Here is a 202,164-nt window from a genome sequence, read left to right on the forward strand (position 1 = left end):
CTTGTTAACGAAGTTAACAGCAGTTGGATACAAATGGAGATTTCGATTCACGGGCCTCCGTCAGTCATTGGAAGTACTTTGCCGGCACCATCCCGCCGGAATCGGGCCTGCCTGCCTCTTACCCTCCGCCGACTCTTCCCGTGGATCGCTATCGAATACCCGGATTCGCTATCAATTGAATAGCGGAAGTTATAGTATCCATAAGCTCCTCGAAGCTTTGGGATGAAAACGACAGAGCACTCCGGCGACAGCGATCGGCTGTAATCTTGCTGTAAGCTGCCGGCATTCCCCCTGTGCCCCTTGCTCTGAGGAGATCTCTATGCTGATAGGCGTGCCCGCCGAGACACTGGCAGGCGAAACCCGCGTGGCTGTTACACCTGAGACGGTGAAGAAACTTGTCGCCTCAGGGCACACCGTACGGGTGCAGTCGGGGGCAGGCGTCGCGGCCAGCGTCACCGACGGCGCCTATCAGGCCGCAGGTGCGGAGATCACCGACCAATCGGGTGCCTTCTCCGCCGACATGGTGCTCAAGGTGCGCACCCCGACCGAATCGGAAACCGCGCTGCTGAAGTCCGGGGCCGTGGTCATCGGCATGCTCAATCCCTTCGACGCGGCCGGCTTGCAGCGCCTGGCCGCAGCCGGCGTCACCGGCTTCGCGCTCGAAGCCGCGCCGCGCACCACGCGCGCCCAGAGCATGGACGTGCTCAGCTCCCAAGCCAACATCGCAGGCTACAAGGCCGTGATGATCGCGGCCGACAAGTACCAGCGCTTCTTCCCCATGCTCATGACGGCGGCCGGCACGGTGAAGGCCGCGCGCGTGGTCATCCTGGGCGTGGGCGTGGCGGGCCTGCAGGCCATTGCCACGGCCAAGCGCCTGGGCGCCGTCATCGAGGCGTCCGATGTGCGCCCGAGCGTCAAGGAGCAGATCGAGTCGCTGGGCGGCAAGTTCATCGACGTGCCCTACGAGACGCAGGAAGAGAAAGACGCGGCCGAAGGTGTCGGCGGCTACGCCCGCCCGATGCCCGCGAGCTGGCTCACCCGCCAGCAGGCCGAGGTCGCCAAGCGCGTGGCGCTGGCCGACGTGGTCATCAGCACCGCGCTCATCCCGGGGCGCGCCGCGCCGACGCTCATCACCGAGGACATGGTCAAGTCGATGAAGCCGGGCTCGGTGATCGTCGACATCGCTGCCGGCAAGGGCCCAGTCAATCCCGATGGTGGCATCGGCGGCAACTGCCCGCTGTCGGAGGCCGACAAGACCGTCGTGAAGCACGGCGTGACCATCGTGGGCGAGACCAACCTCGCCGCGCTCGTGGCGGCCGACGCCTCGGCGCTGTACGCACGCAATGTGCTCGACTTCCTCAAGCTCATCGTCACCAAGGAGGGCGCGCTGAAGATCGACCTCGAGGACGACATCGTCGCCGCCTGCCGCGTCACGCACGACGGCCAGGTCACGAAGAAGTAACGCAACAAGCAACGCCGTCGAGGAGAAGAACATGGACATCGTCTCTCACACAGTCATCAACCTGATCATCTTCGTGCTGGCCATCTACGTGGGCTACCACGTCGTGTGGACCGTCACGCCCGCGCTGCATACGCCGCTGATGGCCGTGACCAACGCCATCTCGGCCATCGTGATCGTGGGCGCCATGCTGGCGGCCGCGCTCACCGACACGCCGCTGGGCAAGACCATGGGCGTGCTGGCCGTGGCGCTGGCCGCGGTGAACGTCTTCGGCGGCTTCCTCGTCACGCGGCGGATGCTGGAGATGTTCAAGAAGAAAGAAAAGAAGGCCGCCCCCGCAGCCAACGCCGAGGGAGCCGCCAAGTGAGCATGAACCTCGTCACGCTGCTGTACCTCGTTGCCAGCATCTGCTTCATCCAGGCCCTGAAGGGCCTGAGCCATCCCACCACCTCGATCCGCGGCAACATCTTCGGCATGACCGGCATGGCGATCGCCGTGCTGACCACGGGCGCGCTGATCTACAAGCTGGCCAGCGGCAACCTGAACGGCCTGGCCTACGTGCTGGTCGCGCTGGTCGTCGGCGGCGGCCTGGGCGCCTACATGGCCAACAAGGTCGAGATGACCAAGATGCCCGAGCTGGTCGCCTTCATGCACAGCATGATCGGCCTGGCGGCGGTGTTCATCGCGGTGGCCGCGGTGGCCGAGCCGCACGCCTTCGGCATCGCGCTCAAGGACGACCCGATCCCGAGCGGCAACCGGCTCGAGCTGTTCCTGGGGGCGGCCATCGGCGCCATCACCTTCAGCGGCTCGGTCATTGCCTTCGGCAAGCTCTCGGGCAAGTACAAGTTCCGCCTGTTCCAGGGCGCGCCGGTGCAGTTCGCGGGGCAGCACATGCTCAACCTCGTGCTGGGCCTGGCGACCATCGGCCTGGGGCTGGTGTTCGTGTTCACCGAAAGCTGGCCGGCCTTCTTCGCGATGCTGGCGCTGGCCTTCGTGATGGGCGTGCTCATCATCATCCCGATCGGCGGCGCCGACATGCCGGTGGTGGTGTCGATGCTCAACAGCTACTCGGGCTGGGCGGCCGCGGGCATCGGCTTCAGCCTGAACAACGCGATGCTGATCGTGGCCGGTTCGCTGGTGGGGTCCTCGGGCGCGATCCTGAGCTACATCATGTGCAAGGCCATGAACCGCTCGTTCTTCAACGTGATCCTGGGCGGCTTCGGCGGCGACGCGGCCGCGGCCACGGGCGGCGCGAAGGAGCAGCGCCCCGTGAAGAGCGGCAGCGCCGACGACGCGGCCTTCGTGCTCGGCAACGCCGAGACGGTGGTGATCGTGCCGGGCTACGGCCTCGCGGTGGCCCGCGCCCAGCATGCGGTGAAGGAGCTCGCGCAGAAGCTCGTCGAGAAGGGCATCACCGTGAAGTACGCCATCCACCCGGTGGCGGGCCGCATGCCCGGCCACATGAACGTGCTGCTGGCGGAGGCCGAGGTGCCCTACGACCAGGTGTTCGAGATGGAGGACATCAACGGCGAGTTCGGCCAGGCCGACGTGGCGATCATCCTGGGCGCCAACGACGTGGTGAACCCGGCCGCGCACACCAAGGGCAGCCCGATCTACGGCATGCCGATCCTGGAGGCCTACAAGGCCAAGACCGTCATCGTCAACAAGCGCTCCATGGCCGCGGGCTACGCCGGCCTGGACAACGAGCTCTTCTACATGGACAAGACCATGATGGTCTTTGGCGATGCCAAAAAAGTAGTGGAAGATATGGGCAAGGCCATCGAATAGGCCGAAGGTCCCCGTCCGCGCAGTGGACGAGCTCTTCGCGGCGCCACTTCGTGCGCCGTTTTCGTTTTCAACAGTCCGACTCCCGGAGGAGACAAATCCAATGACCGATCGTCCCTGGCTCAGCAGCTATCCGCAGGGCGTGCCTGCCGATATCGATGCCTCGCAGTACCCCTCGCTGGTCGCGCTCATGGAAGAGAGCTTCACGAAGTACGCGGACCGCACGGCCTACAGCTTCATGGGCAAGGACATCAGCTATGCCGAGACCGACAGGCAGAGCAAGTCCTTCGCGGGCTACCTGCAGGGGCTGGGCCTGGCCAAGGGCGACCGCGTCGCGGTCATGATGCCCAACTGCCCGCAGTACCCGATCGCGGTGGCTGGCATCCTGCGCGCCGGGCTGATCCTGGTCAACGTGAACCCGCTGTACACGCCGCGCGAGCTCGAGCACCAGCTCAAGGACTCGGGCGCGAAGGCGATCGTCATCATGGAGAACTTCGGCACCACGCTGCAGCAGTGCATCGCGAGCACGCCGGTCAAGCACATCGTGCTGGCTTCCATGGGCGACCGCCTCGGCTTCCTGAAGGGCGCCCTCGTCAACTACGTGGTGCGCAACGTCAAGAAGATGGTGCCCGCGTTCAGCCTGCCGGGCGCGGTGCGCTTCAACGATGCGCTCGACAAGGGCGCGGGCGCCTCGCTCAAGCCAGTGGCCATCGGCCCCGACGACGTGGCGGTGCTGCAGTACACCGGCGGCACCACCGGCGTGTCGAAGGGCGCGGTGCTGCTGCATCGCAACGTGATCGCCAACGTGCTGCAGTCCGAGGCCTGGAACGAGCCGGTCATGAACAAGGTGCCGGCCAACGAGCAGCCCACGGGCGTGTGCGCGCTGCCGCTCTATCACATCTTCGCGTTCACGGTCGGCATGATGCTGAGCATGCGCACGGGCGGCAAGCTGATCCTGATCCCGAATCCGCGCGACATCCCCGGCGTGCTGAAGGAGCTGTCGAAGCACACGATCCACAGCTTCCCGGCCGTCAACACGCTGTTCAACGGCCTGGCGAACCATCCCGACTTCAACACCGTCAACTGGAAGAACCTGAAGGTCTCGGTGGGCGGCGGCATGGCGGTGCAGGCTGCGGTGGCGAAGCTCTGGCTCGAGAAGACCGGCTGCCCGATCTGCGAGGGCTACGGCCTTTCCGAGACCTCGCCCTCGGCCACCTGCAACCCGACCAACAGCACCGCCTACACCGGCACCATCGGCCTGCCGCTGCCGAGCACCTGGCTCAAGCTGCTCGACGATGAAGGCAACGAGGTGCCCGCCGGCGAGCGTGGCGAGATCGCCATCAAGGGCCCGCAGGTGATGGCGGGCTACTGGCAGCGCCCCGACGAGACCGCCAAGGTCATGACGGCCGACGGCTACTTCAAGAGCGGCGACATCGGCGTGGTCGACGAGCGCGGCTACTTCAAGGTGGTCGACCGCAAGAAGGACATGATCCTGGTGTCGGGCTTCAACGTGTACCCGAACGAGGTCGAGGACGTGGTCGCACTCATTCCGGGCGTGCTCGAATGCGCAGCGGTCGGCGTGCCCGACGACAAGACCGGTGAAGCAGTGAAGCTCGTCATCGTCAAGAAAGACCCTTCGCTCACGGAGGCTCAGGTGCGCGAATACTGCAGAGCAAACCTTACGGGTTACAAGCAGCCGCGCATCGTAGAGTTTCGTACCGACATGCCGAAGACGCCGGTCGGCAAGATCCTTCGCCGCGAGCTGCGCGACGCCAAGAAGTAAGCGCGCAGGCACGCGCTGAAGTAAGGGTTCGGCCCGGGTGGGGCCAAGGCATCGATCTTGCATATTCGCGGGTCGATGCTCAGGTTTGTCTTTACCCGTTTGAGTCTGTTGGTGCCGACCTTCTTCGGCATGACACTGCTCGCCTTCTTCCTCATCCGGCTGGTGCCGGGCGACCCCATCGAGACCATGGCCGGCGAGCGCGGGATCGACCCCGCGCGCCATGCCGAGCTGCGCACCGCCTATGGCTTCGACAAGCCGGTGATCGTGCAGTACGGCATCTACATCGCCCGCGTTCTGCACGGCGATCTCGGCAAGTCGCTCATCACGCAGGACACGGTGATGAGCGAGTTCCTCTCGCTCTTTCCGGCCACCGTCGAACTCGCGGTGTGCGCCATCCTTTTCGCGCTGCTGCTGGGGCTTCCGGCCGGCATCCTCGCGGCGGTGCGGCGCAACTCCATCTTCGACCACGGCGTGATGGCCACCTCGCTCACCGGCTACTCGATGCCGATCTTCTGGTGGGGGCTGCTGCTGATCCTGTTCTTCTCGGTGCAGCTCGGATGGACGCCCGTGTCGGGCCGCATCGCCGTGCAGTACTACGTCGAGCCCGACACCGGCTTCCTGCTGATCGACGCGCTGCGCGCCGGCGACACCGACGCCTTCTGGTCGGCGCTGCACCACCTGATCCTGCCGGCCGTGGTGCTGGGCACCGTGCCGCTCGCGGTGATCGCGCGCATGACGCGCTCGGCCATGCTCGAAGTGCTGGGCGAGGACTACATCCGCACCGCGCGCGCCAAGGGGCTTTCGCGTTTTCGCGTGGTGGGGCTGCATGCACTGCGCAACGCGCTCATTCCGGTCGTGACCGTCGTCGGGCTGCAGGTGGGCGCGCTGTTCACGGGCGCCATCCTCACCGAGACCATCTTCTCGTGGCCGGGTGTCGGCAAGTGGCTCATCGAAGCGATCGGCCGGCGCGACTACCCGGTGCTGCAGGGCGGCATGCTGCTGCTCGGCGGCATCGTGATGCTGGTGAATCTTCTCGTCGACGTGGCTTACGGCGTCATCAACCCGCGGATCAGGCGCTGAGCTCATGGCGACCACGACACAAACCGTTTCGACCCATGGCGTGAAGAGCGCCGCACCCCCCGGCCCCTGGCGCGAATTCTGGACGGCCTTCTCGGCCAACCGGGGCGCGGTCATCGGGCTCGCCACCATCGTCGTGCTGCTGCTGGTCGCGCTGTTCGCGCCGTGGATCGCACCGCACGCGCCGAACGAAACCAACAGCGCCGTCTTCCTCCAGCCGCCGGCGTGGCAGCAGGGCGGTTCCATGAGCTACCTGCTGGGCACCGACGCCATCGGCCGCGACATTCTTTCGCGGCTCATGTACGGCGCGCGCCTGTCGCTTTCGATCGGCGTCGCGGTGGTGGCGCTGTCGGTGGTCGTGGGCGTGGTGCTGGGGCTCGTTGCGGGCTTCTTCCGCGGGGTGATCGAGATCGCGATCATGCGGCTGATGGACATCGTGCTCACGCTGCCGAGCCTGCTGCTGGCCATCGTGATCGTCGCGATCCTCGGGCCGGGGCTCATCAACGCGATGCTCGCGGTGGCCATCGTGGTGCTGCCGCACTATGTGCGCATCACGCGCGCTGCTGTCATCGCCGAGGTCTCGCGCGATTACGTCACTGCCGCGCGTGTTAGCGGCGCAAGCACGCTGCGGCTGATGTTCCGCGAGGTGCTGCCCAACTGCGCCGCGCCGCTGATCGTGCAGGCCTCGCTCGGCATCTCCACCGCCATCCTCGACGCGGCGGCGCTCGGCTTCCTCGGCCTCGGCGCGCAGCCGCCGTCGCCCGAATGGGGAACCATGCTGGCCGACGCGCGCGAGTTTGTGCTGCGCGCGTGGTGGGTCGTCACCTTTCCCGGCATGGCGATCCTTGCGGCCGTGCTCGCATTCAATCTTCTGGGCGATGGGCTGCGCGATGCCCTCGACCCCAAGCTCAAGCGCTAAAGCAAAGGAAAAAAAGATGCCTTTGCTGGACATCAAGGACCTCCACGTCGAGTTCCCTACGCAGGGCGGCGTGCTGCACGCGGTCGACGGCGTGAGCTTCAGCCTCGAGGAAGGCGAGGTGCTCGGCATCGTCGGCGAATCGGGCTCGGGCAAGAGCGTCACGATGATGGCGCTGATGGGGCTCGTCGGCTTCCCGGGGCGCGTGCGCGCGGAGCACATGCGCTTCGCGGGCAACGACCTGCTCGGCATTTCCGACAAGGCGCGCCGCGCGCTGGTCGGCAAGGAGGTCGCGATGATCTTCCAGGAGCCGACCACCAGCCTCAACCCCTGCTTCACCATCGGCTTCCAGCTGATGGAGACGCTGCGGCTGCACCTGAAGCTCGACAAGCGCGAAGCGAAGAAGCGCGCGACCGAGCTGCTGGAGCAGGTGGGCATTCCGGCCGCCTCGTCGCGCCTGGGCAGCTATCCGCACCAGCTCTCGGGCGGCATGAACCAGCGCGTGATGATCGCGATGGCCATCGCCTGCAACCCGCGCCTGCTGATCGCCGACGAGCCGACCACGGCGCTCGACGTGACTATCCAGGCGCAGATCCTCGACCTGCTGCGCGACCTGCAGAAGGAGCGCGGCATGGCGCTGGTGCTCATCACGCACAACATGGGCGTGGTCAGCGAAATGGCGCAGCGCATCGCCGTGATGTATGCGGGCCAGGTGATGGAGCACCAGCGCGTCGACCGGCTCTTCGCGCAGCCGCAGCATCCCTACACCGAGGCGCTGCTGGCGGCGCTGCCCGAGCGCGCCGCGCCGGAGGGGCGCCTGGCGACCATCAGCGGCGTGGTGCCCGGCGTGCACGACCGGCCCGAGGGCTGCCTGTTCGCGCCGCGCTGCAGCTACGTCACCGAGCGTGCCTGCCAGGTGCGCCCGGCGCTGCGCGAGTCGCACGGCGCCGAGGTGCGCTGCCACTTCCCCCTCGGCGACCCGGACCGGGCCCGAGCCATCGCGAGCGATCCGCCGAAGCACCGGACGGTGGAGGTCGCGGCATGAGCGAGGCATCCACCGAAGTGGTGGTCGAGGCGAAGAACCTTCAGCGCACCTACGACATCCGCCGCGGGTTGTTCCGCGCGCCCTCGCAGCTGCGCGCCGTAGGCGACATCTCCTTTCGCATCGAGCGCGGCCGCACGCTGGCGGTGGTGGGCGAATCGGGCTGCGGCAAGTCGACGCTGGCGCGGATGGTCGCGCTGATCGAGAAGCCGACTGCGGGCCAGCTCACGCTGGTCGGCGCGGACGCGGTGAGCCCGCCGGCGGAGCGCAAGCGCGAGTTGCGCCAAGCCGTGCAGCTGGTTTTTCAGAATCCCTACGGCTCGCTCAACCCACGCAAGAAGATCGCGACGGTGCTCGAAGACCCGCTGGCCATCAACACCAGCATCGGCAAGCAGGAACGCGCGGCCAAGGCGCGCGACATGCTCGCGCGCGTGGGCCTGCGGCCCGAGTACGTCAACCGCTATCCGCACATGTTCTCGGGCGGCCAGCGCCAGCGCATCGCCATCGCCCGCGCGCTGATGCTGAGCCCGCGCCTGCTGGTGGCCGACGAGCCGGTGTCGGCGCTCGACGTGTCGATCCAGGCGCAGGTGCTGAACCTGCTGGCCGACCTGCAGGCCGAGCTGGGCCTGGCGTATCTCTTCATCTCGCACGACCTGGGCGTGGTGCGGCACATCGCGCACGACGTGCTCGTGATGTATCTCGGCCATGCGGTAGAGCAGGGGCCGAAGTCGCGCATCTTCGCGCGGCCGCTGCATCCGTACACGCAGGCGCTGCTGGCGTCCACGCCGGGGCTCAGCAGCCAGCGCATCGTGCTCAAGGGCGAGCTGCCGTCGCCGCTGAATCCGCCATCGGGCTGCGTGTTCAGCACGCGCTGCCCGCACGTGGAGCCGCGCTGCCGCGAAGAGCGGCCGCTGCCACGCATGCTCGACGAGCGGCTGGTGGCCTGTCACTTTTCGGAGAAGTTCCTTGAAGGTGCACCGCTCGTGCGAGCCGATGTTCCCTCCGCCGCCCCTGTCGCGACGGCGGCGAATCCGTAGTGTTCCCCCAGTTCCCGTTCCCGCAGTTCTTTCAACCGTGAATCAAGGAGTCCACATGAAGACCCAGCCCACCGTTTCGCGCCGCTCAAAAAGCCTGGCGCTCCTGGCACCGACAGCGCTTGCAGCCCTTACCCTGGCCTGCGGCGCGGTGTCCGCCAAGACGCTGGTGTATTGCTCGGAAGGCAGCCCCGAGAATTTCTATCCGGGCATGAACACCACCGGCACCTCGTTCGACGTGACCACGCAGGTCTACAACACCATCGTCGAGTTCGAGCGCGGCGGCACCAAGGTCGTGCCCGGCCTCGCCGAGAAGTGGGACATCTCGGCCGACGGCACGGTCTATACCTTCCACCTGCGCAAGGGCGTGAAGTGGCACACCACGAGCAAGAGCTTCAAGCCCACGCGCGACTTCAATGCCGACGACTTCATCTTCATGCTCGAGCGGCAGTGGAAGGAGAGCGATCCCTTCTTCAAGGTCACGAGCCAGAACCACTCCTACTTCAACGACATGGGCATGCCCAAGCTGCTGAAGACGGTGGACCGCATCGATGACTACACCGTGAAGATCGTGCTGAACCAGCCCGAGGCTCCGTTCCTAGCGAACCTGGCGATGCAGTACGCGGGCATCCAGTCGAAGGAATACGCCATCGCGATGCTGAAGGCCGGCACGCCCGAGAAGGTGGACCAGGACCCGATCGGCACCGGCCCGTTCTACCTCGTGCAGTACCAGAAGGACGCGATCATCCGCTTCAAGGCCTTCCCGCAGTACTGGGGCGGCAAGGCGAAGATCGACGACCTCGTGTTCGCGATCACGCCCGACGCCTCGGTGCGCTGGGCCAAGCTGCAAAAGGGCGAGTGCCACGTCATGCCGTACCCGAACCCTGCCGACCTCGACGCGATCCGCAAGGACCCGAACGTGCAACTGCTGGAGCAGCCCGGCCTGAACGTGGGCTACCTCTCGTACAACACGACGAAGAAGCCCTTCGACGACGTGCGCGTGCGCAAGGCCATCAACATGGCGATCAACAAGAAGGCCATCATCGACGGCGTGTACCTGTCGACCGGCGTGGCCGCGAAGAACCCCATTCCGCCGACCATGTGGTCCTACAACGACGCGGTGAAGGACGACCCGTACGACCCCGAGGCCGCCAAGAAGCTGCTGGCGCAGGCCGGCTTCCCCGATGGCTTCTCGACCGACCTGTGGGCCATGCCGGTGCAGCGCCCGTACAACCCGAACGCCAAGCGCATCGCCGAGCTGATGCAGGCCGACCTCGCCAAGATCAACGTCAAGGCCGAGATCAAGAGCTTCGAGTGGGGCGAGTACCGCAAGCGCCTGCAGGCCGGCGAGCACCAGATGGGCATGCTGGGCTGGACCGGCGACAACGGCGATCCGGACAACTTCCTCTACACGCTGCTGGGCTGCGCCTCGGCCAAGTCGGCCAGCGGCAGCAACATCTCGAAGTTCTGCTACCAGCCGTACGAAGACCTCGTGGTGAAGGCCAAGAGCGCCACCAAGCAGGCTGATCGCGACGCGCTCTACAAGAAGGCGCAGGTCATCTTCAAGGAACAGGCGCCGTGGTTCACCATCGCGCATGCGGTGCAGCTCAAGCCGGTGCGCAAAGAGGTCGTCGACTTCAAGCTGAGCCCGTTCGGCCGCCATACTTTCTACGGTGTGGATATCAAGCAGTAAGCCGGACGTGAGTGTCGCGCCCATCGCGATCGTTGCGGCGATGCACGAGGAGCTGGGCGCGCTCCTCGCGCTGATGCCTGACGAGCAGCGCGTGCGCGTCGCGGGCCGCGACTTCTGGGTGGGCCATCTGCATGGCCGGCCGGTGGTCGCGGTGCTGTCGCGCATCGGCAAGGTCGCGGCGGCGATCACGGCCACGGTGCTGCTGGAGCGCTTCGGCGCGCGGGCCATCGTGTTCATCGGCGTCGCGGGCGGACTGGCACCGGGCGTGAACGTGGGCGACGTGGTGGTCGCGACGCAGCTGCTGCAGCACGACCTGGACGCCTCGCCGATCTTTCCGAAGTACGAAGTGCCGCTGATGGGGCTGTCGCGCTTCGCCGTCGACGCTGCCATGTCCGATGCGCTGGCGGCCGTTGCCGAAGAGACGCTGCGCGATCCGTTGGCCCTGGTGGGGCAGGAGGCTGTCGACGAGTTCGGCCTTCGTTCGCCGAAGGTGCATCGCGGCCTGCTGGTGAGCGGCGACCGCTTCGTCTCGACCACCGCCGAGAGCGCGGCGCTGCAGCGCGCCTTGCCCGATGCGCTCGCGGTGGAGATGGAAGGCGCCTCGGTCGCGCAGGTGTGCCACGACTACGGCGTGCCCTTCGCGGCGATGCGCACGATCTCCGACCGGGCCGACGATGCCGCGCACGGCGATTTCTCGCGCTTCGTCGTTTCGGTCGCGAGCCGCTACAGCCTCGCGCTCGTCGATGCGTGGCTGGCTTCGCTGCCGGCGGAACTCGGCTGAATTCAGCCGAGAGAAGGCGTGCGGCGGCGCGGGATGTCGCGCAGCAGCGGCGGGATCGACAGCGCCAGCAGCAGCGCCGCCAGCGGCACCACGCAGACGAAGCCCACGTACTTGAAGCCCAGCGCGCCCACCGCGCCGCCGAGCACGAACATGCCGACCAGCCCGCCCGCGCGGCGCATGCGGCCGCGGTCGTGGCGCACGGGCAGGATCGGCGCCGGTGCCGACTTCGGGCGGCGGTTCCAGTAGAGCATCTTGCCGATCTCGATGCCCATGTCGGTGATGTTGCCGGTCATGTGCGTGGTGCGGATGCTGCCGCCCGATGTCTTGGACGCCACCGCGTTCTGCAGCCCCATGATGAAGGACAGCAGCAGCACGGTGAGCGGCACCGCGAAGGGCGTCGCCCAGGTCAGCGTGATGGCGCCCATGAGCCCGAACGGGAACATCAGCGCCGCCTCCAGCATCAGCGGCAGGGCGTACACCCCGTGCATGCGGTGCTGGCGGCCCCAGTTCACTAGCACCGCGCAGACGGCGGCGCCGCTCAGGAAGGCCAGGATCGCGCCCAGCGCATTCAGCAGCAGCTTGACGTTGCCCAGCACCATGCCGTCGGCCAGCTGCGAGGCGAAGCCCGTCATGTGCGAGGTGTACATGTGCAGGACGAGGAAGCCGCCCGCGTTGATTGCGCCGGCATTGAAGGCCAGCAGCAGGCCCAGCGCGATGTTGGTCGACGGCGCGCGGTGGCGGTTGGTGAGGAAGCGGATTCTGCGCACTGTGGCTCTCCGGGTCAGCGCTTGCTGCCGGCCACTCTAGCACCGGCCGCGCGGCGCTTCTTCTCTTCTTCCTACTTCAGCCAGCCGCGCCGACGGAAGTACCACATCGGCACCAGCGCGCTCGCCGCCATCAGCACGATGGCATAGGGGTAGCCCATGGCCCAGTCGAGCTCGGGCATGAACTTGAAGTTCATGCCGTAGATGCTGGCGATCAGCGTCGGCGGCAGCAGCGCCACGCTGGCCACCGAGAAGATCTTGATGGTCTTGTTCTGGTTGATGTTGATGAAACCGACGGTCGCATCCATCAGGAAGTTGATCTTGTCGAAGAGGAAGGCCGTGTGGTTGTCCAGCGACTCGATGTCGCGCAGGATCTGGCGCGCTTCCTCGAACTGCTCGGCGTTGAGCATCTTGCTGCGCATCATGAAGCTGACGGCGCGGCGCGTGTCCATCACGTTGCGGCGGATGCGCCCGTTCAGGTCTTCCTGCCGCGCGATGGCGCCGAGCACCTCGCCAGCCAGCTCGTCGCTGACGTTGCCTGACAGCACCTTCTTGCTGGCGGCCTCGAGCTCGTCGTAGATGTTCTCCAGCGAGTCGGCCGAGTATTCGGCGTCGGCGTCGAAGAGCTTGAGCATGACTTCCTTGGCGTCCTCGATCAGCCCCGGTGCGCGGCGCGCGCGCATGCGCAGCAGGCGGAACACGGGCACGTCCTCGTCGTGGATCGAGAACAGCACGCCGCGGCTGCGCAGGTCGGTGTTGTGCTGGTTGAGGATGAAGGCGACGCGCACGGTGCGCGGGGCCTCGTCGTCGTCGATCAGGAAGTCGGAGCGGATGTGCAGCTCGCCGTTGTCTTCCTCGTAGAAGCGCGCCGACTCCTCGATGTCCTCGTCCATCGCGTCTTCGGGAATGGACAGGCCGTAGTACTGCTTGATCCAGCGCTTTTCCTCGAGCGTGGGCGATTCGAGGTCGACCCAGATCGGCTGGAACTTGGAGAGCTCTTCGAGGGCCTCGATCTCTTCCTGGACGAGGCGGCCGTTGGCGAGCGTGAAGATGTTGAGCATGGGGCTCACTCCCGGGATTGACTGACTGGACGATGGGCGAGGGAGGGGGCGCTTTCAATTCCCCGGCCCGACGCGCGCGGCAAGCGCGAAAGAAACGTCAGCGAAAGGGAGTTGAAAGCTGCCGAGACGGGGCGGTTTCCATTGGAAAAATCTCCGGGTTGCAGCGAGGCGCGATTATGTCACCGGCCACATGTAGCCAGGGTGGCCGGACTGGACGGGCATACAGTAAAGTCGTGCGCCATGCAGACCACTGCGCTCCCCGTTTTTCCAGCCGTGCCGAAGACCCAGGCCGAACGCCTGGCCGATGCGCTCGCCTCGCTCAACGAGGCGCAGCGCGCTGCGGTCGAGCACGGCGTGAGCGCCGCCACCGCCGGGCGCGACGAGCGGCCGCTGCTGGTCATCGCGGGCGCCGGCTCGGGCAAGACCAGCACGCTGGCGCACCGCGTCGCAACCCTCATCGCCGGCGGGGTCGATCCGCAGCGCCTGCTGCTGCTGACCTTCTCGCGCCGCGCCGCGCAGGAAATGGAGCGCCGCGCCGGCCGGGTGCTGGCGCAGGTGCTCGGGCTGAAGTCGGAGGCGCCGCCCGCGCTGCCATGGGCCGGCACCTTCCATGGCATCGGCGCGAGGCTGCTGCGCGAGTACGCGCCGCAGATCGGGCTGGACGAGAACTTCACCATCCACGACCGCGGCGACGCCGAAGACCTCATGGGACTGGTGCGCCACGAGCTGGGGCTTTCCTCCACCGTCAACCGCTTTCCGCGCAAGGGCACCTGCCTGTCGATCTATTCGCGCTGCGTGAACACCCGCGCGCCGCTGGCCGACGTGCTGAAGGAAGCCTTTCCCTGGTGCGGCGAGTGGGAGGCCGAGCTGAAGAAGCTGTTCGGCGCGTACGTCGAGGCCAAGCAGCGGCAGAACCTGCTCGACTACGACGACCTGCTGCTCTACTGGGCCGAGATGGCGGCCGAGCCCGCGCTGGCCGCGCACATCGGCGCGCGCTTCGACCATGTGCTGGTCGACGAATACCAGGACACCAACCTGCTGCAGGCCTCGATCCTGCTGGCGCTCAAGCCCGACGGGCGCGGCGTGACGGTGGTGGGGGACGACGCGCAGTCGATCTATTCCTTCCGCGGCGCCACGGTGCGCAACATCCTCGACTTTCCCTCGCAGTTCACGCAGGCCGCGCGCGTGGTCACGCTGGAGCGCAACTACCGCTCGACGCAGCCGATCCTCGACGTGTCGAACCGCGTCATCGCGCAGGCCGCCGAGCGGCATGCCAAGACGCTGTGGACCGACAAGCCCTCGGCCGGCAAACCGCTGCTGGTGCTCGTGCCCGACGAGGCCGGGCAGGCGCGCTGGGTGGCCGACAAGGTGCTGGCGCACCGCGAGGGCGGGCTGGCGCTGAAGTCGCAGGCGGTGCTGTTTCGCACCTCTTCCCACAGCGCGGCGCTCGAACTCGAGCTGGCGCGTCGCAACATCCCGTTCGTGAAGTTCGGCGGGCTCAAGTTCCTGGAGGCCTCGCACGTGAAGGACCTGCTCGCGGTGCTGCGTTTTGCGCAGAACCCGCGCGGGCGCATGGCGGGGTTCCGCGTGACGCAGCTGATACCGGGCATCGGCCCCGCCACCAGCGCACGCCTGCTCGACGCGATGGAGCAGGCCGCCGACCCGGCCGCGGCCGTGCGCGACTTCGTGCCGCCTTCGGCCGCCCGCGCGCAATGGGCCGACTTCGTCGAAGTCTATGCCGCCCTGCGCGCGCCGGGACTCAAGTGGCCCGCCGACGTCGAACTGGCGATGGACTGGTACCTGCCGCACCTGGAGCGCCTGTACGAGGACACCTCCGGCGTGCGGCGCGCCGACGTGGAGCAGCTCGCGCGCCTCGCGGCAGGGTATGCCTCGCGCGAACGTTTTCTTACCGAACTCACGCTCGATCCGCCCGAAGCCACCAGCGACCGCCCGGGGCCGCCGCTGCTCGACGAGGACTACCTGATCCTCTCCACCATCCATTCGGCCAAGGGTCAGGAATGGAATTCGGTGCACGTGCTCAACGTGGTCGACGGCTGCCTGCCGGCCGACGTGGCCCAGAGCGCGCATGAGCTGGAAGAGGAGCGGCGCCTGCTCTACGTGGCAATGACCCGGGCGCGCGACCACCTTCATCTGCTGGTGCCGCAGCGCTTCCACATCACGCAGCAGGCGGCGCGGGGCGACCGGCACCTGTATGCCAACCGCACGCGCTTCATCGCCGATGCCGACCTGGAGGGCTTCGAGCAGCAGACCTGGCCGCCCCCGCCGGAGCGGCCGCCGGCGGTGCCGCCGCCCAGTTCGGTGATCGACCTGCGCAACAGGATGCGGGCCGCGTGGCGCTGAGTTGGGGGCGGCATGGGCAGGCCCTTGTGCCGGCATGGTCACCGGCTCGCCGGCACTGAAACACTTGTTTCCAAATCGCGGCATCGCCAGTCCCGCGCGTGCCCGCAGCTATCGATTCGCTAGCGTGTGAAAAGCTGCTCGCGAGGCGGCAAAACCCCGGGCAACTCAGGTATTGCAATACCGTGACAGCTTGGGCATAGTGAATCGACCTTCCCCTCTTTCTCACCTCTTCCCACCCCCTCTTTTCTTCTTTCTCAAGACCCCCAGAGAGAACTCCCGTTTCGTTTCGCCGGCCAAGCCGCATTCCGCGGGGCGGCCATTTCCCCAACCGTCAATTCCAGGAGGTCATTCATGAATTTGACGATCAGCGGTCATCACCTCGACGTCACACCTGCCTTGCGCACCTACGTCACGAGCAAGCTGGACCGGGTCATCCGACATTTCGACCAGGTGGTCGATGTGAAGGTGATCCTCACGGTGGAAAAGCAGAAGGAAAAGGAACGCCGTCAAAGGGCGGAATGCAACATCCACGTCAAGGGCAATGACATGTTCGCGGAGTCGAGCCACGCTGATCTCTACGCTGCGGTCGATGAACTGGTCGACAAGCTCGACCGCCAGGTGGTGCGCCACAAGGACCGCCTGCAGGACCACCATCACGCTGCGCCCAAGCGCGTGATGTAGGAGCCCCCGGGCTCGCATCGAAGGCCGCCTGCGGGGCGGCCTTTTCTTTTCCGACTGTTGCACTAGGGTTTTTGGCAGGCGTCCAGAGAGGAGCGCGAGGCCTTCAGGCAACGTGTAGACAGAAAGTAAATAGGGGGACTGGGGGTTTTTACCAAGCGGGTGCATAATCGCCCCCGCTCTGCACCCACCATGAATCGACTCGCGTCCATCCTGCCGCCCGCTCAAGTGCTTGTGAGCGTTGACGCTACCAGCAAGAAACGTGCTTTCGAAGAAGCCGGCCTGCTGTTCGAAAGCCTTCACGGTCTGGGCCGTGCCCTCATCACCGACAGCCTGTTCGCGCGCGAGCGCCTCGGCTCCACCGGCCTGGGCCACGGCGTCGCCATTCCGCATGGCCGCATCAAGGGCCTCAAGTCGCCGATGGCCGCTGTGTTCCAGCTGGCCAACCCGATCGGCTTCGACGCCCCCGACGAGCAACCCGTCGCATTGCTGATCTTCCTGCTGGTGCCCGAAGCGGCCACGCAGAAGCATCTCGAAATCCTCTCCGAAATCGCCGAGCTGCTGAGCGACGCCAGCCTGCGCGAGCAGATCAAGTCCAGCACCGACGCCACGGCCCTGCACGACCTGATCGCCGGCTGGCAATCCACGCAGGTCGCCTGAGCGCATGCGTTGGCGCGCGCGGCTGCTGATAAGCTGCGCGGCTCCTTCTTCCCTCATTCCACCGCAAAGCCGGCGCCTGCGCGCCGCCTTCTGAACGCATGAAGCCGACCGTCATCAGCGCCGATGCCATGTTCGAGGAGTTCCGTGGCTCGCTCCGCTGGGAATGGCTCGCCGGGCTGGGAGCGTCGGAGCGCCAGTTCGATCCCGAGGTCATCAGCCGCGCGCAGTCGGCCGCCGACCTGGTCGGCTACCTCAACTACATCCACCCGTACCGCGTGCAGATCCTCGGCGCCCGCGAGGTGGCCTACCTCACGCGCGGCAGCGAGGAAGACTGCGCGCGGCGCATCGCCCGCATCGTCACGCTGGAGCCGCCGATGCTGGTGCTGGCCGACGGCCAGGCCGCGCCCGACGAGCTGCTGTCGATCTGCGAGCGCGCGCAGCTGCCGCTCTTCGCGACGCGCGAGTCGTCGGCCTTCGTGATCGACCTGCTGCGCGCCTACCTGTCCAAGCACTTCGCCGAGCGCACCTCGATGCACGGCGTGTTCATGGACATCCTGGGCATGGGCGTGATGATCACGGGCGAGTCGGGCCTGGGCAAGAGCGAGCTGGGGCTTGAGTTGATCTCGCGCGGCAACGGCCTCGTGGCCGACGATGCGGTCGACCTCTACCGCATCAACCAGAACACCATCGAGGGCCGCTGCCCCGACCTGCTGCTGAACCTGCTGGAAGTGCGCGGCATCGGCCTGCTGGACATCCGCGCGATCTTCGGCGAGACGGCGGTGCGCCGGAAGATGCGGCTCAAGCTCATCGTGCACCTGGTGCGGCGCGACAGCTTCGAGCGCGACTACGAGCGCATGCCCTCGGCGCCGCTCACGCAGGACGTGCTGGGCATTCCGGTGCGCAAGGTCATCATCCAGGTGGTGGCCGGGCGCAACATCGCCGTGCTGGTGGAGGCCGCGGTGCGAAATTCGATCCTGCAGCTGCGCGGCATCGACACGTATGCCGACTTCGTGGCGCGGCACCACAAGGCGATGGAAAACTCCCGCGACGGGGATTGATCGGTTCGCCGGATGCGGCCGCCGCCGGGGCCGCATTTCCTGCTTCGGTATGTATCAGCGCTTCTTGGCGCAGTCTCCACACAAACCGTAAAGCGACATGGCGTGATCCTGCAGGATCCAGCCCTTGTCCTTGGCGATCATCTGCTGGCGGCGCTCGATCTCGGCGTCGTAGAACTCCTCGACCTTGCCGCACGAGGTGCAGATCAGGTGGTCGTGGTGGGTGCCTTCGTTCAGCTCGTAGACCGCCTTGCCGCTCTCGAAGTGACTGCGCTCCAGGATGCCGGCCTGTTCGAACTGGGTGAGCACCCGGTAGACGGTGGCCAGGCCGATGTCGGAGTGTTCGTTGAGCAGCACGCGGAACACGTCTTCCGCCGTCATGTGCCGCTGGCTGCCGGTCTGGAAGATCTCCAGGATCTTCAGGCGGGGCAGGGTGGCCTTGAGGCCGGTGTTCTTGAGTTCGTCGATGTTGGCCATGTTGGTTCCTGCGCCCCTGGCGGGGCCGCGGCGAAAGGCCCCGAAAAGGCCAGCCGCTACAATGGCCGATCATATCGCTACCCCCTTTTCCTCCCATGCCTGCCAACTTCCAACGCCGGCCCTGGCTGCTGGCTGTCGCCGTCGCGGCAACGCTCGGCCTCGGTGCCTGCAGCGGTTTCACCGAACGCACGCGTGGCGCGCTGGCCGCCGTAACCCCCTACAAAGTCGAGGTGGTTCAGGGCAATTTCGTGTCGAAGGAACAGGTCGCGGCGCTCAAGCCGGGCATGTCCCGCCAGCAGGTGCGTGAAATCCTCGGGACCTCGCTGCTGAACGACGTGTTCCATGCCAACCGCTGGGACTACGTCTTCACCATCCGCCGCCAGGGCGTCGAGCCGCAGGAGCGCCGCCTGACGGTGTACTTCAACGGCGAGATCATGGACCGCTTCGAGGGCGACGAGATGCCCAGCGAGGAAGAATTCGTCGCCACGCTCGATACCCGCAAGAAATCCGGCAAGGTGCCCGCGCTCGAAGCCTCGGAAGACGAGCTCAAGAAATACGCGCCCAAGGACGACGAGAAGAAAGCCGGTGCCTCCAAGGACGCGACGTCGGCTTCCCTGCCGCCGCTGCCGGCCGCCTACCCCCCGCTCGAAGCCGCGCGCTGAGCGCGCAGGAGCATCGGCGGCTGCGGGCGGCGCCCGCCAGTCGGGCGGCGTCCGTTCCGTGTCCATGCATGCCATTGGCCGTTTCGAAATTCCCGAAGACTGAACCAGCGTGACCGAATCCACCTCCACCCCCTCCGCCAATTCCGCCTCCGCGCCGCGCCGCGTCGCCATCGCCGGGGCTTCGGGCCGCATGGGCCACATGCTGATCGAGGCCGTGCGCAACGCGCCCGACCTGCGCCTGGCCGGCGCCCTCGACATCGCCGGCAGCCCGGCCCTTGGCACCGATGCCGGCGCCTTCCTGGGCTTCGACAGCGGCGTGTCCATCGTGTCCGACCTGCGCGCCGGCCTGAAGGACGCGCAGGTGCTCATCGACTTCACCCGCCCCGAAGGCACGCTCGCGCACCTCGCGGTCTGCCGCGAACTGGGCGTGCAGGCCGTCATCGGCACCACCGGCTTCAGCGACGCGCAGAAGGCCGAGATCGCCGAGATCGCCAAGGACATCGCGATCATGATGGCGCCCAACATGAGCGTGGGCGTCAACGTCACCTTCAAGCTGCTCGAGATGGCGGCCAAGGCCATGGCGACGGGCTACGACATCGAGATCATCGAGGCGCACCACCGCCACAAGGTCGACGCGCCCTCGGGCACCGCGCTCAAGATGGGCGAGGTCATCGCCGACGCGCTGGGCCGCGACCTCAAGGACTGCGCGGTGTACGCCCGCGAAGGCATCACCGGCGAGCGCGACCCGTCCACCATCGGCTTCTCGGCCATCCGCGGCGGCGACATCGTGGGTGACCACACCGTGCTGTTCGCCGGCACCGGCGAGCGCATCGAGATCACCCACAAGTCGTCGAGCCGCGTCACCTACGCGCAGGGCAGCCTGCGCGCGGTGCGCTTCCTGGCCGGGCAGCGCGCGGGCCTGTTCGACATGTACGACGTGCTCGGTCTTCGCTGACCGCGCGGCACCCACCAAGGACCGCCGATGAGCGTGCTCGAACTGCTGGCCCACGGTGACGGCGTCAGCCGTTCGGTGGCCGCGCTGCTGCTCGCGATGTCGATCGCGAGCTGGGTCATCATCCTCTGGAAGGCGTGGCTGCTGCGCGGCGGCACACGCGACGTGCTGCGCAGCATCGCGGCGTTCTGGCAGTCGTCCACGCTGGCCGACGCCGAGCAGAAGCTCAAGGCCTTCGACCGCGCGACGCTGGTGTCGCCCGCCGTCTCGGCCATCCGGGGCGTCGCCGCGGGCGAGCCGGCCGGCACGCTGGGCGCCACGGTCGACCCCAACCAGCGCCTCACGCGCGTGCTGCGCGACGCCCTGCACGGTGCGCTGCGCCGGCTGCAGGCGGGGCAGATCCTGCTGGCCACCGTCGGCGCCACCGCGCCCTTCGTCGGGCTGCTGGGCACGGTCTGGGGCATCTATGGCGCGCTAACGGGCATTGCCGGCCAGACCGGCGGCTTCACCATCGACAAGGTGGCGGGCCCGGTGGGCGAGGCGCTCATCATGACGGCCTTCGGCCTGGCCGTGGCCATCCCGGCCGTGCTGGCCTACAACGTCTTCGGCCGCGTCATCGGCCGCATCGAAGCCGAGCTAGAAGGCTTCGCGCACGACCTGCTGGGCAGCTTCGCCGCCCCGCCTGCTCCCGTCGCGCCGCCGCCCGCGCGGCCGATGCCGGTCTGAGGACCCGGAACGGCAATCATGGCCTTCGGTCGCACATCACTGGGCAGCGCCACCGGCGGCGGCGGGCGTGCCATGGGTGCGGGCGCGCAGCGGCCGCTGTCCGACATCAACGTCACGCCGCTGGTCGACGTGATGCTGGTGCTGCTGGTGATCTTTATCATCACCGCGCCGCTGATGGCCAGCTCGATCAAGCTCGACCTGCCGCAAACCGATGCCGGCCAGCCCAACGACGCGCCCAAGTTCGTGAGCCTGTCGGTCGACGCCTCGGGCAAGGTCTTCCTCAACGACAAGGCCGTGACCGACGAGGAACTGGCGCAGCAGCTCGGGAAGGCCGCCGCCGACAGCAAGGACACCGAGGTGCAGCTGCGTGCGGACCAGACGGTGCCTTACGGCAAGGTGGTGGCGCTGATGGGCATCGCGAACAAGGCGGGGCTGAGCCGCATCGGGTTCGTGACGGAAGCACCTGCCGCTCCCTCGAATTCGTCCGAGCGGCGCTGAGCTTTCTTTCTCCCGTTCCGTTCGGGCGTCCGCCCTGGCACTAGTCAGCCTCCCGCAAGGGTGCGCGTCATATTTTTCGCCGTCGACCTGAGTCGATGCCAACAAATATGAGGGAGGTTGCGCGATGGATGGAGGAGTCACACGTCTCTTGCGGGCTTGGCCCGGCCTTGGGCAACGAGGTGGCATCGCTCTGCGGGTGATCATGCCCATCCTTCTGCTTGGCATGCTGGCAGGCTGCACGACGCCTTACGGTCCGAGGGGCCTAGCCGGCGGATACGTGGATACGCGCATTGCCGATGACACCTATCTCGTGGAATTCCACGGCAACGGAAAGACCTCGGGCGACATGGTCTGGCGCTACTGGATCTACCGTTGTGCTGAACTGACCCGACAGCGCGGCTATTCGCTGTTTGCGCTGGCATCGAAAAACGCGGCAGCCGTACCGCCGGCTGGCGGTGCGCTGAAGCTCATGTCGCTCGAACCCGACGAGAGCGACTCGCCTCCGCTGCCGAGTCCGTTCAAGGGTGGAGGTGGCGGCGGTACCCATACCGTGTATGTCCCGAGCTACTCGGGAGGCGGAGGAACTATCACGACGTGGCATTCGAGCGCCACCATCCGGATGTTCCGCGACGTGAGTGAAGCCGGTGCGGCCTACGCTCTTCGGGCCGACGCTGTCATCACGCTCCTCAAACCCTATGTCTTGAGCCAGGGGCGCAGCGATGCTCCGTCCCGCGAAGAGCTGATTCGGCGCACCGGCGCCAGCCCGCAGCCTGAAACCGCGGTTTCCGCGCAGCGCCGCGAGCCGGTTCAGATGAAGGACCTTGACGGCCTCATTCGTTCACCGGAATGACTGGTTCTATGCAGAAGTGGCAAGGCCTGCTGCGGCGCGCAGCCCCATGCGGCTTCAGCCTTCTTTGTGCGATGCCGATGGTGTCGCACGCGATGTCCGCCGAGGAGCTGTTTCGCCGAATGGCGCCTTCGGTCTGGGTCATCCGGCCGATTGATGCGCAAGGCAAATCGCTGGGTACTGGCAGCGGCGTGGTGATCGACCAGGGGCGCCTCGTCACCAACTGCCATGTGCTTGCGAAAGCGGCGTCCATCCTCGTGAAGCACGAGAACGTGACATTCCAGGCGACGTTGGAGTTTCCGGACACGGAGCGCGACCTGTGCTCGATCAAGGTGGCGAACTTCACGGCACCGGCTGTGCAGATCGCACCGGTCGAAACGCTGCGCGTGGGGCAAAAAATCTACACCATCGGCACGCCGTACGGCCTGGAGCAGACGCTCAGCGACGGCCTTGTTTCCGCGCTTCGCCGAGGGCCCAGCGAAACGATCGAGTACATACAGATATCGGCGCCCACTTCACCCGGTTCGAGCGGGGGCGGGCTCTTCGACGAGCAGGGCCGACTGGTGGGTATTACCACTTCGGGCATGACAGGCACGGCCCAGAACCTGAACTTCGCCCGGCCGGCTCAATGGATTCTCGACCTGCCTGAACGTGGGCGGCTCGCACTGGCCGCTTACAAGAAGCCCGAGGTCGCGGCCGGCGTGCCGTCCGCGTCTTCCCCTGCCACTGTTGTTGCATCCGGACCGGCGGCGGGTCGCGTTCCCTATCTGAGCGAGTCGCGGCAACTTGCCTTCCGGGACTTCCTGGGGCAGCCCATCCCCCGGGCTTTCGCCGTTTCCCTGGATGGTCACTATGGCGCTGCCTGGAATGACAAGGGAAGGTCGACGCAGGCAGAGCTGTCAGAGCGCGCACTCGCCAATTGCAGGAAGTTCGCGTCGGCCGAGTGCCGCCTCTACATGGTCGGCGACCAGATCGTCTGGCACGAATAGGCTACCCCAGCACCACTGGCTTCGTATGCCAGATCTCGTGCGCGTACTGCGCGATCGTCCTGTCCGACGAGAACACCCCCATCCCCGCCACGTTGAGGATCGCCTTGCGCGTCCACGCGTCCGAGTCGCGGTAGAGCGCGTCGACCTCCGCCTGCTTCGCCACGTAGCTCGCGTAGTCGGCCAGCAGCAGGTAGTGGTCGCCCCAGTTCACCAGCGCGTCGTAGATGCCCTGGTAGCGCGACGGTTCGCCCGGGGAGAAGGCGCCGTCGCGGATCGCGTCCAGCACGCGCTTGAGCTCGGCGTTCTCCTCGTAGATCTCGCGCGGCTGGTAGCCGCGCGCGCGGATGTCGGCCACCTCGGGCGTGGTGTTGCCGAAGATGAAGATGTTCTCGGGCTCCACGCTCTCGCGCATTTCCACGTTCGCGCCGTCCAGCGTGCCTATGGTGAGGGCGCCGTTGAGCGCGAACTTCATGTTGCCGGTGCCCGACGCTTCCGTGCCCGCCGTGGAAATCTGCTCCGACAGGTCGGCCGCCGGCATGATGATCTCCGCCAGGCTCACGCTGTAGTTCGGCAGGAACACCACCTTCAGCAGCTTGCCCACGCGCGTATCGGCGTTGATGGTGGCCGCCACGTCGTTGATGAGCCTGATGACCAGCTTGGCCATCGCATAGGCCGACGCCGCCTTGCCCGCGAACACCACCACGCGCGGCACCATGTCGATGGCCGTGCCTGCGGCCTGCGCGTCGAGGATGCGGTGGTAGCGCGTCACCACGTGCAGCACGTTGAGCAGCTGCCGCTTGTATTCGTGGATGCGCTTGACCTGCACGTCGAACATCGCGTCCGTGTCGATGTCGATCTTCAGGTGCTGCTCCACCCAGTTGGCCAGCCGCAGCTTGTTCTCGCGCTTGGCGTGGCGGAAGGCGCGCACGAAGGCCGGCTGCGCGGCCATGGGCTTGAGCGCCTCCAGCTGCGAGAGGTCGCGCCGCCAGCCCTTGCCGATGCGCTGGTCGAGCAGCGCTGCCAGCGGCGGGTTGGCCTGCGCCAGCCAGCGCCTGGGCGTGACGCCGTTGGTCTTGTTGTTGAAGCGCTCGGGAAAGATCTTCGCGAAGTCCGAGAAGATCGACTGCTTCATCAGCTCCGAATGCAGCCCCGACACGCCGTTGACCGAATGGCTCGCGAGCACCGCCACATAGGCCATGCGCACGCGCCGTTCGCCGGCCTCGTCGACCAGCGAGAGGCGGCGCATCAGCTCCACGTCGTTGCCCACCTTCTGCGTGACCGTGGCAAGGAACTTCGCGTTGATGTCGTAGATGATCTGCAGGTGCCTCGGCAGGATGCGCCCCAGCATCTCCACCGGCCAGGTCTCCAGCGCCTCGTGCATCAGCGTGTGGTTGGTGTAGCTGAACACCTTCTGCGTGTGCGCCCAGGCCACGTCCCACGCGAGGCCGTGCTCGTCGAGCAGGAGGCGCATGAGCTCGGGCACTGCCAGCACGGGGTGCGTGTCGTTCAGGTGGATGCTGACCTTCTCGGAGAGCTGGTCGAAGGTCTTGTGGTTGCGCAGGTAGCGGCGCAGCAGGTCCTGCACGCTGGCGCTGCAGAAGAAGTACTCCTGGTGCAGGCGCAGCTCGCGGCCCGAGGGCGTGGAGTCGTCGGGGTAGAGCACGCGCGAGACGTTCTCCGAGTGGTTCTTGCTCTCCACCGCCTGCATGTAGTTGCCGCGGTTGAAGGCCGAGAGGTCGATTTCCTCCGTGGCGCGCGCCGACCACAGCCGCAGCGTGTTGGTGGCCTGCGTGCCGTAGCCGGGGATGATGGTGTCGTAGGCCACCGCCAGCACGTCGTGCGTGTCGACCCAGTCGGCCGCGCCGCTCGGCACGTTGGCGCCCTCGCGCTTCTGCACGTGGCCGCCGAAGCGCACGCGGTAGTTCACCTCGGGCCGCTGGAACTCCCACGGGTTGCCGCGCGTGAGCCAGTAGTCGGGCGTCTCCACCTGCTGGCCGTCGACGATGCGCTGGCGGAACATGCCGTACTCGTAGCGGATGCCGTAGCCCATGCCCGGCACGCCCAGCGTGGCCATCGAATCGAGGAAGCAGGCCGCCAGCCGCCCCAGGCCGCCGTTGCCCAGCGCCGCATCGGGCTCGCGCTCGGACAAGGCCGCCATGTCCACGCCGAAGTCGGCCAGCGCCTCGCGCACGGTGTCGTACAGGTCCACCGCCAGCAGCGCATTGGTGAAGGTGCGCCCGATCAGGAACTCCATCGACAGGTAGTAGACGCGCTTGAGGTCCTGCGCGTAGTTGGCGCGCGTGGTCATCATCCAGCGCTCGACCAGCTGGTCGCGCACCGCCTGCGAGGTGGCGTTGAGCCAGTCGTCCTGGCTGGCCGCGACCGGGTCCTTGCCGACCGCGTAGATCAGCTTGTTGGCCACGGCGCGCTTGAAGGCCGCGACGTCGCGGTCGGGGTGGTCGTAGGCGAAGTCTTTGATCGTCATGGGAACGCTCCCGGGTTGTTCATCTATTGCTGGATGCTCTGGCGGTAGACATCGATGTACTGCGCCGCCGCCGTGGCCCAGTCGGCCGGACGGCGCATGGCGTTGCCGCGCACGCGGCGCCAGTCGGGCGCGCGCTCGTGGAGGGCGAAGGCGCGGCGCACGGCGCGTTCGTAGTCGGCCACCTCGAAGCGGTCGAACACGAAGCCGGTGGCCTCGCCGCTGGCCAGGTCTTCCAGCGAGCTGTCGACCACCGTGTCGGCCAGCCCGCCCACGCGCCGCACCAGCGGCAGGGCGCCGTACTTGAGGCCGTACATCTGCGTGAGGCCGCAGGGCTCGAAGAGCGAGGGCACCAGCGTCACGTCGCCGGCGCCGAACATCTGGTGGGCCAGCGCCTCGTTGTAGCCGATGGTCACGGCCACCGACTGCGGCGCGGCCGCCGCGCGCTGGCGGAAGGCTTCCTCCAGCCAGGCCTCGCCGCTGCCCAGCAGCGCGAGCTGGCCGCCCTGGGCGAGCAGCGCGTCGAGCCCGCCGAGCACCAGGTGCAAGCCCTTCTGCTCGGTGAGCCGGCTCACGACGATGAAGAGCGGCGCGTCCGGCCGTTCGGCCAGGCCCAGCTGGTGCTGCAGCACCGACTTGCATCGTGCCTTGCCGGCCATGTGGCGGCCTTCGGGCGTGTGGTAGCCCTGGATCAGCGCCGTGTCCGTGGCGGGGTTCCAGACCTTGTCGTCGACCGCGTTGAGGATGCCGCTCAAGACCGCGCTGCGCTGGCGCAGCAGGCCGTCGAGCCCGCAGCCCTGCTCGGGCGTCTGGATCTCCAGCGCGTAGGTCGGGCTCACCGTGGTGAGCCGGTCGGCGAAGTACAGGCCGCCCTTCATGAACGAGACCTGGCCGTGGTACTCGAGGCCGTTCATCTGGAACGCGGCGCCCGGCAGGCCCAGCTCCGGAAAGTGCCACGGCGCGAAGATGCCCTGGTAGGCCAGGTTGTGCACGGTGAAGACGCTGCCCACGCGCGGGCCTCCGGCCTGCCGCGCGAAGTGCAGGTAGGCCGGCGCGAGCGCGGCGTGCCAGTCGTGCGCATGCACCACCTCGGGCTGCCACTGCGGATCGAGCCCCTGCGCCAGCTGCGCCGCCGCCCAGCCGAGCAGCGCGAAGCGGCGGTGGTTGTCGCCGTAGGGCTGGCGCGAGATGTCCTCGTAGGGGTTTCCGGGCCGGCCGTAGAGTGCCGGCGCGTCGATCACGTAGGCCGGGATGCCCGGCGTGCCGTCGATGTCGATGTGCCCGAGCCGCAAGCCGAAGCCTTCGCCCCAGGGGGCGGTGAAGGCGGCCACCGGCGCGAGGTCGCGAACGCCGGCCACGATGGCCGGAAAGCCCGGCAGCAGCACGCGCGCGTCCTGCCCTTCGGCAATGAGCGCCAGGGGCAGGGCGCCGGCGATGTCCGCCAGGCCGCCGGTCTTGAGGAGGGGAAAGAGTTCTGCGCTGACCTGGAGGATTCGCATCGTAGGGGGATCAGGCTGCAGCCAACCGTTTGAGCATCTCGCGGGTGACCAGGACGACGCCGTTCTCGGTCCGTTCGAAGCGCGCGGCATCCGCCTCGGCGTCTTCGCCGATCACCATGTCCTCCGGTATGACGCAGGCGCGGTCGATCACCACGCGGTTCAGCCGCGCGCCGCGGCCGACTTCCACGTCGGGCAGCAGCACGGCCTCGTTGATCTCGCAGAAGGAATGCACGCGCACGCCCGAGAACAGCACCGAGCTGCTCACCTTAGAGCCCGACACGATGCAGCCGCCCGAGACGATGGTGTTGACCGTCATGCCGTGCTGGCCGTTGCGGTCGAGCACGAACTTGGCCGGCGGCAGCTGCCGCTGGTAGGTCCAGATGGGCCAGTCCGTGTCATAGATGTCGAGTTCCGGGGTGATGGAGGCCAGGTCGAGGTTGGCTGCCCAGAATGCATCAATCGTGCCCACGTCGCGCCAGTAGGTCTTGGCCTCGGGTCCGCGCGAGGCCCGCGTGACGCACGACATGCCGAACGGGTGGGCCAGCGCACGGCCCTGGGCCACGGCGCGGGGAATGATGTCCTTGCCGAAGTCGTGGCTCGAATTCGGATTGGCGTTGTCTTCCTCCAGCAGCTGGTAGAGGTACTCGGAGTCGAACACGTAGATGCCCATGCTCGCCAGTGCGATGTCGGGCTTGCCGGGCATGGCGGGCGGGTCGGCGGGCTTCTCGAGGAAGTCGGTGATCTGGCGGCCGTCGTCCACGGCCATCACGCCGAAGGCCGTGGCCTCCATGCGCGGCACCTCGATGCAGCCGACCGTGCAGCCCAGGCCGTGCTCGGCGTGGTCCTTCACCATCAGCGAGTAGTCCATCTTGTAGATGTGGTCGCCGGCCAGCACCACCACGTAGTCGTGCTTGGTGGATCGGGTCTGGATGATGTCCAGGTTCTGGAACACCGCGTCGGCCGTGCCGCGATACCAGTGCTCGTCGCCCACGCGCTGCTGGGCGGGCAGCACGTCGACCATCTCGTTGAGCTCCGCGCGCAGGAAGCTCCAGCCGCGCTGCAGGTGGCGCATGAGCGAGTGCGACTTGTACTGCGTGACCACCGCCATGCGCCGGATGCCCGAATTCAGGCAGTTGGACAGCGCGAAATCGATGATGCGGAACTTGCCGCCGAAGTACACCGCCGGCTTGGCGCGCCGGTCGGTCAGCTGCTTGAGGCGGGAGCCGCGCCCGCCGGCCAGCACCAGCGCGATGGTGCGGCGCACCAGTTGATGGGCCTGCAGCTCCTGCTGTTGTGGGGGCTGCGGTAGTTGCTGCGCTTGCGGTGTGGGGTTGTCCATCCTGAAGTCTCCGTTCGTTGGTATGTTGGCTGGCCGGAATGCGCCGTCGGATACGCCGTCAGATTTACGCCGTCAGAGTTTCTGCATCGAGACTAGCACCGCGCCGTGCGGCTGGCTTCTACGTTCTTGCAATCCCGATGCTCGAGAAAGGCACCTGCAGCGCATCGGCCAGCGCCTGGCCCTCCGCGTTGTCCGGATCGCTTTCGGGATCGCTGGACAGGCAAAGGCGCCACGCGCTCGCCGGCAGCGTGAACGCCACGGCTTCGGGGCCCGCGTTCACCATCACCAGCCATGAGCTTCCATCGCCGCCTTTTTCTTCTTCTGCATGGCAGAAGTGGATTGCAAGGGCCGTGCCCGTGCTCCAGTCGGCGGGCGTCATCGGCTCGCCGTCGGGGCGCAGCCAGCGGATGCCGGGGGAGCCTCCGGGCGGCGGCTCGGCCGGCCACCAGCGCGTGCTGCGCAGGGCGGGGGCCTCGCGGCGCAGCGCGGCGAGGCGCGCGATGAAGGCGCTCATGCGCGCCGCGTCGCCGCCGGGCGCGGAGGTGCCGATCCACGCGAGCCAGGTGGTCTCGTTGTCCTGGCAGTAGGCGTTGTTGTTGCCCTGCTGGCTGTGGCCCAGCTCGTCGCCGGCCAGCAGCATCGGCGTGCCCTGCGACAGCATCAGCGTGGCGAGCAGCGCGCGCCGCAGGCGGGTGCGCAGCGCCAGCACCGCGGGGTCGTCGCTCGGGCCCTCGACGCCGCAGTTGTTGCTGAGGTTGTGGCCGTGGCCGTCGCGGTTGTCCTCGCCGTTGGCGAGGTTGTGGCGCTCGTCGTAGCTCACCAGGTCGCGCAGCGTGAAGCCGTCGTGCGCGGTGATGAAGTTGACGCTCGCCGTCGGCGCGCGGCCATGGTGCGCGAACTCGGTGCTGGAGGCCGTGAAGCGATGCGCGAAGTCGCCCAGGCCGGCGCGGTCGTCGGCATGCGCCTGCCGCAGCCAGAAGCCGCGCTGCGTGTCGCGGTAGCGGTCGTTCCATTCGAGCCAGCCGGGCGGGAACCCGCCGAGGCGGTAGCCGCCGGGGCCGATGTCCCAGGGCTCGGCGATCAGCAGGGTGCGCGACAGCACCGGGTCTTGCGCGATGGCGGCGAAGAAGGGCGCGCGCGGATCGAAGCCGCGCTGCGCGTCGGCGCGCCCGAGGACAGGGGCGAGATCGAAGCGGAAGCCGTCGACGCCCATCTCGCAGGCCCAGAAGCGCAGGCTGTCCATCACCAGCTGCAGCACGCGCGGTTCGCCGAGGTTCAGGCAGTTGCCGGTGCCGGCCCAGTTCTCGTAGAGCGAGCGGTCGTCTTCGCGCAGGTGGTAGTAGAGCGCGTTGTCGATGCCGCGCATCGACAGCGTCGGGCCGAGCTCGTCGCTCTCGGCGCTGTGGTTGTAGACCACGTCGATCACCAGCTCCATGCCGCGCGCGTGGATCGCGTCGGCCATCGCGCGGAACTCGCCCGCGGGCGTGGTGCCGGGGCGGCCGCTCCAGTAGCGCGCCTCGGGCGCGAACCAGCCGATGGTGTTGTAGCCCCAGTAGTTGCTCAGGCCCATACGCAGCAGGCGGGGCTCGTCGGCGCGGTGCTGCACGGGCATGAGGCTCAGGGTGGTGACGCCCAGGCGCTGGAGGTGGTCGAGCACGGCGGGCTCGGCGAGGCCGGCGTAGGTGCCGCGCAGCGGTGCGGGGACTGCGGGGGTGAGCTTGGTCTGGCCCTTGACGTGGAGTTCGTAGAGGACGCGGTCGCCTGGGGCGATGCGGGCGTGGCCTGCGGTTGCCGGGGTGGGAGGGTTTGCCACCCGGGCCTTGAGGGCGACTGCTGCGTTGTCTCGGGGGTCTCTTTTTTCCGGGTTCGCGGGGTCGTGGCCGAGGAAGAGGTCGCTGCCGTCGTAGGTGCCTGTGATTTCGCGGGCGTAGGGGTCGAGGAGGAGCTTCGATGGATTGAAGCGGTGGCCTGTTTTCGGATTCCAGGGGCCGTGGACTCGGTAGGCGTAGATGAGGCCTGGCTTGCCGCTGGGGAGGTGGGCGTGCCAGATGCCGTCTGTTTGTTCTTTCAGGCTCAGGCGTTGTTGTTCGTTTTTGCCTGTGGTGTCGAAGATGCACAGGTCCACGGCTTCTGCCGTCGGAGCTGCGAGAGCGAAGTTGACGCCTTGTTGTGACGCGGTTGCGCCTAGGGGGTAGGGCTTGCCTGGGCTCAGCATCTTGTTTGTTCTTTGTGAGGTTTGCTTCCCGAGGCCGGGACTCGCCCCGGCAGGCGACCTACTTTTCTTTGCTTCGCCAAAGAAACGTAGGCAAAAGAAAGGCGACCCTACTGTCTGCGACCCCTTCGCTGCGCTACGGGGCAACCTGCGGTGCTCGCGTTTCGCGGGGTCTCGCAGAACTCGCTTCGCTCAAACAGCTGCGAGCCCTTATCCGCGAAACGCTGCGCTCCTCGGCGCAGCCAGAGGGGAGGGGGAACGGGCGGGCCATCGCTGCGCTCGGCCACCAAGGCACGGCAGGCGCTTCGCGCCTGCCGTGCTTGGAATGAGACGGTGGGATGTTGGGGCCGTGAGGTCGTTGGACCTGTGTGCGATAACAGGTGCGCGTTGCTGAGGACGAGAGCATGTGAACAAGTTGGTGACCCACATCCTCGGCCGAGCGAAGCGAAGGCCAGTCCAGGCTGTTCAAGAAGCCGAGCGAAGCGATGGCGCGGGGCGCTCCCTTCTGGCTGCGCCGAGGAGCGCAGACGTAGGAGGGATAAGGGCCGCAGCTGTTTGAGCGCAACGCAGTGGAGCGAGTTCTGCGGACCCCCTCCTACGTCGAGCACCGCAGGTTGCCCGTAGCGAAGCGAAGGGACGCAGACAGTAGGGTCGCCTTTCTTTTGCCTACGTTTCTTTGGCGAAGCAAAGAAAAGTAGGTCGGCCGCCGGGCCGAGACCCGGCCTCGGGAAACAAACCAAACAAACCCTCAAACCAGCACCCACATCAAGGTACCCAACGGAGGCAAATCGATCAAAACCGAATCCGCCTTTCCATGCCAGGCAACAGGAGAGCTTTCAACAACCCCGTTCCCCACACCACTACCCCCATAAACCACCCCATCCGTATTGATGACCTCCCGGTAGGACCCGGCAGAAGGCACCCCCAACCGATACCCCCGCCGAGGCACAGGCGTGAAGTTGCAAACCACAACAACAAACGCCCCATCGCGAGCCCGCCGCACAAACGCAAACACCGACTGATCCGAGTCGTCATGCACAACCCACTCGAACCCCCGCCCCTCATGGTCGAGCTCATGCAGCGCCGGAAAGTGCCGATAAACGTTGTTCAGATCCCGCACCAGCCGTCGAACCCCCTGGTGCGACGCATGCTCCAGCAGATGCCAATCCAGGCTGCGATCCGCATTCCACTCCGCGTACTGCGCGAACTCGCCACCCATGAACAGCAGCTTCTTCCCCGGATAGGCCCAGAGGTACCCATACAGGTTGCGCAACCCCGCGAACTTCTGCCACTCGTCGCCGGGCATGCGCCCGATCATCGAGCCCTTGCCGTGCACCACCTCGTCGTGCGACAGCGGCAGCACGAAGTTCTCGCTGTGCGCGTACATCAGGCCGAAAGTGATCTGCCGGTGGTGATGCTTGCGGTAGACCGGATCGGTGCCGGCATACGCCAGCGTGTCGTTCATCCAGCCCATGTTCCACTTGTAGTGGAAGCCCAGGCCGCCGTCCTCGGGCGGCCGGGTCACGCCGGGAAAGCTGGTCGATTCCTCCGCGATGGTCACGGCGCCGGGCCGCTCGACGCCGACCACGCGGTTCATGCGGCGCAGGAATTCGATGGCCTCCAGGTTCTCGCGGCCGCCGAGTGCGTTGGGAATCCATTCGCCCGACTTGCGGCTGTAGTCGCGATACAGCATCGACGCCACCGCATCGACGCGCAGGCCGTCGACGCCGTAGCGCTCCAGCCAGTACAGCGCATTGCCGACGAGGTAGTTGCGGACCTCCGTGCGCGCGTAGTTGAAGATCAGCGTCTGCCAGTCGTTGTGGAAGCCCTCGCGAGGATCGGCGTATTCGTACAGCGCGGTGCCGTCGAATCGGCCCAGGCCGTGCGAATCGGTGGGGAAGTGCGCGGGCACCCAGTCGAGGATCACGCCCAGCCCGGCCGCGTGCGCGGCCTCGACGAAATGTCGGAAGTCGCCCGGCGTACCGAAGCGCGAGGTGGGCGCGTAGAGGCCGATGGGCTGGTAGCCCCACGAGCCGTCGAAGGGGTGCTCGCTCACGGGCAGCAGCTCGATGTGCGTGAAGCCCATGTCGCGCGCGTACGGCACGAGGGTGTCGGCCAGCTCGCGGTAGTCCAGCCACTCGTGTCCGTTCTTCCGGCGCCAGGAGCCCAGGTGCACCTCGTAGATGCAGATGGGCGCGTCGCGTCCGTTCGCGGCGGAGCGGCCCTCGGGCATCTTCACGGGCGCGGGCAGGGGCTGCACCACGCAGGCGGTGTCGGGACGCAGCTGCGCCGAGAAGGCGAAGGGGTCGGCCTTGCGCAGCACCTCGCCCTGCGCCGACAGGACCTCGAACTCGTAGCTGTCGCCCACGGACACGTGCGGCGCGAAGATCTCCCACACGCCGCACTCGCGGCGCAGCCGCATCATGTGGCGCCGGCCGTCCCAGTTATTGAAGCTGCCGACGACCGACACGCGCCTCGCGTTCGGCGCCCAGACCGCGAAGGCCACGCCCTTCACGCCGTCGATCTCGCGCAGGTGCGCGCCCAGCCGCTCCCACGGACGCAGGTGCGTGCCCTCGGCCAGCAGCCACACGTCGGTCTCGCCCAGCACGAACGGAAAGCGGTAGGGGTCTTCGAGCCGCGAGGTGTGGGTGTCCCAGTCGACCTGGAAGGAATAGCCCATGCGCGCCTCGGCGGCCGGCACGAGGCCGCTGAAGAGGTCGGATTCGGGATGGCGCGTGAGTATCGACAGCGGCCAGCCGGTGCGCGAATGCACCACCGCCACGTGCTGCGCGCCGGGCAGCAGAGCGCGCACGACCAGGCCCTCGGGCGTCTCGTGCGGGCCGAGCACGGCGAATGGGTCGCCGTGCTCGGCGTGCATCAGCGCGTGGATTTCGGACTCTGGCAGCGGTTTGAGGGGCATGGTGGTCGGGGCTCGGCTTCAACCTTCCCCGGCAGGCGCGCCGAAGAAGACGCCATATGGCGCCAATTGCAGCATGCGCTTTCCGTCTGAGGTGTGGATGACGGAGGTCGCCGCCAGCGGCTGTCCGACAAGAGGCGCCGGTCCGTCCGGTAACGGCATCGACACGGGCTCGCCGTCGAAGTTGAAGATCGCCTGCAGCGAGGAAGCGCCGTCGCCGTGCCGCTCGAAGTGGAGCAGCTGCGGCGCCGGCGCGTCGAAGAAGCGGATGGCGCCGGTGCGCAGCAGCGGCTGGGTGCGCCGCCAGTGCAGCAGGGTGCGGCTGAAGGCGAGCATCGAGTCGGGGTCGGTGGCCTGGCGCTCGATGGCCAGCGGCAGGTGCGGGCCGTACACCGGCAGCCAGGGCGTGCCGGTGGTGAAGCCGCCGTGGGGTGCTTCAGGCGTCCACGGCATCGGCGTGCGGCAGCCGTCGCGGCCCTTGAACTCGGGCCAGAAGGCGCGGCCGTACGGGTCCTGCAGCAGTTCGAAGGGCACCTCGGCCTCGGGCAGGCCCAGTTCCTCGCCCTGGTAGATGCTGGCGCTGCCGCGCAGCGAGAGCAGCAGCGCAAGCCAGAGCCGGTCGCGCCGGGTGTCGGGCGCGCCGCCGCCGCTCCAGCGGGTGGCGACGCGCGGCACGTCGTGGTTCGACACCGCCCAGCAGCCCCAGCCGCTCGTGTGCGCGAGCGCGCTGTCGAGCGCCTCGACCTGGTGGCGCAGGTGCGCGGGGCTGTGGCCGGCCGTCAGCAGGCTGAAGCTGTAGGCCAGGTGCAGGCGCTTGCCGAGCTCGGTGTACTGGGCCATGACTGGCGGCGCGTTCTCGTCGCCGACTTCGCCCAGTGCCACCGCGCCGTACTCGTCGAGCAGCCGGCGCAGCCCTTCGAGGAACGCCAGGTTCTCGTGCTGGCTCTTGTCGTACAGGTGCTGCTGCATCGCGTACGGGTTGTCGGCACGCACCGTGCTGACCTCGCCGATCGAGGCCAGCGAGGCTGGCGGGTTGTCGCGCAGCAGCGCGTCGTGGAACTGGTGGTTGCAGGCGTCGAAGCGGAAGCCGTCCACCCCGCGCTCGCACCAGAAGCGCACCTCGCCCAGCAGCGCCTCCTGCACCTCGGGGCAATGGAAGTTCAGGTCGGGCTGCTCGGCCAGGAAGCTGTGCAGGTAGTACTGGCGCCGGCGCGAGTCCCACTGCCAGGCCGAGCCGCCGAAGACCGACAGCCAGTTGTTCGGCGGCGTGCCGTCGGGCTTGGGGTCGGCCCAGACGTACCAGTCGGCCTTGGGGTTGTCGCGCGAAGACCGGCTTTCGGCGAACCAGGCGTGCTGGTCGGAGGTGTGCGAGAGCACCTGGTCGATGACCAGCTTCAGGCCCAGTTCGTGCATCCGCGCCAGCATGGCGTCGAAGTCGGCCAGCGTGCCGAAGAGCGGATCGACCGCGCGGTAGTCGGACACGTCGTAGCCGAAGTCCTTCATCGGCGAGCGGAAGAAGGGCGAGACCCAGATCGCATCGACACCGAGGCTGGCCACGTGCTCCAGCCGGGACGTGATGCCCGGCAGGTCGCCGATGCCGTCGCCGTCGCTGTCCATGAAGCTGCGCGGGTAGATCTGGTAGATCACCGCGCCGCGCCACCATTCGCTGTTGCTGCCGTCGGTTTTGCTGCTGGCCATGCGGGGTCCCTGTGGTCTGAAATCATTGTGGCATGCGAAATCCGGGCCAGTGGGGCCGGTGGAACCGGTGACGCGGCCATGCGGGGCGGCGCAGCAGGGCGTGGGGCTTCGCGAAGCTTTCTACACTGGACGCCGTTCCCGGTTTTCAAAATGACGATTCCAGATCCCGTTCCCCCATCTTCATCCCTGGCCGCGCTCGAGGCCCGGCTCGCCCAGGACCTCGCCTACCTCGGCTGGCCCGCACGCAGCTGGATGCCGCCGCGGCAGGCCGCCGACGGCGACACCATGATCGACGTGGCCATCGTCGGCGGCGGGCAGGCCGGCCTGGCCGCCTGGGTGGCGCTGGCGCAGCTGGGCATCCGCGCCGTGATCTTCGACCGCTCCCCCGCCGGCAGCGAAGGCCCCTGGGCCACCACGGCCCGCATGGAGACGCTGCGCTCGCCCAAGGAACTCACCGGTCCCGCGCTGGGCCTGCCCGCGCTCACCTTCCGCGCCTGGTTCGAGGCCCAGTTCGGGCTGGAGGCGTGGACCGCAATGGACAAGATCCCGCGCCTGCAGTGGATGGACTACCTCGTCTGGTACCGCCGCGTGATGAACGTGGACGTGCGCAACGGCATGGCCGTGACCGCCGTGCAGCCGCTGCCCGACGCGACCGGCGTGCGCCTCGAACTGCGCTCGAGCGATGGCGAACGCAGCAGCGTGCTGGCGCGCCGTCTGGTGCTGGCCACCGGGCGCGACGGCCTCGGCGGTCCGGCGGTGCCGGCCTTCGTGAACGCCCTGCCGCGCTCGAAGTGGGCCCATTCCTCCGACGAGATGGACTACGGCAAGCTCAAGGGCCTGCGCGTGGGCGTGATCGGCGCGGGCTCCTCGGCCATGGACAGCGCGGCCACCGCGCTCGAAGCCGGCGCTCACAGCGTCGAACTGCTGATCCGCCGCGCCGACCTGCCGCGCGTCAACAAGGGCAAGGGCGCGGGCGTGCCCGGCCTCACGCAGGGGCACTACGACCTGCCCGACGAGCTCAAGTGGCGCATCCGGCACTACATCAACGTGCTGAACGTGCCGCCGCCGCACGGCAGCACGCTGCGGGTGTCGCGCCATCCCAATGCCTTCTTCAACTTCGGCTGCCCGGTGCTGTCGGTCGAGCCGAGGGGCGAGGGGATGGTGGTGTCGACGCCCAAAGGCGATTTCGAATTCGACTTCCTGATCGTCTCCACCGGCTTCAAGGTCGACTGGCCGAACCGCCCCGAGTTCGCCGCCATCGCGCCCCACGTGCGCACCTGGAAGGACCGCTTCACGCCCGCCCCCGGCGACGAAGACCAGGAACTGTCCGACTCGCCCGATCTCGGCCCCGCCTTCGAATTCAAGGAGCGCTCGCCCGGCGAATGCCCGGGGCTCGCGCGCATCCACTGCTTCTGCTATCCGGCGGCGCTGTCGCACGGCACGGTTTCGGGCGATATCCCGGCCATCAGCGACGGCGCCAGGCGGCTGGCCGGCGGCATCGCGAGCCTGTTCTACCGCGAGGACTTCGACCAGCACTGGGCCTACCTGCAGGAGTTCGCAGAGCCGGAGCTCTTCGGCGACGAATGGACGCCCGCACTGCCGCCCAAAGAAAGAAATGGAGAAGAAACCGAACCATGACAAGCACTACCGATGTGATCGATGCCGTCGTCCCCCTGGCGCCGGACCAGCCCACCTGGACGCTGCGCCGCCAGCGCGAGAAGGTGCTGGCCGCGACGCAGGGCAGCTACGACGCGATGTTTTCCCCTTCCGTCGAGGGCATCTCGGTGACCGAGCGGCTGTTCGTGGCGCTGCACGCCTGCCGCGTCTCGAAGGCCGGCAGCCTGGCCGAGCACTACCGCGACCGGCTCGTGGCCGAAGGCGCCGATGCGACCGCGGTCGCGGCGGTCGATGCTGGCAAGCCCGTGGCCGGCGCGCGCCTGCAGGCCATGCTGGCCTTCACCGGAAAGCTGATCGAGCGTCCCATCGAAGGCGATGAGGCCGCCGTGCAGTCGCTGGCCGAAAGCGGCCTGTCGACGCCGGCCATCGTGGCGATGAGCCAGCTGATCGCTTTTCTGTCGTACCAGATCCGCGTCGCCGCGGGGCTGAAGGCGCTGGCCGCGCTGGAGGCGACGGCATGAGCGCCGCGCCGGGCCGCCCCAAGCAAGCTCGCACCGCAGTGCGAAGCACGAAGGTATTCCAATGAACACACCGATCCGCATCAAGGGCTTCACCAACGAAGTGCTCAAGTGGAAGCCGTGGCTCGACACGGTGGACGTCGACACCGCCACGCCCGAGCAGCTCGCGGCGCTGGACGAGATGAGCCCGCAGGCGCGCACCTCGCCCTACTTCCTGGTGCTGGCGCACCAGCCCGAGATCCTGCTGCAGCGCTCCATCGCCTTCAACGCGATCATGTTCGCGCCGGGCGGCATGCCGCGCGCCGAGCGCGAGCTGGGCGCCACGGTGGAGTCGCGCGTCAACGGCTGCGTGTACTGCGCCTCGGTGCATGCGCAGCGCTTCGAGCAGCTGGCCAAGCGCAACGACGTGATTTCGCAGGTGTTCGAGGAGCCCGAGGGCGCCGGCACCACGGATCGCGAGAAGGCCATCGTCGAGTTCTCGATCCGCCTGGGCGCCGAGCCCGACAAGGTCTCGGCCGACGACGTGCGCAAGCTCAAGGACGTGGGGCTGGGCGAGCTGGAGATCCTCGACCTGATCCACTCGGTGGCCATCTTCGCCTGGGCCAACCGGCTGATGCTCAACCTCGGGGAGCCGGTGTTCCCCGAGGCTGAGGCTTCATAGGCGGGCGAGCAGGCCCGCGACGGTTTCGCGGGTCAGGCCCAGCGGCTCGATCAGGTCGTTCTCGCGGCGGTAGTTGATGTCGTTGACCAGCGAGGCTGCGTCCACGATGGTCCGCGTGGCCGGCGTCGGCACGCCGGCGATGGCGCCCAGCGCCTCGACGAAGGCCAGGCCGTAGGGCATGTCCTCGCTCACATAGCGCGTGTCCGTCTGCGTGGGACCGGGCGGGCCGCCGCGCTTGGCGTGCAGTTCGGCGGCGATGTCGGCGAGCTTCTCGGACGTGGTGCCGAAGGAGCGCGCGAAGTGCGCCTCGATGGGGCCGAGCTCGATGCCGAAGGCGGCTGCCACGGCGCGGCGCTCGGCATCGAGCGCCTCGATCGCGCGCGACACGCCGGGCGTCATGCAGTGGTACTGCGGCCAGTTCTCGGCGCGCTCGATGCGCGTCCAGTTGAAGACCGCGAGCGGCCCGTGCGACTGCGGGTTGACGTTGGCCAGGGCGCTGGCGAGTGCGCTGCCCTGCGCCGAGAAACCTTCGCCGAAGAGATCGGTGCACAGCGCGACAGCTTCGTCGATCCGGGCGCCGGGCAGCGCGGAGACGCCGACCGCCTTGCGCCGCGTCATCACGCGGACCTGCGTGGCGGAGTCGCGGCGCGCCGTCAGCACGGTGGTGCCGAAGCTGGCGACGGTGAGCCGCTGCAAACCCGCGCGCACCGCGGCCTCGTGCAGGTAGAGCGAGGACAGCGAGGCCATCGAGCTGACGATGACCGTCTGGCCATCGCGCAGGAAGGGCAGCAGCGCGTCAATCACGCGCCTGTGGCCGTTGACCGGCAGGGCGATCAGCAGCACGTCGGAGGCGGCGCAGAGCCCGGCTGCGTCGTCGGCGACCTCGACGCTCACCGAAAACGACTCGATGCCGCCGGCCTCCAGCGGCTGCGTGCGCAGTGCATCCGCGCCCCGGCCGCCCGGCGACCAGATCGTGACGCCATGGCCCGCCCGCCGCAGCCATGCCGCGCTGGCCAGCGCGATCGCTCCGGCGCCGGCGATGCCGACGCGATGCCGCTTCGCCGCGACCGTCACAGGCGCATCCCCATTCGTGAACACCGTGGAACCGGCTTTGCCGGGCCACCGGTGTTGCCCCCGGCGAGGGGGTTGGCGAAGCGACACGAAGTGCGCGAAGCCTGGGGGAGAGCCAAGCTATTCAACCTTGATCCCACCCTGTTTGATGACCTTGGCCCAGCGCTGGCTGTCTTCTGTGACGACTTTGCCCAGCGCAGTCGCGCCCCCGCAGGTGTTGACCGCACCCAACTGGGCGAAGCGCTGCTTCGTCTCCGGCAGGTTGCACACCTCGACCAGCGCCGCGGAAAGCTTCTCGACGCTCGCCGCCGGCATGCGCGCGGGCGCCATCACGCCGACCCAGACCGGCACTTCCATGCCCGGCAGGCCCGTCGCCTCGCCGATGGTCGGGGCCGAGCCCATGCTCGGCAGCGCGGCGCGCGAGAAGGTACCCAGCACGCGGGCCTTGCCGCTGGCGACCATCGGCTCGATCGAGGCCACGCTGGTCACGATGGTCGCCACCTGGCCGCCGAGCAGGTCGGTGAGGGCCGGCGCGGCGCCGCGGTAGGGCACGTGCAGCAGGTTCACGCCGCTGGCCTGGGCCAGCAGCGCACCGGTCAGGTGCGAGACGGTGCCGTTGCCGGTCGAGGCGTAGGTCACCTGGCCGGGCCTGGCCTTGGCGTCGCGCAGCACGTCGGCCACCGTCTTGTAGGGGCTTTCGGCGCGCACCGAGAGTGTCATGGGGGTGTCGGCCACCAGGGCGACCGGCACCAGCTCGTGGACCGGGTCGTAGGGCAGCTTGGCCTGGAGGTGGGGCGCGATGGTTACCGCACCGCCCGTGGCCAGCAGCACCGTGGCCCCGTCGGTCGCCTTGGCCACCGCGTCGGCGGCCACGATGCCGCCGGCGCCGGCCTTGTTGTCGATGATGACCGGCTGGCCGAGCTTGTCGGTGAGCTTGGCGCCCAGGTAGCGGGCGATGACGTCCTGCGCGCCGCCGGTGGCGAAGGGCACGACGATGCGCAGGGGCTTGTCGTTCTGCTGGGCCCAGACGGAGGTGGCGGCAAGGCCGGCGGCGGCCGCGAAGGCCAGGGCGAGGTGTTTGAGGCGCAGTTTCATGTTGCTCTAGGGGGCGCGGAAAGCCTGCCGGGCGGCAGGCGTTACCCGCGCAACACGCAGGTTACGTGCCCCGAGTCTAGAGTCTGCGGGCCGGGGCCTTGCCCGGGCGCGATAATCCCGCGTTCCCGGCCGCCTTGCGCCGGGCTCTTGCCGAACCGCCATGAATCCCAGCTACAAACCCAGCGACGTCGAGTCCGCTGCCCAGGCGCAATGGAGCGCCGCCGATGCCTACCGCGTCACCGAGGACGCGAGCCGCAAGAAGTACTACGCCTGCTCGATGCTGCCGTACCCCAGCGGCAAGCTGCACATGGGCCACGTGCGCAACTACACGATCAACGACATGCTCACGCGCTACCTGCGCATGAGCGGCTACAACGTGCTGATGCCCATGGGCTGGGACGCCTTCGGCCTGCCGGCCGAGAACGCGGCGCTGAAGAACGGCGTGCCGCCGGCCAAGTGGACCTACGAGAACATCGCCTACATGAAGGGCCAGCTCCAGGCCATGGGCCTGGCCATCGACTGGAGCCGCGAGATCGCCACCTGCGACCCCAGCTACTACAAGTGGAACCAGTGGCTGTTCCTGAAGATGCTCGAAAAGGGTATTGCCTATCGCAAGACCCAGGTCGTCAACTGGGACCCGGTCGACCAGACCGTGCTGGCCAACGAGCAGGTGATCGACGGCAAGGGCTGGCGCACCGGCGCCACGGTCGAGCGCCGCGAGATCCCGGGCTACTACCTGAAGATCAGCGACTACGCCGAGGAACTGCTCGAGCACACCCAGCACAAGCTGCCGGGCTGGCCCGAGCGCGTCAAGCTGATGCAGGAGAACTGGATCGGCAAGAGCGAGGGCGTGCGCTTCGCCTTCACGCACGACATCAAGGGTGCTGACGGCAAGCTGATCCAGGACGGCCGCATGTACGTGTTCACCACGCGTGCCGACACCATCATGGGCGTGACCTTCTGCGCGGTGGCGCCCGAGCACCCGCTGGCCGCGCACGCCGCCACGCTCGACCCCAAGGTCGCGGCCTTCATCGAGGAGTGCAAGAGCGGCGGAACCACCGAGGCCGAGCTGGCCACGCAGGAGAAGAAGGGCGTGCCCACCGGCCTGACGGTGACGCACCCCATCACCGAGGAGCAGGTGCCGGTGTGGGTCGGCAACTACGTGCTGATCAGCTACGGCGACGGCGCCGTGATGGGCGTGCCTGCTCATGACGAGCGCGATTTCGCCTTCGCCAACAAGTACGGCATCGAGATCATCCAGGTGGTGCTGGTCGACGACGAGCCGCACTTCGACTATCACAAGTGGCAGGACTGGTACGCCGACAAGCAGCGCGGCGTGACCATCAACTCCGACAACTTCAGCGGCATGAGCTACAAGGAGGCAGTGGCCGCCGTGGCGCACGCGCTGGGCCAGAAGGGCCTGGGCGAGCTGCAGACCACCTGGCGCCTGCGCGACTGGGGCGTGAGCCGCCAGCGCTACTGGGGCACGCCGATCCCGATCATCCATTGCGAAGAGCACGGCGCGGTGCCCGTCCCGGAGAAGGACCTGCCGGTGGTGCTGCCCACCGACTGCGTGCCCGACGGCTCGGGCAACCCGCTGCACAAGCACGAAGGCTTCCATGCCGGTGTGGTCTGCCCCGTGTGCGGCAAGCCCGCGCGGCGCGAGACCGACACGATGGACACCTTCGTCGACTCGTCGTGGTACTTCATGCGCTACTGCGACCCGAAGAACGACGAAGCCATGGTGGCCGGCGGCGCCGACTACTGGATGCCGATGGACCAGTACATCGGCGGCATCGAGCACGCCATTCTTCACCTGCTGTACGCGCGCTTCTGGACCAAGGTGATGCGCGACCTGGGCCTGGTGAAGGCCGACGAGCCCTTCAGCAAGCTGCTGACGCAGGGCATGGTGCTCAACCACATCTTCTATTCGCGCAACGAGAAGGGCGGCAAGGACTACTTTCCGCCTTCCGAAGTCACGCCCGTGCTCGACGCCCAGGGCCGCATCGTCGGCGGCACCACCGCCGACGGCACGAAGGTCGAGTACGGCGGCGTTGGCAAGATGGGCAAGAGCGAGCGCAACGGCGTCGACCCGCAGGACCTGATCGAGAAGTACGGCGCCGACACCGCGCGGCTGTACACCATGTTCACCGCGCCGCCCGAAGCCACGCTCGAGTGGAACGATGCGGCCGTCGAAGGCAGCTACCGCTTCCTGCGCCGCGTGTGGAACTTCGGCGTCTCGCAGGCCGACGTGGCCCCGGTGGCCATCGCCGGCCAGGCCTTCGGCAAGAACGCCCAGGCGCTGCGCCGCGAGGTGCACACCGTGCTGCGCCAGGTCGACTACGACTACCAGCGCATGCAATACAACACGGTGGTGTCCGGCGCGATGAAGCTGCTGAACGCGCTGGAAGGCTTCAAGCCCGACGGCAGCGCGGGCGACGCCGCGGCGGTGCGCGAGGGCTTCGGCATCCTGCTGCGCTGCCTGTACCCGGCCACGCCGCACATCGCGCAGCAGCTTTGGAACGAGCTCGGCTACGACAAGGACTTGGGCGGCCTGCTCGACGCGCCCTGGCCCACTGTCGACGTAGGCGCGCTGGTGCAGGACGAGATCGAGCTCATGCTGCAGGTCAACGGCAAGCTGCGCGGCAAGCTCAGCGTGCCGGCAGGCGCCTCGAAGGACGAGATCGAGAAGCTCGCGCTGGCCTGCGACGACTTCGTCGCGTTCGCCGAGGGCGCGCCGGCCAAGCGGGTGATCGTGGTTCCGGGCCGCCTGGTCAACGTGGTCATCTGAAACGCCGGACGAACGGCTCAATCAACCAAGCAAGCATGAACATTCGCAATGTCTCGCTGCCGCGCCGCGGCTTCCTTGTCGGCCTGACGGCGGCCGGCGCTTCGCTGGGCCTGGCCGGCTGCGGCTTCGAGCTGCGCAAGGCGCCCGTCTTTGCGTTCAAGTCGCTGTCGGTGTCGGGCAACTCGGCCATGATCAACCAGATCCGGCGCGAGCTGCGGGCCACGGGCACCGTGACCGTGCTGCCGCCGGAGGATGCGTCCAAGGCGGACGTCATCCTGGAGGTCCTGGGCGAGGACCGCAACCGCATCGTGATCTCGACCAATTCGGCCGGCCTGGTGCGCGAGCTGCAGCTTCAGCTGAAGGTGCGCTTCCGGCTGCGCACACCGGCCGGCAAGGACTTGCTGACCGCCGGAGACGTTTCGCAGACGCGCGACCTGAGCTTCAACGAGACCAACGCGCTGGCCAAGGAGGGCGAGGCCGACCTGCTGTTCCGCGACATGCAGTCGGACATCGCGCAGCAGCTGATGCGCCGGCTGGCGGCAGTCAAGCAGCTCTGAGTCCGGTTTCTTCGCGTCCATGCAACTTGCCAGCGCACAGCTCGCGGCCCATCTGCAGAAGGGCCTGAAGCCGCTCTACACGATCCACGGCGACGAGCCGCTGCTCGCGCAGGAGGCGGCTGACGCCATCCGCGCGGCAGCGCGCGCGCAGGGCTACACCGAGCGCAGCTCGTACACCGTAGCCGGCGCGCACTTCGACTGGAGCGCGGTGCTCGCGGCCGGGGGCTCGCTCTCGCTGTTCGCCGACAAGCAGATCGTCGAAATCCGCATTCCTTCAGGCAAGCCCGGCAAGGACGGCAGCGCGGCCCTGCAGCAGCTGGCCGAGTCGGCGCCCGGCAACGACAGCACGCTCACGCTGGTGATGCTGCCCAGGCTGGACAAGGCCACGCGCACCGGCGCCTGGTTCTCGGCGCTGGAGAACAACGGCGCGAGCATCCAGGTCGACCCCATCGAGCGCAACGCGCTGCCGCAGTGGATCGCGCAGCGCCTGGGCCAGCAGGGCCAGCGCGTGATGCCCGGCGACGAGGGCCAGCGCACGCTGCAGTTCTTCGCCGATCGCGTGGAGGGCAACCTGCTCGCCGCGCACCAGGAGATCCAGAAGCTCGCGCTGCTGCATCCGGCGGGCGAACTGAGCTGGGAGCAGGTGGAAGGCGCGGTCAACAACGTGGCGCGCTACGACGTGTTCAAGCTCTCCGAAGCCGTGCTGGCCGGCAATCCGCAGCGCGTGGCGCGCATGCTCGACGGGCTGCAGGCCGAGGGCGAGGCCGAAGTGCTGGTGCATTACACGATCGCCGAGGACATCCGCGCCCTCAAGCGCGTGAAGGACGCCATGGCCTCGGGCCGCCCTCTGCCGATGGCGCTGCGCGAGAACCGCATCTGGGGTCCGCGCGAGCGCGCCTTCGAGCGCGTGCTGCCGCGCCTGGACGACCGCATGCTGGCGCGCCTGCTGCGCGCCGCGCACGTGGTGGACGGCATCGTGAAGGGACTGAAGCAGCCCGACTGGCCCGCCAGCGGCTGGCAGGCCCTGCAGCGGCTCGCGCTGATGCTGTGCCGCGCCTGCGGCGGTGCGGCCGGCGCCGCGCGGCGCGCCTGACCGGGCGGCCGGGGCGATCAGGACGGCTCCAGCCACCAAAAGACCTGCGCCAGCCGGTCCGGGGATGGCGTGGGAAAATACGCGGATGAACGCGTTCAATGTAAACGAACACATGCAGGCGCTCGGCCTGCAGGCCAAGACCGCCGCATTCCTCATGGCCCGTGCCGATGCGGCCAGCAAGAACAAGGCGCTGAAGGCGCTGGCCCGCCGGCTGCGAGAAGCCGGCCCGGTGCTTTCCGTCGCCAACCAGAAGGACCTGGAGCGCGCCACGGCCGCCGGCCTCTCGGCGCCGATGGTCGACCGCCTCAAGCTCACGCCCAAGGTCATCGAGACCGTCGCCCAGGGCTGCGAGCAGCTCGCCGGCATGGCCGACGTGATCGGCGAGATCATCGGCATGAAGCAACAGCCCAGCGGCATCCGCGTGGGCCAGATGCGCGTGCCGATCGGCGTGTTCGGCATGATCTACGAGAGCCGGCCCAACGTGACCATCGAGGCCGCGAGCCTGGCGATCAAGAGCGGCAACGCCGCCATCCTGCGCGGCGGCTCGGAGGCCATCGAGTCGAACAAGGCGCTGGCGCTGCTGGTGGCTGAGGCGCTGGCCGAGGCCGGCCTGCCGGTCGAGGCGGTGCAGCTGGTGCAGACCACCGACCGCGAGGCCGTCGGCCAGCTGATCGCCATGCCGGAATTCGTCGACGTGATCATTCCGCGCGGCGGCAAGGGCCTGATAGAGCGCATCAGCCGCGACGCCAAGGTGCCGGTCATCAAGCACCTGGACGGCAACTGCCACGTCTACGTGGACGACTCCGCCGAGTTCGACATGGCGCTGCGCATCGTCGACAACGCCAAGACCCAGAAATACAGCCCCTGCAATGCCGCCGAAGGCCTGCTGGTGTCGGCCGCGGTGGCCGAGGACTTCCTGCCCGAGATCGCCGCCATCTTCGCGGCCAAGGGGGTTGAGATGCGTTGCGATCCGGCGGCGGCGGCCATCCTGCGTGCAGACGCGGCACTCGACCCGAAGGCCAAGGTGGTCGACGCGGTCGAGTCGGACTGGTCGGAGGAATACCTAGCCGCGGTCATCAGCATCAAGGTGGTGGCCGGCGTGGACGAGGCCATCGCGCACATCAACCGCTATTCGAGCCACCACACCGACGCCATCGTCACGCGCGACCACGTGCACGCGCAGCGCTTCCTGCGCGAGGTCGATTCGGCCAGCGTGATGGTCAATGCGAGCACACGCTTCGCGGACGGCTTCGAGTTCGGGCTGGGTGCCGAAATCGGCATCAGCACCGACAAGTTCCATGCGCGCGGCCCGGTGGGCATCGAAGGACTGACCTCGCTCAAGTACGTGGTGCTGGGGCAGGGCGAAGTCCGGACCTGATGGACCTGATGAAAGCGGTCGGTCCGATGCGTCCGCGCGCGGCCTTGTCATTGGGGCGACCAGCCCCAAATCCTACAATTCCACTCCACCTTTAAGCACAAAACCAACAAGGCCGCTGCATGGTTCCGCATCTAGTCACCGCCCTGACCGGCCCGATCAACGAACTGGAGCAGCGGGTGCTCGACTCGATGCCCGCCATCGAGCGCTGGTTCCGGCTCGAGTGGATGGAGCACACGCCCCCGTTCTACAGCGCCGTCGACATCCGCAACGCGGGCTTCAAGCTGGCTCCGGTCGACACCAACCTGTTTCCGGGCGGCTGGAACAACCTCACCAAGGAAATGCTGCCGCTGGCGGTGCAGGCCGCGCAGGCGGCCATCGAGAAGATCTGTCCGGAGGCGCGCAACCTGCTCGTCATTCCGGAAAACCACTCCAAAAACACCTTTTACCTTGCCAACGTCGCGCAACTTGTGCGCATCTTCCACATGGCGGGGCTCAACGTGCGCATCGGGTCGATCGATCCGGCCATCAAGTCGCCCAAGAAGATCGAACTGCCCAACGGCGAGACAGTGACGCTCGAGCCCGTCGTGCGCAGCAAGCGCCGCCTGGGGCTCAAGAACTTCGATCCCTGCACAATTCTGCTCAACAACGAGCTTTCCGCAGGAACTCCCGGCATCCTCGAGGATTTGCACGAGCAGTACCTGCTGCCGCCGCTGCACGCGGGCTGGTCGGTGCGCCGCAAGAGCAACCACCTGCACAGCTACGAGGAGCTGTCGAAGCGCTTCGGCAAGCTGCTGGGCATCGACCCGTGGCTCATCAACCCGATCTATGCGCGCGCCGAGGGCGTCGACGTGGCCGAGGGCCGCGGCATCGACGTGCTCACGAGCCACGTGGACGCAGTGCTGACCAAGGTGCGCCGCAAGTACAAGGAATACGGCATCAACGAGAAGCCCTTCGTGGTCGTCAAGGGCGGCCACAGCGGAAGCGGCAGTCCGGGCGTGGTGACGGTGCGCGACGCCAAGGACGTGGAGGCGCTGATCGGCAAGCCGCGCGGCGGCGCCGGAGCCAGCGTTCCTGCGGCATCCGCCAGGAATGCCGCCGGCCGCGACCTGCGCGAGCCCACCGAACTGATCGTCCAGGAAGGCGTGCTCACCAACGAGCGCGTGCACAACGGCGTGGCCGAACCGGTGGTCTACATGATGGACCGCTACGTGGTCGGCGGCTTCTACCGGGTGCACGCCGAGCGCGCCGCCGACGAGAACCTGAAGCTGCCGGGCGCCAGCTTCGTGCCGCTGGCCTTTTCTGAAAGTGCGCACTTGCCACAGCCAGGCGCCAAGCCCGGCGCCAGTGCGCCGAACCGCTTCTACATGTACGGGGTGGTCGGACGGCTCGCCATGGTGGCCGCCAGCTACGAGATGGAAGCGACCGATCCGGACGCCGAAATCTACGAGTGATTCCCGGGGGCGGCTTGCGGCGATGGCCGCCGGCGGCAAAATAGCGGCCCCACAGCAAAGGAAACAAAAGGGCGGGAGGTCCTGCAGGTGGACTAAAGTTCACATCTGTCACACCCCCGGCGTGCCTGACGCGTCGAATCGCAGCCTGTCCCTTTTCCCATCGACTTCGTGTCAGCCCCCAAAAATCTCTCAGCCGGCCTGATCGTCGGCGCCATCGGCGTCGTCTATGGCGACATCGGCACCAGCGTGCTGTACGCCGTCAAGGAAGTGTTCGGCCACGGCCACGTGCCTTTCACCGTCGAGAACGTCTACGGCATCCTGTCGATGTTCTTCTGGACGCTCACCGTCATCGTCTCCATCAAGTACGTCGTGCTCGTGCTGCGGGCCGACAACGAAGGCGAGGGCGGCCTGGTCGCCATGCTGGCGCTGGCCTCGCGTGCGGTGCACGACAAGCCCAGGCTGCGCCACCTGCTGCTGGTGGTCGGCATCTTCGGCACTTCGCTCTTCTACGGCGACGGGGTCATCACCCCGGCCATCTCGGTGCTCTCGGCGGTCGAGGGCCTGGAGGTGGTGTCGCCGCACTTCACGCACTACGTCATTCCGCTCACGCTGGTCGTGCTGTTCTGCCTCTTCGTGGTGCAGAAGCGCGGCACGGCGGGCATCGGCAAGTTCTTCGGGCCGGTCACGCTGACCTGGTTCCTCGCGATCGCGGTGCTGGGCGTGTCGCAGATCCTGCACCACCCCGAGATCCTGAAGGCGCTGAACCCGTTCTACGCGCTGAAGTTCATGTGGGACAACCCCGGCACCAGCTTCATCCTGCTGGGCGCGACCGTGCTGTGCGTGACCGGCGCCGAGGCGCTCTACGCCGACCTCGGCCACTTCGGCAAGAGCCCGATCCGCATCGCGTGGTTCTCGGTGGTGATGCCGGCGCTCACGCTCAACTACTTCGGCCAAGGCGCGCTGCTGCTGGAGAACCCCGAAGCGGTGAAGAACCCCTTCTTCATGATGGCGCCCGAATGGGCGCTCATTCCGCTGGTGCTGCTGGCCACCGCCGCCACGGTGATCGCGTCGCAGGCCCTCATCACCGGCGCCTTCAGCGTCACGCGCCAGGTCATCCAGCTGGGCTACCTGCCGCGCCTGAACATCGAGCACACCAGCGTGCGCACGGCCGGCCAGATCTACATTCCGCTGGTCAACTGGGGCCTGTTCGTGGCCATCGTGCTGGCGGTGGTGATGTTCCGCTCGTCGAGCAGCCTGGCCGCGGCCTACGGTATCGCCGTGACCACCGACATGCTGATCACCACGGTGCTGACCTTCTTCGTGATCCGTTATGCGTGGAAGTTGCCGCTGGCGCTGTGCATCGGTTCCACCGCGCTTTTCTTCGTCGTCGACTTCCTGTTCTTCGCGTCGAACCTGCTCAAGCTCTTCGAAGGCGGCTGGTTCCCGCTGCTGATCGGCGGCTTCGTCTTCACGCTGATGATCACGTGGAAGGAAGGCCGACGCCTGATGGGCGAGGCGCAGCACGCCGACGCCATCGACCTGAAGTCCTTCCTCGACTCGGTGTTCGTAAGCCCGCCCGCGCGCGTCGACGGCACGGCGGTGTTCCTCACGGCCGAGCCGGGCGTGGTGCCCAACGCGCTGCTGCACAACCTCAAGCACAACAAGGTGCTGCACGAGCAGAACATGTTCGTCACCGTGCGCAACCACGAGGTGCCGTGGATCCCGATGGACAAGCGCATCGAGATCGAGGCACTGGGCCACCACTGCTGGCAGATCATCGTCCACTACGGCTTCAAGAACGACATCGACCTGCCCCGCGCCCTCGAGAACGCACGCATGCGCGGCTGTCAGCTGGAGCAGATGACGACGAGCTACTTCCTGTCGCGCGACGTGGTGATTCCCACGCTGGGCAGCGGCATGGCGCCGTGGCGCGAGAAGCTGTTCGCGCAGATGCACCACAACGCGAGCGGTGCGGCCGCCTTCCTGGGGCTGCCGAACAACGCGGTGGTGGAGCTGGGGTCGAAGATCGAGATCTGAGCCCGGGCGCGGCTCAGTCGAATACCCCCGGCCGCTCCTTCTCGAGCCCGGCCACGTGCGAGGCGATCGCACCGGGCGTGGTGAACCAGATTTCGCCCCGGTCGCGCGCCTGCGCCAGGCGCGTGAGCGCCGTGCGCAGGTGCCTCAGCCGGTAGGGCTGCCCTACGATGTAGGGGTGCAGCGCGACGCCCATCACCAGCGGCTGCGCGCGCGACTGCTCGAGCATTTCCTCGAAGTTGTCGATCACCATCGCGCTGAAATCCTTTGCGTCCATCAGGCGGCCGACGATCATCGGGATGTCGTTGAGCTCCTGCGGGTACGGCACCGACCAGAGCGATCCGCCGCGCGTGCGCATGCGCAGCGGCTGGTCGTCGTGGCACCAGTTGAGCGTGTAGCCGTAGCCGGTCTCGGCCAGCAGGTCGGGCGTGACGGCGCTTTCGGAGATCCACGGTGACAGCCAGCCCGCTGGCGCCTGCCCGCTTTCACGCAGCATCCGCTCGCGGCAACGCAACAGCAGCGCGCGCTCGTGTTCCTCGTCGAGCACGCCCTGGCGTTCGGCGTTGCTGTGGCCATGGCCGATCAGCTCGTCGCCGCGCGCCACGAGCGCCTGGACCAGCTCCGGGCAGTGGTCGTACAGCGCGGTGTTGACGAGCGCCCCGGTCGGCAGCGCGAGCGAATCGAACAGTTCGAGACAGCGCCACGCGCCCACGCGGTTGCCGTACTCGCGCCAGCCGTGGTTGAGCACGTCGGGCTGCGGCGAGGCCGGGCCGATGCATGCGCCCAGCCCGTCGCCGAAGGCGAAGTGCTCGACGTTGAAGCCGATGTACACCGCCAGCCGTGCGCCGTTCGGCCACGCGTAGTCGGGCCGCCGCGTGATCGGCCGGTAGTCGAAGCGGTCGTGCGTGGGAAGCCGGTCGGGCCAGCGCGTGCTCATGCGGGCGGCCTCATCACAGCACGGCGAGGCCGGCGCGCACCAGCAGCCATTCGGCACTGTCGTTCCACACGTCCATCTGCACGATCAGGCCGTGGCGCACCACGTAGCGGTCGACGTACCGGTTGCCCTCGAAGGCCGTGCCGTCGGGCCACGCACCGTAGAGCGTGCCGAGGCTGTAGACCACCGTTTCCTCGGGCGTGCCGCCGGCCACCGTTTCGGTGCGTTCGATCTTCTTCTTGACCCAGGCGTAGCGCCTGGCGTTGAAGGCCGAGGTGTCGGCCGGCGCGTGCATCGGGCGGTTGCCGGTGAAGCGGATGCGGATGTCGGGCGCGGTGAAGCGCGAGGCCGACTGCGGGTCCGGAATCATCACCAGGCGCAGGAATTCGTCGACCACGGCGGCGGGATCGAGCGCAGGGCCGCCCTGCGAAATGGATGTGTCCACGAGCTTCTCCGGGAGTTGTCGGAGGTGGAGACACGCAATTCCCGTGCCGGATGGTTGACTTTATCGGGCTTAGATTGTTGACCATCCTGCGACTGCGGGCGCCCGGCACAATCGCCCCATGTGCGTTGCGCGTCCAGGCCGGCCGCGGCGGGCCGATGAGAAAAAAGCCCCCGTCGGCAAGGACATCGCCGCTTCCGGCAACATCGCGCCCCGATACCCATGCCAATGGCCGCCGCGCCCCGGCAACGCAAGAAAGAACGCCTGATGAAAAACATCCTCTTCGTCGCCGATCCGCTCGATCACTTCAAGATCTACAAGGACACGACCTTCTCGATGATGCGCGAGGCGCAGCGCCGCGGCTACCGGATCGCCGCCTGCCTGCCGCAGGACATCCAGTGGAAGTCGGGCGGCGTGGTCACGGCCACGGTGCAGCAGATCACGCTGACCGGCGACGCGAAGGACTGGTACCGCGTCGACATCTCCGAAACCAAGGCGCTGAAGGATTTCGACGCCGTGCTCATGCGCAAGGACCCGCCCTTCGACGCCGAATACATCTACGCCACGCACCTGCTGGAGCAGGCCGAGCGTGAGGGCGCGCACGTGGTGAACAAGCCGCGCGCGCTGCGCGACCACCCCGAGAAGCTCGCGATCATGGAGTTTCCGCAGTTCACCACGCCCACGCTGGTGACCCGCAGCGCGCAAGCCGTGCGCGACTTCCACGCGGAGCACGGCGACATCATCCTCAAGCCGCTCGACGGCATGGGCGGCATGGGCATCTTCCGCGTGAAGCAGGACGCGCTGAACCTCGGCTCCATCGTCGAGACGCTCAACAAGGACGGCGCCGAAACCATCATGGTGCAGCGCTTCGTGCCCGAGATCTCGCAGGGCGACAAGCGCATCCTCATCATCGCGGGCGAGCCCGCACCCTTCGTGCTGGCCCGCATTCCGCAGGGCACCGAGGTGCGCGGCAACCTGGCAGCCGGCGGCAAGGGCGTGGCCCAGCCGCTCACGCCGCGCAACCGCGAGATCGCCGAGACCGTGGGCCGCGCGCTGGCGCCCCGCGGGCTGCTGCTGATCGGGCTCGACGTGATCGGCGACTCGGTCACCGAGATCAACGTGACCAGCCCGACCTGCTTCCAGGAGATCACCGAACAGACCGGCTTCGACGTGCCGGCGATGTTCATCGACGCGCTCGAGGCGAACCTGCGCGAGCAGGGCCGCTGAGCGCGCCGCCGATCGGCCGACCCAGTCGATCAGAAGTCGATCGTGCCGCTCACCGCGAAGGTGCGCGGCGCACCCAGCACCAGGTAGTTGCTGCCCTGCGTGCCGCCCACCGAGGCCCAGTACGACTTGTTGAACAGGTTGTCGATGCGCGCGCGCAGCGTGAGCAGGCGGCCGTTGCCCAGGTCGACCAGGTAGCGCGCCCCCACGTCGAAGCGCGTCCACGACGGCACCGACTGCGTGTTCGCGGCGTTGGCGTACTGTTTCGAGGTGTAGAGCACGCGGGCGTTCAGCGACAGGTTGCGCACGCCGGGCACGTCCCATTCGGCGCCGAGGTTGGCCTGCTGCCTGGCCACGCCGATGGCGGTCAGGCCGTCGGTGGCGCCGCCTTGGGTGTTCTTCTGCTTGGCGTCCAGCAGCGTCAGCCCGCCGAGCAGGCGCAGGCCCTTGGCGGGCTGGCCGAACACCGACAGCTCCAGGCCCTGGTTGCGCTGCTTGCCGTAGAGGCCGTAGGTCTGGCCCGCGTAGTAGTACGTGGGCTGGTCGGTGGTGAAGAACGCAGCGCTCGCGCCCAGCGTGCCGCCGTCGTACTTGACGCCGATTTCCTTCTGCTTGGCCTGGTACGGCGCGAAGATCTCGCCCGCATTGGTGACGGGCAGGCCGTTGACCGTACCCGGTGCCACGTTGCCCTTGACGAGGCCTTCGATGTAGTTGGCGTAGGCCGAGACGGTCGGCGTGATCTTGAACACGACGCCGGCCACCGGCGTGGTCTTGCTCTTGTCGTAGGTGCTCGACTGCTTGAGCGTGGTGTAGGCGTAGCTGGTCTGCTCGATGGTCTGGCGGCGCGCGCCGAGCGTGACGAGCAGGCGGTCGTCCATGAACGACATGGTGTCGGCGATGGCCACGCTCGAGGTGTCGATCCGGTCGGTCAGGCGCGGGTCTTCCAGCGTGTTGCCGGTGAAGGAATTGGCGACGGGGTAGGGCGACGCGTAGGGCGCGTAGATGTTGTTGCGGATGGTGCCGCGCGAGATCGTGTAGGCGTTGTCGCGGTCGTTGCTGTACTTGGCCGCCGAGACCACCACCGTGTGCTTCACCGGGCCGGTGGCGAAGTTGCCGCGCACGCCGATCTCGGCCGTTCCGATGCGGTCCTTGCGGGTGTTGCTGAAGCGCGTGTTGCTGGTGTTGCCGAAGGCGTCGGCGAGCGTGGGGTTCGACAGCACGTTGTCCTCGTCGCTGCGGCGCACCCCGCCGGCGGCCCAGGCCGTGATGCTGTCGGTGATGTCGACTTCGCCGCGGAAGGTGGCGAACTTGTCCTTTTCCTTCGAGTAGGTCCAGGGCTGGGCAAAGTTGGTGCGGGCGTCGGGCGCGCGCGGGATCGGCAGCGTCGACGAAGGCGTCAGGCTCGGGCGGCCGTCCTTGAGGTCGTAGTCCTGGTAGCCGAAGTCGGCCGACAGGCGCACGTTGCGGTTGTGCCAGTCGAGGCCGACGTTGAAGGCGCCGAGCTGCTGGCTCTCGTTCTTCACGCCGGTGCCGCCTTCGCGGCGCACTGCGTTCACGCGCACGCCCAGGCTGTCGTCGGGGCCGAAGCGGCGTGCCAGGTCGAGGTTGACGTAGCCCTGGCCTCCGGTCTGCACGCCGAAGCCGACGCGGGTGAGCGGCTCGTTGGGCGCGCGCTTGGGCAGCAGGTTGATCGCGCCGCCGATGCCGCTGCCGCCGGGGGCCGCGCCGTTCAGGAAGGTGTTGGCGCCGCGGAAGACTTCCACGCGCTCGAAGAATTCAGAGGCAATGTACTGGCGCGGCAGCATGCCGTAGAGGCCGTTGTAGGCCACGTCGTCGGAGTACACCGGGAAGCCGCGCACCACGTAAAGCTCCTGGAAGTTGCCGAAGCCGCGGGCCTGGCGCACCGAGGGGGCGTTGAGCAGCACGTCGGCCACGCTCTTGGCCTGCTGGTCCTGGATCAGCTCGTTGGTGTAGTTGGTGCTGGAGAAGGGCGTGCTCATCATGTCCTGGTTGCCCAGGATGCCGACCCGCCCGCCGCGCGACACCTGTCCGCCGGCGTAAGGCTTGGTCAGGCCCTCGGCCGAGGCGTCGGCGCTGGCCTCGACGGTCACGGTGGACAGCGTGCCGCCGCTGGAAACCACCGGCCCCGCGGTTCCTGTGGCGGTGGACTGCTGGGCCAGGGCCGCCGCGGCATTCAGCGCGAGCAGCGTTGCGGCCACGGTTGGCCGGAGATGGAAAAAGGAAGCGGGCATGAACGGTTCTGTTTGCAAATGAGAACCGTTATTGTTTACTTTTCTGAACCCGCCCGTCGATACTTTCCTGCAATGCCGCCAAAAAATGTCGGGCTTAAGACCGGCTTCGGCCTCAGCGTCCGACGCGCTGCCCGTCCACGAACACCTGCAGCTCGCCCGGCGCGAACTGCGTCCACGTCTCGTTGGTGGTGAGCGGCGCGGTCACGACCACGGCGACGCGGTCGTTGGGCGTGGTGTGCTGCGCGAAGTCGATCTCCAGGTCTTCGTCCGACAGCTGCGCCGTCACGAAGGGGTGGCGGCGCTCCACGTACCAGAGGTTGGTCGAGGCATGCGCCCACAGCGCCTGCCCGTTGGACAGCATGAAGTTGAAGGTGCCGTGGCCCGCCAGTTGCGGTGCCAGTTCGCGCAGGGTGAGCGTCAGCTCCTCGATGCTCGGCACGCCCGCGTGCGACTTGGCCAGCTCCTGCATGATCCAGCAGAAGGCATGCTCGCTGTCGGTGTTGCCCACCGGGTGGAAGTTGCCGTGCAGGCGCGGGCGGAACTCCTTCAGGTCGCCGTTGTGGGCGAATACCCAGTAGCGCCCCCACAGCTCGCGCACGAAGGGGTGGCAGTTCTGCAGGTTGACCTCGCCCTGCGTCGCCTTGCGGATGTGGGCGATGACGTTGCGGCTCTGGATGGGGTAGCGCCGGATCAGATCCGCCACCGGCGATTCGCTCGCCGGCTGGTGATCGACGAAGTGGCGCAGCCCGCGATCCTCGAAGAACGCGATGCCCCAGCCGTCGGCATGGTGGTCGGTGCGGCCGCCGCGCTGCGCGAACCCCGTGAAGCTGAAGGTCACGTCGGTCGGCGTGTTGCAGTTCATTCCTAGCAATTGGCACATGGCGCTATTAGAGCGCGAGTGCCGGCCGACCGGACGGCGGATCCGTTCGCCGGTCAGCGCACGAAGCGGCCTTCGGGCGTGACGCGCACCATTTCGATGAAGCGCGAGCCGGTGGCGTTGCCGGTGGAGAAATCGATGTCCATGCCGGCCAGGCGGAGCTTGAGCGCGCGCAGCGTCGCATGCAGGCGGGCGCGCGTCAGGTCGCGGCCGGTGCGCTTGAGCGCCTCGATCATCACCAGCCCGTTCAGGTAGCCCTCGAAGCTGCCGTAACCCACCGGCACCTGCGCCCGCTCCGCCAGCCGGCGGTAGTCGCGCGTCACGGTCTCCACTTCGCCCCAGGGATAGGGCATGACTTGCGAGATCGCGAGGCCGCCTGCCTGCAGGGCCACCACCTTGGCCGTGACTTCGCCCGGCACGATCGACATGCCATAGAACATCGGCTTGCTGCCGGCGGCGTAGGTGGCCTTGATCACCTCGCCGGCCACGGTGCCGGCCAGGTACATCAGGATGGCCTGCGACTGGCTGTCTGCCAGCGCCTTGCCGGCTGCGGCGGCGTCGGAGCCGTCGCCCTTGGCGACCACCTTGGCCGTCGGCACCAGCTTGTGGGGGACCATCGCCGCCTCGATCAGCTTGACCGCCTCGGCGCCGCCGGGGTTGTCGAGATGGGCGATCGCGATCTTGTTCACGCCGATGGTCGCCAGGTGCTCGACCAGGGCCTGCGCTTCACGGGCGTTGCTGGCGCGCACGAAGTAGGCCGAGCCCGCGACGCGTTCGCGCGCGCTGTCGCCCACCCCGTAGCCGCCCACGCTCGGTGCGCCGCTCTGCTGCAGCAGCTTGGCGGCGGCGGCCGTGGTGCCCGAGCCCACGCAGCCGAAGAAGGCGAACACGCGATGGTCGTTCAGCAGCTTGGTGTAGTTTTCCAGCGCCTTGTCGGCCTTCAGCTCGTCGTCCAGCGCCACCATCTTGATCTTGCGCCCGTTCACGCCGCCTTGTTCGTTGACGGCATCGAACGCCAGCGCGGCGCCGTTGTGCACGACCTTGATCTGCGATCCGAGCGGACCGCTCAGGACGGCCGAACTGCCGAGCACGACTTCACCGTCGCTCACCCCCGCTTCGGCGGCTTGCACGGAGGAGAGCCGAGCGAGCCCGGCGGCGGCCACCGCCGTCGAGGCGATAAAACTTCTGCGTTGCATGTAACACCCATCCCAGCTGATTTAACAAATTCTCACAATTAGAGATGATGGGTGCTTTCGTGCTACTTGGTGCTTACCCTTGTTGTGGCGTGCGGCGCAACTGCCACGCCGCGCAGATGGCCAGCGCGCAAAGGCCCGCGAGCATCGCGAAGACCTCGTCGAAGGCCGCGAGCCGCGCCGGGCTGGTCATCGGGTTGGCCAGCGAATCGCCGTGCGCCGCGAGGCGCCATTCGAGCACGATGGCGCACAGGCTCACGCCCGCTGCGCCGCCGAGCATGCGCACGAAGTTGATCGCGCTCGCGCCCTGCGGGATCAGCGGCTTGGCCAGCGGCCGCATCGAGCCCAGGTTGAGCGAGGGCAGGATGAAGCCCAGCCCGATGCGCCCGATGATCGCGAAGGCCACCAGCAGCCACAGCGCGCTGTCCAGCCGCAGCACCATCATCAGCGCGAACGAGGCCGCCAGCAGCGCGAGGCCGATGGTCACCAGCACCCAGGTCGGGTGCTTGTCGGCCAGCCGCCCCACGCCCGCGATGGTGAGCGCCAGCACCACGCCCGCCGGCAGCAGGATGGTGCCCACGTGCGATGCCGACAGGTGCAGCCCCACCTGCATGTACACCGGCAGCAGGTAGGTCGAGCCGAACAGCGCCGTGCCGTAGATGAAGGCGACCACGCTGCCCATCGCGAACTGCCGGTAGCGGAAGAGCGCGAGGTTCATCAGCGGCGTGCCGCCCGAGGCCGCGAGCCGCCGCTGCCACCACACGAAGACGCCGAACGAGGCCAGCGCGCCCGCCAGCAGCAAAGCCGCCTGCAGCGGCGAATCGCCGCGCAGCGCCACAAGGCCGTTGAGCAGGCACAGCGTGCCGACCGTGCCCAGGGCGAGTCCGCGCGCGTCAAGCCCGTCGCCGCGCGCAGCCGCCACGCCGCCGGGCGCGGTCTTGGGCACGAACTTGTAAGCCAGCCACAGCGACGCGAGGCAGAACGGCACCACCATGAAGAAGATCGAGCGCCAGCCGAACAGGTCGACCAGCACGCCGCCGATGCTCGGCCCCACGGCCGGCGCCAGCACCACGCCCATGCCGAAGATGCCGCTCGCGCGGCCCTGCTCGTGCGGCTCGAAGGCGCGCAGGATGATGATGGCCGGAATGGGCTGCACCACGCCCGCGGCCAGCCCCTCGGCCACGCGCGCGAACAGCACCAGCGAGAAATCGTTGGCCACGCCGCCCACGATGCCGCCCACCAGCAGCAGGACCATCGTGCCCACGTAGGTGCGGCGGTAGCCGTAGCGCGACAGCAGCCACGGCGTGGTGAGCATCGACACCGTCATCGCCACCATGAAGCCCGAGCTCACCCACTGCGCGCGTTCCTGGCCGAGCGAGAAGTGGTGGCTCATGCCCGGAATTGCGACGTTGACGATGGTCGAGGACATGATCGACGCCATCGTCCCCACCATCACCGACAGCAGCAGATACCAGCGGTAGCGTTCGCCATAGCGCTGGCGCAGCGTGCCGATGGAGGGCGGGGCCGGCGTGCTCGCGGCTTCTGGGATCTGAGGGGAGGTCATGGGGGCGGCGGAATGTCTCGGGTCCGTCGTCCTACAAGCATATCGGGCTTTGCGCGGCGGGATTCGCAGCGGGCAGGCCCAAAATCCCAGCGCTGTCCCCTCTGCGTCAAGAAGATGAACCAAGTCGACAACAGCATGAATGCTTCATCCGGCGAACAAGCCGATGCTCAGCCCGCCGCGCCAGGAGACGCGGAAGGCGCGATCACTCCCGCGGTCGGGCAGGCCGCACCCGCTCTCGCAGCCGAGCCGGCCGCGTCCACCCTCGCCACCGAACTCGCCGCGCCCACGGTCAGCCGCGCCTACCGCTGCCAGTGCGAGCGCCCCATCTTCCTGCGCAACAGCGAGTGCCTTGCCTGCCATACGCCGCTGGGCTACGTGATCGAGCGGCTCGGCGTGATGCCGCTCGCGCCGGCAGCAGGCGAGGGCGCGCAGCCCGACACCTTCACCGTGTTCGGCGATCCGCACGGCAAGACCTACCGCCGCTGCGCGAACTTCCTGACGCCGGCCGGCTGCAACTGGATGGTGCCCGCCGCGCGCGAGGGCGAAGAGCTGCCGCCCGACACCCACGGCCTCGCGCCCGGCTACTGCCTGGCCTGCAGCGTCACGCGCACCATTCCCGATCTTTCGGTGGAAGGCAACGGCGAGCTGTGGCGCAAGCTGGAGACCGCCAAGCGCAGGCTGATCTCGCAGCTGCTCGCGCTGGGCCTGCCGGTGGTGAGCCGCCACGCCGATGCCGTCCACGGGCTGGCCTTCGACTTCCTCAGCAACACGCCGGGCGGCCCGCACGTGATGACCGGCCACCAGGACGGCGTGATCACCCTCAACGCCGAAGAGGCCGAGGACGCCGTGCGCGAGCGCATCCGAGCCGAGATGCGCGAGCCCTACCGCACGCTGCTGGGCCACTTCCGCCACGAGGTCGGCCACTACTACTGGGACCTGCTGGTGCAGCCCACGCAATGGATCGACGACTTCCGTGCGCTCTTCGGCGACGAGCGCGCCGACTACGCCGCCGCGCTGCAGACGCACTACGAGCAGGGCCCGCCGCCCGACTGGGCCGATCGCTTCGTGAGCAGCTACGCAAGCACGCACCCGTGGGAAGACTGGGCCGAGACCTGGGCCCACTACCTGCACATGGCCGACACGGCCGACACGGCGATGAGCTTCGGCGTCGACGCGACCAACGTCGAGCTCACGAGCGACCTCTTCACCCCTGCCGATCTGTGGCAGCCCGACGACCCCGACGCCGGCAAGTTCCTCGACTTCATCAACGGCTGGGTGCTGCTCACCAACGTGCTCAACGAGCTGTCGCGCAGCATGGGGCAGCCCGACTACTACCCCTTCGTGCTGCCGCGCGCGGCGGTGGGCAAGCTGCAGTTCATCCACCGCGTGGTCACGCAGCAGCGGCCGGGCGATGCGCCCTCGATGGTGGTGGCCGCCGACGTGGCCGAGTCCGCGCCGGAGCCGGCGCAAGCAGAAGCGCCGCAGCAGGCCCCTGGTCAGTCCTGAGGCGCGGCGCCCGTCGCGCAGCGCATGCAGATGCATGCGAGCCCGCGCATCTCTTCCGGCAGGTTGGTGAGCGGCGCCCTGCTGAAGTCGACCTGCATGCACCAGCACGGCGGCTGCGCCTGCCCGGTCTCGCGCTCGATCTCCATCGCGCAGCGGTTCGCCTCGCCGCACAGAGGGCAGCGCGTGGCGTCGATCAGGCCGGGGACGGCCTCCGTGGTCATCATGAAATCTCGAAGGCCGGCAGCTTCTTCGCGACGATGCCGTTGCGCAGCGTCGCGTACACCGGCAGGCCGCCGCTGTAGGCGGGGTAGTCCTCGCCCTCGATCAGCGGCAGCAGGTAGCGGCGGCACTTCTCGGTGATGCCGTAGCCGTCGTCGGAGATGAAGTCGCGCGGCATCGGCTTCTCGACGTTGGCGACCGATTCGAGCGGCGCGCTGCCCAGGCGGTAGGCGTACGGCACATCGGAAATGCGCTCGATGGTCGGCATCACCGCGTTGCGGCCTTCCAGCGCGAGCTCGACCGCGCGCTGCCCCAGTTCGTAGGCCTGCCGCACGTCGGTGGCCGATGCAATGTGCCGCGCCGCGCGCTGCAGGTAGTCGGCCACGGCCCAGTGGAACTTGTGGCCCAGCGCGTCCTTGACCATCTGCGCCACCACCGGCGCCGCGCCGCCGAGCTGCGCATGGCCGAAGGCGTCGCGCGTGCCCTGCTCGGCGAGGAAGGTCCCGTCGGGGTGATGGCAGCCCTCGGACACCACCACCGAGCAGTAGCCGTGCTGCTTCACCAACTCGTCCACGCGTGCGAGGAAGCGTGCCTTGTCGAATTCGATCTCCGGGAACAGCACCACCACCGGAATGCCCTGGTCCGCCGCAAGCCCGCCGGCGGCCGCGATCCAGCCCGCGTGCCGGCCCATCACCTCGAGCACGAACACCTTGGTGGAGGTGGCCGCCATCGAGCGCACGTCGAACGAGGCCTCGATGGTCGACACCGCCACGTACTTCGCGACCGAGCCGAAGCCGGGACAGCAGTCGGTCAGCGGCAGGTCGTTGTCGATGGTCTTGGGCACGTGGATGGCCTGCAGCGCATAGCCCATCGACTGCGAGAGCTGGCTCACCTTGAAGCAGGTGTCGGCCGAATCGCCGCCGCCGTTGTAGAAGAAATAGCCAATGCCGTGCGCCTTGAACACCTCGATCAGCCGCTCGTACTCGCGGCGGTTCTTCTCCAGCGACTTGAGCTTGTAGCGGCACGAACCGAAGGCGCCCGATGGCGTGGTGCGCAGCGCCGCGATGGCTTCGGCCGATTCGGCGCCGGTGTCGATCAGCTCCTCGGCCAGCGCGCCGATGATGCCGTTGCGCCCGGCGTAGAGCTTGCCGATGCGGTCAGGGTGCCGGCGCGCCGTCTCGATCACGCCGCAGGCCGAGGCGTTGATGACCGAGGTGACGCCGCCCGACTGGGCGTAGAAGGCGTTGGGGATGGACATGCGCGGCATTGTCCTGCAGCCCCCAGGCCGGCGCCAGTGGACGCCGGTGTCGGAATGTCAGCGGTTCTCGAAGACCGGCGGGCGCTTCTGCAGGAAGGCGCTCACGCCCTCGCGGAAGCTGGGCCGGTCGATCAGCTCGCGCTGGCGCTCGCTCTCGTAGTGCAGTTGTTCCTTCAGCGTGTGGCGCTCCGAAGCCTCGAAGGCTTCGCGCGCCTCGATCACCGCGTGCGCCGGCAGGCGGGCGAGGCGCTGCGCGATGCCCTTGGCCTCTTCGAGCAGCTGCTCGTCGTCCACGCAGGCCCAGATCAGGCCCCACTGCACCGCGCGGCCCGCGCCCACGCGCTCGTCGAGCAGTGCCATGCCCATGGCGCGGGCTCGGCCGGCGCGACGCGGAATCGCCCAGGTGCAGCCGAGGTCCGGCACGATGCCGAGCTTGGGCAGGAAGGGCAGGTAGAAGTAGGCGCTGCGTGCCGCGATGGTCACGTCGGCCGCGAGCGCCAAGCCCACGCCCGCACCGGCGGCCGGACCGTTCACCGCCGCGACCACCGGCACCGGCAGCGTGCGCAGCGTCTCGATCAGCGGGTTGCTCAGGCTCTGCATCCACTCGGCTGTCTGCGTGCCGAGCGACTTGCCCTCTTCGGGCGGCGCCATCGCGCTCAGGTCGGCGCCCACGCAGAAGGCCTTGCCGGCGCCGGTGAGGATCACCGCGCGCACCGAGCGGTCGTCGCGGATGCGCTCCAGCGCATCGCGCAGTTCGACCTGCAGGCCCTGCGCGATAGGGTTGAGCTTGGCGGGCAGGTTCAGCGTCAGCGTCGCGATGCCGTCGGCCTGCTCCTGGAGGATGAAGGGTTGTGCGGGGGTGTCGGAACTCATGGCATCGATGGTTCGATGCGCATGGGGCCCGGTCAAGCCGGGGACAACCCGTGGGGCCGCAGTCGCCATGGCGACCATGCGCGCGGCGAAGGCGCGGGCAGCGGCATTGCGGCCGGGCGTGCGTCCGACACCGTGATGCACGACGGCTCCAGCGCCGACACCAGCACGCGCCGGTGGTCGCCGCCCTCGAAGCGCTCGCCGGGCTCCAGCACGATGTCGCGCGTGTCGCTGTCGATGGTGATCCACACCGAGCCGCTGCGGCATTCGATGCCCACGCCTGCGCCGTCGGGCACGGCGAAGACCGAGCGCTTCGGCAGGCTCACATGGAAGCGGGAAGAGCTGGACGAGAAAGTCACGGAGGGAAAGGAAGAAGAGGTGGAAGAGGAGGACGAGGTGCTCATGGCAAGCTCCATTGCATTCACTATGCGAATGAATATAGTGAGCCGAGTCCCTCTTTGCACACGGTCATTTGGAACTCGTTGCATGCGTCCAGAGAATGCGAAAGCCCCCGGCGCCATCGGCGGCGAACTTCCCCCGCTCGAACTGCTGCGCAGCTTCGAGGCGGCCGCGCGCCGGCTGAGCTTCACGCTGGCGGCAGCCGAACTGCACCTCACGCAGTCGGCCGTCAGCCGGCAGATCCAGCAGCTGGAGGCCAGCCTGGGCGTGCTGCTGTTCGAGCGTCGCCACCGCGCGCTGTCGCTCACCGAGGCCGGCGGCGTGCTGCAGCGCGCGGTCACCGACAGCCTGGAGCGTTTGCGCGACGCCACCGCGCGGGTGCGTGCGAGCTCCGCGCCGCGGCAGGTGGCGATCACCACCACGCCGGGCTTCGCGTCGATCTGGCTCATACCGAAGCTGGCGCGCTTCACCGGCAGCCATCCGCAGGTCGACGTGCGCGTGTCGGCCACGCTGGACGTGCTCGACCTGGAAAGCACCCGCATCGACCTCGCGGTGCGCTTCGTGCCCATCGGCCGCGGCGTGGGGCCGGCGCTGTTCGAGGAGTCGGTGATCCCGCTGTGCGCGCCGCAGGTGGCTGCATCGCTGCGCGAGCTGTCCGATTTCTCGAAGCTCACGCTGCTGACGGTCGAGTACCCCGACCACAGCGAAGCGCCCACCGCCGACTGGGAGCCCTGGCTCAAGGTGATGGGGCTGGACGACCTGCGCATGAAGAGCACGCTGCGCTTCACGCAGTACGCCGACGCCGTCTCCGCCGCAGTGGTGGGCCAGGGCGTGGTGATCGGCCGGCTGCCGCTGCTGAGCGAGCTGGTGCGCGACGGCCGGCTCGTGGCGCCGCTGGGCGAGGGCGTTGCCTCGCACCGCGGCTACTTCATCGAGATGTCCAGGCGCGCCGCGGGCAACCGCGACGCGCAGGAGTTCGCGCAATGGCTGCGCGACGAGGCCGAGGCCGCGCAGCGCAATTGACGAAAGCGCAGAGCCGGGCCGATCAACCCGGCAGCAGCACCTTGTTCACGACGTGGATCACTCCGTTCGACTGGTAGACGTTGGCGATCGTCACCGTCGCCGTGCCGCCCTTGGCGTCGGTCACCAGCACGTTGCCGCCGCTCATCGTCGCTGTCAGCGTGCCGCCGCTCGCGGTCTTCAGCGTGGCCTTGCCGCCGCCTGCGTTGATCGCGCTCATGAGCGCAGCGCCATCGAGCTTGCCGGGCACGACGTGGTAGGTCAGCACCTTGGTCAGCGTGGGCTTGTTCTCGGGCTTGAGCAGCGTGTCCACCGTGCCGGCGGGCAGCGCCGCAAAGGCCGCGTTGGTGGGCGCGAACACGGTGAAGGGGCCGGGGCTCTTCAGCGTGCCGACGAGATCGGCGGCCTTCACGGCGGCGACCAGCGTGGTGTGGTCCTTCGAGTTCACGGCGTTGTCGACGATGTCCTTCGTCGGGTACATCGGCGCGCCGCCGACCATCGGGTTCGATGCGCCGCTGCTGCTGTTGCCGCTCATGCCCATGCCGCCCGCGCAGGCTGCGAGAAGGACAGAGACACCGGCTGCGATCACGAGTTTCTTCATTGAAGTCTCCTGGAAAGATGATGGATGGTTCGTTCTCGAGGCTCTCTGTGGAAACCGCCAACAGCTCGGAGGCGCGATGCGCTTGAACCTGATACGCCACCTGCGCGTGATTGGATTCATTCGCCTGCCACGTAGGCTTTGCGCCACACAAGCGATGCGCGGTACTTGCGCATCGAACGCGTGCTCGACAGAATCCGCCCTTCGTTTTTCAGCAACAGTTTTTGCTCCCTTCGCGCCCGGCGACGATCGACCTCCCGGGTGCCACACCAATCCAATGAACCGTTTCCTGAACACCTGACCCGCACACCGACCGCCCCGGCCGGACGTGCATCCACGCATCCGCCGAGGCCCATCGACAAAGGCCCCGCGCAGCCATTCGCCGGGGCTTTTTTGTTTTTCGGAGTGTGTGCACATATGAGTGCTCAACGAAGGGCCCGCGACGACGACAAGCGTCTGGGCCGGTTCTATTTCTCAGTGCCGAACGCGGCACCCCGCAACCCCGTGGTGGCCGCGCTGGCACGCCGCGAAGCGAGCCAGAAGGCCGGCCGCCACCTGCGCACCCACAGCGCCGAGCGGCGCGCGCAGAAGGTGGCGCTTCAGAAGGCAGCGCGCAGCATCGGGAGGTCCGACGATGCGTGAAGACATGGACAAGGTCATCGTCGAGCGGCCGCGAAGCGGCTGGCGTGTGCAGGGCGACGGACGCAAGTGGCGCAACGGCAAGGAGGCAGGTTCGCGCATCGGCATGAAGCGCGGCTACAAGCACAGGAAGTGGCTCAACGAAAACCTCGCGCCGCTCAAGCGCTGGCTGCACAAGCAGGTGCACCGGCCATGGGACAAGGTGTATGCGGAGCTGTGCAGCGGCATCGACAAGCGCAGCACGGTGCAGGCGCACATCTTCGAGCACATCGAGGACTTCGTGGACCGCGGCGCGGTGATGCGAGATGGCGAAGTGCTGGTGCGCGCTTCCCGGTGGGGGCGCGGCGATCGCGTTCCGCTGGAGGAGGCCTCCAGGGTGGAGCTTTTCGTGCATCCGGTCACCGGCATCCTGCTGCCCAATCGACGCGTCACACAGGCGCGGCAGCGCGAACGCGGCGAGAGGAACGGGCAGCATGGAAAGAATGAGGAGCTGTCGTTCGTCGAGATCGACGAACTCACGCAATGGCACCGCGTAAACGGCGACTGGTTCGAGATCACCTTGGCAACCACGCCGCCGATGAAGGCGCCCGGTGTCTGGGACAAGCGTTTCGACGTGCTGCGACGCTGCTTCGTCAGGACCACGTGTGCATGGGGCCGGCCGGAGTTCGGCGAGTCGAGCAACCAAGCGATGTACGGACGCCCCGACGTCTATGCCGCAACCAAGCGCCAACTCAGCCGCAAGGAGATCCGCGCGCGCCTGGGCGAGGACGCCTGACGCCGTTCGTCAGGTAGAGCAAAGCCGCAGCGCGCATGATGAAGACTGAAGACGCCGGCGTTGTCGCCGATGAAAGAAAGCACGATGAATCTCACCGCCTCCAACTGGTTTCTCTGGGCCGCGCTGTCGGCCGTCTTCGCCGCGCTGACGGCCATCCTCGCCAAGCTCGGGCTGGCCGGCGTCGATTCCGACATGGCGACGCTGGTGCGCACCGTGGTCATCTTCGCGGTGCTGCTCGTCTTCGTGAACGCCACCGGCAAGTGGACGAACCCGCTGCAGCTGTCGCCGCGCACCTGGCTCTTTCTCGTGCTCTCGGGGCTCGCGACGGGCGCGTCGTGGGTCTGCTACTTCCGCGCGCTCAAGGTGGGCGATGCTTCGCGCGTCGCGCCGGTCGACAAGCTCAGCGTGGTGCTGGTCGTGCTCTTCGCCGTGATGTTCCTGGGCGAGCGGCCATCGGGCCGCGAATGGGCGGGCGTGGCGATGATCGCGGGCGGCGTGCTGATGCTGGCGATCAAGCGCTGAGCTGCGCCGCCGGCCGTGCGGACGCGCGCGGCAGCAGGAGGAACGCCAGGTTGCCCGCGGCCAGCATGCCGGCCACCGTGAAGAACACAGCGCGGAACGGCTCGACACCGTTCACCACGGCCCACGACGCGGCCACGCCGGTGGTCCACTGCATCAGCGAGACGCCGAGGAACATCGCCATGTTCATCAGCGCCATCGCGCGCCCCGTCATCGCGGCCGGGTAGGCGTTCTTGGTGTACGCGTACTGCAGCACGCTGTAGCCCGAGAGAAGGCCGTAGACGATCGGCAAGCCGATGTCGACCATGCGTGATTGCGTCAGCGCCATCGCGCCGAACATCAGCGTGCCCGCGAGCGCGCAGCCCATCATCCAGCGCGTGCGCCGCGCGCCTCCCGGGTCCATGCGGCCGAAGAGCGTGGGGCTGATCATGCCGGCGACCGTCATCACCAGCGCGACGTTGCCGCTGGCCACCAGCGAGAGGCCGTGCCGCTCGTGCAGCACAGGGCCGAGCCACAGCCCGCGCAGCGTGATGAAGGCCGCGTACGACACGCAGGCGAAGCACAGCAGCCCCAGCGTGTGGGGCATCGCGAACAGCGGCAGCAGCTCGCGCACGGCCTTGCGCAGAGACTGGCGCTCGGTCTGACCCGCAGGCGTGGGGTCTGCTGCGCGCGCAGGCTCGCGTACGCGCCAGAAGATCAGCATCCACGAAAGCACCGCGAACGCCGCCAGCACCGCATAGCCCACGCGCCACGACGAAGCCTCGATCAGCAGCGCCAGCGGCGTGCCGGTGAACAGGATGCCCATGCCGGCCAGGCTCATCACCAGCCCCGACATCGCAGTGAAGCGCGAGGCATCGAAGTGCCGCGCGATGAACACCGTGCAGGCCAGGAAGGCCGGCGCGCAGCCCACGCCGACCAGCGCCTGCCCCAGCAACAGTGCGTGGAAGTTCGGCGCCATCGCGCACAGCACCGCGCCCGCGACGGCCAGCGGAAAGGCCGTCAGCACCGTGCGGCGCACGCCCAAGATGTCGATCGACACGCCCATCGCGAGCTGCATGATCCCGAACATGAAGTGGAAGGTGCCCGCCCAGGTCCCGAGCTCCTGCGGCGTGAGCCCGAAGTGGCTGGTGAGCGGCGTGGCCATCATGGCGCCGACGGTGCGAAAGGCCTGGCTCAGGGCGAAGGCGGTGGCCAGGGCCACGAGCATGGCGGCCGTGGAAGAAGACCAGCGCGAAGAGCGAGTAAGGCGTGAGCCGGGACCGGCGTTGCCGGATTGCTCCGCGGGCTTGGGTGCCGCGTTCGGATTCATTGGGAGCGAGAAGCCAGGAAGGTTGGGGCGGTCATGATGCTAGTTGATCATCTTGCGCATGGTCTCGGCGGCGACGCTTGCGAGGACTCGCCCCGCGAAGAAGGCTGCCTCCATAATTTCCGGACAATCCCAGGGTCGCGCATTGCCAAAGACTGACACTCCCTCCCGCTCCCGTGCAGCCAAGCCGGAAGCCAAGAAAGCCACCCGGCCGCTTTTCAGCCGCGTGCGAGAGATCCTCGATGCTGCGCGCGCCCGCGTGGTTCGCACGGTCAACACCACGCAGGTGGCGGCCAACTGGCTGATCGGGCGCGAGATCGTCGAGGAGGAGCAGCGAGGTCAGCGTCGGGCGGGCTATGGCGCCAAGCTGCTCGCCGATCTGTCGACGCGCCTGACGGCCGAGTTCGGCCGAGGCTATTCCGCCGACAACCTCGAAGCGTTCAGGCAGTTCTACCTGGACTATCCGCAGTTGATTTCCGAGACGCCGTCTCGGAAATCGGCCGCGGCGGCGGCACTGCCTCCTCAGACCATTTCCGAGACGGCGTCTCGGAAATCCGGTGACCCGGCGGGCTGGCATCCTGGGACGCTGCATCCGTCTCTCTCGTGGAGCCATTACCGCCAGCTCCTGCGCGCAGCGCGCCCGGAGGCGCGAGCCTTCTACGAGATCGAAGCCATCCGCAGCGCGTGGTCGGTGCGCGAACTGCAGCGCCAGATGGCCAGCCTGCTGTACGACCGCCTGGCCAAGAGCAAGGACAAGAAGGGCCTGATGCGCCTGGCGACGCACGGCCAGGAGGTGATGCAGCCTCTCGATGTCCTGAAGGACCCGGTGGTCATCGAATTCCTGGACTTGCCGGAATCGCCGAAGCTGGTCGAGTCGAGGCTGGAGCAGGCGCTCATCGAGAACCTGCAGAACTTCCTGCTCGAGCTGGGCAAGGGCTTTGCATTCGTGTCGCGCCAGGAGCGCATCACCATCGATGGCGACCACTTCTACATCGACCTGGTCTTCTATCACACGGTGCTCAAGTGCTACGTGCTCATCGATCTCAAGGTCGGCAAGCTCACGCATGGCGACCTCGGCCAGATCCAGTTCTATGTGAACTACTACGACCGCGAGCGTCGCACCGAAGGCGACAACCCGACGCTGGGCGTCATCCTTTGTCCGGACAAGAACGATGCAGTGGTGAAGTACACCCTGGGCGAGCAGCAGGAGCGCAACATCTTCACCAGCCGCTATCAGCTGCACCTGCCGACGGAGAAGGAGCTTGAGCGCGAGCTGCGTCGCGAACTCCGCCAGCTGTCGATGGACGAGGTGCCGCTCAAGGCGGCTGCCAGGAAGACCAGGCCGCGCGCATGAAAAAAACGGCACCCGAAGGTGCCGTCTTTCTAGCGATGGAGCATTGCCTCCAGTGGGCCGATCAGGCCTCGCCCTTCACCTTCAACCGCCACGCATGCAGCAGCGGCTCCGTGTACCCGCTCGGCTGCTCGATGCCCTTGAACACCAGGTCCTGCGCTGCCTTGTAGGCAGCCGAGGTCGTGAAGTTGCCGGCCATCGGCTGGTACAGCGGGTCGCCCGCGTTCTGCTCGTCGACCACCTTGGCCATGCGTTGGAAGGTCTCGTCGACCTGGGCCTTGGTGACCACGCCGTGCAACAGCCAGTTGGCGATGTGCTGGCTGGAGATGCGCAGCGTGGCGCGGTCTTCCATCAGGCCGACGTTGTGGATGTCGGGCACCTTGGAGCAGCCCACGCCCTGGTCGATCCAGCGCACCACGTAGCCGAGGATGCCCTGGACGTTGTTGTCGATCTCCTGCTGGCGCTCTTCGGCGGTCCACTTGGCTTCGGCGGCGATCGGCACCTGCAGCAGGGCGTTGAGGATGTTGTCGCGCTCTGCGTCGGCGTCGATCTTCTCCAGTTCCTGCTGCACCGCGGTCACGTTGACCTGGTGGTAGTGCAGCGCGTGCAGCGTGGCGGCGGTGGGCGAGGGCACCCAGGCGGTGTTGGCGCCGGCCTTGGGGTGGCCGATCTTCTGCTCGAGCATGGCGGCCATCAGGTCGGGCATGGCCCACATGCCCTTGCCGATCTGCGCCTTGCCGCGCAGCCCGCTGGACAGGCCGACGAGCACGTTGTTCTTCTCGTAGGCGCCGATCCACGCGCTGGACTTCATGTCGCCCTTGCGGATCATCGGGCCGCCCTGCATGGCGGTGTGCATCTCGTCGCCGGTGCGGTCGAGGAAGCCGGTGTTGATGAAGGCCACGCGCGCGGCAGCCTCGGCGATGCAGGCCTTGAGGTTCACGCTGGTGCGGCGCTCCTCGTCCATGATGCCCAGCTTCACGGTGTTGGCGGGCAGGCCCAGCAGCTGCTCGACGCGGCCGAACAGTTCGCTGGCGAAGGCCACTTCGGCCGGGCCGTGCATCTTCGGCTTGACGATGTAGATGCTGCCGGTGCGCGAGTTGCCCTTGCGCTTGAGGTCGATGGTGGCGATGGTGGTGGTGACCACGGCGTCGAGGATGCCTTCCGGGATCTCCTTGCCGCCTTCGTACAGCACGGCCGGGTTGGTCATCAGGTGGCCCACGTTGCGCAGGAACATCAGCGAGCGGCCGTGCAGCTTCAGGGGCTTGCCGTCGGCGCCGGTGTATTCGCGGTCGGGGTTCAGGCCGCGCGTGAAGGTCTTGCCGCCCTTGGCGACTTCTTCCGTGAGCGTGCCTTCGACGATGCCCAGCCAGTTCGAGTACGCGACCACCTTGTCGGCCGCGTCGACCACGGCCACCGAGTCTTCCAGGTCGAGGATGGTCGAGAGCGCGGCTTCGAGCACCAGGTCGCTCACGCCGGCGGCGTCGCTCTTGCCGATGGGCGTGGAGCGGTCGATGCGGATGTCCAGGTGGATGCCGTTGTGCTTGAGCAGCACCGACGAAGGCGCGGCGGCGTCGCCCTGGTAGCCGACGAACTGCGATGCATCGGCCAGGCCGGTGCTGCTGCTTTGCAGCGCGACGACCAGCTTGCCGTCCTTCACGCTGTAGCCGGTGGCGTTCTTGTGCGAGCCGTTGATCAGCGGCGCGGCCTGGTCGAGCACGTTGCGCGCGAACTCGATGACCTTGGCGCCGCGCACCGGGTTGTAGCCCTTGCCCTTCTCGGCGCCGCCGGTCTCGGGAATGGCGTCGGTGCCGTAGAGCGCGTCGTACAGCGAGCCCCAGCGGGCGTTGGCCGCGTTCAGCGCATAGCGCGCGTTGAGGATGGGCACCACCAGCTGCGGGCCGGCCTGCAGCGCGAGTTCGGAGTCGACGTTCGCGGTCGTGGCCTTCACGCCCTTGGGCTGGGGCAGCAGGTAGCCGATCTTCTCGAGGAAGGCGCGGTACGCCGGCATGTCGGCGATGGGGCCGGGGTTCTTCTTGTGCCAGGCGTCGAGCTCGCTCTGCAGGCGGTCGCGCTCGGCGAGCAGGGCGACGTTCTTCGGCGCGAGGTCGTGGACGATGGCGTCGAAGCCCTTCCAGAAGACGTCGCTGGCCACGCCGCTGGCGGGGAGGACCTTGTCCTCAATGAAGCGATGGAGCTCGGTCGCGACCTGGAGGCCGTGGGCGGTGGTGCGGGCGGTCATGTGGGTTTCTCCTTGAGAAAGATGCAATCCTGGGATGAACTTTATTCGATACTTTGCTGGTGAGTAGGAGCCTGAATCGGGATTTATCCGTGACAAAAATAGAGGTAATCGACGGTGGGCCCCAAGGAGCGCAGAGGGTAGGCACTGATAAGAAGGCCCAAGCTGCCGGATATATTTAACTTCTTAAATAAATCCGCGATTTCAGCGCCCAGCTTCCATGATCCTCCTGGCCTCCAACGAAAACCCCCTGGGCATGCCCGAGTCGGCCCGCCGCGCCGCTGCCGAAGCGCTCGCGGGCGCCGGCAACTACCCCGACAGCAACGGCACCGCGCTGAAGAACGCGCTGGCCGCCCGGCTCGACGTGCCCGCCGACTGGATCACGCTGGGCAGCGGATCGAGCGAAATCCTGGAACTCGCGGCGCAGGTGAGCCTGAAGCCGGGCGAGGGCGTCGTGTATTCGCAGTACGGCTTCATCGTCTACGCGCAGGCCGCGGCGCATGCCCATGCGCACGCAACTGTCGTGCCGTCGCGCGGCTTCGGCCACGACCTCGACGCGATGCACGCGGCCATCGGCGAGGACACGAAGCTGGTGTTCGTCGCCAACCCCAACAACCCGACCGGCACCTTCATCGACGCCGCGCCGCTGCTGGCCTTCCTGCAGTCGGTGCCCGCGCACGTGACGGTGCTGCTGGACGAGGCCTACACCGAATACCTCGCGCCCGCGCAGCGCTACGACAGCATCGAATGGGTGCGGCGCCTGCCCAACCTGATCGTGGCGCGCACCTTCTCCAAGGCCTTCGGGCTGGCGGGGCTGCGCATCGGCTACGGCGTGTCGCAGCCGGCGCTCACGGCGCGCATGAACGCGCAGCGCCCGCGCTTCAACGTGACGACGCCGGCACAGGCCGCCGCGGTGGCCGCGCTGGGCGACGCGGCCTTTCTCGCGCGCACCTACGAGCTCAACACGGCCGGGCGCGACCAGCTCGCCGCTGGCTTCAAGGCGCTGGACCTCGAATACGTGCCCTCGTCCGGCAACTTCCTGATGGTGCAGGTCGGCGATGCGCAGGCCGTGCATGCGCGCCTGCTGGCCGCGGGCATCGAGGTCTCGCTGCTCGGACCGTACGGCCTGCCCGAGTGGCTGCGCGTCAGCATCGGGCTGCCCGAGCAGAACCAAGCGGTGCTGGCCGCGCTGAGTTGACCGGTCGCTTGCTCAGACCTGCCCGCTGAGCTCCTTCGCTGCCGCACGCACCGGCTCGATGTAGCGCTCGTCGTAGCGATGCGTGGGCATGGTGAGCGTGACCGCGGCCGCGAGGCTGCCGTCGGCATGGAACACCGGCGCCGAGATGCCGGCCAGCTCGGCGGTGCGGTCGCCCACCAGCGCGCACCAGCCCTGCGCGCGGATGGTGTCGTAGAGCTTGCGCTCCTTCGCGCCGCGCGGCAGCTCGTCCTGCGGGCCGAAGGCGATCAGCACGCGCGCGCCCGCGCCGCGGTCGTTGGGCAGCAGGTCGCCGGCGCGCACGTGGTCGCGCACGACATGCGGCGAATCGACGCGGAACTGGCACAGCCGCACCCAGCTGTCGGCCTGGGGCTGCCGCACGTGGTACGCCGCGCTCTCGCCGGTGGCCGCCACCAGCGCGCGCAGCACCGGCAGCACGATGCGGTCGAGCGACTGCGACGCCGCATAGAGGCCGTGCAGCCGCGCGATCTCCATGCCCAGTGCGTAGCGGCCGTCGTCCTGCCGTCGGATCAGCCGCGCATGCTCCAGCGAGGCCAGCAGCCGCAGCACGGTGCTCTTGTAGAGCTGCGTGCGCTCGGCGAACTGCGCGAGCGACAGCGCCTCGTCGCCCGGCTGGAAGGCAGACAGCAGGCTCAGCGCGCGGTCGACCGCGGCCGCGCCGCCGGGGGCGGCATTGAGGTCGGAGACGGATTCGGTCTGGGCTTTGCGGGGCATGACAAGGAGCAGCAGGGAACGGCTTGGCTTGACAGCCGGAGCGGATCGGCGATCTAATTCTGTTTAACGGAATATAGTTCTGTAAGACAGAACAGTCAAGCCCAAGGAGACAGAAATCCGATGACAACCCCCGACGTCCTCATCAGCGAGGTCGGCCCGCGCGACGGCCTGCAGTCGGTCAAGGCCACCATGCCCACGGCCGACAAGCTGCGCTGGATCGACGCGCTCTACGCCGCCGGCGTGCGCGAGATCGAGGTCGCTTCCTTCGTGCCCGCGAAGCTGCTGCCGCAGATGGCCGACGCGGCCGAGGTGGTGCGCCACGCCGTCACTCTGCCGGGCCTTGTGGTGATGGCGCTGGTGCCCAACCGCAAGGGCGCGCAGGCCGCGCTCGAGGCCGGCGTGCACAAGCTGACCATGCCGGTGTCGGCCAGCGTGGCGCATTCGCTGGCCAACGTGCGCAAGACGCCCACCGAGATGGTCGATGAGGTGCGCGCCATCTCCGAGCTGCGCCGCGAGATCGCGCCGCAGGTGAAGCTGGAGGCCGGCATCTCCACCGCCTTCGGATGCACGCTGCAGGGCCTGGTGCCCGAGGACGACGTGATCCGCCTGGCCGCGCAGTGCATCGAGGCGGGCGCCGACGAGTCCGGCCTGTCCGACACCGTGGGCTACGCCAACCCCGCGCAAGTGCGCCGCCTCTTCAAGCGGCTGCGTGCGGAGATCGGCAGTCATGCAGGCGCAGCCCACATGCACAACACGCGCGGCCTCGGCATCGCCAACTGCCTTGCGGCCTGGGACGAGGGCGTGCGCACCTTCGACGCTTCGCTGGGCGGTCTCGGCGGCTGCCCCTACGCGCCGGGCGCCTCGGGCAATGCGGTCACCGAAGACCTTGTCTTCATGTTCGAGGCCATGGGCGTGCGCACCGGCATCGACATCCAGAAACTCATCGCGGCGCGCGCGCCGCTCATGGCCGGCCTGCCCGGCGAACCGGTCTACGGCATGACGCCCGAGGCCGGCCTGCCGAAAGGCTTTGTCCAGGAATCCATCGCCAATGCCTGAAGCCAATCCCCTGCCGTACGCCGGCGTCCGCGTCGTCGAGTTCACCCACATGGTCATGGGTCCGACCTGCGGGCTGCTGCTGGCCGACCTCGGCGCCGAGGTCATCAAGGTCGAGCCCATCGAAGGCGACAGCACGCGCCGCCTGCTGGGCTCGGGCTCGGGCTTCTTCCCGACCTTCAACCGCAACAAGAAGAGCATTGCGCTCGACCTGAAGCAGCCCGAGGGCGTGGAGGCCGCGCTGCGCCTCGTCGCCACCGCCGACATCGTGAGCGAGAACTTCAAGCCCGGCACCATGAAGAAGCTAGGGCTCGACTACGACACGTTGAGCAAACTGAATCCGCGCCTCATCTACGTGAGCCACAAGGGCTTCCTGCCCGGCCCCTACGACCACCGCACCGCGCTCGACGAGGTGGTGCAGATGATGGGCGGCCTGGCCTACATGACCGGCCGCTCGGGCGACCCGCTGCGCGCGGGCACCAGCGTGAACGACATCATGGGCGGCATGTTCGGCGCCATCGGCGCGATGGCAGCGCTGCGCCAGCGCGACATCACCGGCAAGGGCTGCGAGGTGCAGTCGGCGCTGTTCGAGAACAACGTGTTCCTGGTTGCGCAGCACATGATGCAGTTCGCCGCCACCGGCAAGGCCGCCGACCCGATGCCCAGCCGCATCTCGGCCTGGGCCGTGTACGACGTGTTCACGGTGAAGGACGGCGAGCAGATCTTCCTGGCGGCCGTGAGCGACAAGCAGTGGACCATCTTCTGCAAGGCCTTCGGCCTCGACGAGATGCTGGCCGACCCGCGCCTGAAAACCAACAACGACCGCGTGCTGGCGCGCGAATGGATGATGCCGATCCTGCGCTCGCACCTCGCGAACCACAGCGCCGCGGAGCTCGCCGCGGTGTTCGAGAAGAACGAGCTGCCCTTCGCGCCCATCACCAGGCCGCAGGAACTGTTCGACGATCCGCACCTCAACGCCACCGGCGGCCTCGCGCCGGTGCGCATGAACGACGGCAGCATGGCCAAGGTGCCGCTGATGCCGTTCACGCTCGACGGCGAACGCCCGGGCATCCGGCTGCAGCCGCCGCACGTCGGCGAGCACGGCCGCGAGCTGCTGAAGGAAGTGGGCTACAGCGACGAGGACATCGCCGCGCTCCAGACACGACACATCACCCTCGGAGACTGACCTCATGTTTTTCAATGCACGGCGCGCCTTGCTGGCGTGCGCCGCGGCCGCCGCATGGCTGAACGCCGCACCCGTCCTCGCCGATACCGCCTGGCCCGACAAGCCGGTGCGGCTCATCGTTCCCTACACGCCCGGCGGCGCCACCGACATCGTGGCGCGGCTGGTCGCGCAGAAGCTCGCCGACGACACCAGGTGGACCTTCATCGTCGACAACCGCGCGGGCGGCAACGGCAACATCGGCATGGACGTGGTGGCCAAGGCCAAGCCCGACGGCTACACCATCGGCCTGGGCCAGACGGCCAACCTCGCGATCAACCCGACGCTGTTCCCGAAGATGCCCTACGACGCATTGAAGGACCTGGTGCCGGTGTCGGTCGTGGCGTCGCAGCCGGTGGTGCTGGTGGTGCGCGCCGACGCGCCGTTCAAGACGCTGGCCGACCTGGTCTCCGCCGCGACGGCCAAGCCGGGCGAGATCCGGCAGGCGCTCGCGGGCACCGGAACGCTGGGCCACATGGCCGGCGAGGTGCTGGCCAAGCGCGCGGGCTTCAAGGTGCTCAACGTGCCGTACAAGGGCGCGGCCCCCGCCATCACCGACCTGCTCGGCGGCCAGACCGACTACATGTTCGCCACGCCGCAGGGCGCGCTATCGATGGTGAAGGGCGGGCGCCTGCGCGCGCTGGCCGTCACCTCGGCCAAGCGCCTGCCGGTGATGCCCGACGTGCCCACCGTGGCCGAGAGCTACAAGGGCTTCGAGGCGGTGGACTGGAAGGCGCTGGTCGCTCCGGCCGGCACCAGCCCCGAGATCGTGAAGAAGCTCAACGCCGCCGTCGACAAGGCGCTGGCCAAGCCCGCGACCATCTCGCAGCTGCTGGCCGAAGGCAGCGCGCCCGTGGGCGGCAGCCCGGAGCAGGCAGCCCAGTACATCAAGGCCGAGCACGCGCGCTGGGGCGCGGCGGTGCGCGAGGCGGGCGTCCGGCCCGAATAGGAAAGGAGCTCTCCAGGCGGCGGGCGATATAGTTCCCGCCCCATGGACCGCCTGAAGCAACTCGAATCCTTCGTCTCGGTCGCGACCCGCGGCAGCCTCACGGCCGCGGCCAAGGCCGAGGGCGTGGCGCCCGCGATCATGGGGCGTCGGCTGGATGCGCTGGAAGAGCGCCTGGGCGTCAAGCTGCTGGTGCGCACCACGCGGCGCATCACGCTCACCCACGAAGGCAGTGCCTTCCTCGAGGACTGCCAGCGCTTGCTGACGGAGTTCGCCAACGCCGAGGCCAGCGTGAGCGCCGGCGGCCTGAAGGCCAGCGGCCACCTGCGCGTGACGGCACCCGCGGGCTTCGGCCGCCGCCACGTCGCGCCGCTGGTGCCGCGCTTCCATGCGCTGCACCCCGAGGTGACGATCTCGCTGAACCTCAGCGACCGCGTGGTCGACGTCACCGGCGAGAGCTTCGACTGCGCGGTGCGCGTGGGCGACCTGCCCGATTCGTCGCTGGTGAGCGTGCGCCTGGCCGACAACCGCCGCCGCTGCGTCGCCACGCCGGAGTTCGTGCGCCGCCACGGCAAGCCCAGGCATCCGAGCGAGCTCTCGCGCTTCGCCTGCCTCACGCTGTCGAGCGACGCCTCGCAGACGCGCGGCTGGGCTTTCCGCGTGGTCAACGAGGAGGGCAACCAGGAGCTGATCCACCTGCGCCCGAGCGGCCCGCTCGACTGTTCCGACGGCCAGGTGCTGCACGACTGGTGCCTCGCCGGCCACGGCATCGCGTGGCGCAGCACCTGGGAGGTCGAGGCCGAGATCGACGCCGGCCTGCTGGTGCCGCTGCTGGAGGAATTCGCGGCGCCGCCCAACGGCATCTACGCGGTGTTCGCGGGCGCCAAGCACATGCCGCTGCGGGTGCGGCTGTGGCTTGATTTCCTCAAGGAGCAGTACGGCAACCCGGATTTCTGGGGAGGAAGGGCCTGAGGCGCACGGTCGGCGTCACAATCTGTTTGCATTTGCAACCCACGAGTAGAAAGCCTCACCGATGACGCTAGAAGCCATCCTTGCGTACCTTCACCTGCTCGCCATCCTGACGATGGTCGTCTTCATTTCCAGCGAGGCCGCGCTGTGCCGCGTGCAGTGGCTCAACGCGGCGGTGGTCGAACGGCTGGCCAAGGTCGACATGGTCTACGGCATCGCCGCCATCGCGGTGCTGGCCACCGGCATCGCGCGCACCTGGTGGGGCGTGAAGGGCACGGCCTGGTACTGGACCAACCCGCTGCTGCACGTGAAGCTGGGGCTCTTCATCATCGTGGGCGTGCTGTCGATCTTCCCGACGCTCACGTACTTTCGCTGGCGCAAGACGCTGCGCGCCACCGGCAAGCTGCCGGCCGAGGCCGAGATCGTCAAGACCCGCAAGCTGGTGATGGTCCAGGCGCACCTGATCGCGCTGATCCCGCTGGTGGCGGTGTTCCTGGCACGGGGCTTCGGCAAGTAGGCGCGGCATGGGGCGCGCCGGCATTCAGCTCCTGTTTGCCGGAACGATCTTCAGCAGCGCGTTCCTGCTGTTCCTGGTCCAGCCGCTGATCGCGAAGCAGATTCTTCCGTGGTTCGGCGGCTCGGCCGCGGTGTGGTCGGTCTGCATGGTGTTCTTCCAGGCCGTGCTGCTCGCGGGGTATGCATATTCCGACTGGGTCGCGCGCCACCTGCGCATGCGGGCGCAGGCCGTGCTGCACGTGGGGCTGCTCGTCGCGAGCCTGGCCTTCCTTCCGATCGTGGTGGGCGCGCAGTGGAAGCCGACCGGCGCCGAAGACCCGGCCTGGCGGATCCTGGGCCTGCTGCTCGCCACCATCGGCCTGCCGTACTTCCTGCTTTCCACCACCGGGCCGCTGGTGCAGTCGTGGGTGGCGCGCACGCCTTGGGGCACGCAGGTGTACCGCTACTTCTCGCTGTCGAACCTGGCCTCGCTGCTGTCGCTGCTGAGCTATCCGGTGCTGATCGAGCCGTTCAGCACGCTGCGGCAGCAGGCGCATGGATGGTCGTGGGGCTACGGCGCGTTCGTGCTGCTGTGCGCGGGAACGACGCTGTACATGGCGCGGCGCTGGCCGGCCGAGGTCGTGCCGCCGCAGCCGGCCGGGCAGGCCGCCGCGCCGGACCATCCGCCGCGCCCCGCCGACTACCTGCTGTGGCTCGCGCTGCCAGCGCTGGCTTCGTGGCTGCTGCTGGCCGTGACGAACCACATCACCCAGAACGTCGCCGCGGTGCCCTTCCTGTGGGTGCTGCCGCTGTCGCTGTACCTGCTGACCTTCGTGCTGTGCTTCGAGAGCGACCGCTGGTACCGGCGCGGCGTGTTCCTGCCGCTGGCGGCCGCCATGCTGCTGCTGTGCGCGTTCGGGCTGCAGCATTCCATTGGCGCCGACGTGCGCACCGCGCTGCCGCTGTACGTGTCGGGGCTGTTCGTGCTGTGCATGTTCCTGCACGGCGAGACCGCCAGGCTCAGGCCGGGGCCGCGCTATCTCACGCGCTTCTACCTGATGCTGTCGCTGGGCGGCGCGCTGGGCGGGGTGATGGTCGGGCTGGTCGCGCCGCACGTGCTGGCGGCGTACTACGAACTGGGGTTCGGGCTGATGCTGACCGCGCTGGCGGCGGCCGCCGTGCTCCGCCGGCGGCTCTGGCTGCGGGTGGGCTGCGTGGCGCTGGCGGCCTGCTGCACTTTCTTCCTGCTGCGGCAGATCGCCAGCGACAACATCGGCGTGCGCAGCCTGCAGCGCAATTTCTACGGTGCGCTGCAGGTCTACGACACGAAGCGCGATCCGCCCTCCGACAGCACGCGCCAGCTGGCGCATGGCTCGGTGAAGCACGGCTCGCAGTTCCTCGACCCGGCGCGCCGGCGCGAGCTCACCACCTACTACGGCCGGACCTCGGGCATCGGCCGGGCCATCGCGGCGGCGCCGGACGGGCCGCGCCGCGTGGGCCTGATCGGGCTGGGGGCCGGCACGCTGGCGGTCTACGGCCGCGGCGGCGACGTCTATCGCTTCTACGAGATCAATCCGCAGGTGTTCGCGCTGGCGGACAGGGAGTTCAGCTTCCTGCGCGACAGCGCCGCGCGCATCGAGCGCGTGCCGGGCGACGCCCGGCTGGCGATGGAGCGCGAGCCGGTGCAGGGTTTCGACGTGCTCGCGGTCGATGCCTTCTCGGGGGACTCGGTGCCGGTGCACCTGCTCACGGTCGAGGCGATGGATGCCTACCTGCGGCACATGCGGCCCGACGGCGTGATCGCCTTCCACATCACCAACCGCTTCCTGGCGCTGGCGCCCGTGATCGACAGGGTGGCCGGGGCGCGCGGCCTGCACGCGGTGCTGGTGCACGACCTGGCGGAGCAGTCCGACTGGCTGCATCGCACCGACTGGGTGCTGGTCGCGCGCGATCCCCGGGCGCTGGCGCGCGAGCCCATACGCTCTGGCGCGACGCCGATCGCCACGCAGCCGGGCCAGAGGCCCTGGACCGACGACTTCAACAACCTGCTGGGCGCGCTGAAGTAGCCCCGCACGGCCCGGAAAAAGAAAAGGCCCGCACGCGGCGGGCCTCTGTTCTGGGATGTCGATGCATCGTTGCACCGACGCGCCATGGCTTCAGGCCTTGGCGTCCTTCTCGCACTTCTTGATGAAGCTGTTCTTGGCGGCGCCGGCCAGCGGCTTGCCGTTCTTGTCGACGGCCTTGGCGGCGCAGGCGGGAGCGGCGGCGGCCTTGGCTTCCTTCTCGCACTTCTTGATGGAGCTGGCCTTGGCGGCACCGGCGAGGGCCTTGCCGTTCTTGTCCACGGCCTTGGCTTCGCAGCTTGCGCCGGCGGCGGGGGCTGCAGCGGCAGGGGCGGCAGCGGCGGGTGCTGCGGCGGGTGCGGGGGCCTTGTCTTGAGCCTGGGCTGCGCCGAAGGAAAGGCAGATGCCCAGTGCGACCAGGGAAAGGAGCTTCTTCATGGTGATATGTCCTCGCTAGGTTGAGTTGTGACAGGTTCCCCGCCTCGGGGCCGACCATCGTAACGGGCCAAGGCAACGATCGGATGACCATCGTCAACTGCGCCGGGGTTTGCCCCCGGTAAAATTTGCGGATGCTATTGGTCAAACAGGAGCTGCTCGCGGCGCTCGCGAACACGCTCGAATCCCTCTCGCCCGGCGCCGGCTCCAAGGCCGCGTTCGAATCGCCCAAGATGGCCGCGCACGGCGATTTCGCCTGCACGGCAGCGATGCAGCTCGCCAAGCCGCTGGGGCGCAAGCCTCGCGAACTGGGCGAGGAGCTGAGCGCCGCGCTGCTCGCCACCCCCGCGTTCGCCCAGTGGGTCGACGCCATCGAGATCGCCGGGCCCGGCTTCCTCAACATCCGCCTGAAGACGGCCGCCAAGCAGCAGATCGTGCGCGAGGTGCTGTCGGCCGGGAATACTTTCGGCCAACAGCCCGCCACCGGCGAGAAGGTGCTGGTCGAGTTCGTCTCGGCCAACCCGACCGGCCCGCTGCACGTGGGCCACGGCCGCCAGGCGGCGCTGGGCGACGCCATCTGCAACCTGCGCGCCTCGCAGGGCGAGAGCGTGTGGCGCGAGTACTACTACAACGACGCCGGCGTCCAGATCCAGACGCTGGCCAACAGCACGCAGCTGCGCGCGCGCGGCTTCAAGCCCGGCGACCCCGAGTGGCCCAGCGGCGAGAAGGCGGCTGCATACAACGGCGACTACATCGCCGACATCGCGGCCGACTTCAAGGCGAAGAAGACCGTCAAGTCGGAAGACCGCGAAGTCACTGCCAGCGGCGACATCGAGGACATCGACGCCATCCGCGAATTCGCCGTGGCCTACCTGCGCCGCGAGCAGGACCTGGACCTGCAGGCCTTCCGCGTGCGCTTCGACCAGTACTACCTGGAGTCCAGCCTCTACACCAGCGGCCGCGTCGAAGATGCGGTGCGCAAGCTCGTGGCCGCCGGCAAGACCTACGAGCAGGACGGCGCGCTGTGGCTGAAGTCGACCGACTACGGCGACGACAAGGACCGCGTGATGAAGAAGCAGGACGGCACGTACACGTATTTCGTGCCCGACGTCGCCTATCACATCGCCAAGTGGGAGCGCGGCTTCCACAAGGTCATCAACATCCAGGGCACCGACCACCACGGCACCATCGCCCGCGTTCGCGCCGGCCTGCAGGCCGTGGGCGAAGGCATTCCCGAGGGCTACCCCGACTACGTGCTGCACACCATGGTGCGCGTGATGAAGGGCGGGGAAGAGGTCAAGATCAGCAAGCGCGCCGGCAGCTACGTCACGCTGCGCGACCTGATCGAGTGGACCAGCACCGACGCGGTCCGCTTCTTCCTGCTGAGCCGCAAGCCCGACACCGAGTACACCTTCGACGTCGACCTCGCGGTGACGAAGAACAACGACAACCCGGTCTACTACGTGCAGTACGCCCATGCGCGCATCTGCTCGGTGCTGGCCGGCTGGGGCGGCGACGCCGCCTCGCTGAAGGACGCGGACCTGTCGCCGCTGGAAAGCCCCGCCGCCCAGGCGCTGATGCTGCTGCTGGCCAAGTACCCGGCCATGCTGACGGCCGCCTCGAAGGACTTCGCCCCGCACGACGTCACTTTCTACCTGCGCGAGCTGGCCGCCAGCTACCACAGCTACTACGACGCCGAGCGCATCCTGGTCGACGATGAGAAGGTGAAGCTGGCCCGCCTGGCGCTGGTCGCCGCCACCGCGCAGGTGCTGCACAATGGCCTGGCGATTCTCGGCGTCAGTGCGCCGAGCAAGATGTGAACTCCCTCACCATGAAGAAGACAAGAAGTCAACGCGGCAACATCGTCATCGGCCTGATCATCGGGCTGGTGCTCGGCCTGGGCGTCGCGCTGGGTATCGCGGTCTACGTGACCAAGGTGCCGATCCCGTTCGTGACCAAGACACAGCGCGGCGGCGCCGAGCAGGACGAGGCCGAAGCCCGCAAGAACCGCGACTGGGACCCGAACGCGCCGCTGGCCGGCAAGGCCGGCGCGCCCAAGCCGGCAACGCCGGCTGCCCCGGCCGGCCCGGTCAACCCGATCACCGGCGAGCCCGCCACCGGCAATACCGCCGCGGCCCCGGCCACGGCTTCGCCGAACACCGCGCCGCCGGTGCCCGTGGTGGTGGCGCCCAAGCCGCCACGCACCGCACCGACGCCGGCCGAGGCCAACGCCCTGCCGCCGTCGAACGACCCGCTGGGCGACCTGGCCCGGGCTCGTTCGGGCAGCGTCTCGGGCTCCGGCAGCACGACCACCGCGTCGGCCGCGCCGAGCAGCAGCGGCAGCAACGCCGGCAGCAGCTCGGGACCCGATCCCTTCATGTATTTCGTGCAGGCCGGCGCCTTCCGCACCACCGAGGACGCCGAGGCGCAGCGCGCCAAGCTTTCGCTGATGGGCGTCGAGGCCAAGGTCACCGAGCGCGAGCAGGCGGGCCGCACCGTGTATCGCGTGCGCGCCGGCCCCTTCAACAAGAAGGACGACGCCGACCGCCTCAAGGAACGGCTCGACGGCGGCGGCATGGATTCGGCGCTGGTCCGCGTGCAGCGCTGAGCGGCCGTCGTCCGCCCGGCAACCGACACGAATAGCCCCCAAACTTCGCCGTGCGGCGTTTGCCGCCACCATCCACAGCCTCGGGCGCGCCGGATGCGGGGGAACTCCCCGCCGCGCGCCGGCTCAGTCTGCCGTAATAACTGGAGAGCTCTTTCAATGAAACGTCGTGACTTTTCGCTGGCCGCCACCTCGCTCGGGCTGCTGTCCCTGGGTGTCAACCCGGCCCATGCCCAGGCGCGCGTGCCCAAGGCCGGCTCCGAGTACCTGGTGCTCGACAAGCGCGTGCCGGTCGACGCGCCCGCCGGCAAGGTCGAGGTGGTCGAGTTCTTCTCGTACAACTGCCCGCACTGCAACGACTTCGAACCGTCGCTGGAAGCCTGGCTCAAGACCATTCCGAAGGAAGTCGCCTTCCGCCGCATTCCCGTTCCCTTCGTGGGCAACGACGTCGAGGCCAAGCAGCGCCTGTACTACACGCTCGAAGCCATGGGCAAGGTCGACGAGTACCAGCCGAAGGTGTTCAACGCGATCCACGCGCAGCGCCAGAACGTGAACGGCGACGCCAACATCATTGCCTGGGCCACCGCCAACGGCCTGGATGCCGCCAAGTTCAAGGAAACCTTCACCTCCTTCGGCGTGGCCAGCAAGGCCAAGCGCGCCTCGCAGCTGACCGACGCCTACAAGGTGGCCGGCGTGCCCGCGATGGCCGTGGCCGGCCGCTGGTATGTCGACGGTGAAACTGCCGGCAACATGACCAAGGTGCTTCAGGTCGTGAACTATCTCATTGGTGAGGCAAAGAAGGGCTGAGCGCCAAAAGCCGAGCCGTGCCGCGCGGTTGCGCGGTGTTTCTGGGAGAAAACCAGAAGGAAAGTCAAGCCCGCCTAGGCGGGCTTTTTCATCTGTGCGTGCGGGGCGGAAGCACTCAGCCGCATACAATGCCGAGCAAGTTTCGTGCCTCTATGACATTGCACTCCTACTCCACCACCTCCTTCCTGCGTCGCATCGGCCAGTTGGCCGCCGGCGCCCTGTTGCTGGCAGGCCTCGCGTCGGGCGCCGTGGCCGAGACCGCCGACCGCTCCAAGCCGATGAACATCGAGTCGGACGCGATGCGCTACGACGACCTCAAGCAGACCAGCGTGTTCACCGGCAACGTTTTGGTGACAAAGGGCACGATCATCATCCGCGGCGCGCGGCTGGACGTGCGCCAGGACGCCGAGGGCTACCAGTACGGCGTGGTCACGGCGGCGCCCGGCAAGCGGGCCTACTACAAACAGAAGCGCAACGCGCCCGACGAATGGATCGAGGGCGAGTCGGAAGTCATCGAGTACGACAGCCGCGCCGACAACGTCAAGTTCATCCGCAACGCCACCATGCGCCGGCTGCTCGGCGCCACGCCGAACGACGAGAGCCAGGGCGCGCTGATCGTCTACGACCAGAGCAACGACACCTACACCGTCAACGGCTCCACCGTGCCGCCGAACACCGCCGTCAACGCCTCGGCGCCGGGCGGACGCGTCAGGACCATCCTCACCCCCAAGGCAGCAACCGCCACCGCGCCGGCCGCGGGCGCCTCGGCCCCGGCCGGTGGTGCGAAGGCACCGCCGCCGGCAGCCACCCCGGCACCGGGCAAGGGCCTGCGCCCGAGCACCACGCTCGGCAGTGACCAGGGAGACACGCGCAAGTGATCGAATCCGCAGGAACCCAGGACGCCAGCGGCGCACCGGGCAGCCGCCTGGTCGCGCGCGGCCTGAAGAAGAGCTACGGCAGCCGCACGGTCGTGAAGGACGTCTCGCTCGACGTGCAGAAGGGCGAAGTCGTCGGGCTGCTGGGCCCCAACGGCGCCGGCAAGACCACTTCGTTCTACATGATCGTGGGCCTGGTGCGCGCCGACGCCGGCGACATCACCATCGACGGCGAGCCGATCGCCCACATGCCGATCCACCGCCGCGCCCGCATGGGCCTGAGCTACCTGCCGCAGGAAGCCTCGATCTTCCGCAAGCTCACGGTCGAGGAGAACGTGCGCGCCGTGCTCGAGCTGCAGATGGAGCCCGACGCGAACGGCAAGATGGCGCCGCTGTCGAAGCCGCACATCGAGGAGCGCCTGTCCGAGCTGCTGGCCGACCTGCGCGTCGACCACCTGCGCGATTCGCCCGCGCTCGCGCTGTCGGGCGGCGAGCGCCGCCGCGTCGAGATCGCGCGCGCCCTGGCCACGCAGCCGCGCTTCATCCTGCTGGACGAGCCCTTCGCCGGCATCGACCCGATCGCGGTGATCGAGATCCAGCGGATCATCAGCTTCCTGAAGGAGCGCGGCATCGGCGTGCTCATCACCGACCACAACGTGCGCGAGACGCTGGGCATCTGCGACCACGCCTTCATCATCAGCGACGGGCATGTGCTGGCACAAGGCACGCCTTCGGAGATCGTCGACAACGCCGAGGTACGCAGGGTGTACCTGGGCGAGCACTTCCGCATGTAAGGCGCGGGGGCGGTTTCCACCATGAAGCAAGGGCTATCCCTTCGCGTTTCGCAGCATCTGGCGCTCACGCCGCAGCTGCAGCAGTCGATCAGGCTGCTGCAGCTCTCCACGCTCGAACTGAGCCAGGAGGTGGAGCAGATGCTCGACGAGAACCCGTTCCTCGAGCGCACCGCGGAAGAAGCCGCGCGCGAGGAATTCGGGCTCGACACGGCCGACGCGCCGGTACCGCGCGATGACGGCGGCGAAGGCGAGGGCGACTTCGCCTCCCCGGCCGCCAGCAGCAGCACGAGTTCGTCCGCCGAAAGCGCCTCCGCCACCGACTCCGACGGCCCCGCCGCCGAGATCTCCGAGCGTGAGCCCGACTGGGAGGGCGATGGCACCGTCGACATGGCGCCAGACGACAGCGAGTGGGGCAGCGACGCGCCCGCGCGCCAGAACAACCTGGGCGACGACGAGCGCGCCGACGCCACCGAGCTCGCGCGCAGCCAGGAGTCGCTGCAATCCTTCCTGCACCGCCAGGCGCTGAGCCTGCGCCTGAACGAGAACGACAGCGCCGCGCTGCGCTTCCTGATCGAATCGCTCAACGACGACGGCTACCTCGAGGACTCGCTGCCCGCGCTGGCCTCGGGCCTGGCCGGCGACGACAACGACCAGTTCGACGACCTGGTGCACCACTTCCAGGTGGCGCTCGGCCTGCTGCAGAGCCTGGAGCCCGCCGGCGTGGGCGCGCGCGACCTCGGCGAATGCCTGAGCATCCAGCTGCGCGCCATGGCCAGCGACGACGAGACCGAGGAAGAGGAACTGGTCCGCAAGACGGCGCTGGCCATCTGCAAGCAGCCCATGGAGCTGCTCGCGCGCCGCGACTTCAAGCGCCTGGCCACGCTCACCCGCAGCAGCGAGGAGCTGGTGCGCTCGGCGCTGCAGGTCATCGCGCGGCTGGAGCCCAAGCCGGGTCGGCGCTTCGTCGACGTGGAGCGCAACGTCATCATTCCGGACGTGATCGTCACCAAGACCGGCCGCGGCACCAACGTGAAGTTCCGCGTGATGCTCAACCCCGACGTGATGCCGCGCCTGCGCGTGCACGACATCTACGCCGGCGCGCTGAAGTCGCACAAGGGCGAGGGCAGCCAGGCGCTGTCGCAGCGGCTGCAGGAGGCGCGCTGGTTCATCAAGAACATCCAGCAGCGCTTCGACACCATCCTGCGCGTGAGCAACGCCATCGTCGAGCGGCAGAAGAGCTACTTCGTGCATGGCGAACTCGCCATGCGCCCGCTGGTGCTGCGCGAGATCGCCGACGAGCTGGGCCTGCACGAATCGACCATCTCGCGCGTGACCACCGCCAAGTACATGGCCACGCCCTTCGGCACGGTCGAGCTCAAGTACTTCTTCGGCTCGGCGCTGGGCACCGAGACCGGCGGCAACGCGTCGAGCACCGCGGTGCGCGCGCTCATCAAGCAGTTCGTCGGCTCCGAGAGCGTGAAGAAGCCGCTGTCGGACAGCCAGATCTCCGAGATGCTGAAGGAACAGGGTATCGAGTGCGCGCGCCGCACCGTCGCCAAGTACCGCGAAGCGCTGCGCATCGCGCCCGCCAACCTGCGCAAGGCACTCTAGAAAGAAGCCGATGAGCCGTGGCCTGATGTCGCGTTGTGGGCATTGGGTCTTCGCCATGGTGGCGGTGCTGCTGTTCGCCGGCTGCGCCACGCTGCCCGACGAGGCGCCGCGCACGCCGACCAAGGCCATCGCCGTCTCGGCCGACACCGCCTTGGGCAAGATCGCGCTGGCCTCCCAGCCCGACCCCGACCTCAGCGGCTTCCGCCTGATGCCCGGCGGCGACTTCGCCTTCGACACCCGCATCCAGCTGGCCCGCCGCGCGCAGCGCACGCTCGACGTGCAGTACTACCAGATCGAGAACGACGAGACCGGCCGCTACCTGCTGCGCACCCTGCGCGACGCCGCCCTGCGCGGCGTGCGCGTGCGGCTCTTGATGGACGACCTCTACACCTCCGGCGAGGACGAACTGCTGCTGGGCTTCGCCGCCACGCCCAACGTGGAGCTGCGCCTGTTCAACCCCTTCCCGGCCGGGCGCGGCAGCCTGCTGAAGCGCTTCACGGCCTCGCTCTTCGACTTCAGCCGCGTCAACCGCCGCATGCACAACAAGCTGTTCATCGCCGACGGCGCGATGGCGGTGGCGGGCGGGCGCAACATCGGCAACCAGTACTTCAGGCGCACCGCGGGCGAGAACTTCATCGACCTCGACACCTTCGTCACCGGCGCGCTCATTCCCCGCCTGGGCAGCCTGTTCGACCAGTACTGGAACAGCGTCTACGTGCGGCCGATCCAGTCGGTGGTGGGCACCGGCCTGTCGCGCGAGGAACTGCAGCAGCGCTTCGAGCTGGCCACAGGCCCCGACACCACGCCCCCGCCGCCCAGGCCCGCGCCCAACGACCTGCTGGGCTACAGCCCGATGGCCGAAGACCTGGACGCCGGCAAGCTCGGCCTGATCTGGACCACCGCCGAGGCGTACGCCGATTCGCCCGAGCGCGTGATCGGCAAGACCGCTTCCTACGGCGGCGTGCCGCTGCTCGACGTCGACAGCGTGCGCTACAACGTGGTCGAGCAGATGCGCCGCGCCCGCTCGGAAGTGACCATCGTCTCGCCCTACCTGATCCCGGGTCCCTCGGGACTGGAGGTGATGCGCGAGATCCGCGGGCGCAACGTGAAGATCAGCGTGGTCACCAACTCGCTGGCCGCCACCGACGAGCCGCTGGTGCACACCGCCTACCGCCGCTACCGGCCCGACATGCTCAGGCTGGGCGCCGACCTCTACGAGCTGAGCACCAACCGCACCCGGCGCAGCGTGCGGCTGGGGCTCTTCGGCACCTCGGTGGGGAGGCTGCACGCCAAGTCGGCGGTGATCGACCGGCGCATTCTTTTCGTCGGCTCGATGAATTTCGACCCGCGCTCCGAGACGTACAACACCGAGATCGGCCTTTTCATCCGCAGCCCCGAGATGGCGCAGCAGGCGCTCAAGATCATCGACGTGCTCAAGCAGCAGGGCGCCTACAGGCTGCGCTTTGCCGAGGGCAGCAACCAGTCGCGCATCGAATGGGTCGGCGACGAGGGCGACGGCAGGGCCACCGTGCTGACCGAGGAGCCCGATTCCGGCTTCTGGGACCGGACCATGCTGGAGATCCTGGCGCCGCTGACGCCGGAGAGCCTCCTGTAGCCCCGCAGCCTCAGGTGCCGCGCACCGCCGACCACACGAGCCGAAGGCCCAGCAGCCCCATCACGCCGCCGGCCGCGCGGTCGATCCAGGCCTTGTAGCGCAGGTAGGCCGAGCGCGGCGCCGCCGACGAGAGCGCCAGCGCCACGATCGAATACCAGCCCGTCTCGATGCAGAAGATCACCGCCGGCACCGCGAGCGCCAGCACCAGCGGCACCTCGCGCGGCAGGAAGGCCGCGAAGATGCTCGCGTAGACCACCGCCGTCTTCGGGTTACTGACCTGCGTGGCGAGGCCCAGCAGGAAGGTGCGCCGGCCGCGTCCCTGCGGCCCTTGCGGGCTGCCCGGCTCCTGTGCCACGGCCAGCGGCTGCCGCGCGCCGCGCCAGATGCGCACGCCCAGGTACACGAGGTACGCCCCGCCCAGCCCCTTGATCGCCAGGTACAGCGCCGGCACCGCGAGGAACGCCGCCTGCAGCCCCGCCAGCGCCGCGATCGCGAAGACCAGCCCGCCCGCGCCCATGCCGAGCGCGGCGGCGAGCCCATCGGCGCGCGAGGTCACGGCCGTGCGCGCCACCATCACGAAGCTGGGGCCCGGGCTCATCGCGCCCACGGTCATGGCGCCGGCGATGCCGAGAAGGGCGAGGGTGGTGTCCATCATGGTGTTGCCTCCGGTGTCACTGCACGTTGACCGCCTCGACCTGCACCAGCAGCTTCACCTTGTTCTCGAAGCCGAAGTTCAGGCCCCAGGTGATGCCCCAGTCGCTGCGCTCCACGGTGGTCTCGAAGTCGCCGCCGCACACCTGGCGGTTGATGAGCGGGCTCAGGTAGCAGTTGAAGCGCACGGCCTTCAGCGTCACGGGCTTCGTCTGGCCCATCAGCGTGAGCTTGCCGGGCACGTCGACCACCTTGTCGCCGGAGAACTCGATGCGCTCGGCCACGAAGCGGCCGGTCGGAAACTCGGCCACGTTGAAGAAGTCCTTGCTCTGCACGTGGCGGTTGAGCAGGTCGACGCCGGTGTTGATGGAGCTGATGTCCATCGTGATGTCGACCTTGCCGCTGGTGCCGGTGCCGTCGATCTGCACCGAGCCGTCCTTGGTGCTGAAGCGGCCGCGGTTGGTGGTGGTGCCGTAGTGGCCCATCTCGTACATGACGAAGGTGTGGGTCGGGTCGATCACGTAGTTGGCGTTCTTGGCCGGGCCGCCCGCGGGCTTGGCGGGTGCCGCGGGCGCGAATTCCGAGGGCAGCTGCGCTTGTTGTTGCGCCGTGACGCTGCCGGTGAATGCGGCGGCCGACAGGGCCGCGGCGAGGAGGAGCTTTTTCATGGCGTTGTCTGCCTGAGTCATGAAAGAGAGGAAAGAAGAAATCCGGGATGTCCGCACGAGGAAGGACGGGGCTCCAGGCTCACAGGGGCCCGAGCCCCGCGAGCGTGAACCTGAAGCGCACCTGCACCTCGTTGCCGACCACCGAGGTGTCGGTCCATTCGCCGTCGCCCACCTTGTAGTCGAGCCGCTGGATCGTAAGGCTTCCGCTGGCCACCGCGTAGTTGCCGCCGGGCGCAGGCGCGATGCTGACGGGCACCGTCACATACTTGGACGTGCCCTTGATGGTGAGCTTGCCCGCCATCTCGAACCTCCCGTCGCCCAGCGCCTTGATGGCGCTCGACTGGAAGCTGGCCTGCGGGAAGTGCGCGGCGTCGAACCAGGGCTGCCTGGGCAGCTCGGCGTCGCTCATCGGTACGCCGAATCCGGCGCTGGCCGTGTCGATCTGCAGCGCGACGCTGCCGCCCTCGGGCTTCTTCGGGTCGAAGGCGACCTGCGCGTCGAACTTCTTGAACGAGCCTTCCACCGGCACGCCCATCTGCTTGGTGACGAACACGATCTGGCTCTTGTCGGCGACGAGCTTCGCGGCTGGGGGCTCCGCGCCGGCCGGCAGCGCCATGGTGGCGAGGGCGAGAGCCAGCACCAGGCCGGAAAGCGGGGGCTTCATCTTCATCATCATCATCGGGAGGATTCCTGGCGTGGCCCGGGCCACATGCGTTTGAGAAGGCCGTCGCGGTCGATCCAGTGGTGCTTGAGCACCGCCGCCACGTGCAGCAGCGTGACGCCAGCCAGCACGAAGGCGCAGTTGCGGTGCAGCGGCTGCAGCATCGCCTCGGCGAAGTCGTGGTCGACCGGCACGAAGTCGGGCAGCTGCAGCACGCCGAACCACGCGACGGGCATGCCCATGGCCGAGCTGTAGGCCCAGCCGGAAATCGGCACCGCGAAGAACAGCAGGTACATCAGCGCATGGCTGACGCGGTAGCTCGCCAGCTGCAGGCGCGACATGCCCGCGGGCAGCGCCGGCGGCGGGTGTCCCAGCCGCCACAGCAGGCGCAGCGCCGACAGCGCGAGGATGGTGATGCCGGCCCACTTGTGCCAGTTGTAGACCTTCAGCCGCAGCGGCGAGAACGGCAGCCCCGTCATGTAGAGCCCCACGCCGAAGGAACCGACGATCAGCACCGCCAGCAGCCAGTGCAGCGCGATCGCGAGCGGGTCGTAGCGCAGGCCGCGCGGGTCGGCGGCCAGGGGGGCGGAAGGCGTGTCGGTGGACATCGGAGGCGGAGGCTGCGGGCCTGTACGCGGTGTGCGCGGAGCATATCCCGGAAGCGATGACAGCACGGGCCGTGCCAGCTCCCGCGCGCCCTCAGCCGCGCGCCTGCTGCACGCCCAGCAGCATCCGGCGCAGCTCTTCGGGCTGCACCGGCTTGCGCAGCGCATGCCAGCCGTGCTCGGCGGCCAGCCGCTGGGTGGCTTCGGTGATGTCGGCGGAGATCAGCGCGATCGCCAGCGAGGGCTTCTGCTGCTGCAGCTTCGCCGCCAGTGCGATGCCGTCGAGCGCGCCCGGCAGGCGGATGTCGCACAGCGCCGCGTCGAGCGCGTGCAGGTCGGCCAGCGCCAGTGCCTCCGCGGCGCTGGCGTAGACGCGCGGCTCGACCGCCCACTGCTGCAGCAGTGCGGCGAGGCTGTCGGCCACCACGGTGTTGTCCTCCACCACCAGCACGGCGAGGCCGGGGTGAAGCCTGCGCGTTGCGCCGGCGCCGTCGTCCGCTGCGCCTGAAGAAACCTGGGAGGCCGGGGAGGCCGAGGAGGTGGATGGCTGCACGGCCGCATGCGCGTCCTCGGGCGCGGCGGGCAGCTCGAAGCCGAACACCGAGCCCCGCCCCGGCGCCGAGCGCAGCGTCACCTCGATGCCCAGCTGCGCCGCCAGCCGCCGCACGATGGCCAGGCCCAGGCCGTGGCCGCGCTGCAGGTTGCGCTCGACGTTGCCGATCTGCTCGAAGTCGTCGAACACGCGCTGCTGCGCCTCGGGCGGAATGCCGATGCCGCTGTCACGCACTTCCACGCGCCAGGCGCGGGCGCCGTCGCGCTGGCGGGCGCGCACCGCCAGCAGCACACGCCCGCGCGGCGTGAACTTGACGGCGTTGTCGACCAGGTTGGCGAGCACGCGGCGCAGCGACACCGTGTCGCTCCAGGCGATCGCGCCGGGCGGACAGCGCACCAGCACCCGGCCGTTGCCCGCCTGCCGCGAGAGTTCCTGCAGCAGCGGCGCCAGCGCCACGGCGGCGGGACGCAGCGGGTCGACGGCGGCCTCGATGCGGCCGATTTCCAGCAGCTGGTTGGTCAGCCCTTCGAGCGCCTGCTGCGCCCGGGCCAGCGAACCCACCGTGTGCTGCACCGCCTCCATGCTCGCGCCGTCGTTCAGCTGGTGGCGCAGCACCTCGGCCTGCAGGCCGATCGCCATCACCGGCTGGCGCAGGTCGTGGTTGGCGGCCGAGAAGAAGCGCAGCCGCTCGGCCTGCGCCTGCTCGGAGGCGCGCAGGCCGGCCAGGGCCTGTTCGCGCAGGCTGTGCTCGTTGAGCCGCAGGCCGATGTTCTCCTCGAGCTGCCGCGAGCGCTCGGCCACCAGCTTCCACATCATCGCGGTCAGGCCGATGCCGATCACGGCCACCGCCGCCATCACCGGCGCGCCCAGCCAGAGCCCGGTGACGATGATCGGCGCCAGCAGCAGCGTGATCGCCAGCTGCGTGGCCGGCGTGTAGAACGACACCGAGAAGGCCGACGACAGCGTCATGCCCATGATGATCACGCCCAGCAGAAGCTGGAGGTCGACGCGCGCGGGGTTGAACAGCAGCACGCCGGCCAGCCCGTGCGCCAGCTCCCAGATGGCGGTGCGCAGCGTGTGCGTGCGCTGCGCCTCGCGCAGGCTGGCGGGCGTGAAGGGTTCCGGCAGGCGCTGCGGGAAGAAGCCCCGCATGACGGTCACCCCGGTGACCAGCGCGATCCACGCCAGCGCGCGCACCAGCGAGAACTGCCAGGCGAAGAGCGCCGCCACGCCGCAGTTCAGCAGGTACTGCACCAGCAGCACCGGCCCGATGGGCTTGATGGACAGCCGCAGCACCTCGCACTGGATCGCGAAGCTGTCGCTGCCGTTGCCGGCGGAGGACTGCGCTGGCGGGGATGCGGGGGTGGGAGTCATCGGCGAATCGACTATATAGAGAAGGTTTGCAGCGCGGCGACAATGGAGTCCCCTAGTCGGGCTTCCCGATGGCCTACTTTCCGTGAACGATCTTTCCTTTTTCCTGCCTTGCGCCGCCGGCGTCGAGGAATTCCTCGCCCAGGAGGTGCACGCCCTGACCGGCCGCGCCGGCCAGGACCTGCTCTCCCTGCGCGGCGGCGTGCGCGTGCGCGCCGGCTGGCGCGACGGCCTGAAGCTCAACCTGCACAGCCGCCTCGCGCAGCGCGTGCTGGTCGAGCTGGCCCACGGGCCCTACCGCAACGAGAACGACCTCTACGCACTCGCCAGCGGCGTGGCCTGGGAGATCTGGTTCACGCCCAAGCAGACCTTCAAGATCGAGACCACCGCCCAGCACAGCCCGCTGCAGAGCCTGAACTTCGCCACCCTGCGCATCAAGGACGCCATTGCCGACCGCTTCCGCGCCAAGGCCAACGGCGTGCGCCCGAGCATCGAGACCCAGTGGCCCGACTGCCGCGTGTTCGCCCACCTGACCACCGACACCTGCACGCTCTACATCGACACCAGCGGCGAGCCGCTCTTCAAGCGCGGCTGGCGACAGGACAAGGGCGACGCCCCGCTGAAGGAAACCCTGGCCGCCGCCATGCTGGCCGCCAGTGGCTGGTGGAACCCCGAGACCGGTGAAGTCTCGGGCCAGCCGCTGTACGACCCCTGCTGCGGCAGCGGCACCATCGCCATCGAGGCGGCGCAGATCGCGCGCGGCATCGCGGCCGGATCGCTGCGGCGCTTCGGCTTCGAGAAGCTGCTGCCGTTCCAGGCGCACGTGTGGTCGGCGATCAGGCAGGAGGCCAAAGAGGGTGAGGGGGCCGCGGCCGGCAGCGGCACCCCTGTGTTCGGCTCCGACGTGTCGCACCGCATGGTCGACTTCGCCCAGCGCAATGCCGAGCGCGCCGGCGTGGCGCAGGCCGTCGAGTTCCGCGGCGGCGACGCGCTGCAGCGCATGCCGCCGGCCGAAGGCGGCGTGATCATGCTCAATCCGCCGTACGGCGAGCGCATCGCCGTGGGCGGCGTGGCGGGCGCCGGGGGCGGGGGCCGTCCCGGCGCGCGGGAGGCGGCGCAGTCCAGCGAAGGCGATGGCGGCGACTTCTTCCCGCAGCTTGCCACTCACTGGAAGAAGAACTACGCTGGCTGGACCGCCTGGGTGCTCACGCCCGACCTGAAGCTGCCGAAGCTGATGCGCCTGAAGGAGTCGCGCCGCGTGCCGATGTGGAACGGCCCCATCGAATGCCGCCTGTTCCGCTTCGACATGGTCGCGGGCTCAGCGCGCGGGTAGCGCTGGCTCCACCTCGGGCCTGGGCTGCTGCTGTTGCTGCGGCTCCCTGGCTTCTTTCGGCCGCACCGAGCAGGCCGCGTTGATCGTCCGCGTGACGAGATCGCGCGCGCCGGCCAGCGTCACGGGGCGCACGTCCTCTTCCTCCTCGTAGTGCTTCACCGCGACCGGTTCGCCCACGAAGTTCGGGTGCCCGAAGTAGCTGACGTTCACATAGCGCGCGCTGCGGGCATCGCAATCGACCTTGGCCCGGGCCTGGAAGGAACGGTATTTGATGCCGTCGCGGCTCGTGCGGTTCTGCGGCAGGCTCATGCGAAGGCTCACCAGGCGCTTCGAGCCGTCGGCCTCGACGCTGGTCGGGTCGACCTGCACGTAGCTCGCGGCCTCGTCGCCGGGCGTGCCCGCCAGCGTCAGCCACTCGGCCCGGGCGCCGAAGGACGCGAGCAGGGCGAGGCAGAGCAGCGGAAGGCGTTTCATGAAGGAAGGCGGGGGATGGCTGGAGTTGGCGGAGTCCGATTGTCGTCGGCCCGGCCGACGAAAGCCTGACGGCAGCATCGCATGGTGCAACATCGGCGCTATTCCCCGCACATTCCATGACATTGACAGAACCCGCCAGCCTTGTCGTCATCGACACCAACATCGCGCTCGACCTGCTGGTCTTCGAGGACCCGGCCTGGGGCCCGCTGACCGCGCGGCTGGCCGCCGGCGAACTGCGCTGGCTGGCCACCGCCGCCATGCGCACCGAGCTCGAGCGCGTGCTGGGCTATCCGCTGATCGCCCGGCGCATGGCGCAGCGCGAACTGCAGGCGCCGGCGGTGCTGGCCGACTTCGACGCGCGGGTGCACGTGGTCGAAACCGTTCCGCCGCGCGCTCCCTGCGTGTGCAGCGACCCCGACGACCAGGTCTTCATCGACCTGGCCGTGGCGCACAAGGCGCTGCTGCTGAGCAAGGACCGGGCGGTGCTGTCGATGAAGAAGCGGCTGGCGCTGCGCGGCGTGGTGGTGCAGGCGGCGTACGGGGTGTAGCGGCCGTGCTGCTGCACGATGTAGCGCAACACTAGTTCGCAGGTCCGGCGCCAGGCTGCAGATGCCACCGCCCCAGCAGCCGCGCCACGGCCCGCACGCGCTGCGTATCGCGCCCCCAGCGCCGGCTGGCCGGCAGCTTCTGCGCCCACTTCATGCGCCTGGCCGCGTTGGCGATGCGCTCGCGCACCTCTTCGCCCACGCCGGCCAGCGCCGCGTGCCAGTGTTGTCCGGCAGCCTGCGGCGCGGCGGCCTCGAGCATCATGGCGGTGGAGTGCAGGTAGCTCAGCCAGTCGCGGGCCTGGCATTCGGCCAGGGTCATGACCTCGGCGGGGTCGTCCTCGAAGTCGATGTAGCCGATCACGCCGTCGGGGCACTGCACGAGGTTGCGGTCGAAGGCCTGGCTCAGGTGCTGGCCGCGCATGTGCACGGCGGCGATGGCGGCCAGGCCCTCGCGCCATACCGACAGCAGCGCGGCGGGGCCGGCGGCGGCGGCCTGGTCGAGCCGCTCCTGCAGCACGACCGTCGCGCGGCCGCTTTCGCCCAGGTCGGAAATGAGCAGGCCGTCGGGCTGCTGCGCGAGCACCACCGGCACGCGCAGGCCGGCGGCCGCGAGCTGCTTCAGGCGCCGCGCCTCGGTGGCGATGGCCGCCTCGCCGCCCGGGTTGGGCACCGGCTTGATGATGTCCAGCCGCGCCATGCGCGCGACCGCCGCCATCACGCGGTAGCCCCACTTGCCATGCCGCGGACCGGCCTTCTTGAGCCACACGCGCTCGCTGCCGAAGCGGTGGCTGGCCACGTTCTTCTGCTGCTGCGGCAGGGTCGTGCGCAGGAACTCCGCATAGTCGCCGGGCGCTGGCGGGTTGGGGGAAAGCGCGTCCAGGGGCGCGGGCGCCGAAGCTGCGCCCTTGCGCGATTGCGGGCGCCGGCTGGCGCCTCTACTCAGTGGGTTCATGCGGCCATTGCGAAGCCCGCCACCAGCCCTTGCGGGCCCTGCGTGACGGGCTGGAAACTCTCTGCACTGGCCAGCGGCCAGTAGGTACGGAAGACATTGTGCTGCTCGTCGAGCGGGCCGAGCAGGGCGCCCGGCTGCACCTGCATCACCAGGTTGCTCAACAGGCGCACCTCGGTGTCGGAAATGCGGCGCACGATGTGGTGCGCGGTGATCTGCTGCGGATGGTCCAGGCCCGCGGCCTGCACCAGCTCCTGCAGCGCGTGCAGCGTGCTGCGGTGGAAGTTGTGCACCCGCTCGGCCTTTGTCGGCACCACCAGCGCCTTCTGGCGCAGCGGGTCCTGCGTGGTCACGCCAGTGGGGCAGTGGCCGGTGTGGCAGCTCTGCGCCTGGATGCAGCCCAGGGCCATCATGAAGCCGCGCGCGGCATTGCACCAGTCGGCCCCCAGCGCCATCATGCGCGCCACGTCGAAGGCGGTGATCACCTTGGCGGCGCAGCCGATCTTGATGCGGTGGCGCAGGTTCACGCCCACCAGCGTGTTGTGCACCAGCAGCAGGCCTTCCTGCAGCGGCGCGCCGACGTGGTCGCTGAACTCGACCGGCGCCGCGCCGGTGCCGCCCTCGGCGCCGTCGACCACGATGAAGTCGGGCGTGATGCCGGTCGCCTGCATCGCCTTGACGATGCCGAACCATTCCCATGGATGGCCCAGGCAGAACTTGAATCCGGTGGGCTTGCCGCCCGACAGCTCGCGCAGCCGGGCGACGAAATGCATCATCTCCGTGGGCGTGGAGAAGGCGCTGTGCGAAGCGGGCGAGATGCAGTCCACGCCCACCGGCACGCCGCGCGCGGCCGCGATCTCGGGCGTGACCTTGGGGGCAGGCAGCACGCCGCCGTGGCCGGGCTTGGCGCCCTGGCTCAGCTTGATCTCGATCATCTTCACCTGCGGGTCGCGCGCGTTGGCTGTGAAGCGCTCCTCGCTGAAGCTGCCGTCGTCGTTGCGGCAGCCGAAGTAGCCCGAGCCGATCTCCCAGATCAGGTCGCCGCCGTGCACCCGGTGGTGCTGCGAGATCGAGCCTTCGCCGGTGTCGTGCGCGAAGCCGCCCATCTTCGCGCCCTTGTTGAGCGCGAGGATGGCGTTCGCCGAGAGCGCTCCGAAGCTCATCGCCGAGATGTTGAAGACGCTGGCGCTGTACGGCTGCGTACAGACCTGCGCCGGGTTCGCGCCGGCCGGCTGCGGCGTGCCGCCGATCACGATGCGGAAATCGTGGCCCGCCAGCCTGGTCGGCCGCATCGAGTGGTTGATCCACTCGTAGCCCGCGATCGTCACGTTCATCTGCGTGCCGAAGGGGCGGTTGTCGGGGTCGCCCTTGGCGCGCTGGTACACCAGCGAGCGCTGAGCGCGCGAGAAGGGCGCGGCCTCGGAGTCGCTCTCGATGAAGTACTGCCGCATCTCGGGCCGGATGAACTCCAGCAGGAAGCGCAGGTGGCCGATCACCGGGTAGTTGCGAAGGATGGCATGGCGGGCCTGCCGCAGGTCGTGCACGCCGGTACCTGCAAGTACCGCAAAGACGGCGACACCGATCCAGGCCAGCCAAAGATGGGGCGAAACCAGCACGAACGCCAGGCATGCCACCAGACCGGCCACGCACAGGGCGAAAGCGCTGTAGCGCGCCGGAAACGGAATAATCGTGGGCATAGAAATAGTCTCGACCGTGGCCTGCTGCATCATAGAGGGCTGCCTCGAACTTGCCATGACGACCATTCCCGACCCCATTTCGCCCCCCGACAGCACCCCCGCAGCCCGCACTCCCCTCGGCCCCGACGATTTCGACGCCCTCGACCAGGCCCTCGACGCCATGCGCGAGCACGACGAGGAAATCCCCCAGTGGGAGTTCTGCGAGGGCTTCATGGCCGCCCTGATCTGCACCCGCCGGCCCATCATGCCGTCCGAATACTGGCCCGTTCTGCTGGGCGACAGCTTCTCGTCCGCCCAGCACATGGAGTTCGTCTGGAACTGGAAGCGCCGCTGGATCGAGATCGAGGAGGGCCTCGACGCCCCCGTCGAAACCCTCGACGACGAACGCAGCTGGCAGCCCGAGGTGCTCGACACCCGCGGCGCCATCGCCTCCCTGCCCGAGGAAGAGCGCGCCGAAGTCGCCGGCGAGGCCATTCCCGCCTTCGCCCAGGTCTGGGCGCTGGGCTTCATGTACGCCGTGGAGAACTGGCCCGAAGACTGGGCTGAGCCGCGCGACAAGGACGCCGCGCGCATGCTGAACGACGCGCTCGACAACATCGTCGCCCTCACCGAGGACGACACCGGCAAGCCCGTGCTGTCGATGTACAGCGACGACGCCCCGCCCAGCGTGAGCCAGCAGCGGCTCGACGATTTCGGCGCCGCCATCTGGGCGGTGTACGACCTGCGCCAGCTCTGGAAGAGCCTCGGCCCGAAGGCCGAGACCATCCGCAGGGAAGCCACGCCCGGCCGCAATGATCCCTGCCCCTGCGGCAGCGGCAAGAAATACAAGAAGTGCCACGGTGCCACCTGACAGCGGCACGACTGGCAGTGTTGATGCGCCCCTGACGCCGCGCGCGGCCTGGGCGATGGTCCTGGCGCTGTGCGCCGGGGTCGCGCTGAGCCAGGCGTTCCGCACAGTGGGCGCCATCATGGCGAGCCCGCTGCAGGCCGATTTCCATCTTTCCGCACAGGCCCTCGGGATCTTCTCGGGGGCTTTTCATTTTGCGTTCGGCGCGATGCAGCTCTTCATGGGCATCGGCATCGACCTGCACGGCGTGCGCCGCACGGTGCTGGTGGCCTTCCCGGTCGCGATCGCGGGCGCGCTGCTGTCGGCGGTGTCGTCCAGCTACCTGGTGCTGGTGGCGGGGCAGGCGCTGATCGGCGTGGGCTGCGCGCCGGCCTTCCTTGTGTGCACCGTGTTCATCGCGCGGCACTTCCCGTCGGCGAGCTTCGCCACCGTGTCGGGCATGGTGCTGGCCGTCGGCGGCGTGGGCATGCTGGCCACCGGCACGCCGCTGGCGTGGCTGGTGCAGGCGTATTCATGGCGCGCGGGCTTCCTGGTGCTGGCTCTCGCCGCGGCGCTGGCGTGGCTGGCGATCTGGTTCTGGGTGCGCGAGCCGGCCCCGGCCATGCCGGGCAAGAGGGAGTCGATTCCCGAGGCGATCCGCCAGTTCGGCGCGCTGTTCGCCATGCCGCACACGCTGGGCATCATGGTGCTGGGCGCGGTCACGTATGCGGCCTTCATCTCGCTGCGCGGCCTGTGGCTGGGGCCGCTGATGATGGAGCGCCATGGCTACTCGCTGGTGCAGAGCGGCAACGTGGCGCTGGCGGTGTCGGTGATCTCTTTGTTCGGCGCGCCGCTCTTCGGCCGGCTCGACCGCAGCGATGCCACCTCGCGCCGCCGCTGGATCGCGATCTGCTGCCTCGGCTATGCGGGGCTCTTCGCGCTCATCGCCGTGCTGCATTCGGCCTGGCTCGACATCGCTGGCATGGTGCTGATCGGCGTGCTCTCGGGCTTCATCGTCTGGCAGTACGCCGACGTGCGCGGCGCCTACCCGGCCACGCTCACCGGCCGCGCGATGGCCGTGTTCACGATGGCGATGTTCCTCGGCGTGGCGTTCATGCAGTGGGGCACCGGCGTGGCCGCATCTGTGGCGGCGGCGCATGGTGCCGATCCGCTGACGGCCGTGCTGGGCACGATCGCCGTGCTTCTGCTGGCGGGCATCGCGGCCTTCGCGTGGCTGCCTGCGCCTAAGAGCTCCCAAGCCTGATCAAGGAACACCGCGGAACCGGCTTCGCCGGGCCGCAGGTGTTGCCCCCGGAAGGGGGTTGGCGCAGCGACACGAAGTGCGCGCAGCCTGGGGGCGAGCCTGGTTCAGATCTTGAAGGCGCGCTGGATATCGGGGCGCACCAGGTCGACGTACTCGCGGTGCTTGCGGATGTAGCCCGCGATGAACTGGCACACCGGAATCACGTGCAGAGCCTTAGCGCGGGCCTCGCCGAGCACATGCTTCGCGATGCCCGAGCCCACGCCTTTGCCCTCGAACTCGGGCAGCACCTCGGTGTGCGTGAACATGATCGCGTCGGTCAGCAGGTTGTATTCGGCGTAGCCGGCCAGCTTGCCGCCGAGCGTGGCTTCGTAGCGGTGCTGCGCTTCGTTGTTGGAGAAGGCGAGGGCGGTGTCGTTGGTGTTGCTCATGGCTGTCGTGCGAGAAAGGTTGCGAGGTTGGCTGCCGCGGTGGCGCGCACCTTGTTGCGCAGCATGGGGCTCCAGCCTAGCAGCAGCCCCGGCGTGCCGAGCGCCTGGCGCGACCAGGTCCAGAAGGGGAAGCTGTCGCGGTGCGTGGCGATCAGGCCGTCGGGCGTGAAGGTGAAGCGCGCGTCGATGCTGTTGTCGACGATGCGCCCGGTGGCGGTGAAGCGGTAGTGCGCGTCCCAGTGGGCGCTGCCGGTGCCGTCGTCGTTCGCCTTCACGTCGCGCCAGGTCAGCTTCCATACGTCGGCGCCCTTGGCCTTGGTGCCGCCGGCCAGCATGCGCCACATGCCGCCCACCTCGCGCCGTCCGCGCAGCGAGAAGGCCTCGTCGTCGAACACCGCGTCGGGCGCGTAGCAGGCTTCCATGGCGGGTGCGTCTAGCTTGGCGAAGGCGCTGTAGAAGCGCTCGATGGTCTGGGCGTTGGTGGCTGCTGTCATGAGGCCTCTTGGCTCTTGGAGTTGGTCGGAGCGGCGCGGCGTCAGATCGACGCCGGTATGTGGCGCGCGAGGAAATCATAGACCGCGCGGATGCGCCGGTCGGTGCGGATCTCGCGGTGCACCGCGAGCCACACCGGCAGCGACTTGATCTTCAGCTGCGGCAGCACGCGCACCACCGAGCCGTCGGTGCGCGCGAGCGACTCGCTGACGAAGCCTATGCCCATGCCCTGGCGCAGTGCTTCCCAGTAGGCGCCCATGTCGTCGGTGCGGAAGCAGAAATGCTCGCGCAGCAGCGGCGTGCCCAACTGGGCCGACATGCGGATGATGGTGTCGATGCTGTCGTAGCCCAGCACGTCGTGCCGGTACAGGTCGGCCGTCTGCCTGGGCGTGCCGCGCCGCCGCAGGTAGTCGACGTGGGCGAAGGCACCGAGCGCGAAGGTGCCGATGCGGCGCGCCACCACCGTGGCCGCGGTGGGCTGCGACATGCGGATGGCGATGTCGGCCTCGCGCTGCAGCAGGTTGCTGATCTCGTTGGTCGACACCAGGTCGACCTGGATCTCGGGCAGCTCCTGCCGCATCCGCACCAGCAGGCTGGGCAGCATCTGGCGCGCGGTGGCCTGGCTCGCGGAGATGCGCACCGAGCCCGCGACGGTCGCGTGGGCGCCCGAGACACTGCGCGACAGCGCGAGCGCGCCGTTCTCCATGGCGCGGGCCGACTCCGCCAGGCGCGTGGCCATGGCCGTGGGCCGCAGCCCCCGGCCGGTGCGCTCGAACAGCACCACGCCCAGCTGCGACTCCAGCTCGGCGATGTGCCGGCCCAGCGTCGGCTGGCTCGCGCCCAGGGCGCGCGCGGCCGCGAGCAGGCTGCCGTGGTCGAGCGCGGCAAGGAATGCACGCACGAGCCGCCAGTCGAAGCCGAGTTCGTTTTCGGAGCGCATCGCAGGTCGGTGGATATGGCGGAGGTATTCAGTTCCGCATAGCAGTTATGAAAGCTTAAGCGATTGTTAATCGCTGCCCCGCTTTCGATAATCCGCCCGATGGATGAGCGAAGAAACTTTATCCGGCTGCTGGGAGGCGGCGTTGTGGTGGCGGCGGGTGCGGCCGCGCTGGCAACCTGGTGGCTGAACTCCGACATGCCCGCGGCCGCGCTGGAGATATGGAACGGCCCGGGCGACGAGCCCGATGCGCGCAAGCGCGCCGTCGCGTACGCCGTGACGGCCCCCACCGCCTACAACCGCCAGCCCTGGCTGGTCGACCTGCGCGAGCCCGACGCCATCGTGCTGTATTGCGACCGCGAGCGCGTGCAGCCCGAGACCGATCCGTACGGCCGCCAGATCATCATCGGCCACGGCGCCTTCATCGAGCTGCTGGTGATGGCGCTCGCGCAGCAGGGGCTGCAGGCCAGCGTGCAGCTGTGGCCGCAGGGCGAGCTCTCCGGCGAGCCGAGGCTCTGGCCGCACGTGCCGGTGGCGCGGCTGCGGCTGGCGGGCGGCGGCGTGCCCGATCCGCTGTTCGCGCAGGTGCTGCGGCGGCGCACGCCCAAGCAGCGTTTCGACCTCACGCGGCCGGTATCGGCCGACATCCTGCAGGGCCTGACCTCCATCGCGTCCGCGGGCGGCATGGTGAACTCGGCCGGCACGGTGGACATGGCGCGCGTGCAGCCCCTGCGCAAGCTCTGCGCGGCGGCCGCGCGGGTGGAGCTCACCACGCCCGGCACGGCGATGGAGAACCTGCAGCTGCTGCGCGTCGGCCCGCAGGAAATCCTCGCGCACCGCGACGGCTTCTCGATCAACGACCCGGCGCTGCGCATCGCCGTCGCGCTAGGACAGTTCGACCGCCGCGCGCCCGCGTCAGAGGACAGCCTCTCGTTCCGCCGCACGCTGCAGCTGTTCGAGGACCAGGCCAACACGGCGATGGGCTTCGTCTGGCTCAGCACGCGCGGCAACAGCCGCACCGAGCAGATCGCGGCCGGCCGCGCCTACATGCGCCAGCAGCTGCGCGCCACCGACCTGGGCCTGGGCATGCACCCGATGAGCCAGCCGCTCGAGGAATTCGCGGAAATGGCGCCGCACCGCGCGGCCGCGCACGACATGCTGCTGGGCTCCGCGTTCCAGGGCGGCGCGCAGGGCCCGACGGTGCAGATGATCTGCCGCCTCGGCTATCCGATGGCGCCAGTGCCCGCGGCGCCGCGCCGTGCGCTCCCGGGTTTCATGATGGCCTGAAGCGGCACCGCGCCGCACTGGCCGCCTGCGTGCTCAGCGCGCGAGCAGCAGTTCCACCAGCGTCTGCAGCGCGTGGTGCACCGTGGCCGCGCGCACGGTGGCGCGGTCGCCGTCGAAGCGGCGGCGCTCGGTGCGCACGTCGCCATCGACCGACCAGCCGAACCACACGGTGCCCACGGGCTTGTCGGGCGTGCCGCCCGTGGGGCCGGCCACGCCGGTCACCGCCAGCGCCACGCGCGAGGGCGGCGAATGCGCGATCGCGCCCGTCGCCATGGCGCGCGCCACCGGTTCGCTGACGGCGCCGTTGGCGGCGATCACGCCCGCGTCCACGCCCAGCAGCGCGGTCTTGGCCTCGTTCGAATAGGTGATGAAGCCGCGCTCGTACCAGGCGCTCGAACCGGCAAGGTCGGTGCAGGCCGCGCCGATCAGTCCGCCGGTGCAGCTCTCGGCCGTTGCCAGCATCCAGCCCTTTTTCTGCAGCAGGCCGGCCAGGGCCACGACCAGTCCGGCCGTGTCCTGGTCCGCGAGCGCGATCGTGGGGGAGAGGGAGGAGTCCATCGGGCTCACCATGCGCGCCACAGCGCAATGACCAGCAGCGTGCAGAAGGCCGCCACCAGGTCGTCGAGGATGATGCCGAAGCCCGCGCGCCACCAGCCCACCTGCGTCGAGTCGCGCTGCTTGAAGAGCGAATCGGCCCAGGCCACGGGGCCGGGCTTGGCGGCATCGAAGAAGCGGAAGAGCGCGAAGGCGACCGTCTGCGCGAGCAGGCCGGCCGGCGTCACGAGCCACAGCACGATCCAGAAGGCGATCACCTCGTCCCACACCACGGGGCTGGGGTCGGCCACGTTCATGTCGCGCGCGGTCACGGTGCAGGCCCACCAGCCGATGGGCAGCGAGGCCGCGATGATCCAGCCGATGGTGGCCGGCGTGAACCACAGCTGCATCACCGAGAACGCGACCCAGGCCCACAGCGTGCCCACCGTGCCGGGCGCGAGGCGCGAGAGGCCGGAGCCGAAACCCAGCGCGATGAAATGCGCGGGGTGGGACAGCAGGAAGCTCAGGGTGGCACGGCGCATCGAGGGTTGGGGCATGGCGCCGGAGGTCGTTGTGGACGAGGACGAAGAAGAAGTGGGGGAAACGGCTTGCATCGGGGCACGAGTGTCGCGCATCTGCGGCGGCGCCGGTTCGGCTTGGCTTTATTTATCAAAGCAATAGCTTGTTTAATTCGCGTGCGGCGCCTAGTATCCGGGCTCCTTTCGAACTTGTCCGATCCCAACCTCGCGCCCGCGCGATGCCTGCCATGCCTTCCTCTCCAGCCTCGTCCGCCGCCCTGCAACCCCCTTCTTCCACCGCCGCCTGGGGCGAGCTCTTCAGCGGCCGCAACGGCTGGCGCGCGCTGGCGCTCACGGGCGGCGTCGCGCTGCATGCGATCAACGTGCACATCGTGACGACAGTGCTGCCTTCGGTGGTGCGCGAGATCGGCGGGCTCGACTGGTACGCCTGGAGCACCACGCTCTTCGTGATCGGCTCGATCCTCGGGGCCACGCTGTCGGTGCGGCTGCTCGCGGTGCTCGGCCCGCGCGGCGCCTGCCTGGCGGCGCTGGCGGTGTTCAGCGCGGGCTCGGTCGGCTGCGCGCTCGCGCCGGCCATGCCGTGGATGCTGGCGGGCCGCACGGTGCAGGGGCTGGGCGGCGGGCTGCTCGCGGCGCTGAGCTACGGGCTGATCCAGCTGGTGTTCGAGCAGCGGCTGTGGCCGCGCGCGGTGGCGCTGGTGTCGGGCATGTGGGGCGTGGCCACGCTGTGCGGGCCGGCCGTGGGCGGGCTCTTCGCGCAGGCCGGGCACTGGCGCTGGGCCTTCTGGTTCCTGCTGCCGGTGGCGGCGGCGCAGGCGCTGCTGGTGCTCGTGCAGCTGCGCCCTTCGATGGGCGTGAAGCACGAGCGGGCCGCCACGCCGCCGCGCGTGCCGGCATTGCAGATCGGCCTGCTCGCGGCCTCGGTGCTCGTGATCGCGGCCAGCGGTCTCGTGTCCGACCTGCTCTGGCAGGCCGCGGGCGTCGCGCTGGGTCTGGCCATCGGATTCGCGGCCACCCGCATCGACGGGCGCGCCACGGTGCGCGTGCTGCCGCGCGGCGCCTATGCGGTGAGCGCGCCGCTGGGTGCCATCTACGCGAGCGTGGCGCTGCTGCTCATCGGCAGCACCACCGAGATCTTCGTGCCGTACTTCCTGCAGCTGCTGCACGGCCACTCGCCGCTGACGGCGGGCTATCTCACGGCGGCAATGGCTGGCGGCTGGAGCGCGGGTTCGCTGCTGTCCTCGGGCCGCAGCGGCGCGAAGGCCGACCGCATGCTGCGCATGGGGCCCGTGGCCTGCACGCTGGGACTCGCGGCGCTCGCGTTCCTGCTGCCGTCGCCGGGCTTCATCGGCGAGGGTTTCGAGACCGTCCTGATCGCCATCGCGCTCGCTGCCGTGGGGCTCGGCGTGGGCATCGGCTGGCCGCACCTGATCACGCGCGTGATGGCGCTGGCGCCGAAGGGCGAGCAGGGCCTGGCCTCAGCCTCGATCACCACCGTGCAGCTCTACGGCATGGCCGTGGGCGCGGCGGTGGCGGGGCTGGTGGCGAACGCTGCGGGGCTCAGCGTGCCGGGCGGTGTGGAGGGGGCGAAGTCTGCGGCCGTGTGGTTGTTCGCGGGCTTCGCCTTCGCGCCGGCCGCGGCGGCGTGGCTCGCCTATCGCGTCGTCGCGCGGCGCGGCTGGTGAAAACAGTGGCTCAGGCCACCACGCCTTCCCACGCCAGCGCCTTGCGCCGCGCCCGGACGCGCTGGCCTTCGCCGCGCAGCGTGCCCACCAGGTCGTAGACCTCGGCCGGCAGGTGCGCGCCGCGCCAGGCCACGTGCTGGTCGGCGCGGCACAGCACGAGCCGGTGCGTGTAGGCCTTGGGCACGTCTTCCGTCTCGATGTCGAGCACCGTGAGCGGCATGCCGTAGGCGGCCGCGGCGCGTTCGAGCGGACGCACGTCCACGCTGCGGTCGAAGCGCAGCATGGTGTAGCCGGGGCCGAAGGCGTCGTAGAGCGAGCGGCCGTCGGCCAGCCAGAAATGCGGCGCTCGGCAGCCGGGCACGGTGGAGGGCGTGAACTCGCCCATGGAGTAGGGCGGCGCCATGTGCTCGCCGTCGGCAACGATGATCGGCGAGCCGCTGTAGAAGTAGCCGAAGTTCAGGCCGCCGCAGCAGAACTGCTGCACGTTGAGCTCGTAGGCCTCGTGGCCGACTTCGGCGCGCAGCGCGTCGCCGGCGGGGCCGGGCTCCTCGATGTTGTGCGGCACGGCGCGCCGCGCGCGGATCATCTTCTGCGCATGGTTCATCGCGAAGTTCGACACCTGCTCGGTGATCGGCAGGCGCTCGGCCTCGTAGGCGTCGAGCATGGCCTCGTCGCCCCAGCCCTGCACGACCGCGCCCAGCAGCCACGAAAGGTTGAGTGCGTCGGCAATGCCCGCGTTCATGCCGTAGCCCGCATAGGGCACCCACAGGTGCGCCGCGTCGCCCGCGAGGAACACGCGGCCCTCGCGGAAGCGGTTGGCCACCAGGCGTCGGCCGATCCAGTCTTCCTTGCTGATGACTTCGTACTCGAAGCCGGGGCCCACGCCGAGGATGCTGCGCAGCGACTGGTCGCGGTCCACCGAATCGAACTCTGGCTCCTCGGCGTTCAGGTGGTTGTGCACCAGCCAGGTCTCGTGCCCGTCGATGGCGAACATCGTGCCACAGCGGCGCGGGTTCATCGCGTAGTACGACCACGCCGGCTTGCCCGGGATGAGCGCGCGCAGCCCCGGCGCGCGGATGAGCGTCGACTGCACGCGCTGGATCACTGCCGTGCCCTCGAGCTTCGCGCCGATCTGCTTGCGCACCGCCGACGAGCCGCCGTCGCAGCCCACCATGTAGCGGCAGCGGATGCTGCGGGTGACGCCGCTGTCCATGTCGGTGGCGATCGCGGTCACGCCGGTGTCGTCCTGCGTGAAGCCCGCGAACTGCGTGCGGTTGAGCAGCTGCACGCCCTGCAGCGCGGCCGTGTGCTTCAGCAGGATGGGCTCCAGGTAGATCTGGTTGATGCGGTGCGGCGGCTCGGGCGTGGGCCACCACGCGTCGGGGCCCTCGGTCTCGGTGTAGCGGTCGCGCCGGCACGGGATGGGGATGCGCGTGAGCTCGGTGCCGGTGACGGTGGTGCGGAACACCACGTCGTTCGGGTAGTCGGCCGGCAGCCCCGCGTCGCGCAGCTTCTGCGCCACGCCGAGGCGGCGGAACTGCTCCATGGTGCGCGAGGCCACGTGATTGCACTTCACGTTCGGCGGCTCGGCGAAGCGGCGCGTCTCGCAGATCACGACCGAGACGCCGCGCGAGGCGAGGTCCATGGCCAGCGTGAGGCCGACGGGGCCGGCCCCGACGATCATCACGTCGGCCTGCAGTGCTGAGGTGTCGTTGTGGTCGGTCATGTTCTGGCGGATGCCTGTCGTCAGTCGAGCCGGATGCGGGCGGCCTGGATCACCTTCGCCCATTTCTTCGTTTCCGACTGGATGTACGCCTCGAAGGCCTCGGGCGAGGTCGGTGCGGGCTCCGCGCCGAGGTTGCGCATCGTGGCCTTGATCTGCTCGTCGCCGAGCGCCGCGTTGATCTCGGCGTTGAGCCGCGCGACGACGGGCGCGGGCGTGCCGGCGGGCGCCACCACGCCGAACCAGCCGGTGGAGTCGTAGCCCGCGAGCCCGGCCTCGGTCACCGTGGGCACCTCGGGCAGCATCGGCACGCGCTGCGCGCTCGTCACCGCGAAGGCGACGAGCTTGCCGGCCCTGATCTGCTGCAGCGATGCGGGCAGATCGACCAGCGCGAGCGGAATCTGCCCCGCGATGGCATCGAGCGCCGCCGGGCCCGAGCCGCGATAGGGCACTTCCACCAGCTTCACGTCGGCCATCTGCGCGAAGAGCGCGGCCGACAGGTGCATGGCCGTGCCGTTGCCGCCATGGCCGATCGACAGCGTGCCGGGGCTCGCCTTCGCCAGCGCGATCAGCTCGCGCTGCGTGCGCGCCGCGATGGACGGATGCCCCACGATCACGAAGGGCGTGGCCGCGACCATGCCCACGGGCTTGAAGTCCTTCACCGGATCGAAGGGCATCTGCGCATAGAGGCTCACGTTGGCGGTCAGCGCGCCGGCGGCACCCAGGCCCAGCGTGTAGCCGTCGGCCGGCGCCTTGGCCACCAGCGAGAGCCCGACATTGCCGCCCGCTCCGGGCTTGTTGTCGATCACCACAGGCTGGCCCAGCTTCTCGTTGAAGCGCGGCACCAGCAGGCGCATCACCGCGTCGGCGCTGCCCCCGGGCGGGAAGGTCACGACGAGGCGGATGGGCCTGTTGGGGAAGTCGCCAGCAGGCTGAGGCGGCAACGAAACCGTTTGCGCGAAGGTCCTGCCGCCGGTCAGTGCGGCGCCGGCTGCAGCGAACAGCAATTGCCGGCGAAGCGCGCTCTTCCCGTGGGCAAGAGGTGCAGCTGCCATCAGGACTCCTTGAATGTGATGCGTCTTTTGAATGATTGAACGATGGCGGGATTTATTCGTAAATCAAGAAATTTCTAATGAAATATCATCTTTGCTGATGAATGCGAACTTCAGTCCTACGATCCGCCAGCTGCGCGCGTTCCTCGCCGTCTACCAGCTGAAGAAGCTCAGCGCGGCGGCGCAGCGGCTGTTCGTCACGCAGTCGGCGGTGAGCATGCTGATCCGCCAGCTCGAGGAGGGGCTGGACACGCGCCTGTTCGACCGCACCACGCGCTCGCTCAAGGCCACGGCGGCGGCCGAGCAGATGATGGCCACGGTCGAGCGCATCCTGCGCGACGTGGATTCGCTGTCGAACGACTTCCGCGAACTGGCCGCGCTCGAACGCGGCCGCGTCACGCTCGCCATCACGCCCACGCTCGCGGCCCTGCTGCTGCCCGATGCCATGCGCGCCTTCAACGAGCAGCACCCCGGCGTGCGCGTGCTGGTGAACGACTGCGCACCCGACCAGTTCATCTCGCGCATCATCGGCGAGCACGTGGACTTCGGCATCGGCACGCCCGAGCGGCCCGGCGCCGAGGTCGAGGTGCAGCGCCTCATGCGCGACCACCTCGCCGTGGTCTGCCGCGAAGACCATCCGCTGGCCAAGGCCCGCGTGGTGCGCTGGAGCGACCTGGGCGGCTACCCCCTCATCACCGTGCGCCCCGGCTACGGCGTGCGCCCGCTCATCGACGGCACCGCCGCCGAGGCGGGCGTGGCGCTCGACGTGGTGAACGAGGTGTCGTTCCTCTCCACCGCCATCTGGATGACGGCGGCCGGCATGGGCGCGTCGATCATGCCCTCGGCCTTCGCGCGCGCGGAGGCCGACCCTTCGCTTGTCATCAAGGTGCTGAGCTCGCCGCGCGTGGCGCGCGACATCTCCATCGTCACCAAGCGCGGCCATTCGCTCTCGGCCGCGGCGCGCGCCTTCGTCGAGGCGCTGAAGCGCTCCCTATAATTTTTGAGGAACAACAACACAGGGGGCTCGACCCATGAGAACTTTCATTCAACGTCTCGGGGCCATGTCGCTCCTCGTCGCCTTCAGCCTCGCGCTGGTAGCCTGCGGCAACAAGGAGGCCGAGCAGCGCAAGGCCTTCATCTCCTTCCTGCAGACCCGCGTGCTCGACAAGCCCGGCCTGCGCGTGCCGGTGCCCACGGCCGAAGAGAAGGCATCGTTCGGCGACTACGCGCAGCACTACGCGGTGATCACCGACTTCAACGAAGGCATGAACAAGTCCGTGAGCCAGCCCATGACGCAGATCATGGCCAAAGGCGCGCTGCGCTCCATCGCCGACCTGCCCGCGCGCCGCGACGACCTCAAGGCCGCGAAGGACGGCCTCGGCGGCCTTCGCACCGCGCTCGACCAGCAGTCCGCCAAGGCCGACGCCGCACACGCGCAGCTCAAGCAGCCCGACGACCTCAAGCAGGTCTACGACAAGGCCTTCGAGAAGACGGTGACGGTGCCCTCCGCCACCTTCAAGGAAGTGTTCCCCGCGCTCGACAAGGTGTTCGACAGCGCGCTGGCCATCGGCGACTTCATCGAGAAGAACAAGTCCAAGATCCAGATCAGCGGCAGCAGCGTCGCCGTGACCGACCCCACCGTGCAGGCCGAGCTCAACAAGATGCTGCAGCAGTTGAACGGCCAGTCGGCCGCCATCAATGCCGCTCAGCAGAAGATGCAGGCGGTGGTGCGCGGAGGATAGGCTCTCCCCCAGGCTGCGCGCACTTCGTGTCGCTTCGCCAACCCCCTTCCGGGGGCAACACCTGAGGCCCGGCAAAGCTGGTTCCTCGGTGTTTTCCGAAAGAGAGGGATTGCAGGAAAACTAGACGAAATGATCGAACGAGCCGAAGCGCTGCGACACCGGCGCGCCGGCCGCGTCGACGATGCGCAGGCCGGCATCGGCCTCGATGCGGCCGATGCGCGTGACGCGCGTTGAACTGTCCATGCCTGCCTGCCCGACCGCGTTGCGCGCCGAGGCGGGCGCGGTGAATACCAGCTCGTAGTCGTCGCCGCCCGAGAGCGCACAGGTGCGGCGCAGTTCCTCGCCCAGGTTGCCGGTGTCGACCGAGATCAGCGCGGTGGCCGCGTCGGCGTCGAGCGTGGCGCCCACGCCGCTCGACGCGAGGATGTGGCCCAGGTCGCCGATCAGCCCGTCGCTCACGTCCACCGCCGAAGTGGCGATGCCGCGCAAAGCCTGCCCGAGCGCCACGCGCGGCGTGGGCTGTTCCATGCGCCTGCGCGCCGTGTCGAAGGCGTCCGCCGGCAGGGCGATCGTGCCCCGGAAAACCTCGAGCGCCAGCCGAGCCTCGCCCGGCGTGCCGCTCACCCAGATGTCGTCGCCCGCGCGCGCGCCCGAGCGCAGCAGCGCCGCGCCGGCCGGCACTTCGCCGAACACGGTGATGCAGATGTTGAGCGGGCCGCGCGTGGTGTCGCCGCCCACCAGTTCGCAGCCGTGCGTGTCGGCAAGCGCGAACAGCCCGCGCGAGAAGCCCTCGAGCCAGGGCTCGTCCACGCCGGGCAGCGCCAGCGCGAGCGTGAAGGCCAGCGGCTTCGCGCCGCAGGCGGCGAGGTCGCTGAGGTTCACCGCCAGCGCCTTGTGGCCCAGCCGGGCCGGATCGACGGTGGAAAGGAAGTGCCGCCCCTCGACCAGCATGTCGGAGGACACGGCCAGCTGCATGCCCGCAGCCGGCGCGAGCAATGCGCAGTCGTCGCCCACGCCCAGCGGCGAGCGCGTGGCGGGGCGCTTGAAGTAGCGTGCGATCAGGTCGAATTCACCCATGGGGGTGAGAGCATAAGCGCTGCGGCGCGGCTCAGCCCTGCCCGCGGAACCTCAGCGCCGCCTGTCGCACCACCTCCGCCAGCAGCCGTTCCTTGCCCTGTTTCTCGCGCAGCCAGCGCGCGTCGTTGCGGTTCGATTCCACGCTGGTGCGCAGCTCGCCCAGCGCCTTGGTGGCGTTGAGCGCCTCGCTGTGCCATTCGAGCTGGGTCATGGTCATCAGGATGTGGTCGCGCAGCGGCATGTGCTGACCGGTGGCCGGGTCGACGTACACCGCGTCGAGGCCGAAGCGGCAGGCCTGGAAGCGGTTGTAGGTGTAGACGAGGTAGTCGTCTTCCGTCGGCTCGAAGGGCTGCTCCTGCAGGAACCATGCGGCCAGCGACTGCACGTAGCCCGCGAGCGCGGCGGCGCGCTCCACCGTGAGCGGCGTGTCGAACACGCGGATCTCGATGGTGCCGAACTCGGGCTTGGGGCGGATGTCCCAGTAGAAGTCTTTCATGCTGCGCACGACGCCGGTGCGGGTCATGCGCTCGAAGTAGGCCTCGAACTCCTTCCAGCTGGTGGTGAAGGGCGCGCGGCCCGACAGCGGGAAGGCGAACACCGAGTTCAGCCGTGCCGAGTCGAACTGCGTGTCCTGCCCCTGCACGAAGGGCGAGGACGCCGACAGCGCGATGAAGTGCGGGATGTAGCGCGACATGCGGTGCAGCATCAGAAGCGCCGCGTCGGCATCGGGACAGCCGATATGCACGTGCTGGCCGAAGATGGTGAACTGCTTGCTCAGGTAGCCGTACAGCTCCGACAGCTCGCGAAAGCGCGGCTTGTCGTAGATGCGCCGCTCGTGCCACTGCTGGAAGGCATGCGTGCCGCCGCCCACCACCGCGATGTTGAGCTTGTCGGCATTGCGGATAAGCGCCTCGCGGATCGGCGAGAGCTGCGTGATGACGTCCTGTGCCGAGTGGCAGATGCCGGTCGAGATCTCGATCATGCTCGAGGTCATCTCGGGCACCACGCTGCCGGGCAGCGGGGTCTGGGCCATGAGGCGCAGCATGTCCTCGGCGTAGGGGGCCAGGTCGTAGTCGTGCGTGTTCACGAGCTGCAGCTCGAGCTCCACGCCGAGCGACAGCGCCTCCGACTTGTTGAAGGGCTCGAGCTTGACCGCGCGGCTCTCGGGGTCCGCTGGCAGCGGCGCCGAGCGCACGTCGTCGCTGTCCGGGTCGATGGGGGTGGCTGCGGTGGTGCTCATCGCTGCGTGTCCTCGGTGATGCTGAAGGCCCGTGGCGCCCAGGGCACCGAACTCTCTCCCACCGCGTGGATGGCCAGGGTGGCGAGCACCGCGCCCACCACCTCCATCAGCAGGATCGACGGCAGCGCCACCTGGGTGATCATCGTGCCCAGCAGCGGCGAGGCGGTGGCGAAGTTGGAGGCGATGAGCAGCGCGATCGACGACAGCGGCGACATCGCGCAGCCGACCCAGAAGGCCTGCTTCCAGCTCGCGCCGCTGCCGGGGTTGGCGACCGCCACGCCGGCAATCTTGGTCAGCAGGCGGATGCCGATGACGGCCAGCACCACGCTGGCCACCGGCAGCGTCCAGTCGGCCTGCGCCGCCACGATGGACACCAGCACGAACATCAGCATGGTCAGCAGCGAGGAGGCCGTGCCCAGCTGGCGCTGCCAGGCCCAGGGCTTGGGGTTGAGCGTCTTGAGCAGCACGCCGCCGATCAGCGCCGCCAGCGGGGCGGAGCCGCCCACGTGCGCGGTGAGCGCCGCACCCGCCGCGATGATCGCCAGCAGCAGGATGGACGTGTTCTCGCTCGACGGGCTCATCACCCGCAGGGCGGAGCGCAGCGCCAGCGCCATGATCGCGCCCACCACGAAGGACAGGCCCAGCACCACAGCCACCGGATAGAGCTTCTGCAGCATGGTCTGCGGCGCGCGCTCGATCAGCCCCGCCTGCGCGTAGCCCAGCGCCAGCGCGTAGAAGGTGTTGAGCGTGGCCAGCGTCATCGCGCGCTCGGTCACGGGGCCGGCGGCGCGGGTGTCGATGATCACGCGGCTGAGCACCGCCGGCGACGCGACGATGGCCATCAGCGCGATCGGGTTGGCCACCGGCTCGGGCAGGCCCAGCAGCGTGAGCACCCAGTACACGCCGAAGTAGGTCAGCGTGGCCTCGAGCAGGCTCTGCACCAGCACCATCGGGTTGTGGCGGAACCAGCGCAGCGGCAGCCGCCCGCCCGCCTCGAACAGCACCACGGCCGCGCCGAGCTCGAGCAAAAAGAGGCTGATGCCGCGCAGCGGCCAGATCGCGCCCTCGAAGCCGGCGAAGCCGACCACGGCGCCCACCAGCGAGTAGCCGATCACCTTGGGTAGCCCGAGGTAGCGTTGCACGAGATGGCCGGAGGCCGCCGCGGCCGCCAGCAGCAGCGACCAAAGTACGGTGGGCAGGCCGGCCGAGGGGCGCACCCACTCGGACCAGAAACCCAGCAGATCGTTGAAGAAGCTCGTCAAATTCATCCAGGAAGGAAAAAGCTCACCGGACGGCTGCGCCAGCGGGCCCAGATCGCGCTGCGGATGCGCGCGCGGTCACCGAGGCTCACGCTGTGCGCGCGCAGCGCCAGGCGGAAAGCGAAGTAGAAACTCACGCTCACATTGAGCGCGCCAATGACCGGGATCGCCGCCACCGCCCACCACAGCGCAGGCTGCTGCAACACCGACAGGCCGATGGATGCCGCCGCGGCGGCGATCTGTCCGGCCGACAGTGTCACGTGCCGCACGTCCAGCCCGAGCCCGAAGAAACCCGCGAACGCGGGCAGCAGCCCGAGCATGAGTCCCAGCGAGATGTTGGAGGCGAAGCCTGAAATGTTGGTGCGCATGAAATCGGCCCAGCGGCGGGCCCGTGCGGCGCCAAGAAAAGCGCCGATGCGGGGGTTGTAACGCATTGCAGAGTCCAGCCGGTGCAGGACAAAGGCGTTTTCTGTCCATCCGGCGATGATGCTGGCCGAAAACAGCAGGATGCCGGTGATTGCCGCGAAAAGCGCGGTCGGACCGGGCAGCGACAGCGATTTCAGCGTGGCCGCCGCGTGGGCGGCGTCCAGCAGCGGCCGCTCCAGCGCAAGCTGCGCCAGCAGCGCGATGGCCGCCACTGTCGGAACCACCACCAGCACGTTGCCCAGCACCGCCGCCACCTGCGAGCGCACCAGGTTGGCGACTTCGTCGACGAAATCGTCCACCCCCGCATCCGACTTGATGTCGCGCAGCCGCGCCGCCATGGCCGGCGCCGTCATTGCGGGCTGCTTGGTAGCCAGCGTCAGGTGCAGCAGCTGGATCGCGACGAAGCTGGCCGCGTACATCAGCCCTGCGCTCAGTCCGCTCCAGAAGGCCGACAGCCCCAGCGCGTAGATGCCGAACTTCAGCAGCACCGTGAGGGCAGTGAAGGCGCCGCCGCCGGCCGCCTTCTTCACCATCTGCAGGTAGCTGGCGCGGTCGCGGGTGATGTAGTGCTCGCCGGTCTCGGCGCTGCGCTCGGTCACCTTGGCGGCCAGCATCGACGAGTTGGAGGCGATCAGCGCCCGGATGCTGTTGCGCTCGCCGCCGGCCAGCACCAGCCGGCCCACCAGCCGCGCCACGCTGGGCCCGGGATTGGGCGCCATCAGGCAGTCGAGCAGCTCGCGGATGCGCAGCACCCGCTCGCGCAGCTGGCGCAGCCGGAACACCAGGCCCACCGAGATGCCGTTGTCCTCCAGGTGCGTGTAGACCGAGGCGGCACCGGCGCGGCAGGCGTCCAGCCGGTCGCGGAAGGCCACGAAGGCGGCCTGCAGGGCTTCTTCGTCGCGCGGCTCGCCGGGGCGGTCGAACATCTGCTCGCGCAGCTCGTCCAGGTCGGCCATCAGCGAATGGAAGGGGCGCGTCTCGCCGACCGCGTCGGTGCTCATGCGCAGGCGCAGCTCGGGCGAGAAGCCCGCGGCCACCACCTGGCTCGCGCAGTAGGTGACGGCGTCCATCACCGTGTGGCGCCAGCGCGGGGCGCCGTCTTCGTCGAGCGCCGCGTCGGCCAGCAGCGCGCCGATGCGCCCGAGCTGCGCCTCGTCGAGCAGCGCGATCCAGCCCGCGTCGAACACGCCGGGCAGCACCATGCGGAACAGGTCCGATGCATCGGTGGTTTCGGGCGTGCCGGGCAGGATCTTGCGGCGCAGCCGCTCGCTCAGCTCGCTCGCGAAGGCGGTGCGCGGGGCGAAGCCGTAGTCGGCCAGCAACGTCGTCAGGTCGACCGTCTGCGTGAAGGCGCGCCACCAGGCGCGCAGCCGCTCGCGCAGCTCGGGCCGTGCCTCGATGGCGTCCAGCAGCAGCTGCACGCGGCCGATGGCCGCCTGCGGCGAGGCGCGGTCGCCGCGCACCCAGTCGAAGATGTTGATGAGCCAGATGTGGCGCTGCGCCACATCGGCCGCGGGGTCGAGGCCGGCAAGCAGCCCCTGCAAGTCGCGCGATGCGGCAGCCATGTCGGGGGGCGGGGAGAAAAGGGGAAGGGGCGCGCCGTGCCCAGGGCATCAGCGCATCGGGGAATCAGTGCAGGACCCGGGAGACGGGGGCTCCGCCGATGTCGGCCTCCAGCACGAACATCGGAATGGGCACGTCGAAGCGGTCGCCTTCCTCCGTCACCACGAAGTAGCTGCCGTGCATCGTGCCGCTGGGCGCCTGCAGGCGGCAGCCGCTGGTGTAGCGGAAGGTCTCGCCGGGCGCCAGCAGCGGCTGCTGGCCGATCACGCCCAGGCCCTTGACCTCCTGCGAATGCCCCGAGGCGTCGTTGATCAGCCAGTGGCGCGCAATCAGCTGGGCCGACACCGGCCCCGTGTTCGTGATGGTGACCGTGTACGAGAAGGTGTAGATGTTGTCCTTGGCCGAGGACTGATCGGCCAGGTAGCGCGGCTCGACTTGTACGCTGAAAGGGCTGTGTGACATGGGGCGGATGGTAACGGAGGCTAACGGAGGCCTTTTGTCGGGCTTGCGCCGGCTGCGAGAATCGGGGCCATGAGCACCCCGTTCCGCATCGCGCCCTCCATCCTGTCCGCCGACTTCGCGCACCTCGGCAAAGAACTGACCGACGTGATCGCCGCCGGCGCCGACTGGATCCATTTCGACGTGATGGACAACCACTACGTACCGAACCTGACCTTCGGCCCGATGATCTGCCAGGCGCTCAAGCCCTACGCCAAGACGGCGGACGGCACGCCGGTGCCGATCGACGTGCACCTCATGATCCAGCCGGTCGACGCACTGGCGGCCTCTTTCGCGCAAGCGGGCGCCGACTACATCAGCTTCCACCCCGACGCCTCGCCCCACACGCACCGCAGCATCCAGGCGATCAAGGCGGCCGGCTGCAAGGCCGGGTTGGTGTTCAACCCCGGGCTGGGCCTGGAGGCGCTGGACTGGGCCATCGACGACATCGATCTCATCCTGATCATGAGCGTCAACCCCGGTTTCGGCGGCCAGAGCTTCATCGACTCGGCCCTGCGCAAGATCGAGCAGGCGCGCAAGCGCATCGAGCAGAGCGGGCGCGACATCCGCCTGGAAGTGGACGGCGGCATCAAGGCCGACAACATCGCGCGCGTGGCCTCGGCCGGCGCCGACACCTTCGTGGCCGGCAGCGCGATCTTCAACGCCAAGGACTACGGCGCCGTGATCTCCGAGATGCGCAAGCAGCTCGCCGGCGTCGTCAGCGCCTGAGCTTCTCGTTGTAGACGCGGTCGCTCGGCGGGCCGCGGTCGGTGTCGACCAGGCCGCGCTCCACGTCGTCATGGGCCTTGCGACCCACGTCGGGCGGATGGCCCTCCTGCGTTTGCTGGCTGTCGGACGACTGGTCGCGCTCGTGCGGCAGGCGCGGCGACGATTCCCCGCCTTGTTCCACCTTGGTGTTGCCGCCGCCGGCATCCTTCTTCAGCGGATCGGCGGGCTGTGCCTTGACGGCCTTGCTCTTGCTGTTCATGCATGCACTCCTTTGACGACGATCGAGCCTGCCCCGCCAGCGCCGCCGGCCCGGTAGGACAGGCAATGCAGCCCCTGTAGGCGGCTCCTCGGCGCGGCTTCCCGGCCGCCGGTGCTATGAAACGAATAGCGCCTTTGCGCGCAGGGAAAGGGCTCCGCAATAATCCCCGGATGTCTTCCGATCCTTTCGCCGGCGCGGCCACCGACAGCCTGCGCATCCATTCGTTCGCCTCGCTCAACCCCGGTCCCCGGCTGCTCGTGATGGGTGGCGTGCATGGCGACGAGATCTCCGGCACCCTGGGCATCGAGCGCGTGCTGGGCGAGTTCGAGGCCGGCTCGCTGCGGCTTTTGCGCGGCGAGCTGACCATGGTGCCGGTGGCCAATCCGCTGGCGCGCAGGCGCCTGCAGCGCGAGGGCGAGCGCAACCTCAACCGCCTGTTCCGCCCGACCGAGTCCCCTGCCGACTACGAAGCCCGCGTGACCAACGTGCTGGCCCCGATCATCGAGCGCCACGAGGTGCTGCTGGACCTGCACTCCTTCCAGAGCGAGGGCGAGGCCTTCGCGATGATCGGTCCGCGCGACAACACCGGCACGCTGGAGCCCTTCGCCCGCTCGTACGAGGAAGGCCAACTCGCGCTGCACATCGGCACGCCCATCGTGGTGGAGGGCTGGCTCGACATCTACGCCGCCGGCATCGCGCAGCGCTCGGGCGGCGCGCCGGCGAGCGAGGCCGAGCTCGACTTCGGCCGCGGCACCAACGAATTCATCCGCAGCCGCGGCGGCTACGGCGTCACCCTCGAATGCGGCCAGCACCTCGACCCGCAGGCGCCCGAGGTGGCGTGGCGCGCCATCCGCCGCACGCTGGCGCTGCTGGGCATGGCCGAGCTGCCCGAGGGGCTCTCCGGCGGCCCCGCGCAGCCGCCCAAGCTGCTGCGCCTGGCCAGCGTGACCGACCGCCTGCACGAGGAAGACAGCTTCGTGCGCGACTGGGCCACCTTCGACGAGGTGCAGCGCGGCGAGCCCATCGGCATGCGCCACGACGGCACGCTGCTGAGCGCGCCCGACGACGGCTTCATCGTGTTCCCCAACGCGATGGCGCTGCCGGGCGCCGAGTGGTTCTACTTCGCGCGCCCGAGCGAGCGCCAGCTGGGGCCGGTGGCCGGCCCAACCGACGCCACCGGCGCGGCCTGACGGCGCCTGGGGCCGCGTTCCTACATCGCGCGGCGCGGCACGGCGCAAATTCGAGGGTGAAGGAGTGTGCACATGCCCGTCACCAAGAAAGCACCCGCGCCGCGCGTCCTGTGGAAGGGCGCGATCAGCTTCGGCCTCGTCCACATCCCGGTGGCGCTCTACTCGGCCACCACCGACCACGGCATCGACTTCGACTGGCTCGACAAGAGGACGATGGACCCTGTCGGCTACAAGCGCATCAACAAGAAGACCGGCAAGGAGATCGCGCGCGAGCAGATCGTGAAGGGCGTCGAGTACGAGAGCGGCGAGTACGTCGTGCTCAGCGACAAGGAGATCGCCGCCGCCTACCCCAAGACCACCCAGACCATCGAGATCGAGAGCTTCGTGCCGGCCAACGGCATTCCCTTCGTGTACCTGGAGCGCCCCTATTACGTGGCGCCCATCAACCGCGGCGCCAAGGTGTATGCGCTGCTGCGCGAGACCCTGCAGCGAAGCGGACGCGTGGGCGTGGCCCGCGTCGTGATCCAGACCAAGCAGCACCTGGCGGCGCTGGTGCCCGTGGGCCCCGGCCTCGTGCTGAACCTGCTGCGCTGGGGCGCCGACATCCGCCCCTGGACCGACCTGCCGCTGCCTTCCGAAGACGTGAAGAAGGCCGGCCTGCGCCCGCGCGAGCTCGAGATGGCGAAGGAACTGGTCGAGGACATGAGCGCCGACTGGGACCCCGACGAATTCCGCGACGAGTTCAAGGACGAGATCCTGCGCCTGGTCGACAGGAAGGTGAAGGCCGGCCAGACCGAGACCGTGACCCAGCCCGAACCCGAGGAGGGCGAAGAGGCCGCCGAAGGCCGCGGCGCCAAGGTCATCGACCTGACCGAGCTGCTCAAGCGCAGCCTGCGCAAGGGCAGCGGCGGTGGCAGGCCGAAGGACGAAGATGCCGACGCCGACGAGGATGCCGAGGAAGAGCCTCAGCCCAGGCAGCCCAGGCAGCCCAGGCGGCCCGCCGCGAAGAAGCGCGGTGCCGCCGCGAAGAAGAGTGCCGGCACCGCGGTCCGTCACCGCCGCGCCGCCTGAGCCCGCGCTGGACCGGACACCATGGCACGCACCGCATCGTCATCGTCTTCATCCACCGCCCGCAAGGCGCTCGCGCGCTATCACGGCAAGCGCGACTTCTCCCGCACGCCGGAACCCAGGGCCGGCGGCCGGCCGGGCGAGGGCACGCTGGGCTTCGTCATCCAGAAGCACCACGCGAGCCATCTGCACTACGACTTCAGGCTGGAGCTCGACGGCACGTTGAAAAGCTGGGCCGTTCCCAAGGGACCGTGCCTGGACCCCGGCGTGAAGCGCATGGCGGTGCACGTCGAAGACCACCCCATCTCCTACGCTGATTTCGAAGGCACCATTCCGCCGAAGCAGTACGGCGCCGGCACCGTCATCGTCTGGGACCGCGGCGACTGGCTGCCCGAAGGCGATGCGCGCAAGGCGCTCGCGGCCGGCAAGCTCAAGTTCGAGCTGCGCGGCGAGAAGCTGCACGGGCACTGGACGCTGGTGCGCATGCACGGCAAGGGCGGCGAATCGCACGAGCCCTGGCTGCTCATCAAGGAGCGCGACGGCGAGGCCCGCGCGCTCGACGACTACGACGTGGTGGAAGAAGAGCCCGCGAGCGTGATCACCGGCCTGGGCGTCGACGAGGTGGCGCAGGCGCCGAGGAAGAAGGCGAAGACAAAGAGCAGCACGCCGTCGAAGAAGGAGGCACTCGGGAAGAAGAAAGAGAAGAAAGCCGCGCTGCCCGCCGCCCTCGAACCCCAGCTCGCCACCCTCGCGTCCTCGCCGCCTTCATCGCCGGCCGACTGGCTCTACGAGCTCAAGTTCGACGGCTACCGCCTGCTGGCGCGCATTGACGAGAAGGGCAAGGTCCACTGCTTCACCCGCAACGGGCACGACTGGAGCGCGAAGCTGCCCGCGCTCGTCGAGGCTCTCTCCGGGCTGGGCATCCGCTCGGCCTGGCTCGACGGCGAGATCACGGTCGACGGCCCCAACGGCGCACCCGACTTCCAGGCGCTGCAGAACGCCTTCGACCGCGGCGCCACCTCGTCCATCGTCTACTGGCTCTTCGACGCGCCCTTTCTCGACGGCGAGGACCTGCGCGACCTGCCCGTCGAGGAGCGCCGCGAGAGGCTCGCCGCGGTGCTGGCCGGCCGCCCGCCTTCGCCGCAGTTGCGCCTGAGCGAAGCCTTCGAGGCCTCGCCGCGCGACCTGCTCGCGTCCTCCGCGCGCATCGGCTTCGAGGGCATCGTGGCCAAGCGCAAGGGCTCGCCCTACGTATCGCGCCGCTCGCCCGACTGGATCAAGCTCAAGAACCAGCAGCGCCAGGAGTTCGTGATCGGCGGCTACACCGCGCCCAAGGGCACGCGCGCCGGCTTCGGCGCCCTGCTGCTCGGGGTGTACGACGAAGACGGCGGGCGGCTGCGCTACTGCGGCAACGTGGGCACGGGCTTCGACGCGAGCCGCCTCGCCGACATCAAGGCCAAGCTCGACCGGCTGGCCACCGACGACTGCCCCTTCGAGCCCGCGCCGCGCGGCGTGAAGGCACAGTGGGTCAAGCCCTCGCTGGTGGCCGAGGTTTCCTTCGGCGAATGGACGCGCGAGCATCGCGTGCGCCAGGCCGTCTTCCAGGGCCTGCGCAGCGACAAGCCGGCACGAGAGATCCGGCGGGAGCAGCCGCAGCGCGTGCGCGCCATCGAGGCGCAGGCGGCCAAGGTTCCCGTGAAGAGCGAAAGCGCCGGCAGCGGCACCCGCAACGCAGGGGGAAGAAGCAAGTCCATGGCACAGAAGATCACCCACGCCGACCGCGTGATCGACAAGCACAGCGGCCTCACCAAGGGCGAGCTCGCCGCCTACTACGACAGCGTGTCGAAGCTCATGCTGCCGCACCTGCGCGGCCGGCCGGTGTCGCTGGTGCGCGCGCCCGACGGCGTGGGCGGCGAGCTGTTCTTCCAGAAGCACCTGCAGGCGCGCGAGATTCCCGGCGTGAACCAGCTCGATCCCGCGCTCGACCCCGGCCACGAGCCGCTGCTGCAGATCGACAGGAAGGAGGGCCTGCTCGGCGCGGCGCAGATGAACGTCATCGAGCTGCACACCTGGAACGCCACCTCCAGCGACATCGGCAGGCCCGACCGCATGACCTTCGACCTCGACCCGGGCGAGGGCGTGCAGTGGCCGCAGATCCAGGAGGCCGCGATGCTGGTGCGCACGCTGCTCGACGAGCTGGGCCTGCCCGCCTTCCTGAAGACCAGCGGCGGCAAGGGGCTGCACGTGGTGGTGCCGGTGCGCCGGCAGTACGACTGGGACACCGTCAAGGGCTTCTCGCAGGCCGTGGTGGCGCACCTCGCGCAGACCATTCCGGCGCGCTTCGTCGCCAAGAGCGGGCCGCGCAACCGCGTGGGCAAGGTTTTCGTCGACTACTTGCGCAACGGCTTCGGCGCGACCACCGTGAGCGCATGGTCGGCGCGCTCGCGTCCGGGGCTGGGCGTGTCGGTACCGCTCGACTGGGACGAGCTGCCCTCGCTCGCCGGTCCGGCGCAATGGACCGTCGCCAATGCGGCGGAACGCTTCGAGATCGGCAACAAGCCCTGGACCGGCATGGAGCGCAGCCGCAGGAGCCTCACGGCCGCGATGAAGCTGCTGGGCTACGAGCCGGGCTGAGGCTGCCGCTCGCTCTTCAGCCGGTCGCTCCTCAGCCGAGCGCCTCCTCCGTCGTCACCTCGAAGCGCTTCAGCGTGTTCGCCCCGAAAACCATGGTGATCGGCACGTCCGCCGCGTCGCGTCCGCGCGCGATCACGATGCGGCCGATGCGCGGCGTGTTGTGCCGCGCGTCGAAGGTGTGCCAGCGCTCGCCCAGGTAGACCTCGAACCATGCGCTGAAGTCCATCGGATAGGGCGCTGGCGGCACGCCGATGTCGCCCAGGTAGCCCGTCACGTAGCGCGCCGGGACGTTCATGGCGCGGCACAGCGTGATCGCCAGGTGCGTGAAGTCGCGGCACACGCCGGTGCCTTCGCGAAACCCCTCGAGCGCGGTGCGCGTGGGCCGGGCGTTGCCGTAGTCGAAGCGAAGGTGCCGGTGCACGAAGTCGCAGATCGCCTGCACGCGCGGCCAGCCGGGCGCCGCGTGCGAGAAGCTGTCCCAGGCGAACTGCAGCAGCTCGCTGTCGACCTCGCAGTAGCGGCTGGGCAGCAGGAAGGGCAGCGTCTCCACCGGCAGGTCGGCGGTGGCGTGCTGGCGGGCGCCGAAGTCGACCGGGTCGGGCTGGCCGGTGTCGTACACCAGTGCCTGGTTGCGCAGGCGCACGCTCTCGACGCCCGGCGGTATGCGCACGCGGGCGCAGCGGTTGCCGAAGCCGTCGAGGTAGTGGTCGGTGTGCAGCGAGGAGCTGAGCACGAGGTTCTCGCCGCCTTGCAGGTCCCGGGCGCGCGAGGGGTGTACCTGCAGCATGTGGATCAGCGCCGTGGGCGCCGTCACCTGCAGTTCGATGTCGAAGCCGATTCTGATCAACATGGTCGCTCCATGCTATGCAGCCGCGCACGCGGCTTCCACGGGCCGCGCCCGCGAAGCGTCGTAGGCGGGCGCGATGCGGTGTCGGCGCGCGCCTACCGCGCCCACGCGTTTTCTCCCACAAAGGTGGAAGGGGCGCCACTACGGTGCGCGGGCGTTGCAAAACATAACCTTCGGATTCCTGCAAGTTCATCCGCCATCAGAGGGGCGCAATCCGGAGGGGAAATCATGGAGTTTTCAACACTTTTCGATTCGTTCACCACCACCTGGGGCGACGAGATCCTCATGTGGGGCGTGGCCGCCGTCGCCGGCTGCATCTGCCTCATTGCCGTGGTGAACGTGCTCGACATGTTCCTCGACAACGGCGAGGCAGGCTGACGAGGCCCTTTTCCCTCTCACGAACCTTCACCAATGAAAGATCCTGGCAAGTCCACGATGTCACCTCAGAACAGGGCCGCCGCGGGCCGCCGCGCCGGCGCCGCGAAGGCCGGCGCCGGCGACGCCGCCAACCCCAAGCAGCAGCAACTGGAGGGTTTCACCGTCGAGCACCCGACGACCCTCACCACCAACCAGGGCCTGCAGCTCCCGGACAACCACAACTCGCTGAAGGCCGGCGCGCGCGGTCCTACGCTGCTCGAAGACTTCATCCTGCGCGAGAAGATCACGCACTTCGACCACGAGCGCATTCCGGAGCGCGCGGTGCATGCGCGCGGATCGGCGGCGCACGGCTACTTCCAGGTCTACAAGTCGATGTCGCAGTTCACCTGCGCCGACTTCCTGCAGGACCCGGAGGCGAAGACGCCTGTCTTCGTGCGCTTCTCCACCGTGGCCGGCTCGCGCGGCTCGGCCGACACGGTGCGCGACGTGCGCGGCTTCGCCGTCAAGTTCTACACCCGCGAGGGCAACTACGACCTCGTGGGCAACAACATCCCGGTGTTCTTCATCCAGGACGCGATCAAGTTCCCCGACCTGATCCACGCCGTGAAGCCAGAGCCGCACCACGAGATGCCGCAGGCCGCGAGCGCGCACGACACCTTCTGGGACTTCGTCTCGCTGATGCCCGAGAGCACGCACATGCTGATGTGGGCGATGAGCGACCGCGCCATCCCGCGCAGCCTGCGCATGATGGAAGGCTTCGGCGTGCACACCTTCCGCTTCATCAACAGCCGCGGCGAGAGCCACTTCGTGAAGTTCCACTGGAAGCCCAAGCTCGGCGTGCACGGCCTCGCGTGGGACGAGGCGCAGAAGATCGCCGGCAAGGACCCCGACTTCCACCGCCGCGACCTGTGGGAAGCCATCGAGAACGGCGACTTCCCCGAGTGGGAACTCGGCGTACAGCTGATTCCGCAGGACAAGGAACACTCGCTGGGCTTCGACCTGCTCGACCCCACCAAGCTCATTCCCGAGGAGATGGTGCCCGTTCAGAAGATCGGCCGGCTGGTGCTCAACCGCAACCCCGACAACTTCTTCGCCGAGACCGAGCAGGTGGCATTCCACCCCGGCCACCTCGTGCCCGGCATCGACTTCACGAACGACCCGCTGCTGCAGGGGCGCCTCTTCTCGTACACCGACACGCAGATCTCGCGCCTGGGCGGCGCCAACTTCCACGAACTGCCCATCAACAAGGCCGTGTGCCCCTTCCACAACTTCCAGCGCGACGGCATGCACCGCCAGACTATCGCGCGCGGGCAAGTGGCCTACGAGCCCAACACGCTGGGCAGCGGCACCGAGTTCCGCGTGGACGGCGGCAGCCACGGCTTCCAGTCGTTCCCCGAGGAGATCCATCCGCCCAAGGTGCGCCGCCGCAGCGCTTCGTTCGACGACCACTTCACGCAGGCGCGCCTGTTCTTCGAGAGCCAGAGCGCGGCGGAGAAGGAACACATCGTCGCGGCCTTCCGCTTCGAGCTGTCGAAGCTGGAGGTGCCGGCCATCCGCCAGCGCATGGTCGACAACCTCGCGCACGTGGACGAGAAGCTCGCTCGCCGCGTGGCCGAGCCGCTTGGCATCGGCGAACCCGATGCCAAGGCGGCGGCCGGCCGCGCGGGCTTTCGCGACCACCGCATCGCGCTGCCCATCGAGGAGTCGCCCGCGCTGAGCATGGCCGACACCGGAGACGGCTCGGTGCGCACGCGCAAGGTCGCGATCATCGTGGCCGACGGCGTCGACTCCGCCTCGCTCAAGCCCATACGCGACGCGCTCGAGCAGGCCGGCGCGCGCTGCAAGGTGGTAGGCCCGCGCCTGGGCACCGTGGCGAGCGCATCCAGGCGCCAGATCGAGGTGGACGCCACCTTCGCCAACACGCCCTCGGTGATGTTCGACGCGGTGCTCGTGCCCGCCGGTGCCGAGGGCGCCGCGGCGCTCTCGGGCATGGGCGACGCGGTGCACTTCGTGCTGGAGGCCTACAAGCACTGCAAGGCGATCTGCACGGTGGGCGAGGGCGCGCGGCTGCTGTCCACGCTCGGCATCGACGAGCAGACCTCGCCCGAGGACGCACCCGCCGGCGTGGTGGTGGCCGCGACGCCGGTCACCAACCTGGGCGACAGCTCCAGCGCCACGGAGATCGCGCAGCGCTTTGCCGCGGCCATCGCGAAGCACCGGCACTGGGACCGCGCGAACATCGACGCCGTGCCGGCCTGAGCGGTCTTGTCGTCGCCGGCGGCTACGTGCTGCCGGCAGCCTGCCGCGGCGGCCACTCGATGCGCTCGGGAGGTGCGGCCGGCGGCCGGCTCGTCCACTCCTTCAGGCAGGCCTTCGAACAGCACGGCCACCAGCCGAGCGGTCCGCATTCCACGGCCTGGCCGCAACCCGCCACGCACAGGCTGGACCTGCGGTGGAGCCTCGACGCATCGCCCGGCGGGGCCGCGATTTCGACGCGCGGCTTCATGCGTATGCGTGGGCGCTGGCAAGCGCCCGACGACGATGATCTGACATGGAACTCCCTGGTTCGGCCCGCTGTCCAGGTGCGGGCTCTGAGGCGCGCATTATGTAAGCCGATGTGTCCGGCGCGGGGCGCCATCGCGAGCATCTGCGGCATGCCGTGACCGAATGCGCAGGGCTCGTCCTTCGGTGGCATGCCGGCTGACGGTTAGTTCTTTAGCCCTAGACCGTATTGCGAATAGGCGCGGCTGGGGGCCCCTCCTAGACTTTCTCCCCGAGGCCTGAACGGCGCGCACTCCCGCGACGTCGATGGTCCGCCGCGGCGGGCCCACAGGGCCAGACGCGGGGGTCCAATGGCGTGGTTTTCGAGATGGGGATGGGGGCGCCCTGCACGTCGTCGTGCTGGCATCGCAGGTGCGCTCGGTCTGGCCGGCATTCTTCTGGCGGGCTACTGCCTTCCGGCAGCGGCGCAGCAGGCGCCGAGCGCTGAAGCAGCTGCCAGCAAGGCAGAGCAGGCCCGCCTCGCGGACACCGACACGCTGCTGGCGCTGACCAGCGAAGGCGCGGTGCTCTACGGGCAGGACTCGGTCAAGCTCTCGGGCTATCAATACTGCAGCCAGGCCGTCGCGCTGGCCGAGGCGGGCGAGTTCCGCCAGAGCGTGCGCGCCGCGAGCAAGGCGCTGCACCTGGCCAACGCCACCAACGACCCCAACCTCATGGCCATGGCCAACCGCGACCTGGCGATCGTCTACAGCTACTCGGGCCAGCTCGAGAAGGCCGAGGAGTTCGCGCGCGAGGCGCTCAGGCATCAGGCGCGCGACCCCAAGCTGGTGGTCGGCCCGGTGCAGAAGGTGATCGGCGACGTGCGATCGCGCCGCGGCGACTATTCCGGCGCGGTGCTCAGCTATGACGAGGCGCTGGCCAACAGCTCGCAGCGCTATGCGCCGCTGGTGCAGGCATCGCTGGTCAATGCGCTGATCGAATCGGGCGATCCGGCGCGGGCGCGCGAGGTGCTCGGCACCATGGCCCCGCCGAAGGACGCCCCGCTCACCGCGCAGCTCGACCGCACCCGCGCCCGGCTGCTGCTGGCCGAGAACAAGCCCGCCGAGGCGCGCGATGCCTACCGCGCGCTCACCGCCCGGCAGGTGGGCGCCGACACCGAGTACTACCGCCTCTGGGCCTGGGACGGCGTGGCGCGCAGCGAACTCGCGCTGGGCCAGAAGCAGGCCGCCGCCGAGGCCGTGGGCCGCGCGCTGGGCGACGTGGACAAGGTGCGCGCGCGCTTTCGCAGCGAGGAATTCAAGATGGGCCTGTTCTCGGACCTGCAGACGGTGTTCGAGCGCGGCGTTTCCATCTACAGCGACGCGGGCGATGCGCGCCAGGCCTTCGAGGTGAGCGAGCACAGCCGCTCGCGCGCGCTGCTCGATGCGGTGCGCGGCCGCGCGAAGATCAGCGAGCAGGCCGCCAACACCGTCGACCTCGCCACGCTGCAGCGCACGCTGGCGGCCGACGAGCGCGTGGTGCAGTTCCACTCGCTGCCCGACCGCCTCGTGGTGTGGGTGGTGGGCCCGGACAGCATCGTGGAGAAGACCGTGGCGGTGAAGCGCGACGAGCTCAACGAGCTGGTCGAGACCTTCCGCAATTCCATCGTGCGCGGCCGCCGCACCGCCATCACCAACGCCGACAAGCTGGGCGCCGCGCTGCTCGGTCCCCTGGGCATCGCGCCGGGCCAGCGTCTGGTGGTGGTGCCGCACGGGCCGCTTCACTACCTGCCGTTCCAGGCGCTGCGGCTGGACGGGCGCTACATCATCGAGACGCATCCTGTGGCCGTGGCGCCGTCGATGAGCATCGCGGTGCAGCTCGCGCAGCGCACGCCTCGCGTGAACGCCTCGCTCACCGCCTTCGGCAATCCGCGCATCGAGGACAAGTACGACCTGCCCGGCGCCGAGACCGAGGTGAAGCAGCTCGCGCGGCTCTTCCCACGCAACACGCTGTACATGGGCGCAGCCGCCACCAAGACGCAGTTCCGCGACGTGGCCGCGCGCTCGCCGCTGATGCACGTGGCGGCGCACGCCGAGGCCGATGCGGTCGATCCGCTGTATTCGCGCATCCTGCTGGCCAACGAGGGCGGCAAGCAGAACTTCCTGGAGGCGCACGAGATCCTCGGGCTGCCGATGGACGGCACCGCGCTGGTCACGCTCTCGGCCTGCGAATCGGGCCTGGGGCGCATCGCGCAGGGCGACGAGGTGCTGGGCTTCACGCGTTCCTTTCTTTCTGCCGGCAGCTCCAGCCTGATCGCATCTCTGTGGCCGGTGTCCGACGACGCCACCGCGGTGCTCATGGGCACGCTCTACGGCGAGCTCTCGAAGGGCCGCGACATCCAGAAGGCCATGCAGGCCGGGCAGCTCGCGGTGCTGAAGGATCCCAAGATGTCCCATCCCTTCTTCTGGGCGCCGTTCAATCTGATCGGCAACTGGCGTCTGACGGTGGGTAGCTGACATGAAAACCTGCCAACGCCCCATGTCGATCACGCCAATCGCCTTTGCAGTCACGGCCCTGGTCGGTGCCACGCTGCTCGTTGCAGCCCAGCACACGCACGCAGCCGAAGCGGACGGCAACACCACCGAACTGCTGCCGACCGCGAACCCTTGCGGCAGCTGCGACCGGCCGATCGCCCAGGCGCCCACAGGCGCCGTCGCTCCGCAGAGCCTGCCCGCGCCGCCGCGCAACACGGGCGGCGCCGCCGGAGCTGCTTTCAAGCTCAACGACCTGCGCCTCAACGGCGTGAAAGCGCTGAGCAACGAGGAGCTGCAGGCCATCACCGGCCCCTACATCGGCCGCGACGTGACGCTCGCCGACCTGGAGGAGCTCGCCAAGGCCATCACCGCGCGCTACAAGGAGCGCGGGTACTTCCTCGCGCAGGCCGTGGTGCCGGTGCAGACGGTGCGCGACGGCATCGTCGAGATCAGCGTGATCGAGGGCCGCCTGGGCAAGGTCGACGTGACCGCGGCGCCCGATGCGCCCATCGCCGAGTCGCGCGTGCGCGGCTTCCTCGCGCCGCTGCAGCCGGGTGCCGCCGTGAGCGCCCCGGACTACGAGCGCGCGATGCTGCTGCTGTCGGACCAGCCGGGCGTCAAGGTGTCCTCGGGCCTGCAGGAGGGCACGCAGCCCGGCACCACCGACCTCGCGGTGGAAGTGACCGCCGCGCCGCGCTGGGCCTTCACCGCCGAGGGCGACAACCACGGCACCAGGGAGTCGGGCCGCTACCGCGTGGGCGGCACCGCGCGCTGGCTCAGCCCCTTCGGCATCGGCGACAACCTCGACATGCGGGTGATGGTGTCCAACAGCAATGCGCTGCAGTTCGGCCGCATCGCCTACGAGGCGCCCATCGGCACCAGCGGGCTGCGCGCGGGGGTGGGCCTCTCGCGCGTGAGCTACGAGCTGGGCGGGCAGTTCGCCGACCTCGACGCGCGCGGGCGCGCCAACGTGCTCGACTTCTCGCTGAGCTACCCGGTGATCCGCCAGCGGCAGCAGAACCTCTTCCTGCGCCTGGGCGTGGACGTGAAGGACCTCACCGACGAACTGCGCGCGGCCGACTTCAATTCGAAGAAGCGCGTCAACGGCCTGAGCCTGGGCTGGACCTGGGAGCGCCGCGACGAGCTGCTGGGTGGCGGCTACTGGGCCAGTTCGGGCACGCTGTACCACGGCAACCTTTCCATCCGCGACCCGGAGAGCCGCGACTTCGACCGCGGCATCACCGGCCACCGCACCGAAGGCGGCTTCACCAAGCTGAGCTTCCAGCTCTCGCGCCTGCAGGCCATCGTGCCGCGCCATTCGCTGTACCTGTCGATCGGCGGCCAGTGGGCCAGCAAGAACCTCGACGCGTCCGAGAAGCTCGCGCTCGGCGGCGCGCGCGCGGTGCGTGCGTACCCCTCGGGCGAACTGCTGGTGGACCAGGGCGTGATCGGCACCGTCGAATGGCGCTGGTCGCTCAACGAGGAGCTCACGCCCTTCCTGTTCTACGACGCCGCGCACGGAAAGATCGTGCGCAACCCGACGCCCTACGACGGCGTCAACAGCCACAGCCTGCGCGGCTACGGCGTGGGCCTGAGCTGGTCGCGCCCGGGCAACTTCTCGATCAATGCGACGCTGGCCTGGCGCGCGGGCACGCCGCCGGCGCAGACCGATGGCGGGGGCCGCAACCCGCGCCTTTTCGTGCAGCTCATCAAGGCGTTCTGACCATGAAGCAACGCAATCTTTTCCGCAGGCGCCCGTCGCATCGCCTCGTGCTGCGGCCTCTCGCGCTGTCGCTGGTCTGCGCCGGCCTCGGCCCTGCCGTGGCGCAGGTCCTGCCCACGGGCTTCAACACACCGGCGAACAGCGGCGTCACGATGACGCAGTCCGGCGCGCTGATGAGCATCAACCAGCAATTCCAGCGCGGCATCGCCAACTGGCAGACCTTCTCGATCGGCGCCGGCGGCATCGTCAGCATCACGCAGCCGAACGCGAACAGCGTGCTGCTCAACCGGGTCACGGGCGGCGAGCTTTCCACCATCGCGGGCCAGCTCACCGCGAACGGGCGCGTCATCCTGGTCAATCCGAGCGGCGTGATGTTCAGCCAGGGCGCAACGGTGAACGTGGGCGGCCTGATCGCCTCCACGTTGGCGCTGACGACCTCCGACCAGAGCTTCATGGACGGCGCCACGAAACTCACGTTCGAGCGCCCCGACGCCAGCACCGCCTCGGTGCGCAACGCCGGCAACATCACCGCCGCGGGCGGCGGCCCGGTGGTGCTGATGGGCGCTGCGGTCGGCAACACCGGAACCATCACTGCCAACGGCGGCACGGTCGCGCTGGCCTCTGGCCGCAAGATCACGCTCGATCTGGTGGGCGACGGGCTCACCAACATCGTCATCGCGTCCGACGCCATGGCTTCGAGCGCGTCCGTAGAGAACAGCGGCACGCTGCAGGCCGACGGCGGACGCGTGGCCCTGATGGGCAGCTCCGCCACTTTGGGCGAGCTGGTGGTCAACCAGACCGGCACCGTGCGCGCGCGCACCATGGGCACGCGCAACGGCGAGATCTTCCTGGGCGGCGGCCCGGACAACCGGGTCGAGATGACCGGTGGCACGCTCGACGCCACGGGCGCCAATGCCGGCGAGCGCGGCGGCACCATCCGCATCGTGGCGGGGCAGGTGCAGTTGCAGGGCGGCGGCGTGGAAAGCCCGCAGGCCGCGCTCGATGCCAGTGGGCAGGCGGGTGGCGGTACGGTCTCGGTGCGCGGCTACGACGTGGCACTGGCGTCGACTTCAGCACTGCGCGCCAGTGCCGCCGGCGAAGGCGCGGGCGGCACCGTCGAAGTGGGCACGGCGGCGGGCCAGACCCTGCCGGACGGCAGCATTGCGCCAGTGCGCGAATCGCACGCGCAGGTGTACGGCGAACTGGCCGCGCGCGGGGCAGGCGGCGGCCAGGGCGGCACCATCACGACCGTGGCCGACGGCTTGCGGGTCGGCGGTGCGCGGGTCGATGCCGGCGGTGGCGCGGCCGGCGGTGCCAACGGCAGCTGGCGCATCGAGACGCCCGCGGGCAATCTCGACGTCGCCAATGCGGCCGACGTTCCTGCATATCAGCAGGGCTATCCCGCATTGAGCTCCGGCGCGAGCGTCGACGCGGGCAGCATCGGCGCCGCGCTGGGCCGCGGCACCGACGTGACGCTGGCCAGCGGCGCGATCGGCGCAGGCACCGGCGTGAACTTCGGCGAGAACGTACAGGTGGTGAAGCAGGAGGGCGGCACCGCCACGCTGCGGGTGGATTCCGCGGGCAGCATCACCATGAACAGCGGCGCCGCCATTTCGTCGAAGCAGGGCGCGCTGAACGTGGACTTCAACGCCGATTCGACGGGTGCCATCGCGGCGCGCGCGGCCGATGCCAGCAAGATCTCCGTCGGCGAGTCGCAGAACGGCGAGGCCGACTATGCGGGCGCCATCCGGCTCACGCAAGCCACCATCGACGCCAACGGCGGCAACATCCGCTTCTTCGGCCAGGGCGATGCGCTGAATGGCCGCGCGGTGGGCGGCGCGGTCCCGAACGGAGACGGCGGCAGCCAGTGGAGCGAGGGCATCTACCTGACCGAGAGCACGCTTTCCACCAGTGCCGGCGGCAGCATCGGCCTGCGAGGGCAGGGCCGCTCCTGGGTCAGGACCAGCGATGGCGGCGATCCCACCTTCGAGTCCAGCGAGGGCGTTTCGCTCTGGAACAGCACGGTGAAGGCCGGCGGCACCGGCATGGTGAGCATCGACGGCGTCGGCGGTGTCGGCGCCACGGGGCTCAACGTGGCCTTCGGGACCTCCATCGCCTCGTCCGGCGGCGACGTCGCGCTCACGGGCCGCGGCACCGACTGGACCGCCGACATGCCGGTCGGCAGCATCTTCAGCCAATCCGGCGTCTTCATCGGCGGCAACTCCGTCGATGCCGGCGGCGACGTGCGGATCTCGGGCACCGGGGCCAGCCTCGACGCGATGCGGCAGAGCGTGGCTTTCGCGACACAGGGGCGTTCGGCGGGTGGATCGAGCGGCGTGGTCGTCTCCGACACCGTCATCACGGCAGGCGACGGACGGCGCATCGACATCACCGGCCGCGCGGGCGGCGAGGGCTTCAGCGCCGCGCTCGACAGCGGCGGCGGCATCGTGCTGACGCCGGACAACAACCGGGTGTATGGCGTGGATGTGAGCGTCCAGGGGCAGTCCAACGCGCTGCGCGCGTCGGGCGGCACCGTCGCCATCGATGGCCAGGGCACCGATGTCTCGCTGCGCCTGACCAACTTTTCCGATTTCGCGAGCGCGTCGCTCGGCGTCAATGCCGTGCCGTCCACCGACGCCCTGGTTTCCGTCGCCAGCGACACCGGCAAGGGCGGCAGCATCTCGATCAAGGGCCGCAACGTGCTGGTCGACGGGGTGACGTTCTCCGAAGGCGATCCGCTGATCGCCCGCCTCGATGCCAGCGGCGCCACCGGCGGCGGCAGCATCGACATCGCGGCCACCGGCTCGATCGCATTGAGTTCCACCGCCAGCCTGCAGGCCGATGCCACCGGCACGGGCAACGGCGGCAGCGTGAAGGTCGTCGCGGGCGACTCGCTGCGCGCCTACGGCAGCCTGTCGGCGCGCGGCGGCGCCGCTGGCGGCAACGGCGGGTCGATCGAGACGTCGGGGCAGAACTTCGATCTGTCGGGCGTGCAGGTCGACGCTTCGGCGCCGATGGGCGGCGCGGGCAAATGGACCATCGACCCCTTCAACGTCACCATCGCGCACGGCACCGGTCCGGGCTCCCTGCCGACCAATCCCTTCGACCCGCTGACGGACTCCACCATCCAGGACGGCGACATCAACGCGGCGCTCGACAAGGGCACCAGCGTGACCATCACCACGGGAACGGGCGGCACGAGCCAGGGCAACATCAACTTCAACAGCGGCGTCGTGATCGAGCGCACCAGCGGAGCGGCGCCGGTCACGTTCAGGCTCGATGCCAACAATGCCATCGGCCAGAACCCGCCGACGGCCTGTCCGAGCTTCCCCTGCACCTTCGTGCCGACGATCATCCGTTCCACGACCGGGCCGCTCGACGTCGTCTTCAACGCCAATGGCGCGGCCGGAGGAGCATTCCCCGGCAACATCGCCTACAGCGGACAGATCCTGACCAACGGCGGCAACGTCACGATGAATGCCGATGGCGCCAACTCGGGAGTCCAGGCCATCGCACTGAGCAACGCCACCATCGACACGCGCACCACCGCGCTGGGCGACGCCGGCCCCGGCGGCTTCGTGCAGATCACGGGCAAGCGCGGGGCGCCGACGTTCTCGGCCACCGGCGCGACGGTCGCGCTCAACGGCGTCAGCATCCAGACCAGTACCGGCGACGTATCGATCTCGGGCATCGGGGTGCAGGGAACGGGCGTGAGCATCGGTTCGGCCGCCACTCCGAGCCAGATCCTCACCACCAGCGGCGACATCAGCATCGCCGGAGTCGGCAGCACCCTGTCGACCAGCTTCGGATCGACGACCGTGCAGAGCGTCCAGCTCGACGGCTCGCAGGTCCGCAGCGTCGACGGCAATATCAGCATCCGGGGCCTTGCGACTGCCGCCGCGGCCGGCGACAAGTCCGGCGGCGTGCTGCTTGCCAACAACGCGCTGGTCACGACGCTTGGCGCGGGCAGCATCGACGTCTCGGGCGAGTCGCAGGCCGCCGGCGCCGGCCTCACCGTCGGCGCCGGCTCGCGCATCGACGGTAACAACAGCGTGTCGCTGCGAGCCGCCAACAACGGCACCGCCGACGCCGTGGTCATGGCCGGCACCGTCCGCGCCGGCAGCGTGCTGAACCTGCGCCCCGGCGGCGTCGATGCCGCCGGCAACGCGGTCGACCGCACGGCCAGCACCATCACGCTCGGCGGCACCGCGGCCAATGGCTTCGCCGTATCGGCCGACGAGTTCACGCGCCTCGACGCACCCACCATCGTGGCCGGCAGCAACACGCACGCAGGCAGTATCAACGTGGTGGGCCCGCTCACCGTGCCCGGCGCGCTGACGCTGCAGAACACCGGCGGTGGCGGCGGCATCCAGCTCGGCGGCGCGCTCACGGCATCGACCGTGGGGCTGATCTCCGGCGGCAACATCACGCAGACGGCCGCCGCGCCGATCACCGCCGGCACGCTGCTGGCGCGTTCCATCGGCGGCAGCGTGCTGCTGGACCAGGCGGCGAACAACGTCAGCGCCGACACCCTGGGCGGCGGAGCGGCCGGCGCCTTCCGCTACGTGGACGTGGACACGGTCAAGCTCGGCTCGGTGAGCGTCACCGGCTACGACGCGGCGGGCAATGCGCCGCAGATCGTGTCGGCCAACTCGATGGCCGCCGACACCGTGTTCGTGCGCACCCTCAGCGGCGACCTGCTGCTGGGCACCAACGTGAGCAGCACCGGCGGAGCCGACCTGGTGGCGGCCTCGCGCTTCCAGAACACCGGCGGCTACACCATTGCCGGCGCGCCGTGGCGCGTGTGGGCCGACACCTGGGTGGGCGAGACGCGCGGCGGGCTCGCGGGCTCGGGGCTTTATCCCAACCTGTACCACTGCGCCTACTCGGGCCTGTGCGCGGTGAGCATTCCGGCGGGCGCCAACCATTTCATCTACGCGCAGCAGCCGGTGGCCACGGTGCTCATCGGCAACGCGACCCGGCCCTTCGGCTATCCGAACCCGCTCTTCAGCTACCTCGTGACCGGGCTGATCCTGGGCGACACGGGCGCGGGCTTTGCGGGCTTCATGTTCTCGCCCGCGCTGCAGGCCAGCCCGCCCGGCGTGTACCCGATCAACGGCGCCTTCACCTCGGCCGAGGGCTACAGGGTCAACGTGGTGCCGGGCAACCTCTTCGTGGGCGGCGTGCCCGACCTGCCTCGCCCCGACGCGCTGCGCGACCTGCCCGCGACCTGGGTGTACGACCGCAACATCGGCCCGCCGCCGATCTGCTTCGCCACCGGACCGCTCGAAGGCGACCGCGCGACGCAGGGCGGCGACGTGCTCGCGCGCGAATGGTCGCGCGTGCGCTCTCGGCCCAACCTGTCGAGCTGCGTCGACACCGAGAAGCGCAACGGCTGCGCGGATTTCTGAGGCGTGTAAACGCCGCTGCAAAGCGGCGTTAACGAAGCGTTGCGCGAAGAGGCATGGCCTCTTCATGCACGCAGGAATGATCGCGCAGTAGTTCACGCAAGGCGCGGGCAGCTCGCGCGACGTCATCGGCATGGGTGTCTCGGCACACAGAATCCCGACCAAACAAAGTCTTCGTCCTCGGCACGAGAGACGGTCTGTTCAGGGAGTTCCATGTCCAACGTCAACGGCGCGCTCCTGCGCGCCTTTCTGCCATGAGGCGGCGCGTCAGCGTCCGCACGCCTGCAGGCGATGCCCTTCGATTTCATCGACTGGCCGGCCGCGAGGAATTGAGCCGGCTCTACAGCTTCGATCTCGACCTGCTGGGCACTCACGACGCGATCGATCCGAACGCGTTGCTCGGAAAGTCCGCCACCGTCGTCATCCAGACCGAAAGCGGCGAGGCGCGGCACCTCGACGGCATCGCCACCCGGTTCGGCCTCTCGGGCGAGGACGACCGCCATTGCTTCTACCGGATGCAGCTGCGCCCATGGCTGTGGCTGGCGACGCTGCGCTCCGATTTCAGGATCTTCCAGGACCAGAGCGTCCCCGAGATCGTCGCGGCCGTGCTCGAAAGCTATGGCTACCCGCTCGAACGCAGGCTGGGCCGAAGCTACCGCCGCTGGAACTACTGCGTGCAGTACGGCGAGAGCGACTTCGATTTCATCTCCCGTCTCTGCGAACACGAGGGCATCTATTACTTCTTCCGCCATGAGGACGCTCAGCACGTGCTGGTCTTCGCCGACGACATCGCCGGCTCGCACGGACCGCTGCCTGGCGGCGAAGAATTGCGCTTTCACGTCGACGAGCAGGCCGGCATGACCGGTGGCCCGGATGCCGGCGAGCGTGTCTACGAATGGACGGCTTGCGAAGAGGTTCGGCCCGGCCGCTTCCTGCATGACGACTACGACGACCTGCACCCCAGGGCAGACCTGAGCCAGTCGCGGCAGAAAGCCGTCGGCCACGACCACGACCGCTACGAGCAGTACGAGTGGCCCGGCGGATACACCCGGCTGGAAGACGGCGATGCGTATGCGGCCATCCGCAACGAGGAGCAGCACAGCGAACGCAGCCGTGCCCGCGGCCGCTCCAACAGGCGCGACCTCGCGCCGGGCTTCACCATGCGCCTGGCGGAGCATTCCCGTGCCGACCAGAACCGGCAATACCTGCTGCTCGGCGTTGGCTACGACCTGCGGGAGAACCTTCAGGCCTCCGAAGGAGCGCAATCGTCGGAAGGCTCGGTGCAGCACTTCGCGTTCGAGGCCCAGCCCACGAGCCTTGCGTGGCGGCCCCGGCGCACGACACCCAAGCCGCGCACGCATGGGCCTCAGACTGCCGTCGTGGTCGGCCCTGCCGCGGAGGAGATCTGGACCGATCAGCACGGCCGCATCAAGGTGCAGTTCCACTGGGACCGGCTCGGCCGCCACGACGAGAACACCAGCTGCTGGATGCGCGTGTCCTCGAACTGGGCGGGCGCGAACTTCGGCGAGGTGGCGCTGCCCCGCATCGGGCAGGAGGTCATCGTCGACTTCCTCAACGGCGATCCGGACTGCCCCATCGTCATCGGCCGCGTGCACAACGCCGACCTCATGCCGCCCTGGGCCCTGCCCGCGCAGAAGCACCTCGCCGGCTATCGCAGCCGCGAGCTCGGTGGCGGCGAACGCGGCAACCATCTCGCGCTGGACGACACGAGCGGCAAGCCGCAGGCCCAGCTCAAGAGCGACCACCTCAGCAGCAGCATCAGCCTCGGGCACATCGGCCGCATCGAGAGCACCGCAGGCCGCCAGGAAGACCGCGGCCAGGGCTTCGAACTGCGCACCGACGGACACGGCGCGGTGCGCGCAAGCGCCGGCCTGCTCATCACCACCGAGGCGCGGCCGAATGCACAGGCCCACATCACGGACATGCGCGAGACGGTCGAGCGGCTGGCCCAAGGTCGCGAGCTGCATGAAGGCCTGGGCCGGATGGCGCAAGACGTCGGGGCGCAAGAAGCGGGCGACCAGGACGAGGTGGTCCGCGAGCTCAAGGAGCAGGACGAGGCCATCCGGGGCAGCCCCGACGCGGCGGTGCAGGGCGAGTTCCCCGAATTCGCACGGCCGCACCTGACCCTGGCCAGCCCGGCCGGCATCCAAGCGGCTACGCAGGGCTCCACGCACATCGCCAGCACGGGACACAACGCCCTCACCAGCGGTGCGCACACCAGTGTGAGCGCGGGCAGGAGCCTGCTCGCCAGCGCGCGTGACGCGGTGCGCCTGTTCGCCTGCAAGGCCGGCATGCGGCTGATCGCAGGCAATGCGGACATCGACATCCAGGCCCTGCGCAACAGCATCAACCTGCTGGGCAGGCTCAACATCAAGCTCGACGCGGAGCGCATCACCATCACGGCCAAGGAGGAAGTGCTGATCAACGGCGGCTCCAGCTTCAGCCGCTGGAACGCGCAGGGCATCGTGCACGGCACCAACGGCCTGTGGCGCGAACACGCCGCGACCCACAGCTTCGTGGGGCCCGCGAGCCGCGCGCCGCAGTTGGTGAACCAGGACCCGAACGCCGCCTTCGATCAGGAACTCATCTTCCATCACCTCGACGAGAACAACTCGACGGCGGCCAGGCAGGTGTTCAGGCTTGTGCGGGAGGGAGAACCGCCGCCGCGCAAGCCGGGGCCCGTCGGCGGACAGGCGCCGGGTCGCGGCGGAGCCATCACCGGCAGCGACGGCTCCACGCAGGTGCAGCGTGCCGACGCGCCCGAGTTCTACAAGGTGCGCTGGCTCGGGCGAGCTAAGGAGAGCTCGAACGCCGGAGGGAGCGCGTGATGGCGGTACAGGGAGAAGACGAAGACCGCTGGATGGACTTCTCACTGGGCATCGGCGGCTTCGCCGAGGCGGGTGTGGTCACTACGCCCGTGGCCGACAAGCGCAGGGTTCGCGTGCGCGTGCCGCCCGGAAAGCTCATCCCCATCGTTTTCCTGCCGGGCATCATGGGCAGCAACCTGCGGCTGTCCAGGGCGCGGCAGGTGCTGCTCAAGCGCCAGGACAACATCGCCTGGCGGCCCGACGACACCGGTGATGTCCTGGGCCGGCGCAACGACAATCCCGCGCAGCGCCAGATGCGCCTGGACCCCGACGAGGTGGAGGTGGACCGCTACGAAGTCACCGACAACGGCCCCGCCGGGTACGACGCGACAGGCGACGCGACGCTCGGCTCCGACAAGCGCCACGCCAACGTGCCCGACAAGCTGGGCTCGGTCAGCAAGCTGCTCATCGACGACCCCAAGGCCGACCCCGACCACCCGCTGGCGGCCAACAGGCAAAGCTTCTCGGCCGCGCAGAAGGCCCGCGCGCGCGGCTGGAGCGAGGTGATGTTCAGCGCCTACGGCGACATCATCAAGCACATGGAAAGCCGCCTCAACGACATGCTGCAAGGCCAGGGCGAGCAGGTGAAGGTGTCTTCATGGTGGTCGAACAGCGAAGACCGTCAGGCGATGGTGGGGCGCGAGCCGTCGAGCTTCGGCGCGCAGGAGGGCGCCGCGCTCTCGGAGGCCGACCTCATGAAGATCGGGAACTGCTGGTACCCCGTGCACGCCTTCGGCTACAACTGGCTCAAGAGCAACGGCGAGGAAGCCAGGTCGCTCGCACCGAAGATCGACAAGCTCGTGCAGACCTACAACGACAACGGCTTCGACTGCCCCGGCGTCATCCTGGTCACGCACAGCATGGGCGGCATCCTGGCGCGAGCGCTGATCCATCCGGACTACGGCAACATCAAGGACAAGGTGCTGGGCATCGTGCACGGGGTGATGCCCACCACCGGCGCCGCGGCAGCCTACAAGCGCGTGCGCGCCGGCTTCGAAGGCGGAGGTTTCCTGGACATCGTCGCGAACATCATCCAGGGCCTGCTGGGCGACGATGGAGAGAAGGTCACGGCGGTGCTGGCCAACGCACAAGGCGGCCTCGAACTGCTGCCCGCCGCCGCGTACGGCACGCAGTGGCTGCATGTGCAGGACCAGGACGGCAACTTCCTCGCGCGTCTTCCGCAAGGCGATGCCGTGGAGGAGATCTACACGCAGGATGCGGGCAAGTGGTGGCGGTTGATCAATCCGGAGTGGATTGATCCGGCTGGGCAACTGGAGAAGCCTCCCGGGGAGGGAGGCAAATCAGAACAGCAGATTGGAGCAGAGGCGACAACGCGGCGAGTCGCCAGCGCAATGAAATTCGCCAATGCCATCGAGAACACCTTCCACGAACGGACCTACGCCCACTACGGCAACGACCCGAAACAGCTGGCATGGAACGAAGTGTCGTGGCGCGTTGTTGATGGAGATGCGGAGAAGGCTGGCGATCCGGCCAACTGGACGCTGCTGCCCGGCGGGAAGGGTGACAACAAGAAGGGTCTGCTGAAGGTGCGCGGCAACCACGGCACGGAACTCATCCTCAAGCTGCAGCCACCCGCAGCAGCTGCCGACGGCACGGTCCCTGTGGAACGCAGTGCCAGCAAGGTGAAGGCAAAGCTCAAGTTCGTCCAGCGAGGCTACGACCATCAGAACAGCTACAGGAACCCGGACGCAAATGCCTCGACGCTGTACGGCATCGTGCGCATCGCCAACGAATTCGATCCGGCGTGGTGGGACAAGAAGGACTGAAGTGATTGCTCAAATCATGAAATGGAAACCAACCCTATGAAGAACATTCGCATTGAACGGTTGTTCGAACACACCAAGCTGCTGTGCTTCGGGCGCTACGTACTTACGGCCCCCGCGGACTCGCGTCTGGCCTTTGGGCGCGACTTCCCGACTTTGCCAAACCAAGCCAAAGACATCGATAAGGTCATGGATGCCGAGCGGGCAAAGATTCTGGCGGCGGACAAAACTGCCGAGATCAACTACTTCGGCAAGGGACCAGCTCCAAACACATGGCTGATTCGGTCCTACATGGACGACACGGCCAAAAAACTTGAGCTGGAAGGATTTCACAACTATCACATCGTGGGGCCGCACATTTTTGTGAACGACAGAGGAACCGCAAAGAGCCGAGGTGTCACGGCCGATTCCATCCTCCAAGGCACGATCGAAATCGCCCAGGATCTGCGTCCCCGCACCCCCGACGAAGTCCCCACCGAACAAGGCCTGTGCCACGAGTTCGGCTTCCGCCGCCTCGACGGCTCCAAGGGCAACGTGCTGACTCAAGTCGGCCTCCACATGGCCGCCCTGCCCGACGTGGTCTTCAGCGTCGAGAGCAACCAGACCGTCAACACCAAGTTCACCGGCAACAGCGACGGCCTGCTCAAGCTCATCGCCGACCGCAAGCGCGAGGCCGGCAGCAGCTACCCCAAGCTCACGACCTTGCGCGAGGGCAGGAAGAATGTCCACGGCTGGAACGGCGAAGAGTCCCTCGTGCGCCGTGCCGACGGCGCGCACGACTTCGAATGGATGTTCATCGGCGAGAACGGCGGCAGCGTCGCGCGACCGGGCAACCTCGACGTGACGATGCGCACCAAGGTCATGGCCGACCGCATCGGCGCGGCCCCGGCTTCTTCGCTCAATGACGAGGAAGCCATCGCGCTGTGGGACAGGCTGCTCGACGGCCTGAAGTTCCGCGTTGCGGTGCCGGGTGCACCGGCCGATGCCGTGGCGATCCAATGAGGAGGTCCGCGATGACATCGAAGCACAACCCGGCACGCCGCAAGGCGCTGCAACTGGCAGCTGGCGTCGTGGCGATGGCGGCTTCGCCGGTGCCTGTGATGGCGCGGCTTCAGGTCGAAGGCGGTTTCGCCGGGCCATCGACCAATGTGCTGTGGAAGCCCATCGACGACGCCCGGCGTTTCGAGAAGCCGTACGGCGATCTTCTCGAGGTCGGCTTCTCGCGGTGAGTGCCTCGCGCGGGGCGCGCCGGCCCCGCGAGGCCCGCGCCAGTTAGGCGATGCCTCGTGCACGGCGGTTGGACATCACCACGTTGTCCTTCGCAATCACCTGGCCTTCGCGCATCGCCGAGATCCACGCCTGCGTCGTGGTCACAGCCGCGAAGTTGCTGTGGAACACCACGCTGAACACGCGGTGGATCTCCTCCGCCGTGACCTTGCCCGCCGCGTTCTCGTAGGGCAGCGCGCCGCTGGCGTCCGAGAGGAACTCGACGGCCAGGCCGCGGTGCATGGCCTCGTACACGGTGGAGGCGTCGCAGTTCTGCGTCATGTAGCCGGCCACGCTCAGCGTGTCGATCTTGTTGCGCGCGATCCAGTCGGCGAAGTCGGTGCCGGTGAACACGCTCGGAAAGCTCTTGGTGACGAGGTGGTCGTGCGGCCGCTTCGCGATCTCGGGGTGCAGTTGGCCGTTGTGTGCGTCGGCCTGGAACACGGGCGCGCCCTTGGGCGCATGGTGGCGCACCACCACCACGGGCGTGCCGGCGGCGTGGGCGGCGTCCATGGCCCTGGTCACGTTGGGCAGCGTCTGCAGGATGGGCGGGTACTCGATCGGCAGGCCGCCGCCTTCGAAGTATTCGTTCTGCACGTCGATGACGACGAGTGCGCGGCGCGGGGCGGTGGTTGCTGTGCTCATGAAAGGCTCCTCTTGTTCCTGTTTGTCCGGTGGTTCGGATGGCCTGATTCTTCGCTTCGGGCGGGTTTCGCGACAGTGGCCCGAAAGCCATTCATCGATAAGATCGGGCCATGCCGCAGCAAGCCGCCGAAACCGTCGCCGTCGTCGCCTTCGACGGCATCAGTCCCTTCCACCTGTCCGTGCCCTGCATGGTCTTCGGTGAAGACCGCACCGAGGCGGGCGAGCCGCGCTTCCGCGTGAAGGTGTGCGCCCCCGGGCCCGGGGAACTGCGCACCAACGCCGGCTTCGCGCTCGTCGTCTCGCACGGGCTCGAAGCCATCCGCCGTGCGCAGATCGTGGTCGTTCCATCGTGGCGGGACGACTGCTCGGCGGCGCCGCCCGAACTCATCCGCGCGCTGCAGGCCGCGCACCGGCGCGGCGCCACCGTGGTGGGTCTTTGCCTCGGCGCCTTCGTGCTCGCCGAGGCCGGCCTGCTCGACGGCCGCCCGGCCACCACGCACTGGAAGCTGGCGCCGATGTTCGCCAGGCAGTATCCGAAGGTGAGGCTGCAGCCCGAGGTGCTGTACGTGGACGACGGCAGCGTGCTCACCTCGGCCGGCACGGCCGCGGGCATCGACTGCTGCCTGCACCTGCTGCGCGTGCGCCATGGCGCCGAGACGGCCAACCGCGCGGCGCGGCGCATGGTGGTGGCGCCGCACCGGCAGGGCGGGCAGGCGCAGTACATCGAGCAGCCCGTGCCCGCCGCCGCCGAGCGCGACCGGCTCGCGCCGCTGCTCGAATGGCTGGGCCGGCACCTCGACCGGCCGCACGATCTCGACGACCTCGCGCGGCGCGCGCTCATGAGCCGGCGCAACTTCACTCGGCGCTTCCGCGAATCCACCGGCACCACCGTCGGCCAGTGGATGCAGAACCAGCGCCTCGCGCTCGCGCAGCGGCTGCTGGAGACCACCGACCACCCGGTGGAGCGCGTGGCCACCGGCGCCGGCTTCGGCTCGGCGGTGTCGCTGCGCAAGCACTTCGTCTCGGCCTTCAAGCTGTCGCCCACGGCCTACCGCCAGCAGTTCTCGCGGGCGTAGACGACGGAAAGAAGAAAAAGAAAAGCGCCCCGCGGTCAGACCGTGACTTGTCGCCGCGTCGTGAGCAGCGCCCGCAGCTTGGCCGGCGCGACCGGCTTGGTCAGCAGCATCACGCCGCCGTGGCGCAGCCGCTGCAGCACCTCGGGCCCGGTGGCGCCCGACACCAGCACCGCCAGCGCCTCGGGCTGCAGCCGCTTGGCGGCGTCGATCACGTCCACCCCGTCGCCGTCGCCCGCGAGCTGCAGGTCGCACAGCACGGCGTCGTAGTGGATGTCGCCGGTGCCCAGCCGCGCGATGGCCTCGGCACCGGTGTCCACGCATTCGACCTGGCAGCCCCACTGCTCCAGCAGTGCGCGGCTGCCGTCGAGGATGGCGGGGTCGTCGTCCACCACCAGGCAGCGCAGTCCCGCCAGCGGCGCCGGGGCCAGCGGCGGCGGCTGCGGCGGCGCCACGTCGGACAGCCGCGCCGCGGGCAGCGTGAAGGCGAAGGTGCTGCCCGCCTGCAGCGCGGAACGCACGGTGATGCGCGTGCCCAGCAGCGCGGCGATGCGCGCGCAGATGGCCAGCCCCAGCCCGAAGCCGCGGCGCCGGTCGCGCTCGGTGTTCGCCACCTGGTAGAACTCCTCGAAGATGCGGCCCTGGTGGATGGGCGCGATGCCCACGCCGTTGTCGCGCACCTCGATGCGCACGCCGCTCACGCTGCGCCGCGCCGCCACCAGCACCGTGCCGCCCTCGGGCGCATGGCGCAGCGCGTTGGTCACCAGGTTGCCGACGATGCGCCGCAGCATCGCCGCGTCGCTGCGCACCGCCAGCCCGCGGTCGCTCCAGCGCAGCCGCACGCGGGCCTCGACGGCGGCCGCGGCGTGCTGCGCGTCGAGCTGGTCGAACAGCTCCGCGAGCGGCACCTTGGCGATGGCGGGCGTCAGCACCTGCGCGTCGAGCCGCGAGATCTCGAGCAGGTCGTCGAGCAGCACGCCCATGAACTCGGTGCTTTCCTGCAGCCGCAGCACCGCCGGGCGCTGCGCGGGCGTGGCGCCGGGCAGCAGGCCGTCGATGAACAGGCCCATGGCGTGCAGCGGCTGGCGCAGGTCGTGGCTCGCGGCCGCGAGGAAGCGCGCGCGGGAAAGAGCCGCCTGCTCCGCCTCGGCCATGCGCTGCAGCGCGACGGCGGTGGCCTCGCGCACGCGCTCCTCGCTGATCTGGCGGTTGCGCTGCAGCCGCTCGGCCAGCCGGTCGATGTCGTGCGCGAGCACGGCGAGTTCGTGCGTGCCGCGCGTGCCGCCTTCCACCACGTCGCAGCGCACCTCGAAATGCCCGGCCTCCAGCGCCGCGACCGTGCGCGAGACGCGCCGCAGCGGCCGCGCCACCGTGCGCGCCATGTGCCGCACCGAGGCCCACGCCGCCATCAGCGCCACCAGCGCGATGCCGATGCCCGCAATGAGCGAACGGCTGCGCTCGCGCGTGTAGGCGGTGGTGTCGCGGAAGGTCTGCACCAGGCCGATGGGCGTGTCGCCCGCCGCCGTGGAGCCCGCGGGCGCGAAGGCGCTGGCGCGCGAGGCCTCGCGCAGCGTGACCGGCGAGGTGAACATGCGCAGCTGCGCCAGCGACGCCGTCTTGGGCCCGGCCGTGACGTACACGCCCGCGCTGTTGCTGATCTCCACCCGCGTCACCTGGCCGCCGCGCAGCGCCGCGTTGGCCACGTTCTGCAGCGCCGGCACGTCGCCCGCGTAGAGGCTCAGGTCGGACATGGCCGCCACCTGCTTCGCCACCGCCTGGCCCTCGGCGTCGAAGGCGGCCTCCAGGGTCTGCAGCCGGTTGTGCGTGAACCAGCCCGTGAGCGCCAGCGCCACCGCCGCGCACGGCACCACGCCAAGGCGGAACAGGTCGCGCTGCAGGTTGCCGCGCAGCACCAGTGTGTGGGCCGGAGGAGGCGGGGGTGAGGGCGGCGGCGATGAAGGCGACGATGAAGGCGGCAAGGCGCCCGCGCCCTCCGCTGCCGTGGGCGCCGCCCGTTGTTCGTGGGGAGGTGCTGCGCTGCTCATCGCGGGGCCGCGAGCCGGTCGGTCAGTTCCCGTTCCTCCGGCAGGCGCAGGCCGAGTCCGCGTGCCACGGTGGCGTTGACGCGCACGGTGGCGGGCGTCGCGGCTTCCACCAGCGGTGCATTGCCGCCGTTGCCGGCGCTCGCGACCTTCTGGCCAAGCTGCCGGGCCTGCTGGGCCAGCTGCGATGGCGTGGAGACCGCCGCCGCCAGCCCGCCCGAGCGCACCAGCCCCTCGCTGGCGCCGAACACCGGCAGGCCGGCGGTCGCGGCGGCGCGCAGCACCGAGAGCGTGGCGGCCTGGTTGTCGCCGATCAGGTCGGGCAGCACCAGCAGCGCGTCGCTCTGCGGCACCACCAGGCGCAGCGCGGAGGCGATCGACCGGGCGTCGGGCGCGTACTCCACGCGCAGGTCCCAGGCCGGGTTCGCGCCCTGCGCGGCGCGCTGCAGCTCGCGCACCAGCGGTTCCGACTCGGGCGTGGCGACCACGCCCAGGCGGTGCTTCTGCGGCAGCACCGCGTTGACCAGCGCGAGCTGGTCGGTCATGGCCGGGTCGCGCAGCAGCACGCCCACGCGGCGGTCGGCGCGCCTGAGCGCCGGGCTGCTCGCCTTCAGGGTCTCGTACTCGAGCCGGCTGAGCATCGCGAGCACCAGCGGTTCCTGTCCCGGCCGCTCGACGGCGGCGCGCGCGGCGGCGGGGCCCACGGCCATGGTGAGCGGCGCGTCGGCGGAAGAAGATGGAGAAGAAGCCGCGCGCAGGCTGCGCGTGCGCACGCCTGCGTTCGCGGCGCGCTCGGTGTCCGTGGCCTGCTCCGCCGCCGGCTGCGGCTCGGTGCCGCCGGGCCCGAGGCGCACCAGCTCGAACCTGCCGCCGGGTTCCTGGTCGGCGCGCAGCCGCTGCACGAACTCGGAGGAGGCCGCCATGTCGTCGCCCATCAGCACCGTGAGGCTGGCCGCCGCGAAAGCCGCGCCCGCGGCGCACGCAAGGCTTGCGGCCAGCAGGGTGCGGGCGGCGAGCCGCAGCCTTCGATGCAAGGGCGGTAGGACGGGATTCACGGCAACAAACATGGACTGCTTCCGCAGCGAGGAGCGATGACCCAATGTAAGGACGACCCCTGCTTCGCGCGATAAGGCGGAGGGCTTATGTCAGTGCCGGCAGTGGCCTGCCCGCGTGATGGATTTCCGATGCCAATGGCCGCTCGGCCTATCTCCGACGGAGTATTCGGCTCTCCCCCAGGCTTCGCGCACTTCGTGTCGCTTCGCCAACCCCCTTCCGGGGGCAACACCTGCGGCCCGGCAAAGCCGGTTCCGCGGTGTTTCGCGCAGGGAGAAACTCTTTAAGCGGCGGCCGCCTGCGCGGCCGCCGCGCGCTGCGCCTGTATCGCCTGGCGCAGCACGCGCGGCGACACGGGCTTGTAGAGCACCGTGATGCCGGCGCTCGCCACTTCGCGCAGGCGGTCGGGCTTGGTCTCGCCGGTCACCAGCAGGCGGGCGGTGCCCGCGCCGATGCCGCGCGGATGACGCTCCAGCGCGGCGATCACGTCCAGGCCGTTGTCGCCGCCCTGCAGCAGCAGGTCGCTGACGACCACGTCGGGCGGGCGCTCCCAGCCGTCGGCCAGGGCCAGCGCCTCGGCGCGGGTCTGCGCGGGCAGCACCTCGGCCCCCCAGTTGGAGAGCACCACCGTCAGTCCCTCGAGGATGGTGCGCTCGTCGTCGATCACGAGGATGCGCACGTTCGCCAGGCCTTCCTCCTCGTCGATGGCCGCGATGGCCGCCGGCGCCGCGGGCGCGGGCAGCGCGGCCGGCGCCGAACGCACCAGCACCCGCACGCAGGTGCCCTTGTTCAGCTTCGAACTCAGCTCCACGCGCGTGTTGAGCAGCTCCGCGAGGCGCTGCACCGTGGCCAGGCCCAGCCCCATGCCGCGCGCGCCGCGCGATGCCTGCCGGCTGGCGGGCTCCACCTGGTAGAACTCCTCGAACACCCGCGCCTGGTGGTGCGCGGCGATGCCCACGCCGGTGTCGACCACGTCGATGCGCACGCCCCGGCCGCGCCGCCGCGCGCCGATCAGCACGCCACCCTCGATGGTGTGGCGCAGCGAGTTGGACACCAGGTTGTTCAGGATGCGCGAGAGCATCACGTAGTCGCAGCGCACCCACACGTCGGTCTTGCGCACCACCAGCCGCAGGCCCTGCTGCTCGGCCACGGGGCGGAAGTTGCGGCTGATCTCCTCGAAGAGCCGGTCGAGCGGGAAGTCGATCCACTGCGGCTGCAGCACGCCCGCATCCAGCTGCGACAGGTTCAGCAGTTCGGAGAAGAGGCGGTCCAGCGAATCGACGCACTCGCGGATGTGGCCGATGCGCTGCAGCTTCACCGGATCGCTCTCGCCGTTGGCCAGGCCGTCGGAGAACAGCGTGAGCGCGTGCAGCGGCTGGCGCAGGTCGTGGCTGGCGGCGGCCAGCAGGCGGGTCTTGGCCTGGCTGGCCACCTCCAGCTGCTGGTTCTTGCGCGCCAGCTCGGCGGTGGCCTCGTTGATGCGGCTCTGCAGCAGCCGGTGGCTCTCGGCAAGCGCGCGCGCGGCCTGGTTGAAACCCTGCTGCAGGTGGCGCACCTCGGCCGTGCCCTCGACGGACACGCTCGCGTCCTCGCCCGCGCCCAGGCGGTCGACCGCCTTGCCCAGCGCGCGGATCGGCTCGCTGATGCGGCGCGCCGCCCACCAGCCGGCCAGGCCCACGCCCGCCAGGCTGATCGCCAGCACCAGCCCCACGTTGAACCACACCGAGCGCCGCGCGTTCTGCACGGCGGCCAGGCTCATCTCGACCATCACCTTGCCGTTGTGCCGGCCGTCGTCGCCCACGACGGGCACCACCACCTGCAGGCCCTCGCCGCGGGCGCGGTCGAGGGTCTCGGAGTTGGCCACGATCTCGCCGTCCTCCGTCCAGATCTGCACCTGCTGCACGTTGGGCTGGTAGGTGCCCGACTGGGCGGTGCGCGCCAGCGCGCGGCGGTCCATGCGCGCCAGCGGCGCCTGCGCCACGGTGGCCACCTGCAGCGCCACCGTCTGCGCGTTGGCGCGCATCAGTTCGGTGAGGTTGCCCAGGTGCTGCCGCGTCAGCACGGCGATCGCCGCCAGCGTGGCCAGGGTCGCCGGCACCATCGCCAGCAGGATCAGCTGCTGGGCGAAGGTCAGGCGGGCCAGGCCGCGCAGGACACGGAAGTTCCAGTTCATGAGGGCATCGGACGCATGGGGGCCGAGCTTATGGGGGCCGTCCGGGGCGGGAAAGCTAGGTAAAACATCACAAAAAATGCTTGTAATTGATATTTAATGACGTCCGCGCTGCCATGTTAGACCCGCCGATGCGCGCCGGCCCTATGTCTTTCGCTCCAGAAATGCTGGCTTCCATGCGCCGATTCGCCGAGTTTCCAGCCGCGTTCCTCCGCGCGGCGACCCTGGCGTTGCTGGCCGGACTGCTGCCGCTCGCGGCACCGGCCCAGGTCAGCCCGCTGGACGGCCCGGTGCGCTTCGGCATCCTGCCGCTGGGCGGCGCCTTCGAGTCGCGCAGCGACTGGGACCCGCTGCTGGCCGAGCTCAGCCGCGCCATCGGCCGGCCGGTGAGCGTGCTTTCGGTCAACTCGTACGAGGCGCTGGAGCAGGCCATCCAGCGCGACGAGGTCGACATGGCCTTCCTGTCCGGAAAGATGGCGCTCGACGCCGTCACCCAGCGCCGCATGAAGGTGGTGGCGCAGGTGGTGCGCCACGACGGCCTGCCGGGCTACCGCGCGCTGCTGCTCGCGCGCAAGGCGCCGCCCTTCAATTCGCTGAAGAACCTGCTGGAGCAGCCCGATCGCTGGCGGCTGGCGCGCGGCGAGAAGCAGTCGGTGTCGGGCTTCATCGTGCCGCAGCTGCAGCTCTTCCTGCCGAACCACATCGCGATGGAGACGCGCTTTCGCAGCGAGTTCGTCGGCACCCACCAGGCCACCGCGCTGGCCGTGGCCAACAACGAGGCCGACGTGGCCACCAACAACACCGCCGACTTCGAGCGCTTCAAGACACGCTTTCCGGCCGAGACCGAGCGGCTGCAGGTGCTGTGGGAGTCGGAGCTGATACCGCACGCGCAGATCGTGGTGCGGCGCGAATACCCGCCCGAGCTGCGCAAGCGCGTGCAGGCCTTCCTGGTCGGCTACGGTCGCGCCAAGGGGCCGCGCGGCGACGCCGAGCGCGTGGTGCTGAAGTCGCTGCACGACCTGGCCGGCTTCGTGGCCGCCGACAACAGCTCGCTGCAGCCGGCCGCCAGGCTGGCCTACCAGCTCGCGAAGCAGAACGCCATGACGGCGCAGTGGGTGAACGACGCCGCGCGCGAGGCCCGCCTGCAGCGCATCGAGAGCAACTACGAGGGACAGGTCGCCGTGCTGAAGGACGTGTCGCCGTGACGCTTGCCAGGCCGTTCGCCTCGCTGCTTGCTTCACTGCTTGCTTCGTTGCTCGTGCTGGCCGCCTTCGCCGCCGCGCCGGCCGTCGCGCAGGTGCAGCACGGCGCCGCCGCCGCCCCTGCGGCCGAGAAGGCCGCGCCGCCCGCCGTGCGGATGATCCGCTTCGGCGTGCTGCCGCTGGGCGGCACCGTCGAGTCGCGCGCGCTGTGGGCCCCGCTCATGAACGACATGAGCCGCGCCCTCGGCATGCCGGTCAACATGTATTCGGTGCCGACCTACGAGGAACTCGACCGCGCCATCGGCCGCGACGAGATCGACATGGCCTTTCTCTCGGCCAAGATGGCGCTCGACGCCGTGATGCAGCGGCGCATGAAGGTGCTGGCGCAGATCGCGCGCCACCCCAGCGTGCCCGAGCACCGCGCCGTGCTGCTGGTGCGCAAGGCCGGGCCGCTCAACACGCTCGAGGGCCTGCTCGCACAGCCCGAGAAGTGGCGGCTCGCGCGCGGCGACAGCCGCTCCGTCACCGGCTTCATCGTGCCGCAGAGCCAGCTCTTCCTGCCGAACAACATCGAGATGGAGACGCGCTTCCGCAGCGAGATCGTGGGCACCCACCAGGCCACCGCGCTGGCCGTGGCCAACGGCGACGCCGACGTGGCCACCAACAACACCACCGACTTCGAGCGCTTCCGCCAGCAGTTCCCGGTGGAGGCCGAGCGGCTGCAGGTGGTGTGGGAATCGGAGCCGCCGCCCGGTGCGCCGATGGTGGTGCGGCGCGACTTCCCGCCCGAGTTCCAGGTGCGGCTGCAGAACTTCCTGACCGGCTACGGCAGGGCCAAGGGCGCGCGCGGCGACGCCGAGCGCGAAGTGCTCAAGAGCCTGCGCGCGGCCTACGGCTACGTCGCGGCCGACGACAGCGCGCTGCTGCCGCAGGCGCGGCTGGAGCACCAGCTCGGCAGGCAGCGCGCCATGGCCGCATCGTGGGTCAACGAGGCCGCGCGCGAGCAGCGCCTGCAGCGCATCGAGAAGGCCTACGCGGAGCAGGTCGAGATGCTGCGCTCCGCCGCCCGCTGAGCTGGTCGTTCCGCGCCTGCCGCGCTTCTTTCTACTCCCTTCGCCGTAGCTCCAGAGCCGCCGCCTAGGCCATTAGCTAGGCCTTAAGGCGGATTTGCCACCAGCCCCCCGAGCCGGAAACTTCGTGTTTCTTTCAGGCAACCCTTGCCGTTGACGGAGTGCGGATGAGTTGGCGAACAAAAGTGGTCTGGAGCGAGGGGATGCTGTTGCAGCCTCAGCACCTGCAGCAGAGCGAGCGTCATGCCGATCACGCGCGGCACGTGCTGCTGCGTTCGACCACGCCCTACGCATGGGGCTTCGCCGAACTGGAGATCGACCCCGCCGCGCTCACGCTGGGCAAGCTGGCGCTGGTGCGCGCGGTGGGCATCTTCGGCGACGGCACCGTCTTCGACATGCCGGCGGTCGACCCGCTGCCCGAACCCATCGACATTCCCCCGACCATGCGCGACGAGGCCGTGGTGCTCGCGCTGCCGCTGCGCCGCGCCGGCGCGCGCGAGGCCGACGCGGAGGAATATGAAGAACTGGTGCGCCACCGCGTGCTCGAGTCGGAAGTGCCCGACTCCAACACCGCCGGCGAGCGCACCGCGATGCTGCAGCTGGGTCAGCTGCACACGCGCCTGATGCGCGCGAGCGAGGCCACCGACGCCTGGACCACCATCGGCGTGGCCCGCGTGGTGGAGCGCCGCGTCGACAACCAGGTGCAGCTCGACCGCGCCATGCTGCCGCCGCTGCTCGACGTGGCCGGCCATGCCGTCATCCGCGCCTGGCTCGACGAGCTGCTGGGCCTGCTGCGCCAGCGCGGCGAGGCGCTGGCCGGCCGGCTCACGCAGGGCGGCACCGGCGGCGTGGCCGAGATCGCCGACTTCATGCTGCTGCAGGCCGTCAACCGCAACGAGGCCGTCTTCGCGCACCTCGCGAAGAGCGCGATGCTGCATCCGCAGCACTTCTTCGAGCATGCGCTGGGGCTGGCTGGCGACCTTGCGAGCTTTCGCGACTCGCGCCGCGTGTCGCGCTTCGGCCCGTACGTCCACGACGACCTCGCGATGAGCTTCCGCCCGCTCATGGACGACCTGCGCCGCAGCCTGTCGATGGTGTTCGAGCAGTCGGCCATCCGCATCGAGCTGCACGACCGCAAGCACGGCGTGCGCGTGGCGGTGGTCACCGACGTGGAGCTGCAGCGCAAGGCCACCTTCGTGCTCGCGGTGAGCGCGAGCATGTCCAGCGAGGCGCTGCGCGCGCGCTTTCCCACGCAGGTCAAGATCGGTCCGGTCGAGCGCATCCGCGACCTCGTCAACCTCGCGCTGCCGGGCGTCACGCTCACGCCGATGCCGGTGGCGCCGAGGCAGATTCCCTTCCACACGGGCGCCAACTATTTCGAGCTGGAAACGCGCAACAGCGACCTGTGGCGGCAGCTCGAGCAGTCGGGCGGCATCGCGATGCACATCGCGGGCGATTTCCCCGGGCTCGATCTTCAGTTCTGGGCGATACGAGCATGACCCCCAGTGGCACCGTCAGCGTGGAGCCATCATGAGCACACCTCCCGATCCCTTCGCCGCCTTCGAGTCGGAGCGCACGGTCATCAAGCCCAAGCCGCGCACGCCGGCCGGTACGCCGCCTGCGCCCGCGCCGACGCCTTTCTTCGGGGGCGCCGATCCGACGCCGGCTGCCGACGTGGGCGAGCTGGGCCTGCTCAATCCGCTGGTGTCGGCCGCCGGCAAGCTGCTGGTGCTGATCGGCAAGCTGCGCAACCTCGCGCAGCCGCCCAACGTGCCGGCGCTGCGCGCATCGACGGCCGACGCGGTGAACCAGTTCGACGCCAGTGCGCGCCGCGCGGGTGTGGGCAACGAGTCGGTGCTGGCCGCGCGCTACGTGCTTTGCACCGCGCTCGACGAGGCCGTGGCCAACACGCCCTGGGGCGTGCAGGCCGGCTGGAACAAGCAGAGCCTGCTGGTGCAGTTCCACAACGAGACATGGGGCGGCGAGAAGGTGTTCCAGCTGCTGGCCAAGCTCGCGCAGGACGTGCCCACGCACCGCCAGCTGCTGGAGCTGATCTACAGCGTGCTCGCGCTCGGCTTCGAGGGCCGCTACCGCGTGATCGACAACGGCCGAGCGCAGCTCGACTCGGTGCGCCAGCGCCTGGCCGACCTCATCGCCAAGGACCGTCCGCCGGTGGAGGCCAAGCTCTCGCCGCACTGGCGCGGGCAGGGCGCGGGTACGGTGCGGCTGCGCGAATCGCTGCCGCTGTGGGTGTTCGCGGCCGGCTTCGCGCTGCTGCTGGCGCTCGCGTGGTTCGGGCTGCGGCTCACGCTCAACTACCGCTCCGACACCACGTACGCGGCGGTGTCCAGCCTGCGCGCGCCCAACATCCAGATCGCGCCGCCCGCGCTGCCGGCGAAGACGCCGCGCCTCGCGCGCTTCCTGGAGCCCGAGGTGAAGCAGGGCCTGGTGACGGTGACCGACGAGGCCGACCGCAGCGTGGTGCGCCTGCGCGGCGACTCCTTCTTCGGCTCCGGCAGCGCCGACCCGATGCCGCAGTCGCTGCCGGTGCTGCGCCGCATCGGCCAGGCGCTGGCCGAGGTGAAGGGCGAGGTGCTCATCACCGGCCATTCCGACAACCAGCCGATCCGCTCGCTGCGCTATCCGTCCAACTGGCACCTGTCGGCCGCGCGCGCCGATGCGGTGAAAGGCGCGCTCTCCACGCTGGTCGACCCCGCGCGCATGCGCTCCGACGGCAAGGCCGACGCCGAGCCGGTGGCGCCCAACGACTCACCGGCCAACCGCGCGCGCAACCGCCGCGTCGAGATCGTGCTGCTGACCGGGCCTGAGGGCGTCGTCGCCACCGCTCCCGCGGCCGCGCCAGCAGCTGCTCCAGCCACGGGAGCGACGAAATGATCAAGAAAATCTTCGGCTTCCTGTTCAGCCCGCTGCTGCTCACGCTGCTGGCGCTGATCGTCGTCGCGCTGCTGATCTGGTGGATCGGTCCGCTGGTGAAGATCGGCTCGCTCGCGCCGCTGGAGGGCGAGACCACGCGCGCCATCGTCATCGGCGTCATCGTGCTCGTCGTGGTGCTGCGCGCGCTGTACCGCCGCTGGAAAGCGCGCCGCGCGAGCCAGCACCTGACCGACGGCCTCATGAAGGCGCCCGCCGCCAAGGCCGATGCGCCGGTCAACGGCGAGCAGAAGATCCTCGACACGCGTTTCAGCGAGGCCGTCGCCACGCTCAAGCAGATGCGCATGCACGCCGCCGGCAAGAAGCCGGGCTGGCGCGACTGGCTTTCCATCTCGGGCGGCAGCTATCTCTACGACCTGCCCTGGTACGTGTTCATCGGCGCGCCCGGTGCGGGCAAGACCACCGCGCTGGTCAACTCGGGCCTGAGCTTTCCGCTGGCCGAGAAGTTCGGCCCCGGCGCGATCCGCGGCGTGGGCGGCACGCGCAATTGCGACTGGTGGTTCACCGACGAGGCCGTGCTCATCGACACCGCGGGCCGCTACACCACGCAGGACAGCCACCAGTCGGAAGACAAGAGCGCGTGGGAAGGCTTCCTGGGGCTGCTGAAGAAGGTGCGTCCGCGCCGGCCGTTGAACGGCGTGTTCCTCACCGTCAGCGTGGCCGACCTGCTGAGCCAGGGGCCGGAGGCGCGCACACAGCTCGCGGCATCGATCCGCGCGCGCCTGCTGGAGCTCGACGGCAAGCTCACCACGCGGCTGCCGGTGTACGTGCTCGTCACCAAGAGCGACCTGCTCTACGGCTTCACCGACTACTTCGACGACCTGGGCAAGGAACAGCGTGCGCAGGTCTTCGGCTTCACGCTGCCGGCCGACGAGAACCTGCAGGTCGAGGAGAAGGGGCTTTCCACCGCCTTCAACCGCGAGTTCGCGCTGCTGCACAACCGCGTGAACGACGGCCTCATCGCGCGCATGCAGCGCGAGACCGACGGCAACCGCCGCGCGGCGATCTTCGGCTTTCCCGCGCAGTTCGGCTCCATCGGGCCGCTGCTGTCGGACCTGCTGGAGCAGGTGTTCACCGGTTCGCGCTTCGCGCAGCCGCCGTGGGTGCGCGGCGTGTACTTCACCAGCGGCACGCAGGAAGGCAGCCCCATCGACCGCGTGATGGGCAGCCTCGCGCGCAGCTTCGGCATCGAGCGCGCGATGCTCGCGCCGCAGAAGTCCAGCGGGCGCAGCTACTTCCTCACCTCGCTGCTGCGCGACGTGGTGTTCCCCGAGCAGCGCCTGGCCGGCGCCGACGTGAAGCTGGAGCGCCGCCGCCACACGCTGCGCGTGATCGGCGTGACGGCGATGACGCTCGTCACCGTCGGCCTGCTCGCGGCCTGGGGCTACAGCACGCTGCAGAACATGAACTACCTCAAGTCGGTCGAGGCCCGCGTGGAGCCCGCCCGGCAGAACCTCGCGGCGCTGCCCGCGCGCGTGCAGAACCTGGTGGAGGTCGCGCCCGTGCTGCAGAGCCTGCGCGACATCTGGAAGACGCCCGACAACCGCCAGGGCGACGAGCCGCTGTCGATGACGCTGGGCCTCTACCAGGGCGACAAGCTCGACGCGGCCGCCATGCTCACGCACCAGCGCGCGCTCAACGACGCCTTCCTGCCGCAGATCGCCAAGCGCATCGAGGACCAGCTGCGCACCGCGCAGAAGGACAACCTCGAGTTCACCTACGAGGCGCTCAAGAGCTATCTGATGCTCTACCAGCCCGAGCACTTCGACCCCGAGGCGCTGAAGGCCTGGATCACGCTCGACTGGTCGCGCAACCTCGACCGAGGCATTCCCGAGGACCAGCGCAAGCAGCTGGAGGACCAACTCGACGTGCTCATCGCTCAGGGCCCGCCGCGCTCGCCGCTGAAGATGGACGAGAACCTGGTGCGCAGCGTGCGCGCCGTGCTCGCGAGCTATCCCCTGGAGCAGCGCGTGTTCAGCCGCCTGAAGCGCCAGCGCGCCAGCAAGGACATTCCGGCCTTCAGCGTGGCCACGGCCACCGGCCCCTCGGGCCCGCTGGTGTTCGAGCGCATCAGCGGCAAGCCGCTGTCCGATGGCGTGCCGGGCATGTTCACCTACGACGGCTATCACAAGCGCTTCCAGAACGAGGTGACCGTGCTCACCGGCCTGCTCGCGAACGAAGACCCGTGGGTGCTGGGCCAGGACCGCAACGCCGCCGACCGCCTGCGCGACGTGGCGGCGCTCGGCGCGCTGACCGACCGCGTGCGCCGCCTCTACCTGGAGGAGTACGTCAAGCAGTGGGAGGCGCTGCTGGCCGACGTGCGCCTGATCCGCGTGAACGGCCTGGAGAAGAACATCGAGACCGCGCGCATCCTCTCGGGCGTCGATTCGCCGCTCGCGAACTTCCTGCGCGCCGTGGTCAAGCAGACCACGCTGATCCCCGCCGCCGATGCCAACAAGGACGTGGTCAGCAAGGCCACCGAGACCGTGCGCAACACCCGCAAGGGCCTGGAAGACCTGTTCGGCAGCGACCCTGGCCGCCAGGTGGCGCCCGGCAAGCGCATCGAGAGCATCGTGGACGACCGCTTCGAGGCGCTGCGCCGGCTCGTCACCGCGGGCGGCCCCAACCAGCCCGCGCCCATCGACGACGCGCTGAAGCTCTTCAACGAGGTGTACGTGTACCTCAACGCCGTCGACACAGCCGTGAAGGGCCGCACCTCGCCGCCGCCGGGCGACGTGGCCGGCAAGCTCAAGTCCGACGCCGGCCGCCTGCCGGAGCCGGTGCGCTCCATGGTCGAGAACCTGAGCCAGGCCGGCGCCGCGCAGGCCCAGGTGGCCGAGCGCGGCAACCTGAGCCAGGACCTGCGCCCCGTCACCGAGTTCTGCGCGCGCGCGATCGCAGGCCGCTACCCCTTCGTGCAGAGCAGCAAGCGCGACGTGCTGCCCGAGGACTTCGGCCAGATGTTCGGCCCCGGCGGCCTGATGGACGACTTCTTCCAGAAGCGCCTGGCCGCCATCGTCGACACCAGCACCCGCCCGTGGCGCTACAAGCCCGTGGCCGAACGCGGCGCCATCACCACCCAGGCGATCGCGCAGTTCGAGCGCGCTGCACGCATCAAGGAAATCTTCTTCCGCGGTGGCGGACGGGGGCCCTCGATGCGGCTGGACTTCAAGCCGGTGGAAATGGATGCGGGCATCACCCAGTTCATCCTCGACGTCGACGGCCAGCTCGTGAAATACGCGCACGGTCCGGTCGTGCCAATGGCCGTGCAGTGGCCGGGGCCGAAGGGCAGCAATCAGGTGCGCATCCAGGTCAGCCCGCCCTCGACCACCGGCAGCTCCGGCGCGGCGGTGGACGGCCCGTGGGCGCTGTTCCGTGCGCTCGACGACGGGCAGCTGGAGGCGGGCGACGCGCCCGAGAAGTTCTTCATCACCTTCCAGATCGGCGCGCGCAAGACGCGCTTCGAGGTGACGACCAACAGCGTGCAGCATCCGATCCGCCTGCGCGAGTTGCGTGAGTTCTCATGTCCGGAGGGGTTGTGAGCGAGGCCGCTTCTTCACCTTCCTCTCTCTTTGCCTCGACTGCGTTGCCGGGCTGGTTCGGCAAGCTGCCCGGCATGGGGGACTTTGCGCATCGGCGGCTGCCGGAGACGTTTCGCGCGGTTTGGGATCAGTGGCTGCAGCGGGGGATGTCGCGGCTGCGGGATCGGTCCGACTGGACCGAGCGGTATCTGGAGGCGCCTGTCTGGTGCTTTGCGCTGGGGAGGCAGGTGGCTGGGGAGCGGGCCTGGATCGGGGTGTTGATGCCTTCCGTGGATGGGGTGGGGCGGTACTTTCCGTTTGCTCTTGCGATGGAGCTGGGCGCGGATTCGCCCGGGACGCTGCGCGGTGAGGCGCTGGCCGCTGCGCTGCGGTGGTGGGCTCATGCGACGCAGGCTGCGTTGGAAGGGCTTGATGGGGATCTGGATGCGCTGCGGTTCGATGCTGTGCTGCAGCGGCTGTTTGTCGAAGGTGCTTCTGCCGATGGACGTGAGAGTTCTGTGGAGTCGCTGGATTTGCCCTTGGCGGGGGCGTCGCTTTGGTTGAGTGATCCTGCTGTTGAACAAGGGGTTCGGATGTTGAGTACCGGGTTGCCTCGGGATGAACAGTTCGATGCTTTGTTTTTTGGATTTGCGGAGGAGGGGTGATGAAGGCCTCTCTTTGTTTTGTGTTCGGAGGCCGGGTCTCGCCCCGGCAGGCGACCTACTTTTCTTTGCTTCGCCAAAGAAAAGTAGGCAAAAGAAAGGCGACCCTACTGTCTGTGTCCCTCCGCTTCGCTACGGGCAACCTGCGGTGCTCGGCGCAGGAGGGGGTCCGCAGAACTCGCTTCGCTCAAACAGCTGCGGCCCTGATCCCTCCTGCGCCTGCGCTCCTCGGCACAGCCAGAAGGGAGTGGGACGCGCCATCGCTGCGCTCGGCTACCGAACAGCCTGGACTGGCCTTCGCTTCGCTCGGCCGTGCACTGAGGCCTCACGACTTCACCAAACCCGATACCCCATTCCAAGCACCGCAAGCGCGAAGCGCTTGCGGTGCCTTGGTGGCCGAGCGCAGCGATGGCCCGCAGGTCCCCAATCCCCTCTGGCTGCGCCGAGGAGCGCAGCGTTTCGCGGATCAGGGCCGCAGCTGTTTGAGCGAAGCGAGTTCTGCGGACCCCGCGAAACGCGAGCACCGCAGGTTGCCCCGTAGCGTAGCGAAGGGGTCGCAGACAGTGGGGTCGCCTTTCTTTTGCCTACTTTTCTTTGGCGAAGCAAAGAAAAGTAGGTCGGCCGCCGGGCCGAGACCCGGCCTCGGGAAGCAAACACTCAGCACAATCAAACAAGGAGCCAGTCAATGACCGACTCCAACGAAGACGACCGCACCCGCGTAGTCCCCAGATCGACTCCGCCGTCGCAACCCACGACAACGGGCGACACCTCAGCCACAGTCATCACTGCAGGCACCCCCACAAGCATGTCCGGCTCGAACCCGGTAACAGGCCCAGCCACCGGCACAACGGAGGCAGGCCTCCTCCCCGTAGGCAGCCGCCTGGCCGAATTCGAAGTCACAAGAGTCATAGGCCAGGGCGGCTTCGGCGTCGTCTACGAAGCCTGGGACCACACGCTGGAGCGCGTGGTAGCGATCAAGGAATATCTCCCCACATCCCTGTCGACAAGGCAGAACGACGGCACCGTAGTCCCGCTCTCGGAAAGACACCGCGAAACCTTCGACCTCGGCATGCGCAGCTTCATCAACGAAGCCCGCCTGCTGGCCCAGTTCGACCACCCGTCGCTGCTGAAGGTCTACCGCTTCTGGCAGGAAAAAGGCACGACCTACATGGTCATGCCCTTCTACCGCGGCGAAACGCTCAGGGAGGCTCTGGTCTCCATCCCCGCGGGCGTAGACGAGGCCTGGCTGATCCGCATCATGGACGGCGTGACGCAGGCACTCGCGGTGATGCACAACGCCAACTGCTACCACCGCGACATCGCCCCCGACAACATCATCCTGCTCGAAGGCTCGGGCCGTCCGGTGGTGCTGGACTTCGGCGCGGCGCGGCGCGTGATCACCGACAAGACGCAGGCGATCACCGTCATCCTGAAGCCGGGGTACGCGCCGATCGAGCAGTACGCCGAGATGCCCGACATGTCGCAGGGCGCATGGACCGACGTGTACGCGCTCGCGGCGGTGATGCACGTGGCGGTGTGCGGCCGTGCGCCGCCGCCTTCGGTGGCGCGGCTGCTGTCCGACAGCTACGTGCCGCTCGCGGGCAACGAGATCCTGCGCAAGCGCTACAGCCCACGGCTGCTGGAGGCGATCGACGCGGGGCTGGGTGTGCGGCCCGAGCAGCGGCCGCAATCGATGGCGGAGCTTCGCGCGGCGCTCGACTTGGAAGTGGGGCACAGCATCGCGCCGGTGCCGCGCACGCAGCCGCCTTCGTCTTCATCGGGCGGCCGGACGTCGATGGGCGCGAATGCCGATGCGGCGACGGTCATCGCGGGCAAGGCCAAAGCGCCGGCACCTGCGCCCGCGCCAAAAGAAAGCAAGGGCAGCGGCAGCAAGACCGCCGTCGCCCTCGCATCGATCGCCGTGCTCGCGGCAGCGGCCGGCGGCGGCTGGTGGTGGTTCCAGGGGCGCGGCGGCTCGGACGACAAGCCGGTCGTCGCGAGCACGCCGGCACCGGCACCCGACACCAAGGTCGTGGAGGCGCCGCCGCCTCCGCCGCCCCCACCACCACCGGCACCTCCTCCCGCGCCGCGCACGCCGGCCGAGTCGCTGCAGTCGCTCGCGACGGGCGCCACGCCCGGCTTCGACGTGACGGCCACGCCGAAGAAGGCGGAGGTCACGATCGGCAAGGACCGGCTCGCGTTCGAGGTCCGCAGCAAGCGCGAGGGCTTCGTCTACGTGTTCCTGCTTTCGAGCGGCGGCGAGATGTTCCTGCTGTTCCCGAACCTGCTGGACAAGTACAACAAGATCACCGCGGGCGGCACGCTCTCTCTGCCGCGCGCCTCATGGCCGATGGATGCGGGCGGGCCGGCCGGCACCGACCAGTTCGCGGTGCTGGTGAGCGAGCACGAGCGCGACTTCAGCGCCGCCGGCGTGCAGAACGACGGCGTGTTCCCGGTGTTCCCGCTGCCGGTGCTGGCCGCGCTGGAGGCCACGCGCGGCACCGGCTCGTCGCCGCTGCTGGGCAAGCCGGTGTGCGCGCCCAACACCCCGTGCAACGACGTCTACGGCGTCGGCAATTTCAAAATCGTCGAGAAGTAATCGTCTGCAGAGCGTCGGCCTTCGGGCCGTGACTTTCGGACAAGGAGGCTTTCATGATGACCACTTCGCAACCGCAGCAGCAGCGTCGACAACAGCAACCCCGGGGGCGCACGCTGGCCTGCGCACTCCGCTGGAGCGTTGCCGCCGCCATCGCATCGCTGGCGGGCTGCGCGGCGCCCCCGCCGGCTGCCACCGACACCAGCGCCGCAAACACCGCTGCCACGGGCACCGACTCCGCCGCATCGCGCCCGCCCCCCGGGGCGAGCCTGGCCGGCCAGGCCCGCACCTTCTCGACGCAGCTCGCCACCTACACCTCGGTGAGCTTCGACGCGGTGCCGGGCTGGTCGCGCGACGACTTCTCCGAGAGCTGGCCGGCCTTCCTCGGCAGCTGCAAGGTGCTCAACGGCCGTGGCGCCGAATGGAAGTCGGTGTGCGACCGCGCGCTGAAGGTCGACAGCAAGAACAACAACGCGATCCGCGGGTTCTTCGAGAGCGAGTTCTCTGCCTACCAGATCCGCGACGACGACCGCCGCCCCGACGGCGTGGTCACCGGCTACTTCGAGCCCGAGATCGCGGGCGCGCGCCAGTACGGCGCCCCCTTCATCTACCCCGTGTACGGCCAGCCCGAGGACATGCTCTTCGCCGACGCGCGCAAGCTGCCGCCGGGCAACGGCACCGTGGCGGCCCGCGTCGAAGGGCGCAACGTGGTGGTGCAGACCGGCCTGAGCACGCGCGACATGGGCGCGCCCGGCCTCTATGCGCTCGACCTCTCGGCCATCTCGCGCGACACGCTCGACCGCAAGGTGCGCCTGCGCATCGAGGGCAAGCAGCTGCTGCCGTACTACACGCGCGAGGAGATCGAGACCAAGGGCGCGCCCAACGCCAAGGTGCTGGCCTTCGTGAGCAGCGCCACCGCGCTGTACGAGATGCAGATCCAGGGCTCGGGCCGCATCCGCATGGCCAACGGCGACATCGTGCGCGTGGCCTATGCGGAGCAGAACGGCCAGCCCTTCCGCCCGACGCTCGCGCAGGCCGCCAACGGCAAGCCGCGCAGCCCGGTGAAGGTGCGCGGCTCGTCCATCGAACTGCAGCTCGACGACGGCGACGACGACAGCGACATCGGTGCGGTGGCCGACGGCACCATCCGCACGCGTGGCTTCACGCTCGCGCGGCCGGTGGCCAGCGGGCCGGTGGTGGTGCCGGGGCGGCGTCCGGCGGCCGGCGCGGTGACGGGCTCTGGCATCAAGGACCCGAGCTACGTGTTCTTCAAGGAATCGCCTTCGCCCGTGGGCGGACCGGTGGGCGCCTTCGGCGTGCCGCTGTCGGCGGGGCGCTCCATTGCCGTCGATCCGCGCAGCACGCCGCTGGGATACCCGGTGTTCGTCTCCACGCGCACGCCCGGCAGCGGCGCGCCCATGCAGCGCCTGACCATCGCGCAGGACACCGGCGGCGCCATCCGCGGCGCGGTGCGGGCCGACTACTTCTTCGGCAACGGTCAGCAGGCCGCCACCAACGCGCGCCGCATGAAGGAGCGCGGCCAGCTGTGGATATTGCTGCCGCGCGGCCTTGCCGTGGCGCAGGCGGCCGTGTCCTCGGCCATCCGCACGCGCGGCGGACCGGTGGGCGCGAACCTGCCGCAGTGCCTGGTGCCTTCGGAGGGCACCTGCGTCGACGACTGAAGGATCGAGAGATGCGAGACCCCGGGCCCATGGCCATCCCGCCGGCCCGCGAAGCGAGGCCCGTTCGGGGAACACCGCTGAACCGGCTCTGCCGGGCCGCCGGTGTTGCCCCCTGCAAGGGGGTGGGCGAAGCGACACGAAGTGCGCGCAGCCTGGGGGTGAGCCCATGATCGAGACGCTGTCGTCCGCGGAAAGCAGCGAGCTCGTTCGCCTGTGGCGACGCCGCCAGACGCTGTCCCCCGACGACATGGGCGCCATGTACCGCATCGTGGGCGACGCGCTGGTGGCCTGCAACCCGCCCGAGCTGCAGGTGCTGGGTGAGGGCCGGCAGGAGCTGGTGGCGCAGTTCATCTACGTGAAGGTGCTGCGGCTGGACGCCGACCCCGACGAGGCCGAGGAGCGCGCCGGCCACAGCGCGCCTTCCACCGCCTTCGCGCTGTGCGCCTACTTCCGCCGCTACCTCATCGACTGCACGCGCGCCAGTTCCTTCCGCCGCAAGCTCTCCATCGGCGACCAGATCACCGAGGCCCAGCTCGAAGACGAGATCGGCCCCGGCGAAGACCTCGAAGGCTGCCTCGCCGAGCACGGCCTGAGCATGCAGGCGGTGCAGAAGGCCGCGCGCGAATTCATCGCCGGGCTGCCCGAGCCCGAGCGCCTGCTGCTGTGCGAGGGCTTCGGCAAGGAGGCCGAGGGCGGGCTCTCGGGCATCGCCTCGCGCCATGCCATTGCCTCCTACCACTACCGCGCGGGCCGCCTGGGCCTCGTGCACAAGCGCGAGGGGCTCACGGCGGACTACGCCAAGACCCGGCTCGGCGGCTGGCTGCAGCAGACGCTGGGCATCGCCATCGAGCCCGGCAACATGGCGGCGATCCTGCAGGTTTTCAAAATCCTCGGTGCTGAAGCGTCTTATGCCTGAAGACATAGCCATTCAGGAACAGACGCCATGACCCACGACCTCTGGCCCCCGCTCAGCGTGATCCGCAGCACGCTGGAAACAGGCACGGCCGTGCCCGACGGCGCACCCGGCACCGCCACCGTCGCGATGCCGGGCCCATCCCCCGGAGCGCCGCCGGAGGCCGAACCCTCGCCGGCAGCCGCGTCCGACCTGCTGCTGCCGCTCACCGAATTGGCCCGGCGCCGCGAGGCCGTGGCCCGGCGCGCCTTCCCGGCCCGCTGGGCGCCGGGCCGCCTCGTCAGCGTGCTGCACCAGGGGCGCATGCTCGGCGTGCTGCTCGACCGTCGCGTGCAGGGCGAACTCTGGCAGGGCTGGATGGCCGCGGGGGAGGCCGACTGGGCCGGCGCCTTCGACGTGCTGCTGGAGCCGGACGACGAGCCCTTCGAGCCTGCGTTCGGCGTGATCCAGGCCTGGAACGTGCTCACGCTCGAGCCCGGCCCGCAGCTTTGCGCGCGCGTGCTCGGCGAAGTCACGGCCACGCGGCTCGCGGCGATCCGCGCGGTGCACGACGAATGGGCCGCGCACGCCGCCCCGGCCATCGCGCCCGAGCCGGGGCGCATCGCGCTGCGCAGCGTGGGCGGCGGCGTCTTCTCGGTGCTGTCGGGCACGCCGCTCGGGCCCGAAGACCCGCGCACCGAGTACCAGGACCTGTACCGCGACGTCGGCCTCGAGCTGGGCAAGGCGCTGTCGCGGCCGCAGGGCGAGGAGGCTTCGGCCTCTCCCGCTGCTCCGTCCGCTGCGTCGCCCGCGCGGCCGCAGCCCGGGCCCGAGGGCGGCTGGTGGGGCAGCATCCGCCGCTGGTTCGGCTCCGAAGGCTGGGTGCGCCCGGCCTTCGCCGTGCTTGCGCTGGTCGTGGTGGTCCAGAACGTCGGGCTGCTCGGCGGACCCGGCGCGGGGCCGGAGGAAGACGAAGTGCGCTTCCGCGCAGTGCCCACCGCACCCGCGCCGGCACGCGCGGACCTGGTGGTGCGCTGGAAGGCCGGCGTGCGCATGGACGAGGCCGACAGGCTTCTGCAGTCGATCTCGGCCGACGTGGTGGGCGGGCCGGGCGGCGACGGCGCATGGCGCCTGCGCGTACCCGAGCCGGTCGATGCGCTGGCGGTGCTCGCGGCCTCGCCGCTGGTCGAGTCGGCCGGGCCGGCGCAACGCGCCGGGGAGCAGCGGCCATGAAACGCGCCGCGCACCAGTCTTCCTTCTCCCTTGTCCACTGGGGCAGGCCGGGAACGGGCGCCCACGGCACGTACATGAGGCGTCCTCGCCAGCCTCGTCCCATCCTTGCGCCGAGAAGAGAAGGAACAAGGCAACTGCGCCTTCTGCAGGTGCTGCTCGTCCTGTGGCTGCTCGCCTGCTGCAGCCTCGCATTCGCCACCCAGCGCGCGCTGCTCGTCGGCGTTTCCGAGCTGGTCAACCAGCCGCAGGCGCTGTGGCTGCAGGCGCCGCGCAACGACGTGCTGCTGATGCGCGACGCGTTGCAGAAACAGGGCTTCGCGGCGACCGACATCGCCGTGCTGGCCGACGGCGTGAACGGCGCCGCGCTGCCCGAGGCGCAAGCGATCCACGATGCGCTGACGAAGCTGCTCGCGCAATCGAGAAGCGGCGACTTCGTGCTGCTGTACTTCTCCGGCCACGGCACGCGGCTGCGCGACATCGTCAAGCGCTACCAGGAGCCCGACGGGCTCTCGGAGAACTTCCTCGCGCGCGACGTGCGCGGCACGCTCGGCGCAGACAACGCTCTGGCGGGCGACCTGCGCGACGTGGACTTCGATGCGTGGATCCAGTCCTTCCTCGCGAAGAACGTATTTGTCGCCTCGGTGTTCGACACCTGCTCCGCCAACTCCATGACGCGCGGCACCGTCGATGCGCCGCCCACCGCCGAGGGCCCGCCCGACGACGAGGTGCGATGGCGCGGCCTGCGCGCGACGCAACTGGCGGCCGGTGCGCCGCCCGCGCGCGCGTTGGCGCCACCCGCGCCGGCCGAGGCCGTGCCGCGCGCCCGCTACGTCGCCTTCTTCGCATCCGAGAGCCACCAGATCACGCCCGAGCTGCGCCTGCCGCGCAAGGCGCGCAACGCCAGGCCGCAGGGCCTGCTGACCTGGGCGATGGTCGAGGCCCTCTCGCGCAAGCCCGCCACGTGGCGGGAATTGTTCGACGGCGTGCTCGCGCTGTACCCGCCGGTCATCGACGAGCTCGCGCAGCGCTTCCCCACGCGCGAGCTCCCATCGCCGGTGGCCGAAGGCAACCTCGACGCGCCGCTGTTTGCCAACAGCGGCGCTCCCGCATCCACGCGCCCCGTGTGGCGCGCGCAGCGCAGCGGCGACAGCCTGGCCATCAAGGCGGGCCTGCTCGACGGCCTCGCGCAGCAGCAGGAGCTGCGCGTGCTCGCGACGCTCGACGACGGCACCGTGCGCGGCGCCTCCGCCACGGTGGCGCAGATCAAGCTCGGCGGCGCTTGGCTCGCCGTGCCCACTGCGTTGAAGGACGTGCCGGGCAGCGCCTTCTGGAGCGTCACGCCGATGAGCGAGCTCGCCGCGACCGCCTTGCGCGTTCGCGCCGACAAGCCGCTGCCCGCCGGCCTCAGCCTCGACTACCCGGCCGCGATCCGCGTGGCCGACGACGCCGCCACCGCCGACGTGCGCTGGACCGATCTCGGCCCCTCGGGCCAGCGCCTCGAATTGCTGGCGCCGCTCTTCGGGGCGAGCGTTTCCACCGTGGTGCTGCCCGACGCCGCCGCGCTGCGCCGCCGGCTGCAGGCGCTGGCGCAGCTCAAGTGGCTCTCGCAGCTGCAGGGCTACGGCAAGGACGGCCAGCTCGACGGCTTCGACGCCGCGCTGGAGGTGTGGAGCGGCGAGCGCATGCTGCGCAGCGTGCCGATCGCGTCCGTGGCGTCCGTCGCACAGGCGGCCAACGCATTGCCTTCATTGCCTCTGGCGCGCACCGGCGAGCGCCTGCGCCTGAACGTGCGCAACACCAGCGGCCGCTCGCTCGACCTCGTCATCGCGGGCATCGACGCGCGCGGCAACCTGCAGCCGGTGTACCCCGACGAGTCCGGCGAAACCAACCGCTTCAAGCGCGGCACGCCCGAGCAGCCCTCGGTGAAGCGCTTCGACTTGCCCTGGCTCGATGCGGCGGGCGACGCGCGCCTGCTGGTCATGGCCGTGCCCGCCACGCCCTACAGCGCGCCGCGCCTCTTCGGCGTGGGCTACGCGCAGGCCGACGTGTCGGAAGTGCGCGTGCGCGGCGGGCAGCCGCCGGCCGAGAGCGCCGAGCGCCAGGTGTTCGCGGCCCTGCTGCGCAGGAGCGGCACGGCGGACGCGGGGGCCAGGCCATGACGGTTCCAGTTCTTCTTCTTTCCTGTTCTTGTTCCATCGATTTTCGGAGGTGATATGGCATTCCTAGACGACGGCTCCTGGAGCCCTGAAGACGCCCGCCAGTTCTACGAACTGATCGGCACCGGCTCGTCCGAGACCGACCTGGTCATGCTGATCGAGAACAAGGGCGCCCCGGTCGAAGGCGAGCTGGAGCGCAGCTTCGACGACGGCAAGGCGCGCCTGAACATCGGCGGCTACTACTGGTCGGTGCAGGTGCCCGAGTCATCCAGCCAGAACCAGGTGGTGCCCAACAACCTGATCGTCGCGCGCCGCAGCGACGCGGCCACCGCCACCATCGCCAGCCTGCTGCGCGCGCAGGAGAAGGACCTGAAGATCATGATCAGCGCCTTCAAGTCCGGCGGCGACGAGCGCTCGCCCGACGCGCAGTCGACCTTCGAGATGGTGCTGGAGAACGCGCGCATCTGCCGGCTGGTGCTGAGCTCGGGCGGCCACTGGGGCGTGCCCTCGGAGCTGATCTCCATCAGCTACCGCACGGTGAAGGTGCGCTCGGCCCCGCAGAAGACCACCGGCCTGCGCGGCGCGGTGCGCGAATGCCAGTTCACGCGCGCATGAGCCGCGCACCGAGTCCAGCCACAAGGAGCCGCACACCATGACCACCGCCGCCGAATTCCTCAAGGCCGCCGACCCTGCAGCCGCCCTCAAGGCCCTGAGCGACGACGTGCGCGCCAAGCCTTCCGACAGCAAGCACCGCGTGTTCATGGCGCAGCTGCTGTGCGTGCTGGGGCAGTGGGAGCGTGCGCTCAACCAGCTCACCGTGGCGGCCGAGCTCGACGCGCTGGCCGTGCCCATGAAGCAGGTCTACGGCGAGGCCGTGCGCTGCGAGGGCCTGCGCGCCGAAGTGTTCGCCGGCACGCGCACGCCGATGATCTTCGGCCAGCCCGACGAGTGGCTGGCGCTGCTCATCGAATCATTGCTGCGCCAGGGCCGCAGCGAGAGCGAGCTGGCGGAAGACCTGCGCCAGCGCGCCTTCGACGGCGCGCCCGCCATCGGCGGCACCATCGACGGCAAGCCCTTCGAGTGGCTGTCCGACGCCGACATGCGCCTGGGCCCTGTGCTCGAGGCCTTCGTCAACGGCAAGTACTACTGGATTCCGTACGCGCGCCTCGCGCACATCAAGATAGAGCCGCCCGAGGACCTGCGCGACTGCGTGTGGATGCCCGCGCACCTGCAGTTCGAGAACGGCGGCGAAACGCTCGCGCTCATTCCCACGCGCTACGAAGGCACCGAGAAGCAGGAAGACGGCGAGCTGCGCCTTGCGCGCAAGACAGAGTGGCGCGAGCTGCGCCCCGAGGTCTGGGCCGGCTGGGGCCAGCGCGTGCTCAGCAGCAGCGACGGCAGCGAGTACGCGCTGATGGACGTGCGCGAGATCCTGTTCACGCCGCCGGAAGCGCAGGCGCAGGTGCCGGCCGAAGGTGCCGTCGATGGCTGAGCTCACGGCGCAGGAGCGGCTGCAGCCCTCGCTGCTCGACCGCCTCGTCGACAACGCGCCCGACGAGAAGCGCGAGGGCGACGACAAGCGCACGCTGACCAAGCAGGCGCTGCGCCAGGCCGTGCTGCGCGACCTGGGCTGGCTCTTCAACGCCACCGGCTACGGCCTCTCGATGGACGACAGGCAGTACCCCAACGCAGCGCGCTCGGTCATCAACTACGGATTGCCTATGCTGTCTGGCCAGTTCACCTCGTCGGTGCAGCGTGTCAGCATGGAACAGGCTTTGAAGAACGCAATCCTGCAGTTCGAGCCGCGCATCCTGTCCCGAACACTCGAAGTCGAACTCATCATGGAAGGCCCCGCACTGGACTCGCACAACAGCATCGGCCTGCAGATCCGCGGCATGCTGTGGGCGCAGCCCGTGCCGCTGGAGTTCCTCATGCGAAGCCGCGTAGATCTTGAAGAGGGCCGCATCGAGATAGTGGACATGGCGCAGAACCCAAGGTAAGTCCGCCATGGACCCTCGGCTGCTGAGTCTGTACGAACAGGAACTGCGCTACTTCCGCGAAAGCTCTTCGGAGTTCGCGCGCGCATTTCCAAAGATTGCGCATCGGCTTGGCATCGAAGGCCAGGAGGTCGCCGACCCGTACGTGGAGCGGCTGATCGAGGCCACTGCATTCCTTTCTGCGCGCGTGGGCCTGAAGCTCGATGCCGAATACCCGCGCTTCACCGGCCACCTGCTGGACATCGTCTATCCGCACTTCCTCGCGCCGACGCCGGCGATGGTAGTGGTCTCTTTCGCGCCCGACCCCGACGACGCCAACCTCGCCACCGGCCCGAGCCTGCCGCGCGGCAGCGGCCTGCGCGCGCGGCAGGCGGTGGGGCAGAACACGCACTGCGAGTTCCGCACGGCGAGCGCGCTGCGCGTCTGGCCCATCGAGGTGCAGCGCGCGCAGTACTTCACCTACGCGCCCGACCTGCCGCTGAACACGCATCCGCAGTCGCGCGCCATCCGCGGCGGGCTGCGCATCACACTGCGTGCCACGGCCGGGCTGGACTTCAGCCAGATCGCGCTCGACGATCTCGTGCTGCATTTCGGCGGCGCGGAAGACGTGGCCTGGCAGCTGCACGAATGCGCGCTGGGCCAGCCCATCGGCGTGCTCGTGCGGCCACTGGGGCCGGGCGGCGCGCTGCAGGGCACGCCGCGCAGCCTGCCGCCGAGCGCCATCGGCGCGGTCGGCTTCGAGGACGACGAGGCGCTGCTGCCCGTGACGGCCACCGGCTTCTCTGGCTTCCGGCTGCTGCAGGAGTACTTCGCCTTTCCCCAGCGCTTCCAGTTCGTGCGCATCGGCGGGCTCAAGGCGCTGCTGGCGCAGATGCCTGTTGCAGAAGTCGAGATCGTGCTGCTGTTCTCGCGCGGCGACGCGGCGCTCGAGAAGCTCGTGAGCGCGGACAACGTGCTGCTGCACTGCGTGCCCGCGGTGAACCTCTTCAGCAAGCGGCTCGACCGCGTGGCCATGACCGAGGGCGTGAGCCAGTTCCACCTCGTGCCGGACCGCACGCGCCCGCAGGACTTCGAGGTGCACACCGTCACCGAGGTCATCGGCCATGGCGCGCCCGGCAGCGATGCGGTCGCGGCCGAGCAGCCGTTCAGGCCCTTCTATTCGGCCTTCCACGGCAGCCGCCTGAGCCATCCGGCCTACTTCACGACCACGCGCGAGCCGCGCATGCTGTCGGTGCGCCAGCGCACCGAGGGCAACCGCAGCAGCCACATCGGCTCCGAGGTCTACATGCAGATCGTCGATCCGCAGCAGGCGCCTTACTCGGCCACCCTGCGGCAGCTGGCCGTGAGCGCGCTCTGCACCAACCGCGACCTGCCCCTGCTGATGCCACTGGGCCGCGAGAACGACTTCGACTGCGTCGATTCTTTCCCCGTGCAGCGCGTGCGCATGGTGCGGGGGCCCTCGCGGCCGGTGTCGCCGGTGGTGAGCCAGGGGCTGGGCTGGCGCGTGGTCGACCACCTCGCGCTCAACTACCTGTCGCTGTCCGACAGCACGCCAGAGCAGGGCGCGGCCGCGCTGCGCGAGACGCTGATGCTCTATGCGGTGCATGCCGACGAGATGCGCCAGGGCCAGGTGCGCGGGCTGCTGTCGGTGAAATGCAAGCCGGTGGCGCGCCGCCTGCCGATGAAGGGGCCGATCGCCTTCGGCCGCGGGCTGGAGGTGACGCTCGAAGTCGACAAGGACGCCTTCCACGGCCACAGCAGTTTTCTCTTCGGTGCCGTGCTGGCACGCTTTCTTTCGCGCCACGTCGAGGTGAATCATTTCGTCGAGACCGTGCTGCGCATCGCGGGCAAGGGCGAGACCATGCGATGGAGGCCGCTGTGCGGGACGCGGCAGATCCTGTGACGAGCGCGGCCTCCGCACCCGAGACCGGCGGCACCGTGCAGGCGCGCGTCGATGCGGCACTGCGGGGCTGGTCGGAACAGCCCTGGGCCTTCGACTACTTCGCGGTGATGCGTCGGCTGGAGTCGGTCGCGAAGACCACGCCGCGCTGGGGCCGCGCGCTGCTGCCCGGCGCCGAGCCGGTGCGCGTGGGGCAGGAGCCGTCGCTCTCCTTCGCGCCCGCGAGCTTCAGCCGCTTCGAGCCCGCCACCGCGCATTCGCCGCCGCGCCTGCGCCAGCAGTTCTTCGGCTACATCGGCCCCAACGGGCCGCTGCCGGTGCACCTGAGCGACTTCATCCGCGAGCGCAGCCTGAACCATGGCGACCCGACGTGGCTGGCCTTTCTCGACAGCTTCTCGCACCGCTTCTCGCTGCACTTCTACCGCGCGTGGGCGCAGTCGCGTCCCGCCGTCGCGCTGGACCGGCCGGGCGAGGACCGCTTCCGCCTGCAGATCGGCGCGCTGGTGGGCATCGGCGCGCCGGGACGGGTGGGGCGCGACGAGATCCATGACGACGCGCGCCTGCACTTCTCGGGCTGGCTCGCGCGCCGCGTGCACAACGTGGAGAGCGTCGAGTCGGTGCTGTGCAGCTATTTCGGCGTGCCTGTGAAGCTGGAACGCTGGGTCGGCCACTGGATGAGCCTGCCGGCCGGTGAGCTCACGCGGCTGGGGCAGGGCGAGAGTTCGCGTTCCATGGGCATGGGCGCCATGCTCGGCACCCGCGCGTGGGATCGCCAGCACCGCGTGCGCCTGCACCTGGGGCCGCTCACGCTGGAGCAGTACCGCATGTTCCTGCCCACCGGGAATGCCCGCCCCGTGCTGCAGCGCTGGATGCAGCAGCTGCTCGGCGACGAGCTCGAGTGGGATGCCGAGCTCGTGCTCGAGAAGGTGCAGGTGCCGCCCACGCGCCTGGGCGAGGCGAAGGGCAGCGCGCCGCGCCTCGGCTGGGTGTCGTGGCTCGGCGAGCGCCCGCGCTCGCGCGACGCCGCCGACGTGCGCATCGGCAACCAGTCTTTCAACAAGCCCATCTTCATTCGTTCAGAAGAGATACGGAGTCCCTCATGAGTGAAATCAGCCGCACCGCCCTTTTCGGCAAGCTCAACTCGCTGGCCTACAAGGCCATCGAAGGCGCCACCGTGTTCTGCAAGATGCGGGGCAATCCGTACGTGGAGCTGGAGCACTGGTTCGCGCAGCTGCTGCAGGCGCAGGACTCCGACCTGCACCGCGTGATCCAGCACTACGGGCTGGACGTGTCGGTCATCGCCAAGGACATGACGGCCGCGCTCGACCGCCTGCCGCGCGGCGCCACCGCCATCAGCGACTTCTCTCCGCACATCGAGAACGCCATCGAGCGTGCGTGGACCTACGCCACGCTGCAGTTCGGCGAGGCGCAGGTGCGCACCGGCTACCTGCTGGTGGGCATGCTGAAGACGCAGAGCCTGCGCAATCCGCTGTTCGGCCTGTCGAAGCAGTTCGAGAAGGTGAAGGTCGAGGACCTGGCCGACAACTTCGCCAAGATCTGCGACGCCTCGCCCGAGGCGCAGATGCGCGCGCAGGACGGCACCGGCATGGGCAGCGGCGCGCCCGGCGAAGACTCCGGCGCGATGGCGCCGGCGGCCATGGGCAAGGGCGATGCGCTGAAGAAGTTTGCGGTCGACCTCACCGAGAAGGCGAAGAAGGGCGAGATGGACCCGGTGACCGGCCGCGACGAAGAGATCCGCCAGATCGTCGACATCCTCATGCGCCGCCGCCAGAACAACCCGCTGCTGACCGGCGAGGCCGGCGTGGGCAAGACGGCCGTGGTCGAAGGCTTCGCGCAGCGCCTGGCGCGCGGCGACGTGCCGCCGCAGCTCAAGGACGTGAAGCTGCTCACGCTCGACATCGGCCTGCTGCAGGCCGGCGCGAGCATGAAGGGCGAGTTCGAGCAGCGCCTGCGCCAGGTGATCGACGAGGTGCAGAGCTCGCCCACGCCCATCATCCTTTTCATCGACGAGATCCACACCCTGGTGGGCGCGGGCGGTGCTGCCGGCACCGGCGATGCGGCCAACCTGCTCAAGCCGGCGCTCGCGCGCGGCAACCTGCGCACCATCGGCGCGACCACCTGGGCCGAGTACAAGAAGTACATCGAGAAAGACCCGGCGCTCACCCGCCGCTTCCAGGTGGTGCAGGTGCCGGAGCCCGACGAGACCAAGGCGATCCTGATGCTGCGCGGCGTGGCCAGCGTGCTCGAGAAGCACCACCGTGTGCAACTGCTCGACGAGGCCATCGAGGCGGCAGTGAAGCTGAGCCATCGCTACATTCCAGCGCGCCAGCTGCCCGACAAGGCCGTGAGCCTGCTCGACACCGCCTGCGCGCGCGTGGCCGTGTCGCAGCACGCCACGCCGCCCGAGGTGGAAGACTGCATGCGCCGCATCGAGGGGCTGACGGTGGAGCAGGAGATCATCGGCCGCGAAGAGGCCATCGGCATCGACGTGACCAAGCGCGCCGCGCAGGTGGCCGCGCTGCTGGCCGAGTCGAAGGTGCAGCTCGATGCGCTGAACGCGCGCTGGCAGGAAGAGAAGGGGCTGGTCGACCGGCTGCTGGAGCTGCGCAGCAAGCTGCGTGCGGGGAACAAGCCGGTGGATTCACAGAAAGCCGAAGGCGATGCCAAGGCCGACGTGCCCCCACTCCAACCCTCCCCCAGCGGGGGAGGGAGCGAAGACCGCGCCGCGCTGCTGGCCGAACTGCATGAGCTGCAGGCGAAGATCCATGCGGTGCAAGGCGAATCGCCGCTCATCCTGCCTTCGGTCGACGAGCAGGCCGTGGCCTCGGTGGTCGCCGACTGGACCGGCATTCCCGTCGGCCGCATGGTCAAGAACGAGGTGGAGGCGGTGCTCAAGCTCGCCGACACGCTCAACCAGCGCGTGATCGGACAGAAGCACGGCCTGGAGATGATCGCGCGGCGCATCCAGACATCGCGCGCGCGGCTGGACAACCCGCAGAAGCCCATCGGCGTTTTCATGCTCTGCGGCACCTCCGGCGTGGGCAAGACCGAGACCGCGCTCGCGCTGGCCGAGGCGCTGTACGGCGGCGAGCAGAACATCATCACCATCAACATGAGCGAGTTCCAGGAGGCGCACACCGTCTCCACGCTCAAGGGCGCGCCCCCGGGCTATGTGGGCTATGGCGAAGGCGGCATCCTCACAGAGGCGGTGCGCCGCCGGCCCTACAGCGTGGTGCTGCTCGACGAAGTGGAGAAGGCCCACCCCGACGTGCACGAGATCTTCTTCCAGGTCTTCGACAAGGGCTGGATGGAAGACGGCGAGGGCCGGATGATCGACTTCAAGAACACCATCATCCTGCTGACCACCAACGCGGGCAGCGAGCTGGTGATGAGCATGTGCCGCGACCCCGAGCTGCTGCCCGACCCCAACGCGCTGGCCGATGCGCTGAAGGCGCCGCTGATGAAGGTGTTCCCGCCCGCGCTGCTGGGCCGCATCGTCACCATTCCCTACTACCCGCTGTCGCCCGAGATGATGAAGAAGATCGTGCGGCTGCAGCTGGGCCGCATCAAGAAGCGCGTGGAAACCAACCACGGCGTGCCCTTCGAGTACAGCGACGCGGTGGTCGATCAGGTGGTCGCGCGCTGCCAGGACCCGGAGTCGGGCGGGCGCGTGATCGACGCGATCCTGACCAACACCGTGCTGCCGACGATTTCGGTCGAATACCTGCAGCGGCTGGCTTCGGGCGGCGAGATCCGCCGCGTGGCGCTCGACGTGAAGGACGCCGACTTCACTTACGCGTTCGACTGACAAGCCTCCACCCCCAGAGAAAAAGATGGCCGATAACGAGTTCCGCATCGAGAGCGATTCACCCGCCAAGGACGACCTGATGTTCTGGCGCATCGTGGGGCACGAGGCGCTGGCGCGTCCGTCGGCCTACGAGCTCACGGTGATCTCGAAGAACAAGGCCATCGACGCCAAGGACATCCTGGGGCACGCCTTCGACGTGGTGATCGAGTTCAAGGATGCCGACGGCGGCACGCACGAGCGCCACTGCCAGGGCCATGCGGTACGCTTCGTGCGCGCCGGCCACATGGGGCGGCACCATGAATACCGCATCACGCTGCGCTCGTGGTTCTGGCTGCTCACCAAGCGCGCCAACTCGCGCATCCTGCAGGACAAGAAGGTGCTCGAGGTGCTCGACGCGGTGTTCGAGGACAGCCCCATCAAGCGCTTCAAGAAGACCAAGGCCGACAACGTCATCGGCACCCACAACCCGAGGCGCTACTGCGTGCAGCACCAGGAGAGCGACTACCGCTTCCTGTCTCGCCTGCTGGAGGACGAGGGCATCTACTACTGGTTCGACGCGCATGGCGCGCCCGGCACCATGCACCTTTCGGACGCCAGCGACCTGGCGCACGAGAAGCTGCCGGCGGCCGACACCCTGCGCCACATGGCCGTCAACGCCGCCGAGCCGCGCTTCAACGAGATCTCGCGCTGGGTCAGCGGGCGCCAGTTCGACACCGGCAAGCACGCATCGCGCGACAGCGACTTCAAGGCCATCAAGAAGAAGCTGGGTGCCGACATCGACGCATCGGACGACCACGAACTGGCGAGCCTGGAGCTGTTCGAGTTCCCGGGCGGCTACTTCAGCGGCGACGACGCCGAGACCCGCGCCAAGCTGCGCGGCGACGAACTCAACGCGCACCGCGACCGCCACTGGGCCGTGACGCCGTGGCCCGACGTGACGGCCGGCCGCGGCTTCAAGTACGAGGGCGACCCCGACGGCACGCGCAACGGCGACTACGTGATCGCGGCCTGCACCTTCGTCGCCAGCCATCGAGGCTACGAGGGCGTGAGCGCCAGCGCCCCGGCGCAGCCCGTGCACAAGGCGCTGGCCGAGGTGCTGCGCGACGACGCGGTGAACGCCGATACGCTGCCGGTGCTGGAGGAGATCATCGCCGCCACGCCTGCGCTGTCGGCCGCGCAGACCGGCAGCAGCATCTTCCTGCTCACCGTGATTCCCACCGAGCGCCTGTTCCGCACGCCGCGCCTCACGCCGCGCGTGACCATGCCGGGCCCGCAGACCGCCATCGTGGTCGGCCCCAAGGGCGATGAGCTGCACGTGGACGACCACGGCCGCGTGAAGGTGCACTTCCATTGGGACCGCTACGACGAGAGCAACGAGAAGTCGACCTGCTGGATCCGCGTGTCGCAGCCCTGGGGCGGCAAGGGCTGGGGCGGCTACTTCATTCCGCGCATCGGCCAGGAGGTGATCGTCGACTTCCTCAACGGCGACCCCGACCGGCCGATCATCATGGGCCGCGTCTACAACGACGAGCAGCCCATTCCCTACAAGTCGCCCACCCAGAGCGGCTTCAAGACCCGCTCCACGCCCGGCGGCGGCTCCTCGAACTACAACGAGATCATGTTCGAGGACAAGAAGGGCGAGGAGAAGATCAACATCCACGCCGAGCTCGACATGAGCCGCAGCGTGGAGCGAGACGACTCCACCACCATCGACCGCGACCAGAGCGTCACCGTCAAGCGCGACCAGACCAACCACGTGGACCGCGACCGCAAGAGCACGGTGACGCGCAACGACACCAACATGGTGGTGGTCGACCAGAAGAACACGGTCAAGGGAAAGCAGAACAACCAGGTGGTGGGCGACCGCAGCACCTTCGTCGACAGCAACGACACGCTGACCGTCACCGGAACGCGAAAGACCGACGTGACCGGCGCACGCACCGACACCTCGCGCGCGGGCGAGACCCGCAACGTGATCGGCAACCAGACCATCACCGTCAGCGGCAACCTGACCTACAAGGCCGCGAAGATGAGCTTCGAGGCCGGGCACATCGACTGGATGGTGACGGGCGCGAGCTCGAAGTACATCACGGTGCCCACCGGGCCGCTGCACCTGATGGCCAACAAGATCAAGCTGATGAGCAACACCGGCATCGAGATGATGGCGGTGGGCAGCATCGACGCGACCTCGGTCGGCTCCAACACGACCATCCTCGGGCCGAACACCAGCGGCTACATCGGCACCAACAGCGAAGCCAACCTGGGCATCGCGCGCTCGACCTTCATGGGCATGAGCATCGACAACGCGCTGGCCATCGCCATCTCCAACTTCGGCGGCGTGGCGATCGATACCGCGCTGGGCGTCAAGCTGTCGTCCGGCGTCGCGCCGGAGATCCAGGCGTTTCCGATCGACGTGGAGCAGGCCGCGCTGCATACCTTCACGCCGGGCGCGGGTGCCGGCGGCGCGGGTGGCGCAGCCATCGCCGGCGCACTGGGAGCGGTCGCGGGCCTGGCCAGCGCGGACGCGGACATCGCCGCGACGCTGAAGCAGTACGCAGACGCCGCCAATGCGCTGGACAACGCCGCCAACGAAGCGGACGCCGCGCACCTTCCCGGCCTCGCAGGCCGGCTGCGCTCGCTCGGCGCGATCACGCGCAACCGTCGCGTGGAAGGCGTGATCGGCAGCATCCCGGTGCTCGGAACCGTTGCGATCGCTGGTGGTGAACTGATCGTCGGTGCCTTGGGCGCCGCCGGCGTCGGAACCGGCGGCGAACGGCTGGCTGCCGACGAGTCGGTCAACGCGGACGGCTCTGCCGCACCGCCCCCGCCTCCGCCGGCTCCTCCCGCCCCGCCGCCGGCACCCGGAGTAGGCGCTCCCGCGGAGCCGACCCAGGAATGGAGCCCGACGCCTCCGGCGCCGCCGCCACCACCGCCACCGCCGCCACCACCGCCGCCACCACCACCGCCGCCGCCACCACCGCCGCCGCCGCCACCACCGCCGCCACCACCACCGCCGCCACCACCACCGCCGCCACCACCACCGCCGCCACCGCCACCATCGCCGCCACCGCCACCATCGCCGTCATCCGACCCGCTGGACGGAGGGGTGCCACCGAACGACGACTGGGAATGAAGAGGGCTGCCGACAGACCATGCAAGTCCTCAAACCCCAGGCGCTCGGCTTGTCGACGCGCCCCATCGAGTACCGCAAGCGCTTCGGGCTCAGCATCAGCGCCTGCCTGCACCTGCCGTTCGCGCAGGGCGAGCGCGGAACGCTGTGGGCGGAGCAGTCGATGTGGTCCTTCCTGGCGAAGGAGATGGCCCAGCCGATGATCGACGAGGGCGTGGCCAAGCTCACGCCGGAGTTCCTGGTGCACGGCAAGGCATTCCCGCCACCGGACCGGCCCGACGGCTGCGCCGTGAGAGCCCGCTTCGGCGCGCAGGAAAAGACGCTGCTGGTGCTGGGCGACCGCTACTGGGACGGATCGAAGCCGAGCAAGGCGCGGCCTTTCGCGCAGATGCCGCTGGACTGGTCGCGGGCCTACGGCGGGACGGACTTTCCCCTCAACACCGCCGGCCGCGGCAGGCAGAAGGCCGATGGCGTGGCCTGGCTGCCCAACATCGAACTGCCGCACGACCGCCTCCTGCGCCCCGACCAGGCCATCGCGCCCGCCGGCATGGGAGCGCTCGACGTGATGCATCCGCAGCGCGTGCAGTACCGCGGCACCTACGACGCCGACTACCTGAAGCTGCACGCGCCGGGCTTCGCGCCGGACACCGACTGGCGCTACTTCAACCTGGCGCCGCCGGACCAGTGGATGGGGGCGCCGCTCGTCGGCGACGAACCGTTCTCGTTCGAGAACATGCATCCGGAAAAGCGCCTGATCGAAGGCCGCCTTCCGGGCATGCGGGCCCGCGTGTTCGTCGGCTACCGCATGGCGGCCGGAGAGCCCAAGGTGCGCGAGGTACCGCTGCGGCTGACGACGGTGTGGTTCTTCCCGCATGCCGAGCGCTGCATCGCGATCTTCCAGGGCCTGGCCGAGGTCGGCACCGACGATGGCTCCGACGTGGTCAGCCTCATGGGAGCCGTCGAACGCATCGGCCAGGTTCGCTCCGATGCGCACTACCTCGACGCTGCCGCGAAGCGTGCCGATCCGAAGATGGGGCCCATCTACGCCATCGTCGACAGCGACCTGCTTCCGGAGGGCGTGAACACCGTCGACCCCGATGTGGAAGCCGCCAAGGCACCCTTCGGCACGGAGGGACTGCAGGGCGAAGCCCAGCGTCGCCGGGCCGGGATGGATGTGGCCTTCGCCCGCGAGAAGGCCATTTCCATGGGCAAGGACCCGGACGCGCTGGGCATCCGCATGCCTGCGCGCGAGAAGGTTCCGGTCGGCGACGAACTGCCGCCCTACCTCGAGAAGAAGATGAAAGAGGCCGAGGCACAGCAGTGGGCGGCGCTCGAGGATGCGGTCACCGTCGTCGAGCGGGCACTGGCGATGTCGCAGGAGCAGAAGATCGACCTCGCCAGGCTGCGGCACCGTGGTCCGCCGAAGTACGACCCCGACAGGCACATGGCAGAGATGCGCGCACAGGCCGCCATGGGAACGAGGCCTGTCGACCTGGCGCCCATCTATCCGAAGCTGTGCCAGATCGAGGACGCGCATCGCGCGGGCTATCTCCAGTCCGCGCACATGCAGCCGCCGGCCTACCCGATGGCTGCGCAAGAGGCAGAGAAGCTGCGCGGCGAGATGGCGCGCGCCAGCGCTGCGGGCATCAAGTTCTTCGCGGGCATCGACCTCACCGGCGCCGATCTCTCGGGCCTCGACCTGCGGGACGTGAACTTCGAAGGCGCGTGGCTCGAGAGCGCGAACCTCGCCAATACCAATCTCTCCGGCGCCAACCTCGCGGGCGCGGTACTGGCGCATGCGAATCTGGAGGGCGTGATCGCCATCGGAGCGAAGTTCGGCAAGGCCAATCTCGGCAAGGCGCGGCTCTCCCGCGGCGTCTTCGACGATGCCGACTTCAGCGCAGCGACGCTCATGTACTGCGCATTCGCCGGCACGCAGATGCGGCGCGCGACATTCGCCAAGGCGAACCTGCTGAACACCACGTGGGGCGATGCCGACTGGGCCGGGGCCGACCTGAGCGGCCAGGTCTTCCACAAGCTGGACCTCAAGGGCATGCGGTGGCCGGAGGCGAACCTGTCGGTCTGCAATTTCATCGAGTCCGACCTCTCGGGCGTCGACATGCACGGCGCGAAGATGGAGAACGCGACCTTCGTGACCAGCAAGCTCGACGGCGCGAAGATGATGGCGGCTCGCTGCGCCGGCACCGTGGCGGTCAAGGGAAGCAGTCTGGCCGGTGCGGACATGAGCCAGGCCGACCTGCGCCGTTTCAACTTCGGCGCCTGCGATGCGCGAGGTGCCAAGCTGATCCGCGCCGTGCTCGACGGCGCCAATCTCTGCGAGGCCCTCCTGGAGGGCGCCGACCTGCGGCTCGCCAGTGCGAAGGGCGCGCTGATGCGCAAGGCCGTCTGCACCAATGCGCTGTTGTCGGGCGTGAACTTCAGCGAGGCCATCTTCCAGTCGGCGGACCTGCGCGGAGCCGACCTGCGGCGCAGCAATCTCTTCGGCGCCGACCTCGGGCGCGTGCGGCTCGACGGCTCCACGAGCTTCGACGGCGCATTGCTGAAGCGGGCGCGAACATGGCCACGGCTCACACCGGAACAGCAGGCCGCAGCATGAGCCCGAACCTGCTGGCCATCGCAGTCAGCGTCGGCGAGGCGCTGGAAGGCCTCGACCTGCGCAAGGGCCGCTACGCCGGGCTCGCGCTCGGCGGCGGAATCTTCTCGCGGGTCAATTTCGCCGAAACGGATTTCCGTGGCGCCGACCTGCGCGAGACAGTGTTCGACGCATGCGACCTGCGCGGCGCCATCGCATCAGGCGCCAACCTGCGCAAGTCGGTCTTCAACCGCTGCAAGCTCGACCACGCGGACCTGCGCGAAGCCAACCTGCACGGCGCCGTGTTCACGGAGTGCGACCTGACGCATGCGCAGATGGCGCAGTCGGCGATGACCATGGCCACGCTGGCGCGTTGCCGGCTGGACCATGCCGTGCTGCGCGGCGTGCAACTCGATTCCGCCGTCGTCACCCAGTCGGTGCTGCTCGACGTCTGCGCCGACGACACCAGCTGGCAATACACCACCGTCAACGAATGCGATCTCTCGCATTTGACGTGGACCGGTGCGCGCATGCTGCGCAACGTGTTCTTCAAGACATCTCTAAAGGGGATGTCGTTCGCCGGGCTGGAGCTGAACGGCTGCCAGTTCTCGTCCGCCGATTTGAGCGGGGCCGACTTCGGCGGCGTCACGCTGCAGCAGTGCAATTTCCAGGGCGCGACGATCGATGGCGCGAAGTTCGCGAATGCCGTGGCACCGTCGGCGATCTTCTGCGCCGCAACGGGCAAGGGCGTCGACTTCTCCGGTGCCCGCCTGCGGCAGGCTCTCTTCACCGGCGCCGTGCTGCCCAAGGCCAATTTCACAGGCTGCGACCTGTACCAGACCCATTTCGCGGGCGCGAAAGTGCAGGGCGCCGACTTCAGCGGCGCCGAGCTGACGTATGCCGACTTCAGGCATGCCGATCTCACCGCGGCCGACCTGCGCCGCGCCACCATGCTGCGCACCGTGCTGCATGCAGCCATCACCGAGAACGCGCAGATGAGCGACCGTGCCCGCGCGCTCGAGTCCGACCCGGAGCTTGCCGAATCCGAGCGCTGGCAGCCGCTGGTCGCCTGACATGACGAATACGGAGGAAACAGCCACCATGAACAAAGAAACGACAACGCTCGCGAAGGCGCGCACCGTCAAGAAGAGCCAGACCGCGAAGGCCATTCCGGGCGAGTGGTGCGTGGGCATCCTTGGCATCGACGCGAAGGGCCGCCAGGTCGTTGCCAGCGGCGACCTGAAGCTTCGCGCACGCCGCGCCGCGAGCTGCCTGCTCGAGCCCGCGGCCGGCGACAGCGTGGCCTGCCTGCGCATCGCGCCCGACGAGGTCTGGGTCATGGCCGTGCTGCAGCGCGAGGAGGGCACGGCCAATGTCGTGAACTGCGAAGGCGGCGGCATGCGCATCGCCGCGGAGGGCGGGCGCATCGAACTTGCGGCCGAGGAGCTCGACATCGCCACGCAGCGCACGCGCCTTGCCACCGACAGCGCCGACGTCGTCGGCCGCCAGCTCAGCGTGGTCGGCACCAGCCTCAAGCTCGTGGGCTCGGTGCTGTCGTCGGTGATGGACCGCGTGCAGCACTTCAGCAGGCACTACCTGCGCACCACCGACGGCATCGACCGCGTGTCGGCCACGCATGTGGAGTGCGAGGCGCAGCAACTGATGCGCCTGGAGGGCGACCACACGCTGGTCAACGGCCGCGAGCTGGTCAAGGCGCGCGGCGCGCAGATCCACTTCGGCTGAAGCCCGGCGGAGAAGAAGAGAAATGTTCGCCAACTGCCAGCTGATGGGCACGGACATGGGATTTCCCGATGTCTGCATCACGCCCGCCGCGCCGTCGCCGATACCGGTGCCGTATCCGAACATCGCCATGGGTCCGATGGCGATTCCGAACTGCCCGACGATCCTCATCATGGGCGGTCCGGCCCACAACCTCGGCACCACCATTCCGATGACCAACGGCGACAACTCCGGCGTGCTGCTGGGCGTGGCCTCGGGCACGGTGATGGGGCCGAGCCGCCATCTCACCGGCGCCTTCACGGTGCTGATGATGGGCATGCCCGCGTCGCGCCTGACCAGTGTGTCGCTGCAGAACAGCACCAACTGCCCCGGCGTGCGCACCGTGCCGAGCCAGCCGCTGGTGCTGCTGCTGGCGCCCTAGAGAAACCGAAGCAAAGAGGCTGCGCCGCCTTACAGGCGCATGGGGGAGAAAGCCAAAAATGGCAGACCAGGAGTTCCGCATCGAGAGCGACTCGCCCGTGAAGGACGAGCTCATGTTCTGGCGCATCGTGGGTCACGAGGCACTGGCACGCCCCTCGATCTACGAGCTCACGGTGCTGTCGGAGAACAAGGCCATCGACGCGAAGGACATCCTCGGGCGGGCCTTCGATATCGTCATCGGCTTCGAGGACGCCGACGGCGGCAGGCACGAACGGCACTGCCAGGGCCATGCGGTGCGCTTCGTGCGCGCGGGCCATGCAGGGCGCTACTTCGAATACCGCTTCACCCTGCGCTCCTGGTTCTGGCTTCTCACCAAGCGCGGAAACTCGCGCATCCTGCAGGAGAAGCCCGTGCTCGACGTGCTCGACGCGGTGTTCGAGGACAGCCCGATCAAGCGCTTCAAGAAGACCCGGTCGGACAACGTCGTGGGCACTCACAAGCCGCGCCGGTATTGCGTGCAGCACCAGGAGAGCGACTACCAGTTCCTATCGCGGCTGCTGGAAGACGAAGGTATCTATTACTGGTTCGATGCGCACGATGCGCCCGGCACCATGCACCTCTCGGATGCCAGCGACATGGCGCACGACAAGCTGCCCGCCGCGGACACCCTGCGCTACGTGTCGAGCGACGCCGCCGAGGCGCGCTTCAACGAGATCTCGCGCTGGGTGAGCGAACGGCAGTTCGACACCGGCAAGTACGCCTCCACCGACAGCGACTTCAAGGCCATCAAGAAGAAGCTCGAGGCGGCCGGAGGCACGCCCGACAAGCACGAACTGGCCGAGTTCGAGGCCTTCGAGTTCGCGGGCGGCTACTTCAAGGGCGACGACGCCGACTACAAGGGCAAGCTGCGCGGCGAGGAGATCGGCGCGCGCCGCCAGCGCCACTGGGCCCTCACCCCCTGGCCCGACGTGGCCGCCGGCCGCAGCTTCAAGTTCGAGAACGACCCCGACGGCACGCGCGACAGCGACTACGTGATCGCCGCCTGCACCTTCTTCGCGACCCACCCGGGCTACGAGGGCGCCGACGTCGAGGCGCCGGCCATGCTGCCGGCGCAGATGCTGCGCGAGGCTCTTGCCGACGACGCGGTGCTGGCCGACACGCTGCCGGCGTTCGAGGCGGCTGCCGCGCGCATGCCTTCGTTCGATGCGGGACGACCGGGCGCGAGCTCGTTCCTGCTGACGGTGTTCCCGGCCGACATGCCGTTCCGTCCGCCGCGGCTGACGCCGCGCGTGGTCATGCCGGGGCCGCAGTCGGCCATCGTCGTGGGGCCGTCGGGCGAGGAGATCCATGCGGACGACTTCGGCCGCGTGAAGGTGCACTTCCACTGGGACCGCTACGACAAGAGCAACGAGAAGTCGACCTGCTGGGTGCGCGTGTCGCAACCCTGGGCCGGCAAGGGCTGGGGCGGGTACTTCTGCCCGCGCATCGGCCAGGAGGTGATCGTCGACTTCCTCAACGGCGACCCCGACCGCCCGCTGATCGTGGGCCGCGTCTACAACGACGACCAGCCCATTCCCTTCGGCACCCACACGCAGAGCGGCTTCCGCACGCGTTCCACGCCCAAGGGCAGCGCGGCCAACTGCAACGAGTTCCGTTTCGAGGACAAGAAGGGCTCGGAGCAGGTGTACCTGCACGCGGAGAAGAACCAGGACATCGAGGTCGAGAACGACGAGACCCACTGGGTGGGCCACGACCGCACCAAGACCATCGACCACGACGAGACCACCCACGTGAAGCACGACCGCACCGAGACGGTCGACAACAACGAGACCATCACCGTGCACGGCCAGCGCACGGAAACGGTGGACAAAAACGAGACCATCACGATCCACCAGAACCGCACCGAGACGGTGGACCTGAACGAGACGATCTCCATCGGGCAGAACCGCACGATCACCGTGGGCGCGAGCGAGACGGCGACGGTGGCGCTCCAGCGTACGCACACGGTGGGCATCAACGAGACCATCACCGTCGGCGCGGCGCAGGAGATCACGGTGGGCGCGATGCAGGCGGTGACGGTGGGGGCGAGCCAGACGATCAGCGTGGGGGCGAATCAGTCGAGCAGCATCGGCGCCAACCGGTCGGTCGATGTGGGCGCGAACCTGTCGACGAACGTGGGGGCGGATGAATCGCGAAGCGTGAGTTCGGGCCGGACCACCAGCGTGGGCAAGGACGACTCGCTGTCCGTCGGAAAGAACCTGGTGATCGACGCGGGCGATTCCATCTCCATCACCACGGGCAGCGCGAGCATCACGATGAAGAAGGACGGGACCATCGTGATCAAGGGGAAGGACATCACGATCGATGCCTCCGGGAAGATCAACCAGAAGGCCGGCGGGAACATTCTCATGAAGGGTTCGAAGATCCTTCAGAACTGAGCGCGGGCGAGGAAATTCAAGGAGAGAACCATGAGCGGCAGGGACTCGATCGAGGAAGAACTCAGGGCGGAAATGGAGGAGCCGGCGGCCATCGCGCGCTGGAATTCCGTGACGACCGCAGAGCTGGTCGCCATCGCGGACGAGGGGCAGACGCCGCTCGTCATGCTCGTGGGACGGCACGGGACGACCGCGGTGCGTGCACGCAGCGTGGTGGACCTGCACGGCGCCCATATCGGCCGGCACGTGGTGCTGATGTTCGAGGACGCCGATCCGGCGCGCCCGATCGTGATGGGCGTGCTGCGTGGCGCACAGGCATGGCCGCTGCCGGATGCGCCGGCGCAGGTGGAGGTCGACGCGGATGGCGAGCGCATGCTGGTGAGCGCGAAGGACGAGCTGGTGCTGCGCTGCGGCAAGGCCAGCATCACGCTCACGCGGGCCGGCAAGGTGCTTATCCAGGGCAGCTATGTGTCGAGCCGCTCGACGGGCGTGAACCGGGTCAAGGGTGGTTCGGTGCAATTGAACTGAGCAGCAGGAGGGTACGTGGAACTCCTCAATGCCACCCGCATGGTCGCGGGGTTCAACCTGGGCGTCGAGCCGAGCGGGCGTGAACTGCTTGTCGTGGTCGCCAAGGGCACCTTCCGCATTCCGCCGGCCGATGCACCGGACAGCATCGTGCTGCACGAGGCGCAGCTGCCGCTGGTAATGGCCGATACCTTCACCGGCGCACCGGGTCTGTCGGCGCCGGTCTACGAAGTGGACTTCGCGCCGCGCAAGCCGCGCTGCGACATTCTCTTGCTGGGCAGCGCGTACGCGCCGGGCGGCCGGCCCGCGTCGCGCGTCGAGGTGGGATTGCGGGTCGGCAGCTGGAGCAAGACCTTCGCGGTGGTCGGGCCGCGCCAGTGGGAATGCGGATTGGCCGGCGTCGGCCCGACACCGCCGGGCGTGTTCGTGCGGCAGCCGATCTCGTACGACGTGGCCTTCGGCGGCGTCGACCTCCTGCATGAGGACCCGGTCGAGCACGCCGCCTTCATGGCCAATCCGGTCGGCCGCGGCTTCCACAGGCACTTGCGGGTGGAATGGGTCGAGGGCCGGCCGCTGCCGGCCACCGAGGAGATCGATCACGCCGTGCGCGCGCCAGACGGCAACTACCGGCCCATGGCCCTCGGGCCCGTGGGGCGTGGATGGGACCCGCGCCATCGCTTTGCCGGCACCTATGACGATGCGTGGCGCCAGAAGCACTTTCCCTTCCTGCCACCCGATTTCGACGAGCAGTATTTCCAGGCGGCACCGCTCGACCAGCAGGTGCCGCTCGACCACTTCCGCAATGGCCCCGTCGAGGTGCTGATGGCCAACCTGACACCCGACGGACTGACGCGCTTCATCATTCCTCACCTGGTGGCTCCGGTGCATGTGTTCACCCGCGATGGCGAGCGCGAGGACCACACGGCCACGCTCGACACGGTGGTCATTGAACCCGACGAGGGGCGCTTCAGCCTCACCTGGCGCATGACGCGGCCATTGAAAAAGGACATCTTCGAGGTCGCGCAGGTCATGGTCGGCAAGAAAGGGCGCGAATGGTGGCAGCAGCGCGATGCCGCGCCGTTCCCCATTCCCGTGATCATGGTGCCGATGGTTCCGGACGACGAAGAGCTGGACGAGGTCGCATGAGCATGCCGACATCAGCCATTTGCATCCGGCGCACGGGGCTCGTCACCAGCGTGGGACTGAACGCGGCCGCATCCTGCGCGGCGATCCGCGCCAAGGTCACCAACCCGAGCGAGACGCGCTTCATCGATTCGGAGGGCGAGCGGATCATGGCGCACGCCGTGCCGCTGGAGCAGCCATGGCGCGGACGAGCCAAGCTGGTCCGCATGGCCGCGCTGGCGGTGCAGGAGTGCCTGGCCGGCGTGGCGCGCGAGCGATGGGACGAAATCCCCTTGCTGCTGTGCGTGGCCGAGCACGAGAGGCCGGGGCGCCTGCAGGGGCTCGACGATCTGCTCTTCGAAGAACTGCAGGATCTGCTCGGGGCCCGCTTCTCGGCGGATTCGCTCGTGGTCGCGCATGGCCGTGTGAGCGTGGTGGTGGCGCTGGCGCAGGCGCAGCGACTGATCGGCGGCGGCGTGCCGCTGGTGCTCGTGGCCGCAGTCGACTGCCTGCTCGAGTGGCCGACGCTCGGCGCATACGAACGCGGCAATCGCGTGCTGACGGCCGAGAACTCGAATGGCTTCATTCCCGGCGAGGGTGCGGGGGCGTTGCTCATGGGCGTTCTCGGCGGCGAGGGGGGCCTGGTGTGCGCGGGCACCGGCTTCGGCATCGAGAAGGCGCACATCGACACCGAGGAGCCGCTGCGCGGCGACGGCCTGAGCGCAGCCATCGAGGCGGGGTTGGCGCAGGCCGGCTGCGGCATGCACGACATCGACTACCGCGTCACCGATCTGTCGGGCGAGCAGTACTACTTCAAGGAGGCAACGCTCGCGCTTGCGCGCACCTTGCGCCAGCGAAAGGAGAGCTTCGACATCTGGCATCCGGCCGAGTGCATCGGCGAGGCGGGGGCGGTGGCCGGAGTCGCCGCGCTGGCCGTGGCGGATGCGGCGGGCCGCCGCGGGTATGCGCCGGGGCCGGCCGTGCTCGTGCACATGGCGAACGATGCGGGACAGCGGGCCTGCGCCGTGATGCGCTTCGAAGAGGCCGTGGCGTGAGGAACGCACGATGAGCAACAAGGTCTTCGCCAACGCCTTGGAGATTTCGTGCAAGGCCGCGAGCGGAAAGACCATGTGCGCCTTTCCGGACGTCTGCTTCACGCCGCCGCAGACGCCGGCCACGCCGCCGGGCGTGCCGCTTCCGTATCCGAACACGGGTTTCTCGTCGGATACGACCGACGGTTCGACCAGCGTGGAGATCTCGGGCCAGCAGGTGATGCTCAAGAACAAGAGCTACTTCAAGCGAAGCAGCGGCGACGAAGCCGGCTGCGCGCCCAAGAAGGGTCTGGTCACGAGTACCAACATGGGAAAGATCTATTTCTCGCGCTGGTCGATGGACGTGCTGGTGGAGGGCGAGAACGTGGTGCGCCACCTCGACATCACCACGCACAACCACAGCTCGTATCCGGGCAACGAGTCGATTCCCTGGCCGCACCTGGAAACGATGGCACCCGGCGCGGCCAAGGCGGCGTGCGACAAGGAAGTCAAGCGCGAGAAGGCCGCCTGCAAGGATTTCAAGAAGCAGGGCACCAAGAACGTGTGCGCCGCCGCCGGCATGAACATCGGCATCAAGAAGCAGCGGGGGCGCGGGGCGGACTGGAACAAGATGTCGCTCGATGCCATCAAGGGCAAGGAGGCTGCCGACAAGTGCCTGCGCGCGCGCAAGTGCAGGCTCGTGCCCTACAACGCGCAGAAGGACGGCGTGAAGGGATGCTGCCCGAGCCAGACGCCGGATCACGTGATACCCAAGAGCTCCTTCTACACGGCGGCGGTCTCCAAGGGCAAGAAGCTGCCCGGCTGGAAGAACTACAAGATGAGCGCCGCGCCCTGCATGTGTGCGGAGGGACCGAGCAACACCGAGGGCAGCCATGGGCTGCGCCATGCGGCCCACAAGTTCATGGGCAAGAAGGTGGGGGCGGGAACGACGCAGTCCTTTGCCAAGGAACTGAACCTCTGCGTGAAGAGCGCGCAGAAGGTGTTCAAGTCGTCCAACTGCAGCAACAAGTGCCTGAAGGCGCAGCTCAACGAGGGGCACAAGGACATGTGCTCGAAGGACCTGAAGGACGCCGAGGTGAAGCACTCGCCTTCGGGGTCCGACGTCGCGAGCGAGGCGGCCCTGGATCCGCTCAAGGCCCTGGGCAACAAGAGATCCCGCTGAAAGGAGAGCGTACATGGCACAACGGCTGGGACTATCGAAGGACAACCTGATATCGCGAGGCGCAGCGCGCTTCAAGGACCTCGTCTATCTTGCGCTTCAGGACAAGAAGCTCCAGAAGAAAGGCGTCGCCCACACTCGACTGGGCAGCGTGGACGAAGGTGAGATCGCCAATGTCAAGGATCTGGCGTGGCGTGCGGCCGGTATCTGCGTTGTGCGCAAACCCGCCGAGAAACTCGTCGTCGTCTCTGGCGACGGCCAGGTATTCACCTACGTAGGCGGACAGGAGGGCAGCGAGAAGATCCGCGATGCCTTCGATTTGCGCGCCTGTGCCGCCATCGACGGATACGCCTATGCCTGCGGCATGAACCGCGAGGTGTTCAGGCGCGCGGGGGAAGGAAAGTGGACTGCCATGCATGCACCGGCCGCGGAGGGCGACGACGAGGTCGCCGGCTTCGAAGCCATCGACGGCTTCGGCGCGGACGACATCTATGCCGTGGGCTGGGAAGGCGAGTTGTGGCATTGGCAAGGCAGCGCCTGGACGCAGGGGCCGAGTCCGGTCAACGTGGTGCTCAGCGGCGTGTGCTGTGCCGGCGACGGGAATGTCTACGCCTGCGGCCAGGCAGGCACGCTGCTGCGAGGCCGCGGGCAGGACTGGGAGGTGCTCGAGACCGAGGGGCTCATGGACGACTTCTGGGACCTGCGCTGGTTCATGGGCCGCCTGTACGTGGCGAGCATGAGCGCGCTCTACGAGCTGCAGGGCGATGCGCTCGTGCCGGTCGACTTCGGCCGCGACGCTCCCGACAGCTGCTACAAGCTCACCGATGCGGAGGGTGTGCTGTGGTCGGTCGGGCAGCAGAACATCTGCTCGTTCGATGGCGCCGCCTGGCGCCGCTGGGAATGAGGGCAAGGCCGTGAGCATCGGCGCGGCGAACAACGCGGCAGGCGTGGCCCTGAACAGGCCCGTGCCGGCCGTTGTCGCCCAGCATGCGGAGGAGAGCGCGGTGCTCTTCCATGTGCGGGCGCGGATGGTCGATGCGCCTCATGTGAAGCTGCATCATCTCCGCCGCCTGGATGACCGGCTGGCCGCGCATCTCGACGGTCTTGCCGTGGCAGGCGCGTACGGCGCACATCTGTGCGCGACGGCGCTGGCCATGCCCGGCCCGGGCGAGCTCTTCGCAACCACCGCGCTGGCGCTCGACACGCACGACGGTCCTTGTCTCGACAAGGTTCTGGCGCTCGCGCATGCCTTGCCGGAGTGCCGTCCCGGCGTGCTGGCCGCCTTCGCATGGGTTCCGGCGCCTTCGTTGCGCGGCATCACCGGTGGCCTGCTGGCTTCTCCATCGGCGTTCCATCGCATGGTCGGCATCCTGGCCTGCCGTGCGCATCGCGTCGATCCGGGCGCGCCACTGGTGGCGGCGCTGGGCGATCCGGATAGCTTGTTGCGCGAGCAGGCGCTTCGCACCGCCGGGGAGTGCGGCAGGCTGGACCTGCAGGGCGCCTGCGTGCGCGCCCTGGCCGACGAGGACGCCGCTTGCCGTTTCCAGGCTGCGCGTTCGGCGGTGTTGCTCGGCGACCGGCATGCAGCGATACGCGTGCTGCACGAGGAGACGGGCGCGGGCAGGCCGTACCGGGCGCAAGCCATCGGGCTGCTGCTCAAGCTCGCCTCGCCGGAGCAGGCGGTGCCGATCCTGAAGTCGCTGTTCGAGTCGCAGGCGGATGCGCGCGAACTGATCCGCGGCCTTGGTACGAGCGGCGATCCGCGCTGGGTGCCTTGGCTCATCGACAGGATGGAGGATGCTTCCCTGTCGCGCCTGGCCGGCGAAGCCTTCACGCTGATCACCGGCCTCGATCTTGCGGAGCACGATCTGGAGCGCAGGCCTCCCGATGGCATCGAGACCGGTCCGGTGGACGATCCGGCGGACGACGACGTTGCTATGGACGAAGACGACGGCCTGCCCTGGCCCGACGCGGGCAAGGTCGCCGATGCGTGGGCCGCCAGGGCGCCGGACTTTCCGGAGGGCGTCCGCCACTTCATGGGAGCGCCGCCGTCGTGGGACCACGCCATCCAGGTGCGCGCCCGGGGCTGCCAGCGGCAACGTCGGGCGGCCTCGGAATACCTGTGCCTGCTTCGGCCCGGCACGGCGCTGTTCCCGACCGGCGCTCCCGCGTGGCGCCAGCAGCGCTGGCTCGCCGGGCCAGAGGCCTGAGCGTTCATGCATGCCCCGTACATCCTCGCTGTCCTGGCCTTCGTGTTCGCTGTCGCGGCAGCCCTGCGCTGGAGACGGAATGCCAAGCACTTCGACCCCGCCACCCGCACCTGGCTCCTCATCGCCGCCATCTTCACCGCCATCGCAGCCTGGCTGCAATGGCATACCTCTTAAGGCGAGATTGCCAACATGCCCCACGGAATGAATACTCCTTGCGAGTTTGTTCGGGCGCATTCAGGCACAGAGCCTTCGGGGGCCGATTCATGATCCATATCGCTGTCATCACCCGGCAAGGCGCTCCGGCGGGGCAGTCCATCGCCGCGGACTTCGGTCCCAATGGCGGGACCATCGGCCGCGCCGACACCAACACGCTGGTGCTCGACGATCCCGACCGCACGGTCTCGCGCGTGCATGCGCAGGTGCTGTGCCGCGACGGGCAGTACTTCGTCATCGACCGGGGCAGCAACCCGATGCAGTGCAACGGCGTGTCGCTGGGCTCGGGCAAGGAGGCCGCGCTGACCGATGGCGCGCGGCTGGTGGTGGGCAGCTTCGAGTTGACCGTGCGCGTGACGGCTGCCGCTGTCGCCGCCGTGCCCGCAGCGCCGATCATTCCCGCGACGGTATTGGGCGGCTCGCAAGCCGCCGCCGCCACGCCGACGAGCGACGATCCCTTTGCCGACCTGCTCGCGGGCCTCGCGCCGCCGCCTGCGCCGGCTTCGGCGGCTTCAGCGGCTTCAACGGCTTCACCGGCCGCGGCGCCCGCAGCGGCGCTGTCCGATTCGCTGCTGTTCCCCGATCCGATGGAAAGCGGCTCGCGCAACGTGCAGGCCGCGCAGGTCGATCCGTTCGCCAACCTGCTCGGACCCACGCCGTCGTCGGGGCCGGCGGCGGGCCTCGGCGCGCTCGACGACTTCTCCGATCTCGGCGCGCCGCCCGCGCACGGCAAGGCTGCGAACATCGACGAGCTGTTCGGCGGCATGGGCGGCGGTGGTGGTGGCGGCATCGGCGGCGATCCGCTCGCGCTGTCGCCGCTGGCCGATCCGCTGCTGCAGCCGAACACCGCGTCCAACGCCGATCCGCTGGCTGCCCTGCAGCAGGCGGCGCCTCCCACGCCCACGCCGCGCCCCGACCACCTGCCCATCGACCAGTTCGGCTTCACGCCGCCGAAGGCCGTCGAGCCGCCGAAGCCTCCGCCGGCGATGGCGCCTGTCCCCGTTCCTGCGCCTGCACCTGTCATGCCGCCCGCGCAGTTCGACGACATGACCGGCCAGCCGATCCGCATCAGCGGGCCCGAGGGCTCCGGCAAGCCGCTGGAGCCGTTGGAGCCGCTGCGGCCCCCGGCGCCGGCGATCGCTCCCGCGCCAGCTCCGCGTCCGGCGGCGCCTCCGCCCGAGCGCATGGCCAGCGACGACGAGCTGCTCGCGGCCTTCCTGCGCGGCCTCGCGAGCACGCACCAGCCGCCCGAGATGCTCACACCGGGCCTGATGGAGCGCATCGGCTCGATGCTGCGCAGTGCCACCGAGGGCACGCTGCAGCTGCTGCTCACGCGCCAGGAGTTCAAGCGCGAGGTGCGCGCCGAGGTCACGATGATCGCGGCGCAGGCCAACAACCCGCTGAAGTTCTCGCCCACGGTCGAGGTGGCGCTCGCGCACCTGCTGGGCCCCGGCGTGCGCGGCTTCATGCCGCCCGAGGCCGCGATGCGCGACGCCTTCAACGACCTGCGCGCGCATCAGTTCGGCGTGATGGTGGGCATGCGTGCGGCGCTGGCGCATGTCATCGCGCGCTTCGAGCCGGCGGAGCTGGAGAAGAAGATCAGCGCCAAGACGGCGCTCGACGCGCTCTTCAGCGCCAACCGCAAGGCCAAGCTGTGGGACCAGTTCGTGTCGCTGTACGGCGGCATCGCGAGCGAGGCGGAGGACGACTTCCACAGCCTCTTCGGCAAGGCCTTCCTCGAGGCCTACGAGGAGCAGATGGCGCGCCTGAAGTCCGATGCCTGACGAGAAGAAAAAGAAGAGCGACAGAGCCGGTCAGACAAACAGACAACACAACCCAGCACTCGCGAGGCACACCGCTTGGAAATCGAAATCGTCACGCTCTCCCGGCAGGGAGGCCGCAACTACAACGAGGACGTGCACGGCCACTGGCACGACGAGCGCTTCGTCGCCTGCCTCGTGGCCGACGGCGCGGGCGGCCATGGCGGCGGCGACGTGGCGGCGGCCACCGCGCGCGGCAGCATGCTCGCCGGCTTCGCGGTCGCGCCGGGGCTGGACGAGCCCACGCTGCGCGGCCTCGTGGAGCAGGCCAACCGCGACGTGGTGGCGCGCCAGGCCGAGGGCGGCAAGCTCGCGGGCATGCGCTCGACCATCGTGTTCGCGGCCATCGATCTCGAAAGCCAGGCGCTCGCCTGGGTGCACAGCGGCGACAGCCGCGCCTACCTGTTCCGCGGCGGCGCCATCGTGGCGCGCACCACCGACCACAGCCTCGTGCAGCAGATGGTGGCCGGCGGCATGCTCGACGAGGAGGGCGCGCGGCTGCATCCGCAGCGCAACATGCTGCTGTCGGCGCTGGGCTCGATCGAGGAGGCGCCCGACATCGCGGTGTCGCAGCGCATGCGCCTGCTGCCGGGCGACGTGCTGCTGCTGTGCAGCGACGGCGTGTGGGAGCCGCTGGGCGACGAGTGCCTGATCGACACGCTGCATGCCTCGCGCACGCCCAGCCAGTGGACCGAGCTGATCGACGCGCAGGTCAAGGCCAATGCCAAGCCGGGCCACGACAACTACACGGCGCTCACGCTGTGGGTGATCGAGGACGACGAAGACGACGTGACGAGGCTGATGCCCGACAGCGTCGCGTCGACCGACTCCTGATTCCTTTCTCTCCGTACGGCAACGCGGGGCAAAAAAAAGAAGGGGCCCCGGGGCCCCTTCCTTCCTTCGATTGCGGCAACCGCGCCGATCAGGCTCCGCCCGTGCTGGGCACGGTCTGGGGCGCGACGTAGGTGTATTTGTTCGCCGTCTTCTTCACCTTCTTCAGCGCGCTGCGCAGCTGCTGCGGCATGTCCTGGCGGTTGGGCAGGTTGGTGTAGTTGTCGATGCCCTGTTCCTTGCAGCAGTTGGCGCAGCCGTTGTTGAGCAGGTCGAGCGCGTAGCGCGTCTTGCTCAGCGTACTGGACGCGCCGGGCTCGCGGAACGGATCGAAGATGCCGTCCGGCAGCACTTTCTGTCCGAGCGCGATCGCCTGCGTCTGGAAGTGCGTGATGTGCTTCTGCGTGACCGGCCCGTAGTAGCCGTCCACGACGATCACCTCGGTCTGGCCCGGGGGCGGGTCCAGGTCGTGGTTGAAGCCGAGCAGCTCGTAGTAGAAGATCTTGAACAGCGCCTGTACCAGCATCACGTCTTCACGCGTGTTGGAACCGATCCGGCCTACCGACCAGTCGATGTTGTAGGCGGTGAGCAGAGCGCCGCTGGTGCCGATGAGTGGGGTGCTGAATGCCATTGCATTGCTCCGGTGAGGACGCGTGGAGACCGCACCGGGCACTGGCGCGCCCGATGCCGTGCCCGGCGAGTCCGTCGTCCGTCAGCGGGTCTCGGTGGTCGCGACGTTCCAGCCGAACTTGACTTCGCCGCCGGCCGCGCCCTTGTCGTCCTGGGCCTTGTAGGCGAACTCGATGTCCTTGAACGAGCACGACACCTGTTCCTGCACGTCGCCGCCCTGCGCGCCGCCGGGGCCGACCATGGAGATGAACACTTCCTTGAGCGTGACCTTCAGGTACTCCTGCTGGCCTTCGCCCGACTTGCGGCAGGTCAGGACCAGGTCCTTGAAGTGCTTGCCGCTCACGCAGTTCTTGGCCAGCACGGGGGAGGCCTTGTCGTAGGTGTGCGTGAAGTGGAACTCGCCGGGCGTGGCCTTGCCCTTGCCCGAGCCGCCGCCGGAGCCCGCGCCCGAGGAATTGCTCACGTTCCAGGTCCACGACGAGATCTCGATCTCGTCCTTGTGGTCCTTGTGGGAAGACTCGCCCTTGACGCCGTCGAGCTTGATGTGAAAGTCAGAAGACATGTTCCTACTCCTTGGAACCCGATTGCGTTCGGGCAGTTGCTGTTGATGATCGAGACGGATGCTTGTGCTGCCGGTGGCTTGCTGGCAAGGCCGGTATGTGGCAGCTGTTGATAGAACGAAACGGGAGCCGGAATTTCAAGAAAGTCCGGCCCGTTTTTTTCAGGTCTTCACGCGCCGCCCTTGGCCGAAGGCAGCTTCGACACCAGGCGCAGCGAGACCGTGAGGCCCTCGAGCTGGTAGTGCGGGCGCAGGAAGAACTTGGAGGTGTAGTAGCCCGGGTTGCCTTCCACTTCCTCCACGATCACCTCGGCGGCGGCCAGCGGCTTCTGGGCCTTGGTGATCTCCGAGGAGTTGGCGGGGTCGCCGTCCACGTAGTTCATGATCCACTTGTTGAGCCAGCGCTGCATGTCCTCGCGCTCCTTGAAGCTGCCGATCTTGTCGCGCACGATGCACTTGAGGTAGTGCGCGAAGCGGTTGCAGGCGAAGAGGTAGGGCAGGCGCGCCGCCAGGTTGGCATTGGCGGTGGCGTCGGGGTCGTCGTATTCGGCGGGCTTGTTCAGCGACTGGGCGCCGATGAAGGCCGCGAAGTCGGAGTTCTTGCGGTGGATCATCGACAGCAGACCGGCCTTGGAGAGCTCGGCTTCGCGGCGGTCGCTGATGGCGATCTCGGTGGGGCACTTCTGGTCCACGCCTCCGTCGTCGCTCGGGAAGGTGTGCAGCGGCAGGTTCTCCACCGCGCCACCCGACTCGATGCCGCGGATGCGCGACCCCCAGCCGTAGAGCTTGTACGAGCGGTTGATGTTGGTCGCCATCGCGTAGGCCGCATTGGCCCAGGCGTACTTGTTGTGGTCGGCGCCGGCGGTGTCTTCCTCGAAGTCGAACTCCTCCACCGGGTTGGTGTTGGCACCGTAGGGCGTGCGCGCCAGGAAGCGCGGCATGCACAGGCCGATGTACTTGGAGTCGTCCGACTCGCGCAGGCTGCGCCAGCCGGCGTACTCGGGGGTGGAGAAGATCTTGGTCAGGTCGCGCGGGTTGGCGAGCTCCTGCCACGACTCCATCTGCATCAGGTTGGGGCTGGCGCCGGTGATGAAGGGGGCGTGCGCCGAGGCGGCGATCTTGGCCATCTCGCCGAGCAGCTCCACGTCGGGCGGGCTCTGGTCGAAGTGGTAGTCGCCCACCAGCGCGCCGAAGGGCTCGCCGCCGAACTGGCCGTATTCCTGCTCGTAGATCTTCTTGAACATCGGGCTCTGGTCCCAGGCCGCGCCCTTGAACTTCTTGAGGTTCTTGGCCAGCTCCTGCTTGGAGATGTCCATCACCCGGATCTTGAGGTTCTCGTCGGTCTCGGTGTTGTTCACCATGTAGTGCAGGCCGCGCCACGCACTCTCGAGCTTCTGGTAGTCGGGGTGGTGGATGATCTTGTTGACCTGGTCGGTGAGCTTGGCGTCGATCGCGGCGATCATGGCCTGGATCGACTTGGTCACGTCCTTGCCGATGACGGTGCTGTTGGCCAGCGCCTGCTGCGCCAGCGTGAGCACCGCGGCTTCGACGGCGCTCTTGGCTTCGTCGCTGCGCGGCTTGAATTCCTTCTGCAGCAGCGACGAAAAGTCGCTGCCCGCATACGCGACATCTTTCAGCGCGCTCTGTTCGAGTGCTTCGGCCATGGTTGTTTACTCCTCGTGTGCTCTGCTCTGATGGGGGGCTCAGGCGGCGGGCGTGCTGCCGCCGTCCTCGGGTTTCTTGCTCGCGGCCAGGGTCTGCAGCAGGGCCGGGTCCTCGAGCACCTTGGCCAGCAGGTCTTCGGCGCCGCCCTTGCCGTCCATGTAGGTGACGAGGTTCGACAGCTGCGTGCGCGCTTCCAGCAGCTTGTTGAGCGCGCCGACCTTGCGCGCCACCGCGGCGGGCGAAAAGTCTTCCATATTCTCGAAGGTGAGCTCCACCTTCAGGTCGCCTTCGCCGGTGAGCGAGTTCTCCACCGCGAAGGCCGCGCGCGGCTTCATGGCCTTCATGCGCGAGTCGAAGTTGTCGACGTCGATCTCCAGGAACTTGCGGTCGGCCACCGGCGCGAGCGGGTCGGCCGGCTTGCCGGAAAGGTCGGCCAGCACGCCCATGACGAAGGGCAGCTGCACCTTCTTCTCGGCCCCGTAGAGCTCCACGTCGTACTCGATCTGGACCCGGGGCGCCCGGTTGCGGGCGATGAATTTCTGACTGCTCTTGGCCATGGAGATGCTCCTTGCGGGTGTGAATGGGGGCGGATGAGACGGATGGAGGGGTGGTCGGGGCCTACTCGGAAGGACGGCGGCCCGTGACCGTTTCGATGGTGTCCATCGCGTTGGGCGCGAGGTTGGCCATGATCTCGAGGAAGCTCACGCCGATGAGCTTCTTGGCGCGCTCGATCAGCAGCGGCGCCGGGTTGCCGGGTTCGGCCTGCTCGAGATAGCGGATCACGCGGTCGAGCATCTGCACGGCGTCCTGGCGGCTCTGGATCTCGCCGCGCGCGGCGCCGGGGCGGGCCGCCGCAGCGCCGTTGGAAGGGGAGTCCGATGCGCCGGAGCCTTCGTCCGCCGCCGCTTCGGCCGAAGCGCCGCTGGCGGAGGCGCATGCCTTCTGCAGCACGCGCGCGATGGAGCGCAGCGGGTCGAGGTCGAAGGCATCGGCGCGGCCGGTGCGATCGGCGATGAGCTTCCGCAGCTCCTCCACCAGCGTGGGCACGCCCAGCGCGGCCTGGATCGCCTCGGACCGCTCGGACTGGATGGTCTCCAGTCCGCCCTGCACCTGCGCCATCGAGTAGGTGGCTTCGCCGCCGACGGCGGTGAGCGTGTTGTGGGCAATGGCGATGTCGCGCACGCGGATCGGGCCCACGCCCCGCGCGATGCCGACCTGCGCCTCGTACAGGTCGCGCAGGCCCATGGTCTCGTCGGTGAGCGGCGCGAGCGCGTTCAGGCGCATCGTCGGGTCGTTGTCGTCGTCGGCATCCAGCTTTGGATGTATGCCGTCCCAGAAGGTGTCGAGCAGGCTGTTGAGCAGCCGCAGCCCCGCGGCGAAGCCTTCCACGCCCTGCATGCGCGTGGATGCGCGCAGCAGCAGCACGGCGGCGCGCACGTCCTTGCTGCGGCGCAGGATGTTCTCGGCCTTCTCTCCCACCTCGCGCCACTCGGGCTCGACCGCGGGGATCACCGTGTCGCCGAACTGCTGCTCGGGCTTGCCCTGCGCATCCGCGACCAGCGCCATGAAGTCCGCGTCGTACTCGAGATCGTCGCCGCACGGCGATGCATCGCCGATGGGCGCGAGCAGTGTTGCAGCAATGTCGTTGTTCAGCATGTTGCCTGTTCGAGTTCGCTGGTGATAATCAAAGATGCGTCTTGACCGGTCAATGCAACGAAGGGAATAGCATGCGCACGCTGGGTACACACCATTCGTCCTATGAAGGCTTCCTCGGCGCGGCAACGCGGCGCCGCATCGCGATCCTTGGCCTTGCTGGAGCGGGTCTTCTGCTTGCGGGATGCGCGGCGAAGCCCGTGGTCACCACGGTGGCGGTCACGCTCACGGCGGGTGCCGACGCCAACCCCGATGCGCGTGGCCGCGCGTCTCCGCTCACGGTGCGCGTGTATGCACTGAAGTCGCCCGGCCCGTTCGAAGGTGCCGACTTCTTCTCGCTCTTCGAGAAGGACCAGGCCACGCTCGGCGCCGAGCTCGTGCAGCGCGAAGAAGTGCTGCTGCGGCCCGGCGAGACGAAGAAGCTCGACTTCAACCTGCCGCCCGACGCGAAGTCGATGGGCGTGATGGCCGCCTACCGCGACCTCGACCGCGCGCGCTGGCGCGAGGTGCGGCCTGTGGTCACCGGCAAGGCGCAGGCGCTGGACGTGACCTTCGGCGCGCGCGCGATGCGCGTCGACAGCAAGTAGCAGCCGCAACAGCGATAACAGCGATCACAGCCGAGCTCGCCTGGCGTTCGATCACGATGGCCGTCCCGGCCGCACCAGCGGCTGGTCGACGGGAAGGAAGCGCTCGAACAGGTCGTGCACGAAGGCGCCGCCGACGGCATCCGACGCGGCGGCCGTGAGATAGAAGCCGCGCCAGCGCGGCGCGCGAGAGTTCCTGCCGTGGTTCTCGAACAGCACCTGCGTGAACTCGCGCAGCCCGGGCCGCAGGGCCCGCACGGCCTCCACGAATTCATGGATCGCGAGCCGGCCGGTGCTGCCCGGCTGCTCGCGCAGCAGTGCCATGCGCAGCGCGTGCAGTTGCTGCGCGATCGGATCGAACACCGCGTCGAGCCGTTCACCGGCCGGCGTCTCGATGAATGCCGAAGGATCGGTCAGCCGGTGCCCCAGCGCCTGCGCCAGCACCTCGGGCGGCAGCGCGCCGTGCAGGGTCTCGTAGCCCGCGAGCCGTTCGAGACCGGTCACGACGAGGTAGGTGGGCATTTGCAGGCGCAGGGTGTCGCTGGCTTCGTCGAGCAGGCGGCGCGTCCGCGCGGCCTGGGACTTCAGCTGCGCCGTGCCCGCCTCCAGCAGGTCGGTGGCCGCCACGGCCACCACGAGCCCGTTGAGCGGCAGCCGGTCGCGTCGCTCGGCCAGCGCGAGCAGCGAGTGCAGCCACAGGCCGCGCGACCGTGGCGCACCGGTGGTGTCGCCGGCGGCGGTGGAATCGATCTCGACGGCCACCAGCCGCGGCGTCAGCCACCAGCGCCACCATTCGCCGTCGGGGGATGAAGGCGCGTCCGCGCGTGCGCCGTGCGTCGTCGCGAACAGGCCCGGCAGGTTGGCCGCCGCATCGCCCAAGCACAGGAACCAGGGCACCGGCGACGCGGACTTCGCCCAGTGCGCGCGGCGCATGGACTGCTGCGCCTTTGCCATGCCTTCTCTCAGCGCGCCGACGGCCGGCTCGTCCGTGCCGGCCGCGGGCCAGCCGAGCGCCGCGATGCGCTTGTGCAGCCCGCGCCGGCGGGCGCCGCGTCCCGCGTCGCGCACCACCGCGTACAGCAGGCCGAAGCCCAGCAGGCACAGCGACAGCAGCAGCCAGAAGCGGTGGGCGGGCGACAGCAGCAGCGCGCTCATCGGGAGACGGTCTCCAGGAAGACGAAGTCGGCGATCAGCCGGTCGCTGTTCTTGCTGGCCGCGAGCGACTCGCGCAGCCGCAGCAGATAGGTCGAGGCGAGCTCGAAGGGCGGCCGGTCGGATGTCTCCGTGAGCGGCGCGGGCGACGACAGCACCGTGACGAGCACGCTGCCGAAGGGCGGGCTCACCAGCCAGCTCGAGGGAATGTCGCGGCCTATCTCCAGCGTCTGGCCGGCGTGCAGCCGGGTCGGCTGCTGGCCTGCGTTGAGGTGCATCACCGAGCCGTCGACGGTGTAGTAGTCGACCCAGATGTAGCTGTCGTGCCGCGGCGCGACGACCTGCATGCGCACGTTGTCGCCTTCGCGCAGCTTGCCGTCGATGGCCGTGGGAGCGGTCACGTCCAGCCCGTAGGCCTTCTCGCCGTTGCGCACCTGGTAGGGCTTGAGGATGGCGAACACCTCGCAGTGCGGCCACACGCGCAGGCCGATGTCGAAGCGCGGCGCCTTCACGCCGGGCAGCGCGCTCACTTCATGCTCCACGCGCGGCAGGTCGCCGGGCAGCGAGACGAAGCCGGTGACCCGCGTGTGGCCGTCGCGGTCCACGCTGGCCGTGAGGTCGGCGCAGGCGAAGGTCTGCAGGTGCTGATCGATGCGCTGGGCCAGGCCGGTGTCGGCCGCCGGCGGACCGCTCGACCAGAACCACAGCATGTACAGAAGGGGCAGGGCGAGCGCCAGCGCGGCGCCGCCGAGCACCAGCGTGCGGTCGCGCCGGCGCGTGTCGTTGGGGCCGCGCGGATCGGCCACCTCGTAGGGCTGCGGCGTGATGCGGTCCTGCACCAGGCTGCCCGTCGAGAGCGGGCGCAGCAGGAGCTGGCGGCCGTGCAGGTCCTTCAGCTTGCCGAGCTCGCCCTGGTCGCCGTCCTCGAAGTAGTACTGGCCCTTGAAGCCCAGCGCCAGCGCGTGCCAGTACACCTCGCGCACCGCGTCGTCGCCGGCGCCCAGTGCCGACAGGTGGTGGAAGAACTCGCTGTGTGCGTTGTTCGAGTTGAAGAGCTGGACCTGCAGCGGGGCTGCCGCCCCCGCCCCCGTGCTCGCGGCCGTGGCGGCGTCGGGGTGGCGCTCGAGGACCTCGTCGATCCAGGCCACCATCGCGAAGGCCGCCGATTCGATCTGCGCTGCGGGCGTGCCCGAAGCCTCTGCGGCGGCGCGCGCCGCGTCGAGCTGCTGGCGGAACTGCTGCTGTGCCGCATCGAGCGACGGCAGCGGCGCGCCGGCCGCGACGGCGGCGTCCAGCGAGAGGCCGGACGAGATGAGGGTGGAGAAGCAGTCGAGCAGGCGGGCCATGGACGGGCCCGCTCAGTCGAGGGTTGCGAAGGATGCCTTGCACCGGCGTCTGCAGCGATGGCACATGCCCATGTCCCCGGTTCCTTCGAGTAGGCGCCCATTCTTTCAAAGTGCTTGCGGCGGGCGCCATACCGCTTGGGGTCTATGCCTTTGGGTGGGGCCGCCGGCCTTGCTGCGCGGGGCATTCGCCGGTATCTTCAGCGTCTGCCGTGCGTTGCACGCTGGGACACGGGGAAAAGACATCATGAAAATACTGATCGCCGACGACCACCGGCTCGTCATCGAGGCGGTCAAAGCCAAGTTGTCGGAGCTGGAGCCCGGCATCGAATTCGTCCTGGCGATGAGCGTCGACGAATTGCTTGCCGGCGCCACCGACGACCTCGACCTGGCCCTGATCGATCTCAACATGCCCGGCGCCGACGGCCAGGCCCACATCGACGAGATCCGCAAGCGCCATCCGGCGGTGCCGGTGATCGTGCTGTCGGGCTACGAAGACCCGGCCATCATGCGCAGCGCGCTCGAGCGCGGCGTGCTCGGCTTCATTCCCAAGGCTTATTCCCCCGACGTGATGCTCTCGGCCGTGCGCCTGGTGCTGGCCGGCGGCGTGTACGTGCCGCCGATGATGCTGACGGCGCTGCCGCCGGGCATGGTGGCGGGCATGGCGCCGCAGGCAGGCGCCGAGGCGCTGGTGCGCGGCGGCGCTGCCGGCGGCGGCAATAGCGGCGGCACCCAGACGCTGGAACACCTGCGCAGCGTGCTCACCGAGCGGCAGGTCGAGGTGCTGCAGCTGCTGTCGCAGGGCAAGCCCAACAAGCTCATCGGGCGCAGCCTGGGCATCAGCGAAGGCACGGTGAAGATCCACCTGGCGGCGATCTTCCGCGCGCTCAACGTACGCAACCGCACCGAGGCGGTGGTGGCGGCGCAGGCGCTGACGGAGGCGCAGCAGGCCTAGGAGTCTGGGCGGCAGAAGCTACGGAGCTCGGGTGAGCTGGACTTGGGGCAAGTGCTTTCGGGGCGCTTGGCCGTTGCGCACGGTGATGAGG

The 202,164-nt window shown here is 68.9% G+C and carries 164 protein-coding genes and 1 pseudogene; 106 read left to right on the plus strand and 59 right to left on the minus strand.

Annotated features, from left to right (window positions below; translation table 11 throughout):
• The first annotated feature begins 319 nt into the window (after window positions 1-319).
• From FHT32_RS17780 to FHT32_RS17825, 10 genes are all read left to right on the plus strand, one after another.
• Window positions 320-1,462 carry a Re/Si-specific NAD(P)(+) transhydrogenase subunit alpha gene (locus tag FHT32_RS17780; RefSeq protein WP_176665926.1) on the plus strand — a complete coding sequence of 381 codons (1,143 nt, stop codon included), beginning with the start codon at window positions 320-322 and terminating at the stop codon, window positions 1,460-1,462.
• 31 nt (window positions 1,463-1,493) lie between these two features.
• Window positions 1,494-1,826 carry an NAD(P) transhydrogenase subunit alpha gene (locus tag FHT32_RS17785; RefSeq protein WP_176665927.1) on the plus strand — a complete coding sequence of 111 codons (333 nt, stop codon included), beginning with the start codon at window positions 1,494-1,496 and terminating at the stop codon, window positions 1,824-1,826.
• Window positions 1,823-3,247 (plus strand): NAD(P)(+) transhydrogenase (Re/Si-specific) subunit beta, encoded by a 1,425-nt coding sequence (locus tag FHT32_RS17790; RefSeq protein WP_176665928.1) that lies wholly within the window; start codon window positions 1,823-1,825, stop codon window positions 3,245-3,247. Before FHT32_RS17785 ends, FHT32_RS17790 begins: the two co-directional genes overlap by 4 nt.
• A 100-nt stretch (window positions 3,248-3,347) precedes the next feature.
• Window positions 3,348-5,027, plus strand: coding sequence for a long-chain-fatty-acid--CoA ligase (locus FHT32_RS17795; protein WP_176665929.1), 1,680 nt, complete (start codon window positions 3,348-3,350; stop codon window positions 5,025-5,027).
• 75 nt (window positions 5,028-5,102) lie between these two features.
• Window positions 5,103-6,107 (plus strand): ABC transporter permease subunit, encoded by a 1,005-nt coding sequence (locus FHT32_RS17800; RefSeq protein ID WP_176665930.1) that lies wholly within the window; start codon window positions 5,103-5,105, stop codon window positions 6,105-6,107.
• A gap of 4 nt (window positions 6,108-6,111) precedes the next feature.
• Entirely contained in the window at window positions 6,112-7,023 is a 912-nt protein-coding gene (locus FHT32_RS17805) for an ABC transporter permease subunit (protein WP_176665931.1), read from the plus strand.
• A gap of 16 nt (window positions 7,024-7,039) precedes the next feature.
• Window positions 7,040-8,065: an ABC transporter ATP-binding protein gene (locus FHT32_RS17810; RefSeq protein WP_176665932.1), complete on the plus strand. Its 1,026-nt coding sequence runs from the start codon at window positions 7,040-7,042 to the stop codon at window positions 8,063-8,065.
• Window positions 8,062-9,099 (plus strand): dipeptide ABC transporter ATP-binding protein, encoded by a 1,038-nt coding sequence (locus tag FHT32_RS17815; protein ID WP_176665933.1) that lies wholly within the window; start codon window positions 8,062-8,064, stop codon window positions 9,097-9,099. Before FHT32_RS17810 ends, FHT32_RS17815 begins: the two co-directional genes overlap by 4 nt.
• Before the next feature lie 55 nt (window positions 9,100-9,154).
• The gene (locus tag FHT32_RS17820; RefSeq protein WP_176665934.1) at window positions 9,155-10,789 is read left to right on the plus strand and encodes an ABC transporter substrate-binding protein; all 1,635 of its coding nucleotides are present in this window, start codon (window positions 9,155-9,157) and stop codon (window positions 10,787-10,789) included.
• A gap of 7 nt (window positions 10,790-10,796) precedes the next feature.
• A complete protein-coding gene (locus tag FHT32_RS17825) occupies window positions 10,797-11,570 on the plus strand; it encodes a 5'-methylthioadenosine/adenosylhomocysteine nucleosidase (protein WP_371132190.1) in 774 nt (257 codons plus the stop codon).
• Between the two features lie 2 nt (window positions 11,571-11,572).
• Here the strand turns inward: FHT32_RS17825 and FHT32_RS17830 are convergent, their stop codons facing one another.
• Together FHT32_RS17830 and corA are read right to left on the minus strand one after the other, a co-directional pair.
• Window positions 11,573-12,337: a YoaK family protein gene (locus FHT32_RS17830; RefSeq protein WP_176665935.1), complete on the minus strand. Its 765-nt coding sequence runs from the start codon at window positions 12,335-12,337 to the stop codon at window positions 11,573-11,575.
• Between the two features lie 71 nt (window positions 12,338-12,408).
• Window positions 12,409-13,395, minus strand: coding sequence for a magnesium/cobalt transporter CorA (gene corA, locus FHT32_RS17835; RefSeq protein WP_176665936.1), 987 nt, complete (start codon window positions 13,393-13,395; stop codon window positions 12,409-12,411).
• A gap of 240 nt (window positions 13,396-13,635) precedes the next feature.
• Between corA and FHT32_RS17840 the strand changes: the two genes are divergently transcribed.
• The 4 genes from FHT32_RS17840 (at window position 13,636) to hprK (ending at window position 18,152) form a co-directional block, all read left to right on the plus strand.
• Entirely contained in the window at window positions 13,636-15,756 is a 2,121-nt protein-coding gene (locus FHT32_RS17840; RefSeq protein WP_176665937.1) for an ATP-dependent helicase, read from the plus strand.
• A gap of 351 nt (window positions 15,757-16,107) precedes the next feature.
• Window positions 16,108-16,437 (plus strand): ribosome hibernation-promoting factor, HPF/YfiA family, encoded by a 330-nt coding sequence (gene hpf, locus FHT32_RS17845; RefSeq protein ID WP_125948955.1) that lies wholly within the window; start codon window positions 16,108-16,110, stop codon window positions 16,435-16,437.
• A gap of 189 nt (window positions 16,438-16,626) precedes the next feature.
• Window positions 16,627-17,094: a PTS sugar transporter subunit IIA gene (locus FHT32_RS17850; protein WP_019655574.1), complete on the plus strand. Its 468-nt coding sequence runs from the start codon at window positions 16,627-16,629 to the stop codon at window positions 17,092-17,094.
• A 98-nt stretch (window positions 17,095-17,192) separates the two neighbouring features.
• On the plus strand, window positions 17,193-18,152 hold the full coding sequence (gene hprK, locus FHT32_RS17855) for an HPr(Ser) kinase/phosphatase (RefSeq protein WP_093203763.1): 960 nt from the start codon (window positions 17,193-17,195) through the stop codon (window positions 18,150-18,152).
• Between the two features lie 54 nt (window positions 18,153-18,206).
• Here the strand turns inward: hprK and fur are convergent, their stop codons facing one another.
• Window positions 18,207-18,626: a ferric iron uptake transcriptional regulator gene (gene fur, locus FHT32_RS17860; protein WP_019655576.1), complete on the minus strand. Its 420-nt coding sequence runs from the start codon at window positions 18,624-18,626 to the stop codon at window positions 18,207-18,209.
• Window positions 18,627-18,721: 95 nt separating this feature from the next.
• On the opposite strand from fur, the gene FHT32_RS17865 reads away from it, so the two are divergent.
• From FHT32_RS17865 to FHT32_RS17890, 6 genes are all read left to right on the plus strand, one after another.
• Window positions 18,722-19,288 (plus strand): outer membrane protein assembly factor BamE, encoded by a 567-nt coding sequence (locus FHT32_RS17865; protein ID WP_176665938.1) that lies wholly within the window; start codon window positions 18,722-18,724, stop codon window positions 19,286-19,288.
• 109 nt (window positions 19,289-19,397) lie between these two features.
• Window positions 19,398-20,243 carry a 4-hydroxy-tetrahydrodipicolinate reductase gene (gene dapB, locus FHT32_RS17870; RefSeq protein WP_176665939.1) on the plus strand — a complete coding sequence of 282 codons (846 nt, stop codon included), beginning with the start codon at window positions 19,398-19,400 and terminating at the stop codon, window positions 20,241-20,243.
• Window positions 20,244-20,270: 27 nt separating this feature from the next.
• Window positions 20,271-20,966, plus strand: a complete 696-nt coding sequence (locus FHT32_RS17875; RefSeq protein ID WP_176665940.1) for a MotA/TolQ/ExbB proton channel family protein — start codon at window positions 20,271-20,273, stop codon at window positions 20,964-20,966.
• 18 nt (window positions 20,967-20,984) lie between these two features.
• Window positions 20,985-21,464, plus strand: coding sequence for a biopolymer transporter ExbD (locus tag FHT32_RS17880; RefSeq protein ID WP_176665941.1), 480 nt, complete (start codon window positions 20,985-20,987; stop codon window positions 21,462-21,464).
• 202 nt (window positions 21,465-21,666) lie between these two features.
• The gene (locus FHT32_RS17885) at window positions 21,667-22,314 is read left to right on the plus strand and encodes a hypothetical protein (protein WP_176665942.1); all 648 of its coding nucleotides are present in this window, start codon (window positions 21,667-21,669) and stop codon (window positions 22,312-22,314) included.
• A gap of 8 nt (window positions 22,315-22,322) precedes the next feature.
• The gene (locus FHT32_RS17890; RefSeq protein WP_176665943.1) at window positions 22,323-23,300 is read left to right on the plus strand and encodes a S1C family serine protease; all 978 of its coding nucleotides are present in this window, start codon (window positions 22,323-22,325) and stop codon (window positions 23,298-23,300) included.
• Between the two features lies 1 nt (window position 23,301).
• Here the strand turns inward: FHT32_RS17890 and FHT32_RS17895 are convergent, their stop codons facing one another.
• The 6 genes from FHT32_RS17895 to FHT32_RS17920 all read right to left on the minus strand — a co-directional run bounded on the left by FHT32_RS17895 (window position 23,302) and on the right by FHT32_RS17920 (window position 35,447).
• Window positions 23,302-25,785 carry a glycogen/starch/alpha-glucan phosphorylase gene (locus tag FHT32_RS17895; protein WP_176665944.1) on the minus strand — a complete coding sequence of 828 codons (2,484 nt, stop codon included), beginning with the start codon at window positions 25,783-25,785 and terminating at the stop codon, window positions 23,302-23,304.
• Window positions 25,786-25,808: 23 nt separating this feature from the next.
• Window positions 25,809-27,281, minus strand: coding sequence for a glycogen synthase GlgA (gene glgA, locus FHT32_RS17900; protein WP_176665945.1), 1,473 nt, complete (start codon window positions 27,279-27,281; stop codon window positions 25,809-25,811).
• Between the two features lie 10 nt (window positions 27,282-27,291).
• A complete protein-coding gene (glgC, locus tag FHT32_RS17905; protein WP_176665946.1) occupies window positions 27,292-28,620 on the minus strand; it encodes a glucose-1-phosphate adenylyltransferase in 1,329 nt (442 codons plus the stop codon).
• Between the two features lie 118 nt (window positions 28,621-28,738).
• On the minus strand, window positions 28,739-30,835 hold the full coding sequence (glgX, locus tag FHT32_RS17910) for a glycogen debranching protein GlgX (RefSeq protein ID WP_176665947.1): 2,097 nt from the start codon (window positions 30,833-30,835) through the stop codon (window positions 28,739-28,741).
• A 745-nt stretch (window positions 30,836-31,580) separates the two neighbouring features.
• On the minus strand, window positions 31,581-33,752 hold the full coding sequence (glgB, locus tag FHT32_RS17915) for a 1,4-alpha-glucan branching protein GlgB (RefSeq protein ID WP_176665948.1): 2,172 nt from the start codon (window positions 33,750-33,752) through the stop codon (window positions 31,581-31,583).
• An 18-nt stretch (window positions 33,753-33,770) separates the two neighbouring features.
• Window positions 33,771-35,447 carry an alpha-amylase family glycosyl hydrolase gene (locus tag FHT32_RS17920; protein ID WP_176665949.1) on the minus strand — a complete coding sequence of 559 codons (1,677 nt, stop codon included), beginning with the start codon at window positions 35,445-35,447 and terminating at the stop codon, window positions 33,771-33,773.
• Window positions 35,448-35,597: 150 nt separating this feature from the next.
• Here FHT32_RS17920 and FHT32_RS17925 point away from each other — a divergent pair, with 150 nt between their 5' ends.
• From FHT32_RS17925 to FHT32_RS17935, 3 genes are all read left to right on the plus strand, one after another.
• Window positions 35,598-37,085 (plus strand): NAD(P)-binding domain-containing protein, encoded by a 1,488-nt coding sequence (locus FHT32_RS17925; protein ID WP_176665950.1) that lies wholly within the window; start codon window positions 35,598-35,600, stop codon window positions 37,083-37,085.
• Entirely contained in the window at window positions 37,082-37,585 is a 504-nt protein-coding gene (locus FHT32_RS17930; RefSeq protein WP_176665951.1) for a CMD domain-containing protein, read from the plus strand. Before FHT32_RS17925 ends, FHT32_RS17930 begins: the two co-directional genes overlap by 4 nt.
• A 61-nt stretch (window positions 37,586-37,646) precedes the next feature.
• Window positions 37,647-38,243 (plus strand): peroxidase-related enzyme, encoded by a 597-nt coding sequence (locus tag FHT32_RS17935; protein WP_176665952.1) that lies wholly within the window; start codon window positions 37,647-37,649, stop codon window positions 38,241-38,243.
• Here FHT32_RS17935 and FHT32_RS35425 read toward each other — a convergent pair.
• Window positions 38,238-39,317, minus strand: a complete 1,080-nt coding sequence (locus tag FHT32_RS35425; RefSeq protein ID WP_176665953.1) for an NAD/NADP-dependent octopine/nopaline dehydrogenase family protein — start codon at window positions 39,315-39,317, stop codon at window positions 38,238-38,240. The genes FHT32_RS17935 and FHT32_RS35425 overlap by 6 nt on opposite strands.
• 117 nt (window positions 39,318-39,434) lie before the next feature.
• Window positions 39,435-40,409: a tripartite tricarboxylate transporter substrate binding protein gene (locus FHT32_RS17945; RefSeq protein ID WP_176665954.1), complete on the minus strand. Its 975-nt coding sequence runs from the start codon at window positions 40,407-40,409 to the stop codon at window positions 39,435-39,437.
• Between the two features lie 160 nt (window positions 40,410-40,569).
• Between FHT32_RS17945 and leuS the strand changes: the two genes are divergently transcribed.
• The 6 genes from leuS (at window position 40,570) to FHT32_RS17975 (ending at window position 49,716) form a co-directional block, all read left to right on the plus strand.
• Window positions 40,570-43,200: a leucine--tRNA ligase gene (leuS, locus tag FHT32_RS17950; RefSeq protein WP_176665955.1), complete on the plus strand. Its 2,631-nt coding sequence runs from the start codon at window positions 40,570-40,572 to the stop codon at window positions 43,198-43,200.
• A 35-nt stretch (window positions 43,201-43,235) separates the two neighbouring features.
• A complete protein-coding gene (gene lptE, locus FHT32_RS17955; RefSeq protein WP_176665956.1) occupies window positions 43,236-43,757 on the plus strand; it encodes an LPS assembly lipoprotein LptE in 522 nt (173 codons plus the stop codon).
• 19 nt (window positions 43,758-43,776) lie between these two features.
• A complete protein-coding gene (gene holA / locus FHT32_RS17960) occupies window positions 43,777-44,850 on the plus strand; it encodes a DNA polymerase III subunit delta (RefSeq protein WP_176665957.1) in 1,074 nt (357 codons plus the stop codon).
• An 85-nt stretch (window positions 44,851-44,935) separates the two neighbouring features.
• The gene (locus FHT32_RS17965) at window positions 44,936-46,228 is read left to right on the plus strand and encodes a glutamate-5-semialdehyde dehydrogenase (RefSeq protein ID WP_176665958.1); all 1,293 of its coding nucleotides are present in this window, start codon (window positions 44,936-44,938) and stop codon (window positions 46,226-46,228) included.
• A gap of 119 nt (window positions 46,229-46,347) precedes the next feature.
• Complete coding sequence (gshA, locus tag FHT32_RS17970) at window positions 46,348-47,679, plus strand: glutamate--cysteine ligase (protein WP_176665959.1); 1,332 nt, start codon at window positions 46,348-46,350, stop codon at window positions 47,677-47,679.
• Window positions 47,680-47,847: 168 nt separating this feature from the next.
• On the plus strand, window positions 47,848-49,716 hold the full coding sequence (locus tag FHT32_RS17975; RefSeq protein ID WP_176665960.1) for a potassium transporter Kup: 1,869 nt from the start codon (window positions 47,848-47,850) through the stop codon (window positions 49,714-49,716).
• 13 nt (window positions 49,717-49,729) lie between these two features.
• Here FHT32_RS17975 and FHT32_RS17980 read toward each other — a convergent pair whose 3' ends face one another.
• Window positions 49,730-50,650 (minus strand): polysaccharide deacetylase family protein, encoded by a 921-nt coding sequence (locus FHT32_RS17980; RefSeq protein WP_176665961.1) that lies wholly within the window; start codon window positions 50,648-50,650, stop codon window positions 49,730-49,732.
• A gap of 13 nt (window positions 50,651-50,663) precedes the next feature.
• Window positions 50,664-51,092 (minus strand): nuclear transport factor 2 family protein, encoded by a 429-nt coding sequence (locus FHT32_RS17985; protein WP_176665962.1) that lies wholly within the window; start codon window positions 51,090-51,092, stop codon window positions 50,664-50,666.
• Between the two features lie 264 nt (window positions 51,093-51,356).
• On the opposite strand from FHT32_RS17985, the gene gshB reads away from it, so the two are divergent.
• On the plus strand, window positions 51,357-52,316 hold the full coding sequence (gene gshB / locus FHT32_RS17990; RefSeq protein WP_176665963.1) for a glutathione synthase: 960 nt from the start codon (window positions 51,357-51,359) through the stop codon (window positions 52,314-52,316).
• A 29-nt stretch (window positions 52,317-52,345) separates the two neighbouring features.
• Here the strand turns inward: gshB and FHT32_RS17995 are convergent, their stop codons facing one another.
• From FHT32_RS17995 to FHT32_RS18010, 4 genes are all read right to left on the minus strand, one after another.
• Window positions 52,346-54,565 (minus strand): TonB-dependent siderophore receptor, encoded by a 2,220-nt coding sequence (locus FHT32_RS17995; RefSeq protein ID WP_176665964.1) that lies wholly within the window; start codon window positions 54,563-54,565, stop codon window positions 52,346-52,348.
• A 112-nt stretch (window positions 54,566-54,677) separates the two neighbouring features.
• Window positions 54,678-55,445, minus strand: a complete 768-nt coding sequence (locus tag FHT32_RS18000) for a class II glutamine amidotransferase (protein WP_093203832.1) — start codon at window positions 55,443-55,445, stop codon at window positions 54,678-54,680.
• Window positions 55,446-55,498: 53 nt separating this feature from the next.
• The gene (locus tag FHT32_RS18005; protein WP_176665965.1) at window positions 55,499-56,638 is read right to left on the minus strand and encodes an ABC transporter substrate-binding protein; all 1,140 of its coding nucleotides are present in this window, start codon (window positions 56,636-56,638) and stop codon (window positions 55,499-55,501) included.
• Between the two features lie 73 nt (window positions 56,639-56,711).
• Window positions 56,712-58,199, minus strand: coding sequence for a DHA2 family efflux MFS transporter permease subunit (locus FHT32_RS18010; RefSeq protein ID WP_176665966.1), 1,488 nt, complete (start codon window positions 58,197-58,199; stop codon window positions 56,712-56,714).
• Between the two features lie 135 nt (window positions 58,200-58,334).
• Here FHT32_RS18010 and FHT32_RS18015 point away from each other — a divergent pair, with 135 nt between their 5' ends.
• Window positions 58,335-59,705 (plus strand): putative zinc-binding metallopeptidase, encoded by a 1,371-nt coding sequence (locus tag FHT32_RS18015; RefSeq protein ID WP_176665967.1) that lies wholly within the window; start codon window positions 58,335-58,337, stop codon window positions 59,703-59,705.
• Here FHT32_RS18015 and FHT32_RS18020 read toward each other — a convergent pair.
• Genes FHT32_RS18020 through FHT32_RS18035 form a run of 4 tightly spaced genes read right to left on the minus strand, consistent with a single transcriptional unit; the run spans window position 59,696 to window position 62,456 of the window.
• The gene (locus FHT32_RS18020) at window positions 59,696-59,929 is read right to left on the minus strand and encodes a cysteine-rich CWC family protein (protein ID WP_176665968.1); all 234 of its coding nucleotides are present in this window, start codon (window positions 59,927-59,929) and stop codon (window positions 59,696-59,698) included. The two genes, FHT32_RS18015 and FHT32_RS18020, sit on opposite strands and share 10 nt — an antisense overlap.
• The gene (locus FHT32_RS18025; protein WP_176665969.1) at window positions 59,926-61,182 is read right to left on the minus strand and encodes a 6-phosphofructokinase; all 1,257 of its coding nucleotides are present in this window, start codon (window positions 61,180-61,182) and stop codon (window positions 59,926-59,928) included. Before FHT32_RS18025 ends, FHT32_RS18020 begins: the two co-directional genes overlap by 4 nt.
• Before the next feature lie 57 nt (window positions 61,183-61,239).
• The gene (locus tag FHT32_RS18030; RefSeq protein WP_176665970.1) at window positions 61,240-62,055 is read right to left on the minus strand and encodes an enoyl-CoA hydratase-related protein; all 816 of its coding nucleotides are present in this window, start codon (window positions 62,053-62,055) and stop codon (window positions 61,240-61,242) included.
• 32 nt (window positions 62,056-62,087) lie between these two features.
• Complete coding sequence (locus FHT32_RS18035; protein WP_176665971.1) at window positions 62,088-62,456, minus strand: DUF2917 domain-containing protein; 369 nt, start codon at window positions 62,454-62,456, stop codon at window positions 62,088-62,090.
• Between the two features lie 82 nt (window positions 62,457-62,538).
• Between FHT32_RS18035 and FHT32_RS18040 the strand changes: the two genes are divergently transcribed.
• Window positions 62,539-63,474: a LysR family transcriptional regulator gene (locus tag FHT32_RS18040; RefSeq protein ID WP_176665972.1), complete on the plus strand. Its 936-nt coding sequence runs from the start codon at window positions 62,539-62,541 to the stop codon at window positions 63,472-63,474.
• A 22-nt stretch (window positions 63,475-63,496) separates the two neighbouring features.
• On the opposite strand, the gene FHT32_RS18045 is transcribed toward FHT32_RS18040, so the two are convergent.
• A complete protein-coding gene (locus FHT32_RS18045) occupies window positions 63,497-64,012 on the minus strand; it encodes a fasciclin domain-containing protein (RefSeq protein WP_256099054.1) in 516 nt (171 codons plus the stop codon).
• Window positions 64,013-64,486: 474 nt separating this feature from the next.
• Between FHT32_RS18045 and FHT32_RS18050 the strand changes: the two genes are divergently transcribed.
• From FHT32_RS18050 to FHT32_RS18060, 3 genes are all read left to right on the plus strand, one after another.
• Window positions 64,487-64,711, plus strand: coding sequence for a hypothetical protein (locus FHT32_RS18050; RefSeq protein WP_019655612.1), 225 nt, complete (start codon window positions 64,487-64,489; stop codon window positions 64,709-64,711).
• Window positions 64,704-65,483, plus strand: a complete 780-nt coding sequence (locus FHT32_RS18055; protein ID WP_176665974.1) for a hypothetical protein — start codon at window positions 64,704-64,706, stop codon at window positions 65,481-65,483. Before FHT32_RS18050 ends, FHT32_RS18055 begins: the two co-directional genes overlap by 8 nt.
• Before the next feature lie 84 nt (window positions 65,484-65,567).
• Window positions 65,568-66,005, plus strand: a complete 438-nt coding sequence (locus FHT32_RS18060; protein ID WP_020723164.1) for an EamA family transporter — start codon at window positions 65,568-65,570, stop codon at window positions 66,003-66,005.
• On the opposite strand, the gene FHT32_RS18065 is transcribed toward FHT32_RS18060, so the two are convergent.
• Window positions 65,995-67,311, minus strand: a complete 1,317-nt coding sequence (locus tag FHT32_RS18065) for an MFS transporter (protein ID WP_176665975.1) — start codon at window positions 67,309-67,311, stop codon at window positions 65,995-65,997. The genes FHT32_RS18060 and FHT32_RS18065 overlap by 11 nt on opposite strands.
• Window positions 67,312-67,453: 142 nt before the next feature.
• Between FHT32_RS18065 and FHT32_RS18070 the strand changes: the two genes are divergently transcribed.
• The gene (locus FHT32_RS18070; RefSeq protein WP_256099039.1) at window positions 67,454-68,662 is read left to right on the plus strand and encodes a YhcG family protein; all 1,209 of its coding nucleotides are present in this window, start codon (window positions 67,454-67,456) and stop codon (window positions 68,660-68,662) included.
• A gap of 61 nt (window positions 68,663-68,723) precedes the next feature.
• On the opposite strand, the gene FHT32_RS18075 is transcribed toward FHT32_RS18070, so the two are convergent.
• Window positions 68,724-70,898: a malate synthase G gene (locus tag FHT32_RS18075; protein WP_176665976.1), complete on the minus strand. Its 2,175-nt coding sequence runs from the start codon at window positions 70,896-70,898 to the stop codon at window positions 68,724-68,726.
• Between the two features lie 211 nt (window positions 70,899-71,109).
• On the opposite strand from FHT32_RS18075, the pseudogene hisC reads away from it, so the two are divergent.
• Window positions 71,110-72,093, plus strand: a pseudogene (gene hisC / locus FHT32_RS18080) (histidinol-phosphate transaminase); the annotation flags it as partial.
• Window positions 72,094-72,105: 12 nt separating this feature from the next.
• On the opposite strand, the gene FHT32_RS18085 reads toward hisC, so the two are convergent.
• Window positions 72,106-72,846, minus strand: coding sequence for an IclR family transcriptional regulator (locus tag FHT32_RS18085; protein ID WP_176665978.1), 741 nt, complete (start codon window positions 72,844-72,846; stop codon window positions 72,106-72,108).
• Between the two features lie 120 nt (window positions 72,847-72,966).
• Here FHT32_RS18085 and FHT32_RS18090 point away from each other — a divergent pair, with 120 nt between their 5' ends.
• From FHT32_RS18090 to FHT32_RS18115, 6 genes are all read left to right on the plus strand, one after another.
• Window positions 72,967-73,902, plus strand: a complete 936-nt coding sequence (locus FHT32_RS18090) for a hydroxymethylglutaryl-CoA lyase (RefSeq protein ID WP_176665979.1) — start codon at window positions 72,967-72,969, stop codon at window positions 73,900-73,902.
• On the plus strand, window positions 73,895-75,085 hold the full coding sequence (locus tag FHT32_RS18095; RefSeq protein ID WP_176665980.1) for a CaiB/BaiF CoA-transferase family protein: 1,191 nt from the start codon (window positions 73,895-73,897) through the stop codon (window positions 75,083-75,085). The genes FHT32_RS18090 and FHT32_RS18095 overlap by 8 nt, the downstream gene beginning before the upstream one ends.
• A gap of 4 nt (window positions 75,086-75,089) precedes the next feature.
• The gene (locus FHT32_RS18100; RefSeq protein ID WP_176665981.1) at window positions 75,090-76,070 is read left to right on the plus strand and encodes a tripartite tricarboxylate transporter substrate binding protein; all 981 of its coding nucleotides are present in this window, start codon (window positions 75,090-75,092) and stop codon (window positions 76,068-76,070) included.
• Window positions 76,071-76,112: 42 nt separating this feature from the next.
• Entirely contained in the window at window positions 76,113-77,039 is a 927-nt protein-coding gene (locus tag FHT32_RS18105; protein ID WP_176665982.1) for a LysR family transcriptional regulator, read from the plus strand.
• A 61-nt stretch (window positions 77,040-77,100) separates the two neighbouring features.
• Window positions 77,101-77,553 carry a DUF2214 family protein gene (locus FHT32_RS18110; RefSeq protein ID WP_176665983.1) on the plus strand — a complete coding sequence of 151 codons (453 nt, stop codon included), beginning with the start codon at window positions 77,101-77,103 and terminating at the stop codon, window positions 77,551-77,553.
• A gap of 7 nt (window positions 77,554-77,560) precedes the next feature.
• Entirely contained in the window at window positions 77,561-79,597 is a 2,037-nt protein-coding gene (locus FHT32_RS18115; protein WP_176665984.1) for a spermidine synthase, read from the plus strand.
• 90 nt (window positions 79,598-79,687) lie between these two features.
• Here the strand turns inward: FHT32_RS18115 and FHT32_RS18120 are convergent, their stop codons facing one another.
• Complete coding sequence (locus FHT32_RS18120; protein ID WP_176665985.1) at window positions 79,688-80,032, minus strand: hypothetical protein; 345 nt, start codon at window positions 80,030-80,032, stop codon at window positions 79,688-79,690.
• A gap of 131 nt (window positions 80,033-80,163) precedes the next feature.
• Here FHT32_RS18120 and argS point away from each other — a divergent pair, with 131 nt between their 5' ends.
• The 7 genes from argS to FHT32_RS18155 all read left to right on the plus strand — a co-directional run bounded on the left by argS (window position 80,164) and on the right by FHT32_RS18155 (window position 88,336).
• A complete protein-coding gene (gene argS, locus FHT32_RS18125; protein WP_176665986.1) occupies window positions 80,164-81,849 on the plus strand; it encodes an arginine--tRNA ligase in 1,686 nt (561 codons plus the stop codon).
• 11 nt (window positions 81,850-81,860) lie between these two features.
• Window positions 81,861-82,637, plus strand: coding sequence for an SPOR domain-containing protein (locus tag FHT32_RS18130; RefSeq protein WP_176665987.1), 777 nt, complete (start codon window positions 81,861-81,863; stop codon window positions 82,635-82,637).
• A 156-nt stretch (window positions 82,638-82,793) separates the two neighbouring features.
• Window positions 82,794-83,441: a thiol:disulfide interchange protein DsbA/DsbL gene (locus tag FHT32_RS18135; protein ID WP_176665988.1), complete on the plus strand. Its 648-nt coding sequence runs from the start codon at window positions 82,794-82,796 to the stop codon at window positions 83,439-83,441.
• Between the two features lie 152 nt (window positions 83,442-83,593).
• On the plus strand, window positions 83,594-84,319 hold the full coding sequence (gene lptA, locus FHT32_RS18140; RefSeq protein ID WP_176665989.1) for a lipopolysaccharide transport periplasmic protein LptA: 726 nt from the start codon (window positions 83,594-83,596) through the stop codon (window positions 84,317-84,319).
• Entirely contained in the window at window positions 84,316-85,110 is a 795-nt protein-coding gene (gene lptB, locus FHT32_RS18145) for an LPS export ABC transporter ATP-binding protein (RefSeq protein ID WP_176665990.1), read from the plus strand. The genes lptA and lptB overlap by 4 nt, the downstream gene beginning before the upstream one ends.
• A 21-nt stretch (window positions 85,111-85,131) precedes the next feature.
• A complete protein-coding gene (gene rpoN, locus FHT32_RS18150; protein WP_176665991.1) occupies window positions 85,132-86,721 on the plus strand; it encodes an RNA polymerase factor sigma-54 in 1,590 nt (529 codons plus the stop codon).
• A gap of 10 nt (window positions 86,722-86,731) precedes the next feature.
• On the plus strand, window positions 86,732-88,336 hold the full coding sequence (locus tag FHT32_RS18155) for a phospholipase D family protein (RefSeq protein ID WP_176665992.1): 1,605 nt from the start codon (window positions 86,732-86,734) through the stop codon (window positions 88,334-88,336).
• Between the two features lie 10 nt (window positions 88,337-88,346).
• On the opposite strand, the gene FHT32_RS18160 is transcribed toward FHT32_RS18155, so the two are convergent.
• The 5 genes from FHT32_RS18160 to FHT32_RS18180 all read right to left on the minus strand — a co-directional run bounded on the left by FHT32_RS18160 (window position 88,347) and on the right by FHT32_RS18180 (window position 92,848).
• Window positions 88,347-88,991: a LysE family translocator gene (locus FHT32_RS18160; protein ID WP_176665993.1), complete on the minus strand. Its 645-nt coding sequence runs from the start codon at window positions 88,989-88,991 to the stop codon at window positions 88,347-88,349.
• Between the two features lie 16 nt (window positions 88,992-89,007).
• On the minus strand, window positions 89,008-89,655 hold the full coding sequence (locus tag FHT32_RS18165) for a YceI family protein (protein ID WP_176665994.1): 648 nt from the start codon (window positions 89,653-89,655) through the stop codon (window positions 89,008-89,010).
• A 79-nt stretch (window positions 89,656-89,734) separates the two neighbouring features.
• Window positions 89,735-90,325, minus strand: a complete 591-nt coding sequence (locus FHT32_RS18170; RefSeq protein ID WP_371132197.1) for a YceI family protein — start codon at window positions 90,323-90,325, stop codon at window positions 89,735-89,737.
• 5 nt (window positions 90,326-90,330) lie between these two features.
• Entirely contained in the window at window positions 90,331-90,924 is a 594-nt protein-coding gene (locus FHT32_RS18175) for a cytochrome b (protein WP_176665995.1), read from the minus strand.
• Between the two features lie 91 nt (window positions 90,925-91,015).
• Window positions 91,016-92,848: a hybrid sensor histidine kinase/response regulator gene (locus tag FHT32_RS18180; RefSeq protein ID WP_176665996.1), complete on the minus strand. Its 1,833-nt coding sequence runs from the start codon at window positions 92,846-92,848 to the stop codon at window positions 91,016-91,018.
• A gap of 82 nt (window positions 92,849-92,930) precedes the next feature.
• On the opposite strand from FHT32_RS18180, the gene FHT32_RS18185 reads away from it, so the two are divergent.
• The gene (locus FHT32_RS18185; RefSeq protein WP_176665997.1) at window positions 92,931-94,178 is read left to right on the plus strand and encodes a THUMP domain-containing protein; all 1,248 of its coding nucleotides are present in this window, start codon (window positions 92,931-92,933) and stop codon (window positions 94,176-94,178) included.
• Here FHT32_RS18185 and FHT32_RS18190 read toward each other — a convergent pair.
• Window positions 94,164-94,652: a surface-adhesin E family protein gene (locus tag FHT32_RS18190; RefSeq protein ID WP_176665998.1), complete on the minus strand. Its 489-nt coding sequence runs from the start codon at window positions 94,650-94,652 to the stop codon at window positions 94,164-94,166. The genes FHT32_RS18185 and FHT32_RS18190 overlap by 15 nt on opposite strands.
• Window positions 94,653-94,768: 116 nt before the next feature.
• Here FHT32_RS18190 and FHT32_RS18195 point away from each other — a divergent pair, with 116 nt between their 5' ends.
• Window positions 94,769-95,200: a putative toxin-antitoxin system toxin component, PIN family gene (locus tag FHT32_RS18195; RefSeq protein ID WP_176665999.1), complete on the plus strand. Its 432-nt coding sequence runs from the start codon at window positions 94,769-94,771 to the stop codon at window positions 95,198-95,200.
• A 31-nt stretch (window positions 95,201-95,231) separates the two neighbouring features.
• Here FHT32_RS18195 and FHT32_RS18200 read toward each other — a convergent pair whose 3' ends face one another.
• Window positions 95,232-96,152, minus strand: a complete 921-nt coding sequence (locus FHT32_RS18200) for a hypothetical protein (protein WP_176666000.1) — start codon at window positions 96,150-96,152, stop codon at window positions 95,232-95,234.
• Entirely contained in the window at window positions 96,149-97,846 is a 1,698-nt protein-coding gene (locus tag FHT32_RS18205) for an FMN-binding glutamate synthase family protein (RefSeq protein WP_176666001.1), read from the minus strand. The genes FHT32_RS18200 and FHT32_RS18205 overlap by 4 nt, the downstream gene beginning before the upstream one ends.
• Before the next feature lie 55 nt (window positions 97,847-97,901).
• Here FHT32_RS18205 and FHT32_RS18210 point away from each other — a divergent pair, with 55 nt between their 5' ends.
• Window positions 97,902-98,696: a UPF0149 family protein gene (locus tag FHT32_RS18210; RefSeq protein ID WP_176666002.1), complete on the plus strand. Its 795-nt coding sequence runs from the start codon at window positions 97,902-97,904 to the stop codon at window positions 98,694-98,696.
• 55 nt (window positions 98,697-98,751) lie between these two features.
• Complete coding sequence (locus FHT32_RS18215; RefSeq protein ID WP_176666094.1) at window positions 98,752-99,936, plus strand: nitrate/nitrite transporter; 1,185 nt, start codon at window positions 98,752-98,754, stop codon at window positions 99,934-99,936.
• Between the two features lie 104 nt (window positions 99,937-100,040).
• Here the strand turns inward: FHT32_RS18215 and FHT32_RS18220 are convergent, their stop codons facing one another.
• Genes FHT32_RS18220 through FHT32_RS18230 form a run of 3 tightly spaced genes read right to left on the minus strand, consistent with a single transcriptional unit; the run spans window position 100,041 to window position 101,796 of the window.
• The gene (locus FHT32_RS18220) at window positions 100,041-100,364 is read right to left on the minus strand and encodes a GNAT family N-acetyltransferase (RefSeq protein WP_176666003.1); all 324 of its coding nucleotides are present in this window, start codon (window positions 100,362-100,364) and stop codon (window positions 100,041-100,043) included.
• Window positions 100,361-100,858 (minus strand): nuclear transport factor 2 family protein, encoded by a 498-nt coding sequence (locus FHT32_RS18225; protein ID WP_176666004.1) that lies wholly within the window; start codon window positions 100,856-100,858, stop codon window positions 100,361-100,363. The genes FHT32_RS18220 and FHT32_RS18225 overlap by 4 nt, the downstream gene beginning before the upstream one ends.
• A gap of 41 nt (window positions 100,859-100,899) precedes the next feature.
• Window positions 100,900-101,796, minus strand: a complete 897-nt coding sequence (locus FHT32_RS18230) for a LysR family transcriptional regulator (RefSeq protein WP_176666005.1) — start codon at window positions 101,794-101,796, stop codon at window positions 100,900-100,902.
• Between the two features lie 99 nt (window positions 101,797-101,895).
• Between FHT32_RS18230 and FHT32_RS18235 the strand changes: the two genes are divergently transcribed.
• Window positions 101,896-103,080, plus strand: a complete 1,185-nt coding sequence (locus tag FHT32_RS18235) for a twin-arginine translocation pathway signal protein (protein ID WP_176666006.1) — start codon at window positions 101,896-101,898, stop codon at window positions 103,078-103,080.
• Between the two features lie 33 nt (window positions 103,081-103,113).
• On the opposite strand, the gene FHT32_RS18240 is transcribed toward FHT32_RS18235, so the two are convergent.
• Window positions 103,114-103,638: a CinA family protein gene (locus FHT32_RS18240; RefSeq protein WP_256099040.1), complete on the minus strand. Its 525-nt coding sequence runs from the start codon at window positions 103,636-103,638 to the stop codon at window positions 103,114-103,116.
• A gap of 5 nt (window positions 103,639-103,643) precedes the next feature.
• Window positions 103,644-104,171, minus strand: a complete 528-nt coding sequence (locus FHT32_RS18245) for a phosphatidylglycerophosphatase A (protein ID WP_176666008.1) — start codon at window positions 104,169-104,171, stop codon at window positions 103,644-103,646.
• Window positions 104,172-104,380: 209 nt separating this feature from the next.
• Here FHT32_RS18245 and FHT32_RS18250 point away from each other — a divergent pair, with 209 nt between their 5' ends.
• Window positions 104,381-105,838, plus strand: coding sequence for an MFS transporter (locus FHT32_RS18250; protein WP_371132191.1), 1,458 nt, complete (start codon window positions 104,381-104,383; stop codon window positions 105,836-105,838).
• 10 nt (window positions 105,839-105,848) lie between these two features.
• On the opposite strand, the gene FHT32_RS18255 is transcribed toward FHT32_RS18250, so the two are convergent.
• Together FHT32_RS18255 and FHT32_RS18260 are read right to left on the minus strand one after the other, a co-directional pair.
• The gene (locus FHT32_RS18255; protein ID WP_176666010.1) at window positions 105,849-107,564 is read right to left on the minus strand and encodes an FAD-dependent oxidoreductase; all 1,716 of its coding nucleotides are present in this window, start codon (window positions 107,562-107,564) and stop codon (window positions 105,849-105,851) included.
• Between the two features lie 20 nt (window positions 107,565-107,584).
• Complete coding sequence (locus FHT32_RS18260; protein WP_176666011.1) at window positions 107,585-108,616, minus strand: tripartite tricarboxylate transporter substrate binding protein; 1,032 nt, start codon at window positions 108,614-108,616, stop codon at window positions 107,585-107,587.
• A 97-nt stretch (window positions 108,617-108,713) separates the two neighbouring features.
• Here FHT32_RS18260 and FHT32_RS18265 point away from each other — a divergent pair, with 97 nt between their 5' ends.
• Together FHT32_RS18265 and FHT32_RS18270 are read left to right on the plus strand one after the other, a co-directional pair.
• Window positions 108,714-109,610, plus strand: coding sequence for a LysR family transcriptional regulator (locus tag FHT32_RS18265; protein ID WP_176666012.1), 897 nt, complete (start codon window positions 108,714-108,716; stop codon window positions 109,608-109,610).
• A 34-nt stretch (window positions 109,611-109,644) separates the two neighbouring features.
• The gene (locus FHT32_RS18270) at window positions 109,645-110,355 is read left to right on the plus strand and encodes a DUF3053 domain-containing protein (RefSeq protein ID WP_176666013.1); all 711 of its coding nucleotides are present in this window, start codon (window positions 109,645-109,647) and stop codon (window positions 110,353-110,355) included.
• Between the two features lie 120 nt (window positions 110,356-110,475).
• Here the strand turns inward: FHT32_RS18270 and thiL are convergent, their stop codons facing one another.
• The 5 genes from thiL to apaG form a co-directional block, all read right to left on the minus strand.
• Window positions 110,476-111,432, minus strand: a complete 957-nt coding sequence (gene thiL, locus FHT32_RS18275) for a thiamine-phosphate kinase (RefSeq protein WP_176666014.1) — start codon at window positions 111,430-111,432, stop codon at window positions 110,476-110,478.
• A gap of 31 nt (window positions 111,433-111,463) precedes the next feature.
• Window positions 111,464-112,672, minus strand: coding sequence for a YbdK family carboxylate-amine ligase (locus FHT32_RS18280; protein WP_176666015.1), 1,209 nt, complete (start codon window positions 112,670-112,672; stop codon window positions 111,464-111,466).
• Window positions 112,669-113,940, minus strand: a complete 1,272-nt coding sequence (locus FHT32_RS18285) for a cation:proton antiporter (RefSeq protein ID WP_176666016.1) — start codon at window positions 113,938-113,940, stop codon at window positions 112,669-112,671. The genes FHT32_RS18280 and FHT32_RS18285 overlap by 4 nt, the downstream gene beginning before the upstream one ends.
• On the minus strand, window positions 113,937-115,922 hold the full coding sequence (locus FHT32_RS18290) for a site-specific recombinase (protein ID WP_176666017.1): 1,986 nt from the start codon (window positions 115,920-115,922) through the stop codon (window positions 113,937-113,939). Before FHT32_RS18290 ends, FHT32_RS18285 begins: the two co-directional genes overlap by 4 nt.
• A 64-nt stretch (window positions 115,923-115,986) precedes the next feature.
• On the minus strand, window positions 115,987-116,382 hold the full coding sequence (gene apaG, locus FHT32_RS18295) for a Co2+/Mg2+ efflux protein ApaG (RefSeq protein ID WP_176666018.1): 396 nt from the start codon (window positions 116,380-116,382) through the stop codon (window positions 115,987-115,989).
• A 69-nt stretch (window positions 116,383-116,451) separates the two neighbouring features.
• Between apaG and rpe the strand changes: the two genes are divergently transcribed.
• The gene (rpe, locus tag FHT32_RS18300) at window positions 116,452-117,147 is read left to right on the plus strand and encodes a ribulose-phosphate 3-epimerase (RefSeq protein ID WP_176666019.1); all 696 of its coding nucleotides are present in this window, start codon (window positions 116,452-116,454) and stop codon (window positions 117,145-117,147) included.
• Here the strand turns inward: rpe and FHT32_RS18305 are convergent.
• Window positions 117,137-117,406, minus strand: coding sequence for a hypothetical protein (locus tag FHT32_RS18305; protein WP_176666020.1), 270 nt, complete (start codon window positions 117,404-117,406; stop codon window positions 117,137-117,139). The genes rpe and FHT32_RS18305 overlap by 11 nt on opposite strands.
• A gap of 170 nt (window positions 117,407-117,576) precedes the next feature.
• Here FHT32_RS18305 and FHT32_RS18310 point away from each other — a divergent pair, with 170 nt between their 5' ends.
• The 3 genes from FHT32_RS18310 (at window position 117,577) to ligD (ending at window position 122,298) form a co-directional block, all read left to right on the plus strand.
• Entirely contained in the window at window positions 117,577-118,596 is a 1,020-nt protein-coding gene (locus FHT32_RS18310) for a succinylglutamate desuccinylase/aspartoacylase family protein (protein ID WP_176666021.1), read from the plus strand.
• 72 nt (window positions 118,597-118,668) lie between these two features.
• The gene (locus FHT32_RS18315; RefSeq protein ID WP_176666022.1) at window positions 118,669-119,667 is read left to right on the plus strand and encodes a Ku protein; all 999 of its coding nucleotides are present in this window, start codon (window positions 118,669-118,671) and stop codon (window positions 119,665-119,667) included.
• 21 nt (window positions 119,668-119,688) lie between these two features.
• Complete coding sequence (gene ligD / locus FHT32_RS18320) at window positions 119,689-122,298, plus strand: DNA ligase D (RefSeq protein ID WP_176666023.1); 2,610 nt, start codon at window positions 119,689-119,691, stop codon at window positions 122,296-122,298.
• Window positions 122,299-122,329: 31 nt separating this feature from the next.
• Here ligD and FHT32_RS18325 read toward each other — a convergent pair whose 3' ends face one another.
• Window positions 122,330-123,148 (minus strand): transglutaminase family protein, encoded by an 819-nt coding sequence (locus FHT32_RS18325; RefSeq protein WP_176666024.1) that lies wholly within the window; start codon window positions 123,146-123,148, stop codon window positions 122,330-122,332.
• Between the two features lie 225 nt (window positions 123,149-123,373).
• On the opposite strand from FHT32_RS18325, the gene FHT32_RS18330 reads away from it, so the two are divergent.
• The 9 genes from FHT32_RS18330 to FHT32_RS18370 all read left to right on the plus strand — a co-directional run bounded on the left by FHT32_RS18330 (window position 123,374) and on the right by FHT32_RS18370 (window position 141,570).
• Window positions 123,374-123,523 (plus strand): hypothetical protein, encoded by a 150-nt coding sequence (locus tag FHT32_RS18330; protein WP_176666025.1) that lies wholly within the window; start codon window positions 123,374-123,376, stop codon window positions 123,521-123,523.
• A 57-nt stretch (window positions 123,524-123,580) separates the two neighbouring features.
• The gene (katE, locus tag FHT32_RS18335) at window positions 123,581-125,782 is read left to right on the plus strand and encodes a catalase HPII (RefSeq protein WP_176666026.1); all 2,202 of its coding nucleotides are present in this window, start codon (window positions 123,581-123,583) and stop codon (window positions 125,780-125,782) included.
• Between the two features lie 593 nt (window positions 125,783-126,375).
• Window positions 126,376-128,520 carry a CHAT domain-containing protein gene (locus tag FHT32_RS18340; RefSeq protein WP_176666027.1) on the plus strand — a complete coding sequence of 715 codons (2,145 nt, stop codon included), beginning with the start codon at window positions 126,376-126,378 and terminating at the stop codon, window positions 128,518-128,520.
• A 22-nt stretch (window positions 128,521-128,542) separates the two neighbouring features.
• Complete coding sequence (locus FHT32_RS18345; protein WP_176666028.1) at window positions 128,543-130,261, plus strand: ShlB/FhaC/HecB family hemolysin secretion/activation protein; 1,719 nt, start codon at window positions 128,543-128,545, stop codon at window positions 130,259-130,261.
• Window positions 130,262-130,263: 2 nt separating this feature from the next.
• Window positions 130,264-135,672, plus strand: a complete 5,409-nt coding sequence (locus FHT32_RS18350) for a filamentous hemagglutinin N-terminal domain-containing protein (RefSeq protein WP_176666029.1) — start codon at window positions 130,264-130,266, stop codon at window positions 135,670-135,672.
• 251 nt (window positions 135,673-135,923) lie between these two features.
• Entirely contained in the window at window positions 135,924-138,518 is a 2,595-nt protein-coding gene (locus FHT32_RS18355) for a type VI secretion system Vgr family protein (RefSeq protein WP_176666030.1), read from the plus strand.
• A complete protein-coding gene (locus FHT32_RS18360; RefSeq protein WP_176666031.1) occupies window positions 138,518-140,344 on the plus strand; it encodes a triacylglycerol lipase in 1,827 nt (608 codons plus the stop codon). Before FHT32_RS18355 ends, FHT32_RS18360 begins: the two co-directional genes overlap by 1 nt.
• Window positions 140,345-140,380: 36 nt before the next feature.
• Window positions 140,381-141,343 (plus strand): T6SS immunity protein Tli4 family protein, encoded by a 963-nt coding sequence (locus FHT32_RS18365; RefSeq protein ID WP_256099041.1) that lies wholly within the window; start codon window positions 140,381-140,383, stop codon window positions 141,341-141,343.
• An 11-nt stretch (window positions 141,344-141,354) separates the two neighbouring features.
• Window positions 141,355-141,570, plus strand: coding sequence for a hypothetical protein (locus FHT32_RS18370; RefSeq protein WP_176666033.1), 216 nt, complete (start codon window positions 141,355-141,357; stop codon window positions 141,568-141,570).
• A gap of 43 nt (window positions 141,571-141,613) precedes the next feature.
• Here FHT32_RS18370 and FHT32_RS18375 read toward each other — a convergent pair whose 3' ends face one another.
• Window positions 141,614-142,252: an isochorismatase family protein gene (locus FHT32_RS18375; protein WP_176666034.1), complete on the minus strand. Its 639-nt coding sequence runs from the start codon at window positions 142,250-142,252 to the stop codon at window positions 141,614-141,616.
• A 110-nt stretch (window positions 142,253-142,362) separates the two neighbouring features.
• Here FHT32_RS18375 and FHT32_RS18380 point away from each other — a divergent pair, with 110 nt between their 5' ends.
• Complete coding sequence (locus tag FHT32_RS18380; protein ID WP_176666035.1) at window positions 142,363-143,328, plus strand: GlxA family transcriptional regulator; 966 nt, start codon at window positions 142,363-142,365, stop codon at window positions 143,326-143,328.
• Window positions 143,329-143,363: 35 nt separating this feature from the next.
• Here FHT32_RS18380 and FHT32_RS18385 read toward each other — a convergent pair whose 3' ends face one another.
• The 3 genes from FHT32_RS18385 to FHT32_RS18395 all read right to left on the minus strand — a co-directional run bounded on the left by FHT32_RS18385 (window position 143,364) and on the right by FHT32_RS18395 (window position 148,593).
• Entirely contained in the window at window positions 143,364-145,370 is a 2,007-nt protein-coding gene (locus FHT32_RS18385; RefSeq protein WP_256099042.1) for an ATP-binding protein, read from the minus strand.
• Window positions 145,367-146,401 carry an ABC transporter substrate binding protein gene (locus FHT32_RS18390; protein ID WP_256099043.1) on the minus strand — a complete coding sequence of 345 codons (1,035 nt, stop codon included), beginning with the start codon at window positions 146,399-146,401 and terminating at the stop codon, window positions 145,367-145,369. Before FHT32_RS18390 ends, FHT32_RS18385 begins: the two co-directional genes overlap by 4 nt.
• 302 nt (window positions 146,402-146,703) lie before the next feature.
• Window positions 146,704-148,593 carry a hybrid sensor histidine kinase/response regulator gene (locus FHT32_RS18395; RefSeq protein ID WP_176666037.1) on the minus strand — a complete coding sequence of 630 codons (1,890 nt, stop codon included), beginning with the start codon at window positions 148,591-148,593 and terminating at the stop codon, window positions 146,704-146,706.
• A 161-nt stretch (window positions 148,594-148,754) separates the two neighbouring features.
• Between FHT32_RS18395 and phnD the strand changes: the two genes are divergently transcribed.
• From phnD to FHT32_RS18555, 32 genes are all read left to right on the plus strand, one after another.
• Window positions 148,755-149,795, plus strand: coding sequence for a phosphate/phosphite/phosphonate ABC transporter substrate-binding protein (phnD, locus tag FHT32_RS18400; protein ID WP_176666038.1), 1,041 nt, complete (start codon window positions 148,755-148,757; stop codon window positions 149,793-149,795).
• Entirely contained in the window at window positions 149,792-150,865 is a 1,074-nt protein-coding gene (locus tag FHT32_RS18405) for a phosphate/phosphite/phosphonate ABC transporter substrate-binding protein (RefSeq protein ID WP_371132192.1), read from the plus strand. The genes phnD and FHT32_RS18405 overlap by 4 nt, the downstream gene beginning before the upstream one ends.
• A 164-nt stretch (window positions 150,866-151,029) precedes the next feature.
• A complete protein-coding gene (gene tssK / locus FHT32_RS18410) occupies window positions 151,030-152,361 on the plus strand; it encodes a type VI secretion system baseplate subunit TssK (protein WP_176666039.1) in 1,332 nt (443 codons plus the stop codon).
• A 31-nt stretch (window positions 152,362-152,392) separates the two neighbouring features.
• On the plus strand, window positions 152,393-153,757 hold the full coding sequence (locus FHT32_RS18415; protein WP_176666040.1) for a DotU family type VI secretion system protein: 1,365 nt from the start codon (window positions 152,393-152,395) through the stop codon (window positions 153,755-153,757).
• Complete coding sequence (gene tssM / locus FHT32_RS18420) at window positions 153,754-157,356, plus strand: type VI secretion system membrane subunit TssM (protein ID WP_176666041.1); 3,603 nt, start codon at window positions 153,754-153,756, stop codon at window positions 157,354-157,356. Before FHT32_RS18415 ends, tssM begins: the two co-directional genes overlap by 4 nt.
• Window positions 157,353-158,000 (plus strand): type VI secretion system-associated protein TagF, encoded by a 648-nt coding sequence (gene tagF, locus FHT32_RS18425; RefSeq protein WP_371132193.1) that lies wholly within the window; start codon window positions 157,353-157,355, stop codon window positions 157,998-158,000. Before tssM ends, tagF begins: the two co-directional genes overlap by 4 nt.
• Window positions 158,001-158,682: 682 nt before the next feature.
• Window positions 158,683-160,596, plus strand: coding sequence for a serine/threonine-protein kinase (locus FHT32_RS18430; protein WP_176666043.1), 1,914 nt, complete (start codon window positions 158,683-158,685; stop codon window positions 160,594-160,596).
• Between the two features lie 53 nt (window positions 160,597-160,649).
• Window positions 160,650-162,275 (plus strand): murein transglycosylase A, encoded by a 1,626-nt coding sequence (locus FHT32_RS18435; RefSeq protein ID WP_256099045.1) that lies wholly within the window; start codon window positions 160,650-160,652, stop codon window positions 162,273-162,275.
• A 166-nt stretch (window positions 162,276-162,441) separates the two neighbouring features.
• Window positions 162,442-163,191 (plus strand): hypothetical protein, encoded by a 750-nt coding sequence (locus FHT32_RS18440; RefSeq protein ID WP_176666044.1) that lies wholly within the window; start codon window positions 162,442-162,444, stop codon window positions 163,189-163,191.
• A gap of 27 nt (window positions 163,192-163,218) precedes the next feature.
• Window positions 163,219-164,400, plus strand: coding sequence for a hypothetical protein (locus FHT32_RS18445; protein WP_176666045.1), 1,182 nt, complete (start codon window positions 163,219-163,221; stop codon window positions 164,398-164,400).
• Window positions 164,401-164,549: 149 nt separating this feature from the next.
• Window positions 164,550-166,559, plus strand: coding sequence for a caspase family protein (locus FHT32_RS18450; RefSeq protein WP_371132194.1), 2,010 nt, complete (start codon window positions 164,550-164,552; stop codon window positions 166,557-166,559).
• A 54-nt stretch (window positions 166,560-166,613) separates the two neighbouring features.
• Window positions 166,614-167,171 carry a type VI secretion system tube protein Hcp gene (locus FHT32_RS18455; RefSeq protein WP_176666047.1) on the plus strand — a complete coding sequence of 186 codons (558 nt, stop codon included), beginning with the start codon at window positions 166,614-166,616 and terminating at the stop codon, window positions 167,169-167,171.
• A 37-nt stretch (window positions 167,172-167,208) separates the two neighbouring features.
• The gene (locus tag FHT32_RS18460; protein WP_176666048.1) at window positions 167,209-168,048 is read left to right on the plus strand and encodes a type VI secretion system accessory protein TagJ; all 840 of its coding nucleotides are present in this window, start codon (window positions 167,209-167,211) and stop codon (window positions 168,046-168,048) included.
• Entirely contained in the window at window positions 168,041-168,556 is a 516-nt protein-coding gene (gene tssE / locus FHT32_RS18465) for a type VI secretion system baseplate subunit TssE (protein ID WP_093204116.1), read from the plus strand. The genes FHT32_RS18460 and tssE overlap by 8 nt, the downstream gene beginning before the upstream one ends.
• A gap of 7 nt (window positions 168,557-168,563) precedes the next feature.
• Window positions 168,564-170,456: a type VI secretion system baseplate subunit TssF gene (gene tssF, locus FHT32_RS18470; RefSeq protein ID WP_176666049.1), complete on the plus strand. Its 1,893-nt coding sequence runs from the start codon at window positions 168,564-168,566 to the stop codon at window positions 170,454-170,456.
• A complete protein-coding gene (gene tssG / locus FHT32_RS18475) occupies window positions 170,420-171,556 on the plus strand; it encodes a type VI secretion system baseplate subunit TssG (protein ID WP_256099046.1) in 1,137 nt (378 codons plus the stop codon). The genes tssF and tssG overlap by 37 nt, the downstream gene beginning before the upstream one ends.
• Window positions 171,553-174,282, plus strand: a complete 2,730-nt coding sequence (gene tssH, locus FHT32_RS18480) for a type VI secretion system ATPase TssH (RefSeq protein ID WP_176666050.1) — start codon at window positions 171,553-171,555, stop codon at window positions 174,280-174,282. The genes tssG and tssH overlap by 4 nt, the downstream gene beginning before the upstream one ends.
• A 25-nt stretch (window positions 174,283-174,307) precedes the next feature.
• Window positions 174,308-177,415, plus strand: a complete 3,108-nt coding sequence (locus FHT32_RS18485) for a type VI secretion system Vgr family protein (protein WP_218088260.1) — start codon at window positions 174,308-174,310, stop codon at window positions 177,413-177,415.
• A 19-nt stretch (window positions 177,416-177,434) separates the two neighbouring features.
• Entirely contained in the window at window positions 177,435-180,029 is a 2,595-nt protein-coding gene (locus FHT32_RS18490; RefSeq protein ID WP_176666051.1) for a DUF2169 domain-containing protein, read from the plus strand.
• Window positions 180,026-181,078: a pentapeptide repeat-containing protein gene (locus FHT32_RS18495; RefSeq protein ID WP_176666052.1), complete on the plus strand. Its 1,053-nt coding sequence runs from the start codon at window positions 180,026-180,028 to the stop codon at window positions 181,076-181,078. Before FHT32_RS18490 ends, FHT32_RS18495 begins: the two co-directional genes overlap by 4 nt.
• A gap of 28 nt (window positions 181,079-181,106) precedes the next feature.
• Complete coding sequence (locus tag FHT32_RS18500; RefSeq protein ID WP_176666053.1) at window positions 181,107-181,748, plus strand: DUF3540 domain-containing protein; 642 nt, start codon at window positions 181,107-181,109, stop codon at window positions 181,746-181,748.
• 22 nt (window positions 181,749-181,770) lie between these two features.
• Window positions 181,771-182,166 (plus strand): DUF4150 domain-containing protein, encoded by a 396-nt coding sequence (locus FHT32_RS18505; protein WP_126025731.1) that lies wholly within the window; start codon window positions 181,771-181,773, stop codon window positions 182,164-182,166.
• Between the two features lie 58 nt (window positions 182,167-182,224).
• Window positions 182,225-184,603, plus strand: a complete 2,379-nt coding sequence (locus tag FHT32_RS18510; RefSeq protein ID WP_176666054.1) for a type VI secretion system Vgr family protein — start codon at window positions 182,225-182,227, stop codon at window positions 184,601-184,603.
• Between the two features lie 30 nt (window positions 184,604-184,633).
• Entirely contained in the window at window positions 184,634-185,128 is a 495-nt protein-coding gene (locus tag FHT32_RS18515) for a DUF6484 domain-containing protein (RefSeq protein ID WP_176666055.1), read from the plus strand.
• A gap of 15 nt (window positions 185,129-185,143) precedes the next feature.
• Complete coding sequence (locus tag FHT32_RS18520; RefSeq protein WP_176666056.1) at window positions 185,144-186,271, plus strand: DUF2169 domain-containing protein; 1,128 nt, start codon at window positions 185,144-185,146, stop codon at window positions 186,269-186,271.
• Window positions 186,268-187,302 (plus strand): hypothetical protein, encoded by a 1,035-nt coding sequence (locus FHT32_RS18525; RefSeq protein ID WP_176666057.1) that lies wholly within the window; start codon window positions 186,268-186,270, stop codon window positions 187,300-187,302. Before FHT32_RS18520 ends, FHT32_RS18525 begins: the two co-directional genes overlap by 4 nt.
• 10 nt (window positions 187,303-187,312) lie before the next feature.
• Window positions 187,313-188,461: a PAAR-like domain-containing protein gene (locus tag FHT32_RS18530; protein WP_176666058.1), complete on the plus strand. Its 1,149-nt coding sequence runs from the start codon at window positions 187,313-187,315 to the stop codon at window positions 188,459-188,461.
• Window positions 188,462-188,474: 13 nt separating this feature from the next.
• On the plus strand, window positions 188,475-189,362 hold the full coding sequence (locus FHT32_RS18535; RefSeq protein WP_256099047.1) for a hypothetical protein: 888 nt from the start codon (window positions 188,475-188,477) through the stop codon (window positions 189,360-189,362).
• A 10-nt stretch (window positions 189,363-189,372) separates the two neighbouring features.
• A complete protein-coding gene (locus FHT32_RS18540; protein WP_371132195.1) occupies window positions 189,373-190,668 on the plus strand; it encodes a TIGR02270 family protein in 1,296 nt (431 codons plus the stop codon).
• 6 nt (window positions 190,669-190,674) lie between these two features.
• Window positions 190,675-190,842, plus strand: a complete 168-nt coding sequence (locus tag FHT32_RS18545; protein ID WP_176666060.1) for a hypothetical protein — start codon at window positions 190,675-190,677, stop codon at window positions 190,840-190,842.
• An 89-nt stretch (window positions 190,843-190,931) separates the two neighbouring features.
• Window positions 190,932-192,665, plus strand: a complete 1,734-nt coding sequence (gene tagH / locus FHT32_RS18550; protein WP_176666061.1) for a type VI secretion system-associated FHA domain protein TagH — start codon at window positions 190,932-190,934, stop codon at window positions 192,663-192,665.
• Between the two features lie 75 nt (window positions 192,666-192,740).
• Window positions 192,741-193,535, plus strand: coding sequence for a PP2C family serine/threonine-protein phosphatase (locus tag FHT32_RS18555; protein ID WP_176666062.1), 795 nt, complete (start codon window positions 192,741-192,743; stop codon window positions 193,533-193,535).
• An 88-nt stretch (window positions 193,536-193,623) separates the two neighbouring features.
• Here FHT32_RS18555 and FHT32_RS18560 read toward each other — a convergent pair whose 3' ends face one another.
• From FHT32_RS18560 to tssA, 5 genes are all read right to left on the minus strand, one after another.
• Complete coding sequence (locus tag FHT32_RS18560) at window positions 193,624-194,163, minus strand: peptidoglycan-binding protein (protein ID WP_176666063.1); 540 nt, start codon at window positions 194,161-194,163, stop codon at window positions 193,624-193,626.
• 81 nt (window positions 194,164-194,244) lie between these two features.
• A complete protein-coding gene (locus FHT32_RS18565) occupies window positions 194,245-194,724 on the minus strand; it encodes a type VI secretion system tube protein Hcp (protein ID WP_176666064.1) in 480 nt (159 codons plus the stop codon).
• A 167-nt stretch (window positions 194,725-194,891) separates the two neighbouring features.
• Window positions 194,892-196,385: a type VI secretion system contractile sheath large subunit gene (gene tssC, locus FHT32_RS18570; protein WP_176666065.1), complete on the minus strand. Its 1,494-nt coding sequence runs from the start codon at window positions 196,383-196,385 to the stop codon at window positions 194,892-194,894.
• Between the two features lie 39 nt (window positions 196,386-196,424).
• Window positions 196,425-196,943: a type VI secretion system contractile sheath small subunit gene (tssB, locus tag FHT32_RS18575; protein WP_176666066.1), complete on the minus strand. Its 519-nt coding sequence runs from the start codon at window positions 196,941-196,943 to the stop codon at window positions 196,425-196,427.
• 61 nt (window positions 196,944-197,004) lie between these two features.
• Entirely contained in the window at window positions 197,005-198,042 is a 1,038-nt protein-coding gene (gene tssA / locus FHT32_RS18580) for a type VI secretion system protein TssA (protein ID WP_176666067.1), read from the minus strand.
• A gap of 71 nt (window positions 198,043-198,113) precedes the next feature.
• Here tssA and tssJ point away from each other — a divergent pair, with 71 nt between their 5' ends.
• Window positions 198,114-198,626, plus strand: coding sequence for a type VI secretion system lipoprotein TssJ (gene tssJ / locus FHT32_RS18585; RefSeq protein WP_176666068.1), 513 nt, complete (start codon window positions 198,114-198,116; stop codon window positions 198,624-198,626).
• 51 nt (window positions 198,627-198,677) lie between these two features.
• Here tssJ and FHT32_RS18590 read toward each other — a convergent pair whose 3' ends face one another.
• Window positions 198,678-199,778: a type VI secretion system protein gene (locus FHT32_RS18590; RefSeq protein ID WP_176666069.1), complete on the minus strand. Its 1,101-nt coding sequence runs from the start codon at window positions 199,776-199,778 to the stop codon at window positions 198,678-198,680.
• Entirely contained in the window at window positions 199,775-201,121 is a 1,347-nt protein-coding gene (locus tag FHT32_RS18595) for a DotU family type IV/VI secretion system protein (RefSeq protein WP_176666070.1), read from the minus strand. Before FHT32_RS18595 ends, FHT32_RS18590 begins: the two co-directional genes overlap by 4 nt.
• A gap of 244 nt (window positions 201,122-201,365) precedes the next feature.
• Here FHT32_RS18595 and FHT32_RS18600 point away from each other — a divergent pair, with 244 nt between their 5' ends.
• Window positions 201,366-202,073 (plus strand): response regulator transcription factor, encoded by a 708-nt coding sequence (locus FHT32_RS18600; RefSeq protein WP_176666071.1) that lies wholly within the window; start codon window positions 201,366-201,368, stop codon window positions 202,071-202,073.
• Window positions 202,074-202,164 lie beyond the last annotated feature (91 nt).

Source organism: Variovorax sp. SG517, from assembly GCF_013376045.1.
Lineage (GTDB): Bacteria > Pseudomonadota > Gammaproteobacteria > Burkholderiales > Burkholderiaceae_C > Variovorax.

Coding starts and splice junctions, on each gene's coding strand:
- FHT32_RS17965 (WP_176665958.1), top strand. CDS start 44,936: ATGAACGCGTTCAATGTAAACGAACACATGCAGGCGCTCGGCCTGCAG.
- phnD (WP_176666038.1), top strand. CDS start 148,755: ATGCTGGCTTCCATGCGCCGATTCGCCGAGTTTCCAGCCGCGTTCCTC.
- FHT32_RS17820 (WP_176665934.1), top strand. CDS start 9,155: ATGAAGACCCAGCCCACCGTTTCGCGCCGCTCAAAAAGCCTGGCGCTC.
- FHT32_RS18505 (WP_126025731.1), top strand. CDS start 181,771: ATGTTCGCCAACTGCCAGCTGATGGGCACGGACATGGGATTTCCCGAT.
- FHT32_RS18200 (WP_176666000.1), bottom strand. CDS start 96,152: ATGAACCCACTGAGTAGAGGCGCCAGCCGGCGCCCGCAATCGCGCAAG.
- FHT32_RS18060 (WP_020723164.1), top strand. CDS start 65,568: ATGAATCTCACCGCCTCCAACTGGTTTCTCTGGGCCGCGCTGTCGGCC.
- FHT32_RS18195 (WP_176665999.1), top strand. CDS start 94,769: ATGACATTGACAGAACCCGCCAGCCTTGTCGTCATCGACACCAACATC.
- FHT32_RS18545 (WP_176666060.1), top strand. CDS start 190,675: ATGCATGCCCCGTACATCCTCGCTGTCCTGGCCTTCGTGTTCGCTGTC.
- FHT32_RS18245 (WP_176666008.1), bottom strand. CDS start 104,171: ATGCCCCAACCCTCGATGCGCCGTGCCACCCTGAGCTTCCTGCTGTCC.
- FHT32_RS18415 (WP_176666040.1), top strand. CDS start 152,393: ATGAGCACACCTCCCGATCCCTTCGCCGCCTTCGAGTCGGAGCGCACG.
- lptA (WP_176665989.1), top strand. CDS start 83,594: ATGACATTGCACTCCTACTCCACCACCTCCTTCCTGCGTCGCATCGGC.
- FHT32_RS18365 (WP_256099041.1), top strand. CDS start 140,381: ATGAAGAACATTCGCATTGAACGGTTGTTCGAACACACCAAGCTGCTG.
- lptE (WP_176665956.1), top strand. CDS start 43,236: ATGAACATTCGCAATGTCTCGCTGCCGCGCCGCGGCTTCCTTGTCGGC.
- FHT32_RS18310 (WP_176666021.1), top strand. CDS start 117,577: ATGTCTTCCGATCCTTTCGCCGGCGCGGCCACCGACAGCCTGCGCATC.
- ligD (WP_176666023.1), top strand. CDS start 119,689: ATGGCACGCACCGCATCGTCATCGTCTTCATCCACCGCCCGCAAGGCG.
- FHT32_RS17935 (WP_176665952.1), top strand. CDS start 37,647: ATGAACACACCGATCCGCATCAAGGGCTTCACCAACGAAGTGCTCAAG.
- tssG (WP_256099046.1), top strand. CDS start 170,420: ATGGAGGCCGCTGTGCGGGACGCGGCAGATCCTGTGACGAGCGCGGCC.
- FHT32_RS18210 (WP_176666002.1), top strand. CDS start 97,902: ATGACGACCATTCCCGACCCCATTTCGCCCCCCGACAGCACCCCCGCA.
- FHT32_RS18180 (WP_176665996.1), bottom strand. CDS start 92,848: ATGACTCCCACCCCCGCATCCCCGCCAGCGCAGTCCTCCGCCGGCAAC.
- FHT32_RS18290 (WP_176666017.1), bottom strand. CDS start 115,922: ATGGCTGCCGCATCGCGCGACTTGCAGGGGCTGCTTGCCGGCCTCGAC.
- FHT32_RS18345 (WP_176666028.1), top strand. CDS start 128,543: ATGTCGATCACGCCAATCGCCTTTGCAGTCACGGCCCTGGTCGGTGCC.
- FHT32_RS17785 (WP_176665927.1), top strand. CDS start 1,494: ATGGACATCGTCTCTCACACAGTCATCAACCTGATCATCTTCGTGCTG.
- FHT32_RS18135 (WP_176665988.1), top strand. CDS start 82,794: ATGAAACGTCGTGACTTTTCGCTGGCCGCCACCTCGCTCGGGCTGCTG.
- FHT32_RS18010 (WP_176665966.1), bottom strand. CDS start 58,199: ATGACCTCCCCTCAGATCCCAGAAGCCGCGAGCACGCCGGCCCCGCCC.
- FHT32_RS18510 (WP_176666054.1), top strand. CDS start 182,225: ATGGCAGACCAGGAGTTCCGCATCGAGAGCGACTCGCCCGTGAAGGAC.
- tssJ (WP_176666068.1), top strand. CDS start 198,114: ATGCGCACGCTGGGTACACACCATTCGTCCTATGAAGGCTTCCTCGGC.
- tssH (WP_176666050.1), top strand. CDS start 171,553: ATGAGTGAAATCAGCCGCACCGCCCTTTTCGGCAAGCTCAACTCGCTG.
- FHT32_RS18560 (WP_176666063.1), bottom strand. CDS start 194,163: ATGGCATTCAGCACCCCACTCATCGGCACCAGCGGCGCTCTGCTCACC.
- FHT32_RS18085 (WP_176665978.1), bottom strand. CDS start 72,846: ATGCCCCGCAAAGCCCAGACCGAATCCGTCTCCGACCTCAATGCCGCC.
- FHT32_RS18430 (WP_176666043.1), top strand. CDS start 158,683: ATGACCGACTCCAACGAAGACGACCGCACCCGCGTAGTCCCCAGATCG.
- FHT32_RS18115 (WP_176665984.1), top strand. CDS start 77,561: ATGGGGCGCGCCGGCATTCAGCTCCTGTTTGCCGGAACGATCTTCAGC.
- tssE (WP_093204116.1), top strand. CDS start 168,041: ATGGCTGAGCTCACGGCGCAGGAGCGGCTGCAGCCCTCGCTGCTCGAC.
- FHT32_RS18395 (WP_176666037.1), bottom strand. CDS start 148,593: ATGAACTGGAACTTCCGTGTCCTGCGCGGCCTGGCCCGCCTGACCTTC.
- FHT32_RS18110 (WP_176665983.1), top strand. CDS start 77,101: ATGACGCTAGAAGCCATCCTTGCGTACCTTCACCTGCTCGCCATCCTG.
- FHT32_RS18495 (WP_176666052.1), top strand. CDS start 180,026: ATGAGCCCGAACCTGCTGGCCATCGCAGTCAGCGTCGGCGAGGCGCTG.
- FHT32_RS18600 (WP_176666071.1), top strand. CDS start 201,366: ATGAAAATACTGATCGCCGACGACCACCGGCTCGTCATCGAGGCGGTC.
- FHT32_RS18190 (WP_176665998.1), bottom strand. CDS start 94,652: ATGAAACGCCTTCCGCTGCTCTGCCTCGCCCTGCTCGCGTCCTTCGGC.
- FHT32_RS18340 (WP_176666027.1), top strand. CDS start 126,376: ATGGCGTGGTTTTCGAGATGGGGATGGGGGCGCCCTGCACGTCGTCGT.
- FHT32_RS18265 (WP_176666012.1), top strand. CDS start 108,714: ATGAATGCGAACTTCAGTCCTACGATCCGCCAGCTGCGCGCGTTCCTC.
- tssF (WP_176666049.1), top strand. CDS start 168,564: ATGGACCCTCGGCTGCTGAGTCTGTACGAACAGGAACTGCGCTACTTC.
- FHT32_RS18490 (WP_176666051.1), top strand. CDS start 177,435: ATGCAAGTCCTCAAACCCCAGGCGCTCGGCTTGTCGACGCGCCCCATC.
- FHT32_RS18065 (WP_176665975.1), bottom strand. CDS start 67,311: ATGAATCCGAACGCGGCACCCAAGCCCGCGGAGCAATCCGGCAACGCC.
- FHT32_RS18515 (WP_176666055.1), top strand. CDS start 184,634: ATGAGCGGCAGGGACTCGATCGAGGAAGAACTCAGGGCGGAAATGGAG.
- FHT32_RS18370 (WP_176666033.1), top strand. CDS start 141,355: ATGACATCGAAGCACAACCCGGCACGCCGCAAGGCGCTGCAACTGGCA.
- FHT32_RS18455 (WP_176666047.1), top strand. CDS start 166,614: ATGGCATTCCTAGACGACGGCTCCTGGAGCCCTGAAGACGCCCGCCAG.
- gshB (WP_176665963.1), top strand. CDS start 51,357: ATGAAAAACATCCTCTTCGTCGCCGATCCGCTCGATCACTTCAAGATC.
- FHT32_RS18005 (WP_176665965.1), bottom strand. CDS start 56,638: ATGCAACGCAGAAGTTTTATCGCCTCGACGGCGGTGGCCGCCGCCGGG.
- FHT32_RS18095 (WP_176665980.1), top strand. CDS start 73,895: ATGCCTGAAGCCAATCCCCTGCCGTACGCCGGCGTCCGCGTCGTCGAG.
- FHT32_RS18165 (WP_176665994.1), bottom strand. CDS start 89,655: ATGAAAAAGCTCCTCCTCGCCGCGGCCCTGTCGGCCGCCGCATTCACC.
- FHT32_RS18250 (WP_371132191.1), top strand. CDS start 104,381: ATGCCTTCCTCTCCAGCCTCGTCCGCCGCCCTGCAACCCCCTTCTTCC.
- FHT32_RS18565 (WP_176666064.1), bottom strand. CDS start 194,724: ATGTCTTCTGACTTTCACATCAAGCTCGACGGCGTCAAGGGCGAGTCT.
- FHT32_RS18325 (WP_176666024.1), bottom strand. CDS start 123,148: ATGTTGATCAGAATCGGCTTCGACATCGAACTGCAGGTGACGGCGCCC.
- FHT32_RS17995 (WP_176665964.1), bottom strand. CDS start 54,565: ATGCCCGCTTCCTTTTTCCATCTCCGGCCAACCGTGGCCGCAACGCTG.
- FHT32_RS18485 (WP_218088260.1), top strand. CDS start 174,308: ATGGCCGATAACGAGTTCCGCATCGAGAGCGATTCACCCGCCAAGGAC.
- katE (WP_176666026.1), top strand. CDS start 123,581: ATGTCACCTCAGAACAGGGCCGCCGCGGGCCGCCGCGCCGGCGCCGCG.
- argS (WP_176665986.1), top strand. CDS start 80,164: ATGCTATTGGTCAAACAGGAGCTGCTCGCGGCGCTCGCGAACACGCTC.
- FHT32_RS18030 (WP_176665970.1), bottom strand. CDS start 62,055: ATGAGTTCCGACACCCCCGCACAACCCTTCATCCTCCAGGAGCAGGCC.
- FHT32_RS18220 (WP_176666003.1), bottom strand. CDS start 100,364: ATGAGCAACACCAACGACACCGCCCTCGCCTTCTCCAACAACGAAGCG.
- FHT32_RS18155 (WP_176665992.1), top strand. CDS start 86,732: ATGAGCCGTGGCCTGATGTCGCGTTGTGGGCATTGGGTCTTCGCCATG.
- FHT32_RS18225 (WP_176666004.1), bottom strand. CDS start 100,858: ATGACAGCAGCCACCAACGCCCAGACCATCGAGCGCTTCTACAGCGCC.
- FHT32_RS18500 (WP_176666053.1), top strand. CDS start 181,107: ATGAACAAAGAAACGACAACGCTCGCGAAGGCGCGCACCGTCAAGAAG.
- FHT32_RS18230 (WP_176666005.1), bottom strand. CDS start 101,796: ATGCGCTCCGAAAACGAACTCGGCTTCGACTGGCGGCTCGTGCGTGCA.
- FHT32_RS18315 (WP_176666022.1), top strand. CDS start 118,669: ATGCCCGTCACCAAGAAAGCACCCGCGCCGCGCGTCCTGTGGAAGGGC.
- FHT32_RS18020 (WP_176665968.1), bottom strand. CDS start 59,929: ATGATGACCACGGAGGCCGTCCCCGGCCTGATCGACGCCACGCGCTGC.
- FHT32_RS18100 (WP_176665981.1), top strand. CDS start 75,090: ATGTTTTTCAATGCACGGCGCGCCTTGCTGGCGTGCGCCGCGGCCGCC.
- FHT32_RS18360 (WP_176666031.1), top strand. CDS start 138,518: ATGGCGGTACAGGGAGAAGACGAAGACCGCTGGATGGACTTCTCACTG.
- FHT32_RS18170 (WP_371132197.1), bottom strand. CDS start 90,325: ATGAAGATGAAGCCCCCGCTTTCCGGCCTGGTGCTGGCTCTCGCCCTC.
- apaG (WP_176666018.1), bottom strand. CDS start 116,382: ATGTCACACAGCCCTTTCAGCGTACAAGTCGAGCCGCGCTACCTGGCC.
- FHT32_RS17865 (WP_176665938.1), top strand. CDS start 18,722: ATGCCTGCCAACTTCCAACGCCGGCCCTGGCTGCTGGCTGTCGCCGTC.
- FHT32_RS18375 (WP_176666034.1), bottom strand. CDS start 142,252: ATGAGCACAGCAACCACCGCCCCGCGCCGCGCACTCGTCGTCATCGAC.
- FHT32_RS17875 (WP_176665940.1), top strand. CDS start 20,271: ATGAGCGTGCTCGAACTGCTGGCCCACGGTGACGGCGTCAGCCGTTCG.
- FHT32_RS18015 (WP_176665967.1), top strand. CDS start 58,335: ATGAATGCTTCATCCGGCGAACAAGCCGATGCTCAGCCCGCCGCGCCA.
- FHT32_RS18280 (WP_176666015.1), bottom strand. CDS start 112,672: ATGAGCACCACCGCAGCCACCCCCATCGACCCGGACAGCGACGACGTG.
- glgB (WP_176665948.1), bottom strand. CDS start 33,752: ATGCCCCTCAAACCGCTGCCAGAGTCCGAAATCCACGCGCTGATGCAC.
- FHT32_RS17885 (WP_176665942.1), top strand. CDS start 21,667: ATGCCCATCCTTCTGCTTGGCATGCTGGCAGGCTGCACGACGCCTTAC.
- FHT32_RS18175 (WP_176665995.1), bottom strand. CDS start 90,924: ATGTCCACCGACACGCCTTCCGCCCCCCTGGCCGCCGACCCGCGCGGC.
- FHT32_RS18040 (WP_176665972.1), top strand. CDS start 62,539: ATGCGTCCAGAGAATGCGAAAGCCCCCGGCGCCATCGGCGGCGAACTT.
- FHT32_RS18090 (WP_176665979.1), top strand. CDS start 72,967: ATGACAACCCCCGACGTCCTCATCAGCGAGGTCGGCCCGCGCGACGGC.
- FHT32_RS17945 (WP_176665954.1), bottom strand. CDS start 40,409: ATGAAACTGCGCCTCAAACACCTCGCCCTGGCCTTCGCGGCCGCCGCC.
- FHT32_RS17920 (WP_176665949.1), bottom strand. CDS start 35,447: ATGGCCAGCAGCAAAACCGACGGCAGCAACAGCGAATGGTGGCGCGGC.
- gshA (WP_176665959.1), top strand. CDS start 46,348: ATGGTTCCGCATCTAGTCACCGCCCTGACCGGCCCGATCAACGAACTG.
- FHT32_RS18435 (WP_256099045.1), top strand. CDS start 160,650: ATGATGACCACTTCGCAACCGCAGCAGCAGCGTCGACAACAGCAACCC.
- FHT32_RS18380 (WP_176666035.1), top strand. CDS start 142,363: ATGCCGCAGCAAGCCGCCGAAACCGTCGCCGTCGTCGCCTTCGACGGC.
- FHT32_RS18590 (WP_176666069.1), bottom strand. CDS start 199,778: ATGAGCGCGCTGCTGCTGTCGCCCGCCCACCGCTTCTGGCTGCTGCTG.
- FHT32_RS18105 (WP_176665982.1), top strand. CDS start 76,113: ATGGACCGCCTGAAGCAACTCGAATCCTTCGTCTCGGTCGCGACCCGC.
- FHT32_RS18025 (WP_176665969.1), bottom strand. CDS start 61,182: ATGTCCATCCCCAACGCCTTCTACGCCCAGTCGGGCGGCGTCACCTCG.
- FHT32_RS18305 (WP_176666020.1), bottom strand. CDS start 117,406: ATGAACAGCAAGAGCAAGGCCGTCAAGGCACAGCCCGCCGATCCGCTG.
- FHT32_RS17850 (WP_019655574.1), top strand. CDS start 16,627: ATGAATCGACTCGCGTCCATCCTGCCGCCCGCTCAAGTGCTTGTGAGC.
- FHT32_RS18050 (WP_019655612.1), top strand. CDS start 64,487: ATGAGTGCTCAACGAAGGGCCCGCGACGACGACAAGCGTCTGGGCCGG.
- hpf (WP_125948955.1), top strand. CDS start 16,108: ATGAATTTGACGATCAGCGGTCATCACCTCGACGTCACACCTGCCTTG.
- FHT32_RS18240 (WP_256099040.1), bottom strand. CDS start 103,638: ATGGACTCCTCCCTCTCCCCCACGATCGCGCTCGCGGACCAGGACACG.
- FHT32_RS17840 (WP_176665937.1), top strand. CDS start 13,636: ATGCAGACCACTGCGCTCCCCGTTTTTCCAGCCGTGCCGAAGACCCAG.
- FHT32_RS18260 (WP_176666011.1), bottom strand. CDS start 108,616: ATGGCAGCTGCACCTCTTGCCCACGGGAAGAGCGCGCTTCGCCGGCAA.
- FHT32_RS18270 (WP_176666013.1), top strand. CDS start 109,645: ATGAGAACTTTCATTCAACGTCTCGGGGCCATGTCGCTCCTCGTCGCC.
- FHT32_RS18440 (WP_176666044.1), top strand. CDS start 162,442: ATGATCGAGACGCTGTCGTCCGCGGAAAGCAGCGAGCTCGTTCGCCTG.
- tssC (WP_176666065.1), bottom strand. CDS start 196,385: ATGGCCGAAGCACTCGAACAGAGCGCGCTGAAAGATGTCGCGTATGCG.
- corA (WP_176665936.1), bottom strand. CDS start 13,395: ATGCTCAACATCTTCACGCTCGCCAACGGCCGCCTCGTCCAGGAAGAG.
- tssM (WP_176666041.1), top strand. CDS start 153,754: ATGATCAAGAAAATCTTCGGCTTCCTGTTCAGCCCGCTGCTGCTCACG.
- FHT32_RS17805 (WP_176665931.1), top strand. CDS start 6,112: ATGGCGACCACGACACAAACCGTTTCGACCCATGGCGTGAAGAGCGCC.
- glgC (WP_176665946.1), bottom strand. CDS start 28,620: ATGGACAACCCCACACCGCAAGCGCAGCAACTACCGCAGCCCCCACAA.
- fur (WP_019655576.1), bottom strand. CDS start 18,626: ATGGCCAACATCGACGAACTCAAGAACACCGGCCTCAAGGCCACCCTG.
- FHT32_RS18045 (WP_256099054.1), bottom strand. CDS start 64,012: ATGGGCATGAGCGGCAACAGCAGCAGCGGCGCATCGAACCCGATGGTC.
- FHT32_RS18075 (WP_176665976.1), bottom strand. CDS start 70,898: ATGACCGCCCGCACCACCGCCCACGGCCTCCAGGTCGCGACCGAGCTC.
- FHT32_RS18160 (WP_176665993.1), bottom strand. CDS start 88,991: ATGATGGACACCACCCTCGCCCTTCTCGGCATCGCCGGCGCCATGACC.
- holA (WP_176665957.1), top strand. CDS start 43,777: ATGCAACTTGCCAGCGCACAGCTCGCGGCCCATCTGCAGAAGGGCCTG.
- tssB (WP_176666066.1), bottom strand. CDS start 196,943: ATGGCCAAGAGCAGTCAGAAATTCATCGCCCGCAACCGGGCGCCCCGG.
- tagH (WP_176666061.1), top strand. CDS start 190,932: ATGATCCATATCGCTGTCATCACCCGGCAAGGCGCTCCGGCGGGGCAG.
- FHT32_RS18385 (WP_256099042.1), bottom strand. CDS start 145,370: ATGAGCAGCGCAGCACCTCCCCACGAACAACGGGCGGCGCCCACGGCA.
- FHT32_RS17890 (WP_176665943.1), top strand. CDS start 22,323: ATGCAGAAGTGGCAAGGCCTGCTGCGGCGCGCAGCCCCATGCGGCTTC.
- FHT32_RS18130 (WP_176665987.1), top strand. CDS start 81,861: ATGAAGAAGACAAGAAGTCAACGCGGCAACATCGTCATCGGCCTGATC.
- FHT32_RS18350 (WP_176666029.1), top strand. CDS start 130,264: ATGAAGCAACGCAATCTTTTCCGCAGGCGCCCGTCGCATCGCCTCGTG.
- FHT32_RS17815 (WP_176665933.1), top strand. CDS start 8,062: ATGAGCGAGGCATCCACCGAAGTGGTGGTCGAGGCGAAGAACCTTCAG.
- FHT32_RS18330 (WP_176666025.1), top strand. CDS start 123,374: ATGGAGTTTTCAACACTTTTCGATTCGTTCACCACCACCTGGGGCGAC.
- tssA (WP_176666067.1), bottom strand. CDS start 198,042: ATGCTGAACAACGACATTGCTGCAACACTGCTCGCGCCCATCGGCGAT.
- FHT32_RS17895 (WP_176665944.1), bottom strand. CDS start 25,785: ATGACGATCAAAGACTTCGCCTACGACCACCCCGACCGCGACGTCGCG.
- leuS (WP_176665955.1), top strand. CDS start 40,570: ATGAATCCCAGCTACAAACCCAGCGACGTCGAGTCCGCTGCCCAGGCG.
- FHT32_RS17810 (WP_176665932.1), top strand. CDS start 7,040: ATGCCTTTGCTGGACATCAAGGACCTCCACGTCGAGTTCCCTACGCAG.
- FHT32_RS17780 (WP_176665926.1), top strand. CDS start 320: ATGCTGATAGGCGTGCCCGCCGAGACACTGGCAGGCGAAACCCGCGTG.
- FHT32_RS18120 (WP_176665985.1), bottom strand. CDS start 80,032: ATGAAGAAGCTCCTTTCCCTGGTCGCACTGGGCATCTGCCTTTCCTTC.
- FHT32_RS18530 (WP_176666058.1), top strand. CDS start 187,313: ATGAGCAACAAGGTCTTCGCCAACGCCTTGGAGATTTCGTGCAAGGCC.
- FHT32_RS17980 (WP_176665961.1), bottom strand. CDS start 50,650: ATGAGCACGCGCTGGCCCGACCGGCTTCCCACGCACGACCGCTTCGAC.
- glgX (WP_176665947.1), bottom strand. CDS start 30,835: ATGCTGAGCCCAGGCAAGCCCTACCCCCTAGGCGCAACCGCGTCACAA.
- FHT32_RS18460 (WP_176666048.1), top strand. CDS start 167,209: ATGACCACCGCCGCCGAATTCCTCAAGGCCGCCGACCCTGCAGCCGCC.
- thiL (WP_176666014.1), bottom strand. CDS start 111,432: ATGGGTGAATTCGACCTGATCGCACGCTACTTCAAGCGCCCCGCCACG.
- FHT32_RS18055 (WP_176665974.1), top strand. CDS start 64,704: ATGCGTGAAGACATGGACAAGGTCATCGTCGAGCGGCCGCGAAGCGGC.
- tssK (WP_176666039.1), top strand. CDS start 151,030: ATGAGTTGGCGAACAAAAGTGGTCTGGAGCGAGGGGATGCTGTTGCAG.
- FHT32_RS18595 (WP_176666070.1), bottom strand. CDS start 201,121: ATGGCCCGCCTGCTCGACTGCTTCTCCACCCTCATCTCGTCCGGCCTC.
- FHT32_RS18525 (WP_176666057.1), top strand. CDS start 186,268: ATGAGCATGCCGACATCAGCCATTTGCATCCGGCGCACGGGGCTCGTC.
- FHT32_RS18235 (WP_176666006.1), top strand. CDS start 101,896: ATGGATGAGCGAAGAAACTTTATCCGGCTGCTGGGAGGCGGCGTTGTG.
- FHT32_RS18215 (WP_176666094.1), top strand. CDS start 98,752: ATGGTCCTGGCGCTGTGCGCCGGGGTCGCGCTGAGCCAGGCGTTCCGC.
- FHT32_RS18285 (WP_176666016.1), bottom strand. CDS start 113,940: ATGAATTTGACGAGCTTCTTCAACGATCTGCTGGGTTTCTGGTCCGAG.
- glgA (WP_176665945.1), bottom strand. CDS start 27,281: ATGCGAATCCTCCAGGTCAGCGCAGAACTCTTTCCCCTCCTCAAGACC.
- FHT32_RS17925 (WP_176665950.1), top strand. CDS start 35,598: ATGACGATTCCAGATCCCGTTCCCCCATCTTCATCCCTGGCCGCGCTC.
- FHT32_RS17880 (WP_176665941.1), top strand. CDS start 20,985: ATGGCCTTCGGTCGCACATCACTGGGCAGCGCCACCGGCGGCGGCGGG.
- FHT32_RS18205 (WP_176666001.1), bottom strand. CDS start 97,846: ATGCCCACGATTATTCCGTTTCCGGCGCGCTACAGCGCTTTCGCCCTG.
- hprK (WP_093203763.1), top strand. CDS start 17,193: ATGAAGCCGACCGTCATCAGCGCCGATGCCATGTTCGAGGAGTTCCGT.
- FHT32_RS17795 (WP_176665929.1), top strand. CDS start 3,348: ATGACCGATCGTCCCTGGCTCAGCAGCTATCCGCAGGGCGTGCCTGCC.
- rpe (WP_176666019.1), top strand. CDS start 116,452: ATGAGCACCCCGTTCCGCATCGCGCCCTCCATCCTGTCCGCCGACTTC.
- FHT32_RS18255 (WP_176666010.1), bottom strand. CDS start 107,564: ATGACCGACCACAACGACACCTCAGCACTGCAGGCCGACGTGATGATC.
- FHT32_RS18355 (WP_176666030.1), top strand. CDS start 135,924: ATGAGGCGGCGCGTCAGCGTCCGCACGCCTGCAGGCGATGCCCTTCGA.
- FHT32_RS18535 (WP_256099047.1), top strand. CDS start 188,475: ATGGCACAACGGCTGGGACTATCGAAGGACAACCTGATATCGCGAGGC.
- FHT32_RS18000 (WP_093203832.1), bottom strand. CDS start 55,445: ATGTGCCAATTGCTAGGAATGAACTGCAACACGCCGACCGACGTGACC.
- FHT32_RS17930 (WP_176665951.1), top strand. CDS start 37,082: ATGACAAGCACTACCGATGTGATCGATGCCGTCGTCCCCCTGGCGCCG.
- FHT32_RS17800 (WP_176665930.1), top strand. CDS start 5,103: ATGCTCAGGTTTGTCTTTACCCGTTTGAGTCTGTTGGTGCCGACCTTC.
- FHT32_RS18035 (WP_176665971.1), bottom strand. CDS start 62,456: ATGAGCACCTCGTCCTCCTCTTCCACCTCTTCTTCCTTTCCCTCCGTG.
- rpoN (WP_176665991.1), top strand. CDS start 85,132: ATGAAGCAAGGGCTATCCCTTCGCGTTTCGCAGCATCTGGCGCTCACG.
- FHT32_RS18445 (WP_176666045.1), top strand. CDS start 163,219: ATGACCCACGACCTCTGGCCCCCGCTCAGCGTGATCCGCAGCACGCTG.